The sequence below is a fragment of the Candidatus Thiothrix sulfatifontis genome (assembly GCA_022828425.1).
Lineage (GTDB): Bacteria > Pseudomonadota > Gammaproteobacteria > Thiotrichales > Thiotrichaceae > Thiothrix > Thiothrix sulfatifontis.
In genome coordinates this window covers 2929334-3160019 of the sequence record CP094685.1, presented here as the reverse complement: position 1 = coordinate 3160019, position 230686 = coordinate 2929334, and the positions used below count along the sequence as shown (strand labels likewise).

Genomic DNA, 230686 nt, shown 5'->3' with positions numbered 1-230686 from the left:
GGGCATTTGCAGGAATTGCGCCGTGCCTTGCGAGCCGGTGGCGAGTTGGTGCTGGAAACCTTGGTGGTGGCAGGTGATGAACATACGGTGCTAATGCCGCACGACCGTTACGCCAAAATGCGCAATGTGTGGTTCATTCCCTCGGTGGCATTATTAGAATTGTGGTTGAAACGGCTGGGATTCACTCATATTCGTGTGGTAGATGTGACAACAACCAGCACTCAAGAACAACGTTGCACGGCGTGGAGTAAAGGCGAATCGTTGGTGGATTTCCTTGATTCGCAAGATATTAGCCGCACTATAGAAGGATACCCCGCGCCGGTAAGAGCGACGCTTATCGCTAATACCCCCGCGTGATCTGTTCAAGGGAATATCACTAAATTACAATATGATTAAGCATTGAAATAAAGTGAGCCAAGTGGATACGTTATTGCACAAACCAGGGTTTATGTTCGCGATGGGTGATACCAATCGCTTGCAGCAACGCCTTGCCCGGCGAATGGGGCAGGCATACAAGCGCTTCCGCGACAGTTGGGGCGGCTTATTGCTCGACCCGTATTTGCGCGATGGCGGGAATTATCGCTATCGGCGTTATTCGGTGTTTCATTGGCAACATAATGCCTTAACCGTATTGCCGCACGAGCCGCATTATCAAAGCAGCCATTACAACCGGGTACACGGTGGTTTTAACCGCCATTTTCGTGGCTGGCTGCCCACGACGCTCGCGAATCCGGTGTTGAAGGAAGTGATCGGCTGGGCAACGCAACAATTTTCGCGTAGCCCTGCCGAATTGTGGCGCATTCAAGCCCACCAGTTCCGCATTATTGCCCGCCCTAATCAACAGGGAAAACCGACCCCCGAAGGCATTCATAAGGATGGCGCGGAATATATCTTAATCATGATGATGGATCGCCACAATGTTGACGGCGGCGAGAGCCGCATTTACGACAACACCATGCGCCCCTTAGCGGAAGGCACGTTGGCGCAAGCGGGGGATTTGGTGTTGGTGAATGATCACGCGGTTTATCACGGCGTGACCGCGATTAGCCCCGCTGACCCAACCCAACCCGCTTGGCGGGATGTGTTGGTGCTGACCTTCCACAAAGCGCTGGCTTAGCGTTTAACCGGGGCCTTCAAAATACTTCCAAGGGTAATGCAGGTCGTCTTTGATGGTGCTCCAATACAAATCACCGGAATTGCGCCAAGGATCAAGCAAAATGCCGGTCGCAAAAGGTTTGCCTTTGGCGGTGACGATCAGGGTGCTGTGTTCGCGCCACGGGTTGCCTTTATAAGCGACACCCCAATAGAGGTCGAATGTTTTGAGGTCTTTGGTACGCATCCGCGCTCGCATGGCGCGTGCCCAGTCGACACACAACCCCGCTTTACGCTGCTTGGAATTGCGCAAGGTGTTGTGGAAAACGGGCGGCCAAGTCAAGCCCCAGTCATTCGCCAGATACATCGGGTACACAAACGCATCGTGCGCCACCGATTTTGCTTCACGCGGGTCAATAATGGCGGGGTCAAGTGCAATCAGCGCTTGCGCGAGTTCATCAATGCGCTGTTTCATCTTCGGTGTCAGGGTTTGCAGGCGTGGGTCGCCATCAGGGGTGACGGTTACGTTGTCGTATTGCACGGCACAGCCACTCACGGCAAATAAGACCAGCAGTAAGCCTACCAGTCGTTTCATTTCAAACATTAATCACATTTCCTTCTTAAAATACATCAGGTAATTGACATCCACATCCTTGCCCAGACGATAACTCTGGAATAATGGATTGTATGTCATGCCCGCGATATTCCGCAGCTCCAAGCCGACAGAACGCGCCCAGCGTTCGAGTTCGGAGGGCTTGATGAATTTGGCGTATTCGTGCGTGCCTTTGGGGAGCATATTCATCACGTATTCCGCGCCGACAATCGCTAACGCAAACGCTTTGGGGTTGCGGTTGAGGGTGGAAAAGAATACGTCGCCACCGGGTTTCACCAGTGCGGCACAGGCGGCAATCACCGATGCGGGGTCGGGGACGTGTTCCAGCATTTCCATGCAGGTCACGACATCGAATTGCTCAGGGGCTTCAGTCGCGATGGCTTCGGCGCTGATTTGGCGGTAAGTCATTTCGACTTGGGATTCCAGCGCGTGCAATTCGGCGACTTCCAGCGGGGTTGCGCCCATGTCGATGCCGGTAACGGTAGCGCCACGGCGTGCCATGCTTTCGGCAAGAATACCGCCGCCACAGCCAATGTCGATGACGTTTTTGCCTTGCAAACGGGCGTGGTCGTCAATGTAATTGAGGCGCAGCGGGTTAATGTCGTGCAGCGGTTTGAATTCGCTGTCACGATCCCACCAGCGCCAGGCGAGGTCTTCAAACTTGCGGATTTCGTTGGGGTCAACGTTCGGTGTTGTTTTCATCATCAATTTATTCCTAATAAATATAGATTTAATTTGTAGTTGTGCGGTATTCTTCGCCAAATTTTCTCGATGAGTGTCTGGGGTGTTTCATGGTAGCAAAGACTGGGCTTACGTACTATCGGCCTGATATTGATGGTTTGCGGGCAATCGCGGTCTTGGTAGGGTTGTTATTTCAGGCTCGTGTCCCCGGTTTTGCAAGTGGTTTTGTTAGTGTTGATATTTTTTTTGTTATTTCAGGCTTTCTAATTACAGGTATCATCTTGCGGCAGATTCAGGATGGCAAATTTTCTTTTCGCACCTTTTACCTGCGCCGATTTCGCCGTATTTTACCTGCCTTAGCTGTTATGTTGATAGGAACGGTGGCTTTGAGTTGGTTTGTATTACTTCCAGAAGATTTTAGACTTTTGGGAAGGCATATAGTGGCAACCGTTTTGATGATACCTAATATCAGCATTTGGCAGGCTTCAGGAAATTATTTTGCGCCAACAGTCGATGCTAATCCCCTATTAGACTTGTGGTCGCTTGGTGTTGAGGAGCAATTTTATTTATTAACACCTCTGATTTTATTTTTCTTAATTCGTTATGTGTCTCCACGTTGGCTCGTGTGGGTATTATTGAGTGCTCTCTTCGGTTCTTTTGGATTGGCAACTTATCTAACTTTGCATCATCCTGCTGCGGGGTTTTATTTATCTCCTCCGCGTGCGTGGGAATTATTGTGTGGCGTAGGATTAGCCTATTTACATTTTATCAAGCAACCAGCAACCAGCAACCAGCAACCAGCAATTATGAGTGGTTAGCTTTTTTAGGATTAGTGGCTATACTGGCAAGCGTAGTAATACCAAATAGTACAATAGGAGTGAGTGCACTTATTCATCAATTAGTAGCGGTGTTCGGTACGGTTTTATTGATCCATATCCATAGTTTTCGACAAACATTTGTATCGCGGATTCTGTCTTGGAAACTCCTTGTGGGTATTGGTTTGATTTCTTATCCTCTTTATTTGTGGCGTTGGCCTTTGTTTAGCTTGCGTTCTTACTGGCTGTCTCCCGATGTGATTCCTTGGTATGAAATACTTTTTTTATTGGTGTTGTGTTTTTTATTGAGTTACTTGACATGGCGTTGGGTTGAAAAACCAGCGCGTCGTTTATCTATTCGTCCGAGTAAATCGTTGATTAATTGGATAATTGCTACACAGTTAGTGTTGTTAGTAGTTGGTGTCAGTTTGTGGATAAGTAAGGGTGTTGTATGGCGTTTTAGCTCTGAAACTATTACTTATTCGGATGGTGCAATGGATATAAATCCTTTGAGGAGTTGTCATGGAAATCCTATTTTACATAATGCACCATTATCTGTAGAAAAGTGTACTTTTGGAAGTTCATTGTCAACACATCCAGAATTTATTGTTTGGGGATCTAGCCATGCCGATGCAATCACACCTGTTTTTAAAGAGTTGGCAGATAAATATGCCTTGCCAGGTTTGCAAGCAAGCTTGAGTGGTTCTCCTTTTTTACTAGATGTATCTCGCGGAGGATCCTATTTATTAAGAAATAAAAACTGGCATGAATATAACAAAAATGTTTTGGGGTTGCTTGAAGATTTATCTATTAAAAATGTTTTTTTAGTAGGGAGATGGACATCTTATGTGTATGGCAGTACAACATATGAGGGTTATCTGCCTTCTAATTTAAAATCAAATAAAACAAATGACCCACGATTGGCGTTTGAATACGGTTTGGAAAAAGCTGTTGCAAAATTAGTTGCAAAAAACAAGCGTGTTTGGTTGGTATTACCTGTACCGGAAATGGACAGAACAGTACCACGTTGGCTAACGTTTCATAATGCTGGTAAGACTGAAGTGTGGATGGATAATCCCTATCCAGAACGAGCCACTTCACTGCGTCCTTTCTTTGAACGGTTGAGTCAACAATATGGTGTTCATTTACTTGACCCGCTGCCACATCTTTGTAGAGCAGACGGTAAGTGCCGTATCGCTCATAACGGCAAATCAGTGTATTCCGATGATGATCACCTTTCCGCCAGCGGGTCTTTACTGCTGGCGGATATGTTGCGCCCTGCTTTTGAAATCATGAAGCAGGATAAGTGATGGTTAGCAATTCCCGCCGATCTTAAAATGACAGTATAATCATGGTCTTGTAAAACGAGTCACTGTGCAACGAAATGCCTGCAAAACCACCTCCCCTGCCTCCTGTTGGTAGCCTGAAGCTACGCAAGACCCTCTCAGCCCCCGGATTGCTGGAACGTGTGCGCGGCTGTTTCAGCGAAGTCACTGAGCACCGTAAAACCAAACCCGACTATCCCTTGGTTGACGTGTTGATGTCAGGGCTTGCCCTATTTTCGTTGAAAGACGGCTCACTGTTGCAGTTTGACAAACAGCGCGGGGACAAGGCGCGGCGGCACAACCTGAAAACCCTGTTTGGCATCCCCGATGCTCCCTGTGACAGCCAAATGCGCACGGTATTGGACGGGGTAAAACCGCAGCGTCTGCGCCCGGTGTTTCGCGCCATCCATCAGGAGCTGCAACGGCAAGGCATACTGGAAGGCTACCGTTTTCTAGGAAAGTATTTAGTCAGTATTGATGGAACAGGTATTTTTAGCTCTGGGGCTATCTCTTGCCCGGATTGTTGCATTAAGACACACAAGGACGGACGTGAGGAGTATTACCACCAGATGCTGGCGGCAGTGCTGGTTCACCCTGACAAGAATACCGTATTACCCTTTTTCCCAGAGGCCATCACCAAGCAGGATGGCAGCAAGAAAAATGATTGCGAACACAATGCCTCTAAACGGCTCATCCCCCAGTTGCGCCAAGACTTCCCGCGCATGGAGATGATCCTGCTGCAAGATGCCCTGTCCTGCAATGCACCGCACATCCGTCTTCTGAAATCAAACGGTTACAGCTTTATCATTACCGCCAAAGCCCGTAGTGGCAGCCTATTACTGAAGACGGTATTGGACGGGTTAGCCAATGGCAGTACCCAAGAATTGGCAGGCACGACGAGCAAAAAGTTACGGTGTGGCTACCGTTATGCCAACGACATCCCGCTCAATCATGCCAACCAAGACGTGCGGGTCAACTACATCGACTATTGGGAGGAACGCCCCGACGGTACAACCTTTATCTATGACTGCGTGACTGACATCCCCCTCACCGCCGACAACGTGGCGGATGTGGTACGCGCAGGCCGTTCCCGCTGGAAGGTGGAGAACGAAACCTTTAACACCCTCAAAAACCTCGGTTACAACCTCGAACATAATTACGGTCATGGCAAGCAACACCTTTCCACCGTGTTCGCCACCTTGATGATGTTGGCCTTCCTTATCGACCAGATACAGGAAGCTTGCTGCCAGTACTTCCAAGCCGCACGCACCCGCTTACAGAGCCGTACCGCATTGTGGGAGAAGATGCGCGGGATGTTCCGTGAGCATCTGATTAGCGATTGGGAAACATTTTACGCCGCCATCATTTGGGGTTACGAACGTACCGACCTGAAACCCAAAGGCATTCGCAGCGGATGAAAATCAGGCTTGAGGGTACGCTGGAGTTTTCCAACAGGGTGTTGGGTTATGCAAAAGTCAGGCGGTATTCGGGCAGGCTTTCAGGGCTTGGAGGGTGGGGTTGTGCCCGTAAAAATCAAAGCCCTCGCAAGCCTGCGAAGCTCTGATTACCGATGGATAGCGGGAATTGCTGAGTGATAGTTAGCTAATTTTTTGTTGCCAGTGCCGCGCTTTGGCGATGAGGGCGCTGCTGTCTAGCGTGGTCAGTTGGCGGTTTTCCAACAGGGCTTTGCCTGCTACCCATGCATGGGTGACTTGTTCACGGCTGGTGCAATAGACCAAATGTGACACGGGGTCATACAAGGGGCTGGCTTCCAGTGTACCAAGATCAACCGCAATCATGTCAGCGGATTTGCCGACTTCCAGTGAACCGATTTCAGCATCCAGCCCTAACGCTTGTGCGCCGTTGATGGTTGCCATGCGCAACACTTGTGCCGCTGGAATCACGCTGGCGTCTTGCGCCACGGCTTTGGCGAGCAGGGCAGCGGTACGCATTTCGCCGAACATGTCCAGATCGTTATTGCTGGCATTGCCATCCGTGCCGAGGGCGACATTGACCCCGGCAGCGGTGAGTTTAGCAATCGGGCAGAAACCGCTGGCAAGTTTCAAATTCGATTCGGGGCAATGGATAACGTGTGTGCCGGTTTGCGCCAGTAATGCAATCTCAGCATCGGTCAATTGCGTCATGTGGACGGCGAGAAAATGCTGGTCGAGCAAGCCAAGTTGCGCGAGTCGGGCGAGTGGGCGCATTCCGCTTTGTTCGATGGCTTGCTGCACTTCAAATGCGGTTTCATGCACATGCATGTGGATGGGGAGCGCATGTTCGCCCGCCAAATGCCGCACTTGTTGCAAAGGGTCATCAGACACGGTGTACGGCGCGTGCGGGGCGAATGCCGTGGTAAGCAGTGGATTTGCCTGCAATTGCTCATGCAAAGCCAAGCCTTTTTGAATGTATTCTGCTGCACCACTGCCCCAACGGGTCGGGAAGTCGATCATGATCATGCCAATGCACGCCCGAATCCCGCTTGCCGCGACCACTTGCGCGGTGGCTTCGGGGAAAAAATACATGTCATTAAAACACGTTGTGCCGGAACGCAGCATTTCGGCAATGGCTAACTGGCTGCCGTCATGCACGAATTCCGCATCCGCCCATTGCGCTTCCGCAGGCCAGATGTGGTGTTGCAACCAGTCCATTAGGGGTAAATCGTCTGCCAAACCTTTCAGCAGCGCCATTGCGACGTGAGTATGCGCATTCACAAACCCTGGCAATACAGCCTGTTGTGGTAATGCTACAGTTTGTCGGGGTATATACTGTTTTTCTGCGTCAGAAGTGGGCATGATGCCCACAATCCTGTTATTATTCACAACTATAGTGTGGTGTCGCAGCACCTGATTATCCGAATTGACAGTAATAATCCATTCGGGTGTAATGAGTAAGTCAATTTCGATTGCCATTATGTGCCATTGGGTGTTGTAAGATTGCCACGGTAGAATAACCTATTTATGCTGAAAATCATCATGAGTCAACACGATTCGATCCGTGCTGTAGAATGGAAAGACAATCATCTGGTGCTGCTTGATCAGCGCAAATTGCCGCATAACGAGCAGTTCGTGCAGTTATACAGCGCGGAAGACACCGCCGACGCTATTCGCAATATGGTGGTACGTGGTGCGCCTGCGATTGGCATTGCCGCTGCCTACGCAGCAGCCATGGCAGCCAGAAAATGTTACAAACAGTACCCGCAAGACTGGCGCAATCGCCTGAGTGCCGAAATTGACCTGCTGAAAAATTCCCGCCCAACCGCTGTGAATCTCATGTGGGCATTAACGCGCATGTGCGATTTGGCCGATACCGTGGATGGCGACCCGGAAGAGCCACTGTTAGCACTGGCGCAGCAGATTCACCAAGATGATATTGATGCCAATTACCGCATGGGTGAACTGGGTAGCGCTTTGATTCAACCGTCGCACGGGGTGTTAACCCATTGCAATACCGGGTCACTGGCGACTGGCGGCTACGGTACCGCGCTAGGCGTGATTCGCAGTGCTTACAGCAGCGGTAAAATTGAACACGTTTACGCCGATGAAACCCGTCCTTGGTGGCAAGGCTCACGCCTGACCGCATGGGAATTGATCAAAGATAAAATCCCTGCACATCTGTTGTGTGACGGTGCAGCGGCGCACTTAATGAAACTGGGCAAAGTCTCGTGGGTCATCGTCGGTTCTGACCGGATTGCCGCGAATGGTGATGTCGCCAACAAAATCGGCACTTACAGTCTCGCGGTGAATGCGCGTTATCACGGGGTGAAATTCATGGTGGTTGCGCCAACCAGCACGATTGACCTAGCGACTTTGAGTGGTAATGACATTCCCATCGAAGAACGTTCCCAAGATGAAGTGCTAAACGTGAACAACCAGCGCATTGCTGCACAGCATATGCAGGCATGGAATCCAGCGTTTGATGTAACCCCCGCCGCCTTAGTCGATGCGCTAGTCACCGAAAAAGGCGTGATTTTGAATCCCGATGCGGCAAAAATTGCTGTGCTAATGGCTTCCTAATACAGGCGTTGGTGCAAACAACGGCTTAGACGCTGCATATCGGTGTCTAGCCCGTAACGTTCCTGCCATTCGCGTTGTTGAAACGGACGCTCGTTTACTGGCAGTGTCGCGCATTCGTGCATTTTGCCGGTTACGGTTCTCAGTGACAAAATGCTGACCGGCTGCTCGAAATAGCGCTTGTACAGGTGTGCGGGTAAGCGTTGTTTGAGCAACGGTTCTTCCGGTAGGGGTTGCTCGGTGAGTTCGAGGTGTAGCAATTGCTTGTACGGGTAGAACTCTTGCTGCTCAAACAGAAATTGCTTGGCTACGCGGTCAAAATACCCTTGCCGCATCACTAAACCCCGCTGCGTTAAAATCCAGAGTTGCAGGTATTGCACGCGGTATAAGCTGTGTCCCTTGCGCCCGTGCGGGTCGTCTTGCAAGGCAATCAGCGGAATGTGTGCGGCATCCAGCAAAGTGTGTTTGATAATGCTGTGTTGCTGCGCCGCCAGTGGCAGTTGCAGATACCCCCAACTTTCGGTGATAAAGCCTTCCCAGCGTTGCTGTTGCAAGGTCGTGGCTAAATCAGCGCACTCCGAGGGCGGCAGCACTTGCCGCAGAGTGTTTTGAAAAAACTCTCGCACCGCTTGCTGATAATCCGCGTTCAATTGCGTCAAGCCGGTTGGCGGTGGCAGGCTTTCAAGCTGATGCGCAATGCCTTCTTTTTGTTCATCTAAGGCGTGCATCTTATCGAGGTGTTGTTGCAAGGCTTGTTGGGTTGTTCGGATATTGCGTTCCGACACCCGCCAATACCATGCCAAGGCGAAGATAGGCAGCGCTGGCAACAGGAAATGCCCGCGCATCACCAGCAAAATAATGATGATGAATGTGACGCAAAATAAAATCAGACGCGGCGAATTCAGTGCAAATAGCCGTTGTTTGAGCGCAGCAAGCTGAGTATCCATTTGCTGCTGGTAAGCAATTTGTGGCAATTTCCACGGATCCGCAGCGTAAAAAAAGCTCCAGCGTTCACAAAATGCTTCTTCCGAACGTGTGCCCAGCAATTCTTTGGCATCGTGATTGCCGCAAGCATGATTGGAAAAAATTGGGTAAGTCAGCACTTCTTGGTTGAATTGCTGGTATTCAAGCTTGAGGTCATCAGCTTGCGTGGCGGCTTCCTGTTGCTTGCATTGTTCTCTAAATTCTCGCAGCATGTATTGGCTCATCGCCATGCTCTGGTATTCATTATTAGTCATTATTTTAGCCCTTTGGATATTAGTAGAGTCTGCCCATTTTTCACTCTCTCGTAATAAGACCATGAAACCTGAAAAAAAATCCCTACCCGCTATCATGCGAACAAAATGCCTGAATCAGGTATTAATTGACCGTTTCTTAGACGCTTTTTGGTCGGAACGTGGGGTAAGCCGCAATACCTTGGCGAGTTACGAACGTGATTTGCGGATGTTGTGCCATTGGCTGGACGAACGCAGCGTGGCGCTGGATCAAGCCGAGCGCGGGGATTTGCTGGAGTATTTAGCGATTCGGGTGCGTGGGGGGGCGAAGGCGGCGACGACGGCGCGTTTGCTATCAAGTTTGCGGCGTTTTTACCGTTGGCAAGTCCGTGAAAATTTGCGCAAAGATGACCCTACCGCACAAATTGAAGCGCCCAAACAAGGCAGGCATTTACCGCATACCTTGTCAGAAGCTGAAGTCGATGCCTTATTGCAAGCGCCGGATATTGCCAGCCCGCTGGGGCTGCGCGATCGTGCCATGTTGGAGTTGTTGTATGCCACGGGGTTGCGGGTATCGGAATTGGTGGGGATTCGTTTGAATGAAATTTCCCTGCCCAATGGCGTGCTCCGCATTACCGGCAAAGGCAATAAGGAACGCCTCGTGCCGATGGGGGAGGAGGCGCATGATTGGATACAAACGTATTTGAGCGAGGCACGCCCGGTATTGATGCACGGCAAGGATATTGCGGAGCAAGTGTTTGTGACCACGCGCGGCAGCGGGATGACGCGGCAGATGTTTTGGGTGCTGATTCAGCGTTATGCCTTGGCAGCGGATATTGTGCGCAGTATTTCTCCGCACACTTTGCGTCACGCCTTCGCGACCCATTTGTTGAATCACGGGGCGGATTTGCGGGTCGTGCAAATGTTGCTGGGGCATAGTGACCTTTCCACCACGCAAATTTACACGCATGTGGCACAGGCGCGGTTGCAGGATTTGCACCGCCACCATCACCCGCGTGGTTAAGGTTCTGTAATGTGGGGAAGCGTATACACGCTACAGTCAGCCATGATAAGGTACTATCCACTATCTGATTAAAGAATAAGCACTTTTTACGATAAGATTTTCATTCAGGAATAGAGAAACCATGTACAAAAAAATGATTCTGGGCGCACTGATCAGTGTTGCGCTCGCAACGACCGGGGCAATGGCTGACGATGTGCCTGCGGATCTGGGCGATAAAATGAAACCGATGTTTGGTGGCAGCGCCCCTGATGCATTGAAATCAACCCCCGTACCGGGCATGTTTGAAGCCAAATTTGGCGGCGAAATTATTTATGTAACGGGCGATGCGCGTTATGTGTTTGTCGGCGATTTGATTGATGCGCAAAACAAATCCAGTTTGACCGAAGCGTCACGCGCGGCGGATCGTGTTGCTATCGTCAAAACCATCGACGCCGCCAAGAGCATTGAATTCAAAGCCAAGGGCGAAGAAAAGCATGTGTTGTATGCCTTCACTGACGTTGACTGCCCTTTCTGCGTGAAATTGCATAAAGAAGTGCCAGCACTGAATGAAAAAGGCGTGACCGTGCGCTATTTGGCGTATCCGCGTGCAGGCGTGGGTTCACCGGCTTACAAAAAGATGGTGAATATTTGGTGTGCAGATGACAAAGCCGCTGCGATGAACCAAGTGAAGAATGACGGCAAAGAAGTGGCAGCCAAAGAATGCACTAACCCCGTAGCGGAGCAGTTTGAACTTGGTCAGAAGCTGGGTGTGAATGGCACACCGGCATTATTGACATTGGATGGTACGATGATTCCAGGGTTTCGCCCGGCGGATCAGTTAGTCAAAATGTTGGATGACGCGAAAGCGGCGGCGAAGTAAGCAGCTTTGCCGTGTAGGGTGGGTATCGCATTCGCTCCACTCACCCTACAATAATTTTCTTAACCGATATAACTCGTCCAGAGCCTGACGCGGGGTGAGTTCATCCGGGTCTACGGCAGCTAGTGCCGCTTTCACTTTTTCTGCGATTTCATCTTTGGGTTCGGCGGGTGTTGCAAACATCAGGGGCAAGGTTTGTCCCGGTTGTGGGGCTTGCTGGCTGTGCTTTTCCAGTGATACCAGTTTCTTTTTTGCTTGTGCAATCACACCTTTGGGGACGCCTGCCAGTTGTGCGACTTGCAAACCGTAGCTTTGGTTGGCGGGGCCTTCTTTCACCGCGTGTAAAAATACGATTTTGTCGCCATGCTCCACCGCGTCGATATGTACATTGGCAATGGTGCTGATTTGTTCGGCGAGGGATGTTAATTCAAAATAGTGGGTGGCGAACAGGGTGAAAGCTTTGCGGTCGCGTGCGAGGAATTCGGCGATTGCCCATGCCAGTGACAAGCCATCGAAGGTGCTGGTTCCGCGCCCGATTTCGTCCATCAATACCAAACTGTGAGCAGTAGCATTGTTGAGAATATTGGCGGCTTCGGTCATTTCCACCATGAAGGTGGAACGCCCGGTGCTTAAGTCGTCGTGTGCGCCGATGCGGGTGAAAATGCGGTCGATATTGCCGAGGCGGGCGGTTTGCGCGGGGACGTAGCTGCCAATGTGTGCCAGCAACACGATCAGCGCGACTTGGCGCATGTAGGTGGATTTTCCACCCATATTGGGGCCTGTCACCATCAACATGCGGCGGCGCGAGTCCATGTACAGATCGTTTGGCACGAAGGGATTATCGAGGGTGCGTTCGACTACCGGATGCCGTCCGCCTTCGATTTGAATGCCAGCACCATCGACCAGCGCAGGGCAGTTGTAATTCAAGGTATTGGCACGTTCGGCGAAGTTGCTCAATACATCCAGTTCGGCAATGGCTTGCGCACTGGTGCGAATCGGATTCAAGTGTGCCAGCAAGTCGCCTAATAGATTGTCGTAAATGGCTTTTTCGCGGGCAAGCGCACGTTCGCGGGCGGACAGTACCTTGTCTTCAAACTTTTTCAGTTCGGGCAGAATGAAGCGTTCCACGCCTTTAAGCGTTTGGCGGCGGATGTAGTCGGCGGGGATGCGGCTCAACTGGCTTTGCGGGATTTCGACGTAATAGCCGTGAATGCGGTTGTAGGCAACTTTGAGGTTGTTGATGCCAGTACGGACTTTTTCGCGGGCTTCGAGATCGAGCAGGTATTGGTCGGCGTTTTCGCTTAAGTTGCGCAATTCATCGAGTTCGGCATCGAAACCGGGGGCGATTACCCCGCCGTCACGGATGACCACGGGTGGGTTGTCGATAATCGCGCTGTCGAGCAAGTGGCGCAGTGCTTCGTGCAAGTCGATGTTGGTTTGTAATTGCTGGATGTGCGGGTTGTCGATGGTGCCGATCAAGCCGTGGATGCGGGGGAGTACGTGCAAGGAACTCCGCAGGGTGGAGAGGTCACGCGGACGTGCCGAGCCGATGGCGATGCGGCTGGCGATGCGTTCGATGTCGCCGATACCGCGCAAGGTTTCCAGCAAGGTTTCGTAGCGGTATTGGTCGAGCAATACGCCGACGGCTTGGTGGCGGTTGCGCAGAATGAAACGGTCACGTAGCGGCTTGTTGAGCCAGCGGCGTAGCAGACGGCTGCCCATGCTGGTGGCGGTTTTGTCGATCACTGAAATCAGGGTGTTTTTGTGTTCACCGCTGATGCTGTATTCGAGTTCCAGATTGCGACGGCTGGCAGCGTCGAGAATGATGCCTTCGTCGCTGAGTTCTACCGTGAGGCTGTTGATGTGGGGCAGGGCGGTGCGTTGGGTTTCTTGCACGTAATTGAGCAATGCGCCCGCAGCGGCAATCGCGAGCGGCAGGTGGTTGCAGCCGAAGCCGTCGAGATCGTGTACCCCAAATTGGCGTAGCAGTAGGCGTTTGGCGGTGTCGAGGTCGAAGTGCCATTGCGGGCGTGGGGTGGAAATGCGGTTGCGGGCGAAGGCGGGTTTCCAGTCTTCGTCGTGCAGAATTTCGGCGGGTTGCAGGCGTTCGATTTCGTTGTGCAGGGTGGTGTCGGAATCGGCTTCTTGGACGGTGAAGCGTCCGGTGCTGAGGTCGATGGCGGCGATGCCGTAGTGCGTCTCTTTGCGTGCAATCGCTACCAGCAGGTTGTCGCGGCGGTCGTCGAGGAGGTAGTCGTCGGTGACAGTGCCGGGGGTGAGCAGGCGGGTGATTTTGCGTTCGACCGGGCCTTTGGATTTGGCAGGGTCGCCGATTTGTTCGCAAATGGCGACGGATTCGCCGACTTTGAGGAGTTTGGCGAGGTATTGTTCGACGGCGTGGTAGGGAACACCTGCCATGGGAATGGGGTCGCCTGCTGATGAACCGCGTGCGGTGAGGGTGATGTCGAGCAGGGCAGCGGCTTTTTTTGCGTCGTCCATGAACAGTTCGTAGAAATCCCCCATGCGGTAAAACAGGAGGATGTCGGGGTATTCCGCTTTGATTCGGAAGTATTGTTGCATCATGGGAGTGTGTTGGGGCTGTTCTTTGCTCATGGCTCGTCGGGGGTGCGTAATCAAGCCAGAGAGTTTAGCAGTAATCGGTGTGGCACGGAAAAAAGATGCCTGACAATTAAAATTGTGTGAAATTTTGCTTGACCAACTCTGAACAAGTTAGCATAATGCGCACCTCTTCCAGCGCATCTGTAGCTCAGTTGGATAGAGTACCTGGCTACGAACCAGGTGGTCGGAGGTTCGAATCCTTCCAGATGCGCCATCTCATTTAAAAAGGCTGACTTAATGTCAGCCTTTTTTCGTTACAGGAACTCCCCACTTTGGTGTTGCCACATTTCGTGGTATTTACCGCGCAATGCCAGCAATTCGCTGTGCGTGCCTTGTTCGATAATCTCGCCATTTTCCAACACGATGATTCTGTCCATGCGCAGAATGGTTGCCAGTCGGTGCGCAATCACAATCGCGGTTTTTCGCTCGATCAGCTCGAAAATAGCGATCTGAATTTGCTGTTCGGTGAGTGAATCCAGAGCACTGGTGGCTTCATCGAGCACCACAATCGGTGCATCTTCCAGAAAAGCGCGGGCAAGCGCGATGCGTTGCTTTTCACCGCCGGACAGTTTCACACCGCGTTCGCCCACCATGGTGTCAAAGCCTTGCGGCAGTTTGTCGATGAAATCCAGTGCACGGGCTTTGCGGGCGACTTCACGCAACGCTTCATCAGGGATGTCTTTGCCCAGCGCAATATTGTCGCGGATACTGCGGTGAAACAGATCCGGTTGTTGCGGCACCAATGAAATTTGTGCGCGTAAAGACGCCAGTGAAAACGCAGTAGCATCCACCCCATCAAACAAAATTCTGCCCTGCTGCGGGTCAACAAAACGGAACAGCAATTTGGTCAGTGAAGTTTTGCCTGAACCAGAATGCCCCACCAATGCCACTTTTTCACCGGGCTGGATGTGCAGGTTGAAATCATTAAATAAGCTGACTTGCTTATCCGCTGCGCCATACGCAAACCCTAATTGCTCGAAGCGAATGTCGCCTTGCGTAATGGTGTGGGTTGGCATATCCGCACGGTCGTCCTCCAAATCGGTTTGTCGGAACACGTCTGCCATTTCACGCGCATCGGCCAATACGTTGAAAAAACGCCGAAAATTCATCCCGAAATCCCACAGGTGTTTGATCAGGATAAGCAGTACGGTTTGGAATAACACAAATTCACCGATCTCGAATGCGCTTTGTTGCCATTCGCCGATCATCCAATAAATCAGCAGCAATTCAATGCTGAACACCAGAATGCCTTGCACCGCAAACGAGATGAAGGTCAATAACCACGCGATATTGCGCACCCGATAGGATTCATCCGCCAATGCGCCGATATTGGCACGTTCGTGTTGTTCCAGCGCGAAGCTTTTGACAATCGCGATATTGCTGATGCCATCGGCATACGCGCCACCGAGTTTGGAATCCATCGCCGCGACGCGCAGGTCGAATTTCAGTTTCCAGACCAGAAAGCCACCGCTCCAGCCTAAAAAGATGGCGACCCATAGCAGAAAATACAGCGCAAACGTCGGCTGTTGTTGGTAAAAAATAAGGAAGGCGAGAGCGATTTGCAGCAAGTTGCCGTAAAACTGAAAAATTAACCAGTCGATAATGGTTTCAAAGGCTTTGATGAAACGGTTGGCTTGCTTGACCAAACTGCCTGCAAAATTGTTCTCGAAAAAATGGGTGCGTTGTTTCACGAGCACATCAAAACAGCGCTTATCGAGTTTGTTTAGTCCCCAACTTTGGAACATGATCATGCCCAATTCCAGCGCCCGCCAACTCAGCCAAATCACCCCGTAAGTCATGGCAATGTAGCTCAGGTTTTGCAGCAGCAACTGATGCGTATCCGCGTTGAAGGCTTTGGATAAGCCATTGGCAATCTCTTTGTAATACAGCGGCACCAATAGCTCTAGCCCCGCGCCGCCGGTAATGCCAAGCATGACCACCGCAAACCACCCCCATTTCTGGCGGATGATGGCGCCGTATTCACGAAAAATAATATCCATGCACTAACATTTCCCTGTGGCAGCGGCTCTGCGGCGGGCTTCGATTTCGTAAGGGTTATCCCAATAGAAACTGCCACCGCGTCGTTGCGCCCGCACTCCGGCGATAAAATACACGCAAGGGAATAAGCAGCCCCAGCGCTCGAATTGTTCCACGTGCACCCGTTCATGCACCCGACTGCTGCGCAAATGCTGCGGTGATACACCCGCAACAATGTGCCCAACGGTAACGGCATTCACTGCGCCAAGAAACGGAATGCCACGCTCCAGCCAGCGTCCGACCCAGCCACCCCAGATTTCCAACACCCCCGTGTGCAGGGCGTAACCACCACCTGTCCATTTTGCCAGCAATGCCAAGGGTAAAAACCACATACTGATGGGAGCAACCCACAAATACCGCGCTATTTGCCGCCAATCGCTTATTGTTTGCACGCATTCGCTCACTTAAAATTTGAATGATAACTGAACTGACACGGTGTCTAGCGGGTCAGAAACCCGTATACTTGGTCAAAACAACTGAACAAATTGTAGGGGATTCCTTGGAAGAACACGACTTATTACAAAGCATCCTGCTGTTGTTGGTGATGTCCGTCGGGGCGGTTGCTGCCTTCCGCACCTTGCACTTGCCGCCTATTTTGGGCTATCTACTCGTGGGGACGCTAACCGGAACTCATGGATTAGGCTTTATGCCCGATAGCGCAGGCTTGATCTTCATGGGGGAAGTCGGGGTAGTATTCCTATTGTTTGCCATTGGGTTGGAATTTTCACTCAAGCAATTCATGGCAATGCGCACCACGATTATTGGCTTGGGCGGGTTGCAGGTGGTGATTTCTACGCTATCCGGCGTTGCCATTTTGTCGTATTTCGGGGCGCATTGGAGCAGTGCGCTGGTCGCAGGCGGTGCTATGGCGATGTCATCGACCGCGATTGTGGTCAAGCAATTGACCGATCAGGCGGAAATGCGTGCGGCTCACGGGCAATCGGCGTTGGGAATTTTGCTGTTTCAAGACATTGCTGTCGTACCCTTTTTGGTCATGATTCCGTTGTTGGCGGGTGGCGCGGATTTGACTGTAAATCCCAGTGAGTTAATGTTGACTATTCTTTCCGCTGCGTTGCTGTTTGTCGCCATGATGTTGGTGGGGCATTACACGCTGCGACCGTTGTTTCAGTATATTTCTCGCGCTGAATCGGTTGAATTGTTCAATATTACGGTATTGCTGGTAGCGCTGACGGCGGCGTGGTTGACGCAATCCATGAATTTGTCATTGGCATTGGGGGCGTTTTTAGCCGGAATGTTGCTGAGTGAAACCGAGTACAAGCACCAGATTGAAAGTGAGATCCGTCCGTTTCGCGATATTTTGATGGGAATCTTTTTTATAACGGTCGGGACGAAGTTGGATATTAGCATTCTGCCTTCGTTGTGGCTGCCGGTATTATTGCTAGTATTGGGTGTGATCGTGGGCAAAGGCTTACTGATTGCGCTGCTAACCCGTTTGTTTGTGAAAAATAATGTGACTTCATTGCGCACCGGGTTGGTGCTGGCGCAAGGCGGGGAGTTCGGATTTGCGCTGCTGACCTTGGCGTTAAACAATGAAGTGATGTCATCGAGTGAAGCACAAACCACCTTGGCGGCCATTGTGATTAGCATGGCTATTTCGCCATTCTTGATTCGCTACAACGAGAAAATTACCCATTTTTTGTTGGCGGATACTTATACCCACGAGCGTTTCAAAGAAGCAGAAGAGGTCAATACGGCTGTTAATGAGGTGGAAAATCACGTGATTCTCTGCGGTTATCGGCGCATGGGGCAGAGCATTGCGCGTTTTTTACAAGAGCAGGGCGTGCCATACATTGCATTGGATCTTGACCCTAGCATTGTGGAAAGAACGTGGGAGGCGGGGGATCCAGTGCATTATGCGGACGCTGCCCGCCCAGAAATTCTGATGGCGGCTGGTTTGGAACGCGCCCGCATGGTGGTGATTACCGTGGTGGAAGTCGAAGTCGCCAAACGCATTATTGAAGCGGTGCGTCTCAAGCGTGCCGATATTCCGGTCTTGGTGCGCACCCGCGACGAACGTCACTTGAAAACGTTGGAACGCTTAGGCGCTACCAGCGTGTTGCCGGAAACGCTGGAAGCCACGCTGATGATTACCCAACGCATTGTGGAGCAACTCGGCTTTAGCCCGGATGAAGTGTTCCAGATGACCGAAAAAACCCGCCGTGACAGTTACCGCGCTTTGCACAGCTATTACCACGGTGAGCGTGATAAAACCTTGCAGGTTGGTCAAAAAACCGAGGCATTTTTGCATACGTTTAGGTTGCAGGATGAAGATTACGCGACAGGTAAGCGGATTGCTGCGCTAGAATTGGAGCGCTTCTCTGTGTGCATTAAGGCATTGCGGCGCGGTGATATTCGTGGTGACGAGCCTTCTGCGGATATTTGTTTGCAAGCCGGTGATGTCTTGGTGCTAGAAGGCAGTAAGGCGGAATGTTTCCGCGAAGTGGAGACGGTTTTGCGCACGGGGGGCAAACTGGCAAAAGCAGTTGTTCCCGTGGCGGCGGATGTTTGAGGCGTAAGCGTCCGTTTGTTTTTGGGCTGGTGAATCGTATAATAAGTATATTTCTGTCTGTTAAATCCATACCACTCACACCGTGGTAAACTACCGTTTATCGACCTAATCTATTGGATATATTTCACTCTGTGGTATTCTTTTATTCAGGATATGCGTTTAATGAGATGGTTTATGTATGAAAAACCATGCTTGGTTTTACACATGCCGATAGCTTAATAATTGGTCGATTGACTTGGGGTCAACTGGAGACAGTCCGGTGAAGTTAAAATTTTTCTAACGTTTAGAAAACTTTTTGAACAGCCAGATGTCTATGGATGGTGTCGAGTCGTTTTAGATCACGCTGAGGCTATGCACGACTTCTATGGAGCGGATACAGTGTCCGTATTGAAAGGAAGCATTTGGGTGGTATCTGGATCGAATCACCGCTAATACAAGTTATTAAAGGGATTTTTACGATCACGACTCCTAAAAAGCAGTTGGCTACGGTTAATGAAACATTGTGTAGAATCGTACCAACAAATACTAAAAAGGTTGCATCAATATGACGAATACATCTTCTCGTGCCGGTCTGGACGCTTCTTTGTCTGAAACGGTTGCTCGTACTTTACAAGATTACTTGGATACGCTGGGTGATCATGAAGCGTCAAACATTTACCGTTTGGTGTTGGATGAGGTTGAACGCCCGATGCTGGAAATTATGATGCGTTATACGCACAATAACCAGTCGAAGGCTGCACAGTGCATGGGCATTAATCGTGCCACATTGCGCACTAAGCTGAAGCGCCATAACTTACTTTAATCAAAGACTAAGTGTGGACAAGAGGGGCGGTATTTATAGACCGCCCCCAATATTAAGCTCAATTTTTCAATGTTTGTTGGTACGTCTTCAACCCATCCCAATCGTTTGCGGCTGCAAGTTTAGCTTGCTCTGCCCAACTTTCTGCAAATGCCTTGCTGTAGCGAATACCGCTCGACGCCAATTTCTCGTTCAAATTATCAGTAGTCAACGCTGCAAGTTCTGCATAACGCTTAATGCCGTTGGTTTGCATTGCTTCGGCTAACTTGGGGCCAATGCCACTGAGTTTGGTTAAATCATCCGGTACAGTATCTGTTACGGTTGCAATTTCAGGTTCAACGGCTGCTGCAACGGTTTCAACGGTTTCAAGGTGTGTTTGTGGCGCTGGAGTGGTAACTTGTTCGATTTTCGCGGCTTTTGCGACTGTCAACTCTGCTTGTAAGGTGCGGTTCTGTTGTTGCAGCGTGCCATTTTCTTTGCGACTGGCTTGCAGGGCGACTTCAAGTTTTTTCTTGGGATTGGGAACAAACAACCGTACAAAAATCCATTCGATTAACCAACCGCACAGTATCCCAAGGATAAATACGCCTACTAGTTTAGACATTGTGGAACTCCATTAATTTATCAGTATTTAATGCTTTTTATTACGAAAAAAATGCTAGTGACATAGTACGTCGGACAGGCACGCTTTTAAACCCCGAATTCGTTGCGGTAAGCCTGTATCGTCTCCAGTAACGCTGCATCATGCAAATGGCTGCCAACGTGGTTGATGACTTCGCGTAAACCCACGATGCTAATTACCTGAATGCCGTACAGGGCTTGCACTTCCTGCACCGCAGATTGGGTGCCGGTGCCGCGTTCTTGGCGGTCGAGTGAAATGGCGACACTGGCTAGAGTGGCGCCCTGAGTCGCAACAATAGCCGCTGCTTCGCGAATCGCGGTACCTGCGGTCATCACATCGTCAATGACTAAAACCCGGCCTTGCAAGGGTGCGCCTACAATTGTGCCACCTTCGCCATGGTCTTTGGCTTCTTTGCGATTAAAAGCGTAAGGGTAATCTTTGCCGTGGTGTTCATACAGCGCAATCGCGGTTGCTGCCGCTAACGGAATCCCTTTGTAAGCCGGGCCAAACAGCATGTCGAACGCGATACCAGAATCGACAATGGCTTGCGCGTAAAATTTGCCAAGGCGTGACAGGGCTGAGCCGGTTTGAAACAAGCCCGCATTAAAAAAATACGGGCTAACGCGACCGGATTTGAGGGTGAATTCGCCAAAACGCAAGACGCCTTGCCCGATAGCAAAATCCAGAAAATCTTGTTGATATGTTTTCATTGGTTTAATCCTTTGCGGGTAAATTCGCTAATGCTTGTCCTAACTGAAGCACCACGTTAGCTCCTAGTGCTTGACTCCACACCAAACTAGGATTTTCCAATAATAAGATCACGGTAGAACCCATGTTGAAACGCCCCATTTCCACGCCTTTTGCCAAATGAACCTCTGGAAACGTTTGACGCTTGACGCCCCAGCCTTGCGGAGGTGTGACCAGCCCATCCCACACGGTTTCAATGGCAGCAACGTTGATTGCACCCACCAACACCATAGCCAGCTTGCCGAATTCGGTATCAAACAGCGTGACAACCCGTTCATTGCGGGCAAACAGACGCGGAATCGTGCGCACCGTATGCCCCGCGACACTGAAAAGTCGCCCCGGTACGTAAACCTGTTCGCACAAGGTTCCCGTGAGCGGCATGTGAATGCGGTGATAATCACGCGGTGACAGGTAAATGGTCACGAATTGACCCTGCATGAACGGGGCAGCACGTGCCTCATCGCCGCCCAACAATTCTACGGCAGAATATTCACGGCCTTTGGCTTGGAAAATTTGCCCTGCTTCCACCGTTCCCATTTGGCTAATGCGCCCGTCTACCGGGCTGACCAGCACCTGATTTCCGGCTGCGATTGGGCGTAGGGCGGGTTGTAATGAGCGGGTGAAAAATGCATTAAAGGTCGAATAGCTCGCTGGGTCGGGGTAGAGCGCTTCCGTCAGATTCACGTTGAAAACCTTGCTGAATAACCGGATAGCAGGTGGCACAAGCGTCGGGGATTGGATGCGTGTCAGGCGAAACACCAGTCGGGAGATAAAGTGGTGCGGCAAAATGTACAGAGGCCAAGCTTTCAGAATATCAAGTAGATTCATGCAGGATTCGTGTATTAACGGCTAAAGACAGGATAATACGGTAAAAGCGCAGCGAGTAAACCAAAAAAGGCACCCCGGAGGGTGCCCTTTAGCAAACTGTGATGCTTGCGTCAGTCTTATTTCGCAGCAGCAGGGGTTGCTGGTGCAGCAGCCGGTGCTGCTGGAGCGGTAACAGGAGCAGCAGGCATCTGCGGTGCAGTCATCATGGCTGGTGCTGCGTAACCGTTGTTAGAACCTTCAGAGTTAGAGCGGAAGTCGCTGTAACCGTTGTTAGTGGTGTTGCCTTGGCCGTAACCGTTGCCATTGCCGTACCAGTTGCCATTGCCTTTGCCGTTAGCAGCCATGTCGCTGTCGAAGTTAGTGCGGCCTTTGCCTTTGAAAGTGATCGCAAAATCAACTTCACCGTCAGCGTCGCCTTTACCACGACCCCAGCCGTTTACGTCGCCGTTGGTAGCGCCGTAACCAGTGCCTTGACCACCAGTAGCGCCATTGCCTTGGCTGGTGCCTTGACCAGAAGCAGAACCGTTATCAAAACCGTCTGTGAATTCAGCAGAAGCAGCGCCAGTGAAAGCGATCAAAGCAGCGAAAGCGATAGTATGCAGTTTCATAATTTTATTTCCTAGCAGGTTGTATTTCGAGAAGTTCAGTATGGGATAATAATAATATTAGCATTTACTAATGTAAAGAGGTTTTGCACGTTTTCTGCAAATTTTTTGTAATAACCGTGAACTTTTTGCAGAGAACTGAAAAGCCCCGTTGGATGGGGCTTTCAGAGGGTATGCAGCGCGTAAAGTCGCTTAGTCTTTGATGCGATATTCGGCTGAACGGGCGTGCGCGACCAAGCCTTCACCGCGTGCCAATACGGAAGCAATTTTGCCCAGTGTCGAGGCGCCTTGCGCCGAGCAGTCAATCAAGGATGAGCGCTTCTGGAAGTCATATACCCCCAGCGGGCTGGAAAAACGTGCGGTGCGTGAAGTGGGCAATACATGGTTCGGCCCTGCACAATAATCGCCGACGGCTTCAGCGGTGTAGCGCCCCATGAAAATTGCCCCGGCATGGCGAATCTGCGTCGCCATTTCACGCGGATTTTCCACCGAAAGCTCCAAGTGTTCGGGGGCGATGTAGTTGGCAACTTTTACCGCTTCTGCCATGTCTTGCACGTGGATCAGTACCCCACGGTTTTGCAGCGAAGTGGCAATGATCGGTTTGCGCGGCATTTCTTCCAACAAACGGTTGATGCTGGCTTTTACTTGTTCGATGAAAGCTGCATCGGGGCAGACGAGGATGGATTGTGCGTCTTCGTCGTGTTCCGCTTGGGAAAACAGATCCATGGCAATCCAATCCGGGTTGGTGTTGCCATCGCACACCACGAGGATTTCGGAAGGGCCTGCAATCATGTCGATACCGACCGTGCCGTAGACCATGCGCTTGGCGGTGGCGACGTAGATATTGCCGGGGCCGACGACTTTATCGACTGGCGGGACGGTTGCGGTACCGTAAGCGAGGGCGGCAACGGCTTGTGCGCCGCCGATAGCGAACACGCGGTCGACGTTGGAAATGGCGGCGGCGGCCAGCACCAGTTCGTTGACTTCACCGTCGGGGGTTGGCACTACCATGATCAATTCCGGCACGCCTGCAACTTTGGCTGGCACGGCATTCATCAGCACCGAAGAGGGATATGCCGCTTTGCCACCGGGGACGTACAAACCGACCCGATCCAATGCGGTGACTTGTTGCCCCAGCAAAGTGCCGTCGGCTTCGGTGTAGCTCCACGATTCCAGCAATTGGTGTTCGGCGTAAGACTTCAGGCGAGCGGCGGCGGCCTCTAATGCAGTACGCTGTTCTGGCGTGATTTTGGTGAGCGCTGCTTGCACGCGGGCGGCGGGAATTTCCAGTTCCGCCATGCTGCCCACACTCATGCGGTCAAAGCGGTTGGTGTATTCCACCACGGCGGCGTCGCCACGCTTGCGCACATCTTTCAAAATGCCGTTGACGGTGTTGAATACCGCGTCATCGGAGACGCTTTCCCATGCCAGTAGGTCTTGCAGTTTCGACCAGAACGCGCTGTCAGTGGTGCTTAATTCGGTAATGTTGAGCATGTTTAACCCCTGTTGTTACGCCGTGCTTCCACCGCTTCCGCCAACTGGTGCAATACCGCATCGGTGGTCTCGAAGTTGATGCAAGCGTCGGTGATGCTTTGCCCATAGACCAGTGCTTCGCGCGGTTTGCCGTCGGCTTTTTGATTGCCTTCGACCAAGTGGCTTTCGATCATGACGCCGGTAATGGCTTTGTTGCCTGCGGCGATTTGCGCTGCCACATTCGCGGCGACTTCCGGTTGACGGCGGTAATCTTTGTGGCTGTTGGCATGGCTGAAATCGACCATTAACGACGCTGGCAGTTTGGCTTTTTCCAATGCGGCTACGGCGGCGGCAACACTCGCGGCGTCGTAATTCGGCTCTTGCCCACCACGTAAGATCACGTGGCAATCTTCGTTGCCCTTGGTCGCAAAAATCGCGGTACGGCCTTCCTTGGTGACGGATAGGAAATGGTGCGGACGAGAAGAAGCGCCAATCGCGTCAATCGCAATGTTCAGGTTGCCATACGTGCCATTCTTGAAACCAATCGGGCAAGAAACCCCAGACGCCAGTTCGCGGTGGGCTTGGCTTTCGGTCGTGCGTGCGCCAATCGCTGCCCAGCTTACCAAATCCGCCAGGTATTGCGGGCTGATCAGGTCGAGGTATTCGGTCGCCGCTGGCATTCCCTGATTGTTCAAATCCAGCAACAACTTACGTGCCATGCGCAGACCTTTGTTGATATGGAAGCTGTTATCCATATCCGGGTCGTTGATCAAGCCTTTCCAGCCAATCGTGGTGCGCGGCTTCTCGAAATACACCCGCATAATGATGTGTAACTGGTCTTGCAATTCGTCACGCAAGTGTTGCAGACGCGCCGCGTATTCCATTGCTGCATCCACGTCATGGATGGAGCACGGGCCAACCACCACCAGCAAGCGATCATCTTCGCCGTGCAGGATGCGGTGCGCAATTTCGCGGGCGTTGTGTACGGTTTCGGTGGCGGCTTCGCTCAGCGGGTATTCACGGTGCAGTTCGACGGGTGGCGTGAGTTCGTGCATACCGATGATGCGTAAGTCGTCGGTTTGGTATTTCATTGGGCGCTCCTCTGTGCGACAGCCGCCTGAATCTGGGCAATCAGCTCACGAATCGGGGCGTGTTTAAGTTTCATGGATGCTTTGTTCACGATCAGGCGTGAGGTGATGTCTGCCATGTGTTCCAGCGGAGCTAAACCATTGGCGCGTAAGGTATTGCCGGTGTCAACCACGTCGACAATGCAATCGGCTAAGCCGACCAGCGGGGCAAGTTCCATCGAGCCGTATAGCTTGATGACATCGACTTGACGGCCTTGTTCGGCAAAATAGCGGCGGGTACAGTTGACGAACTTGGTCGCGACTTTCAAGCCGGTGGTGGGTAAAGGGCGGTCGGCAAACCCGGCAACCATGAGCTTGCAACGCGCAATTTGCAGATCCACCAGTTCGTACAGGTCTTGCCCGCCGTGTTCCATCAGCACGTCTTTGCCCGCCACGCCCAAATCGGCAGCGCCGTATTGCACATAAGTCGGCACGTCAGTGGCGCGGATAATGACAATTTTCACATCCTCGCGGTTGGTGTCGAGGATCAGCTTGCGGCTGGTTTCGGGGTCATCCAAAGGTTCGATACCAGCGGCTTTTAACAGCGGCGCGGTATCTTTGAAGATGCGCCCTTTGGAGAGCGCAATGGTCAGTGTCTGTTTCACAATGTTATCCATTTACCCGTTGGATACGCGCACCCAGTCGGGAGAGTTTTTCTTCAATGCGTTCATAGCCACGGTCGGTGTGATAAATCCTATCCACCGTGGTTTTGCCTTGCGCTGCCAAACCTGCCAGCACCAGCGAGGCGGAAGCGCGTAAGTCGGTTGCCATCACCGGCGCACCTTTCAGGTAAGGCATTCCGGCGACGATGGCGGTATTGCCTTCCAAACGAATGTTGGCCCCTAGGCGCATCAGTTCGGCAACGTGCATCATGCGGTTCTCGAAAATGGTTTCGACAATCACGCCAATGCCGCGCGACACGGCATTCATCGCCATGAATTGCGCTTGCATATCGGTGGGGAACGCGGGGTAGGGGTCGGTGCGAATATCGACCGCTTTCAGGGTGCGATCCCTCATGTCGACTTCGATCCAATCCGCGCCGGTCGTGACCAATGCGCCTGCTTCGGTGAATTTGTGCAGTACAGCATCAAGTGTATCAGGTGCGGCTTTTATTGTCCTTACCCGACCGCCGGTAATCGCAGCGGCTGCCAAAAAAGTGCCGGTTTCGATACGGTCAGGCAGTACGCTGTAATCGACACCGTTGAGGCTGGTCACGCCTTCGACGGTGATTTTGTCGGTGCCTGCGCCTTTGATCTTTGCGCCCATCGCAATCAGGCAGTTGGCAAGGTCGACTACTTCCGGTTCACGCGCGGCATTTTCCAGTGTGGTCGTGCCTTCGGCTAACACGGCTGCCATCAGCAAGTTTTCGGTACCTGTCACCGTCACAATGTCCATGACGATTTTTGCACCTTTGAGGCGTTTGGCAGTGGCGCGGATGTAGCCTTCTTCCACCACAATTTTCGCACCCATCGCCTCCAAACCACTCAGGTGAATGTTGACCGGGCGTGAGCCAATCGCGCAACCGCCGGGCAGGGAAACTTCGGCTTCACCGTAACGCGCCACCATCGGCCCTAATACCAGAATCGACGCCCGCATGGTGCGCACCAACTCATACGGCGCGACAAAGTGCTGAATGGTGGATGCGTCAGTGTGAACATTATTGTGTTCATCAATGTTCACTGTCACGCCCATTCCAGCAATTACCGCAGCCAGCGTGGATACGTCTTTAAGGCGCGGCACATTGCGGATGGTCATGGGGGTTTCTGCCAGTAAGGTGGCAGCGAGCAGGGGCAGGACAGCGTTTTTCGCACCGGAGATTTCTACGTCTCCATCCAGTGTTACGCCACCTTCGATAATCAGCTTTTGCATGGTATTAAGATCCGGTTCAGTCGCTTGTCAGCAAAAGGATGGAATAATAACGAAAAGGGAACTTAAAGAACATATTGGTCTTCCAAGCATAACAAATTGGGGAATAAGGCAGCGTTAGCGCGAGGTTAGGGCTGCTGCTTACGATAACATGGGGTTAGAAATCATGATAAATGCTTACCGTTGGGGGGGGAGCCGCTGGGCTATGGCTGCTTTACTGCTGCTATTGGGTTTAAGTGCGGTTAAACCTGCCGCCGCGTTTTACAACAGCCATTCGGCGCTGGGAACGAATACCAATGAAATCATGGATGACGATTCCAGTGCACCGTTCATTGATTTAATGAAAATGGCGTTGCCATTCCGTGAAGCGCGGCAATTAAACAAAGGCAATATCGAATACGATCGCAACGGTTGGCCGAAAACGATTTCTCAAGGGGGGCAGGCGGGTACGCGCTTTGTGAGCAAATTACCGGCGGGTACGATTCCCAGCGGTCAATACATTGTGTTGTATGAAGGCGAAGGCAAGCTGGATTACCGTAACGATGCGAGCTTAGTAGCGGGTGCGCTGGGGCGCGACATCATCACTCTCGATCCGGGTAAAGACAATGAGTTGAACGCGACGCTGTTTATTCTGGCGACGAATCCGGCGAATCCCATCCGCAATATCCGTATTTTGCCGCCGGGTGGGATTTGTGCGAATAACCCGTTTCAGCGCGTGGCGGCAGCCGGGCAGTGTGCCGGGAATTACCTGTCATTCGAGCGTGATTCCAGCAAGATTATTTTTAACCCCGATTATTTGACGTATATGCGCGATTTTCGGGTGATCCGTTTCATGAATATGAGCGGGATTACCCGTAACCCGGTGTATGCGTGGGAAGACCGCGCCAGCATCGACCAGCAAACCTGGGGTGGTGCAGAGGGCATTCGCGGCGCTCCAATGGAAGTGATGGTGGAACTCGCGAACCGTTTGCACGCCGATCCGTGGTTTTCGATGCCTCATGCGGCGAGTAACGATTTTATCCGCCGCTTTGCCGAATACGTGCAAGCCAATCTGGAGCCGAGCTTGAAAGTGTACGTGGAATATTCCAACGAAGTGTGGAATGGCGTGTTTACCCAACACGCTTTTGCCAAGCAACAAGGCGTGCAAATGGGCTTAGACCCTGATCCGAATCAAGCCGCGTACAAATTTTATTCCAAGCGTTCGGTGGATGTGTTTGGCATTTGGGAGCAAGTGTTTCGCGGCAATAAGCGCGTGGTGCGGGTGATGTCCGGTTTGGTGGGCAGCACCGCGATGAGCAAAACGATTTTGTCTTATAACGGTGCTTACCGCTTTACCGATGCTTACGCGGTCGCACCGTATGTGTATGGCGAGGCGAATGCCTTGCGCAAAGCCCGTAGCGTCAGTGACATTTTCCAAGTGATGACTGACCCGAAATACCCGCATTCCTTGCCCAATGAAATCAAGTTGATTGCAAAACAGGCGGAAGTGACCAAAAGCTTCGGAGTGGATTTGATCGCGTATGAAGGCGGGCAACATTTGGTGGACATGACCACGAAATCCGATAATCAGCACCCGAATACCCTGTTTTATGCCGCCAACCGTCACCCGCAAATGGCTGCTATTTACCAGCAACTCCTGACGGGTTGGAAACAAGCGGGGGGTAAATTATTCGTACATTTCAGTTCACCGCGCATTTACCGCAAATACGGCAGTTTTGGCACGAAGGAGTACATTACCCAGCCGGATGCGCAAGCACCCAAACACCGTGCTTTGTTGGAATTCACCCGCGTCAATCGTTGTTGGTGGAACGGTTGTTCTGGGGATACTTTGGTGCGTCAGGCGAAACCGGCGGTGACATTGGAGGCAATGAAAACCCAATCCGAACCCTTGGATGCGACCGCGCCACAATACGAACCCATCCACGGCGAACCGCCGCCATTCCCCATGGGGAATATTCCGCCAGAAGATGCTGCGCCGTCGTCAGTGGAAACCACCTTAGTGACGATGCGCACGATGCCTAATGAACAATACGTGGCGGGGGGCAGTGCCTTGATTCGGCAAGCGCGGAATCCGGCGGATGTTTGGGCAGGGGCTGCGGCTTATCCGTTGCGCAATGTGTTGAATGGCAAAATCGAGGGCACGCCAGATTTGGCAGCGGTGTGGCAAGCCAGTTGGGATCAGCAATACTTGTATTTGCGGATTGGGGTGGAAGATGACCGCCCCGGCGTGAGCGATTCCACCGTGCCTTGGGAAGATGACGCGGTTGAATTGTACTTGGATGCGGATGGTTCCATGAGTCAGCAATACGACCAACGCAACGATTTCCACTTTATTGTTGATCTGAAAGCTGGCAATATTGTTTTGGGCAAAAACTCACCGAAACTTGATCGCGTACCCTTGAATCACACCGTGACCCGCTCTGGCAATGGCTACGTGCTGGATGTCACCTTGCCTTGGGCGGGTCTGGGGATTAGCCCGCGCGTGGGGCAACGCATGGGCTTGGATATTCACGTGGATGACGACGACGACGGCGGCGACCGTGACGGTAAATTGGCTTGGAAAGCCAAACAAGACGAGGCTTGGCAAAACCCGGCGCTGTTCGGTGGCGCGATTTTGGGCGAATAACAGTATCAATCAATGGGGACTTCCGATGATGACAACAGAATTACTGGCGGCGTATCACGCTGCCCATTACCAAGTGCAATACCCACAGGGCGCATTTACGCTGCGCACCGACAGCCCCTCCGTTGAATTAGCGCAGTTGTTGCGTGAAACCGGGCATACGTGCGCAGCGTTTATTACGGCTTGCAATCCGCATAGCTGGCCGTTGAGCGAGGCGGAAAATGCCCTTGCGCAACAGCAATTAGCCGCAGAGTTGGCGCAACACGGTTACATGACGATTCCCGCGATTGGCTTAGACCCGGCAGGTGAATGGCAAGGCGAAGCGAGTTTTCTGGTACCGGGCTTGGATTTGGAAAGTGCCAAATTACTGGGCGAGCAATACGCCCAGAATGCGATTTTGTGGGCAGATTCAGCCACCGCAGCGCCGCAATTGGTGCTGTTGGTGGCTTAATTTATTTGCCTTTCCAACGCACGTGGTACAAGTCATGGCGGCGGTCGCGCAGGTTTTGCACCGAGCCACTGTTGCGGGCGGTCATTAATAAATCGGGGCGCAGGTCAGCCATTGCGACCATTTCGGTGTTCGGGGTGGTGTCGGCGGCGATCCCGTCACGCGCAAATGGCAGGTCGCAGGGGGTAAGAATGCAGCTTTGCGCGTATTGAATATCCATATTGGCGACGTTGGGCAGGTTGCCACAGTTGCCGGACATCACTACGTAAATCTGATTTTCGACCGCGCGTGCCTGACAGCAATAACGCACCCGCAAATAGCCTTGGCGTTCATCGGTGCAAAACGGCACGAAGAGGATTTGTGCGCCCTGATCGGTGAGGTGGCGTGCTAACTCAGGAAATTCCGAATCGTAGCAAATCAGTACCCCGATGGGACCGCAATCGGTTTGAATGACATCCAGCTCACTGCCGCCTTCGATGTTCCACCAATACGCTTCATTGGGCGTGGGGTGAATTTTGGCTTGTGCGTGTACCGTGCCGTCACGCAGGAAAATGTAGCAAATGTTTTCCACCCGTCCATTCGGCATCCGCGTGGGGTGCGAGCCGCCAATAATGTTGATATTGTAACGCAACGCCAGGTCGCGCATGGCTTCGCGGAATTGCGGGGTGTATTTGGTGAGCGCTTCAATGGCTTCCACGGGGCTTAATTGCTGCGATTCCATCGACAATAATTGCAGGGTGAAGAGTTCGGGGAATACCACGAAATCGCCTTTGTAATCGGCTACCACGTCCACGAAGTAGGCGACGGCTTCCATGAATTCCTCGAACGATTGCACTTTGCGTTGCTGGTATTGCACCGTGCCGACGCGCACGCTATCGGGTTGGCGTTTGCCGTAGTTTTTCTGTTTGCCTTTGGCGGGCGTCTGCGCGACTTTGGGGTTGCGCCACATCATGTGGACACCGTAACCCATTGATTGGTAATCAGCATCCAGATAATGCGGGATTAAGCCGATGAACTCGAAATCATTGCGTAGCTGGAAGGAAAGTACCGGGTCGCGTTGTTCCTTTTTGCGCACGGCTTCGACATACGCTTCCGCCGTACCGTAGCGCTTGATGCGGCTGGCAAGCGTAGGCAAACGCCCGGCGAAGACGATGCCTTTCAGCGCGAGGTCTTGCGCTAGTTGTTTACGGGCATTGTACAAGCGTTGCCCGATGCGGTAGCCACGGTAGTTGGGGTCGACGCACACTTCCATGCCGTAAAGCCATTCGCCGTGGGGGTCGTGGGTCGCGATGTAGCCATTGCCGGTGATTTCGCTCCAGTCGTGCTGCTTAAAGGCGCGTTGCTCATTGACGCGCAGGGTGGCGCAGTAGCCGACGATTTTGTCGCCCGCGATGACCACAAATTGCCCTTCTGGGAAATGGTTTTGCTGCCCGATCAGTACCGGCTCTGGGTAGCCGTACATCCCCGTGCCTGCATAAACGCGCTCGGATAACGCCGCAATTTGTGCAACGTCATCCAGCTTGGCTTGACGGAGCTGGAGCTGGATAGCGGGGTCGGACAGTGTGTTAGTGGTAGCCATGCAAGGTAGTTTTGGTGTTGGTTGAAAGGCGCATGATATACCGAAGCGGCGTAAAGCGTCAGTATCCCGTGCTGGAATACCAAACTCCCGTCAAATACCTTCACTAATCGGTCATTGAACGTTAAAGTAACCGGCAATTAGACGCCGTTTTGAAGGTCATCACCCTTATGAACATCCCGCCCGAAGAACTCGATTTCCAACCCATCCGCGCTCAAGGCTCCGGCGGGCAAAACGTCAATAAAGTCTCGACCGCGATTCACCTGCGTTTCGACATCCGCGCTTCTTCCTTGCCGGATAGTTGGAAAGAAAAGCTGTTGAGCTACGCTGACCAGCGCATTTCCGGCGATGGCGTGGTGGTCATCAAGGCGCAAACCCACAACAGTCAGGAAAAAAATCGGGCGGACGCGCTCGAACGCTTGCAACAATTAATCGCGGACGCGACCAAAGTGCAAAAGAAGCGCAAAGCCACGCGCCCGACGTTTAGCTCGCGGCTCAAACGGCTTGACAGCAAGAAAAAGCACAGCGATATTAAATCGGGGCGTAAAAAAGTCGATTATTAGGATTATGTAAGCCGAGGTATGGGATGGAAGCACGGAAATTTGCAACAGTCGATGACTTGCTAATGGCTGCATCTGTCGATGGGCGCATTGAACTGATTAGCGGTGAAATTGTGAAACGCCCGATGGCGCGGTTTGCTCATGCGCAGGTGCAATCGGGTCTTTCTGATGAAGTTTCCCCCTTCAAACGCCGTAAAGGTGCAGATGGCTGGTGGATTGTGACGGAAATCAGCGTGCGTTACAGCGAACATCATTGCCCAACCCATGATCTTGCCGGATGGCGTAAGGCGCGTGTGCCGAATCCACCAGAGGGTGTGGTGGATATTTTGCCTGATTGGGTGTGTGAAATTACTTCGCCGGGGCATGAAAGCAAGGATTTGGTGATGCACCTGATGCGCTTACAGGTGTACCAAGTGCCTTATTATTGGGTGATTTCACCAGAGAATAAAACCCTGATTGCTTATGAGTTGGCGGGGGAGCATTACCGCGTGGTGTTTTCCAAAGAGTGTATCGCGGTTGAAGATTGCCAGCGGGTATTTATTCCCCCGTTCGCTGAACAGGGGATTGATTTGGGGTATGTGTTTGGGGTGCAGGCGTAAAAGCCGACTATTAGCAATGCTGTTTGGCGTAGTGCAGCAATAAAGCGCGGCTGTTTTGATAAGCCTGTTCTGCCTGTTGCAATAACGTCGCATCCAGTTCCACATCATCCACCGCTTCCTGAAAATCCGGTAATATTTTTCCGGTGTGAATGAGCGGTGAGGTATCCCCCGCACCGGCTATGCCCGTTTTGGCAAAGCTACCGTATTCACGCGCTAACGGTTCAGTCACCCCTATCCATTGCTGTAACTGGCTTAATAAGCCGTCGGTGTCAGTGCAGACTTTTTCGGTATCAAAATAGTAATAACGTTGCGGGTGTTGCTGGGCGAAATCGGTAAGGGTTTGCAGCCGTTCAAGGTAATAGTGGGTTGCGCCAGCGGGTTGCGCATACAAATCATCGCTGGATTTTTGCCGGAATAACTTAATGATGCTTTTAATGGTTGGCTCAGGTTGGCGCAACGCAATAAAAATGACAGCATCTTGCAATGCGGGCAGGCTCAAATTCAGCCGATAATCGTTGTGCAGCAGTTTATCAAACTGATAGTGACTGTCAGGTTTTAAGCTATCGTGTTGGCTGTAATCCGCGATTTGCTGGGCTAGATCAGCGTCGCTGAGGTAGCTTTGGTGCATTTCGTAATAGCCATTGATGCGCGGGTGTGAGCCGATAATATGCCCTAGCAAACTGCTGTAGGCTCGCATGTGGCTGAGTAGGAAGATTCGGGAGTAGGGTTGAGTCATGGGTTGGGATTTCCACTTAATTAGCGATCATATTTGATATTTTAATATTCTATTTTTCACGCTCTTTTGTCATGCTCCATACCCTGCCGCAATCTCTGCATTTATAAGTATATTGTACTTTTATGAAGGTTTTTGTTACATGTTTCTCTCTGCTTTTTCCATTGCTCAATGTTTCTGTTACCTTTACTGATTGTCTCCATCTATCAATTTCATCTCCACTGTTTTGAGAGAAATTAGTGGAATTGCAGTTGGGACATCTATTTCTTATGAATTTATTCCAAAACCAAACTCCAATACTTCCAAATGCTGCTATCCACCAAGGAGTGTAATCATCAGATTTTGGTTTGTTATCAGGTGTTGTTTCTGGATGTTCTTCCTTGTCATTGATTAAATCTTTTTGATCTAAAATTTGATTCTCACTTTCTTTATTCTTATTTAATGTTTTATTTTGTGTTTCGCTGTTGCTAGTGTTATTGTTTTCTTTTATATCATTCTTGTCACCAATGCTAGGTATTGTCGTAGCATCAATAGATATTTCTTTTACATCATTTTTTGCAATGCTTTCAGTTTTATTGGAGGCTTTTTTTTCTGTATTTTCTTCGACGAGTAATTCTAATTTTGGTAAAATATCTTCATATGCGTTCCGCAAACATATCTCTGTTTGACATTGATTTCGCTCTAATTTTAGCCAGTCTTTAATCTTAGTAATAATTTCTTTTTTATTTTGAGAGCTTTTGGCATCTTCGTATAGACTATTAAGTCTATCATCTAACTCACTGATAGATGAGTCAGCACAGATCATCTTTTCAACTTGTGTCTCTGCTTTATTGCAATCAAAGCCAGCCGCAAATAGATTTTCACTCAGCAATAAAGTCAATATGGCAATTAGATGAATTTTCTTCATAAGTTTATCTTTTTGGAAATATATAAAAATAGCATTATCCATTGGTATCTGAATCTTTTTCAATTTGTTTGTGCTTTAATCTTGTTTCATGTATATCATATATCATTTTGATTAAGTTGTCTTTTACTTCAATATTGGTCAAAACAAAGTCTTTACTTTTATGATCGTAATTCAATCCTTTCTCATCTAGTAATGTTTTGATTTTATCTGATAACTCTTGATCTGAAATTCTAAAGCCAATCTTAAATTTAGGTTTTGCTCTTTTATTAAAATAATATTGATTTACTCCTGCCTTTGTAATGGCAATGTAGCTTTGTGTGTATTTTAAAGAGATAGATGGATCAATTTTTTTCAACTCTTCAACTATCTTTTTTGCTGCATTATTAACCCAAGGCGAATCTCTTTCCCAATAATCTTCTTTTACTTCTGCACTTTCAGTTTCATCATCTACTTCTTCATATATATCCATTATTTTTGTAAAGTTTACGATGTAATTATTGTCAGACTCGATAATGTCTAATTGAACGGCAATCATTGGAATATTTAAACTGAATAATTGTATTATATTAAAGTATCTTCTATTGAAGCTCTCGGCAATCAAAACAGCAAAATGTTGTCTTTGAGGAAATCTTCTTTTTTCGATGTCCCAATATTCTATACATCTAATAATATGAGATGGGTCAGTGTCTCCTAGCATAATTTCTACTTCATACATTGAAGAATCATCTAAAGATTTCATTAGAAAATCTAGTTTCCCACCTGATGATTGCCTTCTTTCTCTAGAAACTAGTTGAAGATTTTCAAACGGTAATAAAGATGGATCTTTCTCTATAATATCTTGTAACCATTTTTCATCTTTACCAACATTTCTTAAAAAAACTTTTTTTCCTGTAATGAAGGGTTTCACACTTTATCCTTGTAATTTCTTTAAAAACTGTTTAATACACTTCGCTAATAGTTTATTAAACGGAAACCATATGTAACAGGCTATGCGAAAGTGGCCTGTCAGGACATGAAGCCACCTGTGCTATGCAGTAACTTGTCATCATCATGGCGTATTTCCCCATTTGCTAATCAATTGCGCAGGATTATACAGCCGACGAACGGTAGGCGCATTATTTTTTATTCTGGATTCGATAACCACGAAATATCAATTGTCCGGTGCTGGCGCACACAGTCACGCAAGTACAAGTTGATCGGGCTTTGGTAAGGTACACCCGTGTTTTCAGCCATTTCTTTGAAATACCCTACCACATCTTCGCCGAGCCGAATGGTGACGGACTTTTTCAGTTTGGAGGCGTAGGGATTTTTGCGAGATTTCATTTGAGACAGGTCATATTCCGCTTTCATGGCACTCTACCTTTGTAGTATTGACGTTCACAATGGCAAAATTTCATCATGGTTACATGGTATGTACAAGATTCGGCGTGTCAAGTGACAACAGCACACCGCAGTAAACATTATCCGATGTTTCGGGCTTTGCAATCGGTATTACTCTAGGTAATAATATGAGTCTAAAGTAATACTGGAGAGCTTTGGTATGAATGCGTTTGTATCGACAGTGACGCAAAAGGGACAAGTTACGATTCCCAAAAGTGTGCGAGATAATCTGCATTTAGTCACGGGAGATAAAATTGAGTTTGTCCTGAATGATCGGGGTGAAGTGGTTATCAAGCCCGTTACCCGCAAGGTGGCAGAAGTTGCCGGGTTGTTGAGCAAGTACAAAAAATCCCAGCCGGTAAGTATCGAAGCAATGGATCAGGCTGTTGCCCAATACATCAGGAATGAGGCTTTATGAAGGCTGTTGATACCAATGTGCTGGTGCGCTTTTTGGTGCAGGATGACGAAAAGCAGGCGCAAATTGCCACCAAATTATTAGCGGATGCGGAAGCTGACAAGCAGCCTTTATTTGTGAGCAATGTGGTCGTGTTGGAAATGATGTGGGTGCTGAAAAGTGTCTATGAAGTGCCGCGTGATGAAATCCTAGACTCCCTAGGCGAATTGCTGTCTATGGTTGCGTTGGAGTTCCAAGATTCATTGAGCGTCCGCGATTTCGTTAGCAGCGCACAAAACAACACCTATGATTTGGCGGATCTGCTGATTTGTCATGTAGCGCGGGGCAAAGGCTGCGATACCACGCTGACTTTTGACAAGAAAGCTGCTAAAGCACCGCATTTCACCAAGTTGCAATAAGTCGATTGACGCGCTACATCAACAGCAGCCAACTCGCAAATAATACCCCCGCCACCATCACCCAGCCCGGTAGTGATGACGCGGGAGCTTTTTTCTTCGGTTTACCGGATAAGGCGGCTTCCAGCTCTTTGCAAGCATCTGCGTGAACTTTAACCTCATAAGCCCCCCCAATGATCTTGGACTCAATCAGTTCCTTACGCAATTGCTCTTTAATGCCTTCTTTTATCCCCGCCAATTTGCCGACTTGTTTGCCCTGCGCCAGCCCTTGCGCATAGCCCAACCATGAACCTGCTGCCGCACCCAACAGCAATAAAAACGACACTGTAAGAATATCCATAATCAGCCCCGAAATTTGCCCGACGAAAGCCATAAACGGATTATCTTGCAATAATCGCCCGGATACCGTGACGACTATCACATTGCGGTTAAGTTTCGGTTAAAGTTGGGCAATAAACGCGAGAATATCCGCAACCGGCACTTTCACCGCATCGCCGCCACTCCGCGCTTTGTATTCCAACTCGCCCGCTTGCAAACCACGCTCAGAAATAATGACGCGGTGCGGAATGCCCAACAATTCATGGTCGGCAAACATCGCACCGGGGCGCAACGCACGGTCATCCAGCAACACATCCACGCCCGCTGCTTGCAATTGCGCGTAAAGTTCTTCTGCTTTCGCTGCCACATCCGGCGATTTCTGCATATTCAGCGGCGCAATCACCAGCGTGAAGGGTGCAATCGCCGCAGGCCAACGAATCCCGAATTCGTCGTTATTTTGCTCAATCGCCGACGCAACCACGCGGGAAACACCGATGCCGTAGCAACCCATCGTCATCACTTGCGCCCGTCCGCTTTCATCCAACACCGTGGCATTGAGTTTTTCGGAATAGGTTTTGCCCAACTGGAAGATGTGACCGACTTCGATACCGCGCACGATAGACAGTGTGCCGCAACCATCAGGGCTAGGGTCGCCTTCGATCACATTGCGCAAATCGGCAATTTGCGGCAGCGCGACATCGCGTTCCCAGTTGATGCCGAAGAAGTGTTTGCCGTCAACATTCGCACCTGCGCCAAAGTCCGACATGTTCGCGACAGTACGATCAGCAATGATCGGAATAGTCAAACCGACTGGCCCCAATGAGCCGGGGCCTGCACCGATCAGGGCGCGAATCTCATCTTCCCGTGCAAACTGCAATGGCACGGCAACGCCGGGGATTTTTTCCGCTTTGATTTCGTTGAGGGTATGATCGCCACGTACCAGCAAAGCAATGAAGGCGTGCTCGGAATCTTCCGCTGCTGCCACGATCAAGGTCTTAACCGTTTTCTCGATTGGCAAGCCAAATTGCGCCACCAATTCTTCGATGGTTTTGGCGTTAGGCGTGTCGACTTCGCGCATCGCTTCAGTTGGCGCGGCGCGTTCGGCGATCAGGCACACTGCTTCCGCCAGTTCGATATTCGCGGCGTAGTTGCTGCCACTCGCGAACGCAATCGCGTCTTCACCCGAATCAGCCAGTACGTGGAATTCGTGCGAAGCGTTGCCGCCAATCGAGCCGGTATCCGCTTGCACCGGGCGGAAATCCAAGCCCAAGCGCTGGAAGATGCGCGAATACGCCGCAAACATAATGTCGTAAGTTTCCTGCAACGATTCTTGTGTGGCGTGGAAGGAATACGCATCCTTCATCAAGAATTCACGCGCACGCATGACGCCAAAACGCGGGCGTACCTCGTCACGGAATTTGGTTTGAATCTGGTAGAAATTGATCGGCAATTGCTTGTAGCTGCTCAATTCTTTGCGGGCGTAATCGGTAATGATTTCTTCGTGCGTCGGGCCGTAGCAAAAGTCACGGCTGTGACGGTCACGGATGCGCAGCAATTCCGCGCCGTATTTTTCCCAACGCCCGGATTCTTGCCACAATTCGGCAGGCTGGATGGAGGGCATCAGCACTTCAATCGCGCCCGCGTTATTCATTTCTTCACGCACGATGGCTTCGACTTTGCGCAATACGCGCAAGCCATACGGCATCCAGGTATACAAACCGGAGGCGAGGCGGCGAATCATGCCCGCACGTAGCATTAATTGGTGGCTGATGACTTCGGCATCGGCGGGGGTTTCGCGCAGGGTGGTGAGGGGGAATCGGGAAACTCGCATGGTGTTGTCTTCTATCCGGTATGGGAAACCGCCAATTATAGATTTCATCGCGCCTTTGCGAAACCCTTTCTGAAAATTGGCGCTAACGGTTTGTTAGGTAAAACTTATTTCAAATTTGATCGAGATCAATGTTGTTGCACCGCAATCGGGCGTATTTTGCGGATACTTGTTTTGGTATGTATGGCGTTTAGCTTTTCGGAGGCAACATGATTACGGATGAAGTCGTCGACCTGTCACGGCTGCAATTTGCGGTGACTGCTCTTTACCATTTCCTATTTGTACCCTTGACCCTTGGTATGACCTTCATGCTGGCGATCATGGAGTCGGTCTACGTGATGACCGGCAAGCAAATCTACAAAGACATGGTGAAGTTTTGGGGGAAATTGTTTGGGATTAACTTTGCGATCGGTGTGACCACGGGTCTCACCATGGAATTTCAGTTCGGCACGAACTGGGCTTACTACTCACACTACGTTGGCGACGTGTTTGGCGCACCGCTGGCGATTGAAGGTTTGATGGCTTTCTTCCTCGAATCAACCTTCGTCGGTTTGTTCTTCTTCGGCTGGGATCGCCTGAGTAAAGTGCAGCATCTGTCCGTCACTTGGCTGATGGCGATTGGCACAAACCTTTCCGCACTGTGGATTTTGATTGCGAATGGCTGGATGCAAAACCCCATCGGTGCGGAATTCAGCTACGAAACCATGCGCATGGAAATGGTGGATTTCGCCGCTGTCCTGCTGAATCCGGTCGCGCAGGTGAAATTCATTCACACCGTCGCAGCGGGTTATGTGACAGGTGCAATGTTCGTGCTGTCGATCAGTGCGTGGTACATCCTCAAAGGGCGTGACCTTGGGTTTGCCAAGCGTTCGTTTGCGGTCGCCGCAGGTTTCGGCATGGCATCCATTTTGTCGGTTATCTTGTTGGGTGATGAAAGTGGTTACGAAGCGGGCGATGTGCAAAAAATGAAATTGGCGGCGATTGAAGCAGAATGGCATACCGAGCCAGCTCCCGCCGGTTTCAATGTAATTGCTTGGCCTGATCAAGAAAATGGCGAAAACACCTTTTCCGTCAAGATTCCTTATGCACTGGGCTTGATTGCAACGCGCTCCTTGACTGAAGAAGTGAAAGGTATCAATAACTTGGTCGAAGAAAATGTGCAGCGCATTCGCAATGGCATGACCGCTTACGGCTTGCTGCTGAAGCTGCGTTCAGGAACGGCGACCGAAGCGGAAAAAGTTGCCTTTGAAGGAATGCGTGCGGATTTGGGCTACGGCTTATTGCTGAAACGTTATACGCCGAACGTGGTCGATGCGACCGAAGCGCAAATTCAGCAAGCATCCAAAGACACGGTGCCGCACGTTGCTTCGTTGTTCTGGTCGTTCCGCATTATGGTGGCGGCAGGCGTGGCGATGCTGTTCATTTTTGCACTGGCGTTTTATTACACCGCGAAAAAGACGGCGTATGAGAAACGTTGGTTGATGCGCTTGGCTGTATTTGGGTTGCCATTGCCGTGGATTGCGATTGAATCCGGTTGGTTTGTGGCGGAAGCCGGGCGTCAACCTTGGGCAATTGGTGAGATTTTGCCAACGTTCATGGGAACTTCGACGCTAACCGAGTGGGATTTGATCGGTTCAATTGCTGGGTTTGTGTTCTTCTACACCGTGTTGTTGGTAGCGGAAATGTACTTGATGATCAAGTTTGCGAAGTTAGGGCCTAGCAGCCTGCACACCGGGCGTTATCACCATGAGAAACACGGTGGTGGTCACGCGGGCTTGGTTTACGCTGACAAAATGAACGATCAGGTCTAAGGAGCAAGCCATGATTTTTGATTACGAAACGTTTAAGTTGATCTGGTGGGTGTTGGTCGGCGTGCTGTTTATTGGCTTTGCCTTGACCGATGGCTTTGATATGGGCGTGGGCGCGTTGTTGCGCTATGTTGGGCGTAATGACGAGGAACGCCGCGTCGCGATTAATGCGATTGCACCGCACTGGGATGGCAATCAGGTGTGGTTGATTTTGGCGGCAGGGGCGATTTTTGCGGCTTGGCCAATTACGTTTGGGGCGGCGTTTTCGTCGTTTTATTGGGCATTGGTGTTGACGCTGTTTTCGCTGTTTTTCCGCCCGGTGGGGTTTGATTACCGTTCTAAGATCGCGGATACGCGCTGGCGCAATACGTGGGACTGGGGTTTGGTGATTGCGGGCGTTGTGCCGCCGTTGGTGATTGGGGTGGCATTTGGCAATTTGTTGCTGGGTGTGCCGTTTGCGTTTGATGAATTTTTGCGGATCACGACTTACGGTTCGCTGTTCACGTTGTTCCATCCGTTTGCGGTATTGGTCGGCTTGGTGAGTTTGCTGATGTTCACCATGCAGGGCGCGACGTATTTAATGCTGCGTACCGATGACGTGGTGTACGAACGTTCACGCAAAGCGGCGCAATGGACAGCGGCGGGGGTAATTGTAACCTTCGGCTTGGCGGGCATTTGGTTGTGGGCGGGAATTGATGGGTATGCGATTACGCAAGCACCGCCGCATGATTCTTTGCCGAACCCGATTGCGAAAACGGTCGTGCCGATGGCAGGCGCGTGGTTAGCGAATTACAGCACGTATCCATTGGCGATTGCTGCTCCGTTGGCAGGCTTTGTTGGGGCTTTAGGTGTGTTGCTGTTGGCGGGGGGGAAAGGTCGCCCAGTATTGAGCTTTATCCATAGCTCGCTGTGTTTGATTGGGGTGATTATGACGGCGGGTGTGTCGTTATTCCCGTTCGTGATGCCTTCCAGCTTGAACCCGAACCACAGTTTGACGATTTGGGATTCGGCTTCCAGTCATTTGACGTTGGCAATTATGTTTTGGGCGGCGGTGATTTTTGTGCCGATTATTTTGTTTTACACCGTCTGGTGCTATAAGCAGATGTGGGGCAAGATTACGGTTAAATTCATTCGTGATAACGATCACGCCGTTTATTAATGAAATTAAGGAGATTTTACCATGTGGTATTTTGCTTGGTTGCTCGGCGTATTGCTGGCGTGTTCCTTCGGTATCATTAACGTGATGTGGCTGGAGTTTCACGGTGGCTTGGATACGGATGATGAGAAGTAAGGGGTGAAACCTGCCCCTGAAATTACCGCCGCTCTCAAAGGCTGGAAAACCCACTCCGGTTTCTGGCTGAAAGCGGCGGTTGCGATTGGTCTTACCTCCGGTTTGCTGCTGATTGCGCAGGCGTGGTTGCTGGCAAATGTCGTCAATGCCGTAGTATTTGCCGAAGCTGCTTTAGCGGATGTAATGCCCAGTCTGTGGGGCTTGCTGGCACTGTTTCTGCTGCGGGCAGGCTTGGCGTGGGCATCCGAACAAGCCGCGTTTCATGCTGCGGTGCAGGTCAAGCTCGCCATTCGCGCCCAACTTTACCAACAAGTGCAGCAACTCGGCCCCGCATGGCTGACGGGGGAGCGCAGCGGCGATTTGCTCAATACCCTCAGCGATGGGGTGGAGGCGCTCGAAGCCTATTATGCCCGCTACATTCCTGCGATGTCGCTGATGGCACTCGTGCCGCTGGCGATACTGGTGTTTGTGCTTGCCAATGATTGGCTCTCGGCGGTGGTAATGCTGGTGACAGCCCCGCTGATTCCGGTGTTCATGATCCTGATCGGTAAAGGCACGGAAAAGCGCAATCAGCAGCAATGGCAACAATTGGCGCGAATGAGTGCGCATTTTCTCGACGTGATTCAAGGTTTAACCACCCTGAAACTGTTCAATGCCAGCCGCCGCGAAGCGCAAGTGGTCGCGCAAATTTCCGACCAATACCGCCAAAGCACGATGTCGGTATTGCGGGTCGCGTTTCTGTCCTCGTTCGCACTGGAATTTTTCGCCACAGTCAGCATTGCGATTGTCGCGGTCTTGATCGGCTTCCGCCTGTTCTGGGGCGAAATGGATTTTCTGTACGGCTTCTTTGTGCTGCTGCTTGCGCCCGAATTTTATCTGCCGCTGCGCAATATGGGGACGCAGTATCATGCGCGGATGGCGGCGATTGGGGCGGCGGAGAAGATGGTGGAGGTGTTGGAAGAGAAGGGAAGGAAAAAAGGAGAGGTAATGTGTGTGCCGGAGTTGCGTACTCATTCCCTTGTTCTGCAAAACCTTTCCTTCACCTACCCCGATGCTAGAACCGCCCTAAGCAACCTCTCGCTGGACATCCACCCCAACGAAACCCTAGCCATCGTCGGCGCAAGTGGCGCAGGCAAAACCACCTTAATCAACCTGTTAATGGGGTTCCTGCAACCCCAAAGCGGGCAAATCCTCATCGGCAATACGCCGCTAACCGCCATTTCCCCCGAAGTATGGCGCAAGCAACTGGCATGGCTGCCGCAAAAACCGCAACTGTTCCCCGGCACGGTTGCCGACAATATCCGTCTCGGCAATCCCACTGCGACGCTGGCACAAGTGCAAGCCGCTGCTGAACAAGCCTACGCCGCCGAATTCATCGTCAAATTGCCGCACGGTTACGACACGTTGATTGGTGAAGCGGGGCAAGGGCTTTCTGGCGGGCAAGTGCAACGCATCGCACTGGCGCGGGCGTTCCTCAAGGATGCGCCGCTGGTGATCCTCGACGAAGCCACCGCCAACCTTGATCGTGCCAGCGAAACCTTGGTGCAAGCCGGGGTCGAACGTTTGGCGCAAGGGCGCACGCTGGTGATGATTGCGCACCGTTTGCGCACTGTGCAAGCCGCCGACCGAATTGTGGTGCTGGATCAGGGGCAAGTGAGCGCGATTGGGACGCACGCCGAATTGCTGGAAAATTCCCCGCTCTACCGGCAGATGCAAGCGGCTTACGGGGGTGAAGCATGAACGATTTACTGCGATTATTGCGTCTGTTCAAGCCGTATTGGGGCTGGGCGGCGTTGGGCATGGGTTTGTCGTTTATCACGTTGCTGGCAAATGTGGGGTTGATGGCGGTGTCGGGCTGGTTCATTACCGCGATGGCAATGGCGGGTGTCGCGGGTGTGTCGATGAATTATTTCACCCCTGCGGCCTTGATTCGGCTGGCGGCGATTGTGCGCACGGCGGGGCGTTACGGCGAACGCTTGGTGACGCACGAAGCCACGTTTCGGATGTTGGCGGAATTGCGGGTGTGGTTTTATGAGCGCATCGAGCCGCTAGCTCCGGCGGTGTTGGAACAGTACCGCAGCGGCGACGTGTTGAGCCGCATCCGTGCTGATATTGATACGCTGAATAATGTGTACTTGCGCCTGTTAGTGCCAGTGGTGGTGGCGGCGTTGGCGACGTTGGTCTTCGTGGTGGCGTTGCTGTTTTATCACCCGTTGCTGGCGTTGCTGGAATTGAGTTTGTTGTTGGTGGCGGGGGTGCTGATTCCGTGGTTGATGAATCGTTTGGGGCATGAAGCAGGGCAGCAATCGGTGGAAACGGCGGCGCAATTGCGCTCGGCTTTGGTGAATGATTTGCAGGGCATGGGCGAATTGCTGGTGTATGGCGCGGCGGATGCTCATGCCGCGCACGTTCAACAGTTGTCGCAAACCTTGGCGGCGCAACAGCAAATCCTGAGCCGTTTGAATGGTGTGGCGCAAGGCGCGTTGGGGCTGTGTGCGAATTTGGCGATGTGGGGCATGTTGGTGCTGGCGATTCCGCTGGTGCGCGATCATGCGATAGCGCCGCCTGAATTGGCGATGTTGGCATTGTTCGCGCTGGCAAGTTTTGAAGCGGTGTTGCCTTTGCCGCTGGCGTTCCAGTCCTTGGGGGAAACTCTCGCGGCAGCGCGGCGTATTTTCAGCCTTGCGGATCAGGTAGCGGCGGTGACAGAACCAGCGCACCCGCAAGCTGTGCCGGAACGTCTGGATTTTGCATTGCGGGAACTGGGTTTCCGTTACCAGCCGCAAGGTGATGCGGTGCTGGATGGTTTGACGCTGAATTTTCCGCAGGGTCACAAGCTCGCTATCGTCGGTGTAACGGGCGCGGGCAAAAGCACCCTGACCAGTTTGCTGCTACGTTTCCGCGACCCGACCAGCGGTGAATTGTTGTTGGCGGGAAAACCGCTTGCCCACTACAGCGGCGAAGCCTTGCGTCAGCACATCGCGGTTGTGCCGCAGCAAACGCATTTGTTCAACACCACCTTGCGCGAAAACCTGTTGCTGGCAAAGCGTGATGCAACCGAGTCGGAGCTGGAAGCGGTGTGCGGCACTGCGTTGATTCACGATTTCATTACGCAACAGCCGCAAGGGTATGCAACGTGGGTCGGTGAAACGGGCGTGCGTTTGTCCGGCGGACAAGCCAAACGGGTGGCGATTGCGCGTGCCTTGCTGAAACCGGCGCGGCTGTTGATTCTCGATGAGCCTACCGAAGGCTTAGACCCAGAAACCGCGACACAGGTGATGGCGAATATTCTCACGCAGGTGGCGCGTAATGGGCAAAGCCTGTTGCTGATTACGCATCGTGCGCACGGTTTGGAAGCGATGGATCAGGTACTGCATCTGTCTTGAAGGATGCGGTATGATGGCGGCGATTTTTAACCAGAAAACAGGAACGCACCATGACAATCACTCGTGTAGCAGGCAACGGTGGCTTGCCGATGATCAACGTTAGCAACGACCATGCCGATGCCGTGATTTCGGTTTACGCAGGGCAAGTCTTGTCCTTCACCCCCAAAGGCGCGGCGGATGTGCTGTTCGTCAGCGACAAAGCCTATTACGCTGAAGGCAAAGCGATCAAAGGCGGCGTGCCGATTTGCTGGCCTTGGTTTGGCGCAGACCCCGAAGGCAAAAGCCGCCCCGCTCACGGTTTTATGCGCAACCGCATGTGGAGCGAATGGGAAACCCGCGAAAATGCGGATGGCTCAACCACGGTGATTTTGGGCGTGGAATCGTCCCCCGAAACTTTGGCAATTTGGCCTCATGCGTTCCGTTTGGCGATGGAAATTACCTTCGGCAAAACCTTGCAACTGGCATTGGTGACACGCAATACCGGCGATGCAGCGTTCAACATTACCCAAGCGATGCACACTTATTTTGCGGTGGGCGACATTGCGCAAACAACCGTGACTGGGCTGGATGGTACGCAATACCTCGACAAAGCCGCAGACGGCAACGGCGCAACCAAGCAGCAAGACGGTGCAATCAGCATTAACAGCGAAGTTGACCGCGTTTACCTCGGCGTTCCGGCGGAGCTGGCGATTGTCGATGGCGCGTTGAATCGCACCATTCGCATTACTTCCAGCGGCAATAACACGGCAGTGGTGTGGAATCCGTGGGCGAAAATCGCAGCGGGCATGGCGGATTTGCAGGACGACGATTACACCCGCTTCGTATGCGTGGAAACGACTAACGCGGCAGATGATGTGGTGGAAGTGGCGGCAGGTGGGGAATTCCGGTTGACAGCAGAATACGGCGTGTAATTCCTGATTTCAGGTTGCCCGCGCACCACCGCGTGGGCAATCGTCACGTTAAATGCGCTTAAACAGCGTCAATGTCCGTTCGCGGCTGGTTTTTAAATCCACCACAGGCAAGGGATAATCCCGCAAACCATCGCCCAATTCACGCGGTAAATGCACCTGTTTATTATCCCGTGCGTGCAATTCTGGAACCCAGCGGCGAATGTATTCCCCTTCTGGGTCAAATTTCTGGCTTTGCAACATCGGGTTGAAAATGCGGAAGTAGGGCGCAGCATCAGCCCCACACCCCGCTGTCCATTGCCAGCCGAACACATTGCTGGCTAAATCAGCATCTACCAAGGTATCCCGAAACCATTGTTCCCCCACTTGCCAAGGCACCAGCAAGTTTTTGGTGAGCAGCGATGCCACAATCATACGTACCCGATTGTGCATCCAGCCGGTTTGCCACAATTCGCGCATCCCCGCATCAATGATTGGGTAGCCGGTTTGCCCCTGTTGCCAACGGTTTAGCACAGCGGCGTAATCGTCTGCCCAAGGGAAAACATCGAAACGTGCATCCAACGCCCGTTCCTGCGTGTGCGGAAAGTGATACAGCAAGTGGTAAGAAAATTCGCGCCAGCCGATTTCCTGTAAAAAATGGCGTAGGCCGCTATCGGCTTCGGGGTGTGTTTGCAAATAGTGTTCGGTGTGATAAACCGCCTGACGTGGGCTGATTTCGCCGAAGTGCAAATGCGGGGAAAGGCGGGCAGTGCCGGTTTGCGCGGGCAAATTGCGTGCTTCCTTGTAATCCGTACCTTGTGGCAAGAATGCCAGCAATTTTTGCATCGCCGCCGTTTCGCCCACTTGCCAGTGGGTCATCATCGCGGCATCCCAGCGAATTGTCGGCAGTAAGCCCAACGCATCCACGGGCAAACTGTGCGGCCAGTTAGCGGGCGCGATCATGCGTTCCGGCATGGGCAGCGGCAGGTGTTGAATCCCGTGTTTCAGCATTGCTTTCCAAAACGGGGTGAACACTTTGTAAGGCGTGCCATCGGCTTTTAAGACTTCCCACGGTTCATTCAGCAGGCTGGCATTAAAGCTGTGGACTTCGCAGGTTTGCTTGAGGGTTTCTTTAATGTGTTTGTCGCGGGCAAGGCTGGCGGGGTCATACACCCGATTCCAATACACATGGGTTGCGCCGGTGTTGGCGATCAATTGCTGTAAAACGGGGAGGGCAGCGCCTTGGCGTAAGATTAGGTGATTGCCTAGCGTTTGCAGGTGCGTATCGAGCGCCTGCAAACTGTGGTGCAACCATACCCGACTCGCCGCCCCTAATTGACTGATGGAACTCGGCAGTGGGTCATCAATAAAAATCGGAATAATGTGTTCACACGTGCGGCAGGCATGATAAAGCGCGGGGTTATCCGCTAAGCGTAGGTCTTGCCGTAACCAAACAAGCGCTGTTTTCATGCCGTAGCAACAGGCGCAAGAACGTGAGTCGGTTCTCTAGCCAGCACTTTGTCAAGGGTTAAACAAATTTCGCTTAATTCTTCAGGCAGCCAATGAATATTGCGCAATGGCGGGGTGTCTGGCAATGTTTCTGATGTTGCCCGATTGCTCAGAAAAACGGTGATTTGGGTCATAATGCTCAAGGCTTGCAGGCTGTTGGATACGCCAGTGCTAGGCAGCAGTAGCGCATCGAATTCTGCCCGTTCGATAATCAGCGGTAGATGATCCAAGGTGGTTTCAGTGCCAAGCAAGCTGACTTGATAACCGTGTTGACTGATGATGTTCGCCAGCAACAGCGTTTCCAATTGCACCGCATGGGTTTGGGTGTTGACCAATAATACGCGTTTGCCATTGGCACGGCTGTTGTAATGCAAATAACGCGAGCCGAGTTTCACGCACAAAAATTCGTGCAGGAAAGCGTAGTCAGCGCGGGTAGACGGCAACATTGCCTGCTGTTGCCACAATTGTTGATAGAGGGGCAATATCAATTTTTTGGCGACCAATTCCAACGAATACAGCGATACAGCTTCATTGAAGGTGTGTTCTAACGCGCGCGTGTCTAATTTATGGATGCAGCGTTGAAACAGCGAACCATAATGTCGCCAGGGGTCATCGGTTTGGACATCTTGTGCCGTGCGCAATAACATCGGAGGGGTTTCACCGCTATCGAGCACATCACGGACACGCCCTACTGGAATCCCCTGCTCCAATAATACGAGCACTTGTTTAACGCGATCGACGTCTTGACGGCTGTAAAGACGATGGCCTTTCGGGGTGCGACGCGGTTTAAGCAAACCGTAACGGCGTTCCCAAGCTCGCAAGGTAACAGTATTTACACCTGTCTGTTCGGATACTGTGCCGATCGGGAAGAGGGCGGTAATGTCGCTAGTATTGTGATCAGTCACAAGAGTCATAGGATTTGTAGCAGCCTTGTACAGTAATCTTTTAACTATAGGTGAGATGTTAATGACAAAACAGTATTCCCATGAAAAATACGGTTTAAAGTAAAAAGCCGCCTTTTCAGGGGCGGCTTTTTACACGAAAGTGTTCTAATTTCGCTTTAGCGACCGAACATCTTGCTTGCCAGACCAATAGCGCCAGACACGCCGCCGACCGAATCCAGCAGGCTACCCATGTCTAACGAACCGTTAGGGGAAGCTTTGTCCACAGCTTCTGGAACAGCCGCTTGCAGACCTTTCATCGCTTGCTCTGGGCTAATACCCAGTTGCTGAGCGAATGCCGCAATCTTGTCTTGACCAAAGATTTGGGTCAATTGGCTACCGGAAGGTTGGGCGTTTTGACCGTTGCCTAACCATGAAGCCGCCAGTGATGCCAAACCAGAGTCACCGCCGCCTTGCATACCGGAAATCATGGAGGCTAAGCCACCCAAACCGCCTGCTTGTGCTTGATTGCCGCTATTGCCCATGAGATTCATCATGGCTGAGGCAATTTCAGTGATCTCTAATTGACCGTCACGGTCAGTATCCAATTGGCTTTTGAATACTTGGGTAGCAATTTGCATTATGTCCATGTGTGCCTGTACCTTTATTTAAATACTTTTCGGAATGCGAATTTTTTGACCGGGGAAAATTTTATCCGCGTCTTTAATGACTTCACGGTTAACTTCGACGATACGGGTGTATTTTGAACCATTGCCGTATGCTTTCTCAGCGATTTCCCACAGAGTGTCGCCTTTTTCAATCACGTAAAATTCGTCATCACCACCGACTTGGCTGCCGTCCGCAATGGTCATGCCATCCGCTTTCACGGATTCGATCCCCATGGCATTGCCTGCCATCAATACGGCTTTTTCCAGTGCTTCAGCCGATTGCGCTTGGCCTGTCAACGTAGCCACGCCGTCTTTGACTTCCACTTGCAAGCCGTCAACGCCAGGGTTGTCTTCATTGATGTGTTGAGTCAGCGCAGCAGGTGCTTCCTCTTCCTTGCCGAAGATTTTCTTGCCAATGTTACGGGCGAAATCAAACAGTCCCATCTTATTTTCTCCTTGGTTTACGTATGGATTAATCTCCATTCGTAGTATAGACGTTATTCAGCCAAAATTAACAACTGGCCTGACGGTCAGTCGGCAAATCTTGTTGAAAGGTTCACAGATGGAGGGTTTTTAAGCGAGAAAAGCGCCAAATTTAACCAAACGTTGTTGCCAATAAGTTTTACTCAAGTTGTCGATACTCACCTTGCTGCCACCGGATGCGGCATGAATGAAATCCCCGCGCCCAATATAAACACCCACATGGTTGACTTTGCTGCCACTGGTGCGGAAGAAAATTAAGTCGCCGGGGCGCATTTGTTCAAAGCTAAGGGTGCGACTGGCGGCACTTTGTTCGGCAGCGGTGCGCGGTAGGGTGATGCCTTGGGCATTTTTGTAGACGTATTGGGTCAGGCCGCTGCAATCAAAACCTTCGCGAGGGGTTTCACCCCCAAATGTGTAGCGCACGCCTAGAGCTTGATGCGCTTGTGCTAATAAGGCGCGGCGGGCGGGGGCATCATACGGTTCGGCTTGTTGCGAAAACGGTTGGTACTGTTGTGAAAATGCCGGTTGCGACATCGAGGGTTGATTATAACTGGTGAAATAAGGTCTGGCCTGATTTTGATAAACACCCGGAACGGTGTGGTTCCAATATGGGTATTGCGCGGTTTGCGGGTATGAACCCATTGGTGCGCATCCGCCGAGTACAGTAGTGACTGCACCCATTAGCAGTGCTGCTTTAATATTGCCCATTATGATCTGCCCTGTTTTTTTGTTATGCATTTAGAATGTAAGGGCATTCTATAAGTTCAATCCTGAACACAAACAAAAAACCCAATCACTTCAGGCGATTGGGTTGGTTTTTAGCAGTCGTGACTTGGCGTTACCAGTTAGTGCCGAAACTTTTATCGGTTTCATTGCCTAGTTTGGGTAATTCAGCAATGTCGTGGATGGTGCTCAGTGGGCCATCGGGGAAGAGTTGATACAAGTATTTACGCCCGCCTTGGGGCATGAATTCGTCTTGCAGCATATCCGCCAGCATTCGCGCATTCTGGCAGTCATCGCAGTGTTCGTAAAAATCGAGGATGAAATTGATTACTGCCATGTGTTCTGCGGTCAAGGTCATGCCGCGCTCGGTGGCGTTGGTGCGGATTAGTTGGTAAACGTCATGGGTTTTGAGGGTAGGCAACGGCGCTCGCATGACCGCGTGGGCGCGTGGGAACATCTCATCCAAAGAAACATCGCTAAACATCATAACTCAATCCTCCTGAGTGTTTTCTGTGGTAATGACAAACCCGACTATCTCTAGTGGTGTGGTTTGATACCTTGCTTATATCCTAAAGGTAGTATTTCCGAGCGCATAAGTCAAGTTATGTCTGCGCTTGAGTCGCGTGGTATGCTGGGTAACTGTTATTTTATTGCATGGTCGAGTGTTCATGAGCGCTATTACCCCCACTTTCACAACCTTAACCTTAGCAGCTTATGGCTGGTCGCCTGCTAATTGGGCAAGTGTATTTTACCCGGATGATTTGCCAGTGGATTGGCAGGCTTCGTATTACGTCAATGAATTCAGTCGCTTACTGATTCCGGCGCGTGAGTGGATAGCACCCGTAGAGCAAGCTAAGGCGTGGTCGGTGGAAGTCGGGCAAGATTTCGGTTTCTACGTGGAATTAACGCCAGAATTGTTGCAAGCAGCGCATTGGGAGGCGGTGTGCCGTGCGATTGAACAAGAATTGGCGGCGCAAGTGCTGGGTATTGTGGCAGATGCTGGGGTAGTCCCTTGGATACCGGCAGCATGGTTGGAGCGTTTTGCCGTGCATATTTTGCCAGAAGGTGAGCGGTTTGCGGCAATGCCACAAGGTGCCGAGGCGCAAATCGGCTTGATACGCACTAATGAAGTGTTATCGCCGCAAGCTTTACGCGCCATATTCGAGCATTTGCAACAACACACCGCCCACCGTGATGCCCTGCTGTTTTTGGATGCGCCTTGGGCGGTATTGGAGCAACTGCGTTTGATGCAGCAATTGTACGGTGTATAAATCCGGCGCTAATACCTCGGCGCACGGTAAGGGTCGTAACGGTAAGGGTCAGGCAAGCGGCGGGGCGCTTGATACTGTTGGTATTGGTAATAATCCCCGCTTTGCTGCAAGGCTTGCTCAAACACTCCGGCTTTTTCCATGACATACGCCAGACCGCCCAGCACCGTCAGCCCCAATAACACGGCGAATACAATTTTCACCACACTGTAAGGGCGTTCGCCTTGGGTTTTGCCGTTACGTCCGTTGATGACAAAGCGGTAAGTCTTACCGTTATAGCGGAAGGCGGCCGACCAAACCGGCAACAGAACGTGTTTAAACGTGGTGGCTGAATGTTGTGTTTCCAAGCTGTGAACGCGCTGTTGATCACCGCCAATGTCGCTGGTAATGGCATTGTAAATGCGGCTATCCATAATGCCACGGGCTTGCTCAAAACCTTCGTCCAAATCCACCTGATAAATTTCACTCTGGAAACCGCTCAGGTAACTTTCGTTGTAAGGCACGAGGTTGGGCAAATCCCACGGTTCGAGACGGTCAAGAATCGCACGGGGCAGGGTATGGGTAGCACCGACCAATACATCGTCAAAAAATAAGCGCACCCGCCCACTCACGGGTGTCCAGCGCACACGCGGTACATTTTGCACCTGTTGACGGGGTTGCCCATTCACCATTACCGTGACCATTTGGCGCTCGTAATAAATCACGCCGCGCTCACCCCGGTAATAACTGTCGGTATGGCTGTCATACGTCCAGTACGGAATGTAAATCCCCAGCAGTTTTTCGTCACGTTTGGCTTTGTTTTTCAGCGCAGATGGCGCAAACCACAAGCCCCCAATCCACTTATCAAATGCGCTACGGGCATCTTTTTCGGTGATTAAAAACGGCAACAACGATTTGGGTTGGAACAACCGTGCTTGCTCCGTCCCTGTCACCACGGGCGTGCCACAAAAGGGGCAATCACCCGCGTGCGTGTTTGGCTTCAGTTCAAACGTGGCGGCACAATTGGGGCATTTAATGACCTGAGTATTATCCATCGGGCGCAATTTGCCCTGTTGAATAGCCCGCAATGCCTGCTCGAAACTGTATTCACGAATCTCTTGCTGGTTAGGGCGGATCAGGTTTTGATGCCCGCAATAGTTACACTGGAGCGCTTCTGTCCCCGGTTGGTAGAGCAGATCAGCGCCGCATTGTTCGCACGGAAAATGCTGTTGTTTGGTGTTGTTATTATCCGCCATTTAAGCCTGCACTGTTATTCGCTGCTGTGAGGGGGCGCAGAAGGTGGAATCGGCGGTGGGGTTGCTTGCCCTGCAAACAAACCACGCAATGCTGCCGTTTCCCCCGCCGTTTGCCAGTTTGCCATGCCCGCTTGCCACACCAGCGTTGTGGCGGTGAGTTGCCCATTTTGCGCCATTTGTTGCAATTGTGGCATTCCAATCGGGCCACTGGATTCCTGCCCGATCGCAACGTGCCAACCGGTATCCGGTAACGGTGGTGGCGTTGCTGCTGCCGGTTTGTTCAGCACTTCTGCCATTTTATTGGCAACCGCAAAACCCATGCCCATATCCAGCGCACTGTTGGAGCCGCCCTCACCAATGCCTTGCGCGGTTTGGTATTGCAGGTATTTGTCGAGGTTGCCGATCATGCCCATGCTGGTACGTTTGTCGAGCGCTTCTTCCACTTCGGTGGGCAGGGAAATATTTTCCACCAGAATATTGGTGAGCTTCAGACCATAAGCGGCAAATTCCGGGACAATTTTCTGGGTGACGAATTGCCCCAATTGTTCGTAATTGGCAGCCATATCCAGCACCGGAATGTTCGCGCTGGCAACGATGCTGCTAAAGCGTGTCACAATCAGATTGCGCAACTGGTCGCTGATTTCATCGACGGTGAAGTTTCCATCTGTCCCCATGATTTCTTGCATGAATTTGCGCGAATCGTCAATGCGCATTCCATACGTACCGAAGGCGCGGATGCGTACCCCGCCGAATTCGCTGTCACGAATCATCACCGGGTTGCGCGTTCCCCATTTCAGATTGGTGAATTGCTTAGTGTTGAAAAAATAGACTTCGGCTTTAAACGGGCTGCTGAAACCGTGATCCCAATGTTGCAGGGTGGACAGTAGCGGCAGATTTTGGGTTTCCAACACGTACATGCCGGGGGTGAGTACGTCGGCTACTTGACCTTCGTTGACGAAAATCGCGACTTGCGATTCACGCACGGTGAGTTTCGCGCCGTATTTGATTTCGTTGCCGTGGCGCTCGAAACGGTAAACCATGGTGTCGCTGCTGCTGTCAGTCCATTCGATGACATCAACAAACTCACCCATCAATTTGTCCCATAATCCCATGATTTATACTCCTTGGCGGGGGCTGTCGGCCTTGGCTTTAGCGGAAGTCAGCGCATGGCGCAGTTCGCTTTCCATAACCTTGATTTCTTCCTCGGCTTTGGCACGCATGACCTTGCCTTCGTCGGCAATGCGCAGTGAGTCGTTGATGGTGTCGATCAGGCTTTGGTTGGCTTTTTTCACCGATTGGATGTCGAACACGCCGCGTTCCATTTGTTTGCGGGTTTCGGCATTGCCCATGCGCAGGGTTTCGGCATTCTTTTCCAGCAATTCATTGGTGAGGTCGGATGCTTTTTTGACGACTTCGGCGGCATCGCTCATGCGGAAAATGGTGACAGCTTGCGCTAATTGGTTTTTCCACAAAGGAACGGTGTTGATCAGCGTGGAATTGATTTTATTGATCAAGGTTTTGTCGTTTTCTTGCACCAAACGGATGCTGGGTAAACTTTGCATCGCGACTTGGCGGGTCAGGCGTAAATCGTGTACCCGGCGTTCCAGATCGTCACGCGAACTGCGCAGGTCACGCAGGTTTTGCGCCAGAATCATATCAGCGGTATTGGCTTCGACCTTGGCAACCAGCGCAGGAATGTCATTGGTTTCGAGGCGACGCAGCTTTTCTTCACCGGCGGCGATATAGGCTTCGAGGTTGTGGAAAAAGTCGAGGTTGGCTTCGTAAAGCTTGTCGAGTGTAACCACATCCGTCAGCAATTGGGTTTTGTGACCTTCCATCTCGTCGGTAATGGTGTCGATTTGCTTGCGGACTTCTTCGTATTGATTGAGGAATGCGACCACGGGTTTGGCTTTGCCAATGAGTTTTTCCCACCAACTGGGTTCGTCATTGGGGTTGAGGGAATCAATGTCGAAACCTTTGATGGCGACAACCATATTGGTCAAGGATTTGCCAGCGGAGCCAATGTCTTTGTTTTTGACGCCGTTGAGCATTTTTTCTGAAATGGCTGTCATTTGCTCTTGGGTTTTAGTACCAAAGAACATAATGCTGCTGCGGTCGTCCATGTCGATTTCGGCGATGATCGTTTCGAGTTTACTTTTATTGGTATCATCGGCTTGGGCGTAAGCGACCAGTTCGGTGGTCATTTCCGGCAGCGGAGCGAGTTCAGTGCCGGGAACGATAGCAGGCGCGGTTTGGGTTACGGTCGCTGTTGTGGTTTGAGTTTCATTCATGGGGGTCTTCTCCTTGAGTTTATCGCTTAATTAGAGAACGCCTTCGCGTTTGAGTTGAGTTTCGAGGACTTCGATTTGCACGTCCAGATCAAAATGGTTGTCTTCCAATAATTTTGCTTGTTGTTCGGCAAAGGTCTGTTCTATCGAATCCAGCACGCGACTGAAATTGGTTTCCAGAGCAACTGCCTTTTCTCCCTGATGCGTGCGTGCATAGCCTTCGGTCACACGTTGTGTGCCATCCAAATAGACTTTGAGGAATTTGCGGGCGCGTGACAGGCGGGTTGGGTCATCTTCGATACTGGTGAGCACTTCGCGGGCTTTGCTGGTGATGCGTTGCAGGCGGGCATTGAATTCGGGGTTGGGAATTTGGCGACGTGCTTGCTCGATCGCGTCGATTTTCACATTGGCAGCATCGAGTGCGTCCAAGACTTCTTCAATCGTGACGCCGATGGAAATATTGCCTGCTTTGTCTTTACGCGGGTCTAACCCGTAATACAAGGCAAACCCAAGGAAAGTTGCCGCGCCAATCAATACTGCGGGCAGAATGCCGCTCATGGCATAATCGGAACTCCACCAGTCCAAAACACCAGTCGCCGTGCTGATAATAATGGCGGCAACCGTTTTGAACGGAGTTGAAGGTGCGCGGGCAATTTTGCGCCGTTCGTATTCACCTTCCACGCGAAAACCTTGGCGAGCCACATTTGCGCCTACCATGAATGCGGCGAATACCCCACCCGTTACCAGGGTGGACATAACGTCACCGCGCATTAACGAGCCAATTGCAGTAATCAGCGTAGGCAGCGGGAGTAAGTAAAGCAGAATGCCTTTAATGCCATAGCGCACATTGTGAATGGCAGGTTCATAACGTTTGGCAGCCGATTTGACAGTCGTGGTCATGTTGTCTCCCATTAGAACAGCGGTGGAAATAAGTTAAATATGGATAGCACGCTGACGCCACCAACCGTGACCACTAAAAGAATAAAACCAACCGTTTTGCGTAAAGCATAAGCCATGGCATCTGTCCTCCTTTTTATAATCTGTCGCTAAGTGTAGCGTGTCTGGCGAGGGATAACCTATTCTATTCCGGTATTGGGCGCACAAAAAGATTTTATTTATGAATGAATGCTGTATTATTAGCAGTAATGTCTGTGTCAGAACGAAAAAAAAGCGGGTCTTTGATGACCCGCTTTTTGCGGAAGTAACTCAAGAACGCCGTGGCAAACTGCTACGGTAATGAATGCAGGTAAACCCCCTGTTTACGAACGTGCATTCAGTGCCCAAACCTCACCATTCAACCAGCTCCCCAATAAATGGCCGGTTGTAAGGGTGGGGGTTGAGAAAGTAACTTCAGCGTGCCGTCATCCCGAATCTCTTATGCCATTGAGTGTCAGAACGGCGGAACAAGCTTATTTTTTATTTCAGATACTTTTGACGACGAAATCGTTACCACAAACCCCAAGTTCGCGATTCCTGCTGAAGTTGGGTTTATACTAAGCGCGAATCCATGAATCTAACCTGAACTATTGGCTTATTTTTTATGCGGTAAAAATAAAGCCGGTTCGATGGCGACGCCCTTTAATTTTTTATTTTTATTCACCCTCGCGCACGAGTGAACATATCGCAATGAAGCACGGCACAACAGCGGCAAAAATGCAGGAAATCCAGCCCTTTCATGTGATGGCTTTGTTGGCAGAAGCCCGCCAACGCGAAGCAGCGGGTCAGGATATTATTCACATGGAAGTCGGTGAACCTGACTTTCCAACCCCGGCACCCATTGTGGCAGCAGGCATACAGGCATTGCAATCCGGGCAGACCAAATACACACCCGCCTGCGGTTTGCCAGCCTTGCGTGAAGCGATTGCCGCTTACTATGCCAGTCGCTTTGGGGTGACGATTGCGCCACAACGAATTATCGTGACCCCCGGTGCATCCGGCGCGTTGCAATTGGTGTTGGGGGCATTGTTGAATCCGGCGGATGAGGTGTTAATGACCGACCCCGGCTACCCGTGCAATCGTCATTTCGTGCGCTTGTTTGAAGGCAAGCCGGTGGCAATTCCGGTGGGGGCAGAGACTGCTTATCAACTGAACAGTGCGCATATTCAGGCGCATTGGAATGAAAATACCCGTGCGGTGCTGTTGGCAAGCCCGGCGAATCCAACCGGAACTGTGCTGAGTGTGCCGCAATTGGCGAATATTTACCGCGCGGTGCGGCAACGCGGTGGGGAATTGATTGTCGACGAAATTTATCAAGGGCTGACTTACGGTGTACCCGATACCACGGCGCTGGCGGTGGACGCGGACAATATTTGGGTCATCAATAGCTTTTCCAAATATTTCGGCATGATTGGCTGGCGCTTAGGCTGGGTGGTTGCCCCCGAATGGGCGGTAGCAACCTTGGATCGTTTGGCACAAAACATCTTTCTGGCCGCATCGACCCCGGCACAATACGCGGCACTGGCAGCCTTTACCCCGGAAGCGTTGGCAATCATGGAAGCGCAGCGGCAGGAATTGCAGCAACGGCGGGATTTTTTATTGCCTGCACTGCGAGAACTGGGTTTTTCGGTGCGAACCGAGCCGCAAGGGGCATTTTACATCTACGCGGGTTCGGAACGTTTCGGGAATGATGCACAAGGCTTGTGTGCGAATTTGCTGGATAAAACCGGCGTGGTGTTCACGCCGGGGATTGATTTTGGCAGCCATCAGGCGACAACGCATGTGCGTTTCGCTTACACCACGCCCGTGGCACGGTTGGCGCAGGCGGTGGAGCTTCTGGAAGGGGTATTACGGGGAGGGAACTGTTAACTCTTGAACGAGTCACAATATTTCAAATCGCCCGATTTTAGACCGCGTTGAAACCATTCCATGCGTTGTGTCGATGAGCCGTGCGTGAATGAGTCGGGGTTAATGCGTCGCCCTGACATGCGTTGCAAGCGGTCATCGCCAATAGAACCAGCCGCATTGATGGCTTCTTCAATATCGCCTTCTTCCAGAATGTTGAATTGTTTGTGGGCGTGGTGCGCCCAGACACCGGCATAACAATCCGCCTGTAGTTCGAGTGCTACTGAGAGTGCATTGCCGTCGGTTTTGCTCATGCTGTTTTGCAAACGGGTTACTTCGTCGGTTGTGCCCATCAGGTTTTGCACGTGATGCCCGATTTCATGCCCCAAGACGTAGGCTTGTGCAAAATCGCCGGATGCACCTAAGTTTTGCAGTTCGCGGAAGAAGCCTAAGTCGATGTAAACTTTTTGGTCGGCAGGGCAATAAAACGGCCCAGTGGCAGCCGTGGAGTAGCCGCACACGGAATCGGTGCTGTCGGTGAACAATACCAATTTAGGCTCAACGTAGCGCCCACCCAATTGACGGAATACTGGGTTCCACACGTCCTCAGTGGAGGCAAGCACCGTGGAGGCAAACTTGCCCGCATCATCTTGTGGCACACCCGTTGCCACCGTTTGGGTGGAACTGCCGCCGCCAAAACCGCCTAAAATCGTATTGGCTCCACCGACCAGTCCGAGGACTTGAATCGGGTTAAACCCCATGTACCAGCCAATTAAGACAGCCGCAATAGTGCCGAGCAACCCAATTTTCATCCCGCCCCCGCCACCGCTGCGACCACCGCGCCGGTCTTCCACGTTGCTGCTTTGTCGTCCTGTTTTCCAGCGCATGTTGTGCTCCATAAAAATATTTGCGGGAATTATTTCACGTTGCGTAGAACTAAAGCCAATTAAGCGGAATCTGTCAACTTATAAATGACTAAGGCGTTAATCTACTGGAGTCTCCGGCTGTTAGCAGGGGAACGAGGGGCACTCAAAGGAATATGATGAGAATGGCGGCATTGATAACCGCGCATAATGAGCGGTTAGAGAGCGATTCGCACGAAAACGACGGTTTGAATAATGCGGCACGTTTGGATCAGTTCCTCAGGGAAGTAAGTCGACGTGCCTTTGTAGTGGCGCGTCTGGCGACTCAAGACGAAGAGGAGGCGCTGGATATTGTGCAGGATGCTTTGTTCAAACTGGTGCAAAAGTATTCGGGGCATCCGCACGGTGAATGGGGTGCGCTATTTCATACGATTTTGCACAGCAGAATCAATGATTGGCACCGGCGGCAGACAGTACGCAATCGCTGGCGGGTGTTTTTTTCAAGCAAAGACGACGACGAGAATGTTGATGTAGAAGAGCAGACTGCTCAAACTCAATTTTTAGAGCCAGAACGTCAATTATTACAGGATGAAATGAGCGTGTTGATGCAAATAGCGATCGGGCAATTGCCGCTGCGTCAGCAACAGGCATTGTTGTTAAGGGGGTGGGAAGGTTATGACATTGCGGAAACCGCGCAAATCATGAAATGTTCCGAAGGGAGCGTCAAAACCCATTATTCAAGGGCTGTCCACAGTTTGCGAGAAAAACTGGGAGATTATCAATGACCAAGATGAGACACGAAATTACTGAGCAGCTATTAGTCAGTGCCGTGAAACAGGGGATGGATCAGGCTGTCATGGGCTTGGATTGGCAGACGCAGGCAACATTGACACGTTTACGCTTACAAGCGTTGGAACGCGAACAGAAACGCCATTGGGCGGAGGGTTTCGGCCTTTCAGCGTTTTCACGGGGATTTGCGATTGCAACGGCTGTCACATTGGCGGCAACGCTTTGGGTATTGCCCGACACGGCGATACCTCCTGATAGTTTAGCGGCTGCTGCTGGTGATCACTTCACAGATGCCGCCGCCGAAACGGATGCAGATGTCAATGTTATGGAAGTCTTGATGGCCAGCGAGGACATGGACTTGCTGGAAAATCTGGAAATGTATGAGTGGTTGGAGGCCGAATACGGCTAACCGCATTAACTAAGTCGTTAAGGAGAACACAATGCAAAGGAAGGGAATCCTGTGGATGTGCAGCACATTGGTGCTGCTGATGAGTGTTGGTTCGGTTGCTGCTGCTGAAACAGCCGAAGAAATTACGACCATGCTCACTTGGTGGGATGAAGTCGGCAGTGAGTGGGAAAAAGCGGAAGCTTTCATCGAATTTGCGGGTAATGATCAAGAATACCTCTTAGCCGAGAACACGATGGAGCAAGCAGATGACCAACAGCAGCAATAAACGCCGTTTTGTCGGTTTTTTCATGGCGCTCCTGACAACAGTGGCGCTACTGTTGGCAGGTGGAAACGCAATGGCGGGTTCGGTAACGTGGGAAAGTTTAAGCGATAACGAAAAGTCGGTATTGAAGGCGTTCCAAAGTGAGTGGGCTTCGTTATCAGATAAAACGCAAAGCAATTTAAAGCGCTGGGCGGCTAAACCTGCAACAGAACGTAGCAGAATCAAGCAACGTTTTGGTGAGTGGCAGGCATTGTCGACGGCGCAACAAAAAAAGATTGCCAAACAACTCAAACGCTACAAAGCGATGTCACCTGCACAGAAAGCCAAAATCAAGCAGTGGCACGCTTGGGTTAAAAAATTACCGGAAAATGAGCGCAAAAAGTTGCGTGAGAAATGGCCCAGTATGACGGACGCGGAACGCAGAGCTTACATGAAGGATTTGCAACAGCAGTATGGAACATGATTGATCAGTTTAGCCAGTCAATTGATTACGCAATAATGCCCTAAATTATTGCGGCACCGTTCAGCTTGAATTCAGGATAAGTTTTGATCATTTTTATTTATTGTGGTATATGGTTTATAAAAAACAGTGACTTATGTGTTTCGTTAAGTTTGCGTTAAGGTATTCTCGCTGGCAGGTATTTGTGCTACTGTATTTACATGATGATTTTGAAGTGTGTTCGTCCTATCGGGGTTTAAATGAAAGGAGTCTCAGGAATGTCACGACCACAGACCCACATTGACAGCAAAGAAGCGCTTGCTTTTGTTGCATCAGAAGCCAGCGACGTTATTGAGCTGGAGGATGATATTGAAGATGAAAGCCTCCTGAGCGATAGCGATGATGAAGAGGCGTCAAGTCTCACTGAAAGCGCTAATGTGACTGCCATCGCCTCATCGATGGATGTTGACGCTACTCAAATGTATTTGCGGGAAATCGAGTTTTCGCCACTGTTGACCCCCGATGAAGAAGTGCTCTATGGGCGTCTTGCCCGTGACGGCGATGAGTTTGGGCGCAAGAAAATGATTACCTGCAATTTGCGCTTGGTGGTAAAAATTGCCCGTCGTTACATGGGACGTGGGTTGCCATTGCCGGATTTGATTGAAGAGGGCAATTTGGGTTTGATTCATGCGGTCGAAAAATTCGATCCTGAACGCGGCTTCCGCTTCTCAACGTATGCCACTTGGTGGATTCGCCAAAACATTGAACGGGCGTTAATGAACCAAACGCGCACCATCCGTCTGCCAATTCATGTGAATAAAGAGCTGAATGCTTATTTGCGCAAAGTGCGTGAAATGACCCAAAAGCTGGGGTATGAGCCTTCGCTGCCAGAAGTGGCAGAAGCACTGGATAAGCCGATTGAAGTTTTACGCAAGTTACTCGATTTCAATGAGCGCATTACGTCTTTGGATGTGACGGTTGGTAAAGACAGTGATAGCCCGCTAGTAGACTTTGTAAGCGCTGAAACCTGTGATGAGCCTGACAGCAAGCTTGAAGACGAAGACGTTACGCAGTCTGTTGATGGGTGGTTAGCGCAGCTTGAATTCAAGCAGAAAGAAGTCATTGTGCGGCGTTTCGGTTTGCATGGTCATGAGCGTGCGACGCTGGAGCAAGTTGGTGAAGCCTTGGGTTTGACACGCGAACGCGTCCGCCAAATTCAGATGGATGCACTGAAACGTTTACGGCGTATTCTTGAAAACAAGGGTTTTTCTGGCGAGAATTTGCTAGGTATTGGTTAATGCGCCTGTTACGTTAAGAAAAACGCTGCCACCACCCGCCTTGCTTCAGACAATAAGACGTTGTAAGTGCGGCAGGCTGCGGCGGTTGTCATGATTTCAAAACCTACCCCGTGTTGTACCAAGGCTTTCCAGATTGCGGGGGATGGAAATTGTTGGGTTTGCCCGGTACCAATCAAAATAACTTCGGCACCCATTGCAAACAACGGCTCCAAATGCGCCGGTTGCAAATCTTGGATGGCTTGGGGCTGCCAATCGCTGATCAAGGTTTGTGAGCCGATCAAAAAACTGCTACTCAGGGCATTCTGATTGACGGCTACCCACGTGTCACCGTAGCCTGTAATGTGATAATGAGCGCTATTCAATTCTTCGCTGAACTTCATTTAGCTTACCTTAGCCTTTATCTGTAATTGACAGCCTGCATGGTGAATTGTAATGTGACTGGCTTAGCGATGGCCCCAGTGATGGGTTGTTTTCTCCCAGGACAAAGAACCGTGCAGGACGATTTTCAAAGAATAAACCGGCTTCCCATTTACGTTTTCAAGATAACTGATGCGCTCAAACGGGAAGCACGCGCCAATGGCGAAGACATTATTGACTTCGGGATGGGTAATCCCGATCAGCCGACGCCTAAACACATTGTAGACAAACTGGTAGAAGCAGCGCAACGTGGCGATACTCACCGCTATTCCATGTCGCGGGGTATTCCCCGGCTGCGCAAAGCGATCAGCAACTGGTACAAGCGCAAGTTTGACGTGGACATTGACCCGGAAACCGAAGCGATTGTCACCATTGGCTCAAAAGAAGGCTTGGCACATTTGGCACTGGCAACCTTGAGCCGTGGCGATACTGTACTCGTACCGAACCCTGCTTACCCGATTCACCCGTATGGCAGTATCATTGCCGATGCCGATATTCGCCATGTACCGTTGGTGGAAGGCAAGGATTTCTTTGTCGAGTTGGAAGCGGCGATCAAAAACTCGTGGCCTAAGCCCAAGATGTTGATCATCAACTTCCCCGGCAACCCAACCGGGCAGTGCGTGGAACTCGACTTTTTCGAGCGCGTGATCAAAGTTGCCAAAGAGCACGATGTCTGGGTTATCCACGACATTGCTTACGGTGAAATTTGCTTTGACGGCTATCAAGCGCCATCAATCCTGCAAGTGCCGGGGGCGAAAGACATTGCGGTGGAATTCTATTCGCTGTCCAAAACCTACAATATGCCGGGCTGGAGGGTAGGTTTTATGTGCGGTAATCCCGTGCTGGTGAAAGCCTTGGAGCGGATTAAATCGTATTTGGACTACGGTATGTTCGCGCCGATTCAAATTGCTGCGATTGCCGCATTGGATGGCCCGCAAGATTGCGTCAAGGAAATCAGCGCCATGTACGAAAGCCGCCGTAATGTGTTGTGCGACGGTTTAAATGCAGCGGGTTGGGCAGTTGAACGCCCCAAAGCCAGCATGTTTTTGTGGGCAAAAATCCCTGAACATTACGCTGCCATGGGTTCATTGGAATTCGCCAAAAAACTGTTAAAAGATGCGCAGGTCGCGGTATCGCCGGGGATTGGTTTCGGTGAATACGGTGACGATCACGTGCGTTTCAGCTTGATTGAAAACGAACACCGTACCCGTCAGGCGATTCGCAATATCAAACAAATGTTTCGTAAAGATCAAGGTTTAAAGGAGTGAGCATGGATCCCGTCAAGGTTGGCCTGCTAGGGCTGGGGACTGTCGGTGGCGGTACTGCCATCGTGTTGAAGCGTAACGCGGAAGAAATTGCGCGGCGTGCTGGGCGTGGCATTGTGATTGATTATGCTGCCAATCTTGACCTCAGTCGTGCGGAAGAATTGGGCTTGGGGAATGTGCGTCTAACGCAGGACGCCTTCGATGTGGTCAATGACCCAGACATCCAGATTGTGGTGGAACTGATCGGCGGTTATACCCTGGCGCGTGATTTGGTGTTGCAGGCGATTAACAATGGCAAGCATGTCGTTACCGCAAACAAGGCGTTGATTGCGTTGCATGGCAATGAAATTTTTGCGGCAGCGCAAGCCAATGGCGTGATGGTCGCGTTTGAAGCAGCGGTGGCGGGCGGCATTCCGGTCATTAAAGCGATCCGCGAAGGGTTGTCGGCTAACCGCATTGAGTGGCTGGCGGGTATTATCAACGGCACGGGCAATTTCATTCTCACCGAAATGCGTGATAAAGGTCGGGCATTTGCGGATGTGTTGGCGGAAGCGCAAGCACTCGGTTACGCCGAAGCTGACCCAACCTTTGATGTGGAAGGCATTGATGCCGGTCACAAGTTGACGATTTTGTCGTCGATTGCGTTTGGTATCCCGCTGCAATTTAAGCAAACGTACACCGAAGGCATTACCAAAATCAGTGCTGAAGATGTAACCTATGCGACTGAGCTGGGCTATCGCATCAAACATTTAGGCATTGCACGGCGTACTGCGGCGGGCATTGAGCAACGGGTTCACCCCACGCTGATTCCTGAGCGGCGGTTGATTGCCAATGTCGATGGTGTGATGAATGCGGTATTGGTGAAAGGCGATGCGGTTGGCGCGACCTTGTATTACGGCGCAGGTGCGGGTGCAGAGCCAACGGCTTCCGCCGTGATTGCGGATTTGGTGGATGTTACTCGTGCGCTGACGGCTGACCCGGAAAACCGCGTGCCGCATTTGGCATTCCAACCGTCACAGCTTGCGGATACTGCCATTTTGCCGATTGAGGAAGTGGAAACGGCCTTTTATTTGCGCATGTGTGCCTTAGATCGCCCCGGTGTCTTGGCGGATGTGACGCGCATTCTCGGTGATCGTCAAATCAGCATTGAGGCTTTCATTCAGAAAGAGCCGACCAGCGGTGTGGATAAAGTCGACATTATCATGCTGACCCAGCGCGTGCGCGAAGGCAATATGAACGCGGCGCTTGCGGCGATTGAAGCACTGGATACCATTTGCAGCAGCGTTACGCGCATTCGTGTCGAGACCTTGGGCTAATAACATGAAATACATTTCGACTCGCGGGCAAGCGCCTGCGCAATCTTTCAGTGAAATCCTGCTGGGCGGGCTTGCGCCTGATGGCGGTTTGTATTTGCCGGAAACCTACCCGCATTTCAGCGCTGACGATTTGACGCAGATGCGCGGCATGAATTACCGCGAACTGGCGTTTGCGGTGCTGTCGCGCTTTGCGACGGACATTCCAGCGGCTGATTTGAAGGCGATTATTGACAAAACTTACACTGCTGAAGTGTATTGCAATGTGCGTGACGGCGAAAATGCGGCAGACATTACGCCATTGCACACGCTCGAACCGGATTTGCACCTGCTGTGCTTGTCAAATGGCCCGACGATTGCGTTTAAAGACATGGCGATGCAATTGCTCGGTAATTTGTTTGAATACGTGCTGGCAAAAGCGGGGCAGGGCATCAATATTCTGGGGGCGACTTCTGGCGATACCGGGTCGTCGGCGGAATATGCCATGCGCGGCAAACACGGGGTGAACGTGTTCATGCTGTCGCCGCATGGCAAGATGAGCCGTTTCCAGACCGCGCAAATGTTCAGCCTGCAAGATGAAAATATCTTCAATATCGCGGTGAATGGCGTGTTTGACGATTGTCAGGATATTGTGAAAGCCGTTTCCAATGATCATGCATTCAAGGCGGCGAATAAAATTGGCGCGGTTAATTCGATCAACTGGGGGCGAGTAGCGGCACAGATTGTGTACTACTTCAAAGGTTACTTTGCGGCGACGGATTCCAATGATCAGCAAGTGAGCTTTGCGGTGCCGTCGGGGAATTTCGGGAATGTGTGCGCGGGGCATGTGGCGCGGATGATGGGTTTGCCGATCAAGCATTTGATTGTGGCAACCAATGAAAACGATGTGCTGGATGAGTTTTTCCGCACAGGCGTGTACCGTCCGCGTGGGGCGGCGAACACCTACCACACCAGTAGCCCGTCGATGGATATTTCCAAAGCGTCGAATTTTGAGCGTTTCGTGTTCGATTTGGTCGGGCGTGATGGCGACAAAGTACGCGGTTTGTGGAACGAAGTGGATAACGGCGGCGCGTTTGATTTGAATGCGGATGGTGTGTTTGCACAAGTGCCTGCGTTTGGCTTCCAGTCGGGGGTAAGTTCGCATACGCACCGGATGCATACCATTCGCTATGCATTTGAAACGTATGGCGTAATGATCGACACGCATACCGCTGATGGTTTGAAAGTGGCGTTGGAGCAGCGTGAAGCCGGTGTTCCCATGTTGGTATTGGAAACAGCGTTGCCTGCGAAATTTGAAGAGTCGATTCAAGAAGCGTTGGGATGTGACCCTGTGCGTCCGGCGAGTATGAACGATTTGGAAAGCTTGCCGCAGCATTTTGTGGTGATGGACGCGGATGTTGACGCGATCAAGCAGTTTATTGTGATGAAAACGGCGTAATCTGCTGACAATATGGCAAATTTTAGTACGCATATTAGCGTGGCAGCGGCGGGGGCGGGCTTATTGTCTGTCCTCTGCTTGCAGGTGGGCTTAGCCGAGCCGCGTGAAGCCTTAATGTTGGCGCTATTGGGAACCATCGGCGGTATCCTGCCGGATATTGATTTGCAACACGCTTACCCTAGCCGAATTATGTTTTCCTTGTTTGCGATCCTTGCCGCCTTTATGGTGGTATTTTCCAGTGAAAACAATTTGTCGATTGTGGAATTGTGGGGCGTGGGCTTGATCACTTTTGGGTTAATTCGCTTTCCGATTTGGACGGTATTCCATGAATACACCACGCACCGTGGGTCGATTCATTCCTTGGTAGCGGCACTGTTGTTTACGTTTCTGATGACAGCCTTTGCGCACCATGTGATGGGCGAAACGCCGTTTGTCGCATGGTTGTTTGGCTTATTTGTGTTTTTAGGGTTTGTGCTGCATTTGGTGCTGGATGAATTGTATAGCGTGGATTTCATGAATCACCGCATTAAACGTTCTTTCGGCACGGCGTTAAAAATACTCGACTGGAAAAAACGCGAAAAATCCACCGCGCTGGTGATTGCCACTATTTTGGCATGGGCAGTGGCGCCGGATTCCCATGCGTTTTGGGATACCTTGCTGAGCGCGGATACTTACCGGATTATTGGATCGCGTTTGTTACCGTAGGCGCAGCGGCGTAATAATGATCTCGGAATGAGCGGAAGGGGTAATCCTGCAACAGTTTATTGAGTTTCCCCGGAATGCTGCCGCGTCGGGCAAATTGGTGGACTGCCATTTTCAGCGGAATCTTGACCTGTTGCGACACTTCACGGTGTTCGTGGGTATCCAATTCGTAAGGGTGCATGTAGAAAATACTGGTGGCGTGATTCAAATCACGCGCCAGCCAGCGTGACAGCCAATAAGGGTAAATGCGGAAATAACCACCGCCCATCACCGGCAAATTCTTGCCCAACACGCGGCTGACACTCATGGGGTAACAATCCAGCCCGCGTGCCGCAATGCGTTGCAAAATGCCGTCATCGCTAAAGCCATAACAACTGCGCACCGTGGCTAACATAATGGATGAATCGTAAATAATCCCTTGTTCCCGCAATGCATCGCAATACCAGTCGAGAATATCATCGCGTACCGAAAAGGTGGGGGCGCGAAAACCAATGACTTTGGTGCCGCTAATGCCTTCCAGCAAACCGACCGAACGTTGCATTTCGGCGCGAAATTGGGCTTCAGTCAGGTTGTAAATCATGCGGTGAGTGTGCGAATGGCTGGCGAGTTCGTGACCGGCTTGCGCGATGCTGCGGATCAATTGCGGGAATTTTTCCGCCACCATGCCTTGGATGAAGAACGTGCCGGTGACGTTGTGTGCATCCAAAATATCCAGTAAGCGGCTGGTATTGCGTACCACGCGGTTGGAGACGGCGCGGTCAAAATCGTAAACGGATTGTTGCCAATCTTCGATGTCAGCGGTGAAGATCATGGGGTTTGCTCACAACTTAGGTAGATTTTGCTGAGAATGTCGAGGATGCGGGTTTCGGAAAAATGCTTGCAGGCGTGTTCGCGCGCGGCTTTGCCCATTTGTTGGCGTTGTTCGGGGTGTTGGATGCACCAGAGCATGTGATCGGCAAGCGCTTTCGGGGAATCAATGGGGGTTTTGAAGCCGGTTTGCTGATCAAGAATGGCTTCGCGGCTGCCTTTGACATCGGTGCAAATGACGGGTTTGCCGGATGCCATCGGTTCAATTAAGGCGCGGGGAATGCCTTCGGCAAATGAGGTCAGCACCCCGACATCAATGCTTTGGTAAAACGCAGGCATGTCATTGCGGTATGGCATGATTTCGATCAGGTCACTCAGCCCTTTTCGTTGGATGCTGGCTTGTATGTCGGCTTGTAAATGCCCTTGACCGATAAGTTTGATGTTGAAATCACGGGTTTGTTTTGCCAGTAATTCGGTAGCATCCAGTAATAAGGCATGGTTTTTAATGGGTTCAAAGCGTGCCACCATGCCAAATGTCGTGATGTTGGTAGGGGCAGTAGAATGCGGTTTAAATTTGTTTAGGTCGATGCCATTGCCGAGAAATACCATTTGTGATGCGTCGAGCAAGCGGTGCTCACGCGCCAATTCCATGTCTTCACGCAATTGGAATAGCGAATAACGCACGGTTTTTTTCAGCAGTTTTTCGATCAGCAGATAGGCTTTGCGTGCCAGTGGGCTGGTATTTTCGGCAATGCTGTAACCGTGGCTTTGGTAAATCCAGACGGTTTTATGGTCAAACAAGGCGAGAAAACGCCCGACTAAGCCCGGTATGCCAAAATGCAGGTGTACGGCATGATAACCGCCTTGGCGAATGGCACGGCGTAGATTCCAGGCTGAGCGTGCCAATTGCAGTGGGTTTAGGCTCCGGTGCAGAGTTGCTACCACCACATTCATGCCCTGGGCTTGCATCAGGGCGACTTCGGGGCCGTCACTGCACAGCACATCGACTTGCAGCTCGCCCGCATGACGTTGGTTAAGTGCCTGAGCGCGATGAAACACCAGCGCATAGGCGGAACTGCTGACAGTGCAAACTTCCAGAATTTTCAGCGGGTTAGTTTTCATGGTGTGCTCAGTAAAATTTGTGGAGCAGGGCGCGGGATAAGCCATCCATCACGATTTCCGGCGTATTACGGATTAGCCAAGAGGCGGCATCTTGTACTTTAGAATGTGTGGCTGACGGTTGCGGCGTGGGTATTTTGTAGTAGTAAATTTTGTGGCTACGGTTGGCGAGTTTGAGCTTGAATTGGTGCGGGTTGCTGCCTGCGGAAGAGCGCCCTAGGTTGTAAGTGGTGCGCCCGCTTGCGCCGCAGTATTCAACCATTTGCCAAAGCATGGCGAGGAATACATTGTGTTTTTTGTAGTCGGTGTGAATGCCTGACCAAGCGCCATACACTTCGGTTTGGCTCACGAAATTGACGGATGATACCACTGGAATGCCATCAATATAGCCTATAAAAATTGCCAGGTGTTGGGGGCATTGCTGCATTAAGTTGGTGAAAAATGCTTTGGGGTGCGGCAAACTGCCAAGGTTGTGCAGACTCATGCGGTACAATTGGTAAAATTCATCCAATAATTGCGGATTCACGCCTACGACTGAGGTAAACCCCATTTTCAAAGGGCGACGAATGTTTTTGCGGGTATTACTGGATAGCTTCTGCCAGATAGCTTCGACTGACGTTTGAATGTCGAGATTCAGTTCGACTTTATCGGCTGTATCCGTCAAGCAGGGAATGTGTTGCGCGGTGCGTATTTCCAGCGTGTTAATGCGCGTAGTGGCAAGTTCTTGTGCCAACGTTGCAATCATCACACCATAATTGTCGGGTGTTGTGTTGGGGATTATGCCGGTTTTATCGAAACCTGCGCCCAAAATCAGCGTTTGTTTGCCGAGCCAAGTCGCACGTAGAAACGCTGGAATGATCCATTCATGTTCAACCGTCGTGAGTTGCACTTGCACGGGCTGCAACCGAAACTCGCGTGCCAGAATTGCGCGAAAGGCGGGATCGAGAAAAACCCCTCCATTCGTAACTGTTGGCGTAAGTGGCAGGTCTGGCGTAATCGTTATGCTCATCTTCCAAACGGCTTTGTTTTTATGATTACCTATTTGTATGACGTTGGGGAAGGTCATGCCAGTCTGAGCAGATTAACGGAGCAACTTTGTTGGGCGGGCGGTCATTCGTCTGGTGCTATGCCCGCTTATCCAGAAAATGCCCGCGAATGCAGGCTAAACTTTGCGGTATGGGCGATGCTGTCGGACAATGAATGACATACTAACAATTATCTCCAGCAGAGAACCATGCTAACTGTCAACGCTAACCGTGCTTCGAGTCCGTCTCACCCTGTCAGTGCGTCAGTGCCGTACATTGCGATGCCTACTAATGGGATTGTCGCCCATACGTTGACACTGGAAGATGTCTGGCGGCGTTTGTTGCGGCAAAAATGGACGTTACTGCTCACCGCTTTAGCTGTTTTACTGCTGACGGCTTATTTCACTTGGACAGCGACCCCTTCTTACCGTGCCGGTGCGACAATCCAGATTGAGAAAGAAGGGGTGCAAGTTGTTAATTTTGGGACAGTGACAAGTGCATCGCCGGACATGGGTGAGCAAGATCCTTTTTTCCGTACCCAATACGAGCAGTTGAAAAGTCGTAAGTTGGCAGAGCGTGTCATTGCTGATCTGGATTTGCGCACCCGTTTGTTTGAGCGCCCTGCAAAATTTAGTCTGCTGACGTCTATTAAAGTGATTATCCAAGGCTTTATTGGGAGTTTCCTGTCTGCTAAGCAAACCGCTGCGGGTAGTAACAAGACGGCTGATTACGCCGCGCAATTTGTTGAAAAGCTTTATGTCGAGCCGATTGAAAAGACGCATTTGGTCAAAGTATTTTACGAAAGCCCTGAGCCGGTATTATCAGCGGACATTGTGAATGCGCTGATTAATGCTTTCATCAAGGAAAATATCAGTTCTCAAAGCGAAACAGACACTTACGCCAAGGAATTTCTGGAACAGGAATTAGACAAATCCCGGCAGCGCTTGACCTTGCAAGAGGGCAAACTGATTGAATACGCCAAGCAAAATGGCATTCTGGAAGTGAATAACAGCCAGTCGAGTCAGGAACGTCAACTCGATGAGCTGTATTCGGCGCTAGGTGCTGCGGAACGCACCCGTATTCAAGCCGAAAGCCAGATGATTCAAGGCCGCAAGCATGGCAATGTGCGTGAAGTGCTGAATAATCCGGTGGTGGAAGGCATTAAGCAAAACCTGAATACCTTGGAAGCGGAATACCAAGAAAAGCTTAAATTATTCAAACCCGCGTTCCCGGATATGCAGCGTTTGCAACAACAGATTCAGGAAGTGCGTAGCCAATTGCAACAAGAAGTTGGCGGGTTGAAACAGTCGTTGCAAGCCGAATACGCGGCGGCAAAAAATCTGGAAGATGATTTGCGTAGCCAATTAGACGCTTATAAAAGCGAGCTGGTGGATTTGCGTGACCGCAGCATTGAGTACAACGCGTTGAAACGCGAAGTTGAAACTAGTCGGGATTTGTACGACGGTTTGTTACAGCGCATGAAGGAGGTCAATGTTGCCTCTAATGTAACCAGCAGTAATATTCGGGTAGTGGATGCGGCGGCTCCCGATAACGAGGTGTTTCGCCCTAAAAAAGCGTTGAACCTGATTATCGGCAGCTTAGTGGGGCTGATGTTGGGGGTGGGTGCGGCGCTATTGCGCGAAACCCTGAGTCAGAGCGTAGCTTCGGTGAGCGAATTGCAGACGCTAAGTGGTTTGCCGGTATTGGGAACGATTCCGCATGTGCGGCATTTATCCGAAAGCAATTTAGCGTTGGCGACAGTGCGGGATGCAGGATCGTTGTTAGCAGAATCGTATCGGGTAATGACCGCAAATTTGCGGTTTGTACTGCCCGGTGGGGTTGCGCCGCGTGTCACCCTGATTACCAGCGTGAATCCGGCAGAAGGTAAATCAACATCGGCAGTGAATATTGCCACGAGCCAAGCGCAACAGGGCTTGAAGGTGTTGCTGATTGATGCGGATTTGCGCCGCCCATCGGTGCATGTCAAATTGGGTTTGCCACATGCCAGAGGTTTGAGCAATTACCTGAATGGTGAGGTCGATATTGCCAGTGTGACGCACCCTTCCCGCGAGCTTAAAGGTTTGTACCTGATTTTGGCGGGTACATTGATGACGGATCCGGTGCGGCTGGTGTCCAGCCCAGCGATGGCGCAATTGCTGAATCTGGCGACTAAGCATTTCGACAGTGTGATTATTGACGGCCCGCCAACGGCAGGTTTTGCGGATGCACTCTATTTGTCGTCAATGGCAGAAGCGACGGTGATTGTTGCCGATGAAGACCGCATTAACCGCAAACGCTTGCTGACGGTCATTGAGCAGTTACGGCGCGTGAGACAAAACGTGGTCGGGTTTTTAATGGTGAAATCGCAAGAAGAAGCGCTGGACTCGCGCTATTATGACCGTTACCACACGGTTCATCCCAACAAGGCTGACGTCAAGGCGACGAAAAGTAAGCGCAAGGGTTTGAATCTTGCTCCGATTTAGCGCTGCCTTATCCAAAAAAACGCCCCATTATTGGGGCGCTTTTTAGTCATGTGAAACGTCGGCTTTGAACTTACGGTAAGTAAGTTTTACCCATCAAAAACCGATCACATTCCCGCGCGGCTTCGCGACCTTCGTTGATCGCCCACACCACCAGACTTTGCCCACGGCGCATATCGCCCGCCGCAAACACGCCCGGCAGGTTGGTGGTGTATTTGCCGTAATCGGCTTTGACATTACCGCGTGGGTCAGTGTCCAGCGTCAGTGCATCCACCAGTGTTTTTTCCGGCCCGGTAAAGCCCATTGCCAGCAATACCAATTGCGCGGGCAATACTTCTTCGGTGCCTTCGACTTCGATCAAATTCATGCGTCCGCCAGCACCCTGTTCCCAGCGCACCCCAACCGTATGAATTTCTTTCACATGACCGTTTTCATCACCGACCAGTTTCTTGGTGGAAATTAGGTAATCACGCGGATCACGCCCAAACACCGCAGCCGCTTCTTCCTGACCGTAATCGATTTTATGCACACGCGGCCATTCCGGCCAAGGGTTGTCCGCTGCACGCGCATCCGGTGCACGCGGCATGATTTCCAATTGCGTAACCGATTTGCAGCCATGCCGTACCGACGTACCCACGCAATCGGTGCCAGTATCACCGCCGCCAATCACGATCACATCCAAGCCTTGTGCTGAAATATACTGACCATCCGCCAAGCCCGAATCCAGCAAGCTTTTGGTATTCGCGGTGAGGAAATCCATCGCAAAATGCACACCCTTGAGGTGACGCCCTTCCACCGGCAGATCACGCGGCTGAGTAGCACCCGCGCACAACACTACCGCATCAAAGTCACTGCGCAACTGTTCAGCAGAAATGTCTTTGCCCACGTCCACGCCCGTGACGAAATTCACGCCTTCGGCAGCCATCAGGTCAACGCGCCGTTGCACGATGTCCTGTTTATCGAGCTTCATATTGGGGATGCCGTACATCAGCAAGCCACCAGTGCGATCCGCGCGTTCGTAAACGGTGACGCTGTGACCGGCTTTGTTCAACTGATCCGCACACGCTAACCCCGCAGGGCCAGAACCAACCACGGCAATGGTTTTACCCGTGCGTTCTGTTGGCGGTTCAGCCTTAACCCAACCTTCCTCGAATGCTTTGTCGATGATCGACACTTCGTTCAATTTGATGGTCACAGGTAGTTCATTGATACCCAGTGTACAAGAACCTTCGCACGGCGCTGGGCAAACTCGCCCGGTAAATTCCGGGAAGTTATTGGTCATGCGCAGGCGTTCGTAGGCTTCTTTCCACAAGCCGCGAAAGATCATGTCATTCCATTCAGGAATCAAATTGTGAACCGGGCAGCCGCTCGCGCCACCGGGCAACATTTTGCCGGTTTGACAAAACGGAATGCCGCATTCCATGCAACGCGCCCCTTGCTCGCGGCTTTCCGCTTCACGACCGAAATGCAAATGCATTTCACGCCAGTCTTTAATGCGTTCCAACGGGGCGCGGTCGGCTGGCAGCTCGCGCTGGTATTCCATGAAACCAGTAGGTTTACCCATGATTGTTACCTTTAATCCTTAATTGCCACTGACACGCGAAGCGTCGCTATTATTGGCGATGAAAGCAGCCATCAAGGCTTCTTCACCGGAAAGCCCTTGGGCTTCAAACGATTTGACCGCTTCTAACATGCGTTGGTAGTCGTTTGGCATGATGCGCACGAAATCGGCTGAATAGTTATTCCAATTCGCCAAAATCAGACTACCGCGCGTGCTACCAGTATACAGCACATGCTTTTCGATCATCGCTTTGACTTCGGCTTTTTCATCGGCATCACTCAGGGGGCTGTAGGAGACCATTTCAGTATTGCCGCTGATGGCGAGAATGCCGCTAGGGTCATACACATAAGCCACGCCGCCAGACATGCCCGCGCCGAAGTTACGCCCGACTTTGCCCAACACCACCACGCGCCCGCCGGTCATGTATTCGCAACCGTGGTCGCCCGTGCCTTCAACGACCACGCGCACCCCGGAATTGCGCACACAGAAACGTTCGCCTGCGACCCCGCGCACATAAGCTTCGCCGTCACTTGCGCCAAAGAATGCCACGTTGCCGGTTAAAATATTGTCTTCGGCAGCAAATTGCGCATCTTTACGCGGATAAACAATGATCTTACCGCCCGACAACCCTTTGCCAATGTAGTCGTTGGAATCGCCTTCGAGTTCCAGCGTCATGCCCTTGGGTAGGAATGCACCGAAACTTTGCCCGGCTGAGCCGTTAAATTTCAAGCGAATCGTGTCTTCTGGTAAGCCTGCTGCGCCGTACTTGCGAGTGACTTCCGAGCCGGTGATCGTGCCGACCACGCGGTCAATGTTCTTAATCGCAAATTCGGCGGTAACAGGTGTGCCGTGCGCAATCGCGGGTTGGCAGACGCTAAGAATTTCACGTTCATCCAAGGATTGCGCAATGCCATGGTCTTGTGCACGCAAACACCGGATGCCGTCGCATTCTTCCAGTTCGGGTGTGTGCAGCAATTTGCTCAAATCAACCATGCTGGCTTTCCAGTGACCTTCCGCCGTGCCTTGGCGCAGTTTGTCGACTCGCCCGACCATTTCATCAATGGTGCGGAAGCCGAGTTTTGCCATATATTCGCGCAACTCTTCAGCGATAAACATCAGCAAATTCACCACGTATTGCGGGTCGCCTGCGTACTTTTTGCGTAACTCTGGGTTTTGCGTCGCAATCCCAACCGGGCAGGTGTCCTGATGGCAAACGCGCATCATCACGCAGCCCAGCGCCACCAATGGTAGCGTCGCGAAACCGTATTCTTCCGCACCCAACAGCGCAGCAATCGCGACGTCACGCCCGGTCATCAACTTGCCATCGGTTTCCAGACGCACCCGACTCCGCAGGTTATTGAGCAACAGGGTTTGGTGCGTTTCTGCCAGCCCCAATTCCCACGGCAAACCGGCGTGTTGGACGCTGGTTTTTGGGGAAGCGCCCGTGCCACCGTCATAACCGGAAATCAGGATGACATCCGCTTTGCCTTTGGCAACACCGGCGGCAATCGTGCCAACCCCGACTTCGGAAACCAACTTGACGTTAATTCGCGCGCGTTTATTGGCATTTTTCAGGTCATGAATAAGCTGCGCCAAATCTTCAATCGAGTAAATGTCGTGGTGCGGCGGCGGTGAAATCAAGCCGACCCCCGGCGTGGTACCGCGCACTCGTGCAATAATCGGATACACTTTTTTGCCCGGTAATTGCCCACCTTCACCCGGTTTTGCGCCTTGCGCCAGTTTGATCTGGATTTCCTGCGCATTGTTCAGGTAATGGCTGGTAACACCGAAGCGCCCTGAGGCCACTTGCTTAATGGCACTGTTGCGCGAATCGCCGTTCGGGTCGGGAATGAAACGTGCCGAATCTTCGCCGCCTTCGCCGGAATTGGAGCGTGCGCCCAAGCGGTTCATGGCAATTGCCAAGGCTTCGTGCGCTTCCGGGCTGATGGAACCGAAAGACATTGCGCCGGATTTGAAGCGCTTCACAATGGTTTGTGCCGATTCGACTTCGTTCAGCGGAATGGCTTGGTCAGCAAAGTTGAATTCTAGCAAGTTACGCAAGTTGAATTTAACATCGGCGTCTTCGTGCAACAGTTTGCTGTATTGCTTGTACAAACCGTAATCGCCCAGCCGCACGGCTTTTTGCAGGGTGTAAATGGTTGTCGGGTTGTATTGATGCTCTTCTTCCTCATTCCGCCATTGGAACACGTTACCGGCACGCAACGAACGTTGTTCCGCGTCGTGGTGATCGTAAGCGGTTTGATGACGAATCAAAGCTTCTTTCGCGATAATGGCTAAATCAATACCACCGATACGCGATGCTGTTGCGGTGAAATATTTGTCGATGACCGCTTTGCTAATCCCCAGCGCCTCAAAGATTTGCGCCCCACGGTAAGATTGAATCGTGGAAATACCGATTTTGGACATGACCTTGATCACGCCTTTGGTGGCGGCTTTGATGTACTTCTGTACAGCGTAATCGTGCTGAATACCGGGCAATAAACCTTCGCGAATCAAATCACCGATCGACTCAAACGCGACGTAAGGGTTGATCGCTTGCACGCCATAACCCAGCAGTGTGCAGAAATGATGCACTTCACGCGGTTCACCGGATTCGAGAATCAGGCTCACACGGGTACGGCAACCGTTACGAATCAAATGATGATGCAAGCCCGCGACTGCCAAGAGTGACGGAATTGGTGCATTATCCGCATCCGCCAAGCGGTCGGAGAGCACGATTAAATTTGCGCCGTCATTAATGGCGTTATCGGCCGCAGTGAACAGGTGTTCCAATGCGGCTTCCAGTGCATTTTTGCCATCGGCAGCGTGGAACATAATCGGCAGGGTGACGCACTTGAAACCTTCACGGTTAATGTGCGTCAGTTTCGCCAGTTCAGCGTTGTCCAAAATCGGGGTTTTTAGCAGAATTTGCTGGCAACTTGCTGCTGTAGGCGCCGTAATATCGCCCTCGGAACCCAACGTGGTGTAAGACGAGGTAACGATTTCTTCGCGAATTGAGTCAATCGGCGGGTTGGTCACTTGCGCAAACAACTGCTTGAAGTAGTTAAACAGCGGTTGTGCTTGGTTGGATAACACCGCAATTGGTGAGTCGATACCCATCGCACCCAGCGGGTCGATGCCGTCACGCGCCATCGGCACAATGACTTTGCGCACGTCTTCGTAGGTGTAGCCGAACATTTTCTGGCGTTGTACCAGCGTTTCGTGTTCTGGCAGGGCACTTTGTGGCGCAGCCGGTAGGTCTTGCAGTTCGACCAAATTGCTTGCCAGCCAGTCTTGATACGGCTTAGCGGTGGCGATTTGCTGCTTGATTTCTTCGTCAGCAATAATGCGGCCTTGCGCGGTGTCGACCAGTAACATACGCCCCGGTTGCAGGCGTTGCTTGGAGATAATCGTGCTTTGGTCAAGATCATCCAATACCCCGACTTCGGAGGCGAGGATAATCATGTCGTCATTGGTGACGTAGTAACGCGAGGGGCGCAAACCGTTACGATCCAGCGTTGCGCCAACCAGTGTGCCATCGGTGAAACCCATTGCCGCAGGGCCATCCCACGGTTCCATCAGGCAACTGTGGTATTCGTAAAAGGCTTTCTTTTCCGCGCTCATGCTTTCGTGGTTCGACCACGGTTCAGGAACCATCATCATCATTGCATGGGGCAAGGAATAGCCTGACAAATACATGAATTCCAATGTGTTATCAAACATCGCGGAGTCACTGCCGTGAGGATTGACGACTGGAAATAGCTTTTCAACATCGGTATTGAAGACAGTGGTTTTAATCACGCCTTGCCGTGCATTCATCCAGTTGACGTTACCGCGCATGGTGTTGATTTCACCGTTGTGAATCAGGTAGCGGTTGGGGTGAGCACGTTCCCAGCTTGGGAAAGTGTTGGTGGAAAAGCGTGAATGCACCATCGCAATCGCCGTTTCCATGCGCGGGTTGGTTAAATCGCGGTAGAACTGCCCAACCTGTTCGGTGGTCAACATGCCTTTGTAAACAAGGGTGCGTGACGACAGGCTAGGGAAATAAACGTGTCCTGCGACTTCTGGGGTATCGACGCTGTTTTGTGTGCGTTTGCGAATCACGTAGAGCTTGCGTTCAAAGTCGATACCTTCCGCGATGTCAGCGGATTTGGCAACAAATACCATGCGAATAAAAGGCATGGCTTTGAGCGCGGTTTTGCCAATCGGGGTCGGATTGGTGGGAACATCACGCCAGCCGAGCAGGGTTTGACCTTCTTCTTCGACGATGCGGGCGAAGATAGCGGCAACCTCAGCGCGTGCATCGGCATCTTGTGGCAGGAACACCATGCCAGTCGCATAATGACCGGGTGCGGGCAGTTTAATGTTGAGTGATTTGCACTCAGCGGCAAGGAATTCATGTGGAAGCTGGAGCAGGATACCTGCGCCATCGCCGGTATTTTCCTCGCAGCCGCACGCGCCACGGTGTTCCATGTGGGTTAATACTTTTAATGCCTGTTGGACGATTTGATGCGACTTAACACCTTTCAGGTGAGCCACAAAGCCCATGCCACATGCATCGTGTTCAAAGCCAGGGTCGTAAAGACCTTGCGATGGGGGTAGTTCAGTGTATCTCATCGTATTCTCAGGCGATAAAAGGGTAAGTATTATGTACCAAAATGCCAGTTTAGGGCTAGAATTTTGGTGCGTTTTTGTCGACACGCCCAGAAAGCGGTATCTTATTTAGCGTATACTACGCTACCAGCACAACGGAGCAAGATCGCACACAGCTTATGAGTAAAGCAGGTCGCATCCCAAAAGAGTTTATTGACCAACTGTTAGCTCGCGTCGACATTATCGACGTGATCGGTGGGCGGGTGCCATTAAAAAAGGCAGGGCGCGAATATACCGCGTGTTGCCCGTTTCATAATGAAAAAACGCCTTCTTTCACGGTGAGTCCGACGAAACAGTTCTACCATTGTTTTGGTTGCGGGGTACACGGTTCGGCCATTACTTTTTTAATGGAATACGAACATCTTGAATATCCAGAGGCAATTGAGGCGTTAGCTCGCACCATTGGCGTGCCTGTTCCCCGTGAAGGTGCAGAAGATGCCCCAAAACGCCCGCGTAAAGACAAAAACTTGTATACCTTGCTGGAAGAGGCGGCGGCATGGTTTCAAGCACAATTGCCGCAAAACCCTGATGCGCTTGGGTATTTGCAGCGGCGGGGCTTGAGCAAAGACGTAACCAAACGCTTTGGTTTGGGGTTTGCGCCGCCGCACAGTTCGCTGGGGCGTGAATTGGCGCGTTACGGGGACGATAAGTTAGTCGCCAGCGGCATGGCGATTCGCCACGAAACCGGGCGGGTGTATGACCGTTTTCGGGAACGCATTATGTTTCCGATTCGGGATCGACGCGGGCGCGTGATCGGTTTTGGCGGGCGGGTGATTGGCGATGGTTCACCCAAGTACCTGAATTCACCCGAAACCGAGGTTTTCCACAAAGGTGCTGAGCTTTACGGCTTGTTTGAAGCGCGTAACGATACCCGCAAGCTAGAACGTCTGTTAGTGGTCGAAGGCTACATGGATGTGATTGCCCTCGCGCAATACGGCATTACCTATGCGGTCGCAACGCTGGGAACCGCCACCACGCCGGAACACATCCGCCAATTATTGCGTCTGGTGCCAGAAGTGGTGTTTTGCTTTGACGGCGACCGTGCGGGGCGGGATGCGGCCTGGAGAGCCTTGGAAAATGCTTTACCAGAGTTGCGCGATGACAAGGAAATCCGCTTTTTGTTTTTGCCGCAAGGCGAAGACCCCGATACGCAAATCCGTCAAATGGGTAAAGCAGCGTTTGAGGCGGGCTTCGACACGGCACTCACGCTCAGCGCTTATTTACTGGCAGTGCTGAAAGAGCGCTTCAATTTGAGTACCAAGGAAGGCAAGTCGCGCTTGTTAAATGACGGGGTGAAATTACTCGTGACCATGCCGGTTATTTTGCTGCGCGAGCAAATTCTCGGAGAATTGTCTACACTTACCAACACGCCTTTGGAGCTGGTGCGCCGTCACCTGAAAAAAAGTTCAACGGGTGATGCGCCACTCGCCTATAATCAAACGCGCTTGGGCGACCAAGACGTGCGGCGCACCCCTATCCGGCACGCGATTGCGCTGTTATTGCATCACCCGGCATTGGTGGAAATTGCTGGCAGTTCTGAACAGATTCTTGGCTATGACCTGCCCGGTACCGCATTGCTGGCAGCTATCATTGAAAACATCGAGGAGAACCCCCATATACATTTGGCGGGTTTGCTAGAACGCTTTCGCCAGACCGAACACGAGGCTGTTATCCAACGCCTCACCAATTGGCGACCCGAAACGGACGATGAAACCGTTATACGGCGTGAATTTGCCGACTGTCTGCAACAAATCAGGCGGCAGGTGCGTCAAAACCAGCTTGAAGCTTTGTTGCATCGGGGTCAAACCCACGCCTTGAGCGAGCAAGAGCGCAGTGATTTAGCTTATTTACTGCTCCAAGACTACAAAAGTCCGGGGCGTGAGTGAGCGCATAGGGTTGCATTTTAGAAAAATGTGATATAGTTATTGACCTTTTTTCCAGAGAGTTTTAGGGCATGAGTCAAGAAGAGCAGCAGCAGTCCAGCTTGAAAGAGTTAATTGCCAAAGGTAAGGAGCAGGGCTACCTCACCTATGCTGAGGTCAACGACCACCTTCCCGATACCATCGTTGACCCGGAGCAGATTGAAGATATTGTTGCGATGATCAACGATATGGGTATAACGGTGTATGAACATGCCCCGGATGCCGATTCCCTGTTGCTAAACGATGAAGCGGTGCAGGCCGACGATGAAGCCGCAGAAGAAGCCGCTGCCGCCTTAGCCAATGTGGATGGCGATTTCGGGCGCACCACTGACCCGGTGCGCATGTACATGCGTGAAATGGGGACGGTGGAGCTGTTGACCCGTGAAGGCGAAATCCAGATTGCGATTCGCATTGAAGAGGGTTTAAACGAAATTTTGCGAGCATTGGCGCAATACCCAGCGTCGACAGAAGTGTTGTTGGAAAAAGCCAGCTTGATTGATTCCGAAGAAATTCGTTTAACCGACATCATTAACGGTTTTGTGAACCCGGATGAAGATCTAACAGCGTTTCAGGTTGCCGTGCCGGAAGAGTTAGAAGAAGCCGCTATTGCGGAAGAAGAGGCGGTAGCGGTCGTCGAAGAAGAAGATGACGAAGACGCGGCTGATCCGGTCGATACCGGCCCTGATCCTGAAGAAGCGCGGATTAAGTTTGCTGAACTGCGCGAATTGTACGAAGCGTCCAAAACAGCTTGCGCCAGCAATAACCAAGCGGCTTACACAGCGGCGCGTGAGGCGGTGGCACTCAAATTCATGGAATTCCGTTTAGCGCAACCGATCATCGAACAGTTGACGGTGCAGTTAAATGAAATCGTGGATCAGATTCGCCAAAATGAACGCCACATTATGAAATTGTGCGTCCAAAAAGGCGGCATGGCGCGTCAGGATTTCATCGACAGTTTCCCGCAAAATGAAACCGATTTGACTTGGTTAGACCGTTATTGTGTCGATAAACGCGGCGACCATACCCGTTTGAAGAGCTTCTTGCCAAAAATTCACGAAGCCCAGCAAGAATTATTAGTCATTCAACGCGACTGTAATTTATCCATTTCGCAAATCAAAGACATTAACCGCAGCATGTCAGTCGGTGAAGCCAAGGCGCGACGGGCGAAAAAAGAAATGGTCGAAGCCAACCTGCGTTTGGTGATTTCCATTGCGAAGAAGTACACCAACCGTGGTTTGCAATTCCTTGATTTGATTCAGGAAGGTAATATCGGTTTGATGAAAGCGGTGGACAAGTTTGAATACCGCCGTGGTTACAAGTTCTCGACTTATGCCACTTGGTGGATACGTCAGGCGATTACCCGTTCGATTGCGGATCAGGCACGCACTATCCGCATTCCGGTACATATGATCGAAACCATCAACAAGCTTAACCGCATTTCGCGCAAACTGTTGCAGGAAAAAGGTCGCGAGGCCACGCCGGAAGAATTGGCTGAAGCAATGGATATGCCGGAAGATAAAATTCGTAAAGTGCTGAAAATTGCCAAAGAGCCGATTTCGATGGAAACGCCGATCGGTGACGATGAAGATTCGCACTTGGGTGACTTTATCGAAGATGGCAATATTTTGTCACCTATTGAGTCTGCGACCACATCCAGTTTGTCGGAAGTCACTCGCGATGTTTTGTCCAGTTTGACTTCCCGCGAAGCTAAAGTGTTGCGGATGCGTTTTGGTATCGACATGAACACCGACCATACGCTGGAAGAAGTGGGCAAGCAGTTTGACGTAACCCGTGAACGTATCCGTCAGATTGAAGCCAAAGCCTTGCGCAAGTTGCGTCATCCGAGCCGTTCGGATATGCTTCGCAGCTTCTTAGAATACGAGCCGGGTGTCTTACCGACAAACTGAGCGTAGCGCTTTTAGGGCCTATGGCGCAATGGTTAGCGCAGAGGACTCATAATCCTTTGGTTCTAGGTTCGAGTCCTAGTAGGCCCACCAATTTTATCAAGGTGTTGCGTTGTTTTGCCGCCCGATGATTCCCCACCGTTTTGGTCGGGGTCATGATAGGGTCATCCCTGCGATTTTTGCCGGGACAAGTCGCAAGGGATTAGCACCCTACCCTATGGTCAAAAAAAAGCCGCATCAGATGACACGGCTTTGCTGATCAGGTTTTGATGCGCCCTAGAGTATGGCGATGAACCATGCAACCCCTGCTAGTAACATTCCGATAATGAACTGCCAAAAATCATCACCAACGTTACAAAAACCCTCCTCAAATTTCTTTGCTTTTGGGAATATCAACCCAGCGGATACGGTAAACATAACGACTTGAACAAAACCTATGCTCTCACCTAAATTGTTTATCTCTTGCCAAGAGGCAAACTGTATTAGTTGCTCAGGTTTTATCAGCCACGCCACCATTAATAAAATGAGAATGGCATAAACCGCCCGTGCCCATTGCTTCCAGTCTTGATACAAAATAGTTACCTCACTGACAGATTAATAAAAATGCTAATACAAAAAAGCCGAGAATAATCCCGGCTCTTTGATGGTCACTAATGCGGGTCAGGTGCTACCCTGCCCGCTTGATCAATTATATCGCTTTCGGCTTGCGACTGTTAATGAACTCTTGCCGTTTCGGGTCGCGTTCGTTGTGCCATGCAAAACGGTGATCTTTGCAGCAAAAACGGTGTTGTTGATTGCGCTTAACGAACTCAGCACCACACTGTGGGCAACCTACACGACTTCCTATATTGGCAGAATCCGCCGCTTCATAGGCTTCGATACTGCCCACTTCAAACCGCCCTACTTCACCCCCCACACGCGCGTGTGGTGCGTGTAACACGGGTTGCGTGTTGGGTGCGTGTAACCCCTCTACACGCGCGTGTAGGGCAGTTGGCAAGGGTTGCGTGTTGGGTGCGTGTAACCCCTCTACACGCGCGTGTAGGGCAGTTGGCAATGGTAGCGGGTAGACCGCTTCAGCCGTGCCTAACGCGGGGTTGTGCAGGCCAGTTGCACCAGTGCGTTGCTGCAATGGCATGACCGGGGCAGGGGTAGCAGATGCCGAACTCTTGGCAATCTTAGCCGCTACTTTGAGCAAGTCGCCATCATCCAAGTCAGCCGGATTAAAGAGCTTTGAATAGCCATCGAATACCGCCGCCTGAATATCGGCCTCAGTTGTTGCGCCGGATTTTTTAACCGCATCCACTAGCGCATGGATAGTTTCCGCCACGGACTGGCGCTTGATTGCCGGGGTAGGGGATTGGTTAAATACTTCGCCCGCTTCATGCTTTGCCGTTTCTGCCTGATACAATCGGCTGACATTCGCGGCTTGATCGGCTGATTGTTTAAAGCCTGTTACCGATTTAATCACTGGCGCGTCGGATTGCCATTTTAGATTCTCGGCTTCGATCTTTTTTTCAAACGCTTCAGCCTCCTTTTCAGTTTCAAAATGGGTTTGATGTAATCCCAGCATGGTTATGGGGTTGCCATCTTCACCAATGCCAGTTTTATTTAAACGCTGCCATTCTTTGAGCGCTGCATCGGCTTCGTGTGCTTTAAAAACTTTATCCATTTTTCGCCCATTTGCCAGCGTGCAATACAGGTGATGACGTTCAGCAACTTCAGGTTTTGACGGCTTCAAGTGCTTCATGACTAAATCAGTCAGTTTGTTTACGTCGGCATGACTGGTATCGTTGCCAGTTGTTTGTTGGTGACGTTTTAATACATATTCAATCGTATTTCTCACATTCTCATGATTTGCTTCCATGCCGTGATTAACACGCGCTTGATTTTCGGCAATCAGCAGTTTTAAAAAGCTGACTTGCGGGTTAATCGCGGCTTCGATCTTGTCCCCAACGGCCTGCAATTTGTCGCCCATCATTGCGGCTGATTGTTCGCGGGCATGTTGCGCACGCGCATACTCGGTGGCGATGACTTCAGGGGATGCCTTTAAACCTTCCTCAATTTTCGCTGCGTATTCGCCCACGGTTTGTTTGGCAGAGTTCGCGGCTCCGTTAAGCGCTGCCATGGGTGCGGATTCGGATTTATCGGAGTAGGTGCTGATGCTGCCATCAAATTTGCGCGGTGGTTGGCGTAGGTTGCGGGTAACGTCATAGCCATGTGCCATGAGGTATTCACGCGCCGCCGCGAACTGCCCACCCAGATAGTGAAACGCGTACTCGAAAAAGGCTATCAGGGTGAGGGAAACCAGAAACGAGCCAACTGTACCGGATGCGCCGAAGGTTTCGCGTAACAGGTTCACTAGGGGATGGTAGTTGCTTTCGTCCTTTTCCATGGTTTTAGCGGTTGCAGCGAGGGCTAGGGCTTGCTGTTGGCTGGTCGCTGCATGGTTGGCTATCATTTTATTGACGGCCTCCACACGCGCTTTGCTGCCCTCACAGTGCTTTTCCTTGCCTTGCGCTAAGCGGGTTTCGCATTGCGCTAACTTCACTTCAGCGGCTTGCATATCAGCCGAATAGGGGTTTGCACCGGCAGGGGTACTAATCGCGCCCACAATCGCCTTGTAGGTCGGGGATTCTTGGCTTTTGGTTTCCATGCGAATGTTGTCGCGTTCCATGCCTTGCCCGACCTCAGAGAGCATTGAGAAGGACACCGCCACCACGACCGCTAGAATGGTCGCTTTTTTGCCGCCTGCGACGTTGCCCGCGCCGTAAAGGATAAATTGGTAGCCGGTCATAACCGCTGTAATGCCAATGGCAACTAAGCCATTCATCCACTGCGAGCCATCCCATTCTAATACGCGCAAATGCCCGGCAAGGTAGCCGACCACAAAGTAGGAACTCATGGCAAAAGCGACAAAGGCCGCCAGCATGTAGAACAGTTTGCGGGTTTTGTAATCGCTGTAGGCCAAACCCGCGTTGAAGTTGTTGTCGTTTTTCATAATCTTTTACCTCAGAACCAATAGCTTAAAAGGAGTACGGCAAATGCGAACAGGATAGCCCGTGCGCCGTGTTTGACTTGTGCAGCGACGAAACAGGCCATGCAGAGCGTCAAGCCCATTAGCACGTATAGCCAATTGTTTGCAGCGGGGAACATGCCCGCGTAATGCAGGCCGAATGCCGTCGGAATCAGCAGGAACATTGCCCACACGATCACGGCAAATAGAAAGGCCATCCACGGAATGAGTGCGTGGAGGCGTTCCCAGTTGTTCGGGGTGCTATCGGATAGCGTAGGGGTGTCAAAGTGCTGTAACGCTCTCACAGAGGCAACATGCGCTTGTTCGCGGGGTGTCAGTAGTGGGTTGCTCATGACTGCACCTCATGAATCTTGAAACCGCCGTGTAGGTCGTGCTTCTTTTTCAGGGTGAACAGGAGCATTTCCGCCTGCTTGCGATTGGTGAAACGGTACGCTTGCCCCCAATGCGCCGGAACAATATCGTAACCGCTTGAAACCCCTTCAAGATTACGGACAACTATCATTAGGTCACTGGCATAACGGCTTTCGATGGTGTATTTATTGCTCATGCCTCCACCTCCTGCATATCCTCATTTAGCCATACGCTGATGCCGTCGCCATCTTCGTGACCAATGCAATAACGAGAACATGGCAGTTCCACAAGAATGCTTTCATCATCGTTTTGATCTTCGTCAAAGTACGTACCATCTTCGAGCCATTCGAGCATTTCCACTTGCACGATTTCGCCGCTCAGGTCGGTGTAATAGTTTGTGTTCATACCGCATCACCTCCGGTTTTTTGGGCGTGGGAAGTTGCTCCAACGAGTCCGAGTTTCATCTGCATAGACGTTTCCCGTGAAAAACCCATTTTTTCCATTTTTGGGCGGTCAAATTGTCGATTGTTAGGCTGTGACCTGAACATGATCGCCTCCTTGCTGCATTTGCCCATTTTTTGAGCGTTCGCCGGAAACCGTGGGATTATTTCTAATCTTCCAAGTGGTGATGGGCTTCGCCCGATCACGAAAAGAGACGCCTACGGCGGGGGAGAGTGGGTGGTGATAGACACCACGCGCCAGTTCGTGAACCGTTTTGTCAGTGCGAGCGGTGGTCACGATGTCCGACCATACTTTCGTAACCGCTGCGCGGTAATCGGGGTCGATCAGGTCGCCCGGTTGGGTTGGGGGTAACTCCGTTTCTGCGAGGTCATCAATCAGCATGGGCAGGTTGATTGCACGCCATCTGATGGGGCGGGTATTGATTTCGAGGAGGGTGTTTGCATCTTCGTTGCAGCGCACGCCCTGTACGCGCCCAACTTCATCACTGAATTCATTGAATTTAATGGTGATGTTGTCGCTTTCGGTGTCGGTCACTTTCCAGAGTTCTACGGGTTCTGCATCGTCGAGCGGATTCCGGCGTAATTCCATGTAACGGCAAAAATCGGCATTGAGGCGGGTTTCCGGGTCTTCGTGCTGTTCCGTGCCGTAACTGCCCACGCAAGCGAGGCGCTCTTGTTCGAGTTGCGTCGAGCCTTCCACAGGGGAGTGGATGCGCCGCAATTCCTGATAGACACCCATGCTTGCCCCGGTGCGGATGGTCGAGAATTGGCGGATGCCGTTCAGCGACGCCCATGCTGCAATGCGCTGTTGACGCGCCGCCGCCTCTTGCTGCTTTTCGGTGAGGTCGATTGCATCACCGTCTGCATCTTTATCAGCAACGTCCTTGACCACGTAGTTCAGCAGGCTTTTTAGGATGTAAGTGCTTAACTTGCTTATTGCCGTATCTGGATACACGAAGGTGACGCGAACTTTTAACGCGCCGGGCTGGGTGTCGTGCAAATGCTGCTTGATCGCGGCTTGCTGTTCGCGGGACATTTTGCGACGGTGCTTGTATTTGCCAACGTCGCCCAACACCACGCCGTCACTGACTACCTTGTCGAGTTCTTGAAAATACCATGCAAACGCGCTGTGAACTTTGCGCTTATTGCCGGGTACGTCCTTATAGAAAAATCCATAGTGATGGTGAGGTGTGCCGTCCTTGTGTGCCTCAATGCCTTTGAATCCGTAAAATTCCACGCCTTCACGATCAAGCGCACTGAATACGCGCTCAGCAATGGCGTTAAGGTGTTCGTGGGTTTTTTTGGCTGTCCAGTTGGGTTTTACAGCGAGATAACGCGGATTCACGCGGATTTCGCCATCTTCCAGCCGTGGGGCGGGGTGGTGCTCACTTGCCGCCGTGGGGGTGATCATGACGAAAGCGTAGCCGTGTTTGTCGGCATATTTGACCATGCCCGCTACTTGAGTCATGAGTTGGGTTTTGCGGTTGCGAGGGTTGGCGGTGGTGCTGTTGTACACATCGAGCATTTCCACTTCGTCATCTTCGTGCGAGATGAAAACGGTGTCCTTCATGTACTGCATGGCACTGGCTTTGCTGTCTAGGTACTTTTGATAATCCTCTTCGGTTATGTAGAGTTCGGCTTGTTTGTGTTTGCCGATGCGCCCGGCTTGTCTGGCGCGTTCGTAGGTGCTACGCCCACCGCGAACCCGCACTTGATCTTGCAACCATTTGCGATTCACAAGGCGATTGTAGCGGCTGCCATTGCCGTTTTTATCGTCGTTCGTGCCGCCGGGGTAGGTGATGTTCTCAGCCGCTAAAAATGCTTTGATCGCGTTACGACGTGCCAGTCGTTGGCGCTTCAGTTCCTTGGCTGATTCGTCGTCGAGCGCTCCGTCTTGCTCTTTGTCCAGCAGAATAGAATCTGGCGCGTGCTGTTCCCACAGCATCAGAAATTGCAGTTTGAGGCGGTCGTGGGTTTCGAGATAGGTTTCTTTGCCGACGTGATCTTTGACTTGCTGCATGACGCTGGCGAGGTAGGTATTCGCACGGGTACGCGCTTCGATTTTGGCGAGGCGTTGAATCACCGGATTGTCATCACCGACGGTTTCGGGATAGGTGGTGAGGGTGGTGCGGTACAGGTTGGAGTATTGCGACGCTACCAGATCGCGCATAACGAAGGGCAAGCCCATGATCTTGTAACCGATGGTGGCAGTGTCCAGCTTGTCGCAGTCGAGCGTATAGCCATTGACGTTTTGCTTAGCCATGAGTGCTACCCTCCGTTTCGCGTTTCAGGCCGGTGCGGATTTCATCGAGTTCATCCAAGATCAGCATGATGGTGGTGAGCATGTCTTGCTTGCGTAGATCGGTGCTGTAATCGTCGGTGGCGCACTTGGCGAATACATTCAACGATGACGCGCCACTTCCTTTCAGTTGCGCTAATAGGGCGATAATTTGCTGACTCATAGACTTACGCTCCGGTTAATCCACCGCATCCACTGCGCGGCTGAAAACTCATAGGTGTTGTCGGGTTTCGCCAGTTGTTGGCGGCGCTTTACCTCTGCATCTGTTTTTGGAAGACGCGCTATCCAGTCGGGGTCTATCAGGGTGATGTGATCGCGGTGGAGGGTTAGCCCATCCACGACAATTGCGTTAGGGAACATCATTTTTTCACCCCGCGCCCGTCGGTGACGGTTTGGGCTTGCAGGTAGTTATCGAGCACCGAGCGGCGATAGCGCACGTTGCGCCCGACACGGATGTGGGGCAGGCGGTCGGGGTGGCGGTGACGCCATGCTTCGAGCGTTCGAGCGCCGACTGCGAGATAGGCCGCCGACTCTTTTTCGGTTAGCAGCGGGTCGCCGTTGATGGTGTAGGACGGGATTTGCTCAATGATTTGCGCCCGGCGGATGGCGTCACGGTTGCGACGGATGCGACGGGTTGCGCGGTTGGGGCTGGTGTCGACTTTCATGCTCATGCAGCACCGCCTTGCATGGCAGTTGCGGCCTTGATCAGATCGGAATAACCGAGGTTATACATGGTGGTTTGCACGGCTTCGAGGCGCTTCTCGATGGCTTCAAACAGGTGTGCCAGTTCTGCGGGTTCGCATTCGTCAAACGCGGCCTTTTTGCCAATGCTGGCAAGGCATTGCAGCGCCCACAGTTCCTTGCTTGTGCCTAGGATAGTGTCTTGCAGGCTGATCATTTTGCACCTCCGCCGAAGGTGGTGCGCACGAAGTCGAGGGCTTCTTGCAGGGTGAGAAAATCGTGTGTTTCGAGGTTCACGCCGTGCTCAGTGCGACGGTGAAAGGCGACGTCGACAAAGTTGCACGTTGCGGGTTGGTTGGCGATTTGGCCTTGGTGGTATCCGGGATAAACCCATGCAACAGGGGTGTTGTCCTGATACACGATCAGGCCGGTTTGCGTCGACTCATACACAAGGTCGGTGATCGGGGTGCGTTTTTTGCCTGCTTTGGGCAGTGCAATAGGGAGGTGTGGCAAGTACGCCGATAGAGTGCGGGCAGTGTTGCCCATAGTGAGTGCTGTCATGTTGACCGCTCCTAATTGAGTTTTAAGATTTGGCAAAAATTGCCGGGTACTCTTATCGCTCACTAGGAACACGACGCGCTTATTCGGAATTGCTTCCTCTGGTAGTCCACGCATACCCGGCATAAAACCGCTTGCGTAGTCTACAGACGAAAAAAAACCGCCTGCATCGTGTTGGCGGTGTTGCCGCCTAGTGTCGGGATAAGAGTCCCAGAATTTTGCTGTTTGCCGATGATTTGCATCGACAGGGACAGTATGGGGGAAAGTCGGGGATTCGGTCAACTTATCAGCGGATAAGATGTGTTTGGTTTTTTTGGATGATTTCGAGGAATCATTCGGTTTCGTGTTTTGGTGATTGAATGCTTGTTGGTGTCTGGTTATCATATCGGCTGTACTTTTTTCCAAGGCCAGCGGCATTGCTGGCCTTTTTTTATTGTGCCGATTTTTTACTTATAGTCGCGTAAATCACCAAAAACTACCAAAAATTACCAAAAACCTCCAAACGATTACTCACCAGCTTTTAGCGCTTCTCTAATCATTTTCTCGCTACATTCCGCACGTTTCGCCGCCTCCTCTACCAATATGCCTTTCTTGGTTGAAACGCCCATTTCGTTCATTACTTCCTGATAAACAGCTCTGCGATATTTTTCTTTTTCGAGTTGGTAGGCGCTCTTTTTTTGTGGTGGTGCTGCTGGTGCTGGCTCTGGTAGCAGTTCGGGTGATAACTGTTGATCGTCTCCAAAAATCTCACCTAATAAATACTTCCTATATTTTTCTGATTCCTCTTTTCTTTCCTTAATATAATTTTGCCACACGGTAAGACCCAAAATAATTTCATAGCCTTGCGGTCTTGTTTCGGCAAACTTATTTACATCGTTTACATTTACCGGTTTCCTAATTATTTGTTCGTACTCTTCGTCTGAAAATGCAAAGACAAAGTACGGATGCTCTTCTTGCCAAATTACTAACTCAACGCCTAAAGATTCCAACAAGTTATGCTCAAATGTAACCCTACTCTCACTATATTCGAGCATCGGAAAAACCATGCAGGCAAGCATTAATATACTCATTTCTTCTGAAGCGTTCCGACGTGCAAGAATTGCTCTTGACCATAAAATATTAGCTTCATCATTGCCATTGTTCATAGCAGACAAGCTTTTTCTGATTCGCTCTATATTTGTTGTATCCAAAGGACAAGGAAAGTTTAAAAACATTTTTCTATGCCATTCGGGGAGCGTTAGAAAATCCTCACGCTCTTTTGCTCCAAGTTCTCCACCCCATTGGTTGCACCCTGCTTGCTGTTGCACCATACTTCTATCTCCTGTCAGATCGTCATAACATCCACGGGGACAAGTAAAAAGGGGAACTCTCAACAGTTCCCCTTTTTTTATGCCGCTAGGTTGTCGACTGTCTGTCAATCGGCTGTATAGATCAAGTCGCCCGTTGATTTGAACGGGGCTTAATATCCGCTCAACCTGGTTGCTTGGGGTCATCGGTTGCACGATGTATGAACCAGCGTGCTCTGAATGATGAACTCCGCCTCTCAATACCGTGAACATTCCCCATTTCCCCCCGTTATGTTCCCCGCCGCACCGTCGCCCACTTGCCCCACCGCACCCGCGTAAATTGTCTATACGAAAAATATGCACTGGGTCACGCACCCCTAGCCCTTGTCGGTATAGGGCTGGATGCGGTTTTTGTCACTTGCAGTTTCTATGCAAAACCATGCAGCTACTTGCAAAAGCAAAAAAACCGGCTTGGTACGTGCAAGCCGGTCAGATGACGGTGAATCAGGATGATTTTCAAGCTGTCAGGCAGTCGCTAACCGCGTTAAATGCCGTAAGGTCTTGGACTCAGTGGAGCGTCTGCACCGTACTTCTGTTGACGTATTTCAGAACTCACCTTTTCCGCTTTCGCCCGTTGTTGTGCCGTTGGGAAATTGTCACTCGCTGGTTCTTCACGACCGCTAGTGTTCCATTCATCCAACTTGGCTTGGTAGGTGATGCCGATCTTGTCAAGCAAAGCGTTTTCATCAGGATCAGATGTCAGGCTTTCCGCAATGGTACGATTCAAGATAGTTTTGTAATCACTTGGGGGGAAATGGCGTAGGCTTTCCACCATGTTAGCGACTTCGCTGTTAATCCGTGCGCCACCATCTAATGCTGATGCTTGGGGAAATGCCAACAATGCCGCCGCTTTGAGTTGATCAAACCTTGCAGAGAAAACCTTCAATTCTGCTTCTACTTCGCCATACAATTCAGCGTAGTAATCTTTTAATGCCTGTTTGAATATTGTTGCTTTGATCTTCTTAAACATATTGAGCTTAAGCGTTAGCAAGCTAACGGCATTAATCGCATTTTTTAGGCGTTGCTGGGCTGCGGTTTGGTTGATCGCGGCAAGGTCAATATCTTGCACATTCATTTCAAAATCACTTAACAATGCAACTGAGTGATTTCTTATGGTTTCCTGATACGCTGCTTCATTGCGCTTTATATCCAACTCTGCTTCATGCCGTGCATTTTCCGCTTTTTTGATTTGCATTTCTGCTTTTGTTATACATGCCGCTATAAACTGATAAGCCGCCGGTTTGTTATCGGCTTTGCTGAATATGCCCATAGCCACCACCTCCGCTTTATCCAATTCTTTGTTAAGTATTGCAAGCTCTGGATGGTTTGAGATTATCAACCCACGCTTAATAACTGAAAACTCACCTTCGTTCCTAAATAAATCATGAGGCAATTCTTGAATATGCGCCATGCCGATAATTTTTTCTTCAATCAGATTGATAGAATCTTGTAGCCTTTCCATTGTTTAAAATCCATTAGTTATAAAGATTTTATTATATCACTAATTAGATTCATATCCATTATTAACAATAAGCGATATAATAAAAACCTTAACCAAAACAGGAGCATATAACGTGCCATCTTCCAAAATGACAACACACACCTTTAACAACCAAGAAACTGAACTGTTGCAGATCATCCAGATGCATACCCGCTGCTCTGAGAAATCCGCCATAGAATTGCTTACCGACATAAAGCACTTGGTAGACGGAAAAACCGAATCCATGAAATTCCGAGGCAATACTGCTAATAAAATGGTTTCACACCCCGACACGGACAGAAAGACTGTGGCTTTTTTTAACTGTCAACTCAACCAAAACAGGAGCATATAACGTGCCATCTTCCAAAATGACAACACACACCTTTAACAACCAAGAAACTGAACTGTTGCAGATCATCCAGATGCATACCCGCTGCTCTGAGAAATCCGCCATAGAATTGCTTACCGACATAAAGCACTTGGTAGACGGAAAAACCGAATCCATGAAATTCCGGGGCAATACTGCTAATAAAATGGTTTCACACCCCGACACGAACAGAAAACGCGGCTTTTTATAAGCTATTTTCTGACCACTGACAGAACAAAAAGCCGGATAAACTCCGGCTTTTTTCTGTTCAGGTTTTACTATTCAGCGAGTGGATAACATGCCGCCTCTTGTCGCCTCACATTAGGTGTCAAAGCGGGCTTGTAATACCTTCGTCAACTTGTGCATCAGTTCTGCCTGATCAGCATGTTGGCGGCTTTTGTCATATTTATTCGATGATACCGGCGAGTATTTCAAGCACTTCATCGACAATGCTATCAGGTGCGATTTCTATTCGTTTCGCCCCTCTGCCCACTAGATCAAGGGTTCTTACTGCGCTAACCAGAATAACGCCTTGTGTTTCCGTTCCACTGCCCATTAATGGCACGGCGAACCCTGCTACCCGTGCAAGATTGCCGCCTTGGGTAATCGGCAACGAAAGCAGTTCCGACAGTGTTATTGAACTCACGGGTCGAAAGCACCAATGCGGGGCGCATATCGCCTTGCATCTCACGCCCCACAGTTGGGTTAAAACTCACCCTCACAATATCGCCACGCTCAAACCCGCCGCGCTTTACCATACTTCATTCCCCGTCGCTGGTAGGTTGTCCCATTCGGTTACGGCTGTTGGGATAGGTGCGGATGGGTCACACTTACTTAGCAGGTCTGCTAATTTGTATTTTTTGCGTCTAGTCGCTGATTTTGGCTGTAATGTGAGCTTGCCGCCTTCGATGCTCATTTCTACTTTTGCGCCTGCTTCCAGCCCTAACATGGATAGCCATTGCTTAGGGATTACCACAGCGACGGAATTACCGACGGTGCGTAATGTTGCGGTGGTCATTCTGCATCCTCCTTAGTGGGTTGATAGCATCCATTATAGTTGTATTTTCCATAAAGAAAATTCTATTTCATTCAGCACTTGCCCTGTAACCGTGCGGTCATGCGCATATCTTGGGCAACGATAATCGGCAGTGTTCTTTTTGTCGCTCATTGCCGCTAGGCTAGTGGGGTGCAACCATGTTGCACCCCTTGCAGTAGTTTACTTTCAGAAAGCGAGTCAAGGTTAAAGTGAACGGGCTTCGCCCGACCTTGACACGCAAGCAGGCCGGGGAATAGCAGGCAAAAAAAAGCCGCATCAGGTGCGGCTCTTCGGGGTCAATGATGTGATCGTCTGGTATGGGTTCGCGGCGCTTGTGCTTGTGTAGGCGGTTGCCTTCGCACCACGGACAACCGCCGTGATTCCTGCATGAATTAGCAATGAGTTTGCCGCCTGTATGCGGCTTGCGTCGCTCTTTGCCGTGCTTAACGGCTTTGTCTAGGCTCATCGTTACCTAACCTATGCCGCGTGTTGCAAGTTCCCTGCCTGCATCTCTTCACGAATGATACGACGCAAAACAACTTCATCCAGTGCCTTACCCGTGGTCATGCTGGCTCTCAGGGTTTGATTCACTAGCGTCTGATACCCTATACCCTCCTCTTCAGCACGTTGGCGGAATGCTTCGATAATATCGTCATCAATCCAAATGGTGATGCGTGTTTTTCCGTTCGCGGGAATCACCGCGCCGCGTTTGCCGTCTGTTAAATCATATTCCGCTTTCATAATGTCGTTTCTCCTTGTTGGTTGCTTTACGTGCCGATATAAGCCGGATGTTGTCGCCGCGCCATGTGTAAACAACTGTCAATACACGTCCAAACATATCAGCACCTACAGTAATAAAGCGATGCTCTCCCTCAGCCGTCACGTCTTCGGATGTAACGCCCATGGGGTCATACAGCACGGGTTCAACATCTGACAACCTGATGCTGTGTTTGGCTTCATTCAACTTTTCCTTGTTGTTCTTATTCGTCTTTTCCTTGTCCCATTCAACGCTCATACGTTCGCCTTGTATGTATTCAGTATGCACATTACGCGCCGTTATCCTGAATCTGTCAACAATCAATATTCAGCACTTACCCTGCAAGCGTGTTGTCAGGGTGTCGGTTGCGAGCTGGCGCTGATAGTCATCAATCGTGCCGTCGGGTGTGCCGTCGAGCTGATAGCGGTCTGTGCCGTGTTTGAGGTTTTGCAGGTAGACACCGTGATTAACGTGCATCCTCAGCAGCTTTTGCACAACCCTTTTGCTTGCGCCGGGGAAGTGCTCCTCGTTCACCAGTCGGAAAATTTCCTTTTCAATGCCGATTGCCAGCGGTTGGAAGTCGAACCAGACGCGGAAGGCGTTTAGGCGGTCGTTCAATTCGCGGATTTTCAGTTGTGACGGTGGTGTGACTTGCTTCTTAGGTGCGGGTGGCTTGCGCGGCTTTTTGGGTTTGGCGGTGGCGGCTGGTTTGGGTTTGGGTGCGGGGATGCGCTGCACTTGCGGCAGTTCGTCACGCCTGATGATGCGTTTGCCGCTGCGTTGGATTGTGCCAGCGGTGGCATTTACCGGGCCACTGTTAGCAGGTTTGCGCGTAATGCTTAAGGTTTTTTTCGGGGTGTCGGTCATTTCCAAACTTCCTTTTCAGGTATTGATTGCCGCCGGTGCGGTCTTGGATGCGGATAGTTTACCGGATGTCAGGCTTAAGAGCTTGTCGGTGATGGTTTGCATGGGTTCTCTGAGGCTTTCCACGTCGGTCACGATGTAACCGCCGGTCACGTCCGCCGCGCCGGTCTTGTGGTTGATCAGGCGCTTCAGGGTGTAACCGCGAACACCGATGTTTTCGGCAGTGGTGGCGAACGTGCGCCGCAGGTCGTGCATTGCCCATTGAATGTTTGTCCTGGCACGGATGGCTTTAATCACTTCTTCCACGCTGGACAGGGGCGAGGTGTTGTCAGTCGCCCGGAATACTAAGCCGCTGCCCTGCCCGCTGCGGGCTTGCCACTGTGTCAACAGATCGCGGGTGTAGGTGGTGAGCGGCAGTGTGTGCGCTTGGTGGTTTTTGGTGTCTTCCAGCCTGATCGTGTTGTTGATCAGGTCGATATTTTCCCACAGCAAGGTGCTGGACTCGCGTGCGCCGGTAGCCACTGAACAGGGTTAGCAGGAAATAGACCCGCGCCTTCTCAGCCAGTGCGCCGCCGTACCATTCCGGGAGTGAGTTCACGGCTTCGTACCAGATCGGGAGTTCGTCATTTTTGATAATGGTCTGTTTGCGGTCTACCCGGTTCCATGCGCGGCTATGCGAGAGGCGCTTGACCGGGTTGGACTTAATCAGCGGTTGCCCGCTGTCATCAAAGTATTCCTCAGCGGCATAATTGAAAATGCTACGTAACACGCGCATTTCGTTATTCGCCCGTGCTTCGGAGTGTTGGCTGCGTTCGCGGTGACGCTCTTCGACCATATCGCGGCTGATGCTGTTCAGCGGCAGTGACTCCCAGTCGGGAAAGCCGACGCGGATAGAACGCTCATAATCGGCAATGGTAGCGGGCTTCAGATTCTTGTGTGAGGTGAGATAGTCCTTGAACACTTTCCCCAATGTCATGTTGGCGAATTGCTGTACCTCTGCCCTGCCCTGCTTTTGCTGGTAACTGGTTTGGCGGGTGGTGGCTATCAGCGAGAGTTCTGCGAGGGCTTTTTCCCGCGCTTGCGTCACGGTCATGTCAGGGAACCGCCCAAAGGTGATACGCGCCGCCCTGCCTTCGAGGTGTTTCCGCACCTGAAACGATTTTGTACCCGGTGGGGTGATCATCAGCAGCAAACCATTCACTTTTGAGTCGTATACGTAACGTCGCCCATTGCTGGGTGGTTCGAGCGCATCTAGCACTGTCTTGGTGAAGTTGATTTTTTCAGCCGTTTTTTTAGCCATGCTAATTCCTGAATGTTTGGTTTTGGTTCGGTTTTGATGGTAGCGCAAACCGCCGCCGGGGTCATGTTTGCGTTTTTTTCGGGGTCATGTTGTGGCGCGTACTTTTGCGGTGTTGGTCGGGGTGTAGCGGGTTTGGTGCTTGGCTGGTCTCGATCTGGCTTTCAGCGAGTTAATATATGGGTTCTATGCGGTTATCAGTCTACTTATGCCCTTAAAATCTCTCGCTGGTAACAGCGTGCCGGTTCGAGTCCGGCTCCGGGCACCAATTCTTTCAAGGCGTTACGCCATTTTACCCGCTGCATTATTTTTGCCCGTTTTGGTCGGGGTCATGTTGGGGTCATCCCTGCGATTTTTGCAGGGACAAGCCGCAAGAGATTACCGCCCTACCCTATGGGCAAAAAAAGCCGCATCAGATGACACGGCTTTGCTTGATCAGGTTTTGATTCGCGATGCGGAAACATCACAGCATGGCGATGGTGAACCCGATTATCGACACAACCAGTCCGAGCGCGAACTGCATAGAATCATTAAGCGGTTTGTCAGTGTCGAGCGGTTCAAGTCGCTTTGCCTTTGGGTATCATCAAGCCAGCCGCTACCACTAGCACGATGGTCTGAAACATCGCGGCATTCTTTCCCATTTCGCGCTGGCCTTCCCAGTGCAATGCTTGCTGAATCATTTCCGGCTGTAGCAGATTCCACACCAATAGCAGCAGAATCGCGGCATAGGTTAGCCGCGCCCATTGTTTCCAGTCTTGATACACGTCGTTTTCTCCGTTGGTGAGTTGTTGCCTATTCTGGCATGAAAAAACCGGGGCTTGCCCGGTTCGATTGGTGGTCAGGTTGGAGCGGGTCAGGTGCTACCCTGCCCGCTCTGGTGATTGCGGCTAGACCACAATGTACTTGGCTTTTTTGATGCCCGAACCGTCGTTCGCTGGGTTCAGGGTCAACACGTTTTCACGGTGCATCCGGTCGAGCGCCGCCGCTGCCAGCAGTTGCCGATGCTGGGTGTTTTTGCCGACGGCCTTACCCGCTAACCACTGAATGATAGGTCTGAATGTTGGACTGATTTCACGTGTAATTACACGTGCTTTCAGTTCTTCGTACAGGTCGCTATCGAGTGTGGATTCGTTGTCGGGTACACGTGTAATTACACGTGCTTTTTGCGCCGCCTGTAGGCCGTTATCGAGCGTGGTTTCGCCATCCGGTACACGTGTAATTACACGTGGATTTTCAGCAGCGAGAGGTAGCTCATAAACCGCTTCATTTTTGCCTAATGCCGGATTTCTGATGCCGGTCAAACCTGTTTTCTGAGTGGCTGGCAGGGTAGGCAAGTGCTCTTTGTTGACGGTGCGATTTTCGCGGGTTTTCCGGTCTTCGGATCCGTGAGCAAGGTTAAGCACATCGAGTGCTGATTGCTTTTTTGCATCCTTGAATCCGTAGAATGGGCGTTCGTCACTGGCGGATTTTTTCAGGTTGTTGGTATTAACGAAGCCAACGAAACCACTGTGATCGGCTGGTGGTTTTTGCTGGTATTTGAACAGGGGCTTGTCCGTTTCCGCCGGGGTAGGTGAGTGGTTCGCGGCTGGCGATTTGCCGAGGTTGGCAGTGAACCCGACGCCGGTCTGTTTGAATGCGCCGTCATTGTCAGGTGTCACGTTGTCGGATGTTGGGGGCAGTGCCGAGCCTTCGTACTTGGCTAGTTCTAGTTCAATTGCATAGACGGCATTTTGAGCGCGTTCTTTCGCGTGAGCTAAGAAGTGGTGGAGGATTTCAAAAGCAATTGCCACGATCAACATGGTGAGCACGGTTGCGGCTTTGATGTTGTCCTTGTAGTCGGTGACAGTGAGTGAGCCGATCGCTTGCGCAATCGAGACGATGACCGCGTTGTATGAATCGGCTTTGAGCTTGTCCTGACGGTCGTGGTTCATTTTGGTGGTGGCGGCGTTGGTCTGTATTGCAATTTCTTTTGCTGCCTGTAGCGCCGCTGCATCAGAGGCTTTGAGGCTGCTCAAGGTGGCTTTGTCGCCATCGCAATGCTTGTAACCCGGCTTGCCTAGGTTCGCCATGCAGCGAGCATACATCTGTTCGGCCTTGGCAATTGCCGCCGCGTTGCTGCTCAGTGGGCAGGGCAGGGGCGATGCTGGCGACGGGTGCGAGCGTCGACTGATAGGCTTGATCATTTTGCAGCAGTACCCGGCTTTTGGTGTCTTGGCTGGCGCTGCTACTGAAGAATTCCGCGAACAGGGCAAACCCGATGACGGTGAACACGATCAGGCCGATGGAACCGTATAGACCGAAGTGCAGGTATGCATGATGTTTTACCCATGCCAAAAATATTGCGCTCATCACCACGATGACAAACATCAGGATAAAATCCAGTGCCGAATGCCATTCGTTGAAATAGGCCGACCACGTGATTGCTTCACCCAAAAACAGGTGCTTCTCGAACATGAAGTACATTAACGCGGTCAACACACCGCCCAAACTCAGCAGCATACCGCCGCGCCGGTCTTGCTTTTTGTGTACTTCTAATTGCTTTTCCATGATTTCTTTTTCTTGGCTTCGATTTTGCTGTTGTCTCATGATCTTCTCCTTAAACCAGTAATGAATTCATCATCGTGGAAAGCAGGGCGATAATTGCCACAACTTCGGATTCCCGATGCTGAATGTAAGTTGCTGTGAATAATCCGCTGAAAATCATCAGCGGGGTGTGCATATTGAGGAATGGCAGGAATGCGACGCCGGGGTATTCAGCCCAGATCAGCACCAGCTTATAGATGGCGAAAGCGATGCTCAGCAGCACCAGCAATTGCACCACACGGACAAACGCCGCGTGATAATCGAGACGCGCTAACCAGTGGGCAAAATCGCTTACGCCTGCTTTTGCCGGGGTGCGGTCAAGGTCATCAGGGAAGTGCTGACGGTTGCGCACGGTGTCGAGGTGCGTTTGCTCAGCGGGTGAAAGTAGTGGATTCACAGAATCACCTCCTGCATATCCTCATTTAGCCATACGCTGATGCCGTCGCCATCTTCATCACCAATGCAATAACGAGAACATGGCAGTTCCACAAGAATGCTTTCATCATCGTTTTGATCTTCGTCAAAGTACGTACCATCTTCGAGCCATTCGAGCATTTCTACCTGTACAACTTCGTTATCTAGGTTGATGTAATAATCGGTTTTCATACCGCATCACCTCCGGTTTTTTGAGCGTGGGAAGTTGTTCCAACGAGTCTAAAGGTAAATTTTAATATCTTGCTCATACAGCCACCTCTACCCGAAACCGCGCGTATTCTTGTGGTGGGTCTGCCAGATCGAATACGAATTCTTTTAAGCCGCTGATGCGAGAAAGCATATCGACAATTTCGCTCGCTTCCATGCCTTGTTCAACCAGCGTGCGCACTAAGCGCCCGTAAGAATGACGCGCCCAATGCAGCTTTTTGAATAGCAGCAAGCCTTTCTCACGTTTGAATTGTTCACGCTGGTACTGAAGCGCGGCCTCTAATGACTGGCGTTCACGGACTGCATCGAGAATTGTGCGCACACCTGATCGGCTTTCACAAAAGTACGCATCAGGCCGTAACATGACTTCAAGCGGGATATTGCGCCCGGTGGCTTTGCGGCTCATTTCGTGCTCAATGCGGATCCAGCCCCGATCTATGCTTTCGGGTTCCGCCATGCCACCTAATAGCTCTTTGCCTTTTTCGTATACCCGAAAAAAATCATCGGCTGTTTTACGGTTGCCGACATAGGCAGTCAAACCCGCCGGGCAATGCTCTAACGGGTCATAGGTGTGCGGGGTAATGTTGCCAATGGCTAAATCCGACCAATCGCCCGCCATGCTAAATGATTGCTTCATGTTGGGATTGCGTAGGCGGTCGGACTGGAACAGGCCGCTATTCTTGGCTTGCAGTAGCAGGCTTGGCACGGTGTAGCCCATTTCGCGGGCGTATTCGCCATGCAGGTCTAACGCCACGTCAACGCGGGAAATTCGCCAGTCGTGGTACTGCAACAAGTTGAACAATTCCAGCCACAAAGCAGGGTGTTCGAGTTGCAGCACTTTGCAACCTGTTCCGGTTAGCTCCAGCAATCCGCCTTTATTGCGGCCTGATTCAGCCTTGGCAATGTGGCCTACTGTCAGGTAGTCGTTGTCCTTCCATATCAGGATAGCGGCTGAAGAGTCATAGCCGTGCATTCCTTTATCTGTCCATTTAACATCCATATCGGCATGGTTGAAAAGGCCGCCATCTGCCAGCAAATCGCCCATGGTTTGCGCGTATGCATCAAGGTCGGTAGTGGTTAGGCGCAACCAGTCAACAGCCGTCACATTCAGGTCATAGGATTTTTCGGTTTTTTGTAACTTGCTGATTTTGTGGGAATCGTCATAACCCCCCGTATTACAGTACGGGGGATATTCAGCGCCGCCAGCGTCGCCAGAAACAGCGGAAAACGCGCCGCTTTCGCGGGCGTGTTTCTCTGCCAGAATGCGGTTAATGCGGGTGAGGGAATCTTCCCATTCGTCACGGTCGAAACGCTTAGCCATGGTTGTTGCCCTCAAACTTTTTCAAGAAACGTTGCGCGACGCGTACACACACCGCCGCGTCGGTTTCGTGCTCTTCTGCCAGTGCTACTAATTGGCGGATGCATTCGAGGGCATAGCCTAATTCTTGTAGAGCGCTTTCCCATGGCTTGATCAGGTAGCCGCTGAAACGGCGCTCCAGTTCCGCAATGGCTTGATTAACGTCTGCACCTTGCAGGTATTCGAGGCTCTTATTATTGAGCGCTGCCACCAGCAAACCACTGACGGCCTCTTGTGGGGTGCGCCCGCTGTTGCAAAGCTCTTGTGCGAGCTTGACTAGTGATAATGTTGGTTCGTTCATAGTCCTACGCTCCGGTTAATCCAACGCACATAGTGGTATGCAGAAAATGCATAACTGTTGTCGGGTTGCGCCAGTTGCTGGCGGCGCTTGATTTCTGCATGGGTTTTGCTTAGGCGCTCTATCCATTCCGCATCTGTCAGGGCGATGTGATCGGGGTGCAAATCGAGTGCCGGGGTCAGGTTGGTTTGTGGGTGGCTCATTTGCGTACCCCGCGCCCGTCGGTGACGGTTTGGGCTTGCAGGTAGTTATCGAGCACCGAGCGGCGATAACGCACGTTGCGCCCGACACGGATGTGGGGCAGGCGGTCGGGGTGGCGGTGACGCCATGCTTCGAGCGTGCGGGCGCCGACTGCGAGATAGGCCGCCGACTCTTTTTCGGTTAGCAGCGGATCGCCGTTGACGGTGTAGGACGGGATTTGCTCAATGATTTGCGCCCGGCGGATGGCGTCACGGTTGCGACGGATGCGACGGGTTGCGCGGTTGGGGCTGGTGTCGAGTTTCGTGCTCATTTTTCACCGTCCTTTAATTCCGCCAGCATCTCATCATGAATTTCTTTCGCGGCGTTGTAGGCGGCATAGGCTTTTTCGGTTGCGCTGATCAACACCTGCTTAACACTGTCCAGCTCTAGGACGTTGTGGTATTGCATCGAATCCACACACACTTGCATCACGTTGTGTAGGTTTTCGAGGTCTTCGTACACTTTCCCAATGCTGATAACACGGTCTATCGAACTGATCATTGCACACCTCCGCCGAAGGTGGTGCGCACGAAGTCGAGGGCTTCTTGCAGGGTGAGAAAATCGTGTGTTTCGAGGTTCACCCCGTGTTCGGTGCGACGGTGAAAGGCGACGTCGACAAAGTTGCACGTTGCGGGTTGGTTGGCGATTTGACCTTTGTGGTATCCGGGGTATACCCATGCGACGGGGATGTTGTCCTGATACACGATCAGGCCGGTTTGCGTCGACTCATACACAAGGTCGGTGATCGGGGTGCGTTTTTTGCCTGCTTTGGGCAGTGCAATAGGGAGGTGTGGCAGGTACGCCGATAGAGTGCGGGCAGTGTTGCCCATAGTGATTGCTGTCATGATGACCGCTCCAGATTTAGTTTTGATATTTGGCAAAAATTGCCGGGTACTATCATCGTCTATCTGGAGCACGACGCGCTTGTTTCGGTTTACACCATGTTGTATTCCACGCATACCCGGCATAAAGCCGCTGTGTGCGAAGTCTACGGGCATAAAAAATCCCGCTGCGTCGTCAAGGCGGGTTTGCCGCCAGATATAGGGATGATAGTCCCAGAATTTTGCTGTTTGCCGGTGCTTTGCATCGACAGGGGCAGTATGGGGGAAAGTCGGGGATTCGGTCAACTTATCAGCGGATAAGGTGTGTTTTGTTTTTTGGGATGATTTCGAGGAATCATTCGGTTTTGGTTGTGTGTGTCTGGTGAGTATCATAAAATTGCTTCCGTAAAATTGTTTCTACCCCGCCGCCGCTTCATACGGTTTCGGGGTTTTTTTTCGCCTATCGTTTCGATTGGCGTTCTCCACGGAACATTGAACAACACAACCCCGATTCTACCGACCGGATAGAGTGCAAGTTTTTTAGGGGGGTCTATCCGGTATTGGCTAAAAAGGTGCGTTAAGGTCTTGATTTATTGTTAAATCCTCAACGTGTTTCTCTGTTATCACCACAGCCTCACCTTGCCATTTTTCATATTTTAGGCTGGCAATACTGGCTATCAAACGGTTTGGCACACGATCAAGGGAAAAATGATTGGTGAATTCAAGTAATAAGTGCATAACCCACCAACTTTTCAGCATCCATGCCGGATAGCTCGCGGAACACCTCGTAAGGTGTCTTGAACCCCAGACATTTCCTTGGTCTGTTGTTGAGTTTATGTACAGCCTCCAACACCTGTCGAGTCGTCACGTCCAACAATCCCATTGCTTTGGGGAAGTATTGGCGTAACAGCCCATTGGCGTTCTCATTTTGCCCGCGCTCCCACGAATGGTAGGGCTTGGCGAAATACGTTTTGCACCCAATGGCTTGGGCAACTTGCTCATGTTTGGCAAACTCTTTGCCGTTATCGAAGGTGAGCGTGTGTACCCACTCCTTGAAGCCGGACAGCAAGGTGATAATGCTGCACGTCACCGCTTCAGCAGTCTTGTTCGCTACTGGGAACGCCAGACGTAGCTTGGATTTGCGTTCGTCCAGTGTCACTAATGCGCCTTGGTGTCCCTTGCCAATCATGGTGTCCGCTTCCCAGTCGCCTAGCCGTTCACGCTGATTGACCACCTCTGGGCGTTCGTCAATGTCCACCCGGTTGGGGATGCCTTTGACACTGCCCGTGGTGCTGCCATAACGCTTACGGTAGGTCTTCGCATGGCGGCGCAGGTTCAGGTACAGCTTGCCGCCCGCACGCTTGTCCTTCAGGACATGCTGGTAAATGGCTTCATGGCAAACACACACCTTGCCTTCTCCTTTTAGTCTGCCGCTGATCTGTTCAGGACTCCATTGCTGTTCCAGCAGGCTATCAATGCTGAGCGTCAGTGCCGGGGTTAACTTGACCGCTTTCGGCTTCTCTGCATGGCGGCACTGAGCATTGTTGTGCGCTTGCTTGTGACGGTAGCCACGTTGACCTCGGTTACGACCCAGTTCACGACTAATCGTCGATTGGCTGCGTCCCAGTGCTAACGCTATTGCCGTGGTGGAATCCTCCATCTTGTGCCGTGTTTCGATATAATGCCTCTCTTCAGAGGTAAGATGTCCGTATGCCATAAGGCTCTCCCGTTAGTGGTTTTTCGGGATGCTTTTTACCACATCTTGCCTCTGACCTTATGAGGAAAGCCGCACCCCGTCTCGATTAACGGGTTATGCACTTATGATACGAATTCGCCATTTACTAATCGCCGCGCCATCACTTTAACAAATACCCGCACGTCAACAGGCAAACTTACAGGTTTTGACCCGCGAATATCGCTATCAATGTATTTCTTTGACTTGCGAATATCGCTATCAATGTATTTCTCTAAGGTGCTTCTTTGGTGTGATAACTTGCTGATGTGGTCATCTAACGCGGTTAGCAATTCAATGATGCTAGTGTCGTTTTCTGATGCTGTTTTTGTAATTGCTGACAACAATAGTTCATCGTCGCTTAGGCGCATTTTTTCCAGCGAACCCACCATCTTGACCACTTGCTTATGCAGGTCTTTATAGTGTTCGCGCTTAACGCCCTTGCTCATTTCACACCATCTTTGCGGCTTGGTCTTTACAGTCTTGTGCTTGAATTCGTTCATCAATTCAGCTCTCAGTAAATGCAGCCAAAAGCACGAGCCTCCTCTAATAAAAATCCCTGAATATATAATGCCTTCTGGCTTCACGAATGCCCTGAAAGACTGGCGTATTAGCTTTGCATGGTCGGTGTTTCCTAGCAGTTGCGGCGCGTGTTCTGCGAGTTCATCAATAACCGTATCGAATGGGTTATTGCACTTTGCCCAGTCCTCACCATCAATCACATAATGGCTCTTGTCGTTACCCGCGCCTTCGCCCATACTTTACCTTCCTGTCAGATCGTCAGAACTTCTACTCAGGAACACGCAAAAGGGGAAAGCCACTAACTTTCCCCTTTTTTATTGTCCCGGCTTAGCAGACGGTAATGCGAAGGGGTTAGGGATTGCAACAGATGGGGAATAAAAAGCAGGCGGTCGGGTTGCGTGCTAAGGTCATTAGCACCACATGACGTTACCCGCCGCCCGAATGCCACGCCACAGGGTATAAAAGCGCGGCTCACAACAAAAAATCGTTAAATCATTGGAATTTATACATAATTCCATAAGCATAAAAAGAGCGGGCTATGCTCCAACTCAAAAACATAACCCACTAAAGGCAAGGGTGAACAGATACCAATAAGCCCCTTGCCATCCCAACTACAAAACCTTTGGTACGTTTTCAGCATCTTGGCTTTTTACGGCTTTCAGAATTTGCACCAATTCAGAACTACGCGCCCGACCATTAGCTTCAGCACGTTTTGCAAGCCAGTCATGAATGTCTTCAGGCAAATTAAGCTTGAATGGAACTTTGGTCATCTTGAATTCAACTTTGGTTTTAACTTGCGTTGCGGGCATTGAAACACCTCCTATTAACGTGTGGTACTGTCATAAACCAAAACGGATGTATAACGGTTGCGTACTGGCTTGGGTGTATGGATTGCGCTGTATTCCTCACCATAAGCAATCTTTTCTCCCGTCGGATAACCGTTGCTATCGGTTGCCTCAAACGGTGCGCCCATACTGTAGGGCTTGGCGATGGTGTAACCCGTTAAGCCACGTTGCCCCAGCAAAATACGCATATCCCCAAAATCGCCCGGTGCGTTGGTGTCGAACACTGGCAAACCCTTCACCATGTCCAAATCACCTTGCAAGGTGGTTGCCGTGCCATCACGTCGCATGGATGCCACGAACTGCTCCGCCTTGGTCACTTCGTTATTCAGCATGTAAGACATTACAGCGTAGTCAGGACGTGCGTAACGTTGCCCGGATAACACCGCCTTACGATCACCGATAGCGGTTAGCAAGTCATTCAGGTGATGGGTGTATTTCGTACCGACTGGCGCTTGAATGTCGAACTTAAACAGATTGGTTGCCGTGCTGTAGCTAATCGTCCCTTCCGACCCGTCGCCCGTCACTTGCCCCAATTGGTTAACCAACTGGATATAGCCAAGGTTAATGTTGCTGAATGTCCAGTAAGTACCAGCCGGTAAATCTTTCTTATTGATGAAATATGGAATCGCTGTGCCATTGATCGTGATCACTAACGGGTTTTCAGGATTCCCGATGGCATTACCTTGCAGATCACGCGCTTGGTGCGGTCGCACAATCGGGAATTGTGCCGTTTTGATCACGCCATCTGCTGAAGCGGTAAACGCCTCACCCGTAACGTGTACCGCGTTGAAGGAATCCGCCGCCCGCTGCATTTCATTGGTAATCCGCAAACTGATTAATTCGCGAATAACCCGCGCATTCGTGGCGATGCTATCGCCCCACGCATCCCAATTAATGCCGCTTGCCTGCGAGAAGTGAATAACTTCGTTAGTGACCTTTAACGCCAGCTTCATTGCTTGAATATAGGCTGTATCACGCTTCAAACCCACGCCAGCAAACGGGATGCCTTGACCTTCGTACACAATGCCGTCATTCGGGATAGAAGCCGCTGAACGCTCTTCGTAAGGAATTTCAGTGGTTGCCATTGCCGCCGAATCCGTAGCGACCCGTACCAAGTTCAGAATATTCAAATCCGTCAGGGCTTGGCGGATAACCTCACGTTGATAACTGGCGGGCAATGCCACATTGCTGAAGCCCGTCTCAGCGCCCGATAAGATGCGGAATTCACGCACCAGAGCCTGTGCATTAACCCGGTCAAACTCTGCCAAGACCATTGCAGCAAAAGCCCCTTCACTGCCAGAGGGTTCAATCAGACGCTTGTTGTGATGTGCGCTAGTCTGGCGCAATGCGCCCCGGATAATGTCATCTAGTGGTTTCATGCTCATGGTGATAAGTCCGTACCTAAAAAAGCACACTGTAAGCCCATATCGTGTGACAGTAGGGACATTCAACAACCCACGCTTACCCCTTCGCGGGCAATCCACAAACATAATAAAATCTTATCATTTACCGATTATCTATCTTTTTCTTATTGCCACTGGTAAGAATTCCCAGAAAAACCGCATAGCACTCATGCAGACATCCAAGTACCCACCTTGCTGTAGAGCAATTCGCTTTCTCTGCCGACCCCCACCCCTACCCACAACCACTATAAATAGGGTAAACCCATGCTAGAGAGCAAAACACCTATCAAAAAACCTATAAATAGGGTTGTTTTATGAATTAATAGAGGGTTTTATAACAGGGTCTTAAGTCTAATTATAGTGGCTCATAGGGTATCGTGTGGGCAATGGCTGAAACACTGAGTTATTAAGCCCCTCTGTATTGCCGGTTTTTTAAGCATTTATATAAACTCATTCATAACCCCTCAAAACCCCGTGGATACTAGGGTTCAGGATTCAGGGAGTGCGGGATTAAATAAGTTAGTTTGCCCTTCCCCCGTGCATCAGGCACAAAAAAGCCCGCATCGTGGCGGGCTGTGAATGCTGATGTATTGGTTAAGCGGCTTTCAGTACGTTGTAAACGCTGGCAACAGAGATCCCCAAGGTTTCGGCAATCTTCGGCTTAGTCATGCCTTGGGTGAGCAAGGCTTCAACCTCTGCCCGCTTTGCCTTGGCGGTTGCCTTGCGCCCCTTGTAGACACCTTCGGTTTTTGCCTTAGCAATGCCTTCAAGTTGCCGCTCTTTGCGGATGTTGGTTTCAAACTCTGCGAATACTGCCAGCATTCCGAGAAATGCCTTACCCGCCGCCGTGCGGGTATCAATCGCTTGATCTAACGCCATGATCGACACGCCGCGCTTTTCAAGGTCGTGAACCATGTTGTGCAGGTCACGCTGTGAACGTGCCAGCCGGTCTATCTTGGTGAATACCAGCGTATCCCCTTCACGTAACCACCCAAGGCATTCATCAAGCGCGGCTCTGCCCTGTTGAGTTGTGCCGCTTTTCTTCTCGCTGAATACTTTGGTACATCCCGCCGCTGTCAGGCGTTCAAGTTGCGCCGTGTGATCTTGGTCAAGTGTGCTAACCCGTGCATATCCTACCAGTGCCATAGTTCCCCCGTTGTGTTTCATGTAAATAGGCTTAAGACATATTTAGAATAATAGCCTATAAAAAACCACAAAGAAACCCTATTTATAACTTTTCTATGGGGTTTTCAACGCCTCGCTTGATGATTTCAACGAGCCAACCATTCAGGCTTCGGGATGATGCCTTAGCCGCTGCTGCTGCTTGTGCGTGTAACTCCGGGGTAAGGCACAAAGACACTTTGCCGGAATAGTAAAGGGCTACGGGTAGTTCTCCTCTGTCCAGTTCCCGCGAATGGTAAACAGCAAGTCTTTCAACTGCCAGTTGTGCGCGATGGTCGTAATGTTCGCCCGACATTGCGCGGGCTATGCGTTTAGATCGTTTGGTTTCTTCCACTTTGGTTTACCCGTGTTTTTCAAAAATCCCAACGTAACAGGAAAGACAGGCATAAAAAAGCCGCTGGTCAGGTTGCGACGGTCAGGTTGCGAAGGCTCAGCGCAGTGGTGACGATAACCGGCGTTTTTCTCTTCTTGTCGCTCATTGCCGCCAGGCTAGTGGGGTGCAACCATGTTGTACCCCTTGCAATAGTTTACTTTCAGAAAGCGAGTCAAGGTTAAAGTGAACGGGCTACGCCCGACCTTGACACGCAAGCAGGCCGGGGGAATCCCAGACACAAAAAAGCCGCATCAGGTGCGGCTCTTGTTTAGATGATTTCGTTACCGATAGGTGGTGTGCTTTCCCATTCGCGGGCTTCTTCTGGCGTAGGTGCATCAGGATCGCATTTCGCCAGCAATGCAGCGAGTGGGCGAGCCGTGCGGCTGTTAGTGCTCTTGACCGCTTCTCGCTGTTTGCCGCGTGTTGCTTTGCCAATTTTGTTGCCAGTGCAAGTAATCCTCCCAGCCTTGCGCTTCAAAACAGATCATGCGTCTACCAACTCTTTATTCACCAACTCCTTACCCTTGCGCACGTTCTCCAATGATTGCAAAAGGCGCTTTGCATTGACTGGCGAACTCAGCAAATTTATCTAACATCGCTGCTAGGTTGTTTCTGGCCTCACTGTAGGTTACTGCTTGCATTATCCATCCCCCTGTTGTTCAAGATGTTGTACAGGATAGCAAGCGCATCATGTAACTGTGTTTGATTTTTTTGGACATTAAGACGTTCATGATCGGCACTTACACTGTAAGCGTGCGGTCATGCGCAGACACGCAAGCAGGCATGAAGAATCCAAGACGCAAAAAAGCCGCATCAGGTGCGGCTCTTAGGCTGGCATGAATTCTTGGTCTAGCACTTGCTCAAAGCTCCACGGGCAAACCTCTGGAAAGGTGCTTTCAGGTAGCCCCGTTTCACGTTCCGCGCCGATCTTTGCCACGTCGTAAGCGTCTGCCAGCTCTTCACCTGCATGGTGTTTTAGGCTTGGACTTTTGCGCAGCCTTGCCGCTAGTCGTTTGCGTTGCTCCACAATGGTTAGCTGCCAGCTACGCCGATAGGGGTAATCGACTTGATACTGCCACTTGAGCATGTGCATCAGCAGCACTTCGAGACGATGGGCGAATTCGTTGCGTTCACTTGCGCCCATGCTTTCAACCTCTTCTATCAGGTTTGCCAAGTCGATTTCACCTAAACGGTGCTCTTTCAAGAGTTGCGCTTGCTCTTGCGTCCATTCGTAAAAGTCGGTTTTGTATGCAATTGCGCCCATGTTGCGCCCTCCGTTGGTGTCAGTGTGCGGATTGCCGGATATGCCCTAGTGCAGCACGAGCAATGAATCCTGAACGGGTTTCGCCGTCACGTTCCGCCGCCGCGTCTATGAGTTGAAGGATACGTTCCGGCAGGCTGATATTCACCCGTGTGGACTTGCCTGATAGTTTGCTCACATCCACTTTGGTTATCGACCAAATGAACCCTTCATAGGCTTGCTGGTGGCGCAAGGCTTCCATTGGTGAGGGTTGCGGGAAGGGTTTCCCGTTATCCAGATACTCTTCAAGCTGCAATAGGATTGCATCCTCTGCCTGCATCAGTGCTTCATCCAAGGTATCCCCCGCTGAAAAACAGCCCGGAATGTCTGGAACGATCACGCCGTAAGCGTGGTTAGCGTCGCCTTGCTCTATGGCTACTGGGTAATACATGGCTTAATCCTCTATTCCGGCTTGCCGTTTAATGGCTTTCACAATGCCCGCTCCTAAGTCTTTCTTTGGGTGTGGCACGGTGACGGTATGCCCGTGGTCTGGGTGCTTGAATTGGTGGTGACTGCCCCGCGTGCGTGCCAGTTCCCAGCCGTGCGCCTTCAGCAGTTTTATCAGTTCACGGCTATTCATGCGCCCACTTCCTGTATTGCGTTGTGTGTATGGTACACACGAAAAACCCGCCCCGCGTTTGATTGTTTGGGATGTTGTGGCGTTTGCGTTCGGGTGGCTCTAAGTGTTCAGCTTTTGCCCTGTAGTCGTTTGGTGAGGGTGTCCGTTGCGAGCTGGCGCTGATAGTCATCAATCGTGCCGTCGGGTGTGCCGTCGAGCTGATAGCGGTCTGTGCCGTGTTTGAGGTTTTGCAGGTAGACACCGTGATTAACGTGCATCCTCAGCAGCTTTTGCACAACCCTTTTGCTTGCGCCGGGGAAGTGCTCCTCGTTCACCAGTCGGAAAATTTCCTTTTCAATGCCGATTGCCAGCGGTTGGAAGTCGAACCAGACGCGGAAGGCGTTTAGGCGGTCGTTCAATTCGCGGATTTTCAGTTGTGACGGTGGTGTGACTTGCTTCTTAGGTGCGGGTGGCTTGCGCGGCTTTTTGGGTTTGGCGCTGGCGGCTGGTTTGGGTTTGGGTGCGGGGATGCGCTGCACTTGCGGCAGTTCGTCACGCCTGATGATGCGTTTGCCGCTGCGTTGGATTGTGCCAGCGGTGGCATTTACCGGGCCACTGTTGGCAGGTTTGCGCGTAATGCTTAAGGTTTTTTTCGGGGTGTCGGTCATGTCCAAACTTCCTTCTCAGGTATTGATTGCCGCCGGTGCGGTCTTGGATGCGGATAGTTTACCGGATGTCAGGCTTAAGAGCTTGTCGGTAATGGTTTGCATGGGTTCTCTGAGACTTTCCACGTCGGTCACGATATATCCGCCGGTCACATCCGCCGCGCCGGTCTTGTGGTTGATCAGGCGCTTCAGGGTGTAACCGCGAATACCGATGTTTTCGGCAGTGGTTGCGAACGTGCGTCTCAGGTCGTGCATTTCCCAGTGAATACCCGACCTGGTGCGAATGGCCTTTATCGTTTTCTCCACGCTGGACAGTGGCGAGGTGTTGTCAGTCGCCCGGAATACTAAGCCGCTGCCCTGTCCACTGCGGGCTTGCCACTGTGTCAACAGATCGCGGGTGTAGGTGGTGAGCGGCAGTGTGTGCGCTTGGTGGTTTTTGGTGTCTTCTAGCCTGATCGTGTTGTTGATCAGGTCGATATTTTCCCACAGCAAGGTGCTGGACTCCGTGCGCCGGTAGCCACTGAACAGGGTTAGCAGGAAATAGACCCGCGCCTTCTCAGCCAGTGCGCCGCCGTACCATTCCGGGAGTGAGTTCACGGCTTCGTACCAGATCGGGAGTTCGTCATTTTTGATAATGGTCTGTTTGCGGTCGACACGATTCCATGCGCGGCTGTGAGAGAGGCGCTTGACCGGATTGGATTTGATCAGCGGTTGCTGATTGTCATCAAAGTATTCCTCAGCAGCGTAATTGAAGATGCAACGTAACACGCGCATCTCGTTATTTGCCCGTGCCTCTGAGTGTTGGCTACGTTCGCGGTGACGTTCCTCTACCATGTCACGGGTGATGCTGATCAACGGCAGAGACTCCCAGTCGGAAAAACCGACGCTGACAGCACGCTCATAATCGGCAATCGTGACGGGCTTCAGATTCTTATGCGATTTCAAATAATCCTTGAACACCTTTCCCAAGGTCATGTTAGCGAATTGCTGCCCCTCTGCCCTGATTTGCTTTTGCTGGTAACTCGTTTGGCGGGTGGTGGCTATCAGCGAGAGTTCTGCTAGGGCTTTTTCCCGCGCTTGGGTCACGGTCATGTCAGGGAATCGCCCCAAGGTGATACGCGCCGCCTTGCCGTCGAGGTGTTTCCGCACTTGAAACGACTTCGTACCCGGCGGGGTAATCATCAGCAGCAAACCATTCACTTTTGCGTCATAGACGTAACGTCGCCCATTGTTGGGTGGTTCGAGCGCATCCAACACGGTCTTGGTGAAATTGATTTTTTCGGGCATTCCGCCTCCTGAATGTTTGGTTTTGGTTCGTTTTTGATGGTAGCGCAAACCGCCGCCGGGGTCATGTTTGCGATTTTCGCGGGGTCATGTTCTGGCGCGTGGTCTGGTGCGGTTGGGCGGGGTTTGGCGGGCTTGGGGGTGCTGTGTCGGTCGGTTTCCAGTGGGTTTTTACGTGGTTGTGGGTTTGAATGTTCCGAGTTCTCATAATCCTTTGGTTCTAGGTTCGAGTCCTAGTAGGCCCACCAATAAATGCAATGAAAGCAGCGAGTTACGTTTGAAACGGCTCGCTGTTTTTATTTGTGTTGCTCCACGAACGTTACTACCCGCATCCGCCAGTATTTGCATGAGCACATGAGGTGCAAGGCGTTGAGCGTCGAATGTTGCGTGATTCCGGCATAATCGCTACCTTACGCCCGGCAGACGTGGCAAGATTGCGAAATCACAATAGCAACGAGTCTCCACACCATGAGCAAATTATTCCGTTTCGGCGAAACCATTGCGGGCTACGAAGTCCCTGTCTTCAACGAACGTGAAGTACGGGCGGCGGCAGGCATCCTGTTTTTCTTCGCGATTATTACCTTCATGAATGCGTTTTTGATGGGTAACTTCTACCCGACACAGGTGTTTATTGTCGCGTTTTTGGTGGATTTCACGATTCGGCTGTTTATCAACCCGCAGTTTGCCCCCAGCATGATTCTGGGGCGTTTGGCGGTGCGCAATCAGACCCCCGAATACGTCGGTGCACCCCAGAAACGCTTTGCGTGGATTATCGGGTTTGCCTTGGCGCTGCTGATGTTTTACCTGATGGTGCTCAATCGGGTGATCGGGCCGATCAATATGCTGGTGTGTTCTGCCTGCATGATGTTGATGTTTTTTGAAGCGGCTTTTGGTATTTGCTTGGGCTGCAAGGTTTACAACCTGTTCTTCCGCGAAAAGGCTAAACTCTGCCCCGGCGATGCGTGCGAAGCCAATACGCGCCACGACATCCAAAAAGTTGGCATCGCGCAAGTTGCCAGCCTTGTGGTATTTCTGGGCTTGATCGGCGTGGTGGGGCAACAGCTTCACGGCGCAACACCCGCTGCCATGACGTATCATGAAGCAGCCGCTAGTGATGGAGCGGCTAACAATGAATGCACGCCGCCCGATTTCGCCGTGAAAATGGGACATGCCGAGATGTGGAAGCTGCACCACAATTGTAAATAAATTAATCGAAACCGTTAGGACTACACCATGTTAAGCAAACTCTCAGCGGGACTCATCGGCTTGCTGCTATTAGCCGCGCCACTCGCTCACGCTTTTGAACCCACCACCCAAAAAGTCACGGACAACGTGTACGCCATCATTGGCGAACTCGATCAGCGCAGTGCTGAAAACCAAGGGTTGAACAATACCACCGGCTTTATTATTACCGCCGACAGGGTAGTATTGGTCGGTTCTGGCGCAACCGCAGGCAGCGCAAAAATGCTCGAAGCCGCCGTCAAAAGCGTCACCGACAAACCGATCAAGCAAGTGCTGAACATCGGCGTGCAAGACCACCACTGGATGGGCAATAGCCATTTCCTCGCGCAAAAAATCCCGGTCAGTGCCTTAGCCAAAACGGTGGCAAGCCAGCACGAACAAGAACCCATGAACCGGATGCGCCTGTCCAGCGCGATTGGCGGTAAGCCCGAAGACCTGAAGGTGGCATATGCCAGCGAAACCTTTGAGAGCGACGAAAAAACCCTCACCATCGGGGGCGTGGAAATGGCGTTGCGTTACCTTGGCGATGCGCATTTCCCCGGCGATGCAGTGCTGTGGTTGCCCAAGGAAAAAGTGGTGTTCACGGGTGATATGGTGTTCAACGAGCGGATGCTGGGTGTATTGCCAGAGATTACCAAGATCAAACACTGGCAAGCAACCTTCAAGAAAATGGCGGAACTCAAGCCCGATCACGTCATTGCGGGGCATGGCGCACCCAGCGATTTGGCTACCGCGCAGAAAAATACCGGCGATTACCTCGATTGGCTGGTCGCGGAGGTCGGCAAGTCGCTAGAGGCGATGGAAGATTTGGGCGATGCGGTTAAACGCTTGTCAGCAGATGATAAATTCAGCTTCCTCAAATTGTCCAAAGACTTGCATGGGCGCAATGTGCATCAGACGTACTTGCAGCTAGAGGCGGAGTAAGCATAAGGCGAAGGTGAAACATCAGGCGCTACCTGATGTTTCACCGTTCATTAGTTTATCTGGCGACGACTATTGCGCCCATAGCCAGTGTATAACCTAATCCCAACACGGCACACACGCCGATTACCTTCATCACATCCACCTTGTATTTCCACAGCGCGACAAACGCACCCACAGCCACCACCACGGCGAACCATTCAAACGGTGCGACAAACGGGGTCGTATTCGTCGCTTTAGGCCAAAACGTATGCCACGCGAAAAACACCGCCAGATTCATAATCACACCCACCACCGCCGCAGTCACGCCGGTCAAAGGTGCGGTAAATTTGAGGTCATTACGTGAGCTTTCCACCACTGGCCCCACCGCGAGGATGAACAGGAATGACGGTAAAAACGTGAAAAAGGTGGCGACGGCAGCCCCCGCAAAACCTGCTGCAATCGGGTTGGCTACGACTGTTTTTGCCACACCGCCCAGATAGCCGACCCAAGTAACGACCATGATTAGCGGCCCCGGCGTGGTTTCACCCAATGCCAGACCATCCATCATTTGCGCACCCGTCAGCCAGCCGTACTGCTCGACTCCACCTTGGTACACATACGGCAGCACCGCATACGCCCCGCCAATCGTCAAAAACGCTGCTTTAGTGAAGAAGTTACCCATCTCACTCAAGGCTTGATTGCCACTCAGCGCGAACATCGCGACTGCCCAAATGCCGATAAAAGCGACGACAGTGATACCCAGTTTTGCCCATGAAAACTTGGCGTGTGCGGGCGTTGGGGTGTGGTCATCAATCACCGCCGCGCCGTGTTGCTTGTCAGATGCGCCATGCCCGCCGCCGCCTTTGAACTTGTCAGGCATGATTTTGCCGCCAATCACACCCAACAACGCGGCTGCCAACACAATCCACGGGAAACCAATCCCAAACACAAAAATGGCAACAAAAGCCGCTGCTGCAATACCCCATAGGACGCTGTTTTTCAGTGCCTTCGAGCCAATTCGCCACGCCGCAAACAGCACAATCGCCACGACTGCGGGTTTTATGCCATAGAACAAACCTTGCATCAGCGGCACATCGCCCCACGCCAGATACACCCCCGCCAATACCGATAGCAGCAAAAACGCAGGCATAAAGAACAATACCCCCGCCATCACCGCCCCCGTCACGCCGTGCATCAACCAGCTAATGTAAATCGCCAACTGGATCGCTTCCGGCCCCGGCAAGATCATGCAGAAATTCAGCGCGTGTAAAAAACGGTGTTCCGAAATCCAGCGTTTCTTTTCCACCAGATCGGTGTGCATCATCGCAATCTGCCCCATCGGGCCGCCAAAGCTGATGAAACCGAGTTTCAGCCAATAGAAAAATGCTTCACCCAAGGTTGGGGCTTGTGGTGCAGTCTGTGGTGTATCGCTCAAAGGGAATCCTCCGGTAGGGAAAAAGCGCAATAAAGATCATCGAGGAGCTGCCCGCCTTCCGCCAGCAGCACGTCATCATTCAAGGCGCGGTGTTTTAAACCTTTCAGCAGCACCGCAAATCCAGCAGCTTCCGGCGCATTGCCACCCACATCCAGTGTATGCACCAGATGCGCCAAGCGTTGCAGCCCAACATTTTGCGCCAGCCCGAAACTGTGCAGCAAGGTTTCAAACGTCACGTAGCGTCCAATGTGGCTAAAACGCGCCCCGTCAAAATCGAAACCGAGCGCCTCAGCGGGGCAATCCATCCCGTTTTCCAACCAGCAAAACTGCGCTTGCAGGTCGATAAAACGCCGGATCAGCCATGCCGAAGCGAGGCGGTCTACCCACAAATCGCGGCGGGTTGCCCACGTTTTACCTTGGAAATCGGCAAGGATAAGCCGTTCGGGTTCGCCTTGCTGGAACGCGGGTTCGGCAGTCGGCAGTCGTCCGCGCAACGCTGTTTCTGCGGTGTGCAGGCGTTCGTGTGCGGTCGCTTGCAACGGGTGCGGGAAATAATCGGTGTCGGTAATGGCGGTGAGCCGTTTACTGAGGTTTTTCAGTTGTTTGCGGGTAGTGGCAAGATCGGTTGCCAGCGGGTCAAATTGCGCCAAATCATCCAGCCACGCGCTGTAGTCTACGCCACGGTCAAATAAGCGCGTAAAAACGTCGGTTTGTGGCGCGTCACTTTGAATCGCCAACACCCACGCTTCGCCGCCAGATTTGCGGGTATCGTCCGCCACGGGTTCCAAACGGACACGGGTATGGTCGCTGTTGGGTAATAACCACACGCCATCACGCAAACTGGCGCACCCCAAAGCTTTGGTGGCACGCCAGATACGCATCCGTGCGGTCGCATTTTCAGTCGGTAGCGAGAGAATGAGGAGCAACCAATTCATATAAAGTAGTATATATTACAAATTTGTAAAAGTTACTACTGTATAGCATGAAATGACTGATAGCTCAACATGCCCACCACGGCTAATGTTGCCAGCGCGATACTGCTTTGCAGCCAATCAATGCGCTGAATGGCTGCTTTCTCCCGCACTTCACACACCCCGCCGGGGCAAAGTGTCGGCGGCGTTTTGCGAATCCAATTGTGCAGCACACAGCCAATGCAAATCCCAAACGCGGTTTCGCTAAACAACAAAACCAAGCAAGTGACGCAAATGTAGATCTTAATCGGTGTCATCATTTCCACCATCACTACCAGCCAGAACATAATGATCGACAACACCAAGCCAATGCTCCACGCAAACCGCTTTTGCGCTGCCCCGACGTATTCGGGTTGTTGCCGTGACACAAAAAAACGCCCAATAATCAGGCTGGGCGCGTATTTGGGATTCACTAAGACGCGGATAAAAAAATCCACCATAAAAAACGTGATAAAAATGCTGGTGTAGCGAAAATCCATCGTGCGATACGCATACAAAAACGACAGGATCGCAAACACAAATAACAACCCTGCTGCGGCACGCGCCTCGCGTTCGTTCAATACACGCACGGCATAGCCATCCACCACTTCGCCAAAATAGAAATGCTTATTCATAGAAAAATCTTCCGTTAATTCAGAGGTTAAAATTCAAGTGAGATAACGAGAACAAGCTCAGACGATGGGCGGGCGGTAGGGTACGTCAGTGCCTTTTGGCAAGCGTTGCGGTGATAAAGTAGGCGGTATAAAGTGGCTGCGCGGTGCTGCAATCACTGTTGTTGGCAAGCTTAGGATAAATTGCGCGTGCTGAAGTTGATCACAATGGCAGGTATCGGCTTGCTCATCGAGGCAACAATGATGGTCGCTCATCTGCATTTGCGTCTGCATCGGTTGCGTTTGCACATGATGGCACACCAACACCGCTGACCAGACGGGCAGGGCAGTGATGAGCAAAATCAAGAGCAAAATAATGTGTTTACGCATAGCACAACACTCTAGCAAAAGCCTATTTGCCATGCAAAAAAGCTTAATGACGGAATAATGTGCGCCACCCACACGATCAACAGCGAAATCCACTGCAACAGTGGAAATTTCGCCGCCAAGTCCAGTATAACTGCCGCTTGCAATTAGCCCGTACTCCACGCACGTGGGCGTTGCATCCCGGCAATCTTGCACACTTGTTTCACATAGCCATACGGGAACAACTGGAACAATTGCTGCTTGGCTGCTTTTTTGTCGATGCCTTGCTGTTTTGCCATGAAATCAGTGACGTGGCGAATGTCGGGCGTGATTTGGTTCTCGCCCCACGAATCGCGCACGAAGTTCAACACCACCCAATACGCATCGGTCAATGCGATGTTTTCTTCGGCGGCTAAAACGTGGGCGAGGTCTGGATTCCAGTCTTCGGGGTTGACGAGATAGCCTTCGGCATCGCGTTCAGCGTTTATTTCTGTGGGCATGGTGCATCTCCTTTTCCTACTAAAGCGTTCAAATTCAAGCATAGCGATAAGCCTTAATCCTTACATAACGATATTTTTTGCTGTCTAATATCGGAGTTGTCGATATAAAGAGTACCGCATGGATACCGAACAAGCCCGTACTTTCCTCGCGATTGCTGCCCACGGCAGTTTTATTGCCGCTGCCAGCCAGCTACACCTCACGCAATCCACCGTGAGTGCGCGGATTCAACGGCTGGAGGAAACCCTTAATGCGCGGTTATTCGTGCGCAACCGTTCCGGCGCGAGCCTGACACCCGCAGGACGGCGTTTTCTGGAATACGCCAAACGGCTGGTATTCACCGCTGAACAGGCGATTCACGACGTGGGTTCATCCAGCCGTTACCGCGCCATGCTGCGTGTCGGAGGGCGCATTGCCTTGTGGGAAGGCTTTTTGCCGCAATGGGTCGGGTGGATGCGCCTCACCAATCCCGATGTGGCGATGCGCACGGAAATCGGCTTTGAAGATGACCTGATGCGCCGCTTGATTGAAGGCACGCTCGACATGGGTTTGATGTACACGCCCAGCCATCAGCCGGGTTTAATCGTTGAACATTTGTTTGACGAACGTCTGATTCTGGTCAGCAGTCGCCCCGATGTTCACGAACCGGGGTCGGGTTATGTCCACGTTGATTGGGGTGCAAGTTTTCATGCGCAACACCGCCAAAGTTTCCCGCAGATGGAAACGCCTGCGTTGGTGGCAAATATCGGCTGGTTGGCAATCCAACTGGTGCTGGCGAATGGCGGCTGCTGTTTTTTGCCGGTGCGTTTGGCACAGCCGTTGTTGACGACGGGGCAATTGTTTCCGGTGTTGGGTGCACCGGAATACGACCATCCGGCGTACATGGTTTACCCGCAAAAAGCGGAGAGCATGGTGTTGGAACAGGCGGTGCAAGGTTTGCGGGAGGTGGCGAAGCAGCAAGGGGCATCGCAATCTTGAATAAATGCTGCTAAATACGGCTGATTATGCGTTGAAACAGTGTTTCTAAAGGCTGCAAATCACCCAAATAACCGGCAATGTTGGCTTGAATCCACTCATGTTGTTCCACTTGTGACCAATCCAAACCGTACCCAGCGTTGATAGCCAGCAGTTCAAAAAAGAGGCGTTGAGTGCGTCCGTTACCCTCACGGAAGGGGTGAATTACATTCAATTCGCAGTAATAATCCGCCAGTCGTGCCACTGTGGAAGTTGAACAACCGACCAGATAATGTTCACCTGCCAATTTGTATAACAGTTTGTTGGCTTCTTTTTCAACGTAAGTGGCGGTACAAAAACGGGTACTACCTTTACTGATGTCAACCGTTCGCAACGCTCCCGCCCACGGGTAAATGTCTTGAAATAAGTAATGGTGGATGCCACACAAGGCTGATAAATCAAAGACTGAAAAATCGGGTTCAAACAATGCCGCTCTGGATTCGGTCAAGGCTTTTTCGATTTCGGCAAGTTCTTCTGCGTCACGGATATTGAGCTTATTGATTAAAACCGTGCTGTTTGGGTAGCAAGCCGGATCGTGTGCAACACCGTACTTATCCTGCATAGTGGGCAGTAATGCGTTCGATTCGTTGCAGAATTTGCTGGCGAGTCAGTGTATCAAGGTTGACTTCCTTGTCAGGCACGACTTTAAATCCCTCCAAACGCAAGCTGGCACGGTAATTGCTGTTGCGATGCGTTTGGAAATAGCGCAGTTTTTGTTCATTAGTTAGCACGATGTCACCTGTTTTTTGCCTGAAAACACTGTCATTTTAGCATGATCACAATCAAGAAACTGCTTCCTCATACGTCCTGCCATCGCGAATATGATACAGCCGCTTAAAGGTCGGAATGATCTTCTCATCATGCGTGACCACAATAATCGCGGTTTGATGCTGTTGCGCCATGTCGTTGAGGATTTTCACCACCGCCAATGCCCGTTCGCCATCCAGCGGCGCGGTGGGTTCGTCGGCAAGAAGTCGCGAAGCAGCAGCGTTAATTCACGCTGTTGGATCAGAGTACCGCGTTCACTCCACATGCACACCGCCCTAGGAATCTGTAACCGGGGTTGCTATCATTCTCTGCTTTCTCTCGTACTAGCGAAATATCATGGAACTCAACCCCACCTACACCAAAATCAAAGATCTCCAAGGGCGCGTGGACGCTCTGCGGGGGTATCTTTGACTACGAAGTCAAAAGCGAACGCTTAGAAGAAGTTAGCCGCGAACTCGAAGACCCCAAAGTCTGGGATAATGCGCAGCGGGCGCAAGACCTCGGCAAAGAACGCGCCATCCTCGAAGGCATTGTTGGCGGCATTGACAAGATCAGCTCCGGCCTTACCGATGCGAAAGAATTGCTCGAACTCGCCGAAATGGAAGACGACGAAGACAGCGCCAATGCCGTCATTGCTGATGTCGATGGCATCGACAAACACGTCGCCCAACTCGAATTTGAACGCATGTTCTCCGGGCCGATGGATCGCAACAACGCCTTCCTCGACATCCAAGCCGGTTCGGGCGGTACCGAAGCGCAAGACTGGGCGGAAATCCTATTGCGCATGTATTTGCGTTGGGGTGAAGCCAAAGGATTCAAAGTCGAATTGCTCGAAGCCAGCCCTGGCGACGTGGCGGGCATTAAAGGCGCGAGTATCAGCTTTGAAGGCCCTTACGCTTTCGGCTGGTTACGTACCGAAACGGGCGTACACCGACTGGTGCGCAAATCACCGTTCGACTCTGGCAACCGCCGCCACACTTCATTTAGCGGCGTTTTCGTGTCGCCGGAAGTCGATGACAATATCGAAATCGACATCAACCCTGCGGATTTGCGCATCGACGTATACCGTGCTTCCGGTGCGGGCGGTCAGCACATCAACAAAACCGAATCGGCGGTGCGGATTACCCATACGCCCACCAATACGGTGGTGCAATGCCAGAGCGGGCGTTCCCAGCACCAGAACAAAGACAATGCCATGAAGCAATTGCGTGCCAAACTCTACGAGCTGGAAATGCAAAAGCGCAACGTCGAAAAGCAGGCGTTGGAAGACAGCAAATCCGACATTGGTTGGGGCAGTCAGATTCGGTCGTATGTTCTCGACCAGTCGCGCATCAAGGATTTGCGCACGGGTGTGGAAACGGCGAATACTCAAGCGGTGTTGGACGGCGATCTGGACAAATTCATTGAAGCCAGCTTAAAAAGCGGGCTGTAAAAGCGAGACTGTTATGAGCGAACACGACAACCATCACGACCAGCATGATGAGAATAAACTGATCACGCAACGCCGCGACAAGCTGGCAAAACTGCGCGAACAGGGCAAGGCGTTTCCCAACGACGTGGTGCGTGAACACAAAGCGGCGGATTTGCAGCAGGAATACGGCGCAAATGATAAGGAATGGTTTGAAGAGCACGCCATTCCCGTCACGGTGGCGGGGCGCATGATGCTCCAGCGCATTATGGGCAAGGCGAGTTTTGCGACGATTTCGGATGCGTCCGGGCGTATTCAGTTATACGCGCAGAAAAACGTGCTGGGCGATGAGATTTTCGATGACTATTGCCATTGGGATTTGGGCGACATTATTTGGGCATCCGGCATGTTGTTCAAAACCAAAACCGGCGAATTGTCGGTCAAGGTGCATGAAATCCGCTTGCTGACCAAATCGCTGCGCCCGCTGCCGGAAAAATTCCACGGCTTGACCGATCACGAACAGCGTTACCGCCAACGTTACATTGATTTGATTATGAATCAGGAAAGCCGTGAAGCGTTTGTGATGCGTTCCAAAATTGTGGGTTATATCCGCAATTTCTTCATGCAACGCGATTATCTGGAAGTCGAAACGCCGATGTTGCAAGTGATTCCGGGTGGTGCTGTGGCACGTCCGTTTATCACGCACCATAACGCGCTGGATTTGCCGATGTACTTGCGGATTGCGCCGGAATTGTTCCTCAAGCGGCTGGTAGTCGGTGGGTTTGAACGGGTGTTTGAAATCAACCGCAACTTTCGCAACGAGGGGCTTTCCACGCGGCATAACCCTGAATTCACCATGATCGAATTCTATCAGGCGTATGCGACTTACCACGATCTGATGGATTTGACCGAAAGTTTGATGCGCGGCATTGCCAACGATGTTGTCGGTAGCCATGAGATTACGTATCAGGGCGAAACTTTCGATTTCGACAAACCGTTTGCGCGGATGAGTGTGCGCAGTTCCATTCTGCACTTCAACCCGGAGTTGTCTGCCGAACAGCTTGATACGCTGGAAGGCGCACGCGAAGTGGCTCGCAAGCTTGGCATTCCGCTCAAAGATGGCTACGGTTTGGGCAAAGTGCAAATCGAGATTTTCGAGAAAACCGTCGAACACCGTTTGCTGCAACCGACGTTTATCACCGAATACCCGGCGGAAGTGTCGCCGTTGGCGCGGCGCAATGATGCTAACCCGTTCATCACTGACCGTTTCGAGTTCTTTGTCGGTGGGCGTGAAATCGGCAATGGTTTTTCCGAGTTGAATGACGCGGAAGATCAGGCGGAACGTTTCATGCAGCAAGTCGCGGATAAAGACGCGGGCGACGATGAAGCGATGCATTTTGATGCAGATTACATTCGTGCGTTGGAATACGGGATGCCGCCGACAGCGGGTGAGGGGATTGGGATTGATCGCTTGGTGATGCTGTTTACGGATGCGCCGTCGATAAGAGACGTGATACTTTTTCCGCACATGAGGCCGGAATAGGAAGAAACCCCTCTTGACCTCCCCTTATCAGGGGAGGAATTGAGAGGTGGATTTCAGTGTTTAGGCGCTAATCAAGCTGGCGAGTTCGGTCATGGAATCAATGACCGCATCCGGCGAATAATTACGAATGTCTTCGCCGTGATTGTAGCCATAGGTCATGCAAATGATTTGGAAACCTGCCGCTCGTGCCGCTTTCACATCAGACTTGGAATCGCCGATCATCATCGAGTCTTCCGGTTTTACACCCAGCTTTTCGGCAGCGTGTAGCAAAGGCATCGGGTGCGGTTTCTTTTCTGGCAAAGAATCCCCGCTGACAATGATTTCAAAGCGGTCAATAATTCCCAGATCGGTCAGCAAGGGCAGGGTGAATTGCTCGGCTTTATTGGTGACACAGCCAATCTTCAAACCTGAACAGCTTTGCAGAAAATCCAGCCCTTCCAGCACGCCATCGTACAAGCGGCTGCGTTTCGAGGTGTTTTCCGCGTACAGTTCCATGAAAATTGGCATGGCACGCGCAAACAATTCTGCGTCAGGGTAGCCCTCCAAATCGTTGGTCAAGGCGCGTTCTACCAAACGTTGCACCCCGTTTCCGACCCATTGGCGCACCATCGCTTCGCCGCGTGCTGGCATACCTAACTGCTGCATCATTTCATCGACACAAAACGTCAGATCGGGAACGCTGTCAACCAGCGTCCCGTCCACGTCGATCAATACCATTTTCGGTTTGAACATGGGGATTTAAACCTTTGCTGCTGCCAGTTCCTTACGGAATTCAGCCAGAACAGTGTTGTAATGGTTCGGGTCAGCTTTGTTAGCCACGTTGAAAATCGCAGAACCTGCCACGAATGCATCCGCACCGGCTTCCTTGATTTCGCGAATATTGCCCGGTTTAACGCCGCCATCGACTTCCAAACGAATATCCAGACCGGAATCGTCAATCATCTTGCGTACTTGGCGCAATTTGGTCAGCGTGGAGGGGATGAAACTCTGACCACCAAAGCCGGGGTTGACCGACATCAGCAGGATCATGTCCACCTTGTCCATCAAATATTCCAAGATATTCAGCGGTGTAGCCGGGTTGAATACCAGACCTGCTTTGCAGCCTTCGTTGCGGATCAGTTGCAGGGTGCGGTCAACGTGTTCAGACGCTTCCGGGTGGAAGGTGATGTAAGACGCGCCCGCTTTGGCGAAGTCAGGAATAATGCGGTCAACCGGCTTAACCATCAAATGCACATCAATCGGTGCGGTTACGCCGTGCTTGCGCAGCGCTTCGCATACCAAAGGACCAATGGTTAGGTTAGGAACATAATGGTTATCCATTACGTCGAAATGCACAATGTCCGCACCGGAAGCTAAGACGTTAACCACTTCTTCACCCAGACGGGCAAAGTCAGCAGACAGGATGGATGGTGCAATGAAATCGGCTTGACGTGCCATAACTATTCTCCTCAAAACGTGGCGATCAAAAAGGCAAAAGTGCTGCCACTTTACCGGAAAGGCTGTGCTAATACAGCCCTTCCGAGGGAGATAGGTTTTCAGAGTGTGGAATAACTCACGCCCAGTGAATACAGATCCGCATCGGTTTCGTAAGCGGAGTCGGCACCAATATTGAGCATGTGCTCCCATTCGCCGCGCAGGTGTAGATTGCTGTTGAGTTGGAATTGTGCACCGCCGCCTACCAGAATGCTGGTGCCGCTGTTTTCCGTTGCTTCGGTTTGGCTGCCGGAGGTTTTGCTGGTCTTGCTTTCCCATGCCATCGCTCCCGCTTTGCCAAACGCCTCTAGCTGCGGGGAAATTGGCACGTAACCCACCCCGGTCACGACACTGCCGGTGGTGCTGTTGCTTAATTTCGCGGTGCTGCCACCCGTTGTGCCATTCATATTGCTATCGCCGAGGTCGTAATAACCGATTTCGGCTCCCAACATCGGGTTAAAGCGTGCGCCACCAAAGGCTTTCCACGCAAACGCTTGATTATCGCATTCGCCGCTGAAAAACGGGTCATTGCAGGTATCACCCTGTTTAGCGCTGCCCGCACTGCCGCCGACATACAATTTGGGGCCATTGCTAAAATCACTGCCCATTATGGAATCACCCGCTTGCACATTGCTAATTAAACCGATGCACAAGCACCATGCCAATTGACGTTTCATCCTGTTGCCTCGTGTTTAAAAGGTGGAAAAAACCGCACCGACGCTCAATAAGCTCGCATCAGCTTCGTAATCGGTATCAGCAGCGGTGCCAAGCACCCGTTCATATTCGCCGCGCAATGACAAATTAGGGTTAAGCTTAACTTGTGCGCCAGCCCCCAATAACATGCTAACGCCGCTGTTGGTGCTGGTGGTATCCAGTTCAGCATCTTCGGCGACGGTTTTGCTGCCATTTTGTTTCCAAAAGGCGGCGCCGACTTTGCCCAGTAATTCCGTGCGTGGCGCAACCGGAACGTAGCCTACGCCCGCAACATAACTGGCGGAGAGTTCGCTCTGGAGTTCACTCTCGTAAATACCGGCACGCCCTGCGGTACCTTTTGCAGTATTTTCGCCCAGATCCATGTAACCAAGTTCCACGCCCATGGTTGGCAGGGACGATGCAGGCATGACACCGGCTGGCGTTGCCCATAATTCGCTCGGATTTTGATTAGGATCAGCGCGTAAACCGACAAAGGCTTTGCGCCCGGTATCACCGTCTTTGCAGTCAGTGGTGTCGGTTGCGCAAGCGCCATCATGACTGCTTAGACCTGCACTCAAACCGCCGTATAGTGAAACATTGGATGGTGCGCCGTAGCCTTCCAGACCGCCCGCATGGACACTATTAGCCAATAGCGCCAAGCCTGCTACTGAGCAGGAAAGTAAAATTTTCATACAAGCCCCTTTCTGTATGCCCTCTACGTAAGAGGGAATTATTATAACGATGAGAAAATAAAGCCAAGACTCAGCAAGTCAATGTCATTGGCATGAGCAGCGGTGTCGCCCACGTCTTTAAAGCGTTCCCATTCGGCACGCACGCCCATGTTGTCACCGAGGTTGTAGTCGGCACCCACCCCGACCAATACATCAGTGCCGGTATTGTCTACCGTGCCGCTGCTATCGGTTTGTTCCAATGTCCAGCGTGCAATGCCCGCTTTGCCGAACAGTTCGATTTGGTCATTCATGGGGATGCCCGCGACGGCAGCGGTGGTGAAAGCGCTGGCTTGTTGGCTAATGTTGCCCGTGGTAGCCGTGCCGCTTTGTTTGCCAAAATCGACATAGCCTGCTTCCAGCACGATATTGTCATTCATGCGCACCCCGGCGAAGGCTTTCCAGCTTTTATCGCCGTTGTCACAGTCGCTAAGTGGATCGCAAAACCCATCGGTGGTGGTCGTGCCGATGCTTGCGCCTAAATAATTAGGGGCTTTGGCGTTGGAATTCATGCCAATGGGTGACATCGGTTTGATTTTGGAAAAAGGTGAGCTGTTGTCTGCCATCGCAGCACTGCTCAGTACACTGAATAGGCACACGGCAAGCGCGGCAGTGTTGGAAATCGTCATGTGTGTAGCCCCGATATTATTATTTTGCTGGGTAGCTTTTATCACGACTGTAAATGACTGGCAGGCAAGCTGCCAGTATTAACCGATAATCGGCGTTTGGGGCTTAGCGCAGTTGGGCTTTGAGCGCAGCAGCGCGTTCCGGGAAGTTCAGCTCTAATACCCGCAGGTTGTCGGCGGCTAAATCCGGTTTGCCGAGATTGTGAGCGGCTTTGACCTTGATTTCCAATGCATCCGCAATCGCGGGTGAGCCTTGGTAGTGTTTTACCGCGTATTCCGCACGATTGAATGCCGCCAGCCATGCGCCGCGTGTCATGTAGTATTGCGCCACATTCAACTCGGATTGTGCCAAACTGTTGCGCAAGTGCTTGATGCGTTCTTGGGCATCCGGGGCGTATTTGCTACCGGGGTGGCGCGTCAGCAGGTGTGAAAAGTCTTGGAACGATTCTTTCTGCCGTACTGTGTCCAAATCGGCAATGCTACGTGGGAATAATTTATCCACGATGCTGTGCCCACGGTTAAAGTTTACCAAGCCGCGCAAATACAGGGCATAATCCGCATCTTCGCTGCTAGGGTTCATGCGCAGGAAGCGGTCAATCGCATCCAAAGCAGAATCCGGCTCATCGAACTTGTAGTACGCATAAGCGGTTTCCAATTGCGCTTGTTGTGCGAAACGCCCCAAGGGGTAACGCGCTTCCAGTGACTCGTACAGGCCAATGGCGCGTTCGTAGTCGCCTGCGTTCATTGCTTCACGCGCAGTGGTATAAATTTTATTGGCTGACCAACCTTCCGTAAGGTCTTTTTCGGTCTGGGAAAAGATCGAGCAGCCGCTGGTCGCCGCCGACATAACCAATACACTTGCCAGATAAACGCTGGCACGTCGTCTTTTTGTATTTATCGACATTTGCTTAACAACACATGATGATAGAATGAGTTTGCAAGTATAGCGTATTCAACCGGATTAAGAATGCCCCTAAATCAACAGATCGTCAGCATAGTTCCACTCAATATGGAAGGTCAGCGCCTGGATCAGGCTGTTGCTACTTTATGCCCCCAATATTCGCGCAGCCAGATTCAGAAATGGATCAAAGCCGGTTGCGTGCGCGTCGATGATAAAATCCTCAAACCCAAGGAGCGCTTAATAGGCGGCGAGGAAATTTCCATAGAGACCGTTCACGAGCCACAAACCGAATTCGAGCCGGAAGACATTCCGCTCAATATCGTCTACGAAGATGATGACATTATCATTATCAACAAACCCGCTGGGCTGGTCGTCCACCCCGGTGCAGGCAATTGGTCGGGTACGCTGGTCAATGGCTTATTGCACCATGACCGTTCGCTGGAAATGTTGCCGCGAGCGGGGATTGTGCATCGCCTCGACAAAGACACCACGGGTTTGATGGTCGTCGCCAAAACCTTGGATGCGCACAGCAAACTGGTCGAACAGTTGCAGGAGCGTGATGTCAGCCGCGAATACCTCGCGCTGGTATCCGCGCAAGTGGTGGCGGGGACAACGATTGAGGGCAATATCGGGCGTCACCACATCGACCGCAAGCGCCAAGCGGTGCACGATGGCGGCAAGGAAGCGATTACGCATTACCGGGTGGAAGAGCGTTTCCCGCATCACACCTTATTGCGCGTGTCGCTGGAAACGGGGCGTACTCACCAAATCCGCGTGCATCTGAGCTGGAAGCACATGCCGATTGTGGGCGATCAAACTTACGGCGGGCGTCCGCGTGTGCCTGCGGGGGTGAAGGAAGAATTGCGCACGGCGATTCAGACGTTCCCGCGTCAGGCGTTGCACGCGACCCGTTTGGGGTTGACGCATCCGGCAACGGGTGAGGCGATGGCGTGGGAAGTGCCTGTGCCTGAAGACATGGAAGCGTTGTTGGAGTTGTTTCGCGCATCGGTAATTGTTGTGCCATAATCCTTACAGTCTCTCGCGCGTTTCAGGAGCTACACCGACTACCGAGGCAACAATGTGGGATTTCGGGTATTGCGTTCAGCCAGTCCGCCCCTGCTGCCAGAGTCCGGCTGCCTACGGTCAGGCGGAGCGTGCGTTAGGGTGTCCATGACCCTTTTTTGGGCATTAAGCAGCACGCTTGAGATGCAGCTTGATGTCCAAATCATCCCAAGGCACAAAAACACTGCCTTCGTCACTGAGTTCAATCAAGCCATTTTCCCGCAAACGCTGCACATCACTGTGGACATTGCTGTAGTCACGCTTGAGCAATTCAGCCAGTTTTTTGATGGAAAGCATCCCTTCTTTTGCCAGCCGGTTCACCAGTTCCCAGCGTTTGGGGGTCAGGTTGGAAAGCAATTGTTCCATGCTGCTAAAAACGAGTTTGTTAGGTTCAGCCAATGCTTTGCCTTGGTCAAGCCGTTGGGCATCCGCCAACATTTGCTGCATGGCGGCTTCAGGGTCTAGCACGGTAATGATCAGCGTATTATTCGTCATCGGATACCTCTTTGGCTCTGTGTGCCTGTACGTCCGCAAGAAAATCGCGGGTTAATTGTTCAAGGCTGACAAACACATACGGGTATTCACGGTCTTCAATGTGTTTGTGGTCGCCCTTGCCCGCTTCATTATCGTAACCCACCAAGCGTTCACCGCTCTTGCCGTAGTAGTAACGGTATTTGTAGCCATGTGGTCTTTCCCGTGTTGGATGTGGCAGTCTCCAGACCACATACTCAAGAATGGCATCGTCGGGATAACGCATCTTGAAGTAGCTGAGCCGCTCTGCTTTGGATTGCTTTTGTTTCATGGTAGCAGAATAACATATGTGATCAAAATACCATGATGGTTTACGATGAACGGCTCAGATGTAACCGTACAATTGCAGTATTAGGGGCTACTCACAATGTTTGTTATTCTTGATCACATCAAGATTTTAGCGGAGCCGCGTAACAACACATGATCCCGAACCCGAACCGTACCCTGAGCGCAGCCGAAGGGTGGCTTACTCCCGCGTGGCCAGCCCCCGCCAACATCCGTGCCGTTTGCACCACCCGTCACGGCGGCGTAAGCGCAGCACCGTTTGACAGCCTCAACCTCGGCGATCACGTCGGCGACAATCCCTACGCCGTTGCCCGCAACCGCATGATTGTCGGCGATACTCTACAACTGCCTTCCGAACCCTTGTGGCTCAAGCAAGTCCACGGTGTCGATGTCTGCGGGATGGACATGGGTGAATGCTACCCAACCGGCGATGCCTCCACCGCGTTCGGCAAAGGGCAAGTGTGCGTCATTATGACCGCCGATTGCTTACCCGTGCTGTTCTGCGACAACGCAGGGACGCGGGTTGCCGCCGCTCATGCCGGATGGCGCGGGCTGGAAGCCGGTGTATTGGAACGCACGGTCGAATCTCTGCAATGCCCGCCTGCCGATGTGCTGGCGTGGCTAGGGCCTGCCATTGGGCCGACGGCGTTTGAAGTTGGCGCAGAAGTCCGTGAGGTTTTCATGCAGCACGACTCCGCCGCCGCCAACGCCTTTCAACCGTCCGGCAATGACGGCAAGTGGTTGGCAGACATCTACCGGCTGGCGCGACAACGTTTGAATGCGGTTGGGGTTCACGCCATTTTCGGCGGCGACCTCTGCACGTACACGGATGCAGAACGCTTTTTTTCCTACCGCCGCGACGGGCAAACCGGGCGCATGGCTTCCCTGATTTGGATGGCTGAATGACCGCGCCCCAACTGGCAGTGCGCAACCTCAGCGTGCGTTTCCGGCTCAAAACGGGACAGACCTTGCAGGCACTCACCGACGTTTCGTTTAGCGTGCCAGCAGGCGAAACCTTGGGGATTGTCGGCGAATCAGGCTGCGGCAAATCCACGCTTGCCCGCACTATCTTGCAATTGGTGACACCCACGCAAGGCACGGTCGAATGGCAAGGTAACACGCTGAATCCGCAAGATAAAGCCAGCATGAAAGCCTATCGGCGGGCGGTGCAATGTATTTTTCAAGACCCGTTAGATGCGCTGAATCCGCGTATGACAGTGGGGGAGTGTGTGCAAGAACCGCTCCTTGCCTTGCGCCCGGAATTGGGTAAAGCGGCAATTCGTCAACGTGCGGCTGATTTGCTGCAAGCGGTAGGCTTGGAGAGTGGGATGCACAACCGTTACCCGCACGAATTTTCCGGTGGGCAATGCCAGCGGATTGGGATTGCGCGGGCATTGAGTGTCGAACCGCAATTAATCGTGTGCGATGAGCCGGTGAGTGCGCTGGATGTGTCGATTCAAGGGCAAATTGTGAAACTGCTGGCGGATTTGCGGCGTGAGCGTCACCTGACGTTGCTATTTATTTCGCACGATTTGCGGGTGATCAGGACTTTGAGTCAGCGCGTGTTGGTGTTGTATCTGGGGCGAATGATGGAAGTCGCTGATACCGCGCGTTTGTATGCTGCGCCCTTGCACCCCTATACGCGCCTGTTGTTGGCGGCAATTCCGTTGACTGACCCACAGCAGGAACGGGCGCGATTGGCACAGATTCGCGTGGGGGCAGGGGAGTTGCCTTCGCCGTTGAATCCGCCGTCGGGGTGTGTGTTTCATACGCGCTGCCCACAGGCAGAGGCGAAGTGTCGGGCGCAAGTGCCAGCGTTGCGGGAGGTGACGCAAGGCAGATGGGTGGCGTGTCATTTTCAGGATTCCGACCAATAGCATAGTCACTCGTCAGAAGTTGGCTGTCTCAGTAAATGCGCTGTGGCAAAGTGTACTGGTTGAGCTTATCAACACAATAGTTATAAAAATTCATTGATAATGAGAGATCGACCATGAAAAAAACACTTGCCATCACCTCTTTGCTGTTTTCTTTGTTTGTATCGCCAGTAGTGTTGGCGGAAACCGTTAACATCAACACCGCAGACGCGGCTGCGTTGGATACACTCGACGGTATTGGTGAAAAAAAGGCCGAAGCGATTGTGGCCTACCGCACCGAACACGGTGAATTCAAGACCTTGGAAGACCTGAAAGAAGTCTCCGGTATTGGTGATAAACTGTTCGATAAAATCAAGGATCAGGTTGCGTTGACGGATGCCGATGCTGCTACAACCGACAAAACGGCAAAAACAACGGATGCAGCTAAAACCGATGCGCCAAAAGCTGACAAAGCGGAAACGGCTGCCGAAAAAACCGATGCTAAAGCGGATAAAACCGCTGTTAAAGACGAAAAAGCCGAAGCTGCTGATAAAGTTACTGCAAAAGCTGATAAATCCTAAGCGATTTTGTTACCCTACGTCAGGCGCAAGTGTTATTTGCGCCTGACGATTAATGAGGGCGAACATGCAACAAATGACGAAACATATTTTGGTGACGGGTGGCGCGGGTTACATTGGTTCACATACGTGTATTGAGCTGCTTGCCGCCGGTTTTCAGGTGGTGGTGTTGGATAATCTGTGTAACAGCTCCCTCGAAGCGTTACGCCGTGCAGCAGCACTGGCTGGGATTGATAGCATTCCTTTTTTTGAGGGCGATATTCGTGATGCGGCGCTGCTGGGGCGCATTTTTAACGAGTATCCGATTGACAGCGTGATTCACTTCGCCGGATTGAAAGCGGTGGGTGAATCGGTCGAAAAGCCGCTGGCGTATTACGATAATAATGTCGCAGGCACGGTGACACTGTTACAAGCGATGCAACAACACGGCGTGAAAAACATTGTGTTCAGCTCTTCGGCCACGGTGTATGGCGACCCGCATACCACCCCTATTCAGGAAAATTTCCCCTTGTCTGCGACGAACCCTTACGGGCGTTCCAAGTTAATGATTGAGGAAATTCTCGGCGATCTTTACAAGGCTGATCCTGAGTGGAAAATTGGCTTGCTGCGTTATTTCAATCCGGTGGGAGCGCACAGCAGCGGGCAAATTGGTGAAGACCCGCAAGGTGTTCCCAATAATCTGATGCCTTACATTGCACGGGTAGCGGTCGGTCAATACGAGCATCTGTCAGTGTTCGGTGGCGATTACCCGACGCATGACGGCACGGGGGTGCGCGATTACATCCATGTGGTGGATTTGGCGAAAGGGCATGTGAAAGCCTTGGAAGCTTTCCAGCGTGGTGACGTACCGAATTTATTGATCGTGAATCTCGGTACTGGGCAGGGCTATTCGGTATTGGATATGGTCAAAGCCTTCAGTGCTGCCAGCGAGCGCGAGGTGCCTTACCGTATTGTGGCGCGGCGGGCGGGCGATATTGCGAGTTGTTACGCTGACCCAGCGTTAGCAGAACAGTTGCTTCACTGGAAGGCTGAAAAGAATTTGGTGGATATGTGTCGGGATACTTGGCATTGGCAAAGCACTAACCCGCGTGGTTATCATTAAATCTTGTGTGTTATAAATTTCGATAGCCGCCGCTGATTTGGGCTATATTCCTGTTGTCTGTGGATTGCTTACGTTCATTCAGAATGCATTAGCGTAAGCGCCGCAGGAAATTTATCATTTGGTTTAGTGCTTATTAGCAAGGCTAACCCCTTATCCCACTTAATTGTTAAAAATATTACCAGGGAGATTTTTCATGACAATGACTTGGAAATTACTGTTTCCTCTCTTGGCGGCGTTGACGTTGGCAGCTTGTTCCAACAATGCGCCGCAACACACCGCGTTACCGGGTTCTACTACGAGTGTGGCAGAAGCGAGTTTGCCAACCGGCACGTCGGGCAGTGACCGCATTGCACCGCAAGATTTACTGGAAATTGATGTATTCAAAGTACCCGATTTGTCCAAAGAAGTGCGTGTCGATGACAACGGCAATATCACGCTGGCACTGATTGGTACGGTGCGGGCGGAAGGTTTATCCGCCAGCCAATTGGAAAAGCAGATTGCGACCCGTTTGGAAAAAGACTACATGCACAACCCGCAAGTGAATGTGCTGGTGAAAGAAGCGACTGCCAGCAAAATCACGGTGTCTGGTGCGGTGAATAAACCCGGTGTTTACTCACTAGCGGGTGATACTTCCGTGACTCAAGCAATTGCGTTGGCAGAAGGTTTAAACCGTTTGGCAATCAAGGACAATGTGACCGTTTTCCGCAACGGCAAACCGTATACGGTACGTTTGGAAGACGTGAATCAAGGTAAAATCGCCGACCCGATTGTGATGGCGGGCGACAAGATTCAAGTGCATTCTTCTTCGACCAAAGAAGCGATCCAAGACTACGGCGGTGTGGGTGGCTTGCTGTCACCGTTCGGCTTGTTGCGTTAATTCGTGCGGATGGTTTGAAAAAAGGCGGCCTGAGGGTCGCCTTTTGTTTGGGGTTAGTTTTGTGGATTTTTAACCGTTTTGTGCAAGTACGTGAGGATTTCTTCACGCGCTTCGGTTAATACCGAATCCCGATCCAATGATTCCAGAATGCGTTCTACCGTGAGTTTGGGGCCGACTTCGCCCCATGATTTGCCGTTTGCCAGCCATTCTTCGGCAACCCGCCCAACGACTAAGGTACTGTACCAAGCGACTGCGCCTTGTGCTGCGCCGGTGATAATCGTAGAAATCCCACCCGTGCCCAATTTCATGGCGGAAGAGACCAGATGCACTGCCCAGACGGTTCCGGCGAGTAACAACATTTGCCCCAGTATGGTACGGATCAAATCGCTGGCTTCATTGCGCGAAATGGGTAAGCCGTACAGTTTCGAGAGGTGAATGATCATGCTGGCATCAATCGCGGCGGCTGCCAGCAAATCCGCCACCGGAATCGGGTTGAATGCCACTGCCACGCCTTTGCCGATGCAATACAAATTAATGGTTTTTTCGCCGAGTTCGCGTTTAATGGCCAGAATGCGTTGCCCGACTTCTTTGCTGAGATGTCCGGCAAACAAGGTGGCGTTGAGGGCGGCAAGGGTTTTGCCTTCGGCTTCGATAATGTCCCACAAACGGGTTTTGAGGGCGCTGATATTCACCGGACGTTCGCGGATGCCTTCGATTTCTTCGCCGTGCTCATCCACGTAAATAATGGTTTGGCGGCTGGCTTGTGCGGTGGTGAAAATCAGGTTTTCCGGGGCAATCACGCCTTGGGTGCGGGTACGCAGAATGCTGCGCAATTGCTGCTGCTCTTTTTCGGTGTAACGGTCGGCTTTGTTCACGATCAACAGGGTAGGTCGGTGCGAACTGGTCACGGTTTTAAGCGCTTGGAATTCCACGTCGGTTAAATCGCCGTCCACCACGAATAACACCAAATCGGCGCGGCTGGCGACTTCGTGCGCCATTTTTTCGCGGGATTCGCCGTCGATTTCGTTAATGCCGGGGGTGTCGATGAGGAAAATACCGCCATCGCTGTATTCTTGCCATTGCTGCATGTTGACGTTGCGGGTTTCGCCATGCAAGACGCTGACGCTAAACACCGACTGCCCCAGTAAGGCATTCAGTAAGGAGGATTTCCCCACACTGACCCGCCCAAAGACGGCAATGTGGACATGCCCGTGTTCCAGCTTGTCGAGCATTCCGCGCACTTGAGTGTAGTCATTGCGTAAGCTTTCGCGCACATCATCGGGGATGCGCGAGTCGTCAAGCAATTGCCGCAAGCTTTCGGTGGCCAGTTGCAAGTGCGTGTCGCCACTGCTCGGTGGCGGCGTGTCCGCAATGACGGTGACAGCGGTGTTGGTTTCTTCTTCCTTACTTGCCCCGATACTGTTCAATAACCAATCTGGCAAATGTTTTTGTACGTTCTTCCAGATTTCCACTGAGCATCTCCTGAAATGTTGCGGCGGCGGGCGCGGCGTTGAGTGCGCCACGTTGTTCGAGGGTGTGCGCGACGGATTTGCCGAGCGCGTCAAAAATTAGCCCATAAGCGACGGCATGTACCAAACCGCCCGCGACCGTGCCAACACCGGGGAAGGCTTTTAAGCCATTTCCGGCGACGGCGAGCAGCAGCGGGATGCTTTTTCCCAACTTCCCTTGCGTAAAATTTAGGAATTGGTCGATGTCGAGTTGGCTGACCGGGCTGTCATACAGTTTACAGAGTTCTTGTACCATGCGCGTGCCGATTACACCCTGAATCACCAGATCCGTACCGGGGCTGACGGAAGCCAATGCGCCCAGTATGGCTTTGTGGGTGGAACTGCGCACGATTTTTTCCGCTTGGGTGCGCCGGTAATCTTCACGGGTGGTGTCGAGTTTTTCCTGCACGAGATTCAAGACGCTGGTATCGCGTTGTTGTGTCAGGCTTTCCAGACGTTGGTCGATTTCGGTTTGCAAGTGCGTGGCGAGGGCGGAAATATCGGTTTTGCGGGGGCGTTGTATGGTTTCTTCACGCCCGTCGGGGTAGACGCGCACAATTTCTTCCGTACCACCGGATTGGATGAATAGCACTTCTGGCGGTAAGACGCCTTTCACGGAGTGGGCGTCGAAGCGTGTACGGATGCGTGTGGCAAGTTGTACCTGTTCTGCGGCGGTGTATTGGTCGCGCTTGTTGATGGCAATTAATAACGGTTTGCCGAAAGCAGCTAATTCTTGCAGGTCTTGAAATTGGGTGCGGCTCAGATCGGAATCGGTCACGTACACCACAATGTGCGCCCGAATTGCTTCATCGCGAGCGGCGGCATCGAGTGTGCCTTCGGCTTCATTGCGCCCCGGTAAATCAGTGAGCAACAGGTGATCGCCTGCTAGGGTTTGCCAAGTGTATTCGCGAATCTCGCGGGTTGAACCGCCGCGCAGGTTGATCTCCACCCCCGCATCCGGTAACAGGGCTTTGATAATGGACGATTTGCCGGTACTAATGTCGCCGAAAAAGGCAATGTGCACGTTTCCGGCCGTCCTGCGCTCGTGTAATTCAGCGATTTCGATTTCTAATGTTGCGGTATTCATGCCCGCTGCCTTGATTTGCGCAATGTCTTGGGCAAGCGAAGCTTCGGTGACAGGTTTGGGGGCAGGGCGCTTGAGTGCTGCGCTTGAACGCCCACCCGATAACAATTTCACGATGAGCCAGCCGCTAAAGAGCACGACCGCTGCGATTACCGTGCTGTAGGTATAAAACAGCCAGGTGGGAAGTAATAGCAGCCTGTCCCATAAATCGAGGAAATTTTTGGTGGCAAAAAACAGGAACAGCAAAAACAGCAGCGTCATTAATAAGATGCCGCCTGCCAGTAGCCAGCGTAAGCGTCGGGTAATTTTCATGGGTGGTCGAGTTCTTCCAATTCCTTCAGTTAGCGAGGATATTATCCATTGAATCTGTGCGTGTGGGAAATATAATGGATGACACCCCGCCACGCTAGGCAATTTACGCTAGGAGTAGCCATTGAACCGACCTCCGATCCTCACCCTGAGCAATGTCAGCAAACGCTTTGCCGCTCAGGAAGTGCTTTCTGAATTTAACCTCACTATCCACGACGGCGAATTTTTCACGATTTTAGGCCCATCGGGTTGCGGTAAAACCACGGTATTGCGTCTGATTGCGGGGTTTGAGCAGCCGAATGCGGGGCAAATTCTGCTAAATGATGACGATATTGCCGGAATACCAGCGGAAAAGCGTCCGGTGAATACCGTTTTCCAGAGTTATGCGCTGTTTCCGCATTTAAGCGTGTTCGACAATGTGGCGTTTGGTTTGAAAATGGCAAACGTGGATCCGCAGGATATTGCGGTGCGCGTGGCGGATGCGCTGGCAATTGTGCGCTTGTCCGAGTTTGCGACGCGCAAACCGCATCAGCTTTCGGGCGGGCAAAAGCAGCGCGTGGCGATTGCGCGAGCGGTGGTGAATCGTCCGAAAATTTTATTGCTGGATGAATCACTTAGCGCACTCGATTATAAGTTACGTCAACAAATGCAGCTAGAACTCAAGCAGTTGCAACGTCAGTTGGGGATTACCTTTGTGTACGTCACCCACGATCAGGAGGAAGCGTTGTCGATGTCTGACCGGATTTTGGTCATGCACAACGGGCAAGCGCAGCAAGTCGGTACACCCCGCGAAATTTACGAAGCGCCACTCAACTTGTTTGTGGCGCAATTCATTGGTGAAATCAACGTGTTTGACGGCGAAATCACCCATGCGTTGGGCGAATACCAGTACCAAGCCATGATTAATGGCGTAGAACGGGAAATTCGCGGCAATCACCGTTTTGCGGTGGGTGATAAGGTGCATGTGATGTTGCGCCCGGAAGATTTGCGCATCGACTGTCGCCCGGAAGTGGCTGAACGTAAAGGTTTCCCCGGTGTGGTGTTGGAGCGCAATTACACCGGACAAACCCTGAATTCGCATATTTTGCTGGAAAACGGGCAGACGGTGATGGCGCATGAGTTTTTCGACGAAGATGACCCCGATTTCGATTACAGCATTAATCAAAAAGTGGGGGTGGACTGGGTTCCGGGTTGGGAGCATGTGATTCCGGCGGAAAGGGCGGGTAAGTCATGAATCTGTTGAATTTCAGGCAGTTTGCCATTGTGCTAACGCTGGTGTGGTTGGGTTTGTTTGTGCTGGTTCCGCACGTATTGGTGTTGTTGACCAGTGTGATGTCGCCGGATGCGCAGCATTTGGCGGTATGGCCACTGACTTTGAATTCGTGGGAACGGCTATTCGAGCCAGTGTATGCAGAGGTATTTTGGCGCAGTTTGTGGCTGTCGACGTTGACCACGCTGATTTGCTTGGGGTTGGGGTATCCGTTTGCGTACTTGTTGGCGAAATTGCCGACGGTGTGGCGCGGGGTATTGCTGTTTTTGATGATTGTGCCGTTTTGGACGAATAGCCTGATTCGGACTTACGCTATCAAATTGATTTTAGGTAATAAAGGCATTGTGAACAGCACCTTGATGAGCATGGGGCTGATTGATGAGCCGTTGCAATTGTTGTACACGCCGTTTGCGGTGGTGTTTGGTTTGGTTTACGTGTTGCTGCCGTTTATGGTGTTGCCGTTGGTGTCGAGTTTCGGCAAGTTGGATGGAACTTTGTTGGAGGCGGCGCAAGATTTGGGCGCGAGTTTTTGGGCACGGTTTCGGTTGATTATTGTGCCGCTGACCATGCCGGGAATTATTGCGGGTAGCTTGATGGTGTTTTTGCCTGCGATGGGCATGTTTTACGTGGCGGACTTGCTGGGTGGCGCGAAAAACTTATTGCTGGGGAATATTATTAAAAATCAGTTTTTGGTGGTGCGCGATTGGCCGTTTGGGGCAGCGTTTAGCGTGGCGTTGATTGTGCTTATGGCGGGTTTATTGTGGTTGTATGTGTTGGCAAATCGGCGCATTAATCGGCAAGGGGGGTTGGATGATGAAGGTCTTTAAGTGGGGTTTTATGGCGGCGATTTTCGCTTATCTGTATTTACCTATCGTCATTCTGGTCATCAATTCCTTCAACGCCTCCAAATACGGCTACGAATGGCAAGGCTTCACGTGGAAATGGTATGGCAAGTTATTTGAAAATGAAGCACTTACCCAAGCTTTTTTGAATTCCTTGCTAGTGGCAAGTCTGGCGGCAACCGCTGCCACGTTCATCGGGACGCTAATGGCATTGGCGTTACACCGCTACCGTTTTCCCTTGAAAGCGATTGCCAGCGGCTTATTATTTATCGTGATGATGTCGCCGGATATTGTGTTGGCGATTACCTTTCTGGTGATTTTTATTGCGCTGGGGATTCAATTGGGTTTCTGGTCGTTGCTAATTGCGCACATTACGTTTTGCCTGCCGTTTGTGGTGATTACGGTGTATGCGCAGCTCAAAGGCTTTGATAAATATTTGTTGGAAGCCGCGCAAGACTTGGGCGCAAGTGAAGGACGTATTTTTCGGTTGATCATTTTGCCCTTGGTATTTCCGGCAATTGTGGCTGGGTGGTTATTAAGCTTTACCCTGTCGCTTGATGATGTAATCATCAGTTCATTCGTGACGGGGCCTAGCTTTGAAATTTTACCGATTCGGGTGTTTTCAATGGTAAAAGTTGGGGTGTCACCCGAAGTGAACGTATTAGCGACCTTGTTACTGGCGATTTCGCTGGGTCTGGTCACGTTATCTACTTTATTGCTCAGGAGAAAACACTGAAATGAAATCAACCTCCCTGTTCGCAACCTTGCTGCTGCTGGCGGCAACCACGCTGCACGCTGAAGAAAAACTTGTGGTGTATAACTGGGCAGAGTACATCCCCGAAACCGCGCTGGAAGAATTCGAGAAAGAAACCGGCATCAAGGTCGAGTATTCCACCTACGAAAATAACGAGGTGATGTATTCCAAATTGAAGCTGCAACAGGGTAAAGGTTACGACATTGTAGTGCCATCCAGTTATTTGGTGGCGAAAATGAGTCGCGAAGGTTTGTTGCAAAAACTCGATAAAACCAAGCTGACTAACCTGAAAAATTTGTCACCGGACTTGCTGGATAAGCCCTATGACCCCGGCAACGAATACAGCATTCCTTACCTGTGGGGCAGCACCGGCATTGGCGTAAACGGTAAAGAAATCGACTCCTCGACCATCACCTCGTGGGCAGATTTGTGGGATGAGAAGTGGAAGGGCAAGTTATTGTTGACCGATGATGTGCGCGAAGTCTTCCACATGGCGCTGAAAAAGAACGGCTTTTCCACCAATTCCACTAACCCGGATGAAATCAAAATCGCCTACGAAGACCTGCAAAAGCTAATGCCGAATGTGTTGGTCTTCAATGCGGATGCACCCCGTGAACCGTTTTTGGCAGGTGATGTGAATCTCGGCATGATCTGGAGCGGCGAAGTCACAATGGCGCAGCAGGAAAATCCCGACATTGAATACATTTTCCCGAAAGAAGGCGCAGGTTTTTGGGTGGACAGTTTTGTGATTCCGGCAGGTGCCAGTAATGCCGATAACGCCCACAAATTCATCGACTACATGTTACGCCCCGAAGTCGGGCAGCAAGTGGTAGAAGAGCTGGGCTACAGCACCCCGAATATCGCGGTAAAAGAATTGTTGGATGAAGACACCAGCAGCAACCCGGTGATTTTCCCTAAAGCAGAAGACGTTGCCAAGGGCGAGTTCCAGAACGACATTGGCGACGCCATGAAGTTGTATGACGGGTACTGGGAAAAATTGAAGACGGGGAAGTAAGCAATCTCTTAGCCCCTCGCCCCTTGCGGGAGAGGGGTTGGGGTGAGGGGTTTCTTTAATTCTCGACCGCTTTAAACGCCGCATCCAGCGTTTGCCAAGTATTCACGAAATGGCAAAATAAATCCGCTGTCTTTTCAGCATCATACACGGCTGAGTGTGCGGAGTCCGCATCCCAGCCCATGCCTGCGGCTTGCGAAAGACGTGCCAACACGGTCTGCCCGTACATCACCGCACCCAGCGAAACCGTATCCAAAGTGCTGAACGGGTGGAACGGGTTGCGGGTGGCTTTGATGCGTTCAGAGGCGGCATGGATAAAATTCAAGTCGAACGGCGCGTTATGTCCCACCAAAATGGCGCGGTTGCAGCGGTTGACCTTCACTTCTTTGCGGATCACTTTGAAAAATTCTTCCATCGCTTTCGGCTCAGGTACTGCCATGCGCAGTGGGCTGAAGGGCTTGATGCCGTTCACTTCCAGCGATTTGGGATCCATATTGGCATTGGGAAAAGGTTCGATGTGCCAATTAAAGGTGCGGTGGCGGGATAGCTCACCTTTTTCGTCGATGCGCAACACCACGGCTGCCAATTCTAGCAACGCATCCTTGCGGCAATCAAAGCCACCCGTTTCTACATCCACGACCACGGGGAGAAAGCCACGGAAACGTCCGGCAATGGGAATTATATCTATATCATCTGTCATAACGAGAGCTTAACGGAACTGATAGAAAATGCCTACAAAAGATTTTACAAATTATTTGAATCTCATAAGTATTTGAAAATTAAACTTTAATTTTTTGTGTGAACTTTTTCTTCAAAAGTGTGTCGGTCTGTGCTATCTTTCTTGTCCATCTGGAGTGTTCATGCCATTTGGCTTACCAGATTTACTGCTGGAAGAAAGAGGATGAAAAATGAATAAATCATTACAAGATGTTGATTCTCAGGAAACTCACGAATGGATTGAGTCACTTGAGGCTGTCATCGAAGCCGAAGGTGTGGAACGTGCGCACTTTCTATTGCAAGAGATGATTGCGACTGCCCGTCAAAACGGTGCGAATCTGCCGTATTCAGCCAATACTGCTTACATTAATACGATTCCCCCGCACAAAGAAAGCCACACCCCTGGCAAACCCGCGATTGAGGCACGCCTGCGCTCCTACATTCGCTGGAATGCGGCAGCCATGGTGGTACGCGCCAACCGCGAAAGCCCCGAATTGGGCGGGCATATTGCCACCTTCGCCTCTGCCGCGACCTTGTACGACGTGGGCATGAACCATTTCTGGCACGCGCCTTCCCCGCAACACGGCGGCGACTTGCTGTATATCCAGGGTCACGCTGCACCGGGGATGTATGCGCGTTCCTTCCTTGAGGGGCGTTTTACCGAAGAAGACCTTGATGGTTTCCGCCAGGAAGTCGATGGCGGCGGCTTGTCGTCTTACCCGCACCCGTGGTTGATGCCGGATTATTGGCAGTTCCCCACCGTTTCAATGGGCTTGGGGCCGATTAAGTCGATCTACCAAGCGCGTTTCATGAAATACCTGCAAGACCGCAAGTTGGCAGAAACCGCTAATCGTAAGGTGTGGGCATTTGTCGGCGACGGTGAAACCGATGAGCCGGAAACCCTCGGCGCGATTTCCCTCGGCGGGCGCGAAAAACTCGACAATCTGGTGTGGGTGGTCAACTGCAACCTGCAACGCTTGGACGGCCCGGTGCGCGGCAACGGCAAAATCGTGCAGGAACTCGAAGCGGTATTCCGTGGCGCAGGTTGGAATGTGATCAAAGTGCTGTGGGGTTCGTATTGGGATCCACTCCTCGCTAAAGACAAAGACGGCATTCTCAAAGATCGCATGATGGAAGCTGTCGATGGTGAATACCAAAATTACAAATCCAAAGATGGCGCGTATATCCGCGAAAATTTCTTCGGCAAATACCCAGAGCTGAAAGAAATGGTTGCGAAAATGAGCGACGCAGACATTTGGCGTTTAAACCGTGGCGGTCATGATCCGCACAAAGTTTACGCTGCTTACCACGCTGCCGTGAATCATACCGGGCAACCGACCGTTATCTTGGCGCATACCGTCAAAGGTTACGGGATGGGTTCAGCGGGTGAAGGCCAGAACCGCACGCACTCGCAGAAAAAGCTTTCCGGCGATGAAATGATTGCCTACAAAAACCGTTTCAATATCCCGTTGAGTGATGCGGATGCGGCAGAAGCCAAATATTACCGCCCTGACCCCAACGGCGAAGAAATGCAGTACATGCTGGAACGCCGCAAAGCCTTGGGTGGTTTCTTGCCACAACGCCAAACGCACGCGACCCCGCTGAAAGTGCCGGATATTTCGATTTTCCAACCGCTACTGGAAAGCACCGGCGACCGTGAAATGTCTACCACGATGGTGTTCGTGCGCTTGCTGACATTGTTGGCGCGTGACAAAAACATGGGGCGCAATGTTGTGCCGATTGTGCCGGATGAGGCGCGTACTTTCGGGATGGAAGGCATGTTCCGCCAGATGGGGATTTATTCCTCGGTCGGGCAATTGTACGAGCCGCAGGATAAAGATCAGGTCATGTTCTACAAAGAAGACAAGACTGGGCAAATTCTGGAAGAGGGCATTAACGAAGCGGGCGCGTTTTCCTCATGGATTGCGGCGGCAACGGCATACAGCACCCACGGTGTGAATATGGTGCCGTTCTATATTTATTATTCGATGTTTGGTTTCCAGCGGATTGGGGATTTGGCCTGGGCAGCAGGCGATTGCCGCGCACGGGGTTTCCTGATCGGCGGCACGGCGGGGCGCACTACGCTGGCGGGTGAGGGGTTGCAGCATCAGGATGGGCATGGCTTGATTCAGGCGGCGTTGATTCCGAATTGCATTTCTTACGACCCAACCTTTTCGTATGAATTGGCGGTTATCGTGCAAAACGGCATGAAACGCATGTACCAAGATCAGGAAGATGTGTATTACTACATCACCACGATGAACGAAAACTACACGCATCCTGCCATGCCAGCCGGTTGTGAAGACGGCATTGTCAAAGGCATGTACTTGTTCAGTGGCGGCGGCAAAAAGCGCAAAAAAGTGCAACTGATGGGTTCAGGCACGATCTTGCGCGAAGTGATCGCCGCAGCAGAAATGCTCGATAAGGAATGGGGCGTGGATGCGAATGTGTGGAGCGTGACCAGTTTCAACGAGTTGGCGCGGGAAGCGCGTGATTGTGACCGCTGGAATATGTTGCACCCGCTGGATGACGCGAAAGTGCCGTATGTGACGCAAGCCGTGAAAGGTCAACGTGGCCCCGCAATTGCCGCCACCGACTACATCCGTCAATACCCTGACCAGATTCGTGCATGGCTGCCAATGCCATTCACAGTGCTGGGGACAGACGGTTTTGGGCGTAGCGATACCCGTGCGCAACTGCGTAAACATTTCGAGGTGAACCGTCATTACATCGTAATTGCTGCACTGAAAGCGTTGGTGGATGAAAAATCCCTGCCAGCCGCTGATCTGGTAAAAGCGATGGAAAAATACGGCATCAACCCTGAAAAACCTAACCCACGTCTGGCATAAGGAGAGCAATCATGGCAATCCAAGAAGTTTTAGTGCCAGACATTGGCAGCTTTAAAGATGTTGAAATCATTGAAGTATTGGTGAGCGTTGGCGATACCATCGCGGTGGAAGACTCGCTGATCACGATTGAATCCGACAAATCGTCGATGGAAATTCCGTCGCCGGTCGCGGGCGTGATTAAAGAGCTGAAGGTGAAGGTGGGGGATCGGATTTCGGAAGGGAGCTTGATGGTGGTGATGGAGGTGGCGGACACTTCGACTACGCTCAGTGACCGCCCCGCCGTTGCAACACCGCTACCCCGTTCCCTGAGCGAAGTCGAAGGGAACACCCCACCAAAACCTGAAATTGTTGTGCCGGTAACTGCTGCACCTAAACCCGCAGCACCCGCACCTGCCACCCCAAAACTCGACTTCAGCAAAGCCTACGCCACCCCGTCCGTGCGCAAGTTTGCCCGCGAACTCGGTGCAGACTTGAACAAGGTCAAAGGCTCTGGGCGCAAAGGACGCATTACCCAAGATGACGTGAAAGGCTTCATCAAGGATGTGATGAGTTTTGGCGGGATGCCATCAGCGGCAGCTTCCGGCAATACCTTGGGCGTTGCACCCATGCCGGACATTGATTTTAGCCAATGGGGTGCAATCGAAACTGTGCCGTTGTCGCGCATTAATAAGCTGACTGGCGAGTTTTTGCACCGCAACTGGGTACACATTCCGCACGTCACGCAGTTTGATCAAGCGGACATCACCGATCTGGAGGCTTTCCGCAAGCAGTTGAATGAGGAAAATGCCAAGTTGGGGATGAAAATTACCCCGCTGGTATTCATTATGAAAGCGGTGGTGGCTGGCCTGAAGGCTTACCCACGCTTCAATTCCTCGCTGGATGCGAAGGGTGAAAACCTGATCCGTAAAAGCTATTACAACGTCGGCGTGGCAGTGGATACACCGGATGGCTTGGTTGTGCCCGTGTTCCGTGATGTGGACAAAAAATCGATCATGCAGCTTTCCGAAGAGCTGAAAGAAATGTCGGCGAAAGCGCGTGACAAGAAGCTGAAACCGACGGATATGCAGGGCGGTTGCTTCTCGATTTCCAGCCTCGGCGGGATTGGTGGCACGAAATTTACCCCGATTGTGAATGCGCCAGAAGTCGCTATTCTGGGCGTATCCAAGTCCGACATTCAGCCTGTGTGGAACGGTAAGGAATTCGCGCCGCGCTTGATGTTGCCGCTGTCGCTGTCGTATGACCATCGCGTGATTGATGGTGCGGATGGCGCACGTTTCACCACTTACCTTGCCAAAATGCTGGGTGATATTCGGAGGTTGCTGGTATGAGCAAGATTATCGAAGTCAAAGTCCCCGACATTGGCAGCTTCAAAGACGTTGAAATCATTGAAGTGTTGGTCGATGCCGGTTTCCAGATTGAGGTGGAAGATTCGCTGATTACCATTGAGTCTGATAAATCGTCGATGGAAATTCCAAGTCCCTTGGCTGGCACGATTAAGCAGATGTTGGTGAAGGTCGGGGATCGGGTGTCGGAAGGGTCGGCGTTGCTGTTGTTGGAGGTGGGCTTCGACTCCGCTCAGCCCACGGACACAGCCCAGCCCACGGACACTGCTGCTCCTCCCCGTTCCCTGAGCGAAGTCGAAGGGAACACCTCTGTTGATCTCGAAACCGAACTCGTCGTTCTAGGCTCTGGCCCCGGCGGTTACACCGCTGCGTTCCGCGCTGCTGACCTTGGCAAAAAAGTGGTGCTGATCGAGCGTTATCCCAACATTGGTGGCGTATGCCTCAACGTCGGTTGCATCCCCTCCAAAGCGTTATTACACACGGCGGAGGTGATCAATGAGGCTAAGGAATTTGCCAAGCATGGCGTGAAATTCGGCGAACCGGACATCGACCTTGATGCCGTGCGAGCGCACAAAAGCGATGTGGTCGGCAAGTTGACCACGGGTCTGAAAGGCTTGGCGAAGCAGCGCAAAGTGCAAATTGTGCACGGCTACGGACGTTTCACCTCGGCGCACACGATTGAAGTGACGGCTGACGATGGCAGTAAGCAGACCGTGAAATTTGCCAATTGCATCATTGCCGCCGGTTCGCGGGTCACGAAATTGCCGTTTATTCCGTGGGACGATCCACGGGTGATGGATTCGACTGATGCGTTGGAGTTGCCAGAAATCCCTAAGCGGATGCTGGTGGTGGGCGGTGGCATTATCGGGTTGGAAATGGCGACGGTTTATCACGCGCTCGGTGCAAAAATTACCGTGGTGGAACTCTCACCCGGACTGATGCCCGGTGCGGATCGTGACATTGTGAAGCCCTTGCACAATCAGATTAAGGGGATGTACGAGAACATTTACCTGAATACCAAAGTCACCGCGATTACGCCGACGGCAGAAGGTTTGGTGTGTGCGTTTGAGGGCAAAGGTGCGCCTGCGACGGATACGTTTGACCGGGTGTTGGTAGCGATTGGACGTTCGCCGAATGGTGGGCTGATTGACGCGGGCAAGGCAGGGGTGTTTGCGGATACGCGCGGCTTTATTCCGGTGGATAATCAGATGCGTACCAATGTGCCGCACATTTTCGCGATTGGTGACATTGTGGGACAGCCGATGCTGGCGCACAAAGCCACGCACGAGGGCAAGGTCGCGGCGGAGGTGATTGCGGGGCATAAAGCTTATTTCGATGCGAAAGCGATTCCGTCAGTGGCTTACACCAGCCCGGAAGTGGCGTGGATGGGCAAGACCGAAGAGCAGTGCAAAGCGGAAGGGATTGCGTATGAAAAAGGTGCGTTCCCTTGGGCGGCGAGTGGGCGGGCGTTGGCGATGGATGCCAGCAACGGCATGACTAAGGTGTTGTTTGATAAGGCAACCGGGCAACTGATTGGCGCTGGCATTGCGGGCAAGAATGCCGGTGAGCTGATTGCCGAGGCGGTGCTGGCCTTGGAAATGGGGGCGGATATGCACGATATGAGTTTGACGATTCACCCGCATCCGACGCTTTCTGAGACGCTGAACTTTGCGTCAGAAGTCGCAGAGGGGACTTGCACGGATATTTACGCGCCGAAGAAGTAGGATTTTGAGTTTGACTCCTCACGTTAAGTGAGAAACCGGTTGGCGGCTCGCGTGAACAACGAGCCGCTTTTTTTTGCGGTTATTTTTGGGCGCTGACACCCATCAGGTGTTCGACTTTTTGTGTGTGTCGGAAGCCTGCGGCTTTGAGGCGGTGGATAACGCCATCGACAAAGCTGCTGCCTTTTTTGACGACGTGTGGATTGCCGGTGTAGTGGAACAGCCGTCCGTCGCGGCGTAGTACCCGGAAGATTTCGCGGTAGAATTCTTCGCTGTATAGCTCTCCGGCGAGGGAAAAACGCGGGGGGTCGTGAATGACTGAATCAAAAGAAGCCGCAGGTAGGGTGCTTATTAGTTCGTAGCTGCTGCCTTGGCGTTGCGCAATTCCTGCTTGCTTTAAGTCGTTTGACCAAGGGTTTAGCGCTCGTAGCCCCATGACTTCTGGGCTTAGTTCGATGCTGAGGACTTCGCTTGCACCGAGGCGGTGAGCGGCGATGGCGGCGTAGCCTAATCCGCTACAGCAATCCAGCACTTTGTCACCTTTGCGCACGGCTTGTTGAGCCATCGCGGAGGCGCTGGTAAAGGGGTCTGTGCCTTTGGAGATGTGCATTTTGACACCGCTAATTTCTAGCAACGGTGCGCCAGCGGTGGGTACGAGCTTGTAGTAGCCAGTGCTGCGGTCTTCCAAGGGGGTCATTGCGCCATCGCGACAGAGGTAGATTCGCTGGGTCTTTTTGACGATGCTTTTGAGGGTGTCGATGGAGAGGCGATTGTCTGCGTCGAGTATTAGGTGCTGGTCACTTAGGGCAAAGTCTTGTTCGGAAAGGTTCAGGTCGGTGGAAAGGCGGACGTGGGGAAGTCCAGCGGTGATGGCTGCTAGGGCTAGTTGGGCGTTGTCTGTGTGGAGGTAGTAGTTGGGCATAAATCGTTAGTGATATTCCCAAGGATTGAATAGCTCGGCTGTGCTTTGTTCCATGTCTGAAGTGTTTCTTGTGGCTACAGCACAATTATAAGTTAGTCCTGAAACGGCTATAAGCCCGTCTAGGGTTGGCATTGTTCTTCCAGCTAGTTCCGCTAAACCTTGAATAGAACCCCAGTTAGTCACAACTTTTAAGTCAATGGGGATAATTCGATTTTCAAAGCGTTTTTTTAGGTCTTCTTCGACCCATATCTTTAATTTCTGCTTTCTATTTTGATCGGGATCTTTTTGAATGCCTTTGTGTATTTCACCAAACGTTAATATGCTTAAAAATAAATTAGCTTCATCTTGAGCTTGCAACCATGAAATAACATTTTTATTGGGTTCTCTTTTTATGACCTCAGAGATAACACAGGTATCTAGTAGGTATTTCATAGTTCAATATCTCTTGGCATATCTTTATTTCTTGAGAAATCAAGCTCACTTTCTACCAAAGGTGAGTTTCTGAAGAATGATACCAAGTCATCTTTTGGCTTAATAAATCTTACATAGTCTTCAAATGAAATGATAACGACAGCATTGCTTCCATGCTTAGTGACAAACTGAGGTTTGTGGTGTATTGCACTATCGACTAATTGGCTGAATTTGCTTTTTGCATCTTGGAGTTGCCATATGTTCTGTTCCATAGCTCTAATCTCAATTTAAACTGGACAGACTAGACAGTATTTTCTTTTCTGACTTTTGTCAAGTGTGTGAGGAATCTATGTGCAGATAACGTCCAGTGTGACGGGCGTGGCGACGCAAAGCTTGGTCAAAGCTGTCCCCGCGTCCGTCGTCGAGAACCTTGTTGGCTATTTATTTGCTGTAATATCGGAAAGACTACCTGAAGCATATTTATGCAAGATGCTAGATAAAAGTGTTTGGTAAGGCATACCCTCTACTAACGCCCTTCTTTGAAGAACAGCAAGGTCGCGGCTTGATATTCTTATGTTTATTCTTTTATCTTTTTTGGAAGCCTGAACCGCAGATTTTTTGAGAAACTCTCGACGTGATGGCGTTATATCTGACTTAAATTCGTCAGCATCGAAAGCATCTAAAACATCTTGTTCTTCTGTATCTAATTTATATTCTTTCATTTTTATCTCCAAGGTAATGTTTAGTCGCTTTCCTACTTGGGATGATTGTCTTTAAGAATATTTCTTCATCACTTTCGATGTACGGCACCAAGTATGCATATTCATCAATGGATACGACGAATATTCGTTGATGGGGATACTTCTCTTTGTTGGGATGAACCATGTCATCAAGTAAGCATCCTGATTGTAAAGAAAACACCACATCTTCAAACAAAATATTCCGTTCTTCTATGAGCGTCTGATTTTTGATCGAATTCCAGTTGATAGATTTCATAAGATGAACGTTAGCATATTTGTGTGCCTATTGTCTTCACCTATGCAATCGAAAATTTGGTGTGAGGTGAGTAGATGCTCTTATACGTCAACGTCTAGCATGACGGGCGCGGCGGGGAGTAAGCCGTTAAAAATCGCGGGCTGTCACCGCGTCCGTCGTCGATGTGCTTGTTAGCTCTTAAAGACCGAATGCTTCATAAACATCTTTGGCATGACCATATACTGTTTCAGCAACTTTTACGGAATCCAAAATGGTTTTTGCTCCTGCCAGCCATTTTTTTATTGAAACTTTATCTGGTTCTTTTGAATCTTGCATTTCATCTTTTACAGATTCAAACTTTCTTTTTGCTTTTGCTAATTCATCATCATTTGAATCTAAAGCAGCTATTAATGCATCTAGTTTCTTCATGATTTCTTGTTTTTCATTATATGTTGCACCAATATTTATATCTCCACTCTCAATTATTCCTGAGTGATTATCTCCTTGCATAATGTTTGCTGAATTATTTGCAGAATAGCTTCTTTGCATTTCTAGTGCTCCATTGTTACCGTTTTGAAGAAGATTAAAATGTTGTTGAACTGGATGGGAATGTTGGAATGCATTGGTCTTTAGTTCGGAGAAAAAATCCTTATAAAAAGAGTTGATATTTTTTTCTACTTGATAGTTTTGCTGAAGGAATGATATTCTATTTTTAAGTGCCATTATTATTTTTTGAGTTTCAATTGAATGGTCGGCATCTAATATATCATCAAAATCATCCCCGTTTTGAATTCTTCTTATGTATTCATCTAAGTCTCTTTTGACGGTTTTTGTGCTAGTATTAATGCCATGTTCAATTATTGTTATTTTAAAAGCAATTTTGTCTTCGACACTAGCATCTATTGAAATATTTACTTTATAACCTTTTGCTTTTGCATACTCTTCAAATCCTTTAAGTAGATCTTGAAAAAGCGGCTTTCTTTCTTCTGGAATATCAATGTAAATATAGCCACCCAAGTCAGGAGAATCACTGTTATTTCCTATGTCGCTAATGTTGATTTTATTTACACTTTCCCCTTTGTTTTCGAGAAACTTAAGTATACGATTTAAAGCTAAAATTCCAAATGATATATAGAACAAAGGCATTAACAGATTTAATAGACCTTATCTATAAAAAACTAAAATACATTGATAATAATTATCAATGGCAAGATATACAGCCAGAGTGTAAATTCCTAACAGTAATAATAGCCTAGAGTAGGGATTAACGGCATGGCGGAGTACAGCTTTAACGCATTGAAATCCAATGAAAAGGCATTTGTTGCCATGACCAGTCTCAACGTCAAGGAGTTTTTGAGTTTGCTCGAACGGTTCAGTTCAGCTTACCAAACTGACCTACACGCACGGGGCAAACGTGTTAATGAGACGCGGGGTCGTTCTGATGGGAAACTGGCATTAATAGAAGACAAACTGTTTTTCATTCTGTTTTACCTGAAGACCTATCCTTTACAAGAAGTGCTGGCGCATTCATTTGATCTTCCCCAAAGTGTGGCAAACCACTGGATACACCGCTTATGCCCGGTATTACAAAGTGCATTGGATAAGATGGGACATAAGCCCATTCGACTATCCTCAGAATTAATGGGACGGCTAGCAGAAGAAGGGCAACAGGAATTGGTTATTGACGGAACAGAGCGGAGAATCCAGCGCCCCGTGGATAATGATGTCCAGCGTGAATACTATAGTGGTAAAAAAAATCCCATACGGTTAAAAACAATGTCATCGTTGGCTGTGCTGACAGACATATCAAATACTTAGGGAATACCCACTCAGGCAAGAAGCATGACAAGAAAATTGCCGATGAGGAGCAGACCCGATTACCGGAGGGTTCTGTGATTTTACGTGATTTAGGCTTCAAGGGAGCTGACATGGGAAAAGGTGTCACCGTCATTGAGCCAAAAAAGAAGCCACGGAATAAATGCCTGACCCCGCAAGAAAAAGAAGAAAACCGTCAAATTTCTGCCCGCAGGGTAGTCGTTGAACATATCATCAGTGGTATTAAACGCTGCCGATGCCTGAAAGATGTGTACCGTAATTTAAAAGATGACTTTGATGACCAGATTATGGAAATTGCTTGCGGACTACACAACCTGAGAAACTCCATGAGAAATCCCATCTATTGAAAGTTTTAAAAACTTTTAGATAAAAATTATTTATAGATAATGTTTAATGAATTTAAATAATAATCAATCATGGTCTTTTCTTAAATATAAAATAAATTATTGAGTTATGACGAAGCTAACGCCCTGCATGACGGCGCGGCGGTAAACTGGTTGATCGGAGTGGCGGGCTGTCACCGCGTCCGTCGTCGAATAACTCGTTATGCTATTTATGGAGTACATGAAATGAATGTATTGCCATTCCAGTAAGTTAGGATAATATTAAGAGAGTTTACAAACTCTACTTCTCTTCTCTTTGGTTTTGAACCTATAACAATTTCTAGATTCGCTTTGTTTTTATGTTCAAAGTTATATTCTAATATTTGGCCAATAGCGGAACGAATCGCATATTTTGTTTCAATGTTGTCGGTTGGTTTTATCTCTGAGAAAAATAATCTTCCGTTTTTTCTATATTGAACATCTATATAGTTATCATCTTCTGTTGGTACTATATTCTTCTCTTTCAGAAAATAAATAAACCTTGCCTGCAATATACTATGAAGTGGATTTATAGTTCTTTTTCCTTCAATCCAATACTCAAAAGCTTCTTTTGATGTTGAATTTCTTCTTGTTATATTATATTGATCTATTAGTTGTTGTGATGTTTTCTTTTTGTTTAAAGGGATGTTTTTTAATAAACTCTCATCGAACTCTCCATCTGTCAACCAATTATATATTTCATGGTCAAGCGGTAAGTTGTTATTAATAATCTCAAGTGCCATAGATTGGCTTATTGCTTGGTGGCTACCGTGTCTTAAAACAAATTTTTCTTTCCCTATTATTTCGATAGGATCTAAAGGAATTGGTTCATCAAACCAATGAAAATGCTCCTGTGGGCATCTCCATCTTATCCATTGATAGTTTTCTTCCCAATGATTTAAAAAAACATTGTTGTTGTTATTAAAAGCTTTTTTAACAGAAGTAACTCGCCATAAGTCTCGATGTCGATCATATATTCTCAATTCATCGGCAATTAATCGCATATCTTCTCTTGTGTTATGGTAGACATTTGTTGCTATGCCAAGTGCATATTGAATACCTTTGTAAGATGCAATTAATATGATACCCAAATCCCCTGTATTGGAGTAATTTAAAAGAGAGTCAGAAAACTCTGAATGAAAAACCTTGTGATTTCTCCAAATATTACTAGGAGAATTATTCCATTCTTCATGACCATAACCGAACTCCTTCGCAAAACCACTAGTGGCTTTATGACCAGATGGTTTAATGTAATGATTAGAGTTCCAAACAATAGGCTTTAAAATTATAGCTTTCATCAATATCTAAGTTCTCTGGAAAGTGAGCTTTTGTGCATAACGAGGGTGTAGGAAAACCCCCAATTTTGAGGGGTGTCTATTTTATAACTATATGATTAATAAGGTTTTAAAATTTCAATTTTGGGGTTATTCTCTTGTTTTCAGATGTATTTTCTATCCCACTGATCCCACTGACAGACTCAACAGTTTATTAGGCGGCGTTCTGGAATATCAGGATAGGAAGCCTGCGCTCAATCGGTGTGCACACGCCGCCTATCTGGTTCGTCGAGAATTCCGCATAGTCTGGCATTATCATAAATCGTGTCCCCAAAATTCAGTTAATGTTAATGGATAAGAAGCATACACGAAGCCCCGTAGAACCGGCAACTACGTATTCCCATGAGTTCTGGGAAAACTATACGCTTTTTCTTATCAAACAAGGTGTTACTCAGAAGTATGTAACGTGGTATGTGTTGCGTACTAAGCAGTATATTGCTTACTTTCCCGACGACCATATCCGTACCCATACACCCCAACAGGTAGAGGAATATCTCACCAAAGTGGGGCGTGAAGTCAACTTGAAAGCCTGGCAATTTGGGCAAGTCGTCGATGCTATACGGATTCTGTTTTGTCTGGCATTGAAAAAAAGTTGGGCAAACGACTTCGATTGGGAATATTGGTCAGCGTCGGCGAAAAAGTTGGAAGCCAACCATGCCACCGTTGCCCGCGATTACACGGATGCCCTCGAAGGTCTGGAGGGATTGGAAATGCTCGAAGGGGAAGAGCGTTGTTCCAATGAGCTTTACCAACGTTACCAGCCAGCCTTAGCTGAAGTGGTCAAAGTGGTACGCCTCAAAAATTACGCGATGCGCACTGAACAAACCTATCGTGGTTGGATTTCCCGGTTTTTCTACTTCCACAAACCCAATGACGTGCATGATTTGGGAGGTAAAGAAGTCAAACAATACCTCGAATACCTTGTGCTTAAACGCAATGTGTCGGTTTCCACCCAAAAGCAGGCATTAAATGCGCTTGCGTTCCTGTTTAATCAAGTCTGGAAAAAGCCGCTGGATGATTTGGGCGACTTTATCGGTTCAAAACGCCCGCGTAAACTGCCGGTGGTGCTGTCCCGCGATGAAGTGCGCCGCGTATTCCAACACCTGAAAGGAACGCATCACTTAATGACGGGCTTGCTCTACGGTGGCGGTTTGCGCCTCATGGAATGCGTGACCTTGCGGATTTTGGATGTGGATTTTGATTACAACCAACTGCTGATCCGCAATGCCAAAGGGTTTAAAGATCGGATTGTGCCATTGCCTGAGCGTTTCAAAGAGGCGCTTATTTATACCCATGTGCTGAATACGCTCGGTATCAGTGTACGCAGCCCCGCCGATATGATTTAGTGAGCCGGAGAGACGCTACCGCCCTGATCTGTACTGACCCCACCCGATGCGTTGCGTTGATTTTGCGACAAGCGCCTATAATTTACACTTGATTGCGCCGGATTACAAAAATTAATCGCACCTTAAGCACCATCCCCCGCCACCACACGTCTTTGCTCGCCCACACTATTCCCGACTAAACCACTAGGTAATACCATCCCTGAATGGGTGCTTATTTCGAGTATGCGTCAGGATGGTGTAAACTCGCGCCCAGATATTCAAGTTGACTGAGGAAAACAGAATGACAGACATGACCCGTGACCACGTTGAAACGCTATTGAAAGGCATCAAAGACCGTTATTTGGAGCAGGACATCGTATCCCTGCATCAAGTAAAAGACATCCGTGTGGAAGGCGGCCACGTAGCCGTCAGCGTGGTGCAAGGCTATCCGGCGGGCAACTATCGGGATGAATTGGCAGCAGAAATCAAAGCCGCCTTAGCCGCCGCTGGCGCAACCAACACAGACGTCAGCGTCACCACCCAAGTGGCAGCACACGCTGTGCAGAAAAGCGTCAAGCGTAAAGACGGCATTAAAAACATTATCGCGGTCGCTTCCGGCAAAGGTGGGGTCGGCAAATCCACCACCGCCGTCAACCTCGCACTAGCCCTGAAAGCCGACGGCGCAACAGTCGGCATGTTGGACGCGGACATTTACGGCCCCAGCCAGCCGCGCATGTTGGGCATCAGCGGTCAACCCGAATCCAGCGATGGCAAAAGCCTAGAGCCAATGCAAAACCACGGCATTAAAGCCATGTCGATTGGTTTTCTGATCGAAGAAGACACCCCCATGATCTGGCGCGGCCCGATGGTCACACAAGCACTGGAACAATTGCTGGGTGACACCAACTGGGGCGATTTGGATTATCTGGTCATCGACCTGCCACCCGGCACGGGCGACATTCAATTGACGCTTTCCCAGAAAATCCCGGTATCTGGCGCGATCATTGTCACCACTCCACAAGACATTGCTTTGTTGGATGCGCGTAAAGGTCTGAAAATGTTTGAGAAAGTCGAAGTGCCGATCTTGGGTATTGTCGAAAACATGAGTATGCACATTTGTAGCAACTGCGGCACGGTCGAACACATCTTCGGCGAAGGCGGCGGTCAACGCATGGCAGAGCAATACGGCGTGAATTACCTCGGTGGTCTGCCACTCGACATCAAAATCCGTGAGCAAGTCGACAACGGCAACCCGACCGTGGTGGCTGACCCGGATGGCGCGGTCACGCAAATCTACAAAGAGATTGCCCGCAAAGCGTCGGCACGTTTGGCACAAAAAGCCAAAGACTACAGCACCAAGTTCCCGACCATTAAGATCATGAACGTTTAATACCCCTCACCCCCCAGCCCCCAGCCCCCTCTCCCTCAAGGGGCGAGGGGGAGCAAGATAAAGATGTTTTCTTAACCCCTCTCCCCTTGAGGGAGAGGGGTTGGGGTGAGGGGTTCTTCGTAATCCATTACTTGCGTCCTTCGGTGTACCCCCCTATGCTTTGCCCCCATTAGTGCCGCCAGCATAAAGGATACCCATGAACTACGAAGGCATCGAAACCCTCCCGCTACAGGAATACACCGAGAAAGCCTATCTCGACTATTCCATGTACGTCATTCTTGACCGCGCTTTGCCGCATCTTGGCGACGGCTTAAAGCCCGTACAACGCCGCATTGTCTACGCCATGTCCGAATTAGGGCTGACGGCGGCCTCCAAACACAAAAAATCAGCGCGTACCGTCGGTGACGTATTGGGTAAATTCCACCCGCACGGTGACTCGGCGTGTTACGAAGCGATGGTGTTAATGGCGCAACCGTTTTCCTACCGCTACACGCTGGTGGATGGGCAGGGCAACTGGGGTTCGCAAGATGACCCGAAATCGTTTGCGGCAATGCGTTACACCGAATCGCGTTTGACCGCTTACGCCAAAGTATTGCTGCAAGAATTGGGGCAGGGCACGGCGCAATGGCAACCGAATTTTGATGGGTCATTGGAAGAGCCAACCATTTTGCCCGCACGTTTGCCGAATATTTTGCTCAACGGTGGCAGCGGCATTGCGGTGGGGATGGCGACCGATATTCCGCCGCATAATTTGCGTGAAGTGGTGAATGCGTGTTTGCATTTGCTGGATCATCCGAATGCGACCTTGCAGGATTTGCATCAGTACATTCCCGCGCCAGATTTTCCTACCGAAGCCGAAATCATTACGCCAGCGGCGGATTTCCTCGCGCTGTATGAAAAGGGTAACGGCACGTTTAGAATGCGGGCGCGTTACGAAATCGAAGACGGCGACATTATTATTACTGCCTTGCCGTATCAGGTGTCGGGTAGCAAGATTCTGGAGCAAATCGCCGCGCAAATGCAGGCGAAGAAACTGCCGTTGGTGGAAGATTTACGCGATGAATCCGACCACGAACAGCCGGTACGTTTGGTGATTGTGCCGCGTTCCAACCGCGTGGACGTGGACATGCTGATGTCGCATTTGTTCGCCAGCACCGATTTAGAGCGCAGTTACCGCGTCAATATGAATATGATCGGCCTGAATGGTCGCCCGCAAGTCAAAAACTTGCTGCATATTTTGACCGAATGGCTGACCTTCCGGCGGCAAACGGTGACGCGCCGCTTGCAATGGCGGCTGGATAAAGTCGAAAAACGCCTGCATTTGTTGGCAGGTTTGCTGGTGGCATTCCTCAATATTGATGAAGTGATCCACATTATCCGCACCGAAGACGAGCCGAAAGCGGTGTTGATGCGCCGCTTCGAGTTGACCGAAATTCAGGCGGATTACATCCTCGATACCAAATTGCGCCAGTTGGCACGTTTGGAAGAAATGAAGATTCGCGGCGAATTGGACGAGTTGGAAAAGGAAAAAGAAACTTTGCTGGCATTGCTGGGTTCGGATACTAAATTGACCAGTTTGATTCGCAAAGAGCTGAAAGAAGATGCGAAGTTGTACGGCGATGCGCGGCGTTCGCCCTTGCAAGAACGGGCGGCGGCACAAGTGTTGGACGAAACCGCGCTGACACCTTCTGAGCCGGTGACGGTGGTGGTGTCAAAAATGGGCTGGATTCGCTCGGCAAAAGGGCATGATATTGACCCCGCTTCATTGAGCTATAAGCAGGGTGATGAATTCCTCACTTCGGTACGTGGGCGTTCCAGCCAGCAAGTGGTGTTGCTGGACAGTACCGGGCGCACCTATTCCTTGCCTGCCAATGCCTTGCCATCGGCACGCGGGCAGGGTGAACCGTTGACGGGCAAGCTGGCACCACCGGCAGGCGCGAAGTTCCAATACGCACTGATGGGTAAAGACAGTGACAATTATTTGCTGCATTCGGCGGAAGGCTACGGTTTCTTGTGTACGTTTGGTGAGATGCAAAGCCGGGTGAAAGCAGGCAAAGTGACGCTGACCGTGGGTGACGGCGTGGCGATTTTGCCGCCATTATTGGTGACGGATGTGGCTACCGATTCGCTGGTGTTGGTGTCATCGTCAGGTTATGTGTTGGTGATGGGCTTGCAAGATGTGCCGCAGCTTTCCAAAGGTAAGGGCAATAAGTTGATCAGCCTGAAAAAAGGCGGGTTGGGCATTGCCGATGAAACGGTGCAATTCGCGGTGATTTTGCCAGCAAATGCGGCGTTGCTGATTCGGGCGGGTAAGCAGTTCAAAACCATCAAAGGTGCGGAACTGGAAGAATACCGCAGTGAACGTGCGAAACGTGGCAAATTGTTACCAAAAGGTTACCAAAATGTCACTGGTCTGGAGATAAGCGTCAATTAGTAGGGAAAACTTGAATCCAGCCCCGCGTAACCTACTATTTAGGGCATAACATCTAACCTAGAGGTCGAAAGACATGATGCGGATTATTTTACTGGCACTGACCAACTTTGCGGTCATGGCTGTGTTGTTTGTTTCGATGAATATTATCGGCAGGCTGTTCGGCATTAATATGAGTGCGGGCAGCATGAGCGGCATTCTGATAATGGCAGTCATTTTTGGTTTTGGCGGCTCATTTATCAGCTTGCTAATGTCCAAATGGATGGCAAAGCGCAGCATGGGCGTGCAAATCATTGAAAATCCACAAACTGCGCAAGAACGGTGGTTGGTGGAAACCGTGCGTCGCCAAGCCGAAAAATCGGGCATTGGGATGCCTGAAGTCGGGATTTTCTATTCACCCGACCCGAATGCGTTTGCGACGGGTGCCAGCCGCAATAATGCGCTGGTAGCGGTCAGCCAAGGCTTGTTGGATCACATGACAGCGGATGAAGTCGAAGCGGTGTTGGGGCATGAAATCGGTCACGTTGCCAATGGCGACATGGTGACGCAAACCTTGCTGCAAGGCGTGTTGAACACCTTTGTAATTATTTTTGCGCGGTTGATTGGCATGGTGATCGATAACTTCTTCCGTGGTAACAATAGCGAAAACAGCGGGCCGGGCATCGGTTATTACGTGGGTTCGTTCATTGCCGATATTCTGCTGGGATTTTTGGCGACCGCGATTGTGATGTGGTTTTCACGTTACCGCGAATTCAAAGCGGATATTGCCGGTGCGGATTTGGCCGGTCGTCAGAAAATGATCAATGCGCTGAAACGCTTGCAAAGTGCCCATGCGGTACACGATTTGCCCGGTGAAATGGCAGCATTCGGTATCGCGGGCGGTTTAGGCAGTGGCTTGAAGAAAATCTTCATGACCCACCCGCCGCTGGAAGACCGGATTGCAGCGCTGCAAAACATGCACTAAACCTCTATAATCCTCGGTTTCATCCTGAACCGGGGATTTCTCTGTGTACACACTCCTACGCGATCTGCTGTTTTTATTGCCCGCTGAAACCTCACACCATTTGTCATTAAATTCGCTGAAACTGGCGGGCAAAACCGGCTTGTTAGGCAAACCGGCGGCGTTGCCGGGTAAGGCTGTCACGGTCATGGGCATTGAATTTCCCAATCCCGTCGGGCTGGCTGCCGGGTTGGATAAAGACGGCGAATACATCGACGCATTGGCAGCTTTGGGATTTGGCTTTATTGAAATTGGCACGGTGACACCGCGCCCGCAACCCGGCAACCCGAAGCCACGTCTGTTTCGCTTGCCGGAAGCCCAAGCCATTATCAATCGCATGGGCTTCAATAATCATGGCATTGAGCATTTGCTGGAAAATGTCCGCAAGGCGCGTTATCCCGGCATTATTGGGATCAATATCGGTAAAAACTTCGATACCCCGGTTGAAAAAGCGGTGGATGATTACCTGATTGGTTTGCGTAAAGCTTACCCTGTGGCGCATTACATCACGGTCAATATTTCTTCGCCGAATACGCCGGGTTTGCGTACCTTGCAATACGGGGATGAATTGAAGCGTTTGTTGGTCAGCTTGCGTGAAGAGCAGAGCAAACTGGCGCAGCAAGTCGGGCGTTACGTGCCAGTGGCGATTAAGGTTGCGCCGGATTTGAGCGAAGTGGAAATCCGCGACATGGCACAGGTGTTTTCTGAGGTGCAGATTGATGGCTTGATTGCGACCAACACGACTTTGGATAAATCAGCCGTGCAAGGTTTGCGCCATGCCAATGAACAAGGTGGATTGAGCGGTAAGCCGTTGACACAGCATTCGACGGAAGTGATTCGGCAGTTCCGCGCGGATATGGATAGCCGGATTCCGATTATTGGGGTCGGGGGAATTTTGTCGGGGGCGGATGCGCAAGCGAAATTGGCAGCCGGTGCGAGTTTGGTGCAGGTTTACAGCGGGTTTATTTACCGGGGGGCGGCGCTGATCGGTGAGTGTGTGGAGGCTACAAAAAAGGCCGGGTGATACCGGCCTTTTTCTTCAGATCGTGAAATCTGATTATTTAGCAGCAGGAGCAGCAGGTGTTGCAGCCGCAGGAGCAGCCGCTTCAACTTTTACTTCAGCAGCAGGAGCGGCTGGAGTAGCAGGTGTTGCCGCCGCAGGAGCAGCGTAAGGCATTGCTGGTGCAGCAGGTGTACCAGTCATTTTTTCTTGTTGTGCAGCCATTGCTTTGCGCTGTTCTTCAACTTTCTTGAAGAAAGCGTCAGCTTGAGCGCGTTGCATTTCCATTTGCTTTTGGATTTGCTCGAAGCTAGGTGCCTGCATCCCGTAGCCCGGTGCCATCATCATTGGGCTGTAACCGTAACCAGGCATTTGGCCTTGAGCAGGTGCTGCTGGCATTTGGCCTTGTGCTGGCGCTTGCTGCATCATGTAAGGTGCGCCGTAACCACCGTTGCTGCCGTTAGCAGAAGTGTTGCTGGAACCGTACATGTTGTTGTAGTTGTCGCCGTAACCGTAGCCACTGCCTTGTAAATTGGTTGAACCATCGCCACGGCCTTGACCGTAAGCGTCAGTTGCCAAATCGGTTTTGCCTTTGCCTTTGAAAGTGATGCTGAAGTCAACTTCGCCGTCAGCATCGCCTTTGCCACGACCCCAACCGTTCACATCGCTGGCGCCAGTGCCGTAACCTTGGCCTTGACCGCCAGTGTTGCCTTGACCTTGAGAAGCGCCTTGGCCTACAGCGTTGCCGTTGTCAAACCCGTCGAAGAATTCAGCAGATGCAGCACCGGAAGCAGCCAGTAATGCGATCATCAGGACGATTTTCGTGTGTTTCATGAGATATACCTCTAGCGGATAGTGGGGCGCCCGTCGGCGCGTAAAAGGGATTTCATTAATATAAGTAAATCATAATATTCTGATTGTGCTAATGCAATACCTGCGGGACATATTTCTGTTTTTTCATGACGATTTGTTGATTTAAGTTAGAATACCAACATTGATCGAACTACAGGTGAACAAATGGTTATCACAAGTGCTGATGCTGCCCTGGCCATGGCAGAAGCTGATTTATTGTATTCCGCTGAGGATATTGCGCTTACGTTGGATAAAATGGCGGCTGAAATTACCGCAAAGTTGGCGGATAAAAATCCACTGGTTTTGTGTGTGATGACCGGCGGGGTGATTTTGACGGGGCATTTGCTGACGCGCTTGGCCTTTCCCTTGGAACAGGATTATTTGCACGCTACCCGTTACCGTGGGGCGACCAGCGGTAGCAAAACGATTACGTGGTTGCACAAGCCTGATACGTCACTGGAAGAGCGGCATGTGTTATTGGTCGATGACATTCTTGACGAAGGTTATACCTTGCGTGAAATTACGCAGTGGTGCCGGGAACAGGGCGCGGCGAGTGTACACGTGGCAGTGCTGGCGGATAAGCAACATGCGCGGCGGGTTGACGGCGTGCGGCGCGATTTTTCGGCGTTGGAATTGCCGGATCGCTACGTGTTTGGCTTTGGGATGGATTACAAGGAATATTGGCGCAATGCCAACGGTATTTACGCAGTAAAAGGGTTGTGAAATGAGTGATATTGAATTTGCAGTAATCGGCGGCACTGGGCTGACCGCCATTGAGGGTTTGGAAGTTATTCACCGTGAAGTGGTGCACACACCCTACGGTGAGCCGTCCGGTCCGGTGACGCATGGCATGATTGCGGGTAAGCGCATTGCGTTTTTGGCGCGGCACGGTTACACCCACAATATCCCCCCGCATCGGGTGAATTACCGCGCGAATTTGTGGGCGTTGAAAAGCTTGGGCGTGAAAAAAATCGTGGCGGTTGCCGCAGTGGGCGGGATTACGCCGGAGATGCAGCCGATGCGTTTGGTGATTCCCGATCAGATTGTGGATTACACGCACGGGCGGGCGCATACCTTTTTTGAAGACGGTTTGGTTGATGTGACCCACATTGATTTTTCTTGGCCGTATTGTGCGGAAATGCGTCATGCGTTGCTGGCAGCGGCTGAATCCGCGCAGTTGGATGTGGTGCCGCGTGGCACGTATGCCGCTACCCAAGGCCCGCGTTTGGAAACCGCTGCTGAAATTATCCGTCTGGAACGCGATGGCTGCGATTTGGTGGGGATGACGGCAATGCCGGAGGCTGCACTTGCCCGCGAATTGGAGCTTTGCTACGCGACGTGCGCAGTGGTGGCTAATTGGGCGGCTGGTAAAGACAGCGAGGAAATCACCATGGAAGATATTCAGCAAAATTTAGTGGGTGGCATGGCGAATGCGCGGGCACTGTTGCGGGCGTTAGTGTGCTGAGGACGCTTGGATAATCAACCACCCTTGTATTTGCAGCCAGTGGCTTCACGGCGACTGGCTGTTTTTATGGTGGCAAGCCATGTGCTGGCGGCGGTCGTGGTGGGCTTGATGCCTGCGTTGCCGGTGTGGGGCAAGGGCTTGCTGCTGGTGTTGATCGCGGTGTCGTTGCGTTATTACTGGCGGCTGCATATTAGCCGGGTTGCGCCGGATGCGGTGCAGGAAGTGCGCTTGTATCAGGTGGATAATGCGTTGGTGCGTACTGCGGCGGCTGGGTTTTTTGCGCGGTTGGATGATAGTAGCTTTTTGCATCCGTGGGGGTGTGTGCTGAATTGGCGGGCGCAAAACGGCAAATTGTATTCGCTGATTGTCATGCCGGACAGTGTGCCGTCGGATGTTTTGCGGTGTGTGCGCGTGCGGGTGAAGTTTTATGGTTGATCATGTGCCAACGAATCATTTTCCATTGCATCTGTTTTTTGAGCGTCTGAGCCGTGCGGGTATCGCGGTGAGTATCCGTGACTATCGGCGCGTTGGTCGGGTGTTGGCGACGGATGGCGAATGGACATTGCAGCGGCTGGAACGGGTGCTGGGCAATCTGTTGGTGCATGATCGGGATGACCGTTTGCTGTTTCAGCATGAATTCCGCACGTTTTTTGCGGCATCGGAAGGGGATAGCGTTGCTGTTGATGTACGGCAGTGGCGGGATGACATTGCGCGGTTGTTGGCTGATGGGGTGGCTTCGCTGCCGTTGGCAGAAGAAACCCCCTCTAACTCCCCCTTATCAGGGGGAGAACCACAAATCACGTCCGCATCAAGCGCTGGCTCCTCCCCTGATAAGGGGAGGTTGGGAGGGGTTTCTTCATGGTGGTTGGTAATAGGCACAATCCTGATTCTGGCTATCGCAGCATTCACCGCATGGAAATATTATTCTGCTGATAGCACGCTTCCCACACCACAACAACCCGATTTACCCGTCACCACTCAAACCGATACCCTCAATGGCAAACCGCCGATTTCCGATATGAGAAAAGTGCAGGTAGCGCAACAGTCTGTTGAACCCGCGACAGACAAGCGCATTCTGCCTGAGCTGTGGTTGCCAGGTGCGGTCTTGGCGGCGTTGCTGGCAGCGGGATTGTTGGGGGTGTGGTGGACACAGTATCGCCCGCCCAACATCCGCAAGAAAATCCCGTGTGACCCGACCTTACCCGCGCAGTATTTCGATGATGCCAGTGTGGGCGGGGCAATACCGCCTTGGTTGGCGGAGACGGATGCGGATCATCTGACCGATCAGTTGAGCTATACCCTCACTGACCAGTACACCCGTGAACTCGATATTCCCGCCAGTATCCGCGCTACTTCTGAGTCAGGCAGTGTGCCGGTGTTGCGGTTTCAGAAGCGCCGTGATTTGCAGCGTGTGCTTATCCTCACCGATCAGCTTGTGCCGCAACAGGGGTGGCATCAATTGCCTGCTGAATTGATGCAAGCCTTGCAGGTGCGGGGCGTACATCTGACGTTTGGGCGCTTTAACTACAGCCCGGAACGCTTCATTGATCAGCACGGGCGGGCGCAACGGCTGGAGGATTGGGAGGAATACCGTCATCACCTGTTGCTGCTGATTTTTGCGGATACGCATCAGGCGGAAGGTTTGCAGGAATTCCCCCTGGCGGGATTGGCCGGATGCGCGGCTGCTGACGCGGCAGGAGCAGCGTGATTGGGATTTCCGCGAGCAGAATTTGCAGGCGCAAGGGGTGCGCTTGTTGCAGGCGGATGCGACGGGTATCCAGCAAGCGTGGGGTGAAGCGGCACGGCGACCAGCGGCATTGGAGGCGGCGCGTTGGGAGGTGGAAGGGCAGAAACCGGACGAATCCGACGCGGCGTATCTGGAACGGGCGCTGGGGGCGGCGTTGCCGTGGGCGCAAGCCTTGGCGTATTACCCCGGTGCGTGGTCGTTGGCGGCGGCGGAACGCTTGCGGGAGGCATTGTTTGCGGATGTGCCGCGTTTGGCGTTGCAGCGGTTGTTGGGGTTCCGGGAACGTGGGTGGCAGCGGGTGTGGCGGTGTTTGAGTCACGGATGCAGGCGGCGTTGCGGGAGGGGTTTCTGCGGCGTACACGGGCGGAACAGGCGGCGGTGGTTGGGGGTTGGTTGGGGATGATGGAAGAGGAAACCCCCGCTTCGGTTTCTCTTGCATGGGCAATTTGGCGTTGGAAGTGTATTCGGCTGGTGTGGGTGCTTGACCCGGATTAGGCGGCAGAGGATTTGCACGCTTTGGTGGTGTCTGTGCCAGCGTTGGGTGAGGCGATTCGGGAGGAGGTGGCGCAATTGCCGGAGGATGGGGTAAGCGTGGCGTTGCTTGTGCCTGCGACGCGCACGGGGCGGCGGCATTTGTTGGCGTTGGGGGAGGCGTGCGGGCTGAAGCAGGCGGTGGTGTATGCGGCAGCGCCTTGGTTGCGGAATGCTGGGTGGTGAGTGTGTTGGCGGTGGGGGTGTTGGTGGGGATTGGGGGGTGGAATCAAAGAGAAATCCCCCCAACCCCCCTTTTGCAAAGGGGGGGGAAAGAAGTGCCTGTGCCGCATGTGGTCAAAATTCCCGGCGGTACATTCGAGATGGGGTGTGTGGAAAACAAAGATTGCGAGGATAGAGAAAAGCCTGTTCACACCGTTACCGTCCCCGCGTTTGAAATGGGGACGTATGAAGTCACGGTTGGGCAGTTTCGTGCTTTTGTGGAGGCTACTGGCGATCAAACGACGGCGGAACAGCAGGGGTCGTGTTGGTCTTATGATGGTAAGGACTTGAAGGATGTTCAAGGTAACTCATGGCGCAAGACAGGCTACACCCAAACCGAGGATAGCCCCGTGACTTGTGTAAGCTGGCAGGATGCGCAAGCCTATCTCAAGTGGTTGAGTGAACAGACTAAACAGGCATGGCGCTTGCCGAGTGAGGCTGAATGGGAATATGCCACCCGTGCGGGGACAAAAACGGCTTACAGTTGGGGCGACCAGCCGCCAGTGTGTGATACGCAAGCTGCCAATGGCGCACAATTCACGAATTGCAAGGAAAACTCCCCGATTAACGTGGGTAGTTTCAAACCTAACCCGTTTGGCCTGTATGACGTACACGGTAATGTTTGGGAATGGGCGGAAGATTGTTGGGAGTCAGATTACAAGGATGCACCTGTGGATGGCAGTGCCCGTCAGGGCTGCGACGCGAATGCGTCGCGTGTGTTGCGTGGCGGGTCGTGGTTCACCACTCCTCGGAGGTTGCGTTCCGCGTATCGCTACACCAACTCGCCAGGCGCCCGCTACCTCAATGTTGGATTTCGCGCTGCCAGGACAATTAACCCTTTACCCTTTACTGAGGGCGGCACGAAGGATCAATCGTGCACCAGTTGTTCAGAAGGGACAGGTGGATCAGGTTGCTTCTTTTTCCCCGACGATGGTGCAGATGCCTGCTGGTAAATTCACGATGGGATGTGACCCCAAGCGGGATGATGTGGAAGGTGGGTGTTCCGACGACGAGAAACCAGCCCACGAAGTCAACGTGCCGACTTTTTGGCTGAGTGAAACCGAAGTGACGGTGGGGCAATACATGGCGTGTGTGAAAGCGGGTGCTTGCCCTGAACCGGCGTGGCAGGAAAAGGGGGGTGAATACAATACCACGACGGGTACAAATGACTTGTATAAGAAAATGGGCGCAGCCCTCACAGGTGATAACTACCCGATTGTTGGGGTCAGTTGGCAAAATGCTCAAGCGTATGTGCAATGGCTCAGTAAGCAGACCAGTAAAAAGTACCGTCTGCCGACCGAAGCGGAATGGGAATACGCAGCGCGGGCAGGTACGGATATGGCGTATTCGTGGGGGAATAGCATCGGCAAAAATAATGCAAATTGTTACAAGGATAATTGGTGGCGACAAATTTGACTATACTTCTCCTGTAGGCAGCTTTGCGAAAAGCCCGTTTGGGCTGTCTGATATGCACGGCAACGTGTGGGAGTGGGTGGAGGATTGTTGGCAGTATGATTATAAGGACGCCCCCGTTGATGGCAGAGCCCGTCAGGGCTGCGACGCGAATGCGTCGCGTGTGTTGCGTGGCGGGTCGTGGAGCAACTTACCTCAGAGGTTGCGTTCCGCGTATCGCAGCTACGGCACGCCAGACGACCGGGACCTCAATGTTGGATTTCGCGCTGCCAGGACTAATTGACCTTTTTCCTTTATTGTCAGTGCCACCGGATTTATGGGTTTAGATAAACTTTATCCGGTGGGCAGGTGGTGGGGTTACGCTCGGTGTACCGCGCTTGGCGCGGTCGATTTTTTTTGAGGTAGGTATGGAACGCAAGCAAGTTCAGCCATCAACGCCAAAGGCGGTACAGGATTGCCATGACTTGTCGTTATGGATGCTCCCGCACCTCTACAAGTTGCCGAAAAATCGTCGCTATACGTTGGGGAAAAGCTCGAAAATCGGGTATTGACCATTCTTGAATCGTTGGTAACAGCCGCCTACGCACCCATGACCCTTTTTCCGGGCTTCGCAAGGATGGGAACAGGCAATCGCTTGCAGGGCAAGCTCCTACAAAGAAAGATGCCGCTTCCCCTGTAGGAGCTTGCCCTGCGAAGCGATTCTTACTCTTATAACCCTGATTCCTGCCATTCGCGCTGATGACGCACGCCCATCACCACCACGTTGTCTCCCGTGTGGCGATAGGCGGCGATATAGCCATCCTTACCAAACGGGATTACCAGCTCGCGGTATTCTTCGGGTCTGTTTTCAATCTGATGCCCTAGCTCTGGGTGCTGCTCAAGCGATTGTAAACCCTGCAAAATTCTGAGGGTGGCACGGCGGGCGGCGGGTAAGTTTTTGGCGCGTAAAAACGCCTGTAACCGCTCCAAATCACGTAGAGCGGTTGTGCTAAAAATTAGTGATGGCATTTGGGGGCGGGTGCTTCGTTGTCAGTGAACCATGTTTCCATCCAAGCAAAGACTTCTTTGCCGGTGACGTGTAAGCCCGTGTCTTGGTAATCTTCCCACGCGGCCTGCATCTCGTCGCGGAACTGTTCTAGCTGTTCCTCACGCTCCAGATATTCGCGAATCGCTTCCTGCATGAGCCAATGGGCGGAACGCTTGCGAGTATCCGCGAGGCGTTGCAGGCGGCTTTTGGTATCCACATCCAACTTGATGGACGTGGGTAGTGGTGTATTCAATGCGGCTTGTGCCATGTTCATTGTCCTCAGTAGTAAGAAGTAGTCATAGATAGTTTAGCAGGTTAGGAAAGCATCGTGCAATGTGTGACACGCAACATGACACCCACGTCCTGTTTGCTATAAACTCAGCACTTAATTCTTGGGGGAAATCCTGTGCTGAATTTCGACCTTATTATCCAACCGGCTGCTGATGGCTATGTGTGGGGCTTGTACCCACAGGGGCAGCCGTCGCCACGTTTGCAGGGAACGTTCCGGTTGGATGCGGTGGAACTCAAGGGCTCGCAAGTAACATTCACCCGCTTGGATAACGCCTTAACCCATTTCGACAAAGCGTTCCTCAGCGCGTTTGATGAAGCCGCACAATTGCAGTTGGGGCGCTACCTCTATCAATTACTGTTTGCGGATGCGCCCACCGATTTCTTTCCCCCTCAAGAAGAGGTGCTGTTGCGGGTAGTCTCACACGATGCGTTTATCCAACGCATTCCGTGGAATTTGTTGACTCGCCACGTCACCTTTTTGGTCATGGAAAACTGGCATATCACCGTAGCCGCCCAAGCCAACAGCAATGTGCGTGCGGTGCAGTTTGCCGATGCGCCTAAAGTCTTGATGGTGTGCCAAGAGCCGCGTGACCAAACCGCAACGGGGGCAGGGGAACACGCTAACTATTTGCTGCAATACTTACGCGGGCGTTATGGCTATTTTCTCAACCCACAAGCACTAGCGGTAGTGTCGGATTGGGTAAGTTTCGTGCGTAAGCTGGGGGAACAGCGCTGGGATGTCATCTACTATTACGGGCATGGTAGCGGCGATGCTTACGGCGTATCGCTATTATTTGCTGACAGCGCAGGCAGCACAATGGAAGTGTCGATGGGCAAACTGGCAGAGTTGTTGAAAAGTGCGCCTCCCAGTTTGTTGTACTTGAATGCTTGCCGCAGTGGTGGCAATGGCATTGCGGGTTCAGTGACGCAATTGGGCGCAATGTTGCCCGCGCTATTGGTGAATCGTACCGATGCGTTTACCGATGCTGCCCGCGAACAGGGGCGGATATTTCTCGAACGGCTGTTGCTTGACCATTATCCACCGCACCAAGCTATCACCCATGCGTACAGCAGCAAAGGGCATGGTTTAGCCGCAGTGCGTTGGATGACCCCGATTCTCTACCAGCATTACACCGAATGGCATTTCCCGAACAGTAATGTGCAGCGTTTTGTCGGCAAAGACATGCACTGGTATTTGAAGCTCGACCGCACCGCCCAATTCAGCCGCGTGTTTTACCACACCAGTGACATGCTGGTGTCGGATAGCCCGACAACCTTGGCATGTTTCTGGCACGGCACCAACGAGCAGGGCGTAGAGCGTTTTCACGATCGTCTACCGATTGAACTGAAAAAACGCTCGCGTGATATGGAAATGGTGACATTCACCTTCCGCTGGCCTGCCCATTTTAACGAGCTGCATCAGGCATTTGAACACATGGTGTGTGAAGGCTTTGGGATACGCTTTCTGGATTCTCTGCCCGGTATGTTGCAAAATCTCGCCATTGGTGGGGTTAGCAATCCGCTGGTGGTGCATTGCCGCTTTGAAACCCTGCGACGCGGTAGCCCAGTGAATTTGGAACGTTTGGCTTACTGCCTGAAATGGTGGGAAACCGAAGTGCATTGTCGCTTGCGCCCTTACGGGATACGCACATTGCTGGCTTTTGGGTATCAGTTGGAAAAACCTGACCCAGAGTTTAAGCGCATTTGCGGAGAGGAATTGGGGAAAGCTGAACTAAAGTCGGGGATGAAGCTGGAACTGTTGGATGAGTTGCAAACTGTCTGCGAGCAAGACATTCTTGAGTTTCTGGATAAGTTTGAGGTGGAATTACCTGTTACGGGTGATGATCGCAGGAAATTGATCCACGGCATCATGCAGCGTACTGCCGGGAATTACGAGCAAGTGCTCAATGAATTGCAGACCATCGTTTCGCAAGCCCATAAACTGTTAGCGCAGCGGATGATTCCCACCGCTGTTACCACTGAGCACGGATATTAAGCATGACCTACCCCTTCAATCTGTTAGCACAATCCGACTCGCAAGCCGTGCTGGATGCCTTACAAAACCGCCGAATTCCCAAAGATGGTCTGAAAACCGACGCACCCCGTTTTGTCCCGGACATTGATTTGCAAGAAGCCATCAACACCGCGCTGGCAGTCGGTGAACCGTTGCTGCTGACGGGCGAACCGGGAACGGGCAAAACGCAAGCGGCGTATTACGTGGCGTGGAAGTTGGGGCTAGGTGATGTGCTGCATTTCCAAGTGAAATCCGACAGCACCGCGCAAGACCTGCTCTACCATTTCGACAGTGTGCGCTATTTCCACGATGCCCATCTGCTGGCAGGCGCAACCTTAAGCAAAACTAACTACGTGGAAGAACGCCCACTGTGGACAGCGCTAACGTCAGACAAGCCGCGAGTATTGCTGATCGACGAAATCGACAAAGCCCCGCGTGATTTCCCCAATGACTTGTTACACGAACTCGATCAAATGAGTTTCACCGTCAAGGAAACCGGGGAAGTGGTAACGGTGCAAGACCATAACCGCCCGTTGGTGTTCATCACCTCCAACAGCGAACGCCGTTTGCCGGAAGCGTTTTTACGCCGCTGTGTATTCCACCACATTGATTTCCGCCGTGAAATGCTACAAGCCGTACTGGCAAGTCATCATGCTTCGTTTAGCCGTTTTTCTGACGGTTTTCTGGAACTGGCGGTTAACCGCTTCATGTTGTTACGCAAGGAACGGTTGCGCAAGATACCCGCCACGGGTGAGTTGCTGGTGTGGTTGAAAACGATGGCGTTGGATGCGGGTACGTCCAGCCAACGTCTGGATGAACTGTTCCGGCAACTGGAAAATAGTCAGAAAAAGCCGCCCTATCTCGGCACGTTGCTGAAAGACCGCGAAGATGTCAAAGCAATGCAGCAACGTTACCCAGCCTGATTGCCTCTTTCTTAATCCAACAAGGAACCTATCTATGAAAGAATTACCTGTTATCTTTTCTCAGGAAACCCCAGCAGCCTCTGGCAGTGCTACCCCTGGCTTCGATAGCTTGGCGGCGGACGCTTGAGTTCTGGTAATAGCAATGGTGGTTTGCGGAATTTGCCGACCGAAAAGCTGGCAGCATCGCTGAGCAGTATCAAAGATAGCCTTGATGACATTTTTGCCTCCATCAAGCAAGTGGGCAATTTTGAATTGAATGAAGTACAGCTTACCTTAGAAATTACCGCTGAAGGTGGGTTTGCGTTGGTCGGTCTGGCAAAAGCAGGTGCAACCGGCGGTATTACCCTGACCTTTGCACCACCCAAAAAATAAAACCCTCCGGCGCAGGAGGGTTTTGAAGCATTAAGGGCTGTGAATTTTTATGATGACTATTTTTAGGGACTCTTGGGCTTAGTCAGTATGTATAACGATTAAGCGCAGGTTCGGTTGACACACAATGAAAGTTTTTTGAATACCCATGCAAACCCTCCACGCCCAAAGCGTCCCCCTCATTGGAACCAACCTCATCGAAGCCAGTGCTGGCACGGGTAAAACCTGGACGATTTCATGGCTCTACCTGCGCCTGATCGCCGTTTACGGCCTCAAAGTCGACAAAATTCTGGTCGTTACCTACACCGAAGCAGCCACCGCCGAATTACGTGACCGCATCCGCAAACGCCTCGCTGATGCACTCGCTTATCTGGAACAGCGCCCACACGCCGAAACCTACGAATCGTTGCCCTTGGAAGCGCCGCTCCACGACTGCATCCAACGCCTGCAACTGGCATTGGTGAGTTTCGACGAAGCGGCAGTTTTCACCATTCACGGTTTCTGCAAGCGCGTGTTATCCGAAAACGCCTTTGAAGCGCGAATGCCGTTTGAAACCGAGTTGGTGACAAACGAAGACAATCTGCTCACCGAATTAACCGACAAATTCTGGTATCAGCATTTTCTCAAGCCCGATGCACTGCATTTGCGCTTGTTGCAAAAACGCGGGCTGACCCCGGATGGCTTGCTGGCAACCGTGCGCCATTTCATCGGCAAACCGTATTTGCACACCGATATTCAGCCCGTCACCGCAGAGGCATTTGCGCAACGGCAAAGTGCTTTCGAGTCTGCCTTGCAAGCCTGCCAGCAACAGTGGGCGAGTGAACGTGAGGCGATCATCGGTTTATTGCTGAGTGGCGCACTCAACGGCAGCACCTACAGCAAGCGCTATGTGCCGAATTGGTCGGGGAAACTCGATGCGTATTTCGCCAATCCATTGGAATTGCCGTATGAAACCCTCGAACGCTTTGCCACCCCCGCGCTGACCGAAAAAACCAAAGATGGCAAAGCCACGCCCCAACACGCTTTTTTCACGCAAGTCGATGCTTTGCTCGCCGCCCATGACGCGCTATCGGAAGGCGAACAAGCCGCGCTGGAATACTTGCGCCTGCAATTGCTGCACCAGTTACGCGCCGAATTGCCCGTGCGCAAACAGCAACTCGGCATTCTCACCTTTGACGATTTGTTGTTGCACTTGCGCGATGCGTTGGAACAGCATCCCGATTTTCCGCCGCGTTTGGCGCTGAAATACCAAGCGGCGTTGATTGATGAATTTCAGGACACTGACCCGATTCAATACGAGATTTTCGAGCGCATTTACCGCGATAAACCGGAACAGCCGGTGTTTTACGTGGGCGACCCCAAACAGGCAATTTACGGGTTTCGGGGGGCGGATATTTACACCTACCTCAAAGCCGCGCACAGCACGTCGGCGCATTACACGCTGCAACACAACTTTCGTTCGCATCATGATTTGCTGCAAGCGCTCAACCACCTGTTCGCGCAATCGGACCAACCTTTCCGCAGCGACATCCGCTACGAAGCCGTCAGCGCCGGTAAGCCGCAGGCAGATTTACGAGTCGAGCCACCTCTCCCCCCCATCCGCCTCTGGGATTGGAACACACTCGACGAAGGCTACAACAGCGCCGCCGTGCAAGAACGCATTGCCGAAGCCGTCGCCAACGACATTGCCCGCCTCTTAAACGCCGGTCGCGAAGGTATTGCCCGAATCGGTGAACGCCCAGTAGAAAGCCGCGACATTGCAGTACTCGTGCGCGAAAACCAACAGGGCGAACAAATCAAACGTGCTTTGCTGGCACGCGGCATTGCCAGCGTACAAAAATCACGCGACAGCATTTTTTGTACCCGCGAAGCCAGCGATTTCCGTGCGGTATTGCGAGCCATTGCCGAACCGGGCAATGAAACCGCCCTCAAGCAAGCCCTCGTCACCGAACTGTTCGGTTTCACTGCCGAAGATTTATTCGCACTGGATGAAAATCCCGCTTTGTTGGAGGCCGAACTCGAAGCCTTCCACCGTTGGCATAAAACTTGGCATTCGCAAGGCTTCATGCCGATGTTTCGCCAGTGGATGTTGCAACGCCAACGCTATGCGCATTTATTAGCCTTGGCGGATGGCGAACGTCGCCTCACCAATTTGTTGCATTTGGCGGAACTCATCCACACCGAAAGCCGCTTGCAAGGGCATGGAATGCACGCGCTGATCCGTTGGTTACAACAAAAAGCCGAAGCGGGTGAACAAGACGAAGCACACGAACTGCGCCTAGAAAGCGACGAAAACTTGGTGCAAATTACCACCATTCACAAAAGCAAGGGGCTGGAATACGGCATTGTGTATTGCCCGTATTTGTGGGCGGAACGTGATGCGAAAGCCAGCACATGGTTCAGTTGGTACGACCGTGACACCGAAGCGGGCATTTCGCGCCTGCAAGCCGAAGCCTTTGCCAGTGACGCGGCGCTGAAGTGTTTCCGTGAAGCCGAACAAGCTGAAAGTTTACGCTTGCTGTACGTTGCGCTCACCCGTGCCAAATACCATTGCACCATTGCACTGGTCAGCGGGCGCATTAACCAATTCGACTACTATTCGGCACTCGGTTGGCTGTTATTAGGCAAGTTACCGCAGGGCAGGGAGATTCTCGGCAAATTGCGCAAAGACGGGATGCAGCCCGATGAACGCCAACGTTTGATGCACGCGCAATTAACCCAATTGGTGGAACAATCCGCAGGCGGCATCAGCCATGAAATCTTGCCCGTTGAGGAAACGCGCGTGTGTTATCAAGCCGACAGCGGTGAATGGCAACCCAGCATCCGCCGCTACCAACCACGTTACGTGCCGGTTCCCAAAGTCGGCAGTTTCAGCGGTTTGACATCTGGCAAGGATGATGAACGCCCCGACTACGACACGCTTGTTGCTACCCCGGTCGCTGAGCGCAGTCGAAGCGATGCATTCCCACGCGGCGCAAAAGCCGGAAGCTGTTTACACAAAATGCTGGAAGAACTCGACTTCACCCAAACGCTTGCCACCCAGCAAGACAGCGTATTGTTACCCGCGTTGAAACGCCACGGCTTGCCCGAACGTTGGCTACCCGCAGGCGTACAGCTTCTGGAAAATACCCTCAATACGCCGTTGCCCGCCATTAATTTGCGTTTGTGCGATTTGCCCAAAGCGCAACGCCTTGATGAACTCGAATTCTATTTCCCGGTAGAACGCTTGCGTCTAAAACCGCTGCAAACCTTGTTACACCACCACCTGCCCACCGAATGGGACGCCATTCACACCGCGATCGACAAGCTCAAGTTCAACGACCTGACGGGTTATATGAAAGGCTTTATCGACCTGGTATTTGCCGTAGACGGACGCTATTTTGTGGTGGATTATAAATCGAATGATCTGGGCGCAATGTCTGCTGATTACCGTTTCGAGGTGATGCAAGAGGCAATGGCGGAACACCATTATTACCTGCAATACCTGATCTACTGTTTGGCATTGCACCGTTATTTGCAACAGCGGTTGCCGGGGTATGACTGGGAACAGCATGTTGGTGGGGCGTTGTATTTGTTTTTGCGGGGGATGATGCCGGAACAGGCAGGCTCAGGTGTATTTTTTCACAAACCGGCGTTTGCCTTGATTGAGGCGTTGGATCACTTAATGGGTCACTGATCAATGCGGCAAGTCGCGGGCGTATTCGAGCAAGACCGTTTCTAGGCGGGCAAACGCTTCGGGTTTGGGGCTAGACCCCGGAAAACTTTGGTAGACCAGTTGCTTTTCCTTGCCGTCAAGCATGATGTCAAGGGTTTGGGGGTAATGGCGTTGACCGGCTTTTGCGCCACCAAAGGTATCGCGTTTGAGGGCGAGTGCGCCACTCTCTTTGATGACGGCATACAGATTGTCGAGATCTTCGGGGCGTAAGGCGAGGCTGATGGTTTTGAGCTCCTCTGCTTGCCAGCAAGGGGTGCTTTTTACCCATTGGGCGCAGCGTCCGGCGGTATCTTCAAAATAGGTGTAACTGATAATACCGTTTGCCAGTGTGATTTCGGTGTAGAAACCTTCACCTGTAGCGCGGAAACGTAGCGAAAAGTCACTGCCCGGTAGCGTTTGCTGCGCGGGATTGGGGATTTTTAGGGTATTGGGGTTTTCAGGAGGCGTGAGCATGGTTTCCGGCTCCGGTGTAAGAAGAACAGTGGAATCATCGGGTTGCAACGTGTCAGCATCGGGAATAATGACGGGTTCTGCCATGGATTCGACCGGGGGTGCTGGCGGTGGCGCGGCATCACGTTTTTCGCAGCCACTCAATGGCAGCAACGTTAGCAAGAGCAGGCAGTAAGCAGCGGGAACGAGGTTGGCTTGTTTCATCCCCTGATTCTAGCGTATCAGGGGACTGTGGGGGGATTAACGATTCGCCATGATTGGATGCAGGCGTTTGATCATTTCTTTGAAGACTTTGGGGTTTGCCGCGACCACATCGCCGGTTTTCAGGAAAGTGTTGTCGCCTTTCATGTCACCGATCAGGCCACCGGCTTCTTGCACGAGCAGTACACCCGCCGCGATGTCCCATTCATTCAGACCGAACTCCCAGAAACCATCAAAGCGCCCGCTGGCAACATAGGCCAGATCGAGCGCGGCTGAACCGGGGCGGCGCACGCCAGCGGTATCCGGCAGCAAAGCCTTCATGGTTTGCAGGTACAAGTCGAGATTCTGATTGGCACGGAAGGGGACGCCGGTACCCAGTAAAGCACTCTGCATGGTGCTGCGTTCGGAGACGCGAATACGGCGCCCGTTCAAAGTAGCGCCTTCACCCCGCGCGGCAGCAAAGACTTCATCTCGCAACGGGTCATACACCACACCCACCATTAAACGCCCTTTGTGTTTCATCCCAATTGAAACCGAATAGTGGGGAATGCCGTAGAGGAAGTTGGTAGTGCCATCGAGCGGGTCAATGATCCACTCATAATCGCTGTCAACGCCTTGTTTGCCGCTTTCTTCGCCCAAAAAGGCGTGGTCAGGGTAGGCGCGTTGCAGCAAGCGGATGATGCCCTGTTCGGCTTGGCGGTCAACTTCGCTGACAAAATCATTGTGTGCTTTGTTTTCGACATCCAGCTTATGCACTTTGTTGGCGTAGTGGCGAATGCCTTCGCCTGCTTCGCGGGCGGCTTCTATGGCTTTTCTGAGCATTGGGTGCATCAGCGAACTCCGGGACTGGGGATATTACGGGGCGCTAGGATAGCACAAGCAGGCAGGTTTCTGCACGGTGTTACTGATAATAAGGAAAGTTCCAACAGTTTTTTTATTTAAGTCAGAAAAAAAATCGAATTGTATTTTTGCCTAAGTAAACTAATCTTATAGCCATCGGTATACAGAATTATCCAATCATAAATAGAGCAAGCAGGTGTATAAAATGGCAACTATAAATGTTCGTAAAAGGTTAACATTAATCTCGCTGATTTTTTTATCATTGATAACGACACAGGCTCAAAGCTTACCTTTTCAAGATTCAGTGGCTGGCGATCCCCCTAAATCAAAAGTGTTGTTAATGGCCACTTTGAACAATGGTCCTGCAATGCAGCCCGTTACTTGGACACTTTACCGTATCGAAAATGGCAAGGCGATTTATGATCAATCAGTGAATTTGCATTCCGCTAATATTGAATTAGTGCCGGGATTTTATCGTGCTGATGTAACGCTTAATGGCGGAAATGTTAGCCGCTCACGTGTTTTCGATCTGAGTAATGTCAAGAGCAGCAGTGTTATTGTGGCGATGGATTAAGCATTAATGTGCAATGATGCGGTTAGTGGGCGCACTAAGCATTAATACGCCCACGCTAATTCAGTGTGTTATTCTGGCCTTGCCATCTTGACTGGTTAACAATTTAACTTTCTCGCCGATTAAAAAGTTTTCATCTGCCAATTGTGCAATCGCCACGGTGCGCTCATCGTCTAAACGCACGGTAATTTCAACCCCCGGTTTGGATTGAATACTGCGGTCTAGTGCAATGCCGACCGTACCGCCAATCACCGCGCCTGCTACGCTGCCAATGATTTGACCTTTGCCTTGCCCCAAATCGTTGCCCGCGACCCCACCGATGACGCCGCCTGCGACTTTGCCGGTTTCCGCATTGTCTTCGCGGATCATGACATTGCGCAGACCAATGACAGTGCCGAATTTGACCTCTTGCAAGGTTCCCGCTTGTGCCGTGGTGTAAGTGTTGCTGGATGGCATAATGGAGCAAGCCCCCAGTGTCAGTGGGAGCAGCAAGATGCCCGCGTAAAAGCCCGATTTCATGTGTGTTACCTCATTGTTTCTTTAAGCATTCAAGATAAGCGGCTTCATCCGGGATGGTTTGGTGGCGTTGTGCCAGCCAGATACTTTCTGCCAAACAATCCATCATACGGTGTTCCGCCACCTCATTGCCGTATTTGATCACCGATTGCCGGTAAAGTTCGCGAATTCCAGTCGGGCGGTCAGTGGCGACCTGTTCGCGAATCCCAAGGTGTAAGCCCATGTGCAGAAACGGGTTGGTTTCGCCATTGTCGGGTAAGTAGTCGTGTTGTATCGCGCTATCGGGCGCGGCGAGGACGTGATGGTATTCGGGGTGTTCCGCAATCACGCTGGCAATTTGGGTTTCTAAGGCATCCAGTGGTTGTTTTTGTTGAAATTTCTGCCAGCATTGCGCGTAATAGCGGCGCATGGCGTCACGGTCATTGCCAAACATTAGACGGTTTTCTCCTTGAAATCACACAAGTCAGCAATCAGGCATTGCCCGCATTTGGGGCTACGTGCCACGCAAGTATAACGCCCGTGCAAAATTAGCCAGTGGTGCGCATCCAGCATGTAGTCTTTAGGGATGTGTTTCAGCAAACCTTTTTCAACTGCCAGCACGTTTTTACCGGGGGCAATGCCGGTGCGGTTAGCGACACGAAAAATGTGCGTATCTACCGCCATGGTGGGTTGGTGAAACGCGGTATTTAGAATCACATTGGCGGTTTTACGTCCAACGCCGGGTAAGGCTTCCAAGGCGTCGCGGGCTTGCGGCACTTGCGAGGCGTGTTTCTCAATAAGAATACGGCAAGTTTCGATAATGTTTTTGGCTTTGCTATTAAAGAGGCCGATGGTTTTAATGTAATCCTTTAAACCGTCCACACCGAGCGCATAAATGGCTTCTGGCGTATTCGCCACAGGGAATAAATGCGCGGTGGCTTTATTTACCCCTTTGTCGGTGGATTGCGCTGAAAGGATCACGGCAATCAGCAATTCAAAGGTGTTGTCATACGCTAATTCGGTGGTGGGGTTAGGATTCGCATCGCGCAGGCGGCGGAAGATTTCCTCCCGCTTGGCTTTATTCATGCGGTTTCACCGAGCCGGTTAATGGGAATTGCTTTAGCCGCTTGCGCGGTTTGCGCCATGCGTTTATCAAGGTAGTTTTTCAGTGCCACCAAAAAGCCTAAACCAATAAATGCACCGGGGGGCAAGGCAGCGAGTAATAAACCCTTAAAATCCGCGCCCAAACTCAGGGTGAGGCCGCGTGCGGCTTCGCCAAACATCAGGTGCGCTTGCGCAAATAACGTACCGCTACTAACCAATTCACGCATTCCACCCAATGCAACCAGCACCAAGGTGAAGCCGATGCCCATCATTAAGCTGTCGTATCCGGCGTGGAGCGGTGGATTTTTTGAGGCATACGCTTCAGAACGCCCAATCACAATGCAGTTGGTGACAATCAGCGGGATGAAAATGCCCAAAATGCCGTACAACTCGTGGAAATACGCTTTCATCAGCATTTCGATCAAGGTGACATTCGCGGCGATGATCATTACAAAAGCCGGGATGCGAATTTCTTCCCGTACCAAATGCCGCACAATCGAAATCGCCAGATTCGAGGCAACCAAGGCGATAGTGGTCGCAATTCCCAGCCCTAAGCCGTTCACGAAGTTGGTTGTGACCGCCATCAGTGGGCATAGCCCTAATAATTGCACCAAACCGGGATTATTCTTCCACAAGCCATTAAGGGTGATCTCCCGATAAACCGACCAATCGCGTTTACTCATGGCTTTACTTCCTGCTGAAAGAGTGTGTTGAAATGCTGCTGTGACCAGTCGAGCGTGTTTTTCACCGCGTTGACCACGGCACGCGGGGTAATGGTGGCGCCGGTAAATTGGTCGAATTCGCCGCCGTCCTTGCGCACTGCCCAGCCGGTATGCGTGGGGTTTTGCAACGATTTGCCGTTGAAACGCAATATCCAATCGCTTTTTTCCACGTCGATTTTATCGCCCAAACCGGGGGTTTCCTTGTGATCCAGCACCCGCACCCCGGCGAGGGTTTGATCGGCATTGACCCCGACAATCAGGCGAATGCGTCCGCTGTAGCCATCCGGCGCAGTGACGGTGAATAAAGCCGCAACCGGCGTGCCTTGTTTGCGAGCGCGGTAAACGGTGACGACATCCGCACTGCCCAATGCGGCCGCTGGTAATTCTAGCGTGTCAGCCAGCAAATCGTTGTCGTAGGTTTGGTGATCGACCAGCGCATTCAAGCGACTCAATGTAGCACTGCGTTCATTCGCGGCAATTTGGTCTTTGGTAAAATCAAATGCCAACGCCAGCGCAACCGTGCCGAACAGCGCGAAACCTGCCAAAATAATGCCGGGTTGTTCCAACAGTTTTGCGTAGATACGTTTCATCCCAGCCAGCTCCGTTTTGTGCCGTAAACCCGTGGTTGGGTGTAATAATCAATCAAAGGTACCGCCATATTCATAATCAATACCGCGAACGCAATGGCATCAGGATAACCGCCCCAAGTACGAATAATGTAGGTGAACAGCCCAATTCCCGCCGCGTAAATCAGTTTCCCCATGGGCGTAGTGCTCGCGGATACCGGGTCGGTAATAATGAAAAAAGCGCCCAACATTGCAGCACCGCCAAACAAATGGAACAGCGGTGACGCATAAATTTGCGGATTGATCAGCCAAAAAATCATGGCCATGCCACCCAAACTTATCAGCAGCGCCACTGGCATGTGCCAACTGATCACCTTGCGTTGCAATAGCCACAGCCCGCCACTCAACCATGCAACGTTAATCCACGCCCAAGCTTCGCCGCTGAGCAGCCCAAATTGACCAGTGGCGTAAATGTCATCCAAGGTTTTGTTTAAACCCAAGCTCACTTTGACCGCATCGAGTGGTGTCGCGCCACTGAGCGCGTCCCAGCCCGTGTTAATGCCCCAAAATACTTTCTGAAAAGCTTGGTCTGCGCCAATGTGCGCAAAACTGAAAGCCACCGGCTCGGGCCAAATCGTCATTTGCACCGGGTAAGACACCAGCATCGCCGCATAGCCCACCATTGCCGGATTGAACGGGTTATACCCCAAGCCGCCGTACAAATGCTTGCCAATCACAATCGCAAACAGCATCGCCACCGCAATCAACCACCAAGGCGAAAACGCAGGCATGGCAACCGCCAATAGCCACGCGGTCAACACGGCACTGTAATCCAGCAAAAACGGTTCGATCGGGCGTTGCCGCCATTTGAGCATCAGCGCTTCAAACAATAGCGCAAAACCAATCGCCAGCACCCAATTGGTGATAATGCCCCAGCCAAAAAACCACACCAGCAGAAGCGTGCCGGGAATGAGCGCATACAACACTTGCTGCATGAGCGTGCTGACATCAGGTTTGCTCGCTATCATGCGGTGGTGTCCTCAGAAAGGGTTTGAGCGGCGGCTTCGGCTTTCTTGGCTTTAGCACGGTCGAGCGCGGCTTGAATCGCGGCTTTTTTGCTGTCGTCGGTCGTGGTTTGCGCCTGCTCTTTGTGTTTAGCCAGCTTTTCGGCCTTTTCACGTTTGGCACGTTCGAGACGTTCGAGATGAAACTCGTGGCGTTCGCGAGCAAGGTCGGCTTTGACTTTGGCAGTGCGTTCTGCCCGAATTTCGGCTTTGGCAAAGCGGTAATAGCTCACCAACGGAATGTGGCTGGGGCAGACGTACTCACAACAGCCGCATTCAATGCAGTCGGAAAGGTGATGCGCTTTGGCTTTGTCGAATTCCTTAGCACGAGCAAACCAATACAACTGCTGCGGTAGCAAACTGGTCGGACAAGCGTCGGTGCAACGCCCGCAACGGATGCACGGCATCGCTGCTTGGGTGTGCTCCAACTCGTCATTGATGAGCAGGCAATTCATGGCTTTAACCACGGGCACTGCGGGGTCGTGCAAGGTAATGCCCATCATCGGCCCGCCCATGCGCCAGCGTTTGGCTTGCGGGGTGGTGCCTCCCGCATGAGCGGCAAGGTGGCTGATGGGGGTGCCGAACGGCACTTCAAGGTTGCACGGTTGCGCAATGCCGTTGCCAGTGACAGTAACGTAGCGGCTCAATGACGGTTCGCCGTGCACGACCGCGTGATAAATCGCACGTGCAGTGGCAACGTTATTGCACACTACACCAATGTCAGAGGAACGCCCGCCGCTGGGAACTTCCTTGCCGGTCAAAATAAAAGTGAGCTGTTTGGCACCACCGCTGGGGTACAGTGTTGGCACCGCGACGACTTGAATGCGGCTATCTTGCGCGGCATCAACCGCCGCTTGCATCGCGGCAATTGCGTAAGGTTTGTTATCTTCCACCCCGATCAAGCATTCTTGCGGCTTAACCATGTGCATCATGACTTGCGCACCTGCTACAATCTCAGCGGCTTGCTCGCGCATTAACATATCATCACAGGAAATGTACGGTTCGCATTCTGCACCGTTCAAAATCAGGGTGCGTATCGGTTTGTCGGGGCGCACATTTAGCTTCACCGCTGAAGGAAAAACCGCGCCACCCATGCCAACCACTCCGGCATCTTTCACACGCTGACGCAGAATCGCGGGGTCAATTTCGGTGTAATTGGGGTAAGCGGGCAGGCGCGAATCGCCCCAGGCATCTTTGCCATCAGGCATCAGCACCACGCACAAATCGTGCAAGCCGGAAGGGTGCGCAATCGGGCGCAATTCAATCGCGCTGATTGTGCCTGAGGTGGTGGCGTGCACGTTGACACTGTTATTGCTTTGCGCCACCGCCAGCGTTTGCCCTTTGTAAACGTAAGCGCCGACATTAACATTCGTTACCACTTTGGGTTTTTCGCCCGCGTGTTGCAGCAGGGGAATCACCAGTTGTGCGGCTAACGGAATTTGGCGTGACGGGCATTGCGTGGAAATGTCTTTGTTTTCTGCCAGATGCAAGCCGCCGGGGTTGCGCCATAATTTGCGTAGGGTTTGGATCATGGGTTCACCTTCAATTCAAACACGGGGTAAGGCCATTTCCAGTTGGTCGGTTCTGTTTTAATCGGCACCATTGCAATGCAATCCACGGGGCAGGGCGGCAGGCACAATTTGCAGCCGGTGCATTCGCTGGCAATAATGGTGTGCATGTGTTTTGCGGAACCGACAATTGCATCCACCGGGCAAGCTTGAATGCACAGGGTGCAGCCGATGCAGGTGTTTTCGTCGATGATCGCGACCAGCGGCATGTCGGTGTGTTCGCCGTTTTCGGCATCGAGCGGCTTGGCTTCCACGCCCAGCAGTTCTGCCAGCGATTTAATCACGGCTTCGCCACCGGGTGGGCAACGGTTGATGTCAGCTTCGCCTTTGGCAATCGCTTCGGCATACGGGTGGCAACCAACGAAACCACATTGCCCGCATTGCGTTTGCGGCAGGATGGCATCAATCTTTTCCGCCAGCGGGTTGCCTTCCACTTTGAAACGGATGGCGGCATAACCCAGCAGCAAGCCAAACACGGCTGCCATACCGACTACCACGAGAATCGCTGCCATCATTAGCTTTTTACCAACCCTGAGAAGCCCATGAACGCCAACGCCATCAAACCTGCGGTGATCAGACCAATCGCATTGCCTTGGAAAATACCGGGTACGTCACCGGCGTTGATGCGTTCGCGGATACCGGCAAACAACACCAGCACCATCGAAAAGCCGAGCGCTGCGCCGAAACCGTACAGGGCAGATTCGATAAAATCGTGCGCTTCTTGCACATTCAACAATGCCACGCCGAGCACGATGCAGTTGGTGGTAATCAGTGGCAGGTAAATCCCCAGTACGTTGTACAACACTGGACTGGTTTTGCGGATGACCATTTCGGTAAAGCCGACAATCGCGGCGATGACGAGAATGAAGCTGATGGTGCGCAGGTATTCCAAGCCAAACGGGACGAGCAGATACGTGTCGGCGAGATAGCTGCTGACGGAGGACAAGGTAAGCACAAAGGTCGTCGCAAACCCCATGCCCATCGCGGTTTCGAGCTTGCGCGATACGCCCATGAACGGGCATAGACCTAAGAAGTGTGAGAGCACAAAATTGTTGACCCACACAGTGCCAACAATAATCAGTATGTAATCTGTCATAAATAAAGGCTTTAGGAGTGGTTTCCAGTGAATAACCGAGCGGCGCATTCTGCCATATCCGGTAGTTATAACCTACAGCAAAGCGGCTGCCTATGATAATTGTCAGAAAGATCGTAGCGCTATTTTCGTGATAATATCGACACATTGCATACCGTGAGGACTTTGATTTGGACACTAATACGACGATTACCACCTACATGCAAGGCGTTGGTCAGCAAGCAAAGCAGGCTGCTCAGATCCTTGCGAATACTGAGACTAGCACTAAAAACAATGCATTGCTGCGGATTGCAGAAGTCATGTTGGAGCGTGCGGATTGGCTGAAAGCTGAAAATGCCAAAGATTTGGCGGCAGGGCGCGACAAAGGGCTGGATGCGGCGATGCTGGATCGCTTAACGTTGACCGATAAAACGATTGCGGGGATGGCGGAAGGTGTGCGCCAAGTGGCGACGCTGGCTGACCCGATTGGCACGATTACCGATTTGAGCTACCGCCCGTCGGGGATTCAGGTCGGCAAAATGCGCGTGCCGTTGGGTGTGGTGGGCATTATTTACGAATCGCGCCCGAATGTGACGGTGGATGCGGCAGCGTTGTGTTTGAAATCCGGCAATGCCACGATTTTGCGCGGTGGGTCGGAGGCGATTCATTCCAATCAGGCGATTGCGGCGTGTGTGCGGGCAGGCTTGGAAGCGGTCGGTTTGCCATCCGCGTGTGTGCAAGTGGTAGAAACCACGGATCGGGCGGCGGTGGGCGAATTGCTGCGCATGGCGCAATACGTGGATGTGATTGTGCCGCGTGGTGGCAAGGGTTTGATTGAGCGGGTGAGTGCGGAATCACGCATTCCGGTAATCAAGCACTTGGATGGGATTTGTCATGTGTACATTGATGATCAAGCCGATCTTGATAAAGCGGTGAAGGTGGCAGTGAATGCCAAGACGCACCGTTACGGCGTGTGCAATGCAATGGAAACCTTGCTGGTGGCGGAAGGTGTGGCGGCGCAAGTGTTGCCGATCTTGGCGGAAGAATACGCGGCGAAGGGCGTGGAATTGCGCGGTTGTGAGCAGACGCGGGCGCTGTTGCCTGCGTGTGTGGCAGCGACGGAAGAGGATTGGAGCACGGAATACCTTGCGCCGATTTTGGCGATTCGCGTGGTGGCGGATATGGCAGCGGCGATTACACACATTAATCAGTATGGGTCGCAACATACTGACGCGATTATTACCGAGAATTACACGCGGGCGCGGGCGTTTTTGCGGCAGGTGGATTCGAGTTCGGTGATGGTGAATGCGTCAACGCGCTTTGCCGATGGCTTTGAATATGGGCTGGGGGCGGAGATTGGGATTAGCACCGATAAGATTCATGCGCGGGGGCCAGTGGGGTTGGAAGGGTTGACTTCGCAGAAGTATGTGGTGTTGGGGGATGGGCATATTCGGGTGTGAGTGGATATGCTGACTTCGACTACGCTCAGCCAGCGGTTTGGTTGTGCCGCCGTCCGCGCCCTGAGCGTAGTCGAAGGGCAAATCGTAGGGGAATCAGGGAAATTGTTTCGTGCACGTTCCTTAGTTGACGGCGTAGCCCGTGTGGGGGCGCACGGATTCTGGTAGAAATCCCAATACAATCCTTTCTTTGGGAATGCCGCGTTCAACCAATTCTTCGGCAATTTCTGCGTCGGTGCTGTCGTGTTGCAACCATACTTTGCTGCCTTTTAGATCGATGTGTACTAAGCAGCCGTGCATTCGGCGTTTGCCTTGCCAGCCTTGCGCAATGACTTGGTAGCGGTTTTGGGTATCGTCAAAAATGGTTTCCAGCTCTACATCGCCCGTGGCGGCGGGGATGCTGGCGAAGTGTTCCAGTAATTGCTTAATGGTTGTTTTGTCGTCGTTTACTTCAGCCATTGGGTGATAACCTCGCTCTGTTCGTCAAATACGATGACTTTGATCTGGTGTTTTTCGATTGCTAATTGACCAAAGGGTGTTTCAAATAAGGTGGCGTAAGCATAGGCAGGAACAGCCAAGTAGAGTATGCGTTCTGGGTCGGATTCCGCCAACACTATGCGATAGTTTAGCACTTGCCCGACGGCAATGTGTAATTCACGCAAGGATGACGCACCCATGAAGGTTTTGATTTCTACCGCAATTTTTTGCCCGCTTTTGCTCGCACCGAGTAGGTCTTCTGCGCCGAGGTCAATGTAAAAATCAAAGCTACCGTAGCGTAGGTGTAGCGGGTCATTTGTTACTGTCCAGCCGTCTTTGATGAGTGCTTGCTTGACAGCATCGTGATAAAGGTCTTTGGCTGGCATGGGGGAATGACTCGTTTGGTTTGGTATTAATGCGTGTATTTTGCCATGTTTTTCTGGTGATTTGCTACTGAATACAAGATGGTAGAGTGACAGTGTACTGTTTTGGCTACGGTTTTTACTTTCATAAATCTGGGTAATGGATTACTATTTGAGCAGTAATTAGTTGGTGAAATGGGCTTGTTAGTGAGTACATCGTCGGGCGACAGCGTAGTTTTTGGTGAAATCAGCAAGATAAAAGTGAGGAAATAAAGATAAAATGGAAGTAAAAGTCATAAGTTGCACATTCAGTGATTTAATCAATACTTATAATAAAGCTATTCTAGGTACTGATATTAAAGGTCAGTTATCTATACCTGAGTATCAAAGACCTTATGTATGGAAAGAGAAGCAGATCAATAGGATTTTAGATGATCTTATTGAACACAAGAAAAATACTGACTCTGGAAAATCTCTGTTTTATTTGGGAAGTATTATTGTTCATCAGGATGGCAATAAATTAAAAATTATTGATGGACAACAACGAATTACGACAATGTTGCTAATTAACTCTATCGTTGATAAAACATTTAAAAGCGGTATTGAATATACATCAACAATAAGCATTAATAATATTAAAAATAATTACGCTTACCTAAAAAGCGTTTATAGTAAAGATATATTTAATTACGCTCATGTTGAACTAAATTTCAATAATTTTTTTAATGAAGTTAATGTAACACTTGTAGTTACTAGTACCGAGGATTTAGCTTATACATTTTTTGAAACTCAAAATACCGGCGGAGTTCGATTAAGTGGTTCGGATATTATAAAAGCACATCATTTAAGAGCAGTAAAATCAAAGAAAATAATTAACCATCAAGCAAAAAAATGGGAAAGTATTGAGAGTGAAAGAATTGAGTATATAATACAAAATCTTAGCAAAATAAGATTTTGGGACAATAGAAATTGGAGGGATTTTCCATTTTATAGAGATGAAAAAGGAATTAAAAGTGTTTTAATTGAGGAATTCACAGAGAATACAAAGCACGATTTTGATGATGTTTCATATTATTATAGTGTTGTAAAAATAGAAAATGGCAGAGTGTTACAAATGCACGAAAGTCACTATAAACAGTTGAAGCAGCCATTATCAGATGGTAATAACACTCTTGATTATATCAACGATTACGTGGGTTTGCATGAAATTTTATTTAATGGAATTAAAAAAGATTATAGAATAAGTGATGATTTTTATAAATTAACTATTGGTTTAATGCATGGGCATTCTGGTACACTGTTTTTAAAAGAGTTATTGGAGATTTTTATAATAACTTATGTTAGCCGCTTTGGGTTTTTTCGTTTATTTGAAGTGAGTTTGTGGTTTTATCGTTCAATTTATTCACTTAGGGTTTCAAATAAGAGAAACGTTAAAGAAGACAGCGTACATAAATTTGTACGTGAAAATAAATTTATTGATAGTATCGTTTATGCTTATACTATTGATGAACTTGTTTCTGTTCTGAGGAAATTTAAATATAATTTTGATACAAGTAATACCGAGAAAAATCAATCAAAATACAAGCACTTGGAAACCTTGAAAAATTATTTTCAAGAGTTTAAGGAAATTAATACATATGTTGAACAACCAAAAGATTTTGATAAAACGTTTATGATAGCTATTTTTAATAAGATTAAAGAGGAAAAGGCTAATGAAAAATAGACATTATCTATAAAAAAAATAAAATATATAGATAATAATTATAAATGGCAAAATGCACATCCAGAGCGTAAATTCCTAACAGTAATAACAGCCTAGAGTAGGGACTAACGGCATGGCGGAGTACAGCTTTAACGCATTGAAATCCAATGAAAAGGCATTTGTTGCCATGACCAGTCTCAACGTCAAGGAGTTTTTGGGTTTGCTCGAACTGTTCAGCGCAGCTTACCAAACTGACCTACACGCACGGGGCAAACGTGTTGATGAGACGCGGGGTCGTTCTGATGGGAAACTGGCATTAATAGAAGACAAACTGTTTTTCATTCTGTTTTACCTGAAGACCTATCCTTTACAAGAAGTGCTGGCGCATTCATTTGATCTTCCCCAAAGTGTGGCAAACCACTGGATACACCGCTTATGCCCGGTATTACAAAGTGCATTGGATAAGATGGGACATAAGCCCATTCGACTATGCTCAGAATTAATGGGACGGCTAGCAGAAGAAGGGCAACAGGAATTGGTTATTGACGGAACAGAGCGGAGAATCCAGCGCCCCGTGGATAATGATGTCCAGCGTGAATACTATAGTGGTAAAAAAAATCCCATACGGTTAAAAACAATGTCATCGTTGGCTGTGCTGACAGACATATCAAATACTTAGGGAATACCCACTCAGGCAAGAAGCATGACAAGAAAATTGCCGATGAGGAGCAGACCCGATTACCGGAGGGTTCTGTGATTTTACGTGATTTAGGCTTCAAGGGGGCTGACATGGGAAAAGGTGTCACCGTCATTGAGCCAAAAAAGAAGCCACGGAATAAATGCCTGACCCCGCAAGAAAAAGAAGAAAACCGTCAAATTTCTGCCCGCAGGGTAGTCGTTGAACATATCATCAGTGGTATTAAACGCTGCCGATGCCTGAAAGATGTGTACCGTAATTTAAAAGATGACTTTGATGACCAGATTATGGAAATTGCTTGCGGACTACACAACCTGAGAAACTCCATGAGAAATCCCATCTATTGAAAGTTTTAAAAACTTTTAGATAAAAATTATTTATAGATAATGTCTAATAAGATATTTAGCACATCAGTTGTTAATCTTGAAATCCTGCAAAAAATTAAATTTTTTATTCCAACCTATCAACGCCCTTATGTATGGGGTGATGAACAAATTAAAAAACTTTTAGAAGATTTTTACAAGTCATTTCAGTATAATAGTGATGGAGATTATTATATTGGAACTATTTTAACAAAAGAATCAATAAAAGATAATCAATTGGTGGCTGAGTTAATTGACGGACAGCAACGATTTACTACTTTATGGTTGACAGCATTTGTCTTTTCAAGAAGGAGTAAGAGTTCTAATTTAGAAAAGTTTCTTAGGAATAGTGATGAGTCTTTAAAAATTGGGTTTGAAATTAGGACAGAAATTGAGAGTTATTTTAAACACTTATTAGAAAAAGACAAAAGTGAAGTAATAAAAATTATCCAAAGTGGTGAAATAGAGAAACATCCATATTTGAAAAATATTTCTAAGGCAATAGTTGTTATTAATGCTATTATAGACGTAGTACCCGATGATGAGCTTAAGTCTTTTGGTGATTATATATACTCAAAAATTCGATTTATTAAAAATACAACTCCTGAAAAAACGGATTTAAATAAACTCTTTTCAACAATAAATAGTGCTGGTGTTCAGTTGGAGCAAACAGATATAGTCAAATCAAATTTATTGAGACGTATTGATGATAAAGTATTATATGGTAAGATCTGGGAATTATGTGAAAACATGAATAATTTTTTCGAGCGAAACGTTCTACATGCTTTTCCGAAAACTAAGTGGTTTGAAATCGATTTATGCAAATACAATGAATTCCATAAAAATGTGTTTTGTTATGAAGATGGTAACATTGAAGCTGAAGTGGCAAATGAATCAAATAATGTATTTATTATAGATGATATAGCATCGGAAATAATTGAGGATTACATTGAAAGTGATGACGAAAAAAGAGAATCTGAAGAGATTTATTGTCGTTCGATAATTAATTTTGGACAATTGTTATTACATACTTATCGGCTTCACTTGAAAAATGAAGGATTGCCTGATTTTGAAGGAACTTTCCATATAAAACGTTTGATCGAAATATTTAAATCATTAGAGGCTAGAAATAGCGCTGATGAAATAAAACGTTTTATTCTGCTATTATGGAAAGTACGATATTTGTTTGATAAATATGTCATAAAATGGATAAGTGACGTAGATACAAAAATAGAACAATTAGAGTTAATAAATATTAATAAAAGTTCTGATAAGTATACAAGAACTAAGTATGCTAAGTCCAGTATGCTCATGTTGCAAAGTGTTCTTTACTTTACCGGCGATTATTTGCGTCAGTTCTGGCTTACTACATATCTTGGTTATTTACTAGGCAATCATAATGATTTTGATGCAACTTCAGATATTCATCTAAGTCGATTAGAGAAAATTGATAACGATTTTTCATTATGCAAAACGATTACTGCTAAATCGGCTTCATTGCAATTAATTGATTCTGTTGTTGATACGAACTTTAATTATGATGAGTATTTAAGATCAGAGTATGGAACTAAATTTCAACATTATTGGTTTCAGAAATTAGAATATATTTTGTGGAAAAGCTGGACATTTCCGAAAACAAATGAATTTGAAAATTATAGAATAGTATCGAGAAATTCTATTGAGCATGTCTATCCGCAAAATCCAGAAAATATTATTAAGAATCCCAGAATAGACGATAGATTTTTACACAGTTTTGGTAATTTGGTATTGTTAAGTGTTTCTCAGAACTCTGAATATAGTAATAAATCGGTGGATGAAAAAAGAAGTATGTTTAAAAACAAAAATAATTCGTATGACGCATTAAAATCTTACTATATTTTACATGAAAATAATAATTGGACTGAAATAGAAATTGAGCAACACCAAAAGAATATGGTTGAAAAAATTAAGGCACATTATTGCCAAGCATGAACATAGCTCCTGTCACCCAAAAATCAGCTAGGCAATGCTTGTACAATATGAAAAACTGCACTCACAAGGTAAGTACAGGATCCTATGATTATGTCGGCACTATCAGAACGCATCAATCTACGCACCAACGCAGAAACTAAAAGCCTGTTAACGCGAACCGCTTCTTTCCGTGGCTTGTCGTTAAGTAATTTTCTGTTGGAAGCAGCCCAGCGCATGGTGCAAGAAGTCTTGAAAGGGCAGGAGCAAATCCTGTTATCTCAGAGAGATTGGGAACGGTTTGCGCAGATTCTCGATGATGATGCGCCGCCAAACGCGACGTTACAAAAAGCCATGAGCAAGTTTAAAGCTACCCAATCCTCAACTTTCACCTGCCGCCTTTAACGCGGCATCTATCACGGTTTGGGATAAGTAATAACCCGATGCGCGTAGGGATTCCAATAAGGGACGTGCCTGTTGGATCATCCCCAAGCGCGTTGCGGTTGCAATAATGCCTGCACTGCCAATGAGTTCCAGTGACAGGCTTCTGGCTGCCGCCCGACCTTTTGCTTCATCCATGACCAGACGGGTTGTTTGTCCATTATGCTGGAAATCCAAGGCTAACAGAATGGAGCTTCTTTCCCCCGGATCAAGCCATTCCAGTTCGGTACTCGCCATCGTACTGGGTGAAGCCCTGACCTGTAGCCATCCTTCATGAAGGGCATCTTCAAGCAGTGCCGAATCCGCAAAATCCCCGCCCAACAACACTTCTTGCTGGACGGTTGCGGTGATCAGCACGTCGCTAAAGATTTCACGCAACAGGTGAAGATGCCCAATCCGCGCCAGTGCGATCAACGGCCCCGCGTCGGCAATGACAACAACAGCCTTCATGCCGCCTGCCGTGCCGTTTTTGCTTGATGTTCCCGCACGAGCGTTTCAACCATAATAGCTTCGGCTTCAGCTTCTTCTACCGAATAATCCACAACAGGTATGCCCATGTTGGAGAGCAATGTCAGCATTTCGGCAAGTGACTTACCCGCTACTTTTGCTGCTGCCGAGACAGACAGGAGTTTATCGCGGAACAATGCGACCCCTAGCACCAACTTAACCTGATCAAGGTTGGGAATACCCGCAAGCTGTTCCATGCTGACCAGTAAAGTGTCCGGCTTATCGCGGTTCGTGACCATGACTAGACCGTTCTTGGCTTCCCGCAAAGCCACTGACGGATTGGTCTTCAGTTGACGAATATTAACGACTTGCATAATGTTCTCCTTCTTTGTAGGAACAATAGAGTTCAGCCTAGCACCCTTTTGCAACCGTGAACAAGATCAATTCGTTACATAAGCCATTTCATACCTTGTAATTTGAAACCCAGTCTTTTAAATTACAAGGCATGAAACGACACTTCACCCCCTTTATCGAAGAGCTACTCACCCTGTTTCCATGCGTGGCACTAACCGGTGTACGCCAATCAGGTAAAACCACCACGCTGCGTGACCTACCTCAACAATGGCAACGCTATGACCTAGAAATGGGCAGCGATTACGATGTCGTGGCGCGTGACCCCGATCTATTTTTCCGCCTGCATCCCAAACAAGTTGCCTTAGATGAAGCACAATTGCTACCCGCCGCATTCCCAGCCTTGCGCGTGGCAATTGATGCTGACCGCAACACCAACGGACGTTTCCTAATCACAGGTTCGAGTTCGCCCAACCTCATGCAAGCCATCTCCGAAAGTCTGGCGGGTCGTGTTGCGCTGGTGGAAGTTGCCCCCTTCAGCATGAGCGAAGCGTTCGCGCAGCCGCTATCAGGTTTGTATGAGCTGATCCAATCGCGGCATTTGCTGTCCGATTTTTCTAGCCTCATACCCAGCGCGACCGATTTGCAGCAGCACCATGATTACTGGTTACGCGGCGGTTATCCTGAAGTCTGGCTGAAAAATAATCCCCGTTTTCACAAGCTGTGGATGCAGAATTATGTGAAAACCTACCTCGAACGCGATATTTTGCGCCTATTCCCCAATTTGCAGCGCGAAAAATACCAGCTATTCCTGCAAATGCTGGCGCAATTATCGGGGACAATCATCAATTACTCGGATGTAGCGCGGACGTTAGGTCTATCCGCGCCCACGGTGCGCGACTATTTCAGAATTGCCCACGGCACATTTATCTGGCGGCATATTCCACCCTATGAAAAGAATGCTGCCAAGCGCATTGTCAAACACCCCAAGGGTTATTTGCGGGATTCGGGTTTGTTGCACCATTTTTTGCATTTGTATACGCAGCCGGATTTGTTGGCGCATCCACACATGGGGCATTCGTGGGAGGTGATGGTGATCGAAAATGTGATCAGAGGACTCAATGCCCAAGGGGTGATTTTCGATTATTACCATTACCGCACCGCCGCTGGTGCAGAGGTCGATTTGGTGTTGGAAGGTGAATTCGGGTTGTTGCCCATTGAAATCAAATACAAACAGACCGTGACTTTGCGTGATTTGACAGGTATCCGCAATTTTATGGAGGAATACCAATGTCCTTACGGCATTGTTATCAGTAACAACGATCGCCTTGGTTTGATCGACGAGAAGCTGATCAATATTCCGTTTGGGTATGTATAAATGATCGGCATCCTCGGCGGCACCTTCGACCCCATCCACCACGCGCATTTACGCACGGCGCTCGAAGTCGCGGAACACTTCGGCATTAGCGACATGCGCTTAATTCCGGGCAAGCAACCGCCGCACCGCCCGCAACCCATTGCCACGCCAGCACAACGGTTGGCAATGCTGCAAACGGCGATTGCCAGCGAACCGCGTTTACACGCCGATGACCGTGAACTGCGCCGTGACGGGCATTCCTACAGCTTCGACACGCTGCAAACCTTCCGCGCTGAAGTCGGTAGCGAACGCCCGCTGCTGTTCACCTTGGGCTTCGATGCCTTCCTGCATTTTGAGCGTTGGCACCGTTGGGATGAAATTTTAGCACTCGCGCATCTGGTCGTGGTGCACCGTCCAAGGTATAGTCTGCCCCCTAACGGTTGGTATGAACCTTTCCTCAGCACAAACCCCGATGATTTACGCGCCACACCCGCAGGCAGGATTTACCTCTTAAGCGTCACCGCTCTCGATATTTCTGCCACCCATCTGCGTATGCTATTGAAACAGGGTAAAAGCCCCCGATATTTACTACCAGACAGCGTTCTGGACTATATTCAACGACATCAACTTTACTGTGAATAATTAATGGAACTCGAAACACTTAAGCAATTAGTAGTGACCACACTGGACGATATGAAAGGTCAAGACATCAAGACGATTGATGTGCGCGGCAAATCGTCCATCACCGATATGATGGTAATCGTGACCGGCAACTCCAACCGGCACGTTAAATCCCTGGCGGATGCGGTTGAATTAGCGGTGAAAGAAGCCGGTGTACAGCCATTGGGTATTGAAGGTGACGCGCAATCCGACTGGGTATTGCTTGACCTCAATGACATTATCCTACACGTCATGCTGGCCAGCACGCGCGACTACTACAATCTGGAAAAACTCTGGGAAGTCGGCGAAGGTTTGCCGCAATTCCGCCCCGGTATGCTCGATGCCGCTGCGTCTGATCACGATAACGACTAAGTGCGGATTCACCTGTTAGCCATCGGCACGAAAATGCCGGGGTGGGTCAACACGGGCACGGAGGAATACGCGGGGCGAATGCCGCCGCAATGCCAGTTACTGATTCGCGAAATTGCCGCCGAGAAACGCACCAAAAACAGCGATTTGAACCGCATTCGGCAGAGTGAAGGTGAAAAGTTGCTGGCAGCGATTCCCGATGGCAATCTTGTGATCACGCTCGATGTGAAAGGCAAGCCGTGGTCAACCGAACAACTTGCGCAGCAACTCGATAGCTGGATGATGTCCGGGCGCGATGTTAGCTTGCTGGTTGGCGGCCCCGAAGGTTTGTCGCCTGCGTGTTTGCAACGTGCAGAGCAAAGTTGGTCGCTGTCGCCGTTAACGTTCCCGCATCCGCTGGTACGGATCGTGGTAGCCGAGCAACTGTTTCGCGCTTGGAGCATTTTGACCAACCACCCTTACCATCGCGGGGATTAAATGCACGCACCACAACTTGTTTTAGCATCAGCCTCCCCGCGTCGGCGCGAATTGCTGGCACAAATTGGCATTCAGTTCGTGGTGCAAACGGCGGATGTGGATGAAACCCCGTTGTTGGGAGAATCACCCGAAGCGTTGGTGGAACGCTTAGCTATCCTCAAGGCAGAAACGGTTTCCCTTCGACTTCGCTCAGGGAACTTGCCGGTACTCGGTGCGGATACGCTAGGCATTCTTAACGGTGAATTGCTGGTGAAACCGCGCGACTTTGCCCACGCACAACAGATGCTGCGGCAAATGTCGGGGCAAACGCACGAAATTCTTACCGCCGTCGCCTTAACCACTGCGACCGGCACACAGGTAGCATTAAGCCGCAGTGTGGTTAAGTTCCGTACCATCACCGATTCTGAAATTCTGGCATACTGGGCAAGCGGCGAACCACACGACAAAGCCGGGGCGTATGCGATTCAAGGGCTTGGCGCAGTTTTCATTGAAAGGCTTGCAGGTTCTTACTCTGGAGTGATGGGGCTGCCGCTGTTTGAAACGGCGCAACTGCTGGCAACGGCAGGTATCAATACCTTATAACAATCACTATTACCCAAGGCAGGCTCATGAGCGCAGAATTACTAATCAACGTTACCCCGCAAGAATCACGGGTTGCCTTACTCGAAAACGGTTGTTTGCAAGAGGTGCTAATCGAGCGTGCCACCCGCAAAGGCATTGTCGGCAATATTTATAAAGGCAAAGTCAGCCGCGTGCTACCGGGGATGGAGGCGGCTTTCATTGACATTGGTTTGGAAAAATCCGCATTTTTGCATGCCTCCGACCTTACCCACCCTTCGTTGGAAGAGTTTCAGGACACAAATATTCCACGCCCCACGGTGCAAATCAGCGAATTGCTTTACGAGGGCAAAAAGCTATTGGTGCAAGTCATCAAAGACCCACTGGGCACGAAAGGGGCACGTTTAACCACGCACGTCACCATTCCGTCGCGCTTTTTGGTATTGATGCCAGACAATAACAGTGTGGGTGTTTCGGGAAAAATTGAGGAAGGGGCGGAGCGCGAACGCTTGCGGGCAACGATTGAACGCCTGCGGCTGGAGTTCGGCAGCGAACACGGTTACATCGTGCGCACCGCTGCGGAAGGCATCAGTGAAAACGATTTGCGCAGCGATATGAAGTTCCTGTGCAAGTTGTGGGGCAATATATATACGTCTTCAGCAGAATCCCCCGCCCCCACGTTGGTGTATTCCGATTTGCCCTTGGTGCTGCGCGTATTGCGCGATATGGTGGGGGAAAAAATTAGCAAAGTGCAGATTGATTCCCGCGAAACCGCGACCAAAGTGATTGAGTTTAGCCAGAAATACATTCCTGATTTGGCTGAAGTCATCGCGCATTACCCCGGTGAACGCCCGATTTTTGATTTGCATGGCGTCGAAGAAGAAATCCAAAAAGCTTTGCAGCGCAAAGTACCGCTCAAATCCGGTGGCTATTTGATCATCGACCAGACCGAGGCGATGACCACGATTGATGTGAATACCGGCGGCTTTGTCGGCAGCCGTAATCTGGAAGAAACCATTTTTCGCACCAATCTGGAGGCGGCGCAAACCATTGCCCGCCAGCTACGGCTGCGTAATTTGGGCGGCATCATCATTATTGATTTCATCGACATGCTGCAACACGACCACCGCCAACAGGTGTTGAAATTGCTGGAAAAGTCGTTGGAACGCGATTACGCCAAAACTTACGTCTGCGATGTGTCGCCGTTGGGTTTGGTCGAAATGACCCGCAAACGTACCCGCGAAAGTTTAGAACATGTGTTGTGTCAACCGTGTCCTTGCTGCAACGGTAACGGTTTTATTAAGAGCGCGGAAACGGTGTGCTACGAAGTTTTCCGCGAAATCTTGCGGGCAGTGCGTCAGTTTGATGCGCGTGAATTGCTGGTATTGGCTTCGCAGGAAGTGGTAGATTTGCTGCTTGATGAAGAATCAGACAGTTTGGCGGAATTACAGCAATTCGTGGGGATTCCGATTCGTTTGCAAGTAGAGGCACTTTACACGCAGGAGCATTTCGACGTTGTACTTCTCTAGGAGGCAGGGTGGCTTTGTATTACGTCTGACCTACCTGCTGCTCACCTTCTTTTTCCACTGGGCGATTTTGTTGGTCGCATTGGTGGGGTTGGCGCACTTGTGGTTGCCGATGGTGGACGACTACAAAGGCATACTGGAACAGGAATTGTCGAGTTTTGTCGGTAATCCGATCAGCATCGGGCAAATTCGTGTCGATCGTGACAGCGAGGCATTGCGCTGGGTGTTGGAAGATTTGCAACTGACCGATGCGTCTGGGCAATCCCCGATTCAAATCCGCCAACTGAGTCTAACGGTAGACTGGCGCGAAAGCTTACGCACCTTGCGTTTGCAACCGGCGGATATTGTGCTGGAAGGCGTCGAATTTATCCTGCGTCAAGAAGCCAATGCGCTGCCGGAAGTGCAGGGCTTGCGTTTTCCTTTGCCGGGGCAGAAAAATACCGCGCTGAATATTGAGCGCCAATCGCCGATCCGCATCAGCATCAACAGCGGTTTCGTGCACTGGATGGATGCCACCAACCACCGCACCCTGACGTTGAGTGATTTGCAATTCATCGGCGAAATTTTACCGAATGAGATCACTTTGCAGACGGATGCACTCTTTCCCCCCGCGATTGGTGAAACCTTGGGCTTGGATGCAGTGTTGCACCAAGTCGCTGATTCTAAAGGAAATCCGCAATGGGATGGCACGCTTCACACCCGCACGCAGATTTTTAATCTTGCCGCGCTGCCGTCGCCGTTACTGCAACACTACGGCGTGAATGCCGGTGGTTTGAAGCTGGATGCCACCATCAAGTCGGTAGCGGGTAAACCACTGCACATCAGTGGTGAGGGTGAAATTCAGCATTTGGGTTGGACAGGCAATGCCCAAACCCCGGCGTTGCACGGCGTGAATGCCACGTTTACCGCTGCTAATGAAGGTGGGCGCGTCAAGGTCAAGATCAACGACAGTGCATTAACTTACCCACAATGGTTTGATAAGACTTTACCGTTGGATTCTTTGGCAGCGGATTTGGATTGGCAAGTCAGGGCCGATGGCTGGCATTGGCACCTTAGCCATTTGCAGGCTGAAAACCCCGATCTGACGCTGCAAGGTACCGGCACACTGGCGCTACCGACGCAGCAATCCCCGGTGGCTGACCTCAACATGACGTTTGCGACACGCCATACTTTGGACAATGTACGCGATTACATTCCTTCGATTCTCCCCGATAACACCAAACGGTGGTTGAAAACCGCCATTGTGAACGGCAACGTGCCCAAGGGTGAGTTTGTATTGCGCGGGAATCCGGCGGATTTTCCATTTCAGCAGCAGCCTGGGTTGTTTGATATTCGTTTTGACATTGAAAACGGGGTGCTGGCGTATTTACCCGAATGGCCGGTCGCTAACGAGGTGAGTGGAGAGTTGCATTTCCACAATGTGGATATGAATGCGACGGTACATAGCGCTCGCATTATGGATTTGGCAGTGACTGGCGGCACAGTGGCTATTCCTGACATGCACACCACGGATACGCACCTGCTGCTTGATTTGAAGACCCAAGGGGATCTGCAAGCGCACATGAATTATTTGCAAGATGCCCCGATTGGGCGTCAATTGCGTGATTTTATGCAAGTTGCTGAGTTTTCCGGCAAGTCAGGATTGCACCTCAAACTGGATGTGCCGCTAAAACAAACCACGCTGGAGCAACAAGGCGTGGCGGTGGATGGAGTGGTCAGTTTGCAGGGCAACCGTTTTGCGATTCCTGCGTATGAGCAAATCTTTAGCCAATTGCAGGGTGACGTGCATTTTGACCAGCATGGCGTGACGGTGACGGGTGCCAGCGGGCTATACCGTAAGCAGCCGCTTAAATTGTCAGCGCGTACCGACAAAGCGAAAGGCATTATCAACGTCGATTTGCAACAACAGCAGCAACCAGCGGTATTTTTGCCGGAAAGCCTCGCCAGTTTGCGTGATTATCTGAGCGGCACGGCGTCAGTGGAGACACGGCTACAATTGCCCGCGTTTGGTGCGAATGTTGCCACAGGTCAGGCACTTGCGAGCTTGAAAGTGTCGGCGCGTAGCCAATTGCAAGGCGTGGCGATTGCTTTGCCGCCGCCGTTTGGCAAAGCCGCAGCAGAGGCGCGTGAATTAATGGTGGACGTTGATTTGCCGTTTGATTCGGCGAAACCTTGGCAGGCTTTGGTGACGTTGGGCAAACATTTGCAGGTGCACGCGCGTTTGCCGCACAAGGGCAAGCAAGCAACGGCCATTGGCATCGGCGTGGGCGGTCAGGCGGTTGACTTGCCTACCAGTGGGATTCGTGTCGGCGGTGAGTTGGCAGAATTGGATTTGCTGGCATGGCAAGGGCTGGGAATGCTCAGTGGTACAGGGGCGACACCTACCCCCGTGCCTGCTGAATTTCAAGCCGATTTGACGGTAAGCAAGCTGAGTCTGGGTAAGCAGTCGCTTGGCAAGGCGACAGTGAATGTGAGCGGTGGTGACATTCTTAAAGTGCATGTGCGGGCAGATAATTTACAAGCCAATGCGCATTTACCAGTCAAGGCAATGGCAAGTGGGCGGGTGAATATTGATGCGCAACACCTTGATCTTGATCAGCTTGGTAAGCAGTTGCCGACGGGCGCGTCGACAGCGGGTGAGGGGTTGTCGCCGGTGAATTTTCCCTCCATGCGGTTTACGTGTACCGATTGCAGCAAGGGCGATTTCCCGCTTCAGTCGCTTAAGCTTAACTTGAATAAATCCCGCGATGCGTTGTTGGTTGAGCAGTTGGAAATCCGGCATCCGCTGATGGTGTTATCCGCATCGAAAGGGCGCTGGTACATAGCGGTGGACGGCACCTCTCACACCGAACTTACCGCCAAGGCAACGGTGGCTGAACCGGGTAAGCTGTTAGCAAAACCGGGTAAGGTTGCGGCCTTGCAAGGCGGTGCATTAACCGCTGATGCGCAATTGCATTGGCAGGGCGCACCGTTTAGCGTCGCACTGGCAACGGTGAATGGGGAACTTCAAGCCAAGCTTGCCAAGGGCAGTTTGACGGATGTTGACCCCGGTTTGGGACGTTTACTGGGTTTGCTGGATGCGCAACGTTTGCCGACCCGACTGGCGTTGGATTTCCACGATATGACGGTGCAAGGCGTGGCGTTTGATGCCATCACCGGCAGTTTTCGTTTGAAAAACGGCGTGCTGACAACCCACGATACCCTCATCGAAGCCGCCGCAATGGTGGCGGGCATCGAAGGTAGTCTCGATCTGAGCCGCAAAACGTTGAATCATACCGTGACGGTCGTGCCAAACCTGCGCTCAACTTTGCCGGTGGTCGGCGTCGCCGTGGGTGGCCTTGGCGGTGGCGCGGCGATGTTGTTATGGAATTCCTTGACAGAAAAATCCGCCGCGCATCAGGTGCAAGCCGCCGGTGGTTTACGCTACCGAGTGACTGGCGCGTGGGACGCCCCGGAAATTATCGAGTTAAAAGCACCCTTCAAAAAGACGGATGTTGATGTTTTGATGCATTGAACAGACAATGAGATTACGCATACAGCAATGGGGAGATTCAGCATGGCGTTGATCGCAGCACTACAAATGGCAGCAGGCCCGCACGTTCCGGCCAATTTATTGGAGGCGGGACGTTTGATTAAAGAGGCAGCAGCACGCGGCGCAGGCATGGTAGTGCTTCCCGAAACTTTTGCCATGATGGGAGCCGCCGATGCCGATAAAGTGAAAGTCGCGGAAACCTTCGGGGAAGGGCCGATTCAGGCGTTCTTGAGCCAGCAAGCCCGCAAATACGGGGTGTGGATTATTGCAGGCACGATTCCACTGCGTTCTGACGATCCGGCGCGTTCTTATGCCGCCTCGCTCATGTACGATGCCAAAGGCAAGGTGGTGGCGCGTTACGACAAGATTCACCTCTTCGATGTCATGCTCAGCGAGAATCAGGAAGTTTATACCGAGAGCGACACAACTATGCCGGGTAAATCGCCCGTGGTGGTGGATACGCCGTTTGGCAAAGTCGGGATGTCAGTGTGTTACGACTTGCGTTTCCCGGAATTGTACCGACGCTTATCCGAGCAGGGGGCGCAAATTTTAGTGGTTCCCGCCGCCTTTACCGAATTGACGGGCAAGGCGCATTGGGAAGTGTTATTGCGGGCGCGGGCGATTGAAAACCTGTGCTACGTGGTTGCTCCCGGACAAGGCGGGTATCACGTCAGCGGACGCACGACCTACGGTCACAGCATGATTGTGGACTATTGGGGGCGGGTACGCGGGGTGTGTGAAAAAGGCGCTGGCGTGGTTTTGGCTGACATTGATTTGGATGCATTGCAACAAACCCGCAAGACCTTTCCGGTACTGTCCCACCGTTGCCCGACACAAAATATTAATCAAGGAACAGCATGAAACAGGCATACGATTTTGCTCGTGAGGCATTTTTTGCCCCGACGGGTTTGAGTGAAACGCATTTGGAACAAGTCTTTAGCCAGCTTCTAACTAAAGATACCACGCTGGCGGATTTGTATTTTCAGTCTGCCCGCCATGAATCTTGGGGCTTGGAAGAGGGCATTATCAAAAGCGGCAGTTATAGCATTGAGCAAGGTGTGGGCGTGCGCTCGGTCTGCGGTGAGCAAACCGGCTTTGCCTACAGCGGCGAAATCACGCTGCCTGCGTTGCTGGAATCTGCCAAAGCTGCGCGTGCGATCAGCCGTGCGGGGCAATCGGGCGCGGTAAATGCGTGGACAGTGCGTACCCCGCAACGCCCGCTTTACGGGCTGGATGACCCGCTGAACTCGCTTTCCGAAGACGATAAAATCAGCTTTCTGCGTCAAATTGACAGCATTGCGCGGGCAACCAGCCCTTACGTGCGCCAAGTCATGGCGAGCATGGTAGCCGTGCATGAAATCATTTTGGTGGTGGATGAAACCGGGCGCATGACCGCTGACGTGCGTCCGTTAGTACGCGCCAATGTTTCCGTTATCGTGGAACGCAATGGGCAAACCGAAAGTGCGACGGCTGGCGGTGGCGGGCGTTTCAACCTCGATTACTTCGTGAGTGGCAATAAGGCGCAAGAGTACGCCGAAGAAGCGGTGCGCAAAGCCTTGATCAATCTGGATGCGGAAGCCGCGCCAGCGGGCAATATGACCGTGGTATTGGGCAATGGTTGGCCCGGTGTCTTATTGCACGAAGCGATTGGGCACGGGCTGGAAGGCGATTTTAACCGCAAAGGCACCTCGGCATTTGCCGGGCGGATTGGCGAACAAGTGGCAGCCAAAGGCATTACCGTGGTGGATGACGGCACGCTGGAACAACGCCGTGGCTCGTTAAGCGTGGATGATGAAGGCACGCAAACGCAATGCACCACGCTGATCGAAGACGGCATTCTCAAAGGTTATTTATTTGACCGTCAGAATGCGGCATTGATGGGGACACAATCCACTGGCAATGGTCGGCGTCAGTCTTACGCCAATTTGCCGATGCCGCGCATGACCAATACCTACATGCGGGCGGGGGACTATGATCCGGCAGAAATCATTGCGTCGGTGGAGAAAGGCATTTACGCGGTGAATTTCTCTGGCGGGCAAGTCGACATTACGTCGGGGAAATTCGTGTTTTCTGCCTCGGAAGCGTATCAAATCGAAAACGGCAAAATCGGTAAACCTTTGAAGAACGCCACGTTGATCGGTAATGGCCCGGATGTGTTAACCCGCGTCAGCATGATCGGCAATGATTTGCAACTGGATACCGGCATCGGCGTGTGCGGTAAAGACGGGCAAAGCGTACCCGTGGGCGTGGGTCAACCAACACTTCGGGTTGACGGTTTAACCGTTGGCGGCACAGCGACAGCATAAGGATAATGACCATGATTGAACTCGACAACCGTTTCGACCTCTCGACTGAATTTCAAGCGATGGCGGAGCAGGTGCTGGCGGCAGCCAAAGCCAAAGGCGCGACAGCGGCTGAACTCGACATCGACAAAAGCATGGGGCTTTCGGTCGAAGTGCGCATGGGGCAGGTGGAGAAGCTGCAATACCACCGTGATCAGGGTATTAATCTCGCGGTGTATTTTGGGCATCGCAAAGGCTATGCCTCGACGGGTGATTTTTCGCCGCAAGCCTTGGAGGATACTTTGGAGGCGGCGTGCCGGATTGCGCGTTATACCTCGGAAGACGATTTCAACGGTTTGGCGGATGCGGAACGCATGGCGAGCGAATTTCCGAAGCTGGATTTGTACCATCCGTGGGAATTGAATGCGGACATGGCCATTGACATGGCGCTGCAAACCGAAGCGGTGGCGCGTGAACACGATGCCCGCATTACCAATAGCGAAGGCGCGGGCGTGGATAGCTACGCGGGCATGAGTTTGTACGCGAATTCGCACGGTTTCATGGGGGTTAGTCACAGCACGCGCCATTCCCTGAGCTGTTCGGTGGTGGCGCAAGATGGCGAGTCCATGCAGCGCGATTACTGGTACAGCGTATCGCGCGTGCCGGGGTTGCTGGAATCGGCGGATAGTGTAGGCGCGGAGGCAGCGCAACGCACGGTGCGGCGCTTGAATGCGCGTTCCTTGTCTACCCGTGAAGCGCCGGTATTGTTTGTGCCGCAAATGGCGCGGGGGTTGGTTGGGCAATTGGTGTCAGCCATCAGTGGTGGTTCGCAATACCGCAAAGCCAGCTTTTTGCTGAATTCGATTGGGCAACAAGCCTTCCCCGATTTCGTGCAGTTGCGTGAAGACCCGTTGATTCGTCAAGCCTTGGGTAGCCGTTCCTACGATGCCGAAGGCGTGGCAACGCAAGCGCGGGATATTGTCAAAGATGGCATTATTCAAGGCTATTTCCTTGGCAGTTACAGCGCTCGCAAGTTGGGAATGCAAAGCACGGGCAGTGCGAGTGGCGCAACCAATCTGTTGCTGGCGGATACGGGGGTGAGTTTCCCTGATTTGTTGGCGCAAATGGGTACGGGATTGATGGTAACGGAATTGATTGGCAGCGGTGTCAATGGCATTACCGGCGATTATTCGCGGGGTGCGGTGGGTTACTGGGTCGAAAACGGCATGATTGTGCATCCGGTGGAAGAGGTGACGATTGCCGGAAATTTGAAGGCTATGTTCCAAGGCATCGTCGCGATTGGGGATGATGTGGATGCGCGTGGTAGTATCCGTACCGGGTCGATTTTGATTGATAAAATGACCATTGCCGGTCAATAGTTTAAAGGAAGTGTATGAGTCAGTTTGAGAATGTCAGCGTTACTAAAACAGCGAATGTGTATTTTGAGGGTAAGTGCGTCAGTCACACCGTGACGCTGGCGGATGGCACCCGTAAGAGCGTGGGGGTGATTTTACCGTCTACCTTGACGTTTAATACGGGTGCGCCGGAGATTATGGAATTGTTGCAAGGTCGCTGCCGTGTGCGCTTGGCGGGCAGTGATGCTTGGGTCGATTACGCCGGTGGGCAATCGTTTGAGGTGGGTGCAAATTCATCTTTCGATATTGAAACCTTGGCAGATTTGCACTACGTGTGCCACTTCGGTTGATTAATGGCTGATGTGTTGGGCGGGGCGAGTTAAGGCTTGCCCGTCCAGCATTGCCTGATTGCCTTCCAGTGTTAATCTGCCTTCCACAAACCATTTGAGCGCCTGTGGGTAGATGATGTGTTCCTGCTCTTGTATCCGTTGCGCAAGGCTTTGTTCCGTATCGCTGGGTAACACCGGCACTTTGGCTTGAATAATCACCGGGCCACCATCCAATTCTGGGGTCACGAAATGTACGCTCACGCCGTGTTCATGCCCGCCATCTTCCAATACGCGCCGATGGGTATTAATACCTTTGTACAGTGGCAATAGGGAAGGGTGGATATTCAGCATTCGTCCCGCGTAATGGCGCACAAAATCGGGGGTGAGGATGCGCATAAAACCCGCCAACACCACCAAATCCGGCTCGAAACCGTCAATCTGCGCTTGCAAGGCTTGATCGAATGCGGCGCGGCTGTCAAAGCGGGTGTGATCCAGCGTGACGGTCGGAATTCCGGCATCGGTAGCGCGTTGCAAGCCATACACCTCGGCGCGATTGCTGATCACCGCCACAATCCGCGCCCTGAGGCGACCGGCTTTAATCGCGTCGATAATGGCTTGCAAATTGCTGCCGCTGCCTGAAATCAGCACTACCAAGGCAGGCAGTGCTGTATGCTGATCAATCGACATACTGGACGAAAGGGGTATCGCTGTCAGAAGCATCCATCGTGCCAATTTGCCAAGCTTTGATGTTTTCCAAGCGGCAAGTGCTAATGATTTCTTCGGATTTATCGGCGGGAACGACCAAGATCATGCCGATGCCGCAGTTGAAGGTGCGTAGCATTTCGTCATCCGCCACGCCGCCTTTTTCCTGCAACCAGTTGAAGATTTCGGGGCGTTGCCAGCTACTCAAACTGATTTTAGCTTTGGTGCGGGCAGGCAAGACACGCGGTAAATTTTCGGTTAAACCACCGCCCGTGATGTGTGCGACGGCGTGCAAATCGTAGCGGCGCATTAAGCCGAGAATCGCTTTGACGTAAATGCGGGTCGGTTCCAGTAAAGTACGCCCTAAGGTGCTGTCACCAAAGGCTTCATCCAATGACGCGCCACTGACTTCAATGATTTTGCGAATCAATGAATAACCGTTGGAATGCGGGCCACTGGAAGCCAATCCAATCAGCACGTCATTGCGGTGTACGCGGGAATTGTCGAGAATATTGTCACGTTCCACCACGCCGACGCAGAAGCCAGCGAGGTCGAAATCGTCACCGTGATACATGCCCGGCATTTCGGCTGTTTCGCCGCCTGCGAGTGCTGCACCGGCTTGGGAACAGCCTTCGGCGATACCGGCAATGACTCTTTCAGCCATATCAACGTCGAGTTTGCCGGTGGCGAAGTAGTCGAGGAAAAATAACGGCTCTGCACCGCTGACGATAATGTCATTGACGCACATTGCTACCAAGTCAATGCCAATCGTGTCGTAAATGCCGGTGTCGATCGCGAGGCGGAGTTTGGTGCCTACGCCATCCGTGCCGGATACCAACACCGGATTTTTGTAGTGTGACGGGATCGACATGAGTGCGCCAAAGCCGCCCAATCCGCTGAGCATTTCAGGGCGTTTGGTGCGTTGCGCATGGGGTTTGATGCGTTCTACCAGCGTGTTACCTGCGTCAATATCAACGCCAGCGTCACGGTAGGTCAAAGAAGGTTTGCTTGAATCCATTAAGCCTGTCTCGGTTAGGGCAGCCACAAATCGCGGATTCTAACATAGCCACCCATCGGCTGACACACAGAAAATCCAACCTTTGTTTGAAAAAACACTGGAAATCGCCGAACACTTTGCGTAACATATGCATCCTTCGGAGAGCTGGCAGAGTGGTCGAATGCGGCGGTCTTGAAAACCGTTGAGGGTTAAACCTCCGGGGGTTCGAATCCCTCGCTCTCCGCCACCAATATCAAAGGGTTGCATCGTTTTTACGGTGCAGCCCTTTTTTATTGCCTGCTAGTTGCTCAAGCGGCGAGTAGGGATTCAGCGGGAATGCCCAAATCTTTGTGCAGCCTTTTAATCATGTTAAGGGTTAGCGGACGTTTGCGATTGAGCACTTCGTAAATGCGGTTAGTTTGCCCGATCATGGGGATGAGATCTTTCACTTCCAGCCCGCGTTGTTCCATGGCGAATTTGATGGCTTCGATGGGATCAGGGGCTGCCATTGGGTAGTGTTCGCGCTCCCATGCTTCTACCAGTGTTGTCAGTACGTCGAGGCGGTCGCCTTCGGGCGTGCCATAGGCGGCAGTCATTAGGCTGCTGATGATGGTTAGTGTGTCTTGGTAGTCTTGTTCGGTGTGGATAGGTTTAATGTTCATATTTTGCCTCAGATGGTTTGTGCGTCTATCGCGTCGTATTGGGCGTGTGTGCCGATGAAACGCACGTACATGATGCGGTAGGGGTAGTTGATCCAGACGATCAGGCGGTATTTGTTGCCTGCGATGTTGAAGACTACGCGCCCATCTCGCAGGATGCTGGCATTGCCAAAATCAGCTTTTACGTCAGCGGGTGCTTCCCAGTCAGCTTTTAGGGCGTGCCTGTACCATGCCAGTATGGGTTCTATGGCATCGGCATAATGCGGAGATTCTTCCCAGAAGTGTTTTAATTATGCCTACTGTTTTTGAAACTGCGTTAATATAGCGCCTTTCTGCAATACACGCATGGAACAAGAGTTATGTTGGACCCAAAACGTTTAAGAACCGATCTGGATGCAATCGCGGCACAATTGGCACGACGCGGTTTCAAGCTGGATGTGGATACCATCCGCGCGGTCGAAGAGCGCCGCAAAGCCTTACAAGTGGATACCCAAACCTTACAAAATGAACGTAACTCGCGTTCCAAAACCATTGGGCAAGCCAAAGCGAAGGGCATAGACATTCAACCCTTACTCACCGAAGTCGCGGATATGGGCGACACGCTCAAGGAAAAAGAGCAGCAACTCGCCAGTTTACAAGCCGAGCTTGATGCCATTGTGATGGGCATTCCCAATGTGCTGGACGCTTCGGTGCCCGACGGCAAAGATGAAAATGCCAATGTTGAAATTCGCCGCTGGGGTGAGCCGCCCGCGTTTGATTTTGAACCCAAGGATCACGTTGACCTCGGTTTACCGAATGGGTGGATGGATTTTGATGCGGGTGCAAAACTTACCGGCTCACGTTTCGTGGTGATGCGCGGCGCAATGGCGCGGCTGCACCGGGCGCTGATTCAGTTCATGCTTGATACGCACACGCAGGAACACGGTTACACCGAAGCGTATGTGCCGTACATGGTGAATGCGGACAGTTTGCGTGGCACGGGGCAGTTGCCGAAATTTGCCGAAGATTTGTTTAAGCTGGAAGGCGAACAAGGGTATTACCTGATTCCGACCGCTGAAGTGCCGGTCACGAATCTGGCACGCGATACCATTATTGATGCTGCCGAATTGCCGGTGAAATACGCTTGCCATACGCCGTGTTTCCGTTCCGAAGCGGGTTCCTACGGCAAGGATACCCGTGGCTTGATCCGCCAACATCAGTTTGAGAAAGTGGAAATGGTGCAATTGGTGCGCCCGGAAGATTCCACGCAAGCATTGGAAAGTTTGACGGGCAATGCCGAAGCGATTTTGCAAAAGTTGGGGCTGCCGTACCGGGTGATTGTATTGTGTGCAGGCGATACCGGCTTTTCCTCGATGAAAACTTATGATCTTGAAGTCTGGCTGCCGGGTCAGCAAAAATACCGTGAGATTTCATCGTGTTCTGTTTTCGGGGATTTTCAGGCACGCCGCATGATGGCGCGTTACCGTAACCCTGAAACCGGCAAGCCGGAGTTGCTGCACACGTTGAACGGTTCTGGGTTAGCAGTGGGGCGCACCTTGGTCGCTGTGCTGGAAAATTACCAGGAAGCCGACGGGCGCATTCGTATTCCCGCTGTGTTACGCGGGTACATGGGTAACGCTGAGTATCTGTGAGAAATCAGGGAAATACCGCATTAACTTGATACTGCGCAATGTAAATGGCATGGGGTCGGGTATTATGTGGTTTTTTCACCCCGTCCGGCAAAGCCAACGATTGGATATTGCAATATGAGTACTGAACAAGTCATCCTGCCCAAAGCCTCCCTCCAGCCGCGTTCGGTGGAAGGCCGCTTTCGTAACATTAAAACCGCGATTTTGCTGCTAGGCTATGCGGTGTTTTTTTTACTGCCGTGGGTGCGTTGGGAACGCGCGGTAGGCCCCGATCAGGCAATTTTGTTTGACATTCCGGGGCGGCGTTATTACATGTTCGACTTGGTAATGCACGCGCAGGATATTTTCTGGTTGACCGCGCTCCTGTTTTTGGCGGCGGTACTGTTGTTCTTCGTGACCACCTTGTTCGGGCGGGTGTTCTGCGGGTATTTTTGTTTCCAAACCCTGTGGATGGACGCTTTCCGTTGGATGGAGCGTTGGGTGCAAGGCGACCGGGTAGCGCGGTTGCGCTTGGAAAAACAGCCTTGGAATTTTGAGAAAATTCGCAAGATTGGTTCGACTCATGCGTTGTGGCTGCTGTTGTCCATGTGGACTGGGTTAAGTTTTGCACTCTATTGGGGCGATGCGTTTGAATTAACTGCCGGGTTCTTTACCGGCACCGCTCCTGCTGCGGTTTACGGCACCGTGATGATTCTGATGACCACGACGTATTTGACCGCAGGCTGGGCAAAAGAACACGTGTGTTTGCACATTTGCCCTTATTCACGTTTCCAAAGCGTTATGTTTGACCAAGATACCATGATCGTGTCGTATGATGCGCAGCGCGGCGAAGGCAAATCCGGGCGCGTCAAGCCGGTGAAAGAAATGCGTGACCATGCAACCCGTCAGGATACAGGGCATGGCGATTGCATCGACTGCGGTTTGTGCGTGCAAGTTTGCCCGACCGGAATCGACATCCGTAACGGCTTGCAGATCGGTTGTATTCACTGCGCGTTGTGCATTGATGCGTGCGACGGCATTATGGATAAGCAGGGTTGGGAGCGCGGTTTGATCCGATACACCTCTGAACATGCGCTAGAAGGCGGTAAAACCAAAATTTTCAAGTTACGCACCGTGGGTTACGGCCTCGCTACCTTGTTGGCGGCGGTCTATTTGGTGTGGAGCATTGCCAGCAGCAAACAACTGGAAGTGACTGCCGTACAAATTCGCAGCCCCTTGTATGTTACCCTGTCGGATGGACGTATCCAGAACAGCTACGAAGTCAAAATTAACAACAAAACCATGGAAGCAGCGCGTTATACCTTGGCGATTGAGGGTTTGCCCAATGCTGAAATGGAATTGCAGATCAATGATTTGAGCGTGAAGCCGGATTCAACTCTGCGTGTCTTGGCAAAAATCCGCTATACTATGCAACCCGGTGAGGCAGGCAAAAATCACGACTTCCAGTTCAGGCTCACGCCGTCGGAAGGTAAAGTGACTGAGCCGGTCATCATCCCTTCACACTTTATGACTCCGTAAGGTTGCATGGAAAATCAAAATATAGCATTCACATTAGGGGTCGGCGTACTGGCTGCGCTGGCACTGTTTGTGTTGTTTTACAAGGTCTGGAAACGCCCCGGTAAGCTGGCCTCACTGCTGACGTTTTTGGTGGTGCTGTCGGTTTACGTGCCCTTAGCGGTATTGTATTGGGCAAGTTTGGATGTGTTCGCCATCCACTTTGCCTTTTTCACCATGGCAGCGGTATTGCCCGGTATCATTGTCGGTAATCGACGCGGCACACAGGTGGATAGCGGCAGGCTGCATTGGGGGCCGGGAATTATCATTGGATTTTTCATGATCTTGGTGATTGTGGACTCTACGATTATTACCTTGGCAAATAGCGGCGCCAGTGCCGACTTTATCCGCAAGTTTCTGCCGGAACCACGCCGTGAAAGTGCTAAAAATGTCATTTCGGCTTTTCCCGGTACCGTTTCCAATGATTACCAGAAAAAGTATGATTTGTATAACAGCTACATTGATCAATTGAAAATGCAGCAGGAACGTGGCTGGCAAGTCGCCGATGGTTGGCTGGAAAAGCCGCAACCGAATAAAGTCAGCATGTTCCGCATCCATGTCACCGACAAAGCCGGTCAAGCGGTGACAGGCGGTCAAGTGCAAGTGTCTTTTTTACGGCCTTCCGCTAAAGCATTGGATGTCACCTTGGATTTGCCTGAAGCTGCGCCTGGGTTTTACGGTCAACCGATTGCCCTACCTGCACCAGGCGCTTGGGATATGGTCATGACGATCAAACGGGGTGATGATATTCACGAAGTGAAAGGCAGCACTTGGATTGGCGAGCAACGATAAGCCACTATGAGTGAATTCCCTTTACAAGTTGCCCCCGGCGCTTGCTTTCATTGTGGTCAGCCCGTGCCAGCGGGCAAGCCTTATCATGTCAAGATTGATAACCAGCCGCGTGAAATGTGCTGCACCGGCTGTCAAGCGGTGGCGCAAGCCATTGTCGACAATAACCTCACCGATTATTACCGTTTCCGCACCGAAATCAGCGATAAACCCGATGATTTGGTACCGGAAGCGTTGCGGCAGCTACAAGTCTACGATTCCCCAGAATTGCAAAAATCGTTCGTGCGCGAAACCGGCGCAAATATTCGGGAAGCGTCGTTGATCTTAGAAGGCATTGTGTGTGCTGCGTGTGTTTGGCTTAACGAGCATCACGTCAAGCAACTGGATGGCGTGTTGGAGTTCCGCATCAATTATTCCACACACCGCGCTACCTTGCGGTGGGATAACGAGCGCTTGAATTTAAGTCAGGTGTTGCAATCCATTTCTGAAATCGGTTATCACGCACACCCGTTTGACCCGCGTCGGCTGGAATCCCTGCAAAAAAAGGAAAAGTCGGCTGCTTTGCGGCGCATTGCCATCGCGGGTTTGGGCATGATGCAGGTGATGATGATTGCCATCGCAATGTATGTCGGCGCGGTGTCGGATATGGATACCGGAATGCGCGATTTCTTGCGCTGGATCAGTTTGATCATGACCACCCCCGTGGTGTTTTATTCGGCAAAGGTGTTTTTCAGTTCGGCGTGGCGTGATTTACGGCGCGGGCGCTTCGGCATGGACGTGCCGGTGTCACTGGCCATCGCGATTGCGTTTAGCGCCAGCGTCTGGGCAACGTTTACCGGCGGTGGTGAAGTTTATTTCGACTCGGTGACAATGTTCACTTTTTTCCTGTTGACTGGCCGCTATTTGGAAATGACGGCGCGGCACAAGGCGGGACAAGTGGCAGAGGCGTTGGTGCGCTTAATGCCCGCGACCGCGACGCGCTTGCGCGACGGCGAACAGGAAGTGATTCCGGTCAGCCAGCTTGAACTCGGTGATTACGTCCTGATAAAGCCGGGCGAGGTGGTGCCAGCCGATGGCGTTGTTACCGACGGCACGAGTAGCACCAATGAGTCGTTATTGACGGGTGAAAGCCTGCCGTGCCAGAAACAGCGTGGCGATGCATTGGTTGGTGGCACGGTGAACATGGAAAGCCCGCTGACGATGCGTGTCGACAAAGTAGGCGATAGCACCGTATTGGCGGCGATCATTCGTTTGCTGGAGCGGGCGCAAGCGGAAAAGCCGGAATTGGCACGCTTGGCGGAAAAAGTGGCTTCGCGCTTTGTGCCATTGATTTTAATCACCTCGGTGGCAGTGTTTGCTTGGTGGTATCAACACCAGCCTGCGGAGGCATTCTGGATTGCTTTGTCGGTGTTGGTTATTACTTGCCCGTGCGCCTTCTCGTTGGCGACGCCAGCGGCGCTGACGGCTGCCACGGGTTTGCTAACGTCCAAAGGCGTGTTGACGACCCGGGGTCATGCTTTGGAAACCTTGGCGCGGATCAATCACATTATTTTCGATAAGACGGGCACACTGTCGCACGGGCATTTGGAAGTGGTTGAGGTGCAAATGGTGGGCGCAGCTTCGGCACAGCTTTGCCAGCAAATAGCCGCCGGGCTAGAAATGGCATCGGAACATCCCGTTGCCCAAGCGCTGGTACGCCTCAGCGACAGCCCTGCCAAGGTGCTTGAGCTAACCGCAGCGTCGGGGCGTGGCGTGAAAGGCGTATACGCTGGCAAGCATTACCGGATTGGTACTCGCGTGTTTGTTGAGGAATTGACCCAGTGCGAATTGCCTGCGAATGTGTCAGACGCTGGTGAGCGTTCGCAAATTTTTCTCGGTGCGGACGATGGCTGGCTGGCCATTTTCAGCCTTGCGGATCAGCTACGCGCTGAAGCAGCGCAAATGGTGCAAGAGTTGCAAGCGTTAGGGATTACCGTGACTTTGCTGAGTGGCGATTCCCCGCCTGTGGTTGCTGCTGTTGCTCAGCAATTGGGTATTTCTCATGCACACGGCGGGCAATTGCCGGATGCGAAGTTGGCGTACTTGCGGCATTTGCAATCCCAAGGGGCGATCGTGGCAATGGTTGGCGATGGGGTGAACGATGCGCCCGTGTTAGCAGGTGCGCCGGTGTCGATTGCGATGGGCAGTGGCTCCCAATTGGCTCAAGCCAGCGCTGACATGGTGTTATTATCCGAGAATTTACGACAACTGCCGTTTGCAGTACGCACTTCACGGCGGATGCAAACCATCATCAAGCAAAACTTCTTATGGACAATTGCCTATAATCTGCTGGCTATTCCTTTGGCAGCGACTGGCATGGTAGCGCCGTGGATGGCAGCAATTGGCATGTCTGCCAGCTCTTTGGTCGTGGTGCTGAATTCATTACGCCTGAAAAATGATTAATCTTGGTCTATAATGGCATGTTTGGTTGAGGTGTAATGCGATGGATGCCTTGTACTTGCTGATTCCGATAGCACTCGGCGTAATGATCGTGGTGGTGGTAGCTTTCATTTATACCGTTAGAAGCGGTCAATACGATGATTTGGAAGGACCCGCGCACCGCATCTTGATGGATGACGATGACCCGCGCATCCCCGGCAATCACGTTGTGCCCGCCGTGCCCGCTGCAACCGCCGTGAATGAGGAAGAGAAGAAAAGTGCGTAATGTCAGCGCGTCAAGCAATGTGCCGTTCGTCGCCACTTATCCTCTCTACATCATTTTATTCGTAAAGCTGAACATATCATTAACCATAATGTGAAAATTGTTCTATGCTATCTATAACAAATTCCTTTGGTGATGACTGCCTGGGTTTTTTGATAGATTTTTTTAAACATTGATCAGTAGTAAATATTCGGGAATGAATAACCGAAGCAGGGATGAAAAGGATAATTTCCCTGTGGGGTTTGCTAAGACTGGTAATAGGAGAATAGGTAATCGTATGGCTGATAGAAGATTACAGGTCTTTCACGCGGTGGCTCGACTGTTGAGCTTCACCAAGGCAGCAGAAGTGCTGCACATGACACAACCGGCGGTAACATTCCAGATTCGTCAGTTAGAAGACCAGTTTGACACTCGCTTGTTTGACCGGACGCACAACCGTGTTTCCCTGACCGAAGCGGGCAAGATCGTGTTCGAGTACTCTGAGCGTATTTTTGAGCAATACAGCGAAATGGAAAACGCCATTCGTGAAATGACCAATGACATCAGCGGTTCGTTGACCATCGGAGCGAGCACGACCATTTCGGAATACATGCTGCCGTCATTGCTGGGTGAGTTTAATTCCAAAAACCCTGACGTCAGATTGCGCTTACGTGTGTCGAACACCGAGGGCATTGTGTCGATGGTGGAAAACAACGTGATTGATCTTGGCGTTGTCGAAGGCATGGTCAACAATAAAAACTTGCTGGTAGAAGTTTGCCGCCAAGACGATTTGGTGCTGATTGTTCCACCGACACACGCATTGGCAAGCAAAACCGCTGTCAAGCTGAAAGACGTGCTGGATTATCCGTTCATCTGCCGTGAAGAAGGTTCCGGCACACGTGAAGTGGTACTCGACTACCTGTATGCCTTGGGCATGGACAAACACGCAATGAACGCTTGTTTGGAACTGGGTAGCCCGGAAGCGGTAAAAGGTGCAGTGGAAGCCGGTATGGGCGTCTCCATTGTTTCCAGCGCCAGCATCGGCAAAGAACTGAAGCTTTGTTCCTTGGTAGCCATTCCGCTTGATCCGCCACTGACACGTGACTTCTCGTTTGTGCGCCAGCGTCAAAAGTTCAAAGTCCGTGCGATGGAAGAGCTGCTGGAGTTTGCACGCGGTTATTGCGAAAACCTCAAAAAGCAGAAATAAAATCCGTGTTGGGTACAGCGCATCTTGCTGTACCCCGGATTCTTAGTATTCGATAGGAAATCCCCATGTTACCCGGTATGCCACAACCAACCGGCTCTGCCGAAGAAAAGCGTCTTCGCAAGCTCTACCGCGATATGAGTTCACACGATCAGGCAACCCTGCTGCGGTTTGCCGAATTCCTCGCAGGCTCACCCACGCTTGACGCTGAACCCATGACCGAATTCCCTACTCCCGAAGCTATTTCGCGCCCCGAACAGGAAAATGTGGTCAAAGCGATTAAACGCTTGACGGCTACCTACCCGATGATTCCGCGTGAACGTTTGTTGAACGAAACATCGAGTCTGATGACCGCACATGTGATTCATGGCAAATCAGCGACGGCGGTGATTGATGAGCTGGAAGTGATGTTTGCACAGCATTACACCACGCTGAAGACTGAGTTTGAAGAGAAAGAAACCCCAGCTTCACTCTAGCCCGAACACGCGCGCTCGGATGTGTCCAATCTGATCACGCACTGCGGCGGCTTGCTCAAATTCCAAATTCTTGGCGTGCTGGAACATTTTTTCTTCCAACTTTTTGATCTGCTTGAGCGCCTGATCAGGCGTTAAGCTGCGGTATTCAGCCGCGTCTTCGGCAACCTTCTTTTCCCCGCGTGTTTTGCCTTTGCCCTTGGTGGCATTGGCGTAAGCGCCTTCCATCACATCGGCAATGCGCTTGCGAATGGTTTGCGGGGTAATGCCTTGTGCTTCATTGTGGGCAAGCTGTTTGGCGCGGCGGCGGCTGGTTTCGCTCATCGCTTTGCGCATGGATTCGGTGATTTTGTCGGCGTACAGAATCGCTTTGCCTTCGGAATTGCGGGCGGCGCGTCCGATGGTTTGGATCAGCGAGCGTTCGGAACGCAGGAAACCTTCTTTATCCGCATCCAAAATCGCTACCAGTGAAACTTCCGGTATATCCAAGCCTTCCCGCAGCAAGTTAATCCCTACCAGCGCATCGAATTCGCCTTTGCGCAAGTCGCGGATAATTTCGACGCGCTCCACGGTGTCGATGTCGGAATGCAGGTAGCGTACCTTGATGTTGTGTTCCATCAGGTAATCGGTGAGGTCTTCCGCCATGCGCTTGGTCAGGGTTGTGACCAGCGTGCGTTCATTGCGCAAGGCGCGTTCGCTGATTTCGGACATGACGTTATCGACTTGCGAGAGGATCGGGCGAACTTCCACTTCGGGGTCGACTAGTCCGGTGGGGCGTACCACTTGTTCGGCGATATTGTCGGAATGTTCCAGCTCATACGTGCCGGGGGTCGCGGAAACGTGGATGGCTTGCGGAATCAGTTTCTCGAATTCGTCAAAGCGCAGCGGGCGATTATCGAGTGCGGAGGGCAGGCGGAAGCCGTAATCGACCAGCGTGCTTTTGCGCGAATAATCACCTTTGTACATGCCGCCGAATTGCGGGATGGTGACGTGGGCTTCGTCGATGAACACGATGGCATTGCGCGGCAAGTAATCGAACAGGCACGGCGGTGGTTCACCCGCTGGGCGTTTCGAGAGGTAGCGCGAATAGTTTTCGATGCCGGAACAGTAGCCGGTTTCGACAATCATTTCGATGTCGTATTGGGTACGCTGTTCGAGGCGTTGCGCTTCCACTAAGCGGTCGTTTTCGCGCAAGACTTTCAGGCGTTCTTTGAGTTCGGCTTTGATGTAGTCGATGGCTGCCAGCAACACTTCACGCGGGGTAACGTAGTGCGTTTTGGGGTAAACCGTCAGGCGTGGCACGCGGCGCAGCACTTCGCCAGTCAGCGGGTCGAAATAACTCAAATTCTCGATTTCGTCGTCGAAAAGTTCGATGCGAATGGCTTCTTTGTCGGATTCGGCGGGGTGCACGTCGATGACTTCGCCGCGTACCCGAAACGTGCCGCGTTGCAGGTCGAGATCATTGCGGCTGTATTGCATTTCGGCGAGGCGACGCAGCAGGGTACGTTGGTCGATGCGGTCGCCGCGCACCAATATCAGCAGCATTTTCAAATACGATTCGGGGTCGCCCAAGCCGTAAATCGACGAAACGGTGGCGATAATAATGACATCTTTGCGCTCGAACAGGTTGCGCGTGGCGGAAAGGCGCATTTGTTCGATGTGGTCATTGATGGCGGAATCTTTTTCGATGTACACGTCTTTGGACGGCACATAGGCTTCTGGCTGGTAATAATCGAAGTAGGAAACGAAGTATTCCACCGCATTGTTGGGGAAGAATTCTTTCATTTCGCCGTAAAGCTGGGCTGCCAGCGTTTTATTGTGTACCAGAATAATCGCGGGGCGCTGGGTTTGTTGGATGATGTTCGCCATCGTGAAGGTTTTGCCCGAACCCGTCACGCCCAGCAGGGTTTGGTGCAGCAAGCCGTCGTTTAAGCCATTGACCAGCGAGCAGATGGCTTCCGGTTGGTCGCCAGCGGGCTGGTAGGTGGTGTGGAGCTGAAAGGTTTGTGCTTCGGTCATCATGGAATCCCCAGCAATTTGTGGGTTTGAACACTCAATTTCCATTGCGGGTACTGCATACAATACGCAATCGCCGCTTTGGTGTTTTTGGCTTGTGCCGCACCATCCATTGCTTGCAGGTAGAAGTGCTGGAAGTCCAGCCCTGCAAAGCGTTCTGGCATGGCGAGCGGTTGGGGGTACACCAACTTCAACTCATTGCCCGTTGTTAGCACGATGTCGCTGTCGGCTTTGGGGCTGACGCAGAGCCAGTCGATGCCTGCGGGGGCGGGTTTTGTGCCGTTGGTTTCTACCGCAATCTCGAAGTTTTCTTGGTGTAAAGCGTCGATCAGGGCTTTATCCAATTGCAATAGCGGTTCGCCGCCCGTGAAAACGATGAAGCGGTTCATGTCTTTTTTTACGCCGATCCACCATTCTTGAATGATCGCCGCGACTAAGGCCTTGGCATCGCGGAATTTGCCGCCGTTGACCCCATCCACGCCCACAAAGTCGGTGTCGCAGAAGTTGCAGACGGCTTTAGCACGGTCGGCTTCTAGCCCTGACCACAGATTGCATCCGGCAAAGCGGCAAAAGATCGCGGGGCGACCGGCGTGGAAGCCTTCGCCTTGCAAGGTGTAGAAAATTTCTTTGACGGAATAGGTCATACAGGTAGCCCCGGTTCGTGTTCACCCCATGATAGCACCACGCCACAGCCCGGTGTTTCGTACAGGTCGATGCGGTCGAGTTGCGGCAATCCCGGTGAGGCTTGGGTGCGTATCCAACGAGCAACGCTGGCGGGGTTGGGTTCGTCCAGCCCGGTTAAGTCGTTGAGGTTGTGGTGGTCGAGTTGTTTGTAGATCGGCTTGAATTGCGCTTTTACGTCGCCGTAATCGACAGTCCAGCCCATTACGGTGTCGAGCGGGGCGGTGAGGTGCAGGCGCAGTAAGTAGCTGTGTCCGTGCAGGCGGCGCACGCTGTCGGCGGGGTCGGCGCGGGTCAGGGTTAGGGCGCTTTCAAAGCGTTGGTCTTTCCAGATGCGGTAATGTTGCCCGTCGTAGTGGCAGCCTGCGGTGACGGTTTCGTAGACGCTGACCCATGAGAGCGCGTCGAGTTCGGGCTTGAGGCGTTCCCATAGCCATGCGGCGAGGGTTTCGCTGGTGGGGTTGTCTAAACCGGGGATGTCGTTGAGGCAGTGGTGGTGTAATTGGTCGTGCAGGGGGTGCCAGACGGCGGCGAGGCGGTCGAAGTCTACGCCCATGTCTTGCGCTTGCAGGTTTTGGTTGGCGTGTAGGATGACCTCGAAACCGTGGCCGTGCATCCTTCCGCATTGGTGTCCGGGGGCGACGTTGGGCAGGCGGTGCGCGGCTTCAAAGCGGAAACGTCGCCAGATGTGGGCATTGTCGGCAAGGTCGAGGTCTGCGCCTTGGTGCAAGGTGCTTTGCACGCCGACCGAGGCAACGCTGGGCAGGGCCAGGCGGGCGCGTATCCAGCGGGCGAGGTTTTCATCCGTGGGCATTGGCAGGAATTGGTTGAGGTCGTTGTAGTCGAGTGGCGCAACGCTGTGGGCGAGTTGTTGGCGTAGGGCTTCGACGGAGCTTGCACCGATGGCGCGGACTTTGGCGAGAAAGCTGTGTCCGTGCAGGCGACGGGCGGGGTGTGCGGCGGAAAGGGGGTATTGCCCTAGGGCATTTTCGACGCGGCAGGCGGCTTCAAAGGGGGCGGCGGCGACGTAAAACAGGGTTTCGTTCATGGGATAGCGCGGGCTTGCTGGGAATCAAGCGGGAATTATGGCGTAGGCGGGGGCGTTGCGCTATGTTTTCGGTATATTTGTCAGGCTGCCATCTTTATAGGGATGACGGGATATGAGTATCTTCACACAGTGCCAACACCTTGGCGGGAAGTTTGTTTGGTTGGCTGTCCCACCATAAAAATGTGTGAGTATCTAACAGCAGCCTCATTCTGTACCGAGCCAGAAATCGTCTGATAAGGGCGCATCGAAATCAGCAGTCATCACCGCACAACCAGCGTGTAAGCCAGCCTGACGTGTTGTCGGCATAGCAGATCGGGCAAGGGGCGCACTGTATTTATTGAAGAGAAACTCAACAAAATTAAGTATTTCTCGTTGAACACTCTCCGGCAAACGGCGGGTGTGTTCAGTGATTAGCTCTACTGTACCCATGATGGTATTACTCCAGTTGTTTCTCTTGGGTCAGTATAGCCAAGGATGCCGCTGTTGACCATTTTCGGTGTAGCACGGCATTTCCCGCGCATCAACGTGGTGTATTAAAATCAGGCTTTGACGTTGGCACAAACGATCACGCATCCGCGCACCCTGAACGATTGGGCAACCACATCTTTGGATAGATGACTGTAACCACCACATTTTGTCAGTAAGGGAAAGACCATCTTTATTAAACGCTCTCAATCTGGCGATGCTTTTTATTTTTGCCCCACGCCAACGTTCAGCATGACGGGCGCTGCGGAGAGGCGAATGGTCGGCAGCGCGGGCTGTCACCGCGTCCGTCATCGAATGTCTTGTTAGCACATTATCAGCAGGTGAATAGTGGCACGGTTGTTGAATGATGCACGGCAAAAACAAAGCCTAAATTAGGCACAATCTGTCACGCATCAGCGTACAGTGAACGATCGGCAATCACTAATCTGATTGAATTTAGATCGCATACAATTCGAGATACCCGCAGTTGGTGCATCGAAACGAATCAACAGATATGTGCTTCTTGCCTCGTTGTGCCGAGACACTGTTGCACGGGAGATTAAAAATACCTTTCTCCCTCACGGGACTTCCCTCCACCCACATAGTCTGCCTCATGTCTAATGAGGTAAGCCCAACGTAATCAATAATCCAACCCTTCTCCATCGAGCTACCGCATCTTAGGCAAGTCTTCGTCTCCATAATCATCCTTTTGAGGAAAATTGTTCTTAAGCCAACGTCAAATCTGACGGGCGCGGCGGGGAGTAGATTGGGCAGCATCGCGAGCTGTCACCGCGTCCGTCGTCGAGAATTTCGTTAGCAAATCGATTTATATATAATCTTACATTTTTTAAAATTTAAAGATCGTCAAAAGTAGGGGGGGCAGTGACTAATTTATCTTGACTTAACTGAACGCAATGGTTATTTTTCAAATAATCTATCTGTTCTTCTGAAAGTTTATCACCTATTTTTTTAATAACGACTGGAATCCATTCATCTCTGTCACCACTTGCTGTCATCTTATAGCTTAACTTGTAATGATTATCCATTCTTACAATGCCGACTTTTTCTAAATTAACTTTATAATATGATTTATCACCATTAGTACTATGGGCTGATAAGGAAACATCTTTGTAAAACTTATCAAAAATTAAATTTATATTATTTAATTTTAGGCAATCTTGCTCATCATTATATGGATAACAAATATTAACTCTATCTGCTTTTGAAATTCGCATATCACCATATCTACTGGAAATTTTTATTGATTTATCATTTTCAATAGGTCGTCCTTTTTTATATAAGAAATCATAAATCGGTAACTTGGTTGCAAAAACATTGCCTGACGAAATATCTAGTTCTTTTTCAAAATCCTTTAAAGCATCAAATGAATCTATCGAACTAAACTCAATGCCATATTCTGTTTTATGTAGTGATATAGAGACATGCTTGTTAATTAGAAAGTCTAAGCTTTTATTGTTTTCAATATACAGGTTATAAAGTGTATTATATTTTTTATCATTCTTACGTAATGGCAATAGTTTAGTTGCCCAAAATGAGTTATTTAATTGAATTTTATATATCTGATAACCATTTTTTGTTGTTCCGATTATTGCAGATGTTACTTTATAGATATTAATCATATTTTCATCCAGTATAAAGCAGATATTTTTTAGATATTTGTTTTGTATTATATTTTAAGGAGCTTATCCTTCGTTGAAACAAAGCAATCACTTTCAATCTTAATCTTCGATAGGATAATAAATGGTGCGGAGAGAGGGAATCGAACCCTCTGCGTTCTCTCTTGGTAAGCAGCATAAATTAATGAATATTAATCTCTTATTTGGGTTGGGATTTTTTCTCGCCAGAGACTCCGCAGGAACGCAATTCCACACCAAACACATGCAAATATATTAGTAAAAAAAGCGATTGAGTTTTTCATAAGCACCTCCATAGTGATTGCGGTAAAACCAAAGATAGAAGCGAAGATTTCCAACCCAAACAAGATCTCGATATTCATTTCAATATGTACTTGTATCTCCAAGTCTGTGTGTCAGCGCTATTTATACGCTAACAGTTTATTAGGCGGCGTTCTGGAATATCAGGATATGAAGCCTGTGCTCAATCGGTGAGCACGCGCAGCCTATCCTGTTCGTAAAGCCTTCCGCCTATTCTGGGATTGCTGTCGCTGTCTTCCAAAGCCATCTCCTTATACACAAGTCCCCAAGCTGATGTAAGATAAGCAATTTTCACCCATGAACTGGTCATCTACCGAACTCACCGATCTTGATTTGGGAGACAAGCGTCTCGAAACACGCGCTGCCCATATCCTCAACGCCATGCTCAAAGCCCCCCAATCGAGCATCCCGAAAGCTTGCCAAAGTTGGTCAAGCACCTTGGCGACGTACCGTTTCTTCTGGAATGAGGCGGTGAGTCATGACGCTTTGATGGCATCCCACTTTGAAGCGACCGAGTGCCGAATCCGTCAGCAAGATTCGCGGATTATCCTGTGTATTCAAGATACGACCGAACTGGACTTCAATGGGCAGGAAACCGAGGGTTTGGGGCGTTTATCCTACGATAAGCAACGCGGGATGTACCTGCATCCGACCTTGTGTATCACCCCAGACCGTCTGCCACTGGGGATCACCGATACGTGGATGTGGTCACGGGGCTTGAGCAAAGCGGCGGATCTTGCCAACCCCAGCATCAAAGAAAGCCGTCGCTGGATTGAAGGGTATGAACGGGTAGCCGAACTGGCGGCACGCTGCCCTGAACACCGCCTCATCTATACGGGCGACCGTGAAAGCGACTTTTATGACTTACTCAAACGGGCGCAAGCCTTGGATTACCCGGCTGATCTGCTGATACGGGCGCAACATAACCGCGCCTTGGGGGATGACCTCAAACTGTGGGACGCCATTGATCAACAACAGGCGTTGACTCGTATCACCTTTACCAAACCGCGCAAGCAGGGTGAAAAGCCTCGCAAAGTGGTACAAGAAATCAAGGTGTTACGTTACACCCTGCGTCCCAAAAGTAAGCATCCAATGCTATTGACCTTGGTTCAAGCCAAAGAAATCAACCCACCTGCCGGAAAATTGCCCCTCATTTGGCGTTTAGTCACCAACCGTTGTGTAGAGACCGCCGATGCTGCCTGTGAACTCATCGACTGGTATCGAGCGCGTTGGGAAATCGAGATGTTTTTTGATGTCCTGAAAGTCGGCTGTCGCGTCGAAAAACTGCAACTGGACACTAAAGAGCGCATCGAAAAAGCCCTCGCGCTCTACATCATGGTGGCCTGGCGAATTATGTTTCTGATGCGGTTGGGGCGTACCTGCCCAGAACTTCCGGCTGATCTGGTGTTTGACCCGCTGGAATGGAAAGTATCTTTCCGGCTCGGCAAAAAAGCACTACCCGATGGTATACCTACCCTCAATCAAGTGATCCGCAATCTAGCGGAACTGGGGGGCTTTTTGGGCAGAAAATGCGATGGCGAACCGGGGGCTAAAAGTATCTGGCTTGGCTACTCAAGGGTGCTGGACTGTATTTATGGGATTCAGATGGCTAGTGAGTTGGGGGAGGACTGATTTGTGTATAAAGAGATGCTTCCAAAGCACCTACGCATCGCTGACACGCTACCGCCCTGCCACGTTGAAACCAGCATAGGGTCGATTGCGTGTTTTTATGATTGGTATGGCATAAGTTGAGTTGTCGTCATTGCTTGACGAATTGCCCGAAACTCTATCATAAGCTGACGAAAAATACCCACTTATAATGCGCCGATCCAATCACGTAGACATCCTCCTCAAGAAAGCCCTTGGCGCATTCTAGCTGGCGTTACGCATCCGCCTCAGCAGGTTGGGTGAAATCAACGCCTTCGTAAATGTCCGCGAGGGTCAGATTGGCTTCGGGGCAAGGCAGCGTAATCGTTTGTTCCAATGAATCAAACCGTGCCACATCCCAAGCGCCTTCTGCATCGCGGTAAAACAGCGTCACTTGTGGCTGATCTTGCGCCACGATCAGGTAAACCTGCAACGATGCCAGCTTTTGGTAAGCGATCAGCTTTTCGGTGAAATCCTTCCACTCCGTGGATTTGGAGGTGACTTCCACGATCAAACACGGTTTTTCCAGATAATATTCATCGGCTTCATCGCGTTGGCAACCGACGATCACATCGGGGTAGTAATACGCCTTGGAACGTTGCGCCCGCACTTTGACATCGGAAGCATTGACCTTGCAGGGTGTGCCACGTGTGGCAGCGCGTAATGCAAAGGCTATATTTAAGGCAATATCATTGTGCCTTATGGATGTACCCGCCATCGCGTATACCTGTCCATCCACGTATTCATGGCGGAATTCGGCGGTTTTCTCGCCTTCCAGATAATCCTGTTCGGTGATGTACGCAGTGTTTTCGGCGGTATTTTTTATTGCCAGCATGGTATCGTTCCGATGGCTACTTTAGGTTAGATCGTTCGATCATAGTGTAGCAAGAAATGACACGTACACGGGGATGCCATGCTGGAGTTTTGGAACACTGTCCTGTTTTCCTTCGCGGTGACGGGGCCGATCTTTTTATTGCTGGGCTTGGGCGCATGGCTGGCACGTCTGCGGGCGGTGAATGACAATTTCGTCGAAGTCGGTTCGCGCTTGGTGTTTACCTGGGCGTTGCCTGCCTTGTTGTTTGTGAGTATCGCGAAAACCTCGATCAGCGCCACCACGAATCTGGAGCTGATTGCCTACGGTTTGGTGGCAATGCTCGTATTGTTCGTGTTGACGGAATGGGCGGTAACAGCCTTGGTGCAGCCGCCAGAAGATCGCGGCGTGGTGGTGCAGGGTATTTTTCGTTCCAATATGGCGATTATCGGGCTGGCGTATTGCGTGAATGCTTACGGTGAGGTGGCGTTGGCGGCAGCGTCGTTATACGTGGGGATTTTGAGCATTTTGTTCAATATTCTGGGGGTGATTACCTTGAGCCGTTCCCTGCATAAGCACCAAGGCGTGGGGCGGATGTTGCGCAATATTGTCACCAATCCCCTGATTATCGGGATTGTGTTGGCATTGCCGTTTGCATGGTGGGATGTGCGCCCGCCTGCGGTCGTGATGAAAGCCGGTGAAACTTTGGCGGATATGACCTTGCCGTTGGCGTTGCTGTGTACCGGCGCATCCTTGGATTTTCATACCCTGAAACAAGAATTCAGCAACACGATGCTGGCGAGTCTGAGTAAGTTGGTGGCGATTCCGTTGCTGTTTACGCTGGGTGGCTGGTGGTGGGGCTTTCGCGGCATGGATTTGGGCATTCTGTTGCTGATGTCGTCCGCACCCACAGCGGCAGCAAGTTACGTGATGGCTCGTGCGATGGGCGGCAATGCCACACTCGCGGCGAATACGGTGGCGTTGACAACCTTGGGTTCGTTGCTGACCACGAGTGTGGGGATTGTGCTATTACAAAGCAGAGGATTAATGTGATGAGTGAAATGCCAGTTGCACGAGTGGATTGCCGTGCTTTTGTAGAATTTTGTCAGGGGCATCATGCTCACGCCTGCTCCATTCCCGTGGAGGAATTACCCGCCCGAATGCACGAACTCCCCAAAACCAGCGAACTCTTAATTGTGTACGCCAGTGGCGACGCGCTACCACAGGCATCCGCATTCCTCACCAGCAAAGGCTATCAAGTGGCGCAAGCAATCGAATGGACATTGCCATTAGCGGCAAGCTTACAAGCCGCTGGCTTATGGCAAAGCGGTGCGCAATCGCAACGCTTATGGCAACCCGCACCCTTGATGGCGCGTTTCGTCAGCGAATTCATGCCCACTCACCAAATTCAGCCGGGGCAAGGTTTGGATATTGGCTGCGGGGCAGGGCGCGATATGGTCTACCTCGCGATGCACGGTTGGCAAATGACCGGCATCGACTACATCCCCGGCGCATTGCAACGCGCACAGCAATTGGCAAGCAGCCAACACGTCACCGTGACCACGCTGCAATGGGATTTGGAAACCGGGCAAGACCCGTTCGGCGCGTTTGCCGATGGGCAATTTGCGCTGATCACTGTGGCGCGTTACCTACACCGCCCGTTATTTCCTTGGCTGAAGCGCTTGCTCAAACCCGGCGGCATTCTGATTTACCAAACCTTTATGCAAGGTTCAGAAAAATTCGGCAGCCCACGCAACCCCAATTTCTTGCTGAAACCGGGGGAGCTGGCGCAGGTGTTTGCACATACCGACATTCTGTTGGATACGGTGGAAACACTGGACGATGGTCGCCCGGTGTCGGCGTTTATCTGTCGGTGGGCGGCAGGCTGTCCTTAATCGTGTCCAATGGGACTTCGATGAGGTTGGGCACGTCCAATATAAACGTATTGTCAGTGTTATCAGCATCGGTAGCCGGTACTTCAAATGTAACACTAGGGGCTGGCGCCGGTTGCGGGGCAACAGCGGGGCGATCAATTTGCACGGGCGGCAATTCGGTGGTGGCACTGCGTACCGGAACGTCGGGGGAAACGCGCACTTCGACGGGAGCGGCATTTGCAGCGGCGGCGGCTTCGGCGGCTTCTGGGTTTTCGCGCTCTTGATCGGGCGGAGCAACTTGTGCGGGGGCAGGTGGAGAGGGCGTAGCAACCGTCACTGGCGCTGCTGGTTTGACTGGTTTGACTGGTTTTTCTGGTTTTTCTGGTTTGACTGCAACGGCGGGGGGTTCCGGCTCATTGTCAGGCGTGAAGACGCCCATCGCTAAGGTTTCGCGGTAACGTTTTTCCAAGGCAATTTGTGATTCTACCCGGTTGTCGAGTTGGTATTTGCTGATGAGGTCTTGACTATCGTTCAGTGCAGTGCGGGCTTTTGCGGTATCACGTTTGCGCAAATACGTGCTGGCGGCTTCCTGCTGGGCGTCCACAACCTTGTCCAATAGCGTTAGTGCGTCGGCGTGGTTGGAATCTTTTTCCAATAGCGGCTTTAAATAGGCAATCGCGCTGTCGCTGCGGTCGTCGCCACGACTTAAATTGCCGTAGTCAATGGCTTCGCGGGCGCGTGCTAAATTGTCTGAGTTGTCGGTGTCAGCAACCTGTGGGGCAGTGTCTGGGAGGGAGGGAGTGGCACTGGCATCGGGAATTTCGGGTTCCGGTGCTAAAGCTTGTTGGCGCTGGGCTTGACCGAGGGCAGATTCTAGGCTGACTTGGCGTTTTAGGCTGTCAGCCAGCGTGAATTCGGTAATCAGGCGGTCGGCAGTATTCAGCAGTTTACTGGCTTCATCCAGTTTGCGGGTGTTTAACAACGTTTCGGCTTCGGCGTGTTGCTGATTAATGAGTTGCGCTAACAATGTCTGTGTTTGGGTGTTGTCGGGTTCTAGCGCAATGGCTTGGCGCAAGTAATCCAGCGCGGCGGGGTTGTCGGGGTTATCACTGAGCAGCTTGCCTTGGAGGATGGCGTCTGCGGCTTGGGCTTGTAGGTTGCGCAACTTGCTGGTGGCGGTGAGTTTGGCTTGCGTAGTTGTTTCAGTTTCCGCAGCGGTTTCCGCTTTGATGGGTTCAGCCGCTGTTGGTGTGGGTACACTTGCTTCGTCGACCAGTGTGGCATTGTCAGTGGCACCGCTGGGCGTACCGCTGGTGGTGGGCTGGGTCAATTCTAGTTCGGCGGTGCGGGGGGCGGATTCTTCTGGCGGATTGCCCCAACTGGAAAGCAGTTGATAAGTGGTCAAAGCGACGGCACCGGCAGCCACCAGCCCCGCGAGTGGCAGTAGGAGCTTTTTTTGTTGCTTGCGTTGCAAAGTGTTCAGCAGTGCAGTCGGGGTTTTTTGCCGGGCGACCCGTTTCAGGTTTAACCCTTGTTGCAGGGCTGCCCAAGTGTCAGGGCGTAGTTTGCGAATACTGCTGGGCGCGGCGTTACGCACGGTGGCTTCTAAAGTGCTGTATTTGCCAAAAGGAGCGCTGCCTTGCAGGAGGTGGTATGCCAGACACGCGATTGAAAACGTGTCATCTTCGGGGGTGGGGGTGTCACCGAGCAACACTTCTGGGCTGATGTAACCCGAATGCAGGGTTTGGCGAGTGCGCTCATTGGGATTATTGTTGTAGCTCATCCGCAAAGCGGCAGCGACGGGCGCAGTCAGTAAGCAGGGCGATTTGTCATTGAGCAGAATGGCGTTCGGTTCCAAGTACCCGAACACGCCGCTAGGACGTTGGCTGGCGAGCAGGTGACTGAGGCCATCGAGTAATTCGAGCGCTTCAGGCAAGGGCATTCCCCGGTCGTCCAACTCGGTTAAACGCTCGGATAACAACATGCCACCAATATTGCGCATCACCAGCCAGCGGGTGCCATCGCTACTTTTGCCATCGTCGGTAATGTGCGGCATACCAAGGACAGGTTTTTGATACGCGGGTAACACATGCCCAAAAACTTGTTCAAATACCGGGTCTTGTGCTAAGGCGGGCAACAGTGTGAAGGCTAATACGTTGGTCTGTTCGCCGTTGCCTTGCTGGTGTTTAAGATCTTGTGCCCAGTAAAGCTTACCCAGTGCGGTATCTGCCATGCAGCGCCGCAGCGCATAACGCTCCTGAAGAATGGGCAGGTGTTGCTCTGGACTAACATCCAGAGAAGGTTGGTTTGAAAATGGCATAATGCAAAAGCTCCCGCGAATCACCGCCGGTTATTCCAGAAATGCGGCGATTATAAAGGATTACTGCGCATTGGGCATATCAATGTGTTGCTCTTGGCTCAAGCAGATGCCGTTAGGGGTTCAGATTGCTCGATGGCGTGAACCAATTGCGGGATTTGCGAGAGCGCGGGTGCGCCATCCATCAGCAATGCAATCGGCATAACCTCGAAAATTTCTGCCGGGCTTGCGCCAAATTCGCGTGCGGCTTTAACGTGCATCTCAATCAAGCGGGCGTTTTGTTGCACCAAGGCGATGCCCAAGCCAACCAGTTCGCGGCAGCGGCGGTCAACGCAACCTTTGCTAAGGGCAAATTCGCGCCAAGAATCAACCCATGCTTTCCAAAGATCGGTGTCGTGGTGTGCGGGGCTGGCTTGCGAATACAGTGCGACGCGGCGGACTTGCAGCATTTCAGTATCGGTGGCACCGAGTTTGAGGGCGGCTTCGGTGTGAATCGCGATGCAGCGATGGCAATCTTTCGCGAGCGCAATTCCTAGGGTAATCAGCTCTTTGTGCTTGCGATCCAAGATGCCTTTTTTGGTGCTTTCTTGCGACAGTTCGCCAATGATTTCCAAAAATTCGCCCAGCCCGTAAGTACGTGCCCGTTTGAGGGATGCGATGAAATCGTTATCTACCATGGTCAGTTATCCTTTTTGTTGCAGTGCAAACAAACTGTACCACAGAACGCGCTGTGTGCGTTCGCTTGTCTGCTAAGCGTCATGAAAGTGTCAAACTAACAGCAAGTAGCGTGCCAAGGTGCGAGGCGGGTAGGAAACCTCCCCAGCAACGGGGAGGTTTTGGGGTAAAATTATTCGACGATAGAAACTTTATTCATCAGAATTGGTTGTACTGGCACGTCACCGTGCGGGCCGAAATTGCCCGTTTTTACGCCAACAATCGCGTCTACCACGTCCATGCCTTCGACGACTTTACCAAAGACCGCGTAACCCCAGCCTTGTGCGGTTTCAGAACGGAAGTTCAGGAAATCGTTGTTGCTGACGTTGATGAAAAATTGTGAAGAAGCGGAATGCGGGTCGTTAGTACGCGCCATTGCCACGGTGCCACGGTCATTTTTCAAGCCATTGTTGGCTTCGTTTTTGACAGGTGGGCGCTTGTCCGCTTTTTCTTGCATGGTTTCGTTCATGCCGCCGCCTTGCACCATGAAGCCGGGGATGACGCGGTGGAAAATAGTCCCTTCGTAAAAACCTTCTTTGACATAAGCCAGAATGTTTTCAACCGTTTTGGGTGCAGCGGCGGCATCCAGTTCGATTTTGATGTTGCCTTTGGTGGTTTCAATCAGAATAGTCGACATTTTATCTCCAGAAGTGGGTGCTACTGCGGCTTTTTCCTCGGCATGGCTGCTCAAGGTGGTAACGCTCAGTAACAGGGCGAAAAGGGTAGTAATGAAACGTTTCATGCGGTATGCCCCGTGTTGTTGTTGATAATCAAGCAATGCGCATAATACCGCGCACCGCCTGATTTTTTCAACGGATTAAGGCAGTTCAACTTTGGGGGCGGGTTGCCAACCTGCTTTGCGGTGTTCGACGATGACGGTGGTGTAGACCCCGCCGCGTACATTCCAGATTCCGGTTAAGCGCATGAAGCGCGGGTCAGTGGCAGCGACCAAATCTTCCAGAATTTTGTTGGTGACAGCCTCGTGGAATGCGCCTTCTTCGCGGTAGCTCCACATGTACAGTTTGAGGGATTTCAGCTCAACGCATTTTTCATCCGCGACGTATTCAAGCTTGAATTGCGCGAAATCCGGCTGCCCGGTTTTGGGGCAAACGCAGGTGAATTCGGGCAAATCCATGCGAATGGTGTAATCGCGTTGCGGATTCGGGTTGGGGAAGGTTTCGAGTTCTTTGCTGGGGCGTGTGGACATGATTGCTCCTAATGTGTCCCGATGAACAGTCGGGTGGATGTTGAAAACGCGCTGGTTTTATATCATGCTTGCGCGTTTGTCCATTACTACGCCCCTAAATTAGGAAAAGAAGTGCGCCTTAGCAAAATCCGCATCGCCGGATTCAAAAGTTTCGTCGACCCCGTGACGCTGGATTTACGCAGCAACCTCACCGGCATTCTCGGCCCGAATGGGTGTGGCAAGTCCAACACCATTGATGCGGTGCGCTGGGTCATGGGCGAATCGTCTGCCAAGCACTTGCGTGGTGCGTCGATGGAAGACGTCATTTTCAACGGCTCGTCTTCACGCAAACCGATTGGTTTAGCCTCGGTCGAGCTGGTGTTCGACAACAGCGACGGCAAGCTGGGCGGTGAATACGCCAATTACGCGGAAATTTCAATCAGACGCCAAGTCAGCCGCGACGGGGATTCCAAATATTTCCTGAATGGCGCGAAATGCCGCCGCCGCGATATTACCGATATTTTCCTCGGCACGGGCTTGGGGCCACGCAGTTACGCGATTATCGAACAGGGCATGATTTCGCGCCTGATCGAAGCCAAACCCGAAGAATTGCGCCATACCCTCGAAGAAGCCGCTGGCATTTCGCGTTACAAAG

At 51.2% G+C, this 230686-nt stretch carries 242 protein-coding genes, 3 tRNA genes and 3 pseudogenes (2 of these 248 cut by a window edge); 107 read left to right on the top strand and 141 right to left on the bottom strand.

The window, feature by feature from the left end; all coding sequences use genetic code 11:
* A protein-coding gene (cmoB, locus tag L3K52_15770) for a tRNA 5-methoxyuridine(34)/uridine 5-oxyacetic acid(34) synthase CmoB (GenBank protein UOG91633.1) crosses the window boundary here: on the top strand, positions 1-357 show its end. The gene continues 612 nt to the left of window position 1, outside the view; only the last 357 of its 969 coding nucleotides appear in the window; the start codon falls outside the window, past its left edge; it ends in the stop codon at positions 355-357.
* Positions 358-409: 52 nt separating this feature from the next.
* On the top strand, positions 410-1117 hold the full coding sequence (locus L3K52_15765; GenBank protein ID UOG91632.1) for a 2OG-Fe dioxygenase family protein: 708 nt from the start codon (positions 410-412) through the stop codon (positions 1115-1117).
* A gap of 3 nt (positions 1118-1120) precedes the next feature.
* Here L3K52_15765 and L3K52_15760 read toward each other — a convergent pair whose 3' ends face one another.
* Together L3K52_15760 and ubiG are read right to left on the bottom strand one after the other, a co-directional pair.
* Complete coding sequence (locus L3K52_15760; protein UOG91631.1) at positions 1121-1696, bottom strand: hypothetical protein; 576 nt, start codon at positions 1694-1696, stop codon at positions 1121-1123.
* 3 nt (positions 1697-1699) lie between these two features.
* Entirely contained in the window at positions 1700-2410 is a 711-nt protein-coding gene (gene ubiG, locus L3K52_15755) for a bifunctional 2-polyprenyl-6-hydroxyphenol methylase/3-demethylubiquinol 3-O-methyltransferase UbiG (protein UOG91630.1), read from the bottom strand.
* An 86-nt stretch (positions 2411-2496) separates the two neighbouring features.
* Here ubiG and L3K52_15750 point away from each other — a divergent pair, with 86 nt between their 5' ends.
* The 3 genes from L3K52_15750 to L3K52_15740 all read left to right on the top strand — a co-directional run bounded on the left by L3K52_15750 (position 2497) and on the right by L3K52_15740 (position 5944).
* Entirely contained in the window at positions 2497-3204 is a 708-nt protein-coding gene (locus L3K52_15750; protein UOG91629.1) for an acyltransferase, read from the top strand.
* The gene (locus L3K52_15745; protein UOG91628.1) at positions 3123-4511 is read left to right on the top strand and encodes an acyltransferase; all 1389 of its coding nucleotides are present in this window, start codon (positions 3123-3125) and stop codon (positions 4509-4511) included. The genes L3K52_15750 and L3K52_15745 overlap by 82 nt, the downstream gene beginning before the upstream one ends.
* 74 nt (positions 4512-4585) lie before the next feature.
* Positions 4586-5944: a hypothetical protein gene (locus L3K52_15740; GenBank protein UOG91627.1), complete on the top strand. Its 1359-nt coding sequence runs from the start codon at positions 4586-4588 to the stop codon at positions 5942-5944.
* A 180-nt stretch (positions 5945-6124) separates the two neighbouring features.
* Here L3K52_15740 and L3K52_15735 read toward each other — a convergent pair whose 3' ends face one another.
* Positions 6125-7432 carry a TRZ/ATZ family hydrolase gene (locus tag L3K52_15735; GenBank protein UOG94024.1) on the bottom strand — a complete coding sequence of 436 codons (1308 nt, stop codon included), beginning with the start codon at positions 7430-7432 and terminating at the stop codon, positions 6125-6127.
* Between the two features lie 54 nt (positions 7433-7486).
* On the opposite strand from L3K52_15735, the gene mtnA reads away from it, so the two are divergent.
* A complete protein-coding gene (gene mtnA / locus L3K52_15730; protein ID UOG91626.1) occupies positions 7487-8542 on the top strand; it encodes an S-methyl-5-thioribose-1-phosphate isomerase in 1056 nt (351 codons plus the stop codon).
* Here mtnA and L3K52_15725 read toward each other — a convergent pair.
* On the bottom strand, positions 8539-9777 hold the full coding sequence (locus L3K52_15725) for a hypothetical protein (protein UOG91625.1): 1239 nt from the start codon (positions 9775-9777) through the stop codon (positions 8539-8541). The genes mtnA and L3K52_15725 overlap by 4 nt on opposite strands.
* A 61-nt stretch (positions 9778-9838) precedes the next feature.
* Here L3K52_15725 and xerD point away from each other — a divergent pair, with 61 nt between their 5' ends.
* Entirely contained in the window at positions 9839-10777 is a 939-nt protein-coding gene (gene xerD / locus L3K52_15720; protein ID UOG91624.1) for a site-specific tyrosine recombinase XerD, read from the top strand.
* A 121-nt stretch (positions 10778-10898) separates the two neighbouring features.
* Complete coding sequence (locus L3K52_15715) at positions 10899-11636, top strand: DsbC family protein (GenBank protein UOG91623.1); 738 nt, start codon at positions 10899-10901, stop codon at positions 11634-11636.
* 45 nt (positions 11637-11681) lie between these two features.
* Here the strand turns inward: L3K52_15715 and mutS are convergent, their stop codons facing one another.
* Positions 11682-14246 (bottom strand): DNA mismatch repair protein MutS, encoded by a 2565-nt coding sequence (gene mutS, locus L3K52_15710; protein UOG91622.1) that lies wholly within the window; start codon positions 14244-14246, stop codon positions 11682-11684.
* A gap of 143 nt (positions 14247-14389) precedes the next feature.
* On the opposite strand from mutS, the gene L3K52_15705 reads away from it, so the two are divergent.
* Positions 14390-14466, top strand: a tRNA-Arg gene (locus tag L3K52_15705).
* 40 nt (positions 14467-14506) lie between these two features.
* Here L3K52_15705 and L3K52_15700 read toward each other — a convergent pair.
* Both L3K52_15700 and L3K52_15695 read right to left on the bottom strand, forming a co-directional pair.
* A complete protein-coding gene (locus tag L3K52_15700) occupies positions 14507-16252 on the bottom strand; it encodes an ABC transporter ATP-binding protein/permease (GenBank protein ID UOG91621.1) in 1746 nt (581 codons plus the stop codon).
* Between the two features lie 3 nt (positions 16253-16255).
* Entirely contained in the window at positions 16256-16681 is a 426-nt protein-coding gene (locus tag L3K52_15695; protein UOG91620.1) for a hypothetical protein, read from the bottom strand.
* 107 nt (positions 16682-16788) lie between these two features.
* Here L3K52_15695 and L3K52_15690 point away from each other — a divergent pair, with 107 nt between their 5' ends.
* A complete protein-coding gene (locus L3K52_15690) occupies positions 16789-18819 on the top strand; it encodes a cation:proton antiporter (GenBank protein ID UOG91619.1) in 2031 nt (676 codons plus the stop codon).
* A 544-nt stretch (positions 18820-19363) separates the two neighbouring features.
* The gene (locus L3K52_15685) at positions 19364-19621 is read left to right on the top strand and encodes a Fis family transcriptional regulator (protein ID UOG91618.1); all 258 of its coding nucleotides are present in this window, start codon (positions 19364-19366) and stop codon (positions 19619-19621) included.
* 58 nt (positions 19622-19679) lie between these two features.
* On the opposite strand, the gene L3K52_15680 is transcribed toward L3K52_15685, so the two are convergent.
* From L3K52_15680 to murA, 8 genes are all read right to left on the bottom strand, one after another.
* Positions 19680-20222, bottom strand: coding sequence for a helix-hairpin-helix domain-containing protein (locus L3K52_15680; GenBank protein UOG91617.1), 543 nt, complete (start codon positions 20220-20222; stop codon positions 19680-19682).
* 86 nt (positions 20223-20308) lie between these two features.
* On the bottom strand, positions 20309-20950 hold the full coding sequence (pyrE, locus tag L3K52_15675) for an orotate phosphoribosyltransferase (GenBank protein ID UOG91616.1): 642 nt from the start codon (positions 20948-20950) through the stop codon (positions 20309-20311).
* A 4-nt stretch (positions 20951-20954) separates the two neighbouring features.
* Positions 20955-21815, bottom strand: a complete 861-nt coding sequence (gene asd, locus L3K52_15670) for an archaetidylserine decarboxylase (GenBank protein ID UOG91615.1) — start codon at positions 21813-21815, stop codon at positions 20955-20957.
* Positions 21816-21931: 116 nt separating this feature from the next.
* Positions 21932-22423, bottom strand: coding sequence for a hypothetical protein (locus L3K52_15665; GenBank protein ID UOG91614.1), 492 nt, complete (start codon positions 22421-22423; stop codon positions 21932-21934).
* 189 nt (positions 22424-22612) lie between these two features.
* Positions 22613-23914, bottom strand: coding sequence for a histidinol dehydrogenase (hisD, locus tag L3K52_15660; protein UOG91613.1), 1302 nt, complete (start codon positions 23912-23914; stop codon positions 22613-22615).
* Between the two features lie 2 nt (positions 23915-23916).
* The gene (gene aroG / locus L3K52_15655) at positions 23917-24984 is read right to left on the bottom strand and encodes a 3-deoxy-7-phosphoheptulonate synthase AroG (GenBank protein ID UOG91612.1); all 1068 of its coding nucleotides are present in this window, start codon (positions 24982-24984) and stop codon (positions 23917-23919) included.
* Entirely contained in the window at positions 24981-25625 is a 645-nt protein-coding gene (hisG, locus tag L3K52_15650; protein UOG91611.1) for an ATP phosphoribosyltransferase, read from the bottom strand. Before hisG ends, aroG begins: the two co-directional genes overlap by 4 nt.
* A gap of 4 nt (positions 25626-25629) precedes the next feature.
* On the bottom strand, positions 25630-26889 hold the full coding sequence (gene murA / locus L3K52_15645) for a UDP-N-acetylglucosamine 1-carboxyvinyltransferase (GenBank protein UOG91610.1): 1260 nt from the start codon (positions 26887-26889) through the stop codon (positions 25630-25632).
* 202 nt (positions 26890-27091) lie between these two features.
* Between murA and L3K52_15640 the strand changes: the two genes are divergently transcribed.
* The gene (locus L3K52_15640) at positions 27092-29512 is read left to right on the top strand and encodes a CBM9 family sugar-binding protein (protein UOG91609.1); all 2421 of its coding nucleotides are present in this window, start codon (positions 27092-27094) and stop codon (positions 29510-29512) included.
* A 25-nt stretch (positions 29513-29537) separates the two neighbouring features.
* On the top strand, positions 29538-29960 hold the full coding sequence (locus L3K52_15635; protein UOG91608.1) for a DUF3293 domain-containing protein: 423 nt from the start codon (positions 29538-29540) through the stop codon (positions 29958-29960).
* A 1-nt stretch (position 29961) separates the two neighbouring features.
* Here the strand turns inward: L3K52_15635 and L3K52_15630 are convergent, their stop codons facing one another.
* Positions 29962-31536 carry a bifunctional GNAT family N-acetyltransferase/carbon-nitrogen hydrolase family protein gene (locus L3K52_15630; GenBank protein UOG91607.1) on the bottom strand — a complete coding sequence of 525 codons (1575 nt, stop codon included), beginning with the start codon at positions 31534-31536 and terminating at the stop codon, positions 29962-29964.
* Between the two features lie 167 nt (positions 31537-31703).
* On the opposite strand from L3K52_15630, the gene arfB reads away from it, so the two are divergent.
* Together arfB and L3K52_15620 are read left to right on the top strand one after the other, a co-directional pair.
* Positions 31704-32096 carry an aminoacyl-tRNA hydrolase gene (gene arfB / locus L3K52_15625; GenBank protein ID UOG91606.1) on the top strand — a complete coding sequence of 131 codons (393 nt, stop codon included), beginning with the start codon at positions 31704-31706 and terminating at the stop codon, positions 32094-32096.
* Positions 32097-32158: 62 nt separating this feature from the next.
* The gene (locus L3K52_15620; protein ID UOG91605.1) at positions 32159-32692 is read left to right on the top strand and encodes a Uma2 family endonuclease; all 534 of its coding nucleotides are present in this window, start codon (positions 32159-32161) and stop codon (positions 32690-32692) included.
* Positions 32693-32702: 10 nt separating this feature from the next.
* Here the strand turns inward: L3K52_15620 and L3K52_15615 are convergent, their stop codons facing one another.
* The 4 genes from L3K52_15615 to L3K52_15600 all read right to left on the bottom strand — a co-directional run bounded on the left by L3K52_15615 (position 32703) and on the right by L3K52_15600 (position 35682).
* Positions 32703-33428: a hypothetical protein gene (locus L3K52_15615; GenBank protein UOG91604.1), complete on the bottom strand. Its 726-nt coding sequence runs from the start codon at positions 33426-33428 to the stop codon at positions 32703-32705.
* A 49-nt stretch (positions 33429-33477) separates the two neighbouring features.
* Positions 33478-34374, bottom strand: coding sequence for a lysozyme inhibitor LprI family protein (locus L3K52_15610; GenBank protein ID UOG91603.1), 897 nt, complete (start codon positions 34372-34374; stop codon positions 33478-33480).
* The gene (locus L3K52_15605; protein ID UOG91602.1) at positions 34367-35239 is read right to left on the bottom strand and encodes a hypothetical protein; all 873 of its coding nucleotides are present in this window, start codon (positions 35237-35239) and stop codon (positions 34367-34369) included. Before L3K52_15605 ends, L3K52_15610 begins: the two co-directional genes overlap by 8 nt.
* A 215-nt stretch (positions 35240-35454) precedes the next feature.
* Complete coding sequence (locus tag L3K52_15600; protein UOG91601.1) at positions 35455-35682, bottom strand: BrnA antitoxin family protein; 228 nt, start codon at positions 35680-35682, stop codon at positions 35455-35457.
* A gap of 190 nt (positions 35683-35872) precedes the next feature.
* Here L3K52_15600 and L3K52_15595 point away from each other — a divergent pair, with 190 nt between their 5' ends.
* Positions 35873-36130 (top strand): type II toxin-antitoxin system PrlF family antitoxin, encoded by a 258-nt coding sequence (locus tag L3K52_15595; protein UOG91600.1) that lies wholly within the window; start codon positions 35873-35875, stop codon positions 36128-36130.
* Positions 36127-36525 (top strand): type II toxin-antitoxin system VapC family toxin, encoded by a 399-nt coding sequence (locus L3K52_15590; GenBank protein ID UOG91599.1) that lies wholly within the window; start codon positions 36127-36129, stop codon positions 36523-36525. The genes L3K52_15595 and L3K52_15590 overlap by 4 nt, the downstream gene beginning before the upstream one ends.
* 13 nt (positions 36526-36538) lie before the next feature.
* On the opposite strand, the gene L3K52_15585 is transcribed toward L3K52_15590, so the two are convergent.
* Entirely contained in the window at positions 36539-36862 is a 324-nt protein-coding gene (locus L3K52_15585) for a hypothetical protein (protein ID UOG91598.1), read from the bottom strand.
* 99 nt (positions 36863-36961) lie between these two features.
* On the bottom strand, positions 36962-38671 hold the full coding sequence (locus L3K52_15580) for a proline--tRNA ligase (GenBank protein ID UOG94023.1): 1710 nt from the start codon (positions 38669-38671) through the stop codon (positions 36962-36964).
* Between the two features lie 206 nt (positions 38672-38877).
* Between L3K52_15580 and L3K52_15575 the strand changes: the two genes are divergently transcribed.
* From L3K52_15575 to L3K52_15550, 6 genes are read left to right on the top strand one after another with little or no spacing between them, the layout of a single operon-like run.
* Positions 38878-40479, top strand: coding sequence for a cytochrome ubiquinol oxidase subunit I (locus L3K52_15575; protein UOG91597.1), 1602 nt, complete (start codon positions 38878-38880; stop codon positions 40477-40479).
* Between the two features lie 13 nt (positions 40480-40492).
* On the top strand, positions 40493-41635 hold the full coding sequence (cydB, locus tag L3K52_15570; GenBank protein ID UOG94022.1) for a cytochrome d ubiquinol oxidase subunit II: 1143 nt from the start codon (positions 40493-40495) through the stop codon (positions 41633-41635).
* A gap of 21 nt (positions 41636-41656) precedes the next feature.
* Positions 41657-41767 carry a cytochrome bd-I oxidase subunit CydX gene (gene cydX, locus L3K52_15565; GenBank protein UOG91596.1) on the top strand — a complete coding sequence of 37 codons (111 nt, stop codon included), beginning with the start codon at positions 41657-41659 and terminating at the stop codon, positions 41765-41767.
* 3 nt (positions 41768-41770) lie between these two features.
* A complete protein-coding gene (gene cydD / locus L3K52_15560; GenBank protein UOG91595.1) occupies positions 41771-43507 on the top strand; it encodes a thiol reductant ABC exporter subunit CydD in 1737 nt (578 codons plus the stop codon).
* Positions 43504-45153 carry a thiol reductant ABC exporter subunit CydC gene (gene cydC / locus L3K52_15555; protein ID UOG91594.1) on the top strand — a complete coding sequence of 550 codons (1650 nt, stop codon included), beginning with the start codon at positions 43504-43506 and terminating at the stop codon, positions 45151-45153. Before cydD ends, cydC begins: the two co-directional genes overlap by 4 nt.
* A gap of 50 nt (positions 45154-45203) precedes the next feature.
* Positions 45204-46064, top strand: a complete 861-nt coding sequence (locus L3K52_15550; protein UOG91593.1) for a D-hexose-6-phosphate mutarotase — start codon at positions 45204-45206, stop codon at positions 46062-46064.
* 48 nt (positions 46065-46112) lie between these two features.
* Here L3K52_15550 and L3K52_15545 read toward each other — a convergent pair whose 3' ends face one another.
* From L3K52_15545 to L3K52_15520, 6 genes are all read right to left on the bottom strand, one after another.
* Positions 46113-47510 carry a DNA photolyase family protein gene (locus tag L3K52_15545; GenBank protein ID UOG91592.1) on the bottom strand — a complete coding sequence of 466 codons (1398 nt, stop codon included), beginning with the start codon at positions 47508-47510 and terminating at the stop codon, positions 46113-46115.
* Positions 47507-48454, bottom strand: coding sequence for a MerR family transcriptional regulator (locus tag L3K52_15540; protein ID UOG91591.1), 948 nt, complete (start codon positions 48452-48454; stop codon positions 47507-47509). Before L3K52_15540 ends, L3K52_15545 begins: the two co-directional genes overlap by 4 nt.
* 155 nt (positions 48455-48609) lie before the next feature.
* Positions 48610-49080, bottom strand: coding sequence for a YidB family protein (locus L3K52_15535; protein ID UOG91590.1), 471 nt, complete (start codon positions 49078-49080; stop codon positions 48610-48612).
* 18 nt (positions 49081-49098) lie between these two features.
* Positions 49099-49542, bottom strand: coding sequence for a peptidoglycan-binding protein LysM (gene lysM / locus L3K52_15530; GenBank protein UOG91589.1), 444 nt, complete (start codon positions 49540-49542; stop codon positions 49099-49101).
* A gap of 129 nt (positions 49543-49671) precedes the next feature.
* A complete protein-coding gene (locus L3K52_15525; protein ID UOG91588.1) occupies positions 49672-50289 on the bottom strand; it encodes a C40 family peptidase in 618 nt (205 codons plus the stop codon).
* Between the two features lie 130 nt (positions 50290-50419).
* On the bottom strand, positions 50420-50791 hold the full coding sequence (locus L3K52_15520; protein ID UOG91587.1) for a TusE/DsrC/DsvC family sulfur relay protein: 372 nt from the start codon (positions 50789-50791) through the stop codon (positions 50420-50422).
* A gap of 181 nt (positions 50792-50972) precedes the next feature.
* On the opposite strand from L3K52_15520, the gene L3K52_15515 reads away from it, so the two are divergent.
* Complete coding sequence (locus L3K52_15515; protein UOG91586.1) at positions 50973-51575, top strand: hypothetical protein; 603 nt, start codon at positions 50973-50975, stop codon at positions 51573-51575.
* Positions 51576-51583: 8 nt separating this feature from the next.
* Here the strand turns inward: L3K52_15515 and L3K52_15510 are convergent, their stop codons facing one another.
* Genes L3K52_15510 through L3K52_15495 form a run of 4 tightly spaced genes read right to left on the bottom strand, consistent with a single transcriptional unit; the run spans position 51584 to position 55995 of the window.
* On the bottom strand, positions 51584-52807 hold the full coding sequence (locus tag L3K52_15510) for a primosomal protein N' (replication factor Y) - superfamily II helicase (GenBank protein ID UOG91585.1): 1224 nt from the start codon (positions 52805-52807) through the stop codon (positions 51584-51586).
* Positions 52808-52821: 14 nt separating this feature from the next.
* The gene (locus L3K52_15505) at positions 52822-53919 is read right to left on the bottom strand and encodes an SPFH domain-containing protein (protein ID UOG91584.1); all 1098 of its coding nucleotides are present in this window, start codon (positions 53917-53919) and stop codon (positions 52822-52824) included.
* A 3-nt stretch (positions 53920-53922) separates the two neighbouring features.
* Positions 53923-55098 carry a toxic anion resistance protein gene (locus tag L3K52_15500; protein ID UOG91583.1) on the bottom strand — a complete coding sequence of 392 codons (1176 nt, stop codon included), beginning with the start codon at positions 55096-55098 and terminating at the stop codon, positions 53923-53925.
* A gap of 30 nt (positions 55099-55128) precedes the next feature.
* Positions 55129-55995 (bottom strand): 5-bromo-4-chloroindolyl phosphate hydrolysis family protein, encoded by an 867-nt coding sequence (locus L3K52_15495; GenBank protein ID UOG91582.1) that lies wholly within the window; start codon positions 55993-55995, stop codon positions 55129-55131.
* 726 nt (positions 55996-56721) lie between these two features.
* Here L3K52_15495 and L3K52_15490 point away from each other — a divergent pair.
* The gene (locus tag L3K52_15490; protein UOG91581.1) at positions 56722-57900 is read left to right on the top strand and encodes a pyridoxal phosphate-dependent aminotransferase; all 1179 of its coding nucleotides are present in this window, start codon (positions 56722-56724) and stop codon (positions 57898-57900) included.
* On the opposite strand, the gene L3K52_15485 is transcribed toward L3K52_15490, so the two are convergent.
* Positions 57897-58763, bottom strand: a complete 867-nt coding sequence (locus L3K52_15485) for a zinc metallopeptidase (protein UOG91580.1) — start codon at positions 58761-58763, stop codon at positions 57897-57899. The genes L3K52_15490 and L3K52_15485 overlap by 4 nt on opposite strands.
* A gap of 161 nt (positions 58764-58924) precedes the next feature.
* Between L3K52_15485 and L3K52_15480 the strand changes: the two genes are divergently transcribed.
* From L3K52_15480 to rpoS, 5 genes are all read left to right on the top strand, one after another.
* Complete coding sequence (locus L3K52_15480; GenBank protein ID UOG91579.1) at positions 58925-59524, top strand: RNA polymerase sigma factor; 600 nt, start codon at positions 58925-58927, stop codon at positions 59522-59524.
* The gene (locus tag L3K52_15475) at positions 59521-59937 is read left to right on the top strand and encodes a hypothetical protein (protein ID UOG91578.1); all 417 of its coding nucleotides are present in this window, start codon (positions 59521-59523) and stop codon (positions 59935-59937) included. Before L3K52_15480 ends, L3K52_15475 begins: the two co-directional genes overlap by 4 nt.
* Before the next feature lie 31 nt (positions 59938-59968).
* The gene (locus tag L3K52_15470) at positions 59969-60202 is read left to right on the top strand and encodes a hypothetical protein (protein UOG91577.1); all 234 of its coding nucleotides are present in this window, start codon (positions 59969-59971) and stop codon (positions 60200-60202) included.
* On the top strand, positions 60183-60662 hold the full coding sequence (locus tag L3K52_15465; protein ID UOG91576.1) for a DUF3106 domain-containing protein: 480 nt from the start codon (positions 60183-60185) through the stop codon (positions 60660-60662). The genes L3K52_15470 and L3K52_15465 overlap by 20 nt, the downstream gene beginning before the upstream one ends.
* Positions 60663-60916: 254 nt before the next feature.
* Positions 60917-61936, top strand: coding sequence for an RNA polymerase sigma factor RpoS (rpoS, locus tag L3K52_15460; protein UOG91575.1), 1020 nt, complete (start codon positions 60917-60919; stop codon positions 61934-61936).
* Between the two features lie 8 nt (positions 61937-61944).
* Here rpoS and L3K52_15455 read toward each other — a convergent pair whose 3' ends face one another.
* Positions 61945-62316 carry an Mth938-like domain-containing protein gene (locus L3K52_15455; GenBank protein UOG91574.1) on the bottom strand — a complete coding sequence of 124 codons (372 nt, stop codon included), beginning with the start codon at positions 62314-62316 and terminating at the stop codon, positions 61945-61947.
* A gap of 111 nt (positions 62317-62427) precedes the next feature.
* Between L3K52_15455 and alaC the strand changes: the two genes are divergently transcribed.
* Genes alaC through L3K52_15435 form a run of 4 tightly spaced genes read left to right on the top strand, consistent with a single transcriptional unit; the run spans position 62428 to position 67074 of the window.
* Positions 62428-63621, top strand: a complete 1194-nt coding sequence (gene alaC, locus L3K52_15450; protein UOG91573.1) for an alanine transaminase — start codon at positions 62428-62430, stop codon at positions 63619-63621.
* Between the two features lie 2 nt (positions 63622-63623).
* Positions 63624-64934: a homoserine dehydrogenase gene (locus L3K52_15445; protein ID UOG91572.1), complete on the top strand. Its 1311-nt coding sequence runs from the start codon at positions 63624-63626 to the stop codon at positions 64932-64934.
* A gap of 4 nt (positions 64935-64938) precedes the next feature.
* On the top strand, positions 64939-66369 hold the full coding sequence (gene thrC, locus L3K52_15440) for a threonine synthase (protein ID UOG91571.1): 1431 nt from the start codon (positions 64939-64941) through the stop codon (positions 66367-66369).
* A 12-nt stretch (positions 66370-66381) separates the two neighbouring features.
* The gene (locus tag L3K52_15435; GenBank protein ID UOG91570.1) at positions 66382-67074 is read left to right on the top strand and encodes a metal-dependent hydrolase; all 693 of its coding nucleotides are present in this window, start codon (positions 66382-66384) and stop codon (positions 67072-67074) included.
* Here the strand turns inward: L3K52_15435 and L3K52_15430 are convergent.
* Genes L3K52_15430 through L3K52_15420 form a run of 3 tightly spaced genes read right to left on the bottom strand, consistent with a single transcriptional unit; the run spans position 67049 to position 70006 of the window.
* On the bottom strand, positions 67049-67882 hold the full coding sequence (locus L3K52_15430; GenBank protein UOG91569.1) for a polysaccharide deacetylase family protein: 834 nt from the start codon (positions 67880-67882) through the stop codon (positions 67049-67051). The genes L3K52_15435 and L3K52_15430 overlap by 26 nt on opposite strands.
* The gene (locus tag L3K52_15425; GenBank protein UOG91568.1) at positions 67879-69000 is read right to left on the bottom strand and encodes a glycosyltransferase family 4 protein; all 1122 of its coding nucleotides are present in this window, start codon (positions 68998-69000) and stop codon (positions 67879-67881) included. The genes L3K52_15430 and L3K52_15425 overlap by 4 nt, the downstream gene beginning before the upstream one ends.
* Positions 69001-69007: 7 nt before the next feature.
* Positions 69008-70006, bottom strand: coding sequence for a GNAT family N-acetyltransferase (locus L3K52_15420; GenBank protein UOG91567.1), 999 nt, complete (start codon positions 70004-70006; stop codon positions 69008-69010).
* Positions 70007-70231: 225 nt separating this feature from the next.
* On the opposite strand from L3K52_15420, the gene L3K52_15415 reads away from it, so the two are divergent.
* Positions 70232-72505, top strand: a complete 2274-nt coding sequence (locus L3K52_15415; protein UOG91566.1) for a polysaccharide biosynthesis tyrosine autokinase — start codon at positions 70232-70234, stop codon at positions 72503-72505.
* A 70-nt stretch (positions 72506-72575) separates the two neighbouring features.
* Here the strand turns inward: L3K52_15415 and L3K52_15410 are convergent, their stop codons facing one another.
* Together L3K52_15410 and gltB are read right to left on the bottom strand one after the other, a co-directional pair.
* Positions 72576-74066 carry a glutamate synthase subunit beta gene (locus L3K52_15410; GenBank protein ID UOG91565.1) on the bottom strand — a complete coding sequence of 497 codons (1491 nt, stop codon included), beginning with the start codon at positions 74064-74066 and terminating at the stop codon, positions 72576-72578.
* Between the two features lie 18 nt (positions 74067-74084).
* Positions 74085-78680, bottom strand: a complete 4596-nt coding sequence (gene gltB / locus L3K52_15405) for a glutamate synthase large subunit (protein ID UOG91564.1) — start codon at positions 78678-78680, stop codon at positions 74085-74087.
* A 155-nt stretch (positions 78681-78835) separates the two neighbouring features.
* Between gltB and dnaG the strand changes: the two genes are divergently transcribed.
* The 3 genes from dnaG (at position 78836) to L3K52_15390 (ending at position 82635) form a co-directional block, all read left to right on the top strand.
* Positions 78836-80602: a DNA primase gene (dnaG, locus tag L3K52_15400; GenBank protein UOG91563.1), complete on the top strand. Its 1767-nt coding sequence runs from the start codon at positions 78836-78838 to the stop codon at positions 80600-80602.
* A 68-nt stretch (positions 80603-80670) separates the two neighbouring features.
* Entirely contained in the window at positions 80671-82545 is a 1875-nt protein-coding gene (rpoD, locus tag L3K52_15395) for an RNA polymerase sigma factor RpoD (GenBank protein UOG91562.1), read from the top strand.
* A gap of 14 nt (positions 82546-82559) precedes the next feature.
* Positions 82560-82635, top strand: a tRNA-Ile gene (locus L3K52_15390).
* Between the two features lie 183 nt (positions 82636-82818).
* Here the strand turns inward: L3K52_15390 and L3K52_15385 are convergent.
* The 12 genes from L3K52_15385 to L3K52_15330 all read right to left on the bottom strand — a co-directional run bounded on the left by L3K52_15385 (position 82819) and on the right by L3K52_15330 (position 92734).
* Positions 82819-83115, bottom strand: coding sequence for a hypothetical protein (locus L3K52_15385; GenBank protein ID UOG91561.1), 297 nt, complete (start codon positions 83113-83115; stop codon positions 82819-82821).
* Positions 83116-83230: 115 nt separating this feature from the next.
* A complete protein-coding gene (locus tag L3K52_15380) occupies positions 83231-85540 on the bottom strand; it encodes a hypothetical protein (protein UOG91560.1) in 2310 nt (769 codons plus the stop codon).
* 11 nt (positions 85541-85551) lie between these two features.
* Positions 85552-85908, bottom strand: coding sequence for a hypothetical protein (locus L3K52_15375; GenBank protein UOG91559.1), 357 nt, complete (start codon positions 85906-85908; stop codon positions 85552-85554).
* Positions 85905-86123 carry a hypothetical protein gene (locus L3K52_15370; GenBank protein ID UOG91558.1) on the bottom strand — a complete coding sequence of 73 codons (219 nt, stop codon included), beginning with the start codon at positions 86121-86123 and terminating at the stop codon, positions 85905-85907. The genes L3K52_15375 and L3K52_15370 overlap by 4 nt, the downstream gene beginning before the upstream one ends.
* The gene (locus L3K52_15365) at positions 86120-86332 is read right to left on the bottom strand and encodes a hypothetical protein (protein UOG91557.1); all 213 of its coding nucleotides are present in this window, start codon (positions 86330-86332) and stop codon (positions 86120-86122) included. Before L3K52_15365 ends, L3K52_15370 begins: the two co-directional genes overlap by 4 nt.
* A gap of 123 nt (positions 86333-86455) precedes the next feature.
* Positions 86456-88651, bottom strand: coding sequence for a replication endonuclease (locus L3K52_15360; GenBank protein ID UOG91556.1), 2196 nt, complete (start codon positions 88649-88651; stop codon positions 86456-86458).
* A complete protein-coding gene (locus L3K52_15355; GenBank protein UOG91555.1) occupies positions 88644-88850 on the bottom strand; it encodes a hypothetical protein in 207 nt (68 codons plus the stop codon). The genes L3K52_15360 and L3K52_15355 overlap by 8 nt, the downstream gene beginning before the upstream one ends.
* A gap of 196 nt (positions 88851-89046) precedes the next feature.
* Positions 89047-89358, bottom strand: a complete 312-nt coding sequence (locus tag L3K52_15350) for a helix-turn-helix domain-containing protein (GenBank protein ID UOG91554.1) — start codon at positions 89356-89358, stop codon at positions 89047-89049.
* A complete protein-coding gene (locus tag L3K52_15345) occupies positions 89355-89585 on the bottom strand; it encodes a hypothetical protein (protein UOG91553.1) in 231 nt (76 codons plus the stop codon). Before L3K52_15345 ends, L3K52_15350 begins: the two co-directional genes overlap by 4 nt.
* Positions 89582-89929, bottom strand: a complete 348-nt coding sequence (locus L3K52_15340) for a hypothetical protein (GenBank protein UOG91552.1) — start codon at positions 89927-89929, stop codon at positions 89582-89584. The genes L3K52_15345 and L3K52_15340 overlap by 4 nt, the downstream gene beginning before the upstream one ends.
* 503 nt (positions 89930-90432) lie before the next feature.
* Positions 90433-91236, bottom strand: a complete 804-nt coding sequence (locus tag L3K52_15335) for a hypothetical protein (protein ID UOG91551.1) — start codon at positions 91234-91236, stop codon at positions 90433-90435.
* A gap of 520 nt (positions 91237-91756) precedes the next feature.
* On the bottom strand, positions 91757-92734 hold the full coding sequence (locus L3K52_15330) for a hypothetical protein (GenBank protein ID UOG91550.1): 978 nt from the start codon (positions 92732-92734) through the stop codon (positions 91757-91759).
* Positions 92735-93105: 371 nt separating this feature from the next.
* Here L3K52_15330 and L3K52_15325 point away from each other — a divergent pair, with 371 nt between their 5' ends.
* Positions 93106-93330: a hypothetical protein gene (locus L3K52_15325; protein ID UOG91549.1), complete on the top strand. Its 225-nt coding sequence runs from the start codon at positions 93106-93108 to the stop codon at positions 93328-93330.
* A gap of 195 nt (positions 93331-93525) precedes the next feature.
* Here L3K52_15325 and L3K52_15320 read toward each other — a convergent pair whose 3' ends face one another.
* The 32 genes and pseudogenes from L3K52_15320 to L3K52_15165 form a co-directional block, all read right to left on the bottom strand.
* Positions 93526-93765 (bottom strand): hypothetical protein, encoded by a 240-nt coding sequence (locus L3K52_15320; protein ID UOG94041.1) that lies wholly within the window; start codon positions 93763-93765, stop codon positions 93526-93528.
* 20 nt (positions 93766-93785) lie between these two features.
* Positions 93786-93805: pseudogene (locus tag L3K52_15315) on the bottom strand (hypothetical protein).
* Positions 93806-93870: 65 nt separating this feature from the next.
* Entirely contained in the window at positions 93871-94137 is a 267-nt protein-coding gene (locus L3K52_15310) for an AbrB/MazE/SpoVT family DNA-binding domain-containing protein (GenBank protein UOG91548.1), read from the bottom strand.
* 160 nt (positions 94138-94297) lie between these two features.
* Entirely contained in the window at positions 94298-94621 is a 324-nt protein-coding gene (locus tag L3K52_15305; GenBank protein ID UOG91547.1) for a hypothetical protein, read from the bottom strand.
* An 11-nt stretch (positions 94622-94632) separates the two neighbouring features.
* Complete coding sequence (locus tag L3K52_15300) at positions 94633-94896, bottom strand: BrnA antitoxin family protein (protein ID UOG91546.1); 264 nt, start codon at positions 94894-94896, stop codon at positions 94633-94635.
* Positions 94880-95170 (bottom strand): BrnT family toxin, encoded by a 291-nt coding sequence (locus L3K52_15295; GenBank protein UOG91545.1) that lies wholly within the window; start codon positions 95168-95170, stop codon positions 94880-94882. The genes L3K52_15300 and L3K52_15295 overlap by 17 nt, the downstream gene beginning before the upstream one ends.
* Positions 95171-95239: 69 nt before the next feature.
* A complete protein-coding gene (locus tag L3K52_15290) occupies positions 95240-95779 on the bottom strand; it encodes a ProQ/FINO family protein (GenBank protein UOG91544.1) in 540 nt (179 codons plus the stop codon).
* A gap of 15 nt (positions 95780-95794) precedes the next feature.
* Positions 95795-96298 (bottom strand): tyrosine-type recombinase/integrase, encoded by a 504-nt coding sequence (locus L3K52_15285; protein UOG91543.1) that lies wholly within the window; start codon positions 96296-96298, stop codon positions 95795-95797.
* A 574-nt stretch (positions 96299-96872) separates the two neighbouring features.
* Positions 96873-97076 (bottom strand): annotated as a pseudogene (locus L3K52_15280) (Arm DNA-binding domain-containing protein).
* A gap of 554 nt (positions 97077-97630) precedes the next feature.
* Entirely contained in the window at positions 97631-97837 is a 207-nt protein-coding gene (locus tag L3K52_15275; GenBank protein UOG91542.1) for a hypothetical protein, read from the bottom strand.
* A gap of 123 nt (positions 97838-97960) precedes the next feature.
* Positions 97961-99142: a hypothetical protein gene (locus L3K52_15270; protein ID UOG91541.1), complete on the bottom strand. Its 1182-nt coding sequence runs from the start codon at positions 99140-99142 to the stop codon at positions 97961-97963.
* Entirely contained in the window at positions 99066-99659 is a 594-nt protein-coding gene (locus L3K52_15265) for a hypothetical protein (GenBank protein ID UOG91540.1), read from the bottom strand. Before L3K52_15265 ends, L3K52_15270 begins: the two co-directional genes overlap by 77 nt.
* A gap of 10 nt (positions 99660-99669) precedes the next feature.
* On the bottom strand, positions 99670-100053 hold the full coding sequence (locus L3K52_15260) for a hypothetical protein (GenBank protein ID UOG91539.1): 384 nt from the start codon (positions 100051-100053) through the stop codon (positions 99670-99672).
* Positions 100050-100262, bottom strand: coding sequence for a hypothetical protein (locus tag L3K52_15255; protein ID UOG91538.1), 213 nt, complete (start codon positions 100260-100262; stop codon positions 100050-100052). The genes L3K52_15260 and L3K52_15255 overlap by 4 nt, the downstream gene beginning before the upstream one ends.
* Before the next feature lie 73 nt (positions 100263-100335).
* A complete protein-coding gene (locus L3K52_15250; protein ID UOG91537.1) occupies positions 100336-101619 on the bottom strand; it encodes a replication initiation factor domain-containing protein in 1284 nt (427 codons plus the stop codon).
* Positions 101612-101956 carry a hypothetical protein gene (locus tag L3K52_15245; protein ID UOG91536.1) on the bottom strand — a complete coding sequence of 115 codons (345 nt, stop codon included), beginning with the start codon at positions 101954-101956 and terminating at the stop codon, positions 101612-101614. The genes L3K52_15250 and L3K52_15245 overlap by 8 nt, the downstream gene beginning before the upstream one ends.
* Complete coding sequence (locus L3K52_15240) at positions 101953-102156, bottom strand: hypothetical protein (GenBank protein UOG91535.1); 204 nt, start codon at positions 102154-102156, stop codon at positions 101953-101955. Before L3K52_15240 ends, L3K52_15245 begins: the two co-directional genes overlap by 4 nt.
* Positions 102153-102464 (bottom strand): helix-turn-helix domain-containing protein, encoded by a 312-nt coding sequence (locus L3K52_15235; protein ID UOG91534.1) that lies wholly within the window; start codon positions 102462-102464, stop codon positions 102153-102155. Before L3K52_15235 ends, L3K52_15240 begins: the two co-directional genes overlap by 4 nt.
* A complete protein-coding gene (locus L3K52_15230; protein UOG91533.1) occupies positions 102461-102694 on the bottom strand; it encodes a hypothetical protein in 234 nt (77 codons plus the stop codon). The genes L3K52_15235 and L3K52_15230 overlap by 4 nt, the downstream gene beginning before the upstream one ends.
* Entirely contained in the window at positions 102691-103038 is a 348-nt protein-coding gene (locus tag L3K52_15225) for a hypothetical protein (GenBank protein ID UOG91532.1), read from the bottom strand. The genes L3K52_15230 and L3K52_15225 overlap by 4 nt, the downstream gene beginning before the upstream one ends.
* 697 nt (positions 103039-103735) lie before the next feature.
* Positions 103736-104731 (bottom strand): IS30 family transposase, encoded by a 996-nt coding sequence (locus L3K52_15220; GenBank protein UOG91531.1) that lies wholly within the window; start codon positions 104729-104731, stop codon positions 103736-103738.
* Positions 104732-104832: 101 nt separating this feature from the next.
* Positions 104833-105504, bottom strand: coding sequence for a hypothetical protein (locus L3K52_15215; GenBank protein UOG91530.1), 672 nt, complete (start codon positions 105502-105504; stop codon positions 104833-104835).
* A 375-nt stretch (positions 105505-105879) separates the two neighbouring features.
* Positions 105880-106077: an Arc family DNA-binding protein gene (locus tag L3K52_15210; GenBank protein UOG91529.1), complete on the bottom strand. Its 198-nt coding sequence runs from the start codon at positions 106075-106077 to the stop codon at positions 105880-105882.
* Positions 106078-106091: 14 nt separating this feature from the next.
* Positions 106092-107498, bottom strand: coding sequence for a hypothetical protein (locus L3K52_15205; protein UOG91528.1), 1407 nt, complete (start codon positions 107496-107498; stop codon positions 106092-106094).
* A 612-nt stretch (positions 107499-108110) separates the two neighbouring features.
* Entirely contained in the window at positions 108111-108662 is a 552-nt protein-coding gene (locus L3K52_15200) for a recombinase family protein (protein UOG91527.1), read from the bottom strand.
* 82 nt (positions 108663-108744) lie between these two features.
* Positions 108745-109032 carry a toxin-antitoxin system HicB family antitoxin gene (locus L3K52_15195; protein ID UOG91526.1) on the bottom strand — a complete coding sequence of 96 codons (288 nt, stop codon included), beginning with the start codon at positions 109030-109032 and terminating at the stop codon, positions 108745-108747.
* Positions 109033-109339: 307 nt separating this feature from the next.
* On the bottom strand, positions 109340-109549 hold the full coding sequence (locus L3K52_15190; GenBank protein UOG91525.1) for a hypothetical protein: 210 nt from the start codon (positions 109547-109549) through the stop codon (positions 109340-109342).
* Positions 109550-109897: 348 nt separating this feature from the next.
* Entirely contained in the window at positions 109898-110335 is a 438-nt protein-coding gene (locus tag L3K52_15185) for a DUF29 domain-containing protein (protein UOG91524.1), read from the bottom strand.
* Between the two features lie 19 nt (positions 110336-110354).
* On the bottom strand, positions 110355-110762 hold the full coding sequence (locus L3K52_15180) for a type II toxin-antitoxin system HicB family antitoxin (protein ID UOG91523.1): 408 nt from the start codon (positions 110760-110762) through the stop codon (positions 110355-110357).
* Positions 110763-110765: 3 nt separating this feature from the next.
* Positions 110766-110951: a type II toxin-antitoxin system HicA family toxin gene (locus tag L3K52_15175; protein ID UOG91522.1), complete on the bottom strand. Its 186-nt coding sequence runs from the start codon at positions 110949-110951 to the stop codon at positions 110766-110768.
* 107 nt (positions 110952-111058) lie between these two features.
* Positions 111059-111598: a ProQ/FINO family protein gene (locus tag L3K52_15170; GenBank protein ID UOG91521.1), complete on the bottom strand. Its 540-nt coding sequence runs from the start codon at positions 111596-111598 to the stop codon at positions 111059-111061.
* 15 nt (positions 111599-111613) lie between these two features.
* On the bottom strand, positions 111614-112882 hold the full coding sequence (locus L3K52_15165) for an integrase family protein (protein ID UOG91520.1): 1269 nt from the start codon (positions 112880-112882) through the stop codon (positions 111614-111616).
* Between the two features lie 36 nt (positions 112883-112918).
* Here L3K52_15165 and L3K52_15160 point away from each other — a divergent pair, with 36 nt between their 5' ends.
* The 3 genes from L3K52_15160 (at position 112919) to L3K52_15150 (ending at position 115045) form a co-directional block, all read left to right on the top strand.
* Complete coding sequence (locus tag L3K52_15160; GenBank protein UOG91519.1) at positions 112919-113089, top strand: hypothetical protein; 171 nt, start codon at positions 112919-112921, stop codon at positions 113087-113089.
* Positions 113090-113347: 258 nt separating this feature from the next.
* Complete coding sequence (locus L3K52_15155; protein UOG91518.1) at positions 113348-114085, top strand: DUF4395 domain-containing protein; 738 nt, start codon at positions 113348-113350, stop codon at positions 114083-114085.
* Positions 114086-114112: 27 nt separating this feature from the next.
* Positions 114113-115045: an MBL fold metallo-hydrolase gene (locus tag L3K52_15150; GenBank protein UOG91517.1), complete on the top strand. Its 933-nt coding sequence runs from the start codon at positions 114113-114115 to the stop codon at positions 115043-115045.
* A gap of 55 nt (positions 115046-115100) precedes the next feature.
* Here the strand turns inward: L3K52_15150 and chrA are convergent, their stop codons facing one another.
* The 5 genes from chrA to L3K52_15125 form a co-directional block, all read right to left on the bottom strand.
* Complete coding sequence (chrA, locus tag L3K52_15145) at positions 115101-116459, bottom strand: chromate efflux transporter (protein UOG91516.1); 1359 nt, start codon at positions 116457-116459, stop codon at positions 115101-115103.
* Complete coding sequence (locus L3K52_15140) at positions 116456-117394, bottom strand: chromate resistance protein (GenBank protein UOG91515.1); 939 nt, start codon at positions 117392-117394, stop codon at positions 116456-116458. The genes chrA and L3K52_15140 overlap by 4 nt, the downstream gene beginning before the upstream one ends.
* A 35-nt stretch (positions 117395-117429) precedes the next feature.
* On the bottom strand, positions 117430-118044 hold the full coding sequence (locus tag L3K52_15135) for a DUF4395 domain-containing protein (protein ID UOG91514.1): 615 nt from the start codon (positions 118042-118044) through the stop codon (positions 117430-117432).
* A gap of 57 nt (positions 118045-118101) precedes the next feature.
* Positions 118102-118410, bottom strand: coding sequence for a hypothetical protein (locus L3K52_15130; protein UOG91513.1), 309 nt, complete (start codon positions 118408-118410; stop codon positions 118102-118104).
* Between the two features lie 143 nt (positions 118411-118553).
* A complete protein-coding gene (locus L3K52_15125) occupies positions 118554-118886 on the bottom strand; it encodes a TusE/DsrC/DsvC family sulfur relay protein (GenBank protein ID UOG91512.1) in 333 nt (110 codons plus the stop codon).
* Positions 118887-119004: 118 nt separating this feature from the next.
* On the opposite strand from L3K52_15125, the gene L3K52_15120 reads away from it, so the two are divergent.
* Positions 119005-119862, top strand: coding sequence for a LysR family transcriptional regulator (locus tag L3K52_15120; GenBank protein UOG91511.1), 858 nt, complete (start codon positions 119005-119007; stop codon positions 119860-119862).
* Positions 119863-119872: 10 nt separating this feature from the next.
* On the opposite strand, the gene L3K52_15115 is transcribed toward L3K52_15120, so the two are convergent.
* From L3K52_15115 to L3K52_15105, 3 genes are read right to left on the bottom strand one after another with little or no spacing between them, the layout of a single operon-like run.
* Entirely contained in the window at positions 119873-120460 is a 588-nt protein-coding gene (locus tag L3K52_15115; protein ID UOG91510.1) for a putative adenosine monophosphate-protein transferase Fic, read from the bottom strand.
* Positions 120450-120629, bottom strand: coding sequence for a YhfG family protein (locus L3K52_15110; protein UOG91509.1), 180 nt, complete (start codon positions 120627-120629; stop codon positions 120450-120452). Before L3K52_15110 ends, L3K52_15115 begins: the two co-directional genes overlap by 11 nt.
* A gap of 51 nt (positions 120630-120680) precedes the next feature.
* A complete protein-coding gene (locus L3K52_15105) occupies positions 120681-120818 on the bottom strand; it encodes a hypothetical protein (protein UOG91508.1) in 138 nt (45 codons plus the stop codon).
* Between the two features lie 184 nt (positions 120819-121002).
* On the opposite strand from L3K52_15105, the gene prfB reads away from it, so the two are divergent.
* Together prfB and lysS are read left to right on the top strand one after the other, a co-directional pair.
* Positions 121003-122098, top strand: a protein-coding gene (gene prfB / locus L3K52_15100) for a peptide chain release factor 2 (GenBank protein UOG91507.1) whose coding sequence is annotated in 2 segments (ribosomal slippage) — positions 121003-121074 and positions 121076-122098 — 1095 coding nt in all. Because the reading frame shifts where the segments join, the coding sequence is not laid out codon by codon here.
* Positions 122099-122111: 13 nt separating this feature from the next.
* On the top strand, positions 122112-123617 hold the full coding sequence (gene lysS / locus L3K52_15095; protein ID UOG91506.1) for a lysine--tRNA ligase: 1506 nt from the start codon (positions 122112-122114) through the stop codon (positions 123615-123617).
* Positions 123618-123677: 60 nt separating this feature from the next.
* Here the strand turns inward: lysS and L3K52_15090 are convergent, their stop codons facing one another.
* From L3K52_15090 to L3K52_15065, 6 genes are all read right to left on the bottom strand, one after another.
* Positions 123678-124349: a phosphoglycolate phosphatase gene (locus L3K52_15090; GenBank protein ID UOG91505.1), complete on the bottom strand. Its 672-nt coding sequence runs from the start codon at positions 124347-124349 to the stop codon at positions 123678-123680.
* A gap of 6 nt (positions 124350-124355) precedes the next feature.
* Positions 124356-125054: a ribulose-phosphate 3-epimerase gene (gene rpe / locus L3K52_15085; protein ID UOG91504.1), complete on the bottom strand. Its 699-nt coding sequence runs from the start codon at positions 125052-125054 to the stop codon at positions 124356-124358.
* Between the two features lie 98 nt (positions 125055-125152).
* Positions 125153-125767, bottom strand: a complete 615-nt coding sequence (locus L3K52_15080; protein UOG91503.1) for an outer membrane beta-barrel protein — start codon at positions 125765-125767, stop codon at positions 125153-125155.
* Between the two features lie 15 nt (positions 125768-125782).
* A complete protein-coding gene (locus tag L3K52_15075; GenBank protein UOG91502.1) occupies positions 125783-126475 on the bottom strand; it encodes an outer membrane beta-barrel protein in 693 nt (230 codons plus the stop codon).
* Positions 126476-126516: 41 nt separating this feature from the next.
* Positions 126517-127140, bottom strand: a complete 624-nt coding sequence (locus tag L3K52_15070; protein ID UOG91501.1) for an outer membrane beta-barrel protein — start codon at positions 127138-127140, stop codon at positions 126517-126519.
* A gap of 103 nt (positions 127141-127243) precedes the next feature.
* Positions 127244-128041, bottom strand: a complete 798-nt coding sequence (locus L3K52_15065; protein UOG91500.1) for an outer membrane protein assembly factor BamD — start codon at positions 128039-128041, stop codon at positions 127244-127246.
* Between the two features lie 63 nt (positions 128042-128104).
* On the opposite strand from L3K52_15065, the gene rluD reads away from it, so the two are divergent.
* Positions 128105-129064, top strand: a complete 960-nt coding sequence (gene rluD, locus L3K52_15060) for a 23S rRNA pseudouridine(1911/1915/1917) synthase RluD (GenBank protein ID UOG91499.1) — start codon at positions 128105-128107, stop codon at positions 129062-129064.
* 162 nt (positions 129065-129226) lie between these two features.
* Here rluD and L3K52_15055 read toward each other — a convergent pair whose 3' ends face one another.
* Together L3K52_15055 and L3K52_15050 are read right to left on the bottom strand one after the other, a co-directional pair.
* Positions 129227-129595: a hypothetical protein gene (locus L3K52_15055; protein UOG91498.1), complete on the bottom strand. Its 369-nt coding sequence runs from the start codon at positions 129593-129595 to the stop codon at positions 129227-129229.
* Positions 129585-129902 (bottom strand): DUF6516 family protein, encoded by a 318-nt coding sequence (locus L3K52_15050; GenBank protein ID UOG91497.1) that lies wholly within the window; start codon positions 129900-129902, stop codon positions 129585-129587. The genes L3K52_15055 and L3K52_15050 overlap by 11 nt, the downstream gene beginning before the upstream one ends.
* A 149-nt stretch (positions 129903-130051) precedes the next feature.
* On the opposite strand from L3K52_15050, the gene pgeF reads away from it, so the two are divergent.
* The 5 genes from pgeF (at position 130052) to L3K52_15025 (ending at position 134326) form a co-directional block, all read left to right on the top strand.
* Positions 130052-130822, top strand: coding sequence for a peptidoglycan editing factor PgeF (pgeF, locus tag L3K52_15045; protein ID UOG91496.1), 771 nt, complete (start codon positions 130052-130054; stop codon positions 130820-130822).
* Positions 130819-131793 (top strand): ATP-binding cassette domain-containing protein, encoded by a 975-nt coding sequence (locus tag L3K52_15040; protein ID UOG91495.1) that lies wholly within the window; start codon positions 130819-130821, stop codon positions 131791-131793. The genes pgeF and L3K52_15040 overlap by 4 nt, the downstream gene beginning before the upstream one ends.
* Before the next feature lie 113 nt (positions 131794-131906).
* Positions 131907-132350 (top strand): helix-hairpin-helix domain-containing protein, encoded by a 444-nt coding sequence (locus tag L3K52_15035; GenBank protein ID UOG91494.1) that lies wholly within the window; start codon positions 131907-131909, stop codon positions 132348-132350.
* A 73-nt stretch (positions 132351-132423) separates the two neighbouring features.
* The gene (gene galE / locus L3K52_15030) at positions 132424-133449 is read left to right on the top strand and encodes a UDP-glucose 4-epimerase GalE (protein UOG94021.1); all 1026 of its coding nucleotides are present in this window, start codon (positions 132424-132426) and stop codon (positions 133447-133449) included.
* Positions 133450-133642: 193 nt separating this feature from the next.
* The gene (locus tag L3K52_15025) at positions 133643-134326 is read left to right on the top strand and encodes a polysaccharide export protein (GenBank protein UOG91493.1); all 684 of its coding nucleotides are present in this window, start codon (positions 133643-133645) and stop codon (positions 134324-134326) included.
* Between the two features lie 53 nt (positions 134327-134379).
* On the opposite strand, the gene L3K52_15020 is transcribed toward L3K52_15025, so the two are convergent.
* Both L3K52_15020 and L3K52_15015 read right to left on the bottom strand, forming a co-directional pair.
* Entirely contained in the window at positions 134380-135798 is a 1419-nt protein-coding gene (locus L3K52_15020) for a GTP-binding protein (protein UOG91492.1), read from the bottom strand.
* Positions 135731-137230, bottom strand: coding sequence for a 50S ribosome-binding GTPase (locus tag L3K52_15015; protein ID UOG91491.1), 1500 nt, complete (start codon positions 137228-137230; stop codon positions 135731-135733). Before L3K52_15015 ends, L3K52_15020 begins: the two co-directional genes overlap by 68 nt.
* 181 nt (positions 137231-137411) lie before the next feature.
* On the opposite strand from L3K52_15015, the gene potA reads away from it, so the two are divergent.
* The 4 genes from potA to L3K52_14995 are packed head-to-tail and all read left to right on the top strand — an operon-like array spanning position 137412 to position 141108.
* Positions 137412-138461 carry a spermidine/putrescine ABC transporter ATP-binding protein PotA gene (gene potA, locus L3K52_15010; GenBank protein UOG94020.1) on the top strand — a complete coding sequence of 350 codons (1050 nt, stop codon included), beginning with the start codon at positions 137412-137414 and terminating at the stop codon, positions 138459-138461.
* A complete protein-coding gene (gene potB, locus L3K52_15005) occupies positions 138458-139324 on the top strand; it encodes a spermidine/putrescine ABC transporter permease PotB (protein ID UOG91490.1) in 867 nt (288 codons plus the stop codon). The genes potA and potB overlap by 4 nt, the downstream gene beginning before the upstream one ends.
* A complete protein-coding gene (potC, locus tag L3K52_15000; protein ID UOG91489.1) occupies positions 139308-140075 on the top strand; it encodes a spermidine/putrescine ABC transporter permease PotC in 768 nt (255 codons plus the stop codon). Before potB ends, potC begins: the two co-directional genes overlap by 17 nt.
* Before the next feature lies 1 nt (position 140076).
* On the top strand, positions 140077-141108 hold the full coding sequence (locus L3K52_14995; GenBank protein UOG91488.1) for an extracellular solute-binding protein: 1032 nt from the start codon (positions 140077-140079) through the stop codon (positions 141106-141108).
* Between the two features lie 55 nt (positions 141109-141163).
* Here the strand turns inward: L3K52_14995 and rnt are convergent, their stop codons facing one another.
* Entirely contained in the window at positions 141164-141805 is a 642-nt protein-coding gene (gene rnt / locus L3K52_14990; GenBank protein ID UOG91487.1) for a ribonuclease T, read from the bottom strand.
* Between the two features lie 208 nt (positions 141806-142013).
* On the opposite strand from rnt, the gene aceE reads away from it, so the two are divergent.
* The 3 genes from aceE to lpdA are packed head-to-tail and all read left to right on the top strand — an operon-like array spanning position 142014 to position 147738.
* On the top strand, positions 142014-144671 hold the full coding sequence (gene aceE, locus L3K52_14985) for a pyruvate dehydrogenase (acetyl-transferring), homodimeric type (GenBank protein UOG91486.1): 2658 nt from the start codon (positions 142014-142016) through the stop codon (positions 144669-144671).
* Between the two features lie 11 nt (positions 144672-144682).
* Positions 144683-145999: a dihydrolipoyllysine-residue acetyltransferase gene (aceF, locus tag L3K52_14980; GenBank protein ID UOG91485.1), complete on the top strand. Its 1317-nt coding sequence runs from the start codon at positions 144683-144685 to the stop codon at positions 145997-145999.
* Positions 145996-147738, top strand: coding sequence for a dihydrolipoyl dehydrogenase (lpdA, locus tag L3K52_14975; GenBank protein ID UOG91484.1), 1743 nt, complete (start codon positions 145996-145998; stop codon positions 147736-147738). The genes aceF and lpdA overlap by 4 nt, the downstream gene beginning before the upstream one ends.
* Before the next feature lie 79 nt (positions 147739-147817).
* Here lpdA and L3K52_14970 read toward each other — a convergent pair whose 3' ends face one another.
* The 5 genes from L3K52_14970 to L3K52_14950 all read right to left on the bottom strand — a co-directional run bounded on the left by L3K52_14970 (position 147818) and on the right by L3K52_14950 (position 151189).
* Positions 147818-148657, bottom strand: a complete 840-nt coding sequence (locus tag L3K52_14970) for a methyltransferase domain-containing protein (protein ID UOG91483.1) — start codon at positions 148655-148657, stop codon at positions 147818-147820.
* Between the two features lie 6 nt (positions 148658-148663).
* The gene (locus L3K52_14965) at positions 148664-149089 is read right to left on the bottom strand and encodes a type II toxin-antitoxin system VapC family toxin (protein ID UOG91482.1); all 426 of its coding nucleotides are present in this window, start codon (positions 149087-149089) and stop codon (positions 148664-148666) included.
* Positions 149086-149340, bottom strand: coding sequence for a type II toxin-antitoxin system Phd/YefM family antitoxin (locus L3K52_14960; GenBank protein ID UOG91481.1), 255 nt, complete (start codon positions 149338-149340; stop codon positions 149086-149088). The genes L3K52_14965 and L3K52_14960 overlap by 4 nt, the downstream gene beginning before the upstream one ends.
* Positions 149341-149505: 165 nt before the next feature.
* Positions 149506-149790 (bottom strand): hypothetical protein, encoded by a 285-nt coding sequence (locus L3K52_14955; GenBank protein UOG91480.1) that lies wholly within the window; start codon positions 149788-149790, stop codon positions 149506-149508.
* Between the two features lie 451 nt (positions 149791-150241).
* Positions 150242-151189, bottom strand: a complete 948-nt coding sequence (locus L3K52_14950) for a hypothetical protein (protein ID UOG91479.1) — start codon at positions 151187-151189, stop codon at positions 150242-150244.
* Between the two features lie 126 nt (positions 151190-151315).
* Here L3K52_14950 and L3K52_14945 point away from each other — a divergent pair, with 126 nt between their 5' ends.
* Together L3K52_14945 and L3K52_14940 are read left to right on the top strand one after the other, a co-directional pair.
* On the top strand, positions 151316-151861 hold the full coding sequence (locus L3K52_14945) for a transposase (GenBank protein UOG91478.1): 546 nt from the start codon (positions 151316-151318) through the stop codon (positions 151859-151861).
* A complete protein-coding gene (locus L3K52_14940; protein ID UOG94019.1) occupies positions 151849-152226 on the top strand; it encodes a transposase family protein in 378 nt (125 codons plus the stop codon). The genes L3K52_14945 and L3K52_14940 overlap by 13 nt, the downstream gene beginning before the upstream one ends.
* 206 nt (positions 152227-152432) lie before the next feature.
* Here the strand turns inward: L3K52_14940 and L3K52_14935 are convergent, their stop codons facing one another.
* Entirely contained in the window at positions 152433-153539 is a 1107-nt protein-coding gene (locus L3K52_14935) for a hypothetical protein (protein UOG91477.1), read from the bottom strand.
* A gap of 452 nt (positions 153540-153991) precedes the next feature.
* Here L3K52_14935 and L3K52_14930 point away from each other — a divergent pair, with 452 nt between their 5' ends.
* From L3K52_14930 to L3K52_14910, 5 genes are all read left to right on the top strand, one after another.
* A complete protein-coding gene (locus L3K52_14930) occupies positions 153992-154921 on the top strand; it encodes a phage integrase N-terminal SAM-like domain-containing protein (GenBank protein UOG91476.1) in 930 nt (309 codons plus the stop codon).
* 280 nt (positions 154922-155201) lie between these two features.
* Positions 155202-156290, top strand: coding sequence for an iron-sulfur cluster carrier protein ApbC (gene apbC, locus L3K52_14925; GenBank protein UOG91475.1), 1089 nt, complete (start codon positions 155202-155204; stop codon positions 156288-156290).
* Between the two features lie 196 nt (positions 156291-156486).
* Positions 156487-158724: a DNA topoisomerase IV subunit A gene (gene parC, locus L3K52_14920; GenBank protein UOG91474.1), complete on the top strand. Its 2238-nt coding sequence runs from the start codon at positions 156487-156489 to the stop codon at positions 158722-158724.
* A gap of 73 nt (positions 158725-158797) precedes the next feature.
* Positions 158798-159685, top strand: coding sequence for a protease HtpX (gene htpX, locus L3K52_14915; protein ID UOG91473.1), 888 nt, complete (start codon positions 158798-158800; stop codon positions 159683-159685).
* Between the two features lie 43 nt (positions 159686-159728).
* The gene (locus L3K52_14910) at positions 159729-160745 is read left to right on the top strand and encodes a quinone-dependent dihydroorotate dehydrogenase (GenBank protein ID UOG91472.1); all 1017 of its coding nucleotides are present in this window, start codon (positions 159729-159731) and stop codon (positions 160743-160745) included.
* A gap of 33 nt (positions 160746-160778) precedes the next feature.
* On the opposite strand, the gene L3K52_14905 is transcribed toward L3K52_14910, so the two are convergent.
* Entirely contained in the window at positions 160779-161555 is a 777-nt protein-coding gene (locus L3K52_14905; GenBank protein ID UOG91471.1) for a hypothetical protein, read from the bottom strand.
* Positions 161556-161738: 183 nt separating this feature from the next.
* Between L3K52_14905 and L3K52_14900 the strand changes: the two genes are divergently transcribed.
* The 8 genes from L3K52_14900 (at position 161739) to L3K52_14865 (ending at position 166954) form a co-directional block, all read left to right on the top strand.
* Positions 161739-162296 carry a hypoxanthine-guanine phosphoribosyltransferase gene (locus tag L3K52_14900; GenBank protein ID UOG91470.1) on the top strand — a complete coding sequence of 186 codons (558 nt, stop codon included), beginning with the start codon at positions 161739-161741 and terminating at the stop codon, positions 162294-162296.
* Between the two features lies 1 nt (position 162297).
* Entirely contained in the window at positions 162298-163038 is a 741-nt protein-coding gene (locus L3K52_14895) for an S-methyl-5'-thioinosine phosphorylase (protein ID UOG91469.1), read from the top strand.
* 6 nt (positions 163039-163044) lie between these two features.
* Complete coding sequence (locus tag L3K52_14890) at positions 163045-163473, top strand: hypothetical protein (GenBank protein UOG91468.1); 429 nt, start codon at positions 163045-163047, stop codon at positions 163471-163473.
* Positions 163466-164746: a hypothetical protein gene (locus L3K52_14885; protein UOG91467.1), complete on the top strand. Its 1281-nt coding sequence runs from the start codon at positions 163466-163468 to the stop codon at positions 164744-164746. Before L3K52_14890 ends, L3K52_14885 begins: the two co-directional genes overlap by 8 nt.
* The gene (locus L3K52_14880) at positions 164655-165188 is read left to right on the top strand and encodes a hypothetical protein (GenBank protein UOG91466.1); all 534 of its coding nucleotides are present in this window, start codon (positions 164655-164657) and stop codon (positions 165186-165188) included. Before L3K52_14885 ends, L3K52_14880 begins: the two co-directional genes overlap by 92 nt.
* Positions 165189-165292: 104 nt before the next feature.
* Positions 165293-165502 (top strand): hypothetical protein, encoded by a 210-nt coding sequence (locus L3K52_14875; GenBank protein ID UOG91465.1) that lies wholly within the window; start codon positions 165293-165295, stop codon positions 165500-165502.
* Positions 165439-166491 (top strand): formylglycine-generating enzyme family protein, encoded by a 1053-nt coding sequence (locus L3K52_14870; GenBank protein UOG91464.1) that lies wholly within the window; start codon positions 165439-165441, stop codon positions 166489-166491. Before L3K52_14875 ends, L3K52_14870 begins: the two co-directional genes overlap by 64 nt.
* The gene (locus tag L3K52_14865; protein UOG91463.1) at positions 166478-166954 is read left to right on the top strand and encodes a formylglycine-generating enzyme family protein; all 477 of its coding nucleotides are present in this window, start codon (positions 166478-166480) and stop codon (positions 166952-166954) included. The genes L3K52_14870 and L3K52_14865 overlap by 14 nt, the downstream gene beginning before the upstream one ends.
* A gap of 705 nt (positions 166955-167659) precedes the next feature.
* On the opposite strand, the gene L3K52_14860 is transcribed toward L3K52_14865, so the two are convergent.
* Both L3K52_14860 and L3K52_14855 read right to left on the bottom strand, forming a co-directional pair.
* Positions 167660-167959, bottom strand: a complete 300-nt coding sequence (locus L3K52_14860) for a type II toxin-antitoxin system RelE/ParE family toxin (protein UOG91462.1) — start codon at positions 167957-167959, stop codon at positions 167660-167662.
* Positions 167947-168246 carry a CopG family ribbon-helix-helix protein gene (locus tag L3K52_14855; protein UOG91461.1) on the bottom strand — a complete coding sequence of 100 codons (300 nt, stop codon included), beginning with the start codon at positions 168244-168246 and terminating at the stop codon, positions 167947-167949. Before L3K52_14855 ends, L3K52_14860 begins: the two co-directional genes overlap by 13 nt.
* Before the next feature lie 138 nt (positions 168247-168384).
* Between L3K52_14855 and L3K52_14850 the strand changes: the two genes are divergently transcribed.
* The 4 genes from L3K52_14850 (at position 168385) to recB (ending at position 175251) form a co-directional block, all read left to right on the top strand.
* The gene (locus L3K52_14850; GenBank protein ID UOG91460.1) at positions 168385-170265 is read left to right on the top strand and encodes a hypothetical protein; all 1881 of its coding nucleotides are present in this window, start codon (positions 168385-168387) and stop codon (positions 170263-170265) included.
* Between the two features lie 2 nt (positions 170266-170267).
* The gene (locus L3K52_14845; GenBank protein ID UOG91459.1) at positions 170268-171206 is read left to right on the top strand and encodes a MoxR family ATPase; all 939 of its coding nucleotides are present in this window, start codon (positions 170268-170270) and stop codon (positions 171204-171206) included.
* A 123-nt stretch (positions 171207-171329) separates the two neighbouring features.
* The gene (locus tag L3K52_14840) at positions 171330-171578 is read left to right on the top strand and encodes a hypothetical protein (GenBank protein ID UOG91458.1); all 249 of its coding nucleotides are present in this window, start codon (positions 171330-171332) and stop codon (positions 171576-171578) included.
* Between the two features lie 145 nt (positions 171579-171723).
* Entirely contained in the window at positions 171724-175251 is a 3528-nt protein-coding gene (recB, locus tag L3K52_14835; protein ID UOG91457.1) for an exodeoxyribonuclease V subunit beta, read from the top strand.
* On the opposite strand, the gene L3K52_14830 is transcribed toward recB, so the two are convergent.
* Complete coding sequence (locus tag L3K52_14830; GenBank protein UOG91456.1) at positions 175252-175944, bottom strand: hypothetical protein; 693 nt, start codon at positions 175942-175944, stop codon at positions 175252-175254. It lies immediately after the preceding gene.
* A gap of 36 nt (positions 175945-175980) precedes the next feature.
* Positions 175981-176772 (bottom strand): inositol monophosphatase, encoded by a 792-nt coding sequence (locus L3K52_14825; protein UOG91455.1) that lies wholly within the window; start codon positions 176770-176772, stop codon positions 175981-175983.
* Between the two features lie 214 nt (positions 176773-176986).
* On the opposite strand from L3K52_14825, the gene L3K52_14820 reads away from it, so the two are divergent.
* The gene (locus L3K52_14820) at positions 176987-177355 is read left to right on the top strand and encodes a hypothetical protein (GenBank protein ID UOG91454.1); all 369 of its coding nucleotides are present in this window, start codon (positions 176987-176989) and stop codon (positions 177353-177355) included.
* Between the two features lie 60 nt (positions 177356-177415).
* Here the strand turns inward: L3K52_14820 and L3K52_14815 are convergent, their stop codons facing one another.
* From L3K52_14815 to rsxA, 9 genes are read right to left on the bottom strand one after another with little or no spacing between them, the layout of a single operon-like run.
* A complete protein-coding gene (locus tag L3K52_14815; protein ID UOG91453.1) occupies positions 177416-177871 on the bottom strand; it encodes a hypothetical protein in 456 nt (151 codons plus the stop codon).
* Positions 177872-177881: 10 nt separating this feature from the next.
* The gene (locus L3K52_14810; GenBank protein UOG91452.1) at positions 177882-178301 is read right to left on the bottom strand and encodes a DUF1841 family protein; all 420 of its coding nucleotides are present in this window, start codon (positions 178299-178301) and stop codon (positions 177882-177884) included.
* Positions 178301-178933: an endonuclease III gene (gene nth, locus L3K52_14805; GenBank protein UOG91451.1), complete on the bottom strand. Its 633-nt coding sequence runs from the start codon at positions 178931-178933 to the stop codon at positions 178301-178303. The genes L3K52_14810 and nth overlap by 1 nt, the downstream gene beginning before the upstream one ends.
* Positions 178930-179634: an electron transport complex subunit E gene (locus tag L3K52_14800; protein UOG91450.1), complete on the bottom strand. Its 705-nt coding sequence runs from the start codon at positions 179632-179634 to the stop codon at positions 178930-178932. Before L3K52_14800 ends, nth begins: the two co-directional genes overlap by 4 nt.
* Positions 179631-180263 (bottom strand): electron transport complex subunit RsxG, encoded by a 633-nt coding sequence (gene rsxG, locus L3K52_14795; protein ID UOG91449.1) that lies wholly within the window; start codon positions 180261-180263, stop codon positions 179631-179633. Before rsxG ends, L3K52_14800 begins: the two co-directional genes overlap by 4 nt.
* The gene (rsxD, locus tag L3K52_14790) at positions 180260-181267 is read right to left on the bottom strand and encodes an electron transport complex subunit RsxD (protein ID UOG91448.1); all 1008 of its coding nucleotides are present in this window, start codon (positions 181265-181267) and stop codon (positions 180260-180262) included. The genes rsxG and rsxD overlap by 4 nt, the downstream gene beginning before the upstream one ends.
* Positions 181264-182835: an electron transport complex subunit RsxC gene (gene rsxC, locus L3K52_14785; protein ID UOG91447.1), complete on the bottom strand. Its 1572-nt coding sequence runs from the start codon at positions 182833-182835 to the stop codon at positions 181264-181266. The genes rsxD and rsxC overlap by 4 nt, the downstream gene beginning before the upstream one ends.
* Complete coding sequence (gene rsxB / locus L3K52_14780) at positions 182832-183386, bottom strand: electron transport complex subunit RsxB (GenBank protein UOG91446.1); 555 nt, start codon at positions 183384-183386, stop codon at positions 182832-182834. Before rsxB ends, rsxC begins: the two co-directional genes overlap by 4 nt.
* Positions 183386-183967, bottom strand: a complete 582-nt coding sequence (gene rsxA, locus L3K52_14775) for an electron transport complex subunit RsxA (protein UOG91445.1) — start codon at positions 183965-183967, stop codon at positions 183386-183388. Before rsxA ends, rsxB begins: the two co-directional genes overlap by 1 nt.
* Positions 183968-184164: 197 nt before the next feature.
* Here rsxA and L3K52_14770 point away from each other — a divergent pair, with 197 nt between their 5' ends.
* Entirely contained in the window at positions 184165-185403 is a 1239-nt protein-coding gene (locus tag L3K52_14770) for a glutamate-5-semialdehyde dehydrogenase (protein UOG94018.1), read from the top strand.
* 120 nt (positions 185404-185523) lie between these two features.
* Here L3K52_14770 and L3K52_14765 read toward each other — a convergent pair whose 3' ends face one another.
* Positions 185524-185859, bottom strand: a complete 336-nt coding sequence (locus L3K52_14765) for a XisI protein (GenBank protein ID UOG91444.1) — start codon at positions 185857-185859, stop codon at positions 185524-185526.
* Positions 185847-186263, bottom strand: a complete 417-nt coding sequence (locus L3K52_14760) for a XisH family protein (GenBank protein ID UOG91443.1) — start codon at positions 186261-186263, stop codon at positions 185847-185849. Before L3K52_14760 ends, L3K52_14765 begins: the two co-directional genes overlap by 13 nt.
* Positions 186264-186519: 256 nt before the next feature.
* Between L3K52_14760 and L3K52_14755 the strand changes: the two genes are divergently transcribed.
* The 5 genes from L3K52_14755 (at position 186520) to L3K52_14735 (ending at position 191352) form a co-directional block, all read left to right on the top strand.
* Entirely contained in the window at positions 186520-187962 is a 1443-nt protein-coding gene (locus L3K52_14755) for a DUF262 domain-containing protein (protein ID UOG91442.1), read from the top strand.
* A gap of 112 nt (positions 187963-188074) precedes the next feature.
* Positions 188075-188620, top strand: coding sequence for a transposase (locus tag L3K52_14750; protein UOG91441.1), 546 nt, complete (start codon positions 188075-188077; stop codon positions 188618-188620).
* Positions 188608-188985, top strand: coding sequence for a transposase family protein (locus L3K52_14745; protein ID UOG94017.1), 378 nt, complete (start codon positions 188608-188610; stop codon positions 188983-188985). Before L3K52_14750 ends, L3K52_14745 begins: the two co-directional genes overlap by 13 nt.
* Positions 188986-189024: 39 nt before the next feature.
* Entirely contained in the window at positions 189025-190971 is a 1947-nt protein-coding gene (locus L3K52_14740) for a DUF262 domain-containing HNH endonuclease family protein (protein ID UOG91440.1), read from the top strand.
* 90 nt (positions 190972-191061) lie between these two features.
* Positions 191062-191352 (top strand): DUF1778 domain-containing protein, encoded by a 291-nt coding sequence (locus L3K52_14735; protein UOG91439.1) that lies wholly within the window; start codon positions 191062-191064, stop codon positions 191350-191352.
* Here the strand turns inward: L3K52_14735 and L3K52_14730 are convergent.
* Entirely contained in the window at positions 191329-191838 is a 510-nt protein-coding gene (locus L3K52_14730; protein ID UOG91438.1) for a DUF3368 domain-containing protein, read from the bottom strand. The genes L3K52_14735 and L3K52_14730 overlap by 24 nt on opposite strands.
* Positions 191835-192209 (bottom strand): UPF0175 family protein, encoded by a 375-nt coding sequence (locus L3K52_14725; GenBank protein UOG91437.1) that lies wholly within the window; start codon positions 192207-192209, stop codon positions 191835-191837. The genes L3K52_14730 and L3K52_14725 overlap by 4 nt, the downstream gene beginning before the upstream one ends.
* Before the next feature lie 131 nt (positions 192210-192340).
* Between L3K52_14725 and L3K52_14720 the strand changes: the two genes are divergently transcribed.
* Genes L3K52_14720 through L3K52_14670 form a run of 11 tightly spaced genes read left to right on the top strand, consistent with a single transcriptional unit; the run spans position 192341 to position 204652 of the window.
* A complete protein-coding gene (locus L3K52_14720) occupies positions 192341-193564 on the top strand; it encodes an ATP-binding protein (GenBank protein UOG91436.1) in 1224 nt (407 codons plus the stop codon).
* Positions 193565-194185 carry a nicotinate-nucleotide adenylyltransferase gene (nadD, locus tag L3K52_14715; protein UOG91435.1) on the top strand — a complete coding sequence of 207 codons (621 nt, stop codon included), beginning with the start codon at positions 193565-193567 and terminating at the stop codon, positions 194183-194185.
* A gap of 3 nt (positions 194186-194188) precedes the next feature.
* Positions 194189-194575, top strand: a complete 387-nt coding sequence (gene rsfS, locus L3K52_14710; protein UOG91434.1) for a ribosome silencing factor — start codon at positions 194189-194191, stop codon at positions 194573-194575.
* Positions 194576-195049, top strand: coding sequence for a 23S rRNA (pseudouridine(1915)-N(3))-methyltransferase RlmH (rlmH, locus tag L3K52_14705; GenBank protein UOG91433.1), 474 nt, complete (start codon positions 194576-194578; stop codon positions 195047-195049). It begins immediately after the preceding gene.
* Positions 195050-195631 carry a Maf-like protein gene (locus L3K52_14700; protein UOG91432.1) on the top strand — a complete coding sequence of 194 codons (582 nt, stop codon included), beginning with the start codon at positions 195050-195052 and terminating at the stop codon, positions 195629-195631.
* A gap of 26 nt (positions 195632-195657) precedes the next feature.
* Positions 195658-197136, top strand: a complete 1479-nt coding sequence (rng, locus tag L3K52_14695) for a ribonuclease G (protein UOG91431.1) — start codon at positions 195658-195660, stop codon at positions 197134-197136.
* Complete coding sequence (locus L3K52_14690) at positions 197123-200647, top strand: hypothetical protein (GenBank protein ID UOG91430.1); 3525 nt, start codon at positions 197123-197125, stop codon at positions 200645-200647. The genes rng and L3K52_14690 overlap by 14 nt, the downstream gene beginning before the upstream one ends.
* 42 nt (positions 200648-200689) lie before the next feature.
* On the top strand, positions 200690-201526 hold the full coding sequence (locus L3K52_14685) for a carbon-nitrogen hydrolase family protein (protein ID UOG91429.1): 837 nt from the start codon (positions 200690-200692) through the stop codon (positions 201524-201526).
* The gene (gene tldD, locus L3K52_14680; protein ID UOG91428.1) at positions 201523-202971 is read left to right on the top strand and encodes a metalloprotease TldD; all 1449 of its coding nucleotides are present in this window, start codon (positions 201523-201525) and stop codon (positions 202969-202971) included. The genes L3K52_14685 and tldD overlap by 4 nt, the downstream gene beginning before the upstream one ends.
* Positions 202972-202982: 11 nt before the next feature.
* The gene (pmbA, locus tag L3K52_14675) at positions 202983-204326 is read left to right on the top strand and encodes a metalloprotease PmbA (protein ID UOG91427.1); all 1344 of its coding nucleotides are present in this window, start codon (positions 202983-202985) and stop codon (positions 204324-204326) included.
* A 14-nt stretch (positions 204327-204340) separates the two neighbouring features.
* On the top strand, positions 204341-204652 hold the full coding sequence (locus L3K52_14670; protein UOG91426.1) for a pyrimidine/purine nucleoside phosphorylase: 312 nt from the start codon (positions 204341-204343) through the stop codon (positions 204650-204652).
* Here the strand turns inward: L3K52_14670 and purN are convergent, their stop codons facing one another.
* Together purN and purM are read right to left on the bottom strand one after the other, a co-directional pair.
* Complete coding sequence (gene purN / locus L3K52_14665) at positions 204653-205318, bottom strand: phosphoribosylglycinamide formyltransferase (protein ID UOG91425.1); 666 nt, start codon at positions 205316-205318, stop codon at positions 204653-204655. It abuts the gene before it with no gap.
* Complete coding sequence (gene purM / locus L3K52_14660) at positions 205308-206351, bottom strand: phosphoribosylformylglycinamidine cyclo-ligase (GenBank protein UOG91424.1); 1044 nt, start codon at positions 206349-206351, stop codon at positions 205308-205310. The genes purN and purM overlap by 11 nt, the downstream gene beginning before the upstream one ends.
* Before the next feature lie 138 nt (positions 206352-206489).
* Here purM and L3K52_14655 point away from each other — a divergent pair.
* Positions 206490-206577: transfer RNA gene (locus tag L3K52_14655), tRNA-Ser, on the top strand.
* A 61-nt stretch (positions 206578-206638) separates the two neighbouring features.
* On the opposite strand, the gene L3K52_14650 is transcribed toward L3K52_14655, so the two are convergent.
* Positions 206639-206992: a transcriptional regulator gene (locus L3K52_14650; GenBank protein UOG91423.1), complete on the bottom strand. Its 354-nt coding sequence runs from the start codon at positions 206990-206992 to the stop codon at positions 206639-206641.
* A gap of 8 nt (positions 206993-207000) precedes the next feature.
* Positions 207001-207225: a type II toxin-antitoxin system HigB family toxin gene (locus L3K52_14645; protein UOG94016.1), complete on the bottom strand. Its 225-nt coding sequence runs from the start codon at positions 207223-207225 to the stop codon at positions 207001-207003.
* Positions 207226-207348: 123 nt separating this feature from the next.
* On the opposite strand from L3K52_14645, the gene serS reads away from it, so the two are divergent.
* The 7 genes from serS to L3K52_14610 all read left to right on the top strand — a co-directional run bounded on the left by serS (position 207349) and on the right by L3K52_14610 (position 215320).
* Positions 207349-208620 carry a serine--tRNA ligase gene (serS, locus tag L3K52_14640; protein UOG91422.1) on the top strand — a complete coding sequence of 424 codons (1272 nt, stop codon included), beginning with the start codon at positions 207349-207351 and terminating at the stop codon, positions 208618-208620.
* A gap of 114 nt (positions 208621-208734) precedes the next feature.
* The gene (ccoG, locus tag L3K52_14635) at positions 208735-210135 is read left to right on the top strand and encodes a cytochrome c oxidase accessory protein CcoG (GenBank protein UOG91421.1); all 1401 of its coding nucleotides are present in this window, start codon (positions 208735-208737) and stop codon (positions 210133-210135) included.
* Between the two features lie 6 nt (positions 210136-210141).
* Positions 210142-210963 (top strand): FixH family protein, encoded by an 822-nt coding sequence (locus L3K52_14630; GenBank protein UOG91420.1) that lies wholly within the window; start codon positions 210142-210144, stop codon positions 210961-210963.
* Positions 210964-210969: 6 nt separating this feature from the next.
* Positions 210970-213402 (top strand): cadmium-translocating P-type ATPase, encoded by a 2433-nt coding sequence (gene cadA, locus L3K52_14625; GenBank protein UOG91419.1) that lies wholly within the window; start codon positions 210970-210972, stop codon positions 213400-213402.
* A gap of 40 nt (positions 213403-213442) precedes the next feature.
* A complete protein-coding gene (gene ccoS, locus L3K52_14620; GenBank protein UOG91418.1) occupies positions 213443-213664 on the top strand; it encodes a cbb3-type cytochrome oxidase assembly protein CcoS in 222 nt (73 codons plus the stop codon).
* Positions 213665-213938: 274 nt separating this feature from the next.
* Positions 213939-214847 carry a LysR family transcriptional regulator gene (locus L3K52_14615; GenBank protein UOG91417.1) on the top strand — a complete coding sequence of 303 codons (909 nt, stop codon included), beginning with the start codon at positions 213939-213941 and terminating at the stop codon, positions 214845-214847.
* Positions 214848-214912: 65 nt separating this feature from the next.
* Positions 214913-215320, top strand: a complete 408-nt coding sequence (locus L3K52_14610) for a hypothetical protein (GenBank protein UOG91416.1) — start codon at positions 214913-214915, stop codon at positions 215318-215320.
* Here L3K52_14610 and uvrB read toward each other — a convergent pair.
* From uvrB to L3K52_14580, 6 genes and pseudogenes are all read right to left on the bottom strand, one after another.
* Positions 215312-217336, bottom strand: a complete 2025-nt coding sequence (uvrB, locus tag L3K52_14605; GenBank protein UOG94015.1) for an excinuclease ABC subunit B — start codon at positions 217334-217336, stop codon at positions 215312-215314. The two genes, L3K52_14610 and uvrB, sit on opposite strands and share 9 nt — an antisense overlap.
* A complete protein-coding gene (gene queE, locus L3K52_14600) occupies positions 217336-217977 on the bottom strand; it encodes a 7-carboxy-7-deazaguanine synthase (GenBank protein ID UOG91415.1) in 642 nt (213 codons plus the stop codon). Before queE ends, uvrB begins: the two co-directional genes overlap by 1 nt.
* A complete protein-coding gene (locus L3K52_14595; protein UOG94014.1) occupies positions 217974-218312 on the bottom strand; it encodes a 6-carboxytetrahydropterin synthase in 339 nt (112 codons plus the stop codon). Before L3K52_14595 ends, queE begins: the two co-directional genes overlap by 4 nt.
* 45 nt (positions 218313-218357) lie before the next feature.
* Positions 218358-218702, bottom strand: a pseudogene (locus L3K52_14590) (6-carboxytetrahydropterin synthase).
* Positions 218703-219266: 564 nt separating this feature from the next.
* On the bottom strand, positions 219267-219491 hold the full coding sequence (locus L3K52_14585; protein ID UOG91414.1) for a DUF2281 domain-containing protein: 225 nt from the start codon (positions 219489-219491) through the stop codon (positions 219267-219269).
* Between the two features lie 890 nt (positions 219492-220381).
* Positions 220382-221167, bottom strand: a complete 786-nt coding sequence (locus L3K52_14580; GenBank protein UOG91413.1) for a hypothetical protein — start codon at positions 221165-221167, stop codon at positions 220382-220384.
* Positions 221168-221779: 612 nt separating this feature from the next.
* Here L3K52_14580 and L3K52_14575 point away from each other — a divergent pair.
* On the top strand, positions 221780-223114 hold the full coding sequence (locus L3K52_14575; protein ID UOG91412.1) for an IS4 family transposase: 1335 nt from the start codon (positions 221780-221782) through the stop codon (positions 223112-223114).
* Between the two features lie 250 nt (positions 223115-223364).
* Here the strand turns inward: L3K52_14575 and L3K52_14570 are convergent, their stop codons facing one another.
* Entirely contained in the window at positions 223365-223964 is a 600-nt protein-coding gene (locus tag L3K52_14570; protein ID UOG91411.1) for a Uma2 family endonuclease, read from the bottom strand.
* Positions 223965-224042: 78 nt separating this feature from the next.
* Here L3K52_14570 and L3K52_14565 point away from each other — a divergent pair, with 78 nt between their 5' ends.
* Together L3K52_14565 and L3K52_14560 are read left to right on the top strand one after the other, a co-directional pair.
* A complete protein-coding gene (locus tag L3K52_14565; GenBank protein UOG91410.1) occupies positions 224043-224993 on the top strand; it encodes an AEC family transporter in 951 nt (316 codons plus the stop codon).
* Positions 224993-225835: a methyltransferase domain-containing protein gene (locus L3K52_14560; GenBank protein ID UOG91409.1), complete on the top strand. Its 843-nt coding sequence runs from the start codon at positions 224993-224995 to the stop codon at positions 225833-225835. The genes L3K52_14565 and L3K52_14560 overlap by 1 nt, the downstream gene beginning before the upstream one ends.
* On the opposite strand, the gene L3K52_14555 is transcribed toward L3K52_14560, so the two are convergent.
* The 4 genes from L3K52_14555 to queF form a co-directional block, all read right to left on the bottom strand.
* Entirely contained in the window at positions 225804-228134 is a 2331-nt protein-coding gene (locus tag L3K52_14555) for a hypothetical protein (protein ID UOG91408.1), read from the bottom strand. The two genes, L3K52_14560 and L3K52_14555, sit on opposite strands and share 32 nt — an antisense overlap.
* A gap of 98 nt (positions 228135-228232) precedes the next feature.
* Positions 228233-228808 (bottom strand): carboxymuconolactone decarboxylase family protein, encoded by a 576-nt coding sequence (locus tag L3K52_14550; protein ID UOG91407.1) that lies wholly within the window; start codon positions 228806-228808, stop codon positions 228233-228235.
* Between the two features lie 170 nt (positions 228809-228978).
* On the bottom strand, positions 228979-229482 hold the full coding sequence (locus L3K52_14545) for a peptidyl-prolyl cis-trans isomerase (GenBank protein ID UOG94013.1): 504 nt from the start codon (positions 229480-229482) through the stop codon (positions 228979-228981).
* 180 nt (positions 229483-229662) lie between these two features.
* Positions 229663-230052: a preQ(1) synthase gene (queF, locus tag L3K52_14540; protein ID UOG91406.1), complete on the bottom strand. Its 390-nt coding sequence runs from the start codon at positions 230050-230052 to the stop codon at positions 229663-229665.
* A 111-nt stretch (positions 230053-230163) separates the two neighbouring features.
* Between queF and smc the strand changes: the two genes are divergently transcribed.
* Positions 230164-230686 carry the beginning of a chromosome segregation protein SMC gene (gene smc, locus L3K52_14535; GenBank protein ID UOG91405.1) on the top strand. The gene runs 2987 nt beyond the window's last position, so only the first 523 of its 3510 coding nucleotides appear in the window; its start codon is at positions 230164-230166; the stop codon falls past the right edge of the window.

Bases quoted from the DNA above. Each gene is read 5' to 3' on its own strand.
- L3K52_15760 (UOG91631.1), bottom strand. From the start codon at position 1,696: ATGTTTGAAATGAAACGACTGGTAGGCTTACTGCTGGTCTTATTTGCC.
- ubiG (UOG91630.1), bottom strand. From the start codon at position 2,410: ATGATGAAAACAACACCGAACGTTGACCCCAACGAAATCCGCAAGTTT.
- L3K52_15750 (UOG91629.1), top strand. From the start codon at position 2,497: ATGGTAGCAAAGACTGGGCTTACGTACTATCGGCCTGATATTGATGGT.
- L3K52_15740 (UOG91627.1), top strand. From the start codon at position 4,586: ATGCCTGCAAAACCACCTCCCCTGCCTCCTGTTGGTAGCCTGAAGCTA.
- mtnA (UOG91626.1), top strand. From the start codon at position 7,487: ATGCTGAAAATCATCATGAGTCAACACGATTCGATCCGTGCTGTAGAA.
- L3K52_15725 (UOG91625.1), bottom strand. From the start codon at position 9,777: ATGACTAATAATGAATACCAGAGCATGGCGATGAGCCAATACATGCTG.
- xerD (UOG91624.1), top strand. From the start codon at position 9,839: ATGAAACCTGAAAAAAAATCCCTACCCGCTATCATGCGAACAAAATGC.
- L3K52_15715 (UOG91623.1), top strand. From the start codon at position 10,899: ATGTACAAAAAAATGATTCTGGGCGCACTGATCAGTGTTGCGCTCGCA.
- mutS (UOG91622.1), bottom strand. From the start codon at position 14,246: ATGAGCAAAGAACAGCCCCAACACACTCCCATGATGCAACAATACTTC.
- L3K52_15700 (UOG91621.1), bottom strand. From the start codon at position 16,252: ATGGATATTATTTTTCGTGAATACGGCGCCATCATCCGCCAGAAATGG.
- L3K52_15685 (UOG91618.1), top strand. From the start codon at position 19,364: ATGACGAATACATCTTCTCGTGCCGGTCTGGACGCTTCTTTGTCTGAA.
- L3K52_15680 (UOG91617.1), bottom strand. From the start codon at position 20,222: ATGTCTAAACTAGTAGGCGTATTTATCCTTGGGATACTGTGCGGTTGG.
- pyrE (UOG91616.1), bottom strand. From the start codon at position 20,950: ATGAAAACATATCAACAAGATTTTCTGGATTTTGCTATCGGGCAAGGC.
- asd (UOG91615.1), bottom strand. From the start codon at position 21,815: ATGAATCTACTTGATATTCTGAAAGCTTGGCCTCTGTACATTTTGCCG.
- L3K52_15665 (UOG91614.1), bottom strand. From the start codon at position 22,423: ATGAAACTGCATACTATCGCTTTCGCTGCTTTGATCGCTTTCACTGGC.
- hisD (UOG91613.1), bottom strand. From the start codon at position 23,914: ATGCTCAACATTACCGAATTAAGCACCACTGACAGCGCGTTCTGGTCG.
- aroG (UOG91612.1), bottom strand. From the start codon at position 24,984: ATGAAATACCAAACCGACGACTTACGCATCATCGGTATGCACGAACTC.
- murA (UOG91610.1), bottom strand. From the start codon at position 26,889: ATGCAAAAGCTGATTATCGAAGGTGGCGTAACACTGGATGGAGACGTA.
- L3K52_15640 (UOG91609.1), top strand. From the start codon at position 27,092: ATGGCTGCTTTACTGCTGCTATTGGGTTTAAGTGCGGTTAAACCTGCC.
- L3K52_15635 (UOG91608.1), top strand. From the start codon at position 29,538: ATGATGACAACAGAATTACTGGCGGCGTATCACGCTGCCCATTACCAA.
- L3K52_15630 (UOG91607.1), bottom strand. From the start codon at position 31,536: ATGGCTACCACTAACACACTGTCCGACCCCGCTATCCAGCTCCAGCTC.
- arfB (UOG91606.1), top strand. From the start codon at position 31,704: ATGAACATCCCGCCCGAAGAACTCGATTTCCAACCCATCCGCGCTCAA.
- L3K52_15620 (UOG91605.1), top strand. From the start codon at position 32,159: ATGGCTGCATCTGTCGATGGGCGCATTGAACTGATTAGCGGTGAAATT.
- L3K52_15615 (UOG91604.1), bottom strand. From the start codon at position 33,428: ATGACTCAACCCTACTCCCGAATCTTCCTACTCAGCCACATGCGAGCC.
- L3K52_15610 (UOG91603.1), bottom strand. From the start codon at position 34,374: ATGGATAATGCTATTTTTATATATTTCCAAAAAGATAAACTTATGAAG.
- L3K52_15600 (UOG91601.1), bottom strand. From the start codon at position 35,682: ATGAAAGCGGAATATGACCTGTCTCAAATGAAATCTCGCAAAAATCCC.
- L3K52_15595 (UOG91600.1), top strand. From the start codon at position 35,873: ATGAATGCGTTTGTATCGACAGTGACGCAAAAGGGACAAGTTACGATT.
- L3K52_15590 (UOG91599.1), top strand. From the start codon at position 36,127: ATGAAGGCTGTTGATACCAATGTGCTGGTGCGCTTTTTGGTGCAGGAT.
- L3K52_15585 (UOG91598.1), bottom strand. From the start codon at position 36,862: ATGGATATTCTTACAGTGTCGTTTTTATTGCTGTTGGGTGCGGCAGCA.
- L3K52_15580 (UOG94023.1), bottom strand. From the start codon at position 38,671: ATGCGAGTTTCCCGATTCCCCCTCACCACCCTGCGCGAAACCCCCGCC.
- L3K52_15575 (UOG91597.1), top strand. From the start codon at position 38,878: ATGATTACGGATGAAGTCGTCGACCTGTCACGGCTGCAATTTGCGGTG.
- cydX (UOG91596.1), top strand. From the start codon at position 41,657: ATGTGGTATTTTGCTTGGTTGCTCGGCGTATTGCTGGCGTGTTCCTTC.
- cydC (UOG91594.1), top strand. From the start codon at position 43,504: ATGAACGATTTACTGCGATTATTGCGTCTGTTCAAGCCGTATTGGGGC.
- L3K52_15550 (UOG91593.1), top strand. From the start codon at position 45,204: ATGACAATCACTCGTGTAGCAGGCAACGGTGGCTTGCCGATGATCAAC.
- L3K52_15545 (UOG91592.1), bottom strand. From the start codon at position 47,510: ATGAAAACAGCGCTTGTTTGGTTACGGCAAGACCTACGCTTAGCGGAT.
- L3K52_15535 (UOG91590.1), bottom strand. From the start codon at position 49,080: ATGGACATAATGCAAATTGCTACCCAAGTATTCAAAAGCCAATTGGAT.
- lysM (UOG91589.1), bottom strand. From the start codon at position 49,542: ATGGGACTGTTTGATTTCGCCCGTAACATTGGCAAGAAAATCTTCGGC.
- L3K52_15525 (UOG91588.1), bottom strand. From the start codon at position 50,289: ATGGGCAATATTAAAGCAGCACTGCTAATGGGTGCAGTCACTACTGTA.
- L3K52_15520 (UOG91587.1), bottom strand. From the start codon at position 50,791: ATGATGTTTAGCGATGTTTCTTTGGATGAGATGTTCCCACGCGCCCAC.
- L3K52_15515 (UOG91586.1), top strand. From the start codon at position 50,973: ATGAGCGCTATTACCCCCACTTTCACAACCTTAACCTTAGCAGCTTAT.
- L3K52_15510 (UOG91585.1), bottom strand. From the start codon at position 52,807: ATGGCGGATAATAACAACACCAAACAACAGCATTTTCCGTGCGAACAA.
- L3K52_15505 (UOG91584.1), bottom strand. From the start codon at position 53,919: ATGGGATTATGGGACAAATTGATGGGTGAGTTTGTTGATGTCATCGAA.
- L3K52_15500 (UOG91583.1), bottom strand. From the start codon at position 55,098: ATGAATGAAACTCAAACCACAACAGCGACCGTAACCCAAACCGCGCCT.
- L3K52_15495 (UOG91582.1), bottom strand. From the start codon at position 55,995: ATGACCACGACTGTCAAATCGGCTGCCAAACGTTATGAACCTGCCATT.
- L3K52_15490 (UOG91581.1), top strand. From the start codon at position 56,722: ATGAAGCACGGCACAACAGCGGCAAAAATGCAGGAAATCCAGCCCTTT.
- L3K52_15485 (UOG91580.1), bottom strand. From the start codon at position 58,763: ATGCGCTGGAAAACAGGACGACAAAGCAGCAACGTGGAAGACCGGCGC.
- L3K52_15480 (UOG91579.1), top strand. From the start codon at position 58,925: ATGGCGGCATTGATAACCGCGCATAATGAGCGGTTAGAGAGCGATTCG.
- L3K52_15475 (UOG91578.1), top strand. From the start codon at position 59,521: ATGACCAAGATGAGACACGAAATTACTGAGCAGCTATTAGTCAGTGCC.
- L3K52_15470 (UOG91577.1), top strand. From the start codon at position 59,969: ATGCAAAGGAAGGGAATCCTGTGGATGTGCAGCACATTGGTGCTGCTG.
- L3K52_15465 (UOG91576.1), top strand. From the start codon at position 60,183: ATGACCAACAGCAGCAATAAACGCCGTTTTGTCGGTTTTTTCATGGCG.
- rpoS (UOG91575.1), top strand. From the start codon at position 60,917: ATGTCACGACCACAGACCCACATTGACAGCAAAGAAGCGCTTGCTTTT.
- L3K52_15455 (UOG91574.1), bottom strand. From the start codon at position 62,316: ATGAAGTTCAGCGAAGAATTGAATAGCGCTCATTATCACATTACAGGC.
- L3K52_15445 (UOG91572.1), top strand. From the start codon at position 63,624: ATGGATCCCGTCAAGGTTGGCCTGCTAGGGCTGGGGACTGTCGGTGGC.
- thrC (UOG91571.1), top strand. From the start codon at position 64,939: ATGAAATACATTTCGACTCGCGGGCAAGCGCCTGCGCAATCTTTCAGT.
- L3K52_15435 (UOG91570.1), top strand. From the start codon at position 66,382: ATGGCAAATTTTAGTACGCATATTAGCGTGGCAGCGGCGGGGGCGGGC.
- L3K52_15430 (UOG91569.1), bottom strand. From the start codon at position 67,882: ATGATCTTCACCGCTGACATCGAAGATTGGCAACAATCCGTTTACGAT.
- L3K52_15425 (UOG91568.1), bottom strand. From the start codon at position 69,000: ATGAAAACTAACCCGCTGAAAATTCTGGAAGTTTGCACTGTCAGCAGT.
- L3K52_15420 (UOG91567.1), bottom strand. From the start codon at position 70,006: ATGAGCATAACGATTACGCCAGACCTGCCACTTACGCCAACAGTTACG.
- L3K52_15415 (UOG91566.1), top strand. From the start codon at position 70,232: ATGCTAACTGTCAACGCTAACCGTGCTTCGAGTCCGTCTCACCCTGTC.
- L3K52_15410 (UOG91565.1), bottom strand. From the start codon at position 74,066: ATGGGTAAACCTACTGGTTTCATGGAATACCAGCGCGAGCTGCCAGCC.
- gltB (UOG91564.1), bottom strand. From the start codon at position 78,680: ATGAGATACACTGAACTACCCCCATCGCAAGGTCTTTACGACCCTGGC.
- dnaG (UOG91563.1), top strand. From the start codon at position 78,836: ATGAGTAAAGCAGGTCGCATCCCAAAAGAGTTTATTGACCAACTGTTA.
- rpoD (UOG91562.1), top strand. From the start codon at position 80,671: ATGAGTCAAGAAGAGCAGCAGCAGTCCAGCTTGAAAGAGTTAATTGCC.
- L3K52_15380 (UOG91560.1), bottom strand. From the start codon at position 85,540: ATGAAAAACGACAACAACTTCAACGCGGGTTTGGCCTACAGCGATTAC.
- L3K52_15375 (UOG91559.1), bottom strand. From the start codon at position 85,908: ATGAGCAACCCACTACTGACACCCCGCGAACAAGCGCATGTTGCCTCT.
- L3K52_15370 (UOG91558.1), bottom strand. From the start codon at position 86,123: ATGAGCAATAAATACACCATCGAAAGCCGTTATGCCAGTGACCTAATG.
- L3K52_15365 (UOG91557.1), bottom strand. From the start codon at position 86,332: ATGAACACAAACTATTACACCGACCTGAGCGGCGAAATCGTGCAAGTG.
- L3K52_15360 (UOG91556.1), bottom strand. From the start codon at position 88,651: ATGGCTAAGCAAAACGTCAATGGCTATACGCTCGACTGCGACAAGCTG.
- L3K52_15355 (UOG91555.1), bottom strand. From the start codon at position 88,850: ATGAGTCAGCAAATTATCGCCCTATTAGCGCAACTGAAAGGAAGTGGC.
- L3K52_15350 (UOG91554.1), bottom strand. From the start codon at position 89,358: ATGAGCATGAAAGTCGACACCAGCCCCAACCGCGCAACCCGTCGCATC.
- L3K52_15345 (UOG91553.1), bottom strand. From the start codon at position 89,585: ATGATCAGCCTGCAAGACACTATCCTAGGCACAAGCAAGGAACTGTGG.
- L3K52_15340 (UOG91552.1), bottom strand. From the start codon at position 89,929: ATGACAGCACTCACTATGGGCAACACTGCCCGCACTCTATCGGCGTAC.
- L3K52_15335 (UOG91551.1), bottom strand. From the start codon at position 91,236: ATGGTGCAACAGCAAGCAGGGTGCAACCAATGGGGTGGAGAACTTGGA.
- L3K52_15330 (UOG91550.1), bottom strand. From the start codon at position 92,734: ATGGAAAGGCTACAAGATTCTATCAATCTGATTGAAGAAAAAATTATC.
- L3K52_15310 (UOG91548.1), bottom strand. From the start codon at position 94,137: ATGACCACCGCAACATTACGCACCGTCGGTAATTCCGTCGCTGTGGTA.
- L3K52_15305 (UOG91547.1), bottom strand. From the start codon at position 94,621: ATGAGCCTAGACAAAGCCGTTAAGCACGGCAAAGAGCGACGCAAGCCG.
- L3K52_15300 (UOG91546.1), bottom strand. From the start codon at position 94,896: ATGAAAGCGGAATATGATTTAACAGACGGCAAACGCGGCGCGGTGATT.
- L3K52_15295 (UOG91545.1), bottom strand. From the start codon at position 95,170: ATGAGCGTTGAATGGGACAAGGAAAAGACGAATAAGAACAACAAGGAA.
- L3K52_15290 (UOG91544.1), bottom strand. From the start codon at position 95,779: ATGACCGACACCCCGAAAAAAACCTTAAGCATTACGCGCAAACCTGCT.
- L3K52_15270 (UOG91541.1), bottom strand. From the start codon at position 99,142: ATGGCGAACCTAGGCAAGCCGGGTTACAAGCATTGCGATGGCGACAAA.
- L3K52_15265 (UOG91540.1), bottom strand. From the start codon at position 99,659: ATGAGACAACAGCAAAATCGAAGCCAAGAAAAAGAAATCATGGAAAAG.
- L3K52_15255 (UOG91538.1), bottom strand. From the start codon at position 100,262: ATGAAAACCGATTATTACATCAACCTAGATAACGAAGTTGTACAGGTA.
- L3K52_15250 (UOG91537.1), bottom strand. From the start codon at position 101,619: ATGGCTAAGCGTTTCGACCGTGACGAATGGGAAGATTCCCTCACCCGC.
- L3K52_15245 (UOG91536.1), bottom strand. From the start codon at position 101,956: ATGAACGAACCAACATTATCACTAGTCAAGCTCGCACAAGAGCTTTGC.
- L3K52_15240 (UOG91535.1), bottom strand. From the start codon at position 102,156: ATGAGCCACCCACAAACCAACCTGACCCCGGCACTCGATTTGCACCCC.
- L3K52_15235 (UOG91534.1), bottom strand. From the start codon at position 102,464: ATGAGCACGAAACTCGACACCAGCCCCAACCGCGCAACCCGTCGCATC.
- L3K52_15230 (UOG91533.1), bottom strand. From the start codon at position 102,694: ATGATCAGTTCGATAGACCGTGTTATCAGCATTGGGAAAGTGTACGAA.
- L3K52_15225 (UOG91532.1), bottom strand. From the start codon at position 103,038: ATGACAGCAATCACTATGGGCAACACTGCCCGCACTCTATCGGCGTAC.
- L3K52_15220 (UOG91531.1), bottom strand. From the start codon at position 104,731: ATGGCATACGGACATCTTACCTCTGAAGAGAGGCATTATATCGAAACA.
- L3K52_15215 (UOG91530.1), bottom strand. From the start codon at position 105,504: ATGGGCGAAGGCGCGGGTAACGACAAGAGCCATTATGTGATTGATGGT.
- L3K52_15210 (UOG91529.1), bottom strand. From the start codon at position 106,077: ATGCCCGCAACGCAAGTTAAAACCAAAGTTGAATTCAAGATGACCAAA.
- L3K52_15205 (UOG91528.1), bottom strand. From the start codon at position 107,498: ATGAGCATGAAACCACTAGATGACATTATCCGGGGCGCATTGCGCCAG.
- L3K52_15200 (UOG91527.1), bottom strand. From the start codon at position 108,662: ATGGCACTGGTAGGATATGCACGGGTTAGCACACTTGACCAAGATCAC.
- L3K52_15185 (UOG91524.1), bottom strand. From the start codon at position 110,335: ATGGGCGCAATTGCATACAAAACCGACTTTTACGAATGGACGCAAGAG.
- L3K52_15180 (UOG91523.1), bottom strand. From the start codon at position 110,762: ATGTATTACCCAGTAGCCATAGAGCAAGGCGACGCTAACCACGCTTAC.
- L3K52_15175 (UOG91522.1), bottom strand. From the start codon at position 110,951: ATGAATAGCCGTGAACTGATAAAACTGCTGAAGGCGCACGGCTGGGAA.
- L3K52_15170 (UOG91521.1), bottom strand. From the start codon at position 111,598: ATGACCGACACCCCGAAAAAAACCTTAAGCATTACGCGCAAACCTGCC.
- L3K52_15165 (UOG91520.1), bottom strand. From the start codon at position 112,882: ATGCCCGAAAAAATCAATTTCACCAAGACCGTGTTGGATGCGCTCGAA.
- L3K52_15160 (UOG91519.1), top strand. From the start codon at position 112,919: ATGGTAGCGCAAACCGCCGCCGGGGTCATGTTTGCGATTTTCGCGGGG.
- L3K52_15155 (UOG91518.1), top strand. From the start codon at position 113,348: ATGAGCAAATTATTCCGTTTCGGCGAAACCATTGCGGGCTACGAAGTC.
- L3K52_15150 (UOG91517.1), top strand. From the start codon at position 114,113: ATGTTAAGCAAACTCTCAGCGGGACTCATCGGCTTGCTGCTATTAGCC.
- L3K52_15140 (UOG91515.1), bottom strand. From the start codon at position 117,394: ATGAATTGGTTGCTCCTCATTCTCTCGCTACCGACTGAAAATGCGACC.
- L3K52_15135 (UOG91514.1), bottom strand. From the start codon at position 118,044: ATGAATAAGCATTTCTATTTTGGCGAAGTGGTGGATGGCTATGCCGTG.
- L3K52_15130 (UOG91513.1), bottom strand. From the start codon at position 118,410: ATGCGTAAACACATTATTTTGCTCTTGATTTTGCTCATCACTGCCCTG.
- L3K52_15125 (UOG91512.1), bottom strand. From the start codon at position 118,886: ATGCCCACAGAAATAAACGCTGAACGCGATGCCGAAGGCTATCTCGTC.
- L3K52_15120 (UOG91511.1), top strand. From the start codon at position 119,005: ATGGATACCGAACAAGCCCGTACTTTCCTCGCGATTGCTGCCCACGGC.
- L3K52_15115 (UOG91510.1), bottom strand. From the start codon at position 120,460: ATGCAGGATAAGTACGGTGTTGCACACGATCCGGCTTGCTACCCAAAC.
- lysS (UOG91506.1), top strand. From the start codon at position 122,112: ATGAGCGAACACGACAACCATCACGACCAGCATGATGAGAATAAACTG.
- L3K52_15090 (UOG91505.1), bottom strand. From the start codon at position 124,349: ATGTTCAAACCGAAAATGGTATTGATCGACGTGGACGGGACGCTGGTT.
- rpe (UOG91504.1), bottom strand. From the start codon at position 125,054: ATGGCACGTCAAGCCGATTTCATTGCACCATCCATCCTGTCTGCTGAC.
- L3K52_15080 (UOG91503.1), bottom strand. From the start codon at position 125,767: ATGAAACGTCAATTGGCATGGTGCTTGTGCATCGGTTTAATTAGCAAT.
- L3K52_15075 (UOG91502.1), bottom strand. From the start codon at position 126,475: ATGAAAATTTTACTTTCCTGCTCAGTAGCAGGCTTGGCGCTATTGGCT.
- L3K52_15070 (UOG91501.1), bottom strand. From the start codon at position 127,140: ATGACGATTTCCAACACTGCCGCGCTTGCCGTGTGCCTATTCAGTGTA.
- L3K52_15065 (UOG91500.1), bottom strand. From the start codon at position 128,041: ATGTCGATAAATACAAAAAGACGACGTGCCAGCGTTTATCTGGCAAGT.
- rluD (UOG91499.1), top strand. From the start codon at position 128,105: ATGCCCCTAAATCAACAGATCGTCAGCATAGTTCCACTCAATATGGAA.
- L3K52_15055 (UOG91498.1), bottom strand. From the start codon at position 129,595: ATGACGAATAATACGCTGATCATTACCGTGCTAGACCCTGAAGCCGCC.
- L3K52_15050 (UOG91497.1), bottom strand. From the start codon at position 129,902: ATGAAACAAAAGCAATCCAAAGCAGAGCGGCTCAGCTACTTCAAGATG.
- pgeF (UOG91496.1), top strand. From the start codon at position 130,052: ATGATCCCGAACCCGAACCGTACCCTGAGCGCAGCCGAAGGGTGGCTT.
- L3K52_15040 (UOG91495.1), top strand. From the start codon at position 130,819: ATGACCGCGCCCCAACTGGCAGTGCGCAACCTCAGCGTGCGTTTCCGG.
- L3K52_15035 (UOG91494.1), top strand. From the start codon at position 131,907: ATGAAAAAAACACTTGCCATCACCTCTTTGCTGTTTTCTTTGTTTGTA.
- galE (UOG94021.1), top strand. From the start codon at position 132,424: ATGACGAAACATATTTTGGTGACGGGTGGCGCGGGTTACATTGGTTCA.
- L3K52_15025 (UOG91493.1), top strand. From the start codon at position 133,643: ATGACAATGACTTGGAAATTACTGTTTCCTCTCTTGGCGGCGTTGACG.
- L3K52_15015 (UOG91491.1), bottom strand. From the start codon at position 137,230: ATGAAAATTACCCGACGCTTACGCTGGCTACTGGCAGGCGGCATCTTA.
- potB (UOG91490.1), top strand. From the start codon at position 138,458: ATGAATCTGTTGAATTTCAGGCAGTTTGCCATTGTGCTAACGCTGGTG.
- potC (UOG91489.1), top strand. From the start codon at position 139,308: ATGATGAAGGTCTTTAAGTGGGGTTTTATGGCGGCGATTTTCGCTTAT.
- L3K52_14995 (UOG91488.1), top strand. From the start codon at position 140,077: ATGAAATCAACCTCCCTGTTCGCAACCTTGCTGCTGCTGGCGGCAACC.
- rnt (UOG91487.1), bottom strand. From the start codon at position 141,805: ATGACAGATGATATAGATATAATTCCCATTGCCGGACGTTTCCGTGGC.
- aceE (UOG91486.1), top strand. From the start codon at position 142,014: ATGAATAAATCATTACAAGATGTTGATTCTCAGGAAACTCACGAATGG.
- aceF (UOG91485.1), top strand. From the start codon at position 144,683: ATGGCAATCCAAGAAGTTTTAGTGCCAGACATTGGCAGCTTTAAAGAT.
- lpdA (UOG91484.1), top strand. From the start codon at position 145,996: ATGAGCAAGATTATCGAAGTCAAAGTCCCCGACATTGGCAGCTTCAAA.
- L3K52_14970 (UOG91483.1), bottom strand. From the start codon at position 148,657: ATGCCCAACTACTACCTCCACACAGACAACGCCCAACTAGCCCTAGCA.
- L3K52_14965 (UOG91482.1), bottom strand. From the start codon at position 149,089: ATGAAATACCTACTAGATACCTGTGTTATCTCTGAGGTCATAAAAAGA.
- L3K52_14960 (UOG91481.1), bottom strand. From the start codon at position 149,340: ATGGAACAGAACATATGGCAACTCCAAGATGCAAAAAGCAAATTCAGC.
- L3K52_14955 (UOG91480.1), bottom strand. From the start codon at position 149,790: ATGAAAGAATATAAATTAGATACAGAAGAACAAGATGTTTTAGATGCT.
- L3K52_14950 (UOG91479.1), bottom strand. From the start codon at position 151,189: ATGCCTTTGTTCTATATATCATTTGGAATTTTAGCTTTAAATCGTATA.
- L3K52_14945 (UOG91478.1), top strand. From the start codon at position 151,316: ATGGCGGAGTACAGCTTTAACGCATTGAAATCCAATGAAAAGGCATTT.
- L3K52_14935 (UOG91477.1), bottom strand. From the start codon at position 153,539: ATGAAAGCTATAATTTTAAAGCCTATTGTTTGGAACTCTAATCATTAC.
- apbC (UOG91475.1), top strand. From the start codon at position 155,202: ATGACAGACATGACCCGTGACCACGTTGAAACGCTATTGAAAGGCATC.
- parC (UOG91474.1), top strand. From the start codon at position 156,487: ATGAACTACGAAGGCATCGAAACCCTCCCGCTACAGGAATACACCGAG.
- htpX (UOG91473.1), top strand. From the start codon at position 158,798: ATGATGCGGATTATTTTACTGGCACTGACCAACTTTGCGGTCATGGCT.
- L3K52_14905 (UOG91471.1), bottom strand. From the start codon at position 161,555: ATGAAACACACGAAAATCGTCCTGATGATCGCATTACTGGCTGCTTCC.
- L3K52_14900 (UOG91470.1), top strand. From the start codon at position 161,739: ATGGTTATCACAAGTGCTGATGCTGCCCTGGCCATGGCAGAAGCTGAT.
- L3K52_14895 (UOG91469.1), top strand. From the start codon at position 162,298: ATGAGTGATATTGAATTTGCAGTAATCGGCGGCACTGGGCTGACCGCC.
- L3K52_14885 (UOG91467.1), top strand. From the start codon at position 163,466: ATGGTTGATCATGTGCCAACGAATCATTTTCCATTGCATCTGTTTTTT.
- L3K52_14865 (UOG91463.1), top strand. From the start codon at position 166,478: ATGCCTGCTGGTAAATTCACGATGGGATGTGACCCCAAGCGGGATGAT.
- L3K52_14860 (UOG91462.1), bottom strand. From the start codon at position 167,959: ATGCCATCACTAATTTTTAGCACAACCGCTCTACGTGATTTGGAGCGG.
- L3K52_14855 (UOG91461.1), bottom strand. From the start codon at position 168,246: ATGGCACAAGCCGCATTGAATACACCACTACCCACGTCCATCAAGTTG.
- L3K52_14845 (UOG91459.1), top strand. From the start codon at position 170,268: ATGACCTACCCCTTCAATCTGTTAGCACAATCCGACTCGCAAGCCGTG.
- recB (UOG91457.1), top strand. From the start codon at position 171,724: ATGCAAACCCTCCACGCCCAAAGCGTCCCCCTCATTGGAACCAACCTC.
- L3K52_14830 (UOG91456.1), bottom strand. From the start codon at position 175,944: ATGAAACAAGCCAACCTCGTTCCCGCTGCTTACTGCCTGCTCTTGCTA.
- L3K52_14825 (UOG91455.1), bottom strand. From the start codon at position 176,772: ATGCACCCAATGCTCAGAAAAGCCATAGAAGCCGCCCGCGAAGCAGGC.
- L3K52_14820 (UOG91454.1), top strand. From the start codon at position 176,987: ATGGCAACTATAAATGTTCGTAAAAGGTTAACATTAATCTCGCTGATT.
- L3K52_14815 (UOG91453.1), bottom strand. From the start codon at position 177,871: ATGAAATCGGGCTTTTACGCGGGCATCTTGCTGCTCCCACTGACACTG.
- L3K52_14810 (UOG91452.1), bottom strand. From the start codon at position 178,301: ATGTTTGGCAATGACCGTGACGCCATGCGCCGCTATTACGCGCAATGC.
- nth (UOG91451.1), bottom strand. From the start codon at position 178,933: ATGAATAAAGCCAAGCGGGAGGAAATCTTCCGCCGCCTGCGCGATGCG.
- L3K52_14800 (UOG91450.1), bottom strand. From the start codon at position 179,634: ATGAGTAAACGCGATTGGTCGGTTTATCGGGAGATCACCCTTAATGGC.
- rsxG (UOG91449.1), bottom strand. From the start codon at position 180,263: ATGAAACGTATCTACGCAAAACTGTTGGAACAACCCGGCATTATTTTG.
- rsxD (UOG91448.1), bottom strand. From the start codon at position 181,267: ATGATAGCGAGCAAACCTGATGTCAGCACGCTCATGCAGCAAGTGTTG.
- rsxC (UOG91447.1), bottom strand. From the start codon at position 182,835: ATGATCCAAACCCTACGCAAATTATGGCGCAACCCCGGCGGCTTGCAT.
- rsxB (UOG91446.1), bottom strand. From the start codon at position 183,386: ATGATGGCAGCGATTCTCGTGGTAGTCGGTATGGCAGCCGTGTTTGGC.
- rsxA (UOG91445.1), bottom strand. From the start codon at position 183,967: ATGACAGATTACATACTGATTATTGTTGGCACTGTGTGGGTCAACAAT.
- L3K52_14770 (UOG94018.1), top strand. From the start codon at position 184,165: ATGCAAGGCGTTGGTCAGCAAGCAAAGCAGGCTGCTCAGATCCTTGCG.
- L3K52_14765 (UOG91444.1), bottom strand. From the start codon at position 185,859: ATGGCTGAAGTAAACGACGACAAAACAACCATTAAGCAATTACTGGAA.
- L3K52_14760 (UOG91443.1), bottom strand. From the start codon at position 186,263: ATGCCAGCCAAAGACCTTTATCACGATGCTGTCAAGCAAGCACTCATC.
- L3K52_14755 (UOG91442.1), top strand. From the start codon at position 186,520: ATGGAAGTAAAAGTCATAAGTTGCACATTCAGTGATTTAATCAATACT.
- L3K52_14750 (UOG91441.1), top strand. From the start codon at position 188,075: ATGGCGGAGTACAGCTTTAACGCATTGAAATCCAATGAAAAGGCATTT.
- L3K52_14740 (UOG91440.1), top strand. From the start codon at position 189,025: ATGTCTAATAAGATATTTAGCACATCAGTTGTTAATCTTGAAATCCTG.
- L3K52_14735 (UOG91439.1), top strand. From the start codon at position 191,062: ATGTCGGCACTATCAGAACGCATCAATCTACGCACCAACGCAGAAACT.
- L3K52_14730 (UOG91438.1), bottom strand. From the start codon at position 191,838: ATGAAGGCTGTTGTTGTCATTGCCGACGCGGGGCCGTTGATCGCACTG.
- L3K52_14725 (UOG91437.1), bottom strand. From the start codon at position 192,209: ATGCAAGTCGTTAATATTCGTCAACTGAAGACCAATCCGTCAGTGGCT.
- L3K52_14720 (UOG91436.1), top strand. From the start codon at position 192,341: ATGAAACGACACTTCACCCCCTTTATCGAAGAGCTACTCACCCTGTTT.
- nadD (UOG91435.1), top strand. From the start codon at position 193,565: ATGATCGGCATCCTCGGCGGCACCTTCGACCCCATCCACCACGCGCAT.
- rsfS (UOG91434.1), top strand. From the start codon at position 194,189: ATGGAACTCGAAACACTTAAGCAATTAGTAGTGACCACACTGGACGAT.
- L3K52_14700 (UOG91432.1), top strand. From the start codon at position 195,050: ATGCACGCACCACAACTTGTTTTAGCATCAGCCTCCCCGCGTCGGCGC.
- rng (UOG91431.1), top strand. From the start codon at position 195,658: ATGAGCGCAGAATTACTAATCAACGTTACCCCGCAAGAATCACGGGTT.
- L3K52_14685 (UOG91429.1), top strand. From the start codon at position 200,690: ATGGCGTTGATCGCAGCACTACAAATGGCAGCAGGCCCGCACGTTCCG.
- tldD (UOG91428.1), top strand. From the start codon at position 201,523: ATGAAACAGGCATACGATTTTGCTCGTGAGGCATTTTTTGCCCCGACG.
- pmbA (UOG91427.1), top strand. From the start codon at position 202,983: ATGATTGAACTCGACAACCGTTTCGACCTCTCGACTGAATTTCAAGCG.
- L3K52_14670 (UOG91426.1), top strand. From the start codon at position 204,341: ATGAGTCAGTTTGAGAATGTCAGCGTTACTAAAACAGCGAATGTGTAT.
- purN (UOG91425.1), bottom strand. From the start codon at position 205,318: ATGTCGATTGATCAGCATACAGCACTGCCTGCCTTGGTAGTGCTGATT.
- purM (UOG91424.1), bottom strand. From the start codon at position 206,351: ATGGATTCAAGCAAACCTTCTTTGACCTACCGTGACGCTGGCGTTGAT.
- L3K52_14650 (UOG91423.1), bottom strand. From the start codon at position 206,992: ATGAACATTAAACCTATCCACACCGAACAAGACTACCAAGACACACTA.
- serS (UOG91422.1), top strand. From the start codon at position 207,349: ATGTTGGACCCAAAACGTTTAAGAACCGATCTGGATGCAATCGCGGCA.
- ccoG (UOG91421.1), top strand. From the start codon at position 208,735: ATGAGTACTGAACAAGTCATCCTGCCCAAAGCCTCCCTCCAGCCGCGT.
- L3K52_14630 (UOG91420.1), top strand. From the start codon at position 210,142: ATGGAAAATCAAAATATAGCATTCACATTAGGGGTCGGCGTACTGGCT.
- cadA (UOG91419.1), top strand. From the start codon at position 210,970: ATGAGTGAATTCCCTTTACAAGTTGCCCCCGGCGCTTGCTTTCATTGT.
- ccoS (UOG91418.1), top strand. From the start codon at position 213,443: ATGGATGCCTTGTACTTGCTGATTCCGATAGCACTCGGCGTAATGATC.
- L3K52_14615 (UOG91417.1), top strand. From the start codon at position 213,939: ATGGCTGATAGAAGATTACAGGTCTTTCACGCGGTGGCTCGACTGTTG.
- L3K52_14610 (UOG91416.1), top strand. From the start codon at position 214,913: ATGTTACCCGGTATGCCACAACCAACCGGCTCTGCCGAAGAAAAGCGT.
- uvrB (UOG94015.1), bottom strand. From the start codon at position 217,336: ATGACCGAAGCACAAACCTTTCAGCTCCACACCACCTACCAGCCCGCT.
- queE (UOG91415.1), bottom strand. From the start codon at position 217,977: ATGACCTATTCCGTCAAAGAAATTTTCTACACCTTGCAAGGCGAAGGC.
- L3K52_14585 (UOG91414.1), bottom strand. From the start codon at position 219,491: ATGGGTACAGTAGAGCTAATCACTGAACACACCCGCCGTTTGCCGGAG.
- L3K52_14580 (UOG91413.1), bottom strand. From the start codon at position 221,167: ATGATTAATATCTATAAAGTAACATCTGCAATAATCGGAACAACAAAA.
- L3K52_14575 (UOG91412.1), top strand. From the start codon at position 221,780: ATGAACTGGTCATCTACCGAACTCACCGATCTTGATTTGGGAGACAAG.
- L3K52_14570 (UOG91411.1), bottom strand. From the start codon at position 223,964: ATGCTGGCAATAAAAAATACCGCCGAAAACACTGCGTACATCACCGAA.
- L3K52_14565 (UOG91410.1), top strand. From the start codon at position 224,043: ATGCTGGAGTTTTGGAACACTGTCCTGTTTTCCTTCGCGGTGACGGGG.
- L3K52_14560 (UOG91409.1), top strand. From the start codon at position 224,993: ATGAGTGAAATGCCAGTTGCACGAGTGGATTGCCGTGCTTTTGTAGAA.
- L3K52_14555 (UOG91408.1), bottom strand. From the start codon at position 228,134: ATGCCATTTTCAAACCAACCTTCTCTGGATGTTAGTCCAGAGCAACAC.
- L3K52_14550 (UOG91407.1), bottom strand. From the start codon at position 228,808: ATGGTAGATAACGATTTCATCGCATCCCTCAAACGGGCACGTACTTAC.
- L3K52_14545 (UOG94013.1), bottom strand. From the start codon at position 229,482: ATGTCGACTATTCTGATTGAAACCACCAAAGGCAACATCAAAATCGAA.
- queF (UOG91406.1), bottom strand. From the start codon at position 230,052: ATGTCCACACGCCCCAGCAAAGAACTCGAAACCTTCCCCAACCCGAAT.